Genomic DNA, 230,686 nt, shown 5'->3' on the forward strand with positions numbered 1-230,686 from the left:
GATGGAATATAACAACGAGCGGCCTCATGAATCCCTGAATAACCTGACACCGGAAGAGTACCGGCTGATGGCTGAAAAACCGGAACTCTCAAAAAGTGCATGGAACTGAAGCAGGGGTGCTTACAACCGCACCGGCAATCTCTTGCGCGGGGTTGTAGTCGATTAAACCGCTCTGCACAGCAAAGCGCATAATCGCGGTAGTACGCTGCTGTATACGGGCGGCGACTTCGAGTCGTCCGGATGATTCCACCGCTTTGATGGGGACAAGAAGATCCCGAGTCTTCAGTTCCGCAATGTTCCGCTTACCGATAGCAGCAAAGAGATTATCTTCAAGGCTTTTCAATACACGAGCACTATGAGACTCAGACCACTTCTGATTGCTGGCGTGCCAGTCTCTGGCGACTACTTCAAACGTTATCGCCTCTTGTTCCTGTTCTACCTTAACAGCTTTCTTGTTTTCACTGGGATCAACACCATTAGCTAATAGTTTACGGGCCTCATCCCGGCGTGCCCGGGCATCCGCCAGCGAGACTTCGGGGTATTTTCCCAGCGCCAGCATCTTCTCTTTACCACCAAAGCGATAACGCAGCCGCCAGTATTTGGAGCCGTTAGGGTGAACCAGCAAAACCATACCGTCGCCATCAGTAAGTTTATAGGCTTTTGCTTCAGGCTTAGCCGAACGAACTTTCACATCACTCAGAGCCATGATGAGTATCCTTTCAAGGGTTCTGTGTGGGTACAAACATTATCGAACCGCGATATACCCGCAGATGTACCCGCATCAGTAAGTTGATGTAGATTGAATCAGGTTGACTTAGGTTGAGTGAAAAAGCGAGGAAAGCCTTGCGGATACTGGATTTCAGGCACAAAAAAAGACGTCCGTTGACGTCTATTGATGTTCCGATGGTGCGAAGGCCGCACCGCGATTCATGACATAACCAATTGAAATAAATGTATTTATAAAAACAAGAGGTCACGGTGTATACTCACATGTATACTCAACGCGATTCCCTGTGAATACAGCAGCTAAAAACTATTCTTCATCTTCTTCCACAGGCTCCAGCGCGTCAAGTACGACTCGCACCATGGCAATAGAACCAATGCGGATAAAAGCATCTTCCCCATCTTCGTCGGTTAGCATATAACGATCTGTCGTTTCAGGCTCGCAGTCCAGTTTTTCAAAGAACGCATTCAACTGACCGATATCATCCGCCTCTTCGTTTTGCGGCGCATCAGGCTCAACGCTCAGCGGAATCACAGGGCCACCGTTCACCAAGGTGATATGGACATTAAAATAATCGTCTTCATAGTCGTCTTCTTCTTCGCTCATTATGGGAGCAAAGCCATCAGACAGGAACTGATGAAATACCACTTCGCGCATATTTAACGCATAACGATACTCGGAAGAATCAAGAACGAAGAAGCGCTCTGTGTTTGGAGCGTTTTTTTCCTGAAAATAATAATAAAACCTCCGCTTATCCGCAGCTGAAATGGGCAACAACAAATAGTCCTGTTGTCCCTGAAGCCAAAGCTTTACGGTCCAGAGACCGCTATCCATTTCAATACCGCTTGTGGCTATCGTCTCAAGATCTTCATCAGTTTTACGGCGCTTCTTGTGAAAGTCATTAATCAACTGATCACTTTCCGGGAATACGATATTTAAAGGCTTATCCAGGGCATTGCATATTGTCTGTGCAAGGCCTAGCTTTGCTGCGACCTTTCCGGTTTCTATACGCTGGATTTGCTGTTGGCTGGTGCCGACCATATACGCCAGCTCGCGCTGAGTGATCGACAGTTGGGTACGAAGCTGTTTGATATTGTTCTGTATCATGGTATCGCTCTTCTGATGAGATTGATGACAAGCATTAAAACACAAAAAAGCGTAAAAACACATTTATGTGTTTTCAGATGAATGTTCGGTATAAGTGTGGAAGATTTGAAAGACCATTACCCAAAAGCGAAGATCTTTTACACTCACTTAGCAGCCAGCATTCCCGGATAGTGCTTCGCGATGATATCGTTCATCTTCTCTACCAAATCCATACGCTTAAACGTGATATGACCACAGCCCTTTTGGAAAAGGCGAATAGTGAAGAGATCATCTCCGAATACCTGCTGTCGTGGATTATCGCGAATGAAGTTCATCAGTCGGATAGTTACATCGTGCCGGTTATCAGGAATGGTTTTACCATCCAGCAGGAACAACATGCGTTCTAGATCGGCTAACTGGTCACGCCGCCAGCCCCAACTCAGGCTATAACCCCATTTGTCGTACTTCACCAGATTGTTAACGATAATCTTCTTGCCAAAATAACAGGGGTTATTGGTTTCATAGTCCCAGCTTAATCCCTTGAATACATTGATTACGCCACGCTCAAATACCTCACATTTGCTCTGATGCAGTTGCTGAAAGGTACTCAGGATATTGTCTTCAGAGATCGCGGGGATATCGTCTTTCTCCAGACTTTTGTGCCACTCGTCACGCGCCTGAGCATCCATCAGGCTCAGCATGCCTGATTTATTCATCAGCTCTCGCCAGATGCGGCGATCAATATTGCGGGTCATCGCTTTCATTGCTTTATCGGTTTTTTCCGTGAACCAGCAATCGTAGCGATGGCCCTCCCGCATTCCCCACTCTTGTGCTGTACCACCGCCGATATCGTGGGTCAGAATGGAGATATCATCAAGTTCACTGATAAGGCTTTGAATCCGTGTCAGCGCAGCATTACGGCCTGTAACAATACGTTCAATGCTGGTGGAGCAAATCACATCAGTGTGCCCGGTTAACACTTCGGGTTCATTAACATTATTTCCGGCCATTATTTCTCTCCTTTATAGTCAGAAAAACACCAGCCGTTCAGGGCTGGTGTTGATGTACTTGTGGGATGCGGTTCTTTTTTTCCGAGTCATCGCTTGCCTGAAGTGCTGGCCTGCGGATGTTGCCCTCGGGTAATAGCCGTCACCTCTTTATACGTGCCACGGTTCATCAGCCCCGTAGCCTTTCTGGCCCGGAGAATATCAATGGCCGTAATAAACGGAGACTGCTCCCTGATGCTGAAGCCTGGCCGGTCAGTGCGGACCAGTTCATACTTCTCAACAATAAAATTCAGGGCATCGGCCAGCGAGATACCCGCGTCGATATGTTGCTGAATCACCAGTTCATCACTGAACGGCGTATCGTTAAGCGTGAGACCATAGTGGTGTTCCAGCAGGCAGGTCAGGAGAGTCTGCCAGACATCAACGGGAGACGGACGTGACGATGCCGCCCGCATGAAGGGTAATTTCGTTTGCATAAACGTTATCTCTTTAGTGGAAGATGTAGTTTGCTGAAGGGCGAAGTAGTACGGTGTTATTCTGTGGTGACGGGAGCGGGATAAATCGCGATATAAACGTAGCCATGCGAACCGAGCGTATCGGCCTCGCAGGTCAGGCCTTTTGCATACAGCGTGACGCCATGCTGGTGGCGGGGATTCAGTTCACCGCTGGTGAGCATTAACTCCAGCTGTTTCATCAATACCGGGAAAGCCTGGTCAAGATGGCGCAAATCTGCATCGCAGAACTGACCATCAAAGTTCGCGCGGTCAGCCAGGTAGTGCAGGCGGTTTCCCATCTGGACCAGACGGGCACCAAAACACGGGGAGATACTGCGTCTGAGCCCCCACCAGGGTTCGCTGATATCATGCGTTGTTAGTGTGGTTTTCTTCGACAACATGTAGTCCTCCTTAATCGTGAATTAATTCAGGCTTACGCTGCGTAATACGACATACGGGCCATTGCGGTCCTGGCGGCGCTCTGCGAATACGGCCAGTACACCGCTGATATCGTCCACCTCGCGACCGGCATAGTGGCAGATACTGCCGGACCATTTATATTTGCCGGTACAGAAGCGAAACAACCGGGACCGTGGATGCTGGCGGTATATCGCCATTGCCTGACGTTTACTGATAATTTTCATTATTAATCCTCCCTTATAACCAGCCCCGTTCAGCAAACGAGACGATATCCATTCCGCCGATAACGAGGTGGTCCAGAAGACGTACACCCACAAGGTCCAGAGCATTCTTCAGTCGCTCAGTCACCCGTCTGTCAGCCTGGCTGGGTTCGGCATGGCCTGAGGGATGGCAGTGCGCGACAATGACCGCTGCCGCATTGTATTTCAGGGAGGCTTTCACCACTTCCCGTGGATGGACTTCGGTATGGCTGATGGTGCCTTTGAACAGCGTTTCGTGCGTAATCAGCCGATGCTGGTTATCCAGCAGCAGCAGAACAAATGCCTCTCTTTCCTCCATGGTCAGCTGGAGCCGTAACCAGTCACGAACTGAGCTGCTGGACGTAAACGATGCGCCGGGTTCGCGTAACTGGCGCTCCAGCAGGGTCAGTGCCTCGTGGATGGTCTGTTGTGCGGAGGCTGTCAGTTCATATGCAAACAACGGTAACTGTTTTTCCATGGTGCAGTACCTCAGTCGATGATGTGCATAATGGCGTTGCACTCAGGGTGGTTCAGCGCGTAGTCCCGAAGACGGTAATAATGTTCCGTCATGACATCGCATTCCGTGCGGCAGGCATGGTGGCTGTAAGCAATCAGACAGGCCGCAATACCCGCAGCTTCAGCACTCATTTCAGCGCCGTTACCATTCAGGATATTGAACAGAGACCAGGGACCTTCACTCTCTTCCGGAGCCATGAAAGCACCACCGTTGCTGAGAGTGTAAAAAGCCCAGACGCCACCGTTGTAATCCGCACACAACCGGTCCATCCAGGCAAAGATGCGGGGTTCGAGGGTTATCCACTCCGGGATACGACCAAAATGCTGAGGCCAGAAACGAAGGTGCTGTTCATCTTTAACAGGTATGGCACAAAGAGTGTCTGTCGGAATGGTGTTATCCGTTAATGCGTTGTTCATGATTAATGACTCCGGAAATAAAAAAGCCAGCCGGTCAGGGCTGGCGGGAAAGGCTGAGACTGAAGTCTGGTAAGGCTGGTCAGGACCTGCGGATGCCATAACGAGCAATGTAGCGATTCAGCATCACTCCGGCTTCAGGTTCAAAGTTCCATGCCCGCCAGACCATCACTCCTTCGCAACGAATAACCAGACGAAAATGCGTTCCCTGGTCGTCTTCAATGGCGACGTTGTCATATTGCGCTGCGATGCCTGAGACCTGCTCACGGGTAAACGGGCCGGAGGGAAGTTGCGGATGGGTTTCGGTGTTCACGGGTATGTTCCTCCGCATCGAAGTTATGCCTGTCCCAGCAGGTCAAGCATATTCTCTGCCATCACCCACAGCGCACGATTAAGTTTCACATCGCCATCGATACCGTTCACAGCACGGGTACGGTTGCTTCGCCCTTGTGCAGTGCGACCCGCCAGTCCTCCCTTCATCAGGTTCTCCTGCACCCGCTGGTACACCGTCCAGAGGTCATCACTGCGGTCTTCGTAACGACGTGGCGTCAGTATCTGAGCAGTCGTGACGGGCTGGTGGTCTTCACCAAAACGATAGTGCAGAGCCGCCCTCGCCATCGCCTGCTGCGCTGGTGGTGGTAACAGAGCCGACTGCATGGCATCACGTCTCTCTTCCACCCGGTCAAATATCCCCAGAACCTCATAAGCCCCTTCAATAACTTTCTCCACCACATCCCCTTTATGAGGCACCCGCACTTCGCCGAATGACTGCCCGCAGACCAGTCCGTTGGTACAGACACCACGAAACAATCCCGGCAGCATCTGATAGCTGGATGAGCCATCGTGTGAATTGAGGAGGATAATTTCGGGCACCTGCTGGCCGGTGAACTGCCCGGCACGACGCAGGCGCAACATGTGTTTGGTGTGCTCCCGTCGGCGCTGGTCCCTGACGCGGGTCTGGCAGGCAAAGAAAGGCTCAAAGCCTTCTCGCTGCAGACTGTCGAGCAGGGTGATAGTCGGGATATACGTGTACCGCTCACTGCGGGATTCATGCTTTTCTTCGCTGAACACACTGGGAACGTGGGTCATCAGCTCTTCACGTGTTAAAGGACGGTCGCGGCGTATCTGGTTCACCCGACCAAAACGACTGGCTAATTTCATGGTCAATTTCCTTTCTCAAAGAAACAAAAGAAAAGGCCATGCCCCTTACGGAACATGGCCTTTATTTCTGATTGATATAAAAACAAGTATTGCTCTCAGAGGCTGCGAAACCGATGCCGGAGCGAGTTAATTCGTGGGAACCCGCTTTTCTCAGTCAAACAAGATGCGATGAGGGATAATATTACCACTCACCTGCTCATCGTCATCCTGACCGAAGTTAAGTTTGCACCAACCAGTCTCTGTTATACAGATAGATTATGTATTCCTGAATTTTTATGCATGTTGCCTGCACCCCCTTATTTTATTTTACTTTTCAACTCAGAATTGAGATTCTGGATTTTAATATTTTCGGGTTCATTATAAATGTTGGTTTTTAGTACAGAATTAACATCGTCGTTTGGCGCATAGCGGTGGAGAGAATATGAATTCTCCACGTTGCATTTTCAGTATCCAGAACATCCCCCTCAGGTGGTTTGTAAAGAAAGACAAGGGGTTTCTCGGAGAAGGATTTATCATTTTTTTCATACACCCCCCAACAAATAACTTACTTTTATCAGATGACGAAGTCTGATGAATAAAAAGAAGATGTGAACATTTATTTCTTCCCCCTTTTGTCACTACACTTTTGAAAGTGTGATATCTGACGGTTCTAAAGTCAAGATAGCTTATTGCATTACAACATTTTTCATTGAGCGAAAGCATGTTCATTAAAACTAAAAGGGATGCAATATATATTACTGACTTCGTATTTAACACTGACCTCAATGGAACTGTGCCCTTGCCTTTAAAATTATACTCAACATTTATTTTTAAAAAATATTAACCACAAATCGGAAAATGTAACCATTGATCTGTCGAGCATGCCTACCCATTCACGGGGCATAAATCTATTAATTACCCCTATATCTCCATCAATTACTTAACAGAATTTACAACATTCAACTTTCCTACATTCATATATTTAACATAATCAGAATATCCCAGGGATGGAGCTTTTCAGACCCAGCCACCCAACGCGGAATGCCTTTATCGAACGATTCAACCGGACATACAGACCCGAAACACTGGATTTTTATCTGTTCAGAACACTGAATGAAACACGAAAAGTTAAAGCACGCTGGCTGCCAGAATATAACAGCGAGCGCCCCCATGAATCCCTGAATAACCTGACTTCGGATGAATTCATCCGAAGTCTCCGGAAAGACGAGGATCTCTGATTTAGCACTGCACTGAATTTGGGCCAGGGTCAAAATCCGGAAATCTCAAAAAGTGCGTGGAACTAAAACGGGTGTACTTACATTATGTCTACCTCTCGCTCAAAGCAGTCCATTTTTTCGATTCAAAGCTAACCGATTAATATTTAATACGTATCATCAAGTCAGACCTAATATTGATTTATGAGTACATTGGTCGTCTTTAATTCCATAGCCACTACACCCCCAGAACTCTCCAAACTTACTCTGCTTTAATTTCATAGGCCTGCCACATTTTTCACATATTTTCATTTTGTTATCACACGCAGGATTATTGCATTGGCTGTAACTTCGCATATCAAATGAAGGTGCAGCGCATTTTTCACATACCCTTGCCTTTCCTACTGTACATCCCAGTCCAGTACTACAACTGTAATAATCTCCAAACTTACCCTTTACCAGTCGAAGGTAGCCTGGCTCGCAGTATGAGCACTTAAACATTTTGCGATACTGCTCTTTGAAGGTATCAGAGACGATTTGCAAATCGTATTTTGGCGTAAGAAGCTCGGTAATAAAGTCAGATGGTGCTGTTGGATCGGCAATGATGTAGCACTTGTGCCTTGCACGCGTGATACCCACGTACAGGAGGCGCCGCTCTTCAGAATGCGGGAAGGTGTCCAGAGAGGGTAACAGCGCTTCGATGACAGCATCATCTCTGTTTTCGTTAGGAAAGCCTGTTTTCCCCTGAGAAAAGCCAATCAAAATACAATAGTCCGCTTCAAGCCCCTTCGATTTATGAAAACTCCAGAATAATATGTTTTCTTTAAATTCAGCGCCCCATACAGCCTGTTTGGCTTCTGCTAATAGGTAATTATAGCGAGCGATAATAGCTATCGATGCGGTGGGTTCGTGCTGCCTTATTTTCTTTACCACCTCCAGCGCTTTGTCGCATAAACTCCTTTGAACACCGACTTTATCATCAAGAAGATAAACCTGAGGCTCCTCAACTTTATGATGAGTATCAATCTCCTTTTTATACTGCTCGGGGTTTTGCATAATGAAAGTCCCGGCAGTTTTGGCTATGCTATTGTTGTACCTGAACGTTTTCTGAAGTTTGGTTAACGTGCAATGACCAACAAGATCCCCAAAGCGTGTAGTTAGCTCCAGTTTACCGCCGGAAAACCGATAAATGGATTGCCAGTCATCCCCGACAACAGTCAGAGAAGGTGTAGGACCTTTTGCTAAAATGCACTGAATGAATTCCATTCTGGCAGCAGAAACATCCTGAAATTCATCAAGTAGAACATATTTCCATTGGGGGATATATGCCCCATTGTCAATAACCTCTATCGCCCTGATGATCATGTCATCAAAATCAATTGCATTCTGATGCTTGAGCTCATAAATATAACCACTATGCAACTCATCTAATATTTCGGTATATTTTTCAGCATTAAATATTTTCGCCGATGTTAAACGCTCTAATATTCCTTTTTTATCTAACCTTTCGACGCGGATTGACTTGAGAGCTTTCGTCATCAATTCAGCCCAACTTCCTAACTCCTGCTGTTGGTTCAATTTTTCAAAAATTTCATGTGGGCTCATAGGATCACAACTGACCCCTGCCGCAGCTAGTTTAGTCTTAAATGCTGGTAGTAAATTTTTCTCCTGCCATTCAAAATGAAATGTTTCGATCAACGTAGTTCCACACTCTTCATGGAGAGCGCGCTTTTTATTTTTAATTTCACTGTACTGGCTGGCATCAATGTCTGGTCGAGTTTTCCCGTTCCGGTCAGTACCATAGTGCTCAATATAAATATCTGTATCTTTAATGTGAAAGTCGGGACGGTAGTCGAACCCCAGCTCCAGCCGCCGTTTCGTTACATACGGTGATTCATACTCATATTCTATTTTGTTAACATGCATGAAGTTAGCCAGCAAAAGTTCTTGGTAACCTCTCACCTTTTCGCCACCCAGCGTTCTGAAATCATTATCACGTAGATATTTTTCATACTCCGATTTCGTATTGAACTGCATAGCATCGACGGGCGGGGTCGTCAGCTCAATCAAATCAAAAACGCGCGCTGGGTCGGCGCTGATATATTCATAAATCCATTTTGTAACCCACTGTTTAAGTTTATAGTTATCCTCAGCAAACACACTCATCTGAGTGGAAATACTTGCATCTCTGAGTATCTGTCTGCCCAACGCATGAAAAGTGGAAATATAGGGTTTGGTGACCAGAGTTACATTTCCATTAATAGCTTTGCTTTCCAGACGTTCTTTCAGCTCACTTGCTGCAGCCTTGTTATAAGCAAGAACAAGAATTTCAGAAGGTTCAGCGAGTTTTCTGTCGATCAGGTCTAGAGCTTTAGCAACCATAACGGATGTTTTCCCCGTGCCCGCAGCGGCTAAAACCATATTACGGTCATTAGACCTTAAAACACCTAATCGCTGCTCAGCTGTGAGAGGATTCGCTTCCACAACATCAAAGAATGCTTCACGTTTATAAAGTTGGTAGCTTTCATGATATTCACGTAGGGATGCCATATCCAATGGATAGAATTTTACCATCGCCTCAATCCTCTCAATAACCGAAGCGGGTAAATACGTCTTCCAGATTTCAGGTTGCACCATGTAATGTTGGTGCAGTTCTGACAGCATGCTTTCAATCTGCTCTGACCAGGTGTCTCGTGGGTAATGGTTAATCACTAAAGCATCAAATTCAGAAAAACATGTTCTCAGGTAATCCTGAATATGTTCTGAGACAGATTTGTTGATAAACCTCAGAAAATTTGCTGTTGCTCTTTTTTGCAAAAATCCGGTTTTAATCTCAGTACCATCGGAACGAAAACGCAACTGACTTCCCAGCACCGACTCATCAACATGCGCAAACGAACGCATCGCCCTGAGAGGGTAATGGGCCACTTCTTTACCCTGAAGGGAAAACCATAACGTCTCTGAAGTCGAATTGACTGAGGGTTTTCTAAAAAGTTTACCAAGGAAGTTAACCTGTACAGAACTGACTTCATTCATCAAAGTTTCACTTAGTTGCGCAATCTATTCATTTCCTCCATTCTCTCTGACATTATTTTTTTACGCAACACCCACCTGATTGTAAGCGTCCAGCGAGAACCGTATTGACGGGGATGTGTTATTCAGTTGACAGCGCTACGCGCCAGGGGAGCAGTTCACTCACCTGATTGACCGGTCAGTCAGCTATGGCGTGTAGCTTTCTGGGTACACGCTGTTCAGTTTGCACGTCCCGACCAGGCTGTACAGTAGCGTTCCACGCTCAGTATAGTGGTCTAGAGCAACGCGTTGAACTGCTGTGAACGGTATGAGTTTCTTTAGCTCAGCTATGATAATCCGTCGGGCTTCAGTACCGATAGATGCGCCTCCTTTGACAATCCCCGTCAGTCCGACAAGTTTTCCGCCATCACTACGGCTATTATTATCTTTGACTTTCGGCAGTGAAACTAAGGCAGCCAGCCCCCCTGACGCGCCAGGATTTCAGTCTTGCAATACAGTGGCGTGTGTTCACAGTACTTGCCCGTTAACACGCGGGCCGGCAGGCCCGGTCCGGCTATGCCACGGTCGATGGGACGTGATGGCGCAGAGGCTTCACCGATGCAGTCGCATCGGATGCAGGCCTTTTTCATCCTGACCGTGCGGGTCACTTTCAGGGCGCTGGAGACCAGTTCCTGTTGCTCCGCACCGACTTCGCTGAGGTACTCCATGTCGTTGCCGCATTCCGGACAGCAGGTTGCGAGGCGGTCATAACGTTGTGTGACCATGGACAGTCGTCTGGCATTAAGCTGTCGTTGTCCTGATTGGCTCTGACAATCAGGACAACGAAGTTTACAAGGCGATGTACGAGCGCGATTTCGCCGGTCACCGCTTTGCTGGCGGGATGCTCAATAACCGGGGCGGTTCAATATGACACTAATCAAACATTTATGCCTGTTCCGGAATTACACTGACACATCCTGTCATTACCCCAGGCTAGGATAATCTCATTCTTCTTCTGGCAAGGACGAAACCGTGAATACGACGAAAGGAGCGAGTGAGAAGCTCGCGAACAGACTGGCTGAGATCATCATCCAGTTGCATCAGAAAAGTCAGGTAAGCCGTGTCGAACTGGCAGAAAAATTCCATGTATCTGCTCGTACAATCTTTCGTGATTTGAATCGCCTCAGCGCCTTAATAGAGCATAGCGGTGGAGACAATTACCGCCTCTCTCCTGAGTTCCGTCAATCCTTGCTGATGAGCGATATTGACCACCTGATTAAAATTTCTGGCGCTGCTGAAATCTTTGCCGGCCAGAATGCTGGATTCTGGTCCTCTCTTCTCAAAGACGATCAGCATCACGAATTCTCAGTAAAAACAATGTCCCCTGAATATCTGGATAAAAGTAACTTTTCCCAGACTTTTGGCTTGCTGCGACAGGCAATTAATTCGCACAAATATTGCTCTTTTCACTATAAAAACAAATCACGCCTCGTTCAGCCGTATCGGTTGGTTAATTCAAAAAATATCTGGTACCTGGTGGCCGTTGAAGAGCAAAAACCGAAAAGCTTCCTGGTAAGCGGCATCTCCTGGTTAAAACGGGAAGATGGAACGTTCGTGCCTGAAAAATATATCGAGCAGTGTATTGAGCAGGAAGATGATGTCTGGTTTAGCCTGAATAAGTTTCCCGTCACACTGCATGTCGATGCCAGTGTTGCCCATTATTTTTTACGTCGAAATGTTTTGCCTTCCCAAGTCATTACTCAGCACCATAATAACGGCAGTCTTGAAGTTATTTGTGAGATAGCCGATGAAAGACAATTGCTGCCGTGGATACGCTACTGGTTGCCTCATCTGAGAATTGTTTCACCTCAAACCTTACACTCGGTGCTCATACAGCAACTGAATGAAGCACTTAACCTGTTCTCATCCCCAGAAGAAATAAATAAGGAGCAAAATGATGGCTGTAAATGAGACTTTAGATAAGGCTGCACCAGCGGTATTAGATTTATCACATCTCTTCGATGAGTCGTTTCTGGAAAATCTGGCGGACGATGTCAACCTGGAACTGGTTCATGATGGTAGTGATTTGGTGGCCACTGCCATCGTTTTAAAAGAATTTACTCATCAGATCAGCCAGCATCCGGACGCAGAGCCCGAAACCTGGCTGGTTGCTCAGTTTCGTAAACATGCCGAACTCTGGGAAAGTGATACCCTTCTTGTCAAAGATGCCAAAGAGATTATCAGTACGGTCAATCGCCAGCGTGAATTAGCTCAATCCCTGACAATTAGCCTAGAAAAGGGCAAGAGCCGTAATAACTGGCTAGCTAAGCAACTGGAAAATTCGGCTAAGTGTCACGGCGTTCTCAGTGTCAGGGATTATGCCCGGGGCATTGATGAGGCTCTGAATGAAGCGAACAAAAAAATGGCAACGGCCATTTTCCGTACTGATGGCATGATTAATATGAACCCCAATCTTGATGGATTCATTGCTGAAGTTCATCACGTCAATACCTTTAATGTGAATGCAAAAGCTGCGGGGTCATCATCAAGAGCTGAGCTGGTCATTAATCCAGGGAATGTTTACAATAAAAACTCTGTAGATATTCAGATCAAAGACGCTAATGGTAAAGTTGTGCGCCGTTATCAGTCGAAATACTGCGCAGATGCTAATGCGACTCAGACGGCCTTTGAGAAAGGTGATTATCGTGGTCAGGGATCATTGGTCCCTGAGAATCAGTCAGAAGGGATGACACGTAAATCTGTTGAAGTCATTGAGCATGATGGCATCAAATCCACGCCGCTTTCTAAAGAAGAAGCCGTTAAGCAACGTGAAAGAGCCCATCAGGAAAAGAAGGCCACAGATATCGACTGGGCCGTTGCCGACAGCAAAACTATTGGCAAGGAGTTAGGAAAAACTGCCCTCATTTCCGCAGGCCTTGGCGTCGCTTTTCAGGCGGCCCGAATTTCTGGCCGCAGGATCTGGAATCACTTGACAGGCAAAGAGAACAACTCTGCTCAGGAGGACATTCGTGAGTTTGTCACTTCATCGGTTACCACTGCAGGTGGAGCATTGCTGACGGTAGCTATTTCAGGTGGATTAACTGTTGCATGCAAAAAAGGATTTTTAGGCCAGGTGATGAAAAACTCCCCGGTCGGACGTCTGGCTATGCTCGGGACTGTTACGGTCGAGAACCTGAAAAATATACACGACCTTGCCATGGGTAAGATTTCAAAAGAAGAAGCCCTGGATCGCATGGGCAGTACAACGGTCACTACGCTTGCAGGTATAGCCGGAGCCGATACTGGCGTGACTTTAGGCGCCACAATTGGAACCATTTTTGGTCCAGTAGGAACTTTTGTTGGCGGAATGGTTGGCGGGATAGCGTGTGGCATGTTGGGGAGTACGATAGGAGATAAAATCTACACGGCGTCTAAATCCCTCGTTAAGTCAGTAGCTTCTTCCATCGGTAACACAGCAAGCGCTGTTGGACAGAGTGTATCAAATGCTTTTAATTCTATTATCAGTTTGTTCAGTTAACAGGACCTGACTTGATGGATAATTTATTAAAAAAACGTCTTGTTTCCTGGTTAAAAGCGGGAAATACCGGCTTTTATTTGCAAAGTAGTGAAGAAGAACGGACTGACCAGCTTTTAACGGCTTTCTCCAGAGAGTCAGGTCTTGTCTTAAGAGAATGGAACCTGGCGTGGGGATGGGTTGATTTTAAAACACGCAGACCTGTACAGGAGTTAACCCAGCATGCCCCCGGTTTCGAAACCATGCTGTCCGGGCTGGTGGATGATGATCCGGAAAATACAATTTATGTGTTCCGTAATATACGAAGTGTCCTTGCCGCTTCGCCTTTGGCTGTGGTAAGGCTTCGGGAGTTTCTGATGAGATTACGGCGCCATCATCAGGGCGAGAGCTGCGTAGTCTGTATTGATGAGCATGCCGAACTTTCCGACCTGCTTGAACCGCTGATGAAGCTTATTGAAATCCCTCTTCCGCAAAAAGATGCCATAAAAAGTAGAGCCTGTGACTTTGCCAAATCTCACGTGCTCGAAGTGCCAGAGGCTCTATTAAACAGGGTCAGTACCACACTTACGGGGCTGACATTCAGCCAGATTGACCAGTCGCTGATGCTGGCATTGAATATTCACGGTACGCTTGATGAACAAGCAGTGTCGACCTTGCTCAAGGAAAAAGAGCAAATAATTGGCAAAGGTGGCGTACTTGAGATGGTCAGGGTCAGGGACAGCATGGAGGATATCGGTGGTCTGGAAAATCTGAAGGACTGGCTTAAGCGTAAGGCTGCGGTTTTCCTCCGGCTTGCGGAAGCAGAGGAAGCTGGCATTCAGCCGCCTAAAGGAGTGCTCGTAGCCGGGATGCCGGGATGTGGTAAATCTCTCACTGCTAAAGCTGTTGCCGGTTTGTTCGAATTGCCCTTGCTGAGGTTAGATATTGGTTCGCTACTCGGCAAATATGTGGGCGAAAGTGAACACAACATGCGACGAGCCCTGGGAATGGCCGAATCAATCAGCCCATGTATCCTGTGGGTGGACGAACTGGAGAAGGCTTTCGTTGGTATAGGCTCATCGAACGCCTCAGAAGTGACGTCAAGGCTTCTTGGTTATTTCCTGACATGGATGCAGGAAAAGAAAAGTACTGTTTTCGTGGTGGCAACCGCAAACAACGTGACCGCCTTACCTCCTGAGCTGTTGCGCAAAGGGCGATTTGACGAGGTGTTCTATGTCGGATTTCCCTATATATCCGAAAGAAAAGAAATCCTCAGAATTCATCTTAAGAAAGCCTGGGATATGTTAACGACTGAACAGCAGCATCAGTTGGGTTCGCAGAGTCGGAATTTTGCTGGTGCCGATATTCATAATGCGGTAAATGATGCACGTGAAAATGCTTTCCTTGATGGTGAGGATTTAGATTTCCAAAGACTCAGCAGAGCCCTGAAAGCAACTGTACCTTTGCGCGAAACGTTGAGGGACCAGGTAAGTAAATATGAGACGCTGTTCGATAAAATGAAGCTTAAGGCTGCATCGCACATAGATGGCCTGAGCGTCTCACAAATGATTGCCAAAGCGGATGATGATAATTATGTCGAACGATTGAAAGTTGCTGAGAATGAGGAGTGCACGGAAGATCTTCTCGAAAAACTCTCGGAAGATACTTATGCGCCAGTTCGTTTAGCCGTGTTTAAAAATCCGGGCTGTACCCAACGATTGTTATCGAAGTGTATTACGGGTTCAGAAAGTGATGATAAAAAGGACCAGGAAATACTTAAAGCAGCCTGTGTTCACCAGAATGCGCCGGCCAACCTTTTAACATCCCTGATAGAGCGAAAAAAATTAAGTAAAGATATCATGCTGTCTATAGCTGAGGGGGAATATTGTAGTGCTGTGGTGCTCGATGGATTAATGGCTGTTAAAGATAGTGCGCTTAATCAGGCTGTATTACGTCATATTAACTGCGCTGACAGTATTCGTGATGAATACGTCAATTCTGGCACACTAGCATTGAAAAATGCACTGGCGTCAAATCCAACCCTAAGCGAGGCACATCAAAATATCCTTATTGAGGACAAGCGAGTAAGAGTTTCCTTAGCCAGAAATGCATCAATTACGGAGTTGAACAAAAAAAGGTTAGCTTTTGATACGGATCCTGCTGTAGTTCGAGCTTTCGAAGAAACTTTATTAAATGACTCATCCGAATTTGAATGCAAGAGTAAAGATAGTAAATCAGACGCATTGTTGCTTGAAATAAAAAGCACTAAGCCTGCTACCTTGATAGAAATAGCAAGTAAAATTAACCTTCCTGATATAGTTCAGATAAAATTCGCACAAACCATCAATAATATTTCCGCCCTGGCTGAGTTTGCCAGGAATCCTACGCTGTGTTTAGAAGCCCAAGATATATTAGCCATAAAATGTGGTTCCACAATTAGGTCTATTTTGGCCAGCAATGCACATCTTGACAAAAAAACACAGGAACACTTATTCATTGAAGGAGACGAGTCAATACAAGAAATAATCGCTGAAAATAATTCGATTACTGAAAGTATACAAAACAGAATTATTGAAAGTGGTAAACGTAATCTTATACTATCCCTTGCTTATAATTCAAACATTACCCGTGATGCATGCCTCGCAATTTTTGATATGGAAGACAGGAGGTTGCATAAGGTTTTATCGAAAAACCCTGCTTTGCCCGAATCTGCTCAAATTAACTATTTGAACTGTGAGGATAATGATGCGGATGAATTAAGACGTGGACTTAGTATCAATCCGGGCATATCTCCAGTTGTTTTTGAGACCTTAGCATCGAATCCTGATTTTCATTTCTTGTTGCTATCAAATCCTTCAATTTCTTCATTTGACTATAGTAAGATTAAATCTGAATTTATGGGCAGGGAAGTAACAGACTATAACTCACACGCGCACAAATTATATATGAATAATCCAAACCTCCCCGAGTTTTTTCAACATTACTTTATCCAGTCCGCCCAAAGAAACCCCTACGCATTAAAGAAAATAGCGGCTAATATTGGTATATTACCCTCATCACAGGATATACTCGTCGACAGTAAAGTCCTTGATGTTCTTTTAAATTTAATCGATAACCCTTCAAGCACAATTCGCACTATAAAAACAGCAAAAGAAAATATCACCAGGAATCCTAAGCTCTCTACTGAGTTACGAGACTTATACCGTTCTGAAATCCAAAACCTGGAAAATAAAAGATTATCAAATCAGTGCAAATATACCACCTCCAGTAAAGGTTTAATTATAGACCCAAAAACAATTGAAGAGCTTAATTATAACAAAGGTGTGCAACATAACATTGATAAATTAACTAACATTCGCAACCTGATATCTGAGTTAGAAATTGAAAAGTCTGAAAAAGCCTCAGGATTTGCTTCCATGCTTTGGAATAAAGCTCGCTAAAGTTAACTATTTGTTTAAAAGGGCGTTTACAAGCGTCCTTTTAATAAATACATTCAATACAAAACTTGGAGCATCTTAGGCATATAAATTCCTTTTACCACTTAGATTTGGAAAACCAGAATGATGTAAATCAAAAAATTAAAGAACTCCAGATATTCACACCGCGCCAATCTGATAGACTTAGTTAACGCAGATAATTTCAGAAAGAATTATGTAATGAAAGCTTATATAAAAGTAAGCGTAAACTCAGCGCCGTATGTAGCCATCAAGCCAGTACTGGTAACTTAGATGTCCGTCTGTATAGAAGGACATCTAAGTATGGAATCCCAATCCTGGCGAAAAGAACTCCGTAAAAATTATTCGTATGACTTCAAGCTCCGTATAGTCGAACTTGCTTAACGTCCCGGTGCCTGCGTTGCTCAGATTGACCGTGAAAACGGCGTCAACGATAATGTCACCTTCAAATGGCTGCGACTCTGGCAGAATGAAGGCCGTATATCACGCCTACTTCCGGCTGCCATAGGCACTTCATCATTACCAACAATGTTACCTGTTGAGGTGATACCGGATCCGACACCCTCTCCCGGGATGAATACAGACCCGGGTCAGTTCCCCGCACTGAATGCCTCATCCTGTTGTGTTGAGTTCCACCACGGAAAAATGACGCTTGAGAACCCGTCATCAGAGTTGCTGTCGGTGCTGCTCCGCGAGCTAACCGGGAGAAGCCAATGATATCCCTCCCGTCAGGCCCCCGTATCTGGCTGGTTGCTGGCGTCATGGATATGTGTAAATCGTTCAATGGTCTCGGCGAGCTTGTACAGCACGTACTTGATAAAAACCAGTTCTCCAGCCACCTGTTTATCTTCCGTGACCGCAAGGGCGATACCGTAAAGATCTTCTTGGCTGATGCTGATGCCCTGTCCCTGTTTACCAAACGGTCGGAAGGAGGCGTGTTTATCTGGCCTGCTACCGAGAGGGCATATAGAATTTATAAAATCCTGACAAAAATGTGCAGAAATGGATTTGATGACATTTTTAACTGCCGACAAGATAAAATCAGAGTTATAATCTAAATAAAGACATGAAACATAGAATTCCAGCACAAGATGATATACAAAGTTACTAAAATAAGTTATTGCGATGCTGTAAATCAGAATGCGATAATACACTGACAGGGTTTTTAATTACTATATCCGGTTCTTATGATGCAACGGTCCATAAGTCTTATAAATGAAGCAAAATGCAATGAGGCCTTGCTTGAAAACATAAGATACCCAAAACATTTAAGTCTTGTTATCTGTTTATCATCATTGAATCATTTTTAAGGATAAAAATTGTGAATAATCTTAACAAAAAGATTGCCTGCCTCTTGATTTCAACATCTTTGCTGCTTAGCGGCTGTGCTAATACAGGAAGTACTTTACTGTCAGGAACAAAACCGGACTCTCGCCTGACAACGACTGAGCAATCCCAGTTTTTTAGCGCTTCCGGCGCACAAGGTTGTGGTGTCGGGGCTGTATCTGGTGCAGCTTTGGGGGCTCTAATTGGTGCTCTCGCTGGTGATACCAAGAAAGCCCTGGCTGGAGCCGCAATTGGTGGTGCTACGGGATGTGCGGCCGGTATGGCAGCTAACTACTATCTTGATGGCCTGAAAAAGGATTATGCTTCGACATCCGATCGCCTTCAGGCAATGGATAAGGACATCAGCAAAGATACTGCAGCAGTAGAAAAATCGACTCTGGCGATGAAGCAAGTCATCAGCGAAAATCAAGCTATTCTGACCCAAATGAGCATTCAAAAAGATAAGGCAGACTTTGATAAAGCAAGCGCCAAAAAGCAATTGGCACAAATCGACGCCAATATCAGCAGGATGAAAGATACAGTTAAAGGCATGAAAGATAAAGAGTCTGCCTATAAAGTAGCGTTACAAGGACAAACAACTACAACATCCGCAGAAAAAATCAAATTGTCTAACTTGAACAAAGAGTATACCAGTCTAAGTAGTAAGATCAGCGACTTAGAGAAGGAAACGAACGAGTTATACGAACAACGTCAGGCTATTTCTCTAGGCTAATGACTTTACGCCGATAGGATTATCGGCTTTTTTAAGACGGCTTTGATATGTAAAGCATCGTTATTTGACTCAATTTATGGATAATTCGATGAGAAAATATGTGCTCCTCGCATCTATCTTGCTTACCGGTTGTTCCACATCGCCACAGGACTGTGATTTACACGCACAAGATCCGAGTTTTATTACCAAACTGAGCTGCGCCACATCCGGCGGTTATCGTCAGCAAGTTGATCAAAAAGAACAGCAGGTTCGACTCAGCCAGTATGAAAATGAGTCGGCGAAGCAACAGCAAGCTTATACCCAAAACCGACAGCAGAATGTCAATCAGAAGCTGGCCGATGAACAAGCAAGGTTAAATGCCGTGCGTTCAGACCTGTCGCAGACCATTGCACAGCTGAAGTCCAGCAAAATAAACAGCAGTGAACGCCAGAAGGAAATTCAACAATTACAGGACTTGCAACGGCAGTCTAAGCATGCCAGTGGCGCAAGTGAAATTGCTGAAATTGAAAAGAAAGTCGCAGAAGCCAAGCAGAAAATCAAAGTCCTGGAGGAAGCAAATACCCTTCGCTAAGGATGCACGAAAAGTGGCGCTGGTCACCTGGCCACTTTTCGGCTGCTGAAGAAAACGGCTCTGGCTTGCTGAATTTCAGCTACATGCATACCACGCATCTAACTCACAACAATAATGATTTCGGTTATGCAACGATTAACAACTGCTGCGCCTATTGATGAAGCGACTCTGACAATCTACGAGGAGACGGTTGAAATCATACACCGTCATCTTCCACCGTCTCTGGCGCTACTCTACGCCACTGCTCGTCGTGGTTCACAGGGCCATCTGGAATGGTGGACTGAACGCCAGGGGCTGGCAAAACCCTTTTCTGCGCTAAGCGATGTGGAACAAGCCGCCGTCCAGAGTAAACGCCAGCAGTACCAGGATATTCTGGCCGGTTTGATTGAGCAGTTACTCGCACACGGCGAAGAACATTCGGCACATGCCTTACAAAGGCTTTTAACGCATTCGCGCGATCTTAACGGCTATAGTGTAGGTGGCGAACCTGTGCTGATCAACTGGGCCATTATCAGTGAAGCGCCCCTACTTCCCGTGGTCGTTATCCCATGGTGGCGACGCTTCCTGCCATGGCTATTATTGCTGCTATTGTTGCTGCTGACCGCCTGTGTCTGGTGGTGGCATAAAAATTCATTAACCCCGCCCCCTCCTCCGATGCATCACGATGTGCCTGCTGCTGCGCCTGCTGTCGCCCCCGCAAGCACGAACTTAACCCAAGCAAACCCCAGCATAAATCTGGAGAAACGCAAAGATTTTGGGCGGATCAAAATCAACCTGACCTGGCAACAGGGAAACCATAAAGAGCCTATCGACCTCGATATCGCCGCCTTTATTCGTTTTAAAAACGGCAAGATCAGTGGTGCCGAAGCGTTGAGTAAGTTCCTGGGAAACTATGACAAACCGCCATATCTGTTGCTGCAACAAGATCTTCGTGAAGGTAACGATCAAGATGGTGAATGGCTCTTCATCAATGGTAGCCACTGGCAGGATATTGATGAAGTTCTGATTTATAGCTTCATTTACGGCGGCGCCGACAACTGGCAAGGGACCAATGCCACCATCACGATTTATGTGCCCAATCAACCCCGCATTAGATCCACACTGACTGACAGCAATCAGCGCAATAACGTTGCGGCGATAGCCAGACTCAAAAACCTCGACGGTAATATCAATGTTGAACGTCTGGACCGTTTCTTCCCTGACCGGAAGTCGCTGGATAAGCACTATGGCTGGGGTTTTGAATGGACGCCTGGTGCGAGTAAAAAATAGCCTGCATCACTGTGGCTTTTGTTAAATCACAGCCTTACAAGGTATAGACAATGCGAAATTCGATTCAGGGACCACTGCTGCGTACCGGGCATAATTCCTCATTTAAGGCTCTGGGTGAAACGGGCTATCCCGTTTTTAAGATGGCGTTCCAGTTACGTGAAGCAATCTACCGTCTTGATGCAGGGCGCGATCTGGCTCGTCATTTAGCTATCCCGCAAAACGATCAGGGTGGTGACAGAACCGATTGGTACAGCAGCTTCCCTGGCGATGTCATCCCCTGGAGCGGTGCGAGTGAAGCGGAGAGGGAATCAGCGCGCCAGCAATTTAATGCGTTTCAAATGGCAGTGCAGGCGTTAAGTGAGCAGTTACTCAATGCTGAGCAAAACGGGACCGGGGGCGATCGCCGCGTCTTCGCACAGTTGCTGAAGTCAGTCACACATTTCCCGGATTACGAATTTGTGTATCTTGTAAACGGAATTCTGGTGATTACCTTTTGGGGATTTGTCCATCCGGAAGGCGAACAACGTAACCCTATGCATTGGCTGAGTCCGGCATCACTACCAGCAACCCCTCTCGCGGCCTCACCCCCTCTGGCTCCTGTAGACACCGCTGTAAATCCGTCTGTTACACCTGTTGTAGATACCGTAGTGCGCAGACGCTGGAGCTGGCGTTGGTTGCTCTGGTTGCTACTTGTGTTGCTGCTGCTGGCATTATTGTTAGGTCTTCTACGCGGATGCATACCATCACTCTCCATTCCGGGACTCCCTGCCATCGCCACGGATAAAACGGCGATCGATACGGCTCCTGCCATCGAACGTCCCGCCGTAGGCGTTTCCGATGGAACAATGCAGGTTTCCCGCACAGGTTCAGAAACCGTCGTGGGTTCAGCTGTCGTCCCTGGCATATCTGAGGGTACTGAAGTCGATGCGCAGCAAGCACTGGAGCCAACATCGCCAGCCGTTCCGGCAGCGACAGCAACCACACAGGTCGGTGACGGCACAATTCCCCCAGTCGTTCCTGCCAGTGATGCCAACGCTGATGCGTCGACTATTTCAGCACCTCCTGCTGCACCTGGCTCCGCAGACGCTCAAACGGCCCCCGTAGTTCAACCAGTCACCACGCCGCCAGTCATCCCGGCACAGGGCACACCGCTGACGCTTCCTCCGGCCCTTCCCGATGGCCCGGCGCAGTTTCTTAACGGCGAATGGCGCGTGAATGGTGGTATTCAGGACAAGCTCACCGGGCGACCGTTGCAACTGCAATATAACTTTGCCCAGGGTAATGGCACCGTCAGCATACGCCAGTCCAGCGGTGTTACCTGCCGTGGCCCTGCCAGCGGCAATGTGCAGCAAGGGGCGCTGAGTATCACCAATCCTGAGCAAATGAAATGTAGCGACGGCTCAAACTTTATTGTACCGACAATCGAGTGTAAATCACCCGCTGCTGGCCACGCCGATTGTATTGGCAGCAATGATGGGGAAAAAACATTCCCTATTCGCATGCTTCAACCTAATTCCTGAACGGGGACGAGATAACTATGTTGCCTGAGATTGTATCTTTCGATCGTCAAATTACCCTCGTGGGTGACTCTGGGATCCAGTTTATGGATTTCGGATTGTCCCTTGGCCGCCTGCCTGCCGGCGAGTTTGTCAAATTAGCAAACGGTGTACTTACCCGTTTAATTTACAACGAGCAGCGCGATTACTATTTCTATCAGCCGACCCCCGATAACATCGAGAAGGCAAAAAGCCAGTACGATATCCCTGTTGAACAGAGCCTGAAGTTGTTTGACGGCATCTGGTTACCGCTTCCTTTGTTTCGCTTTAGCCCACCGAATGTGTACCAGGAGGGACCGCTAAACTGGGCTCGTTTTCGTTTAGTCAAACTACCTGAAACTGATTTAGATGGTCATAGCCATCGCATGACGCTGGCGATCGACACCCGTATTATGGCTAAACAGCAGGCCGCCGCTGACCTCAGTCCGAACCAGGAAGATATGAATGCTGGGGCAACCTTCGCCGTCGCGACAGCAACCTATGCCCTAAATTGGTACCTGACGCAGGACTGGATAACCGACTGGCTCAAAGAAGTATTCAAAGAAGCGAGCAAAGGCCGGGATATCGACGAGCGTGAGCAGGAACTTGCACAGCAATACCCGCTGGCGCATTACCTGAACCTTCTGTCATTGATGGCGATTCCAGTCGAAGGTCTGCAAACCCAGACTGACCCCGTCATTGAACTCCCGCAGTTCAGAGTGATCGCCAACAGGGAAACCAATGCGATTAAACCCATCGCCGTCGACCTGATACTCGACGTGGGTAACTCGCGCACCTGTGGCATTCTTATTGAAGATCATGGGCAATCAGGTTCAGGCATGAGGCACAACTATGTGCTGAAACTACGTGATCTCAGCGCCCCCGAACATATCTATACCGATCCTTTTGAAAGCCGGGTCGAGTTTTCGCAAGCCTTCTTCGGCAAAGATCACTGCTCTGTACGCAGCGGTCGCCACGACGCGTTCCAGTGGCCGACTATCGCACGTATTGGTGGTGAAGCCAGCCGTCTAGCGGCTCGTCGTAAAGGCAGCGAAGGTTCAACGGGCCTGTCCAGCCCTAAACGCTATTTGTGGGATGAGAAGTTTTATGGTCAGGGTTGGCGTTTTAATGGCAGCTATGTGCAGGACAGCAATCCATTGGCAACGGCGGCACCATTTGCCAACCTGATCGATGAAAGAGGCGAAGCCCTGCACACCATTGAGGATGAGATGGATCGCATCCCCGTTTTTACGCCACGCTACTCACGCAGTTCGCTGATGACCTTTATGCTGGCAGAAGTTCTGACCCAGGCCATTAGCCAGATTAACAGCCCGGAGCAGCGTATTCGCCAGGGACACGCCGGGATCCCGCGTCAGCTACGCCATATTATTCTGACGGTTCCGCCAGGTATGCCCATGGCTGAACGCTGTATGCTGGATGAACGCATGCGTCAGGCTGTCGGCTTGGTGTGGAAATCGTTACGCTGGCACAACGGCGAGAACGATCCGTACGAGGACGTACAAGAAGAGCATACGGAAGCTAACATCAAGATCCCATTACCTGAAATCAGGGTGGAGTGGGACGAAGCCTCCTGTGCACAGTTGGTTTACCTGTACACCGAGATTAATCAGAACTTTGCCGGTCATCCGGAAGAGTTTTTCGACGCAATTGGCCGACCAGACCGTACCGATCGTGAAAGTATCACTATCGCGTCAATTGACATTGGCGGCGGGACCACCGATCTGGTGATCACCGATTACTGCCTCGATCATAATGGGCACACTGGCGGTGGTACTAACGTACATATCATCCCCCACCAACGCTTCCGCGACAGTTTTAAGATCGCAGGTGATGACATTTTGCTGGAAGTTATTCAGTCATACGTTCTCCCCGCTTTTGAGCAAACCCTGCGTGAAGCCGGTGTAATGTCCACTGAAACACTGATGTCCCAGTTGTGCGGATCGCAGAATATTAGCGCAGCCGAAGCCGTGCTTCGCCAACAGCTGAGCTTGCAGCTGTTTGTCCCGCTCGCATTGAATATCCTGGGAACATATGAACATTACGATCCGCTTGATGAACAAACGCATACCCTGATTAACCAACGTGTCGGCGATTTGCTACCGGTGGGTTGTATTCGTGATGAAGTCGAAGGATTCGTGCGCCGCGAAGTTCAGAAAGCGGGAGGCCCGACGGACTTTAAAATCGCGGATATCATGCTTAATCTGCCACTCACCAAACTCCATAGCGATCTATGTGCAGGTAAGTTCAGCATCGATAAAGTCCTGACCGCACTCTGTGAAGTGCTGTCTTATTATCATTGCGATCTGCTGCTACTCACCGGCCGGCCGTCTCAGTTACCAGGGGTTCAGGCGATCATTCGTCGCAACCTTCCGTTACCGCCAGGGCGTATTCTACCATTACATGGTTATCAGACAGGTACCTGGTACCCGTTCCATAAAAACGGTCATATCGACGATCCGAAAAGTACAGCTTCAGTGGGTGCCATGCTCACGCAACTGTGTGCTAACCATAGCATTCCTAACTTCCATTTCCGCACATCAGAGCTGAAACCCTATTCAACGATTCGCCATATCGGCACCATTGATATGGATAACCTAATTCGCGATGCCGACATCGTTTATCAACATATTGAGTCTGAAAACGGGCAGATTAAGCTACCTACCATCATCGATGAAAATGGCGAGAAAACCACACAAAGCATCGTTATGCGTGGTGACCTGCGCTTAGGCTATCGCCAGTTGGATGCTGAACGCTGGACTGCAGCACCGCTGTATACTCTACGTTTTAGCGAAGAAGGACGTAAAAAATTCTCTTTGGCTAAGTCCACAGATAACGGCTCTCCGTATCTCAAAGTCAGATTGACGATCGATAAGGGTAAACGAGCCCATCAACTTGGACTGATTAGCGATCGTCTGGCGATAGCCGATGTCAGCAGCAATACCGATAAGTCATTTAGCAAACGTGATTTGGATCTGGATCTCAATACGATGCCCGATAGAGGGCTCATTGATAGCCGTCACTGGCTCGATAGCGGGAGTGTTAAAAAATAATGAATAACGATCAAAAATCTCTCACTCAGGGTTGGGCTGCTATCGCTCAGGGATGCCTTGACGCACTCGGATGGGTCAACATCGTACGCTCCGGTTCACGTCGTCTAGACAACGAAGCAGACAAACTCAACCTGAGTTTGCTGCGTACGCGAAATCTGGCCAACAGCCTGACTCAGGTTGCCAAGACACCGATGACCGTCGGTTTTTTCGGTATTTCTCAGGCAGGGAAATCGTACCTCATTTCAGCGCTCGCTGCTGGTAGCAACGGGTCACTGGAAGCGCTCTACGGTGAAAGGCGTGTTGACTTTATCAAAGAGGTTAACCCTGTTGGTGGAGGTAAAGAAGCTACGGGGTTGGTCACTCGCTTTACCCGTCAGGCTCCCGCCGCGCCAGCTGGATACCCGGTGCCGTTGCGCCTGTTCAGTGAAATCGATTTGGCTAAGATTCTTGCGAACACCTGGTTTAACGACTTTAATCATGAGCAATTGAGCTATCAACTTGACCAAAGTCGGGTTGAAGAGCGTCTGCGCCCATTCCTGCAGCGGGCTGTGCAGGTACAGGAATATAATGGCGTCAGTCAGGAAGATGTCGTCGCCTTGTGGGATTATCTTAACGCCTCCTTTAAAAAGTCAGTTGAGAAGCTTGAACACGCCTGGTGGCCGCAGGTACTGAAAATTGCCCCGACGTTGAGCCCAAATGATCGTGCAGAACTCTTTTCCTTGCTGTGGGGAGAACAGCCAGCCCTCACCGAAACCTACCGTTCATTAGCCAATGTACTGGTGAAACTGAACCATGCCCGGATGGTATTCGCACCGCTTGAAACGCTGACTGACCACAGCAGCGGCAGCATCATGAACGTAGATAGCCTGAACAGACTAGGCTCCAGTCAAGATCGCAACGTTGAGATACGTTACTGGAAAGAAGAGCAACAAATTGGTAGCGCCAGCTTAACGCAGGCGGAACTGGCTGCCTTAACCACCGAACTGATTTTCCCTCTGGCAGAAGTTGAAACCAACAGTGTTGTGGAACAGGTTGATCTGCTCGACTTCCCTGGCTATCGAGGTCGTCTCAAGATCACCGCTCTTGAACAGGCTGGCCGGGATGGACTTAACGCGATTTCGCAACTCCTGCTTCGCGGAAAAGTTGCCTACCTGTTCGAACGCTATACCGATAACCAGGAAATGAACGCGCTTGTCGTATGCGCAAGCTCTGCCAAACAGAGCGACGTTGCTGATGTAGGCCCGGTATTAAACCACTGGGTAGAGAAAACTCAGGGTAAGAGTGCCGAAGAGCGCGGAGGCCGCAACCCGGGTCTGTTCTGGGCAATAACCATGTGTGATATGCGTATCGTCAACAGCCTGCAACATACCGAAGGCCAGTTAAAAGAAGGCTGGGAAGGTATGATGCACATGACTCTACTGGAAAGGTTCTCACACTATGACTGGCTTTCGCAATGGGCACCTAACCAGCCTTTCAACAACTGTTTCCTGGTACGTAAACCCGGGCTCGATAACCCATTCCTGAGACTTGAAAGTAATGCCGGGCAGGAGCGACTCCTGGAAGTGTGTATCAGCGATCGTTACCGCGATGTACTCGATAACATGGGCAACACCTTCGTCTGTGGAAAAAATGTGAATGCTCACGTTGCAGAACCGAAAGCAGCCTGGCAGGCAATGCTCGAACTCAACGACGGCGGAATGTCGCGCCTGACTAAAGCACTTCGCAGCGTCGCCCATCTCGACTTCAAACTAAAACGTTTACAGCAACAACTGCTGCAATGTCGCATGGAAACCGGTGATCAACGTCTTGGTCGGTGGTACGAAAAAGACGGTGATGGGCAGATTGTGAAAAAACAAGCGATTGCCAAAGAGTTATGGCAGGGTTTGTCTGCATGTTCCCACAGCATGGGGGAGCTTATCGAACGTCTGGTTCTGCCGCCTCAGGAACTCAACAACATTTATTTGAGTATTCGCGACCTCGGTCAGGCGCCGCAGACCGAAGGTGAAAACTTGACCATCAATGCTTTTGCAGCCAGCCCGTTTGGTGGTAATCCGTTTGCTGATAACCCCTTTGCCAGCGACCCCTTTGTGACTACGCCTGTTGCAGCCCCCGTTATTGATACACCAACAACTGTCGCAGCAGAACGCGTAGGCCAGGATGATGATTTCGCGCATCAGGCCTTTAAAGCCTGGGTAGCCCACTTGCGGGAGTTGCCACAGCAGCCGTTGCAATGGCGTCAACTGGGCATGAGCAGTGAGCTGATTAATCAACTCAGCGAAGAGTTAATCACCGCCGCCACACGTTTGGATCTGGAAGGGACATTGAAGCATGCCCTGGCGGGTCAAGAGCAGGCTGAAACAACTCGCGTACATATGCGAGCACGTCAGGTTTTGCGCGCTCAACTGACCATGCGTGATTTTATTGCCTGGTTTGGTTATCTCACCCTGCCAGCAGAAAAGGTACCCAACAGCTATGTAGGGGAGAGAAACAAAGTGTTTCTGCGTCAGAAGCAGCTCGCTAACGATGAGTTGCCACAACTCCCAGCAGTCGCGCCACAGCCCGGCGTGTCCTATCTGGGTGACTGGCTCTCTGCTTTGATGAGCGTCGTCCTGGACAATGCGGGTCATAGCGCCACACGAGATATTTCCTTCGAACATAATCGGCAACTTGGTCAGATTATCAGCCAATTGAAGCAAGAGAACATGCCATGCTAGCTAAAATCATCGCCTGCCAGCCGGCAGAGCCAGGTACTGCACAACTGATGGTCCGCCTGCGTGGTGAAACCACAATATTGACTAATCTGACCTTTACTCTGTGTAATAACGAGCAGAACTACCTGCAACCCAATGGCAGTTGGAGCCCGGCGCAACACTGGTTTACCGTGAACGGCGGTTATGCGTTGAATAATGGTAGCGGTTTTCGTATTGGCCCAACATTGCTTGATCCATTGCTGGCAACGGCAAGCCAGGTACAAATTCAGATCAAGCTCGATTCTGGGGAAACACGCAATACCACATTACAACTGGAGCGGAACGAACTGCTCTCTTCTGAAGCAAGAGGTGAAACAGGCAACTATAGCGGCAGCAGCATGCTGGCTACTCCAGAAGATTCTTCTGAGCCCGTCATTGCGACAGAAACCGGTGTTGCCCCTGCGCCTGTAGAGCCGATTATTCATTCTGAAGTGAGAACTCCGGCAAAATCGGGGCCTTCCCGCCTTCCTGTCATTAGCGCTGTAATACTGGCATTAGTCGTGATTGCCAGTGCTCTGTGGTGGTTTTTAGGCCGGGATAAATCACCGGAAGTCGCCTACGTTGAACAAGCTCAGCAAGAAACACCAGCGACTGCACCCACCGCCGCACCAGAGCCTGTCGCTCACAGCACCTGTTCTGCACAGGGATTAAACAGCCAGAACGAGCTTGATTTCGTCCAGAGCTGCGTTCTGGAAAAACTCGACAGTGACAAGCTGCTGACCATTATCCAGGCAGCAAAAGAGGCTAAAAAATGTGGTGTTGCACAGCGTCTGTATGCTAACCGTGCTCAGAGTGGCGATACCAAAATCGCGATCGTGTACGCAAGTGAATACGATCCTAAATATCACCAGCCAAGTGAATGTTTCAAAGCGCCGGATAAAGATACTGCAGCATATTGGTACGAAACGGTTCTGCAAACAGAGCCTGACAACCAAACGGCCAAACAGCGCCTTGAGGAGCTAGGAAAATGACTAGAAATCCGGTGAGTCTTCTGGCTCTGCCATTATGTGGCCTGCTGCTCAGCGGGCATGTATTTGCCACTGATGGCGACAAACCTCTGCTCCAAGAAGGTAAGAAAACGTTATATCAACGTGTTCTCACTACCCCGGGCTGCAAACTTGGTACTGCCGCAGGTGATGATAAAGGTCAATTACAGCCGGCCTTCAGCAGCCTGTATGTTTATCAAAAAGAAGATGCAAACGGCCAGAGCTGGCTTAAGGTCGGGCCGGATAGCTTTGGTAAAACTATTGGCTGGTTACCAAAGTCATGTACCGTCGACTGGAAAATGCAGCTCACATTGGCATTTACCAACCCGGCAAACCGTGACCGTTTGCTGTTCTTTAAAGAGAGAAAAAGCCTTGATGATATTCTCTCTGCTCCCGATCCCGTATCGCTGGTTGCCCCGCTTCGCGCCAGGTTAAAACGAGATGGCCACGCCGAGGGTATTCAGGCTGAGGAGCCCGAATATTTTGTCGATCTGCAAAAGCAGTTTTATCTGTTGCCAATCCTGAGCGGCGAAGAGGTCATGACTGAAGATGGCTTCTATACTCGTCTGCTTAACGTAGCCTCCGTCAGTAAAGCTGAAACGGCTAAAAAGCAAGAAGATAACGTAAATCAATTGAAAGGGTTTAACGCCTCGGTGGTCTTCGTTATCGACTCAACAATTTCAATGGGGCCTTATATTGAGCGCACCAAAGACGCGGTTAATAAGATCTATGGCAAGATCAAACAAGAGCATCTGGATGAGCAGGTTAAGTTTGGACTGATCTCATTTCGTTCAAATACCAAAGCCGTTCCGGGCCTGGAATACCGCACAAAGATTTACGCGGATCCTAACCATGTGAAAGATGGTGCGGATTTCCTGAATAAGGTCGCTGATTTAAAAGAAGCGAAAGTCTCCAGTTCTCTGTATGACGAGGATGCGTATTCCGGCGTGCTGTCAGCTATAGATGACATTGACTGGAGTCCGTTTGGTGCACGTTACGTGGTCCTGATTACCGATGCAGGAGCTATTGACGGCAGCAACAAGCTGTCAGGTACCGGTCTGGATGCCAGCCAGCTTCGTCTTGAGGCGGGTAACCGTGGTATTGCTATCTATACACTGCACCTAAAAACATCAGGTGGTAAAGATAACCATACCAAAGCTGAAAGCCAGTACCGCGATCTCTCCAATTTTGACAGTACCCAGTCCAACCTTTACCAAGCCGTAAATGCCGGTGATATCAAGATGTTTGGTCAGCAGGTAGATGCGCTAGCTTCCGCCATTACTGAGCAGGTTAAATCTGCTTACATGGGTGATGCTGCAATTGGTAGTGCGCTTTACGCTAAAGACGATGGACAAAAACTGACGCCGGAGCAAAAGCTACTTCAGGATACGGCATTAATTGGACATGCCATGCAGTTGGCTTATCTGGGTAAGCGCAACAGCACGCAAGCCCCGTTAGTCTTTCAGGCATGGATTAGCGATCGCGACCTGATTAAGCAAAACATTCCTACCACCGACGTTCGTGTTCTCTTGACCAAAGGTCAGCTAAGCGACTTAAGCGATGCTGTCAGCCAGATCCTTAAAGCAGCAAATGAGGGGATGATCTCTCCGACCAAAATGTTTGAGCAACTGCGTACTGTTGCGGCAACCATGGGCGCTGATCCTAACCAGCTGAAACAACAGGATAATGCACGCATTGGCGATCTGGGTGTACTGGGAGAATATCTGGCCGATCTTCCCTATAAGAGCGATGTCCTGAACCTCGACGAAGAGACCTGGAAAAGCTGGGATGGATTGTCACAGGAGAAATTTATCCGCACGCTCTCATCCAAACTGCGTCATTACCAAAAATATAACTCCGATGTTGATCGCTGGGTTGAGCTGGCAAAAGGAAGCGATCCGCGCGATCGCGTTTATCCCATACCACTGGAAATGATGCCCTGATGCTGCGCATAGAAGAGTTGTGCGTTGTTCGCGGTCATGGCATTCATGCTCACCGGGTTTACCTGCCGCAGCTCACGCTGCGGTCAGGCCAGGTGGTCGCGGTCACAGGTGAAAGTGGATGTGGAAAAAGCACGCTACTGGAAGCCATCGGCTTATTACTGCAGCCCAGTAAGATCGGGTGCTTCGAGCTGGACGAAGGTGCACAGCAATTTGATATCGCCACGCTAATAAAGGATGAACAGCATAATGAACTGGCGGATATTCGCGCCCGTCAGCTTGGCTTTGTGTTGCAAAATGGGGGGTTGCTTCCCTATCTGAGCGTCAAAGATAACATCCTTCTGCCGTGTCAGTTGCTGGGATTACGCCCCGACAACGCGCTGCTGGACAAAGTAATCAATGCTCTCAAACTTGCGCCATTATTGGCCAAATATCCAACGCAGTTGTCGTTTGGTGAACGACAGAGAACCGCTTTTGCACGTGCGATATTACACCGTCCAAAGCTGGTACTGGCGGATGAACCAACAGCCGCACTTGACCCCTGCAACGCAAAGAAATTATTTAACCTGTTTATTGAGCTGGTTCGCCAGGAAGGCATGATGGCGCTGATTGTTTGCCACGACTGGCCGCTGGTACAACATTTCAATTTACCCTGTTTAACTGCCCAGCCTGAACCGTTAGTGGCATCGTCGAAGCACGAACAGGGAGGAACCTATTTTGTCCTTTAACCGAGCCAGACTGCTGGGCCGCCTGGCTATGCAAGACCTGTGGCACGATCGCATCATTTCTTTTTGCATCGTTTCTTCTCTCGTTGCTGTCATCGCACCTTTATTACTTCTTTTCGGTTTGCGTTTTGGGATTGTGAACCAGCTGCAAGAAGATCTAGCCAGTGACCCTCGCAACCTGGAAATCCGTATGCTGAGTAGCGGCGTCTACAACCAAAATTGGATCGAACAATTACGGAAGCGACCCGATGTAGGTTTCGCCATCGGACAAACGCGTTCGCTAAATACGCTTGCTGATCTGCAAACAGACAGCACACATTTCATTGAGAACGCTGAAGTTATTCCAACAGACTCAGGGGACCCTTTACTCAAGTCCCTTGAGCTCCATCAGGAAAACGAGGTTGTCATTACCCAGGAAGCAGCACGTAAATTAGCGGTGAGTGTCGGTGATTCGCTCTTTTTGCGAGTAGGCAGAATGCTTGATGAACGTCGGGAATGGGGACGAAAAAGCGTTACCGTCGTGGGGATTTTACCTGCGACCTATTTTAATCGTGCCGCGATCTTTACCCAGCCTTCGTTATTGCTGGCGCTTGAACATTTCCGCGATGGCTATGCGGTAACCGGGTTGGGGATGACCACCGGTGTGCAGCTTGACGGTAAACTACCGCTCTACGCGCGCGCCAGATTATACGCCCGTGATATTGATCAGGTTGCCAGCCTTGAGCGCGATCTCCGGGAACAGCGTATCGAAACCACCAGCCGTCTGGCTGATATAGAAAATGTGAAAAGCATCAATCGTGTTTTGGGCATTATTTTTAATACCATTGCCGCCACCGCACTCATTGGCTGTACTGCCTCACTTACAGGCTCATTGATCGCGAATGTTGATCGCAAACGTAAACATATAGCTGTCCTCCGCCTGCTCGGTTTTACCCGTCCGGCAGTGGGGGGCTATGTGATTTTTCAAGGCTGTCTGCTTAGTCTGGTAGCTTATATCGGTGGCTTTGCGATTTACCTTTTAGCCAGTCAGGTCTTTAACCAGGCTTTAGCAGGCAGCCAGGCAACGGGTCAGATGATTTGTAAGATCACCCCGTTGCACGGCCTCATCGCTCTGATACTCACCAATGTCGTAGCGACACTGGTCGCAGGCATTGGTGCCTGGCGCGCCATTAATATTGAACCTGCGCAGAGCCTGCGCGAGGCATAACCCTTATTCCTACTTGCTCATTTGCGGAGAACGTTCATGGCCTTTACCCCTTCTACATTATCACGCTTGCTAGCGCTGGCGCTGCTGGTGAAGATATCGCCCGTGCTGGCTGAACCGTGGGCAGAGAAAATCTATAATCCCAAGCCGGATAGCGAAGATATTGTTTTGCCAATGCCCTGTGAAGGCTCTATGGTTTTCCGTAAGATAGAAATTCCGGTCTCAGGTCCTTTGGATGATATGCCGATCACCTTAGGAGAAGATGGCGGAGAATGGGGTTTCGTTGAACACAGTTATCCAACCTTCATCGCCGGTAGCTTTACCGAAAGCAAAAAAAGTAGAGGTCGTTACTATTTGATGGCCAAATATGAACTGACAGCATTGCAATACCAGGCATTAACCAATGATACCTGCCCTACACCATCACGTAAGTTAAGCATCGCAGAAACCAATATCAGTTGGTTCGATGCGGTAAATTTTGCCGATAAATATAACCAGTGGTTACGCACGAATGCTCTCGACAAATTACCGAAAGAGGATGGCAACCCTGGATTTTTACGTCTGCCTACTGAAGTAGAATGGGAATTTGCTGCACGTGGCGGTCTCAAGGTAAACAGTGCGGAATTCCGTGATTCCCACTATCCAATGGATGACATGAAGAATTACGAATGGTATTCCGGCCCACAGTCCTCTAACGGCAAAGTACAGCTTATTGGGCTATTGAACCCTAATCCCCTCGGCCTGCACGATATGCTGGGTAACGTCTCTGAGATGATGTTTACCCCATTTTATCTCAACAAAATCAACAGACTTCACGGCCAGGCTGGTGGTTTTGTGGTTCGAGGAGGCAGCGTCATCTCGAATGAATCAGAGATCCGTAGCGCGGCCCGTAAAGAAATTAACTACTACGATGAAGCTCATCCTTTCACCAGCAAAACAACCGGTCTGCGTCTGGTACTAGTCTCACCGGCCATTACATCAACAGACCGCGTGAAACAGCTGGAGAAAAACTGGGCTACGCTCGGTGCCGATAAACCGGTCATAGATAAAAGCAAAGAAGACCCCACAGACACCGCTAAAGCGCTGGGAAGCCTGGCATCAGGCGTTGAAGACACCGAACTGAAAAAGAAACTGAAGGATCTGGAAAATCAGCTGCGCGCCAGCAATCAGCAACAAAAGGAAGAACGGGCACAATCCACCCGCGCCAGCCTTAACCTCGGCTCATTCCTTTGCACAAAATTGCAGGATGATGGTCGCTTTCTTGACTTCCTCAATCACAACTATGAATTGCTGTGTAAGGATAAAGATGCCAGTGATAAAAATTGCTCTATCCGAAAAACAAAACTTGGTGAGCAAACAGATCACCTGCAACAGCTGACGAGTTACTACGCCAGTAGTCTGGTTGATTCAGCCACGCTTTATAGTGAGGAAGGTCTGAAACATGAAGTGACGGTTTTCGATCAAATGCTCACACTGAACAAACGTCTTACAGGTCTTAAGCCATTCCTCGCCGCGCACTGGCAGAATCAGCAAAAATATCTGGAAAACGGGAAAATTGATACAGCTAATTGGCTGGAAAACTGTAAGAAAATTAAAAGTACTAACTAATCTATGAGACGACAATAAGTCAGTCCGCCTGGTGCTGATTATTCTGGCCGGTTTTGTAATCTGAGTGTCATGTACATGATCCAACAGGAAATGGTGTGACGCTCAATACTTCTCAGGTCAGTTACTACATGACTCAGCGTAAGAAAGGTGTAACCCAGCATATCTCGGCCATGAAGGCCGGTATCTCTGTCCGCTCCGGCCGCCGGATCGAAAAAGATCAGTGGTCAAAAGCCGGGGCTCGTCACTGGCGGACGCGCAAAGACCCTCTTGAAGCCGTATGGGACAGCATGCTTGTTCCCCTGCTGAAGGAGAGACCCGCTCTGATGCCGACGACTCTGCTGGAAATGCTGCAGGATAAATATCCCGGTCAATACCCCAACAGTCTCCGCATGACAATGCAACGGCGGGTCCGCGAATGGAAGCTGCAGTACGGTGCAGAGCAGGAGGTGATGTTCCGCCAGAGGCATCAGCCCGGCCTGCGTGGCTTGTCGGATTTTACCGAACTGAAAGGTGTAGTTGTCACCATCGCCGGTAAGTTGTTGGCGCATAAGCTGTATCACTTCCGCCTGGAATGGAGCCACTGGAGCTGGATGCGGGTCGTGCTGGGTGGTGAGAGCTTCTCTGCCCTGGCTGAAGGCCTGCAGGAAGCGCTCGGACAACTGGGCGGCGTACCTGCAGAGCACAAAACAGACAGTCTGCGGGCGGCATGGAAACAACAGGGTGAAGACGGACGCCGCGAACTGACGGAGCGTTATGCCGCTCTCTGCCGGCACTACGGTATGCAGGGGGTGCACAACAATGCCGGGCGGGGCCACGAAAATGGTTCGGTTGAAAGCGCTCACGGCCATCTTAAAAGGCGTATCCGTCAGGCACTGATACTGCGGGGCAGTAACGACTTCAGCACTCTGGAAGAATACCAGGCCTTCATCACTCAGCAGGTCATGCGGCACAACCGCAACAATCAGGATCTGGTGAAGGAAGAGCGTCCTCACCTGAAGCCGCTGCCGCTTCGTCGCAGCGCCGACTACGACGAGCTGACTGTGAGGGTCAGTAGCAGCAGTACCATCAACGTGAGGCACGTCGTCTACAGCGTGCCTTCCCGGCTTGTTGGCCAGCTGTTACGTGTCCGCTTATGGGACGATCGCCTGAGTTGTTACGTGGGCAGCAACGAGGTCATGAGCTGCCCCCGGGTCAGGCCTGAAAAAGGGAAAACGCGGGCCCGGCGTATCGACTTCCGGCATGTAATCGACAGTCTGGCGAAGAAGCCAGGTGCGTTCTGCCATGCCACACTGCGAAATGACATCCTGCCGGATGATGAATGGCGGAGGCTGTGGCGTCGCCTGTGTAACCATCTGGAGCCCGAGATGGCGGGAAGGTTGATGGTGCACGCTCTGAAACTGGCGGCGGGATATGACGATATCTCGGTCGTGGCCAGAGGCATGGAGCAGATGCTGAACACCCCGGGAGAGGTCGATCTGCACCGGCTGATGCGCTTCCAGGGGATAAAGGAAAAGGAACTGCCGGCGGTCAGCGTGGTGCAGCACAACCTGAGCAGTTATGAGCAACTGCTGCGTGGCAAGGGAGGTCTGCAGTGAGCAATATCCACCACCTTGAACGCAGCCTGCGTAAACTGCGTCTGACACGTGTTGGCGCGGAGTGGCATGCGCTGGAAAAACGCGCGCTGGCGGAAGGCTGGACCCCGTCGCGTTATCTGCTGACATTATGCAATGAAGAGCTGCTGTGGCGCGAGAGCGAAAAACTGCGCCGCTATAAAAAGGAGGCTCGGTTGCCGGTGGCCAAAACGCTGAGCGAGTACGACTTCAGCCAGGTACCGGAACTGAATGGCGCTCAGTTCCGGCAGCTCTGTGAAACGACAGACTGGGTTGATGCGGGTGAAAACGTCTTGCTGTTCGGCGCCAGCGGGCTGGGAAAAAGCCATCTGGCGGCAGCGATCGTGGATGGTGTTGTAGCCCAGGGCTACCGGGCCCGGTTTTACAGCGCCGGAGAACTGCTGCAGGAGCTGCGCAAAGCCAGAGCGCAGCTGAAACTGAATGAGCTGTTACTGAAACTGGATCGCTACCGGGTGATAGTGGTGGATGACCTTGGTTATGTCAAACGCGACAACGCTGAAACGGGCGTGCTGTTCGAGTTAATCGCGCATCGGTACGAACGCGGGAGCCTGGTGATCACCAGTAACCATCCGTTCAGCACGTGGGGCAGCATCTTCGTGGATGAGATGATGGCGGTGGCCGCTGCAGACCGGTTGATCCATCACGGATATATGTTCGAACTGAAGGGAGAAAGTTACAGGAAAAAGACGGCAAAGGCAGTAACCAGCGCGGCTTAACGCCGCACTAAAGGATGCGGCCAGCATAGTTGGCGCCAGTCGGCAAAACTAGTTGACGTCTAATAGCAGCATTTTCCATGAACAGAGCTCCTTCTAAATTAGACGGAGCTCTAAGCTAGCGATCCCGGGACTGGAATTACAGGCGGCAGTGGCTTGACGCTTACAAGTGATCTACTATTCCGCACAGCTATTTAGATCTATCATTTTGAATAACTAACTTCAGAGTTAATATCACTCAGAATAAATCTAATATCTTTTTTTTGAGATATCTTTCCTTCTATTGCAATTATAATTTTCTCTTATAACATCTTGTCGGGTTGGTATTATAACAATATAGTACAATAGCTATGACGGTATAGCATAATAGACATAACAGCATAGTGCAATAGACATATTAATATAATAAACCAATGTATCACATGATGGTATTACAACTAACACACAACCAATATATCGCATTATGATTTACATTAGCCATTATAATTAAAGAATCAATTAAAATAATTAGCCCCAATAAAAACCATAACAGTCTAAGCTTTATGATTACCTCAAAATTAATTATTACTGCCCTATTGATAATATTGATACTCAATAACTTACAGGTAAAACAATGGTTAATGTAAACAGTAATGGTCCATTAAACACAAACTACATGAAGAGAATCAAAGATACATTAAATAAATCACTTAAAGAGCATTTCAGGACAATGGTACTCAGAATCGACCTGAGGCTACCGGATGATAGCCCATATGAAAAAGACCCAATGTTGATTACTCGCTTTATTGAATCCCTTAAATCTCAGAAGAATGCTGACCAACTCAAGAAAATATCCTTAGGTAAAAGGACTCATCATTGTCGCATCAGGTATGTATGGGTCAGAGAGTTCAATAAGAACGGTAAGAAACATTACCATCTGGCGTTATTCTTAAACAAAGATACTTACGCTTACCCGGGTTCATATAAACCAGATCATGAAGGTAACTATCACCATAACCTTGCATATATGATTATGGAAGCATGGGTACGGGCATTAAAGCTTCCAAAAGAAGACAATTACCAGAAGCATTACAAACTCATTCATTTCCCTGAAAATTGCTATGCACACCTGAACAGATACTCCTCAACTTATCTGGAGGATTATATGAACGTTATAAATAGACTGAGTTATCTGGCTAAGGAATACAGCAAAGACTCTTCGGACAACCAGAGGAACATTGGCTGTTCTCAGTGCTGATTAATGGTTTTATAAAACATTAGAATGTCAGAAAGCTATTCCCTGTACAGTATTTCGTTACTGCCGTGTGGATGGTGTGGAGAAGAAAGCGTCAACGGTTATTACCACCAGCATAGACGCTTCTCCATATCTCTCAGCATCCATATGGGGACAGACACCATGACCAATCAGAACAACAATACCAGCCTGCTTAACGACAAGATGGTCGATATGAAATTCATTACAGAATTTACAGGATTAACAGATAAATGGTTTTACAAACTAATTAGCGAGGGACAATTCCCAAAGCCTATTAAGTTAGGACGTAGCTCAAGATGGATGCAAAGTGAAGTGGAAAAATGGGTTAATGAAAGAATTAATCAATCAAGAAATCATTAAGTCTTAATACCCCTACGTCAATATCATTAAATCAAAAGCTAATAATCATCTATAAATAACTTAGTATATATGCTTCAAAAGGTCACTTTTAAATCATAGTCAAACAAATTCCACACAGGGCTGGGTAATAATACCGTCATATTAATTATGTTACCAGAAATAAAATTTAGAAATATTTTACACATTTCAAAATGTTCACTCAAGGCATATAAAATTAACATTATTGAAACAAATTAGGTGTGTTCATGCATTGTACACCGCATCATCAAGTAAACGAAAACCCCAATCCATGAGTTTTCATCTGGTGTTTAATTGAGCATTTTTCTGACAAAAACTCCAAATAAATCCATGATATAGTTGCTACAATTGCTACCGTAGCAATTGTAGCAACCAGATGCTCTACCTTAGTATATTTTTTATGTACTCCAAACAAGCTTTTCAGAGCATCATTTTTCTTTACATCTCAAAGTCAGAGAAGCAAAAAAAATCAACAAGTACAATACATCTTAATAATATTCTATAATCCTGAAAAATCAATGTAGGATTCCTTACCCTGTATATGTTTAGATGTATGAAAAATAGTAAAAGGAGCATTTAAAAGAGAATCACCTTCACCTGGCTCTGGCTTTGCTGGAACAAAAATACCTGTATCTAGTAAAAATACCTGCTGAGCACGAACCACATTTGATTCATTGGCATAAAAATTATTCACGCTTTGCGAGACAATACTTTTATTTATACGTGGTAATACATACATCGCCCCGGCAGGGCGATTATAACCATAAACAATGTAGTTCTGAGAAACCATTTGATCAAATAATTCCTTCAGCTTACTTGTGTTCCTGAGCCTGTTTGGCGCTTTCCTTCTGAAATATTCAAACTTTAACGGAACAAATTTATTATCAGCAAACAAATTCCTTACCCAAACATAGATTTCTTTGGCATCTTTTTCAAACTGGTAATCTTCTGACAACGTATAAAATATTTTGCGGGCCTGCTCAAGGTACCATCTCATAATGTTACAGGCGCTGGCCATATAATCAGCCCCCAACTCACTGGAACTGTCATTACTGAAATAATGGAATATAGCTGCCATTCTCGCAGCGTTCGCTGATGATTTTGAGGCGATGTCTCGGATATGATAAAGCTCTTTTCCTTCAACCATTTTACCTTCGATTTCATTTTTCAACTGATTACGGATTTCCAGTGCTCTATCTGATAGTATCAACGTTTTCTTTTCATATGTATTACGGAGGATAGATTCTTTTTGCTGAGAAAGTAAAACACGAATCCTGCCATGAAAATTTTCAAGACACTGTCGTGAACGACTAAAATTTATGTTATCCGTTCGGCTCCCGATAGTACTTTTGGCTGAGGCAAACAGGAAGCGAGGAAGAAAGCCGACATCTTTAGCAAGCCCCCCGTCTTTTTCAAAGTAATGATTTACAACCTTTGGTTGTGCCATCAATGAAAATGTGATACAGGGCTTAATAAATGTAAATGTTCCGTCAGCTCTTTTCTGTACATGTTCTCCTTCTTCCCAACCTTTGTTGAATATACCGAACTGGTTACTGGCATATCCTCTGAAAAAGATAATAGCTTCATCAGAAACAATCCCGGCATGGGAACATACAGCAACGCCATCAGTAAAAGCTTTCAGTGTCGTGTCTTCGTAGAGAATAGTTAAACGCTCAGGTTTTTGTGGCTCATTTCTTAAATGTAGTATGAAAGCATTTTCCATATCCTCAACACTTTCCCTTTCTTCATCATCAGGATTTACATAAGAAGACTTTACATTACGTTCGAGTACTTTCTTCCTGAGACGCCATAGTTCAAGATCCACCTTATATTCAGCTACACGATCCACATAGTCCTTGTTGAGCTCACTCATAAATGTATGAAATGGCTCCATGATTTGTTTATTAATTGTTGTTTTACCTTCGCCAGACTCAGCTATTGTCAGTAAATAAAGACAGCATGTTTCAGGCTGTATGCTGTGAGGAAGCGCGACGTTAACCAGTGGCTGACAGGCCATTGATGCTGCAGCCAATACTGTATTGCCGATAATCTCTGTGGGGATTTGTGAGTCATCATGCAGTACTTCAATAAGATCTCTCATTAATGGTGGAAACTCGTATGATGGAAAATCACTGTTGATATTGTTCTTCTTATTAGCATCACTTAATTCTTTAATGATTGAGTACACCGAGTTCATCCCTTTCTCTTAATTAATCTGTTTTAGCCCATGATACGCCAGTATAAGCAAAAAAATCGAGAGCTTCCGAATGAAGTGTTTACATATCAACGACGGTTTAAAACCACACCTTTCGCGTGCGACACTGTCTTTGTCTTTCATTCAATATCTATGGGGTCGCTCAGACACTCATCACCCACTTTACAGGCTTAACCGACAAATGGTTCTACAAGCTGATTAAAGACGGTGAATTTCCGAAGCCGATTAAACTGGGCCGCAGTTCCCGCTGGATGCAAAGCGAAGTCGAGACATGGGTTCAGCATCGTATCAGTCAGTCACGGAAGTAATTAAACTCCAACAATAACAATCCATAAATCTTATCGTACCCATCAGGCAGCCTGTAAAGCCCTGTAAAACCCTCAAACTATAAACCAAGTAAATTCATATGGTTAATCATTGTCCCTTCTCAAAACTCCTTACAGTGCGTTTAAACAACATCGACGGAAAAGGTGGCGTATTGAATAACATTAACAGCGATTTCAAATACCTCATAAACCACAATCATCCAGCATCTGAAAGTGAATAATTATGCATAAGTCCACGTTACAAAATCTGAAGTTGTACCTGGCTCTCGACAGTGACGGTCATTACGTGATTTCGAAAGAGATGAAAAACACTTCTGATGCTCAGTGGTTCTGTCCCTCCTGCTCTTGCCCTGTGAAACTCCACAACGATACTTCGGGAGAAAATGCCTGGTTTGTACACAACCCCGATGAGGCAACTAAACCGCTATTGGCAAATTGTGGTTATCTCAACACTGAAATCAAAAGGCGTGTCTTCATCCTGCGGTTACGCACGATGATTGACGAACTGGAGACGTTGACAGCAACGCGGTACTGGTTCTGCGTATGGTGCAAGGCGCATTATGAAGGGGAGAAACACTGTAAAGCCTGCAACACAGGGATATACAGCATCAGCCATGGCGACTGGTGCTGGAATTATAATCAGAAGGAAAATGCATCAGAAATCAGCGACCATACAGTCACCCGCATAAATCATCATCACCAGACAGCCTGTACCCCATCCTGACTGCGTTAACCGGATTAACCCTTACGTTTCCCTGCCCTGAGCGTGAAAAGCGTTTACAGCGTATTTCACTGACGACAGGAATGAGATTAATTTATTGTTTTAATTGATTATTTATTAAAAAGAGGGAAGGAGTATCCGTTATCAAAACTGTGTAGAACTGAATGTCCAGCAAGCCTCACCCTGTACCATTGGGTCGGAGCGCTGCATAAGGTCGAAACACTGGCAGAAAGGACACCAGGTAACGTGGTTGAATGGCTTGCCGGGATAATGCTGCTGAAAGGCTTCACGAAAAGACTCATTCAGCAGCCCCGTATTGACGATGCTGGCCCGGCAGAATAATTGTTCCAGAACAGCCTCGACAGTCTGGCCCTGCTGCCTGGCAAGCTCCTGGAGCACCTTGTAGACCATGACGGTGTGTTCTTTCTTGTGACTCATACCGTTATCCCTTCCTTTTGCCAGTCATAATCTCAGGGCTGAACACCGCATTCAGGCCGCCTTGCTGAAAAGCCATGATAACACTGGATTTATCTTCCATATCCAGAGCGTCAAAAATCAGAGTCCACCACTTTTTAATTTCTTCTTCTGAAAAGCGTTTCTGCTTAGCGTTGTCCGTAAAGGGGTCGCCTTCACCAGTAATGAGCCAGGTCAGAGAACGCCCCGTGCAGGCAGCAATCATAGCCACACTGTCGATACCCGGCACGGTATCGGTTTTAAGGTATTTCCTCATGGAGGCTTCGGAAACCCCGCAATCCCTGGCAAAAGAGGCGACAGACTGTTTCCCGATAACAGTTTTCAGGCGCTTACCAAAGTGCTCAGGTCCTTTTGGCAGAGGAGGCTCTCCCCAGGTCATCTTATTCTGATAGCTCTCCATACGAATTTACTACCTCATCGCATTCTCACCGTTTAAGATGAACTAATATCACTAAAACGTAATAAAGTAATTAAAAAATGCATAAACCAATCAAAACAAGCAAATAACCGGAATTTAGTACGTGAAAATATCAATAAATCCACTAAAGAAGTAGCATGCAACTCTCCAGTATGACTCCTCCGATCTGGCCTGAAAACGAGACTCATACGTAATAAATTTAAATTCAGTTGACTTAACCGTGTGGTTCTATACACTCATCATACACATTGTAATTTAAGTTTATTCAATGAAAATTGAGCCGGTACCCTATTCCACTGTTGCTTCATTTACTCCCGGAGCCCATGTCAGTCGCATCAGACAGAATGATGAGGCTAAAGCATGTCGTTTTTACGCGACCGAGCAGTTTATGAGTGACTGCTGGCAACCGGGTAATACCATTAACGATGATAAAGAACAGGTTGTACGCCCCACTCAGGCTGTTCTGTCAGTCCGGACGGGAGATGTGGTCATTAGCCTGATCCATGGTAAGGCCGCTATCGTCAGCCCCGAGCATGCCGGTCGCCTGCTCAGTAATAACTATGTCAGGGTCGAAGTTGACGGCAGTAAGGTTGTTCCGGCGTGGTTTGTCTGGCACTTCAATGAAAGCAGGGAAAGCCGTCGCCAGCAGGCACTGGCAACGCAGGGGTCAACATTTGTATTGCGTTTGTCTCTTACTGAGGTACGTCAGTTTACTGCAACGCTGCCTCCCCTTCATAAGCAGGAGGCAATCGGTGGGCTCTATCTGGCAACCATTGAAAAACGCCATTACCAGGAACGCCTGGCCGCCCTTAACGAACAACAGATCCTGAGCCAGCTCAGTGATATGATTCAGTAATTATCCCTTAACCGGGACTTACAAGAACAACAGGAAGAAGTATGTCGCCCCAGATTGAAGCACAGAATTTAAGTGAACTGCAAAGCCGCCTTTGGAATATTGCAGATACCCTTCGTGGCAAGATGAATGCCGATGAATTTCGTGACTATTGCCTTGGTTTTATCTTTTACAAGTATCTTTCGGAGAAGTTTGTCACCTATGCCAACAAAATCCTGAAGGAAGACGGGATTAAGTATAACGAGCTAACAGCTGAGCACCCGGCTTATCAGGACATCATTGATGCGGTGAAAGACGACAGCATTCAGACGCTGGGATACTTCCTGCCCCCAACTGACCTGTTCCACACCATGGCTCAGCGCGTAGCGAAGGATCAGAAAGGTGCCGGAGAAGGTTTTATCCTCGAAGACCTGGCTACCACTCTGCGCAATATTGAGCAGAGCACCCTGGGCACCGACTCCGCTGATGACTTTAGCAACCTGTTTGAAGACCTGGATTTAGGCTCCAGCAAACTGGGTAATACTGCCAAAGCTAAAAATGAGTTGATTGGGAAGGTTATCACCGAACTCGACAAACTGAGTTTTAACCTCAGTGAAGCCAGTTCTGATATTTTGGGCGATGCCTACGAGTATCTGATTGGTCAGTTCGCATCCGGTGCAGGTAAAAAAGCGGGCGAGTTCTATACCCCACAACCGGTTTCTACGTTGCTGGCAAAAATTGTTACCACACATAAGCTCAAGCTGAAAAATGTTTATGACCCGACCTGTGGCTCTGGATCTCTGTTGCTACGTGTAAAACGTGAAGCCTCTTCCGTAGGTAAAATCTACGGTCAGGAAATGAACCGCACCACCTACAACCTTGCACGTATGAACATGATTCTGCATGGCGTTCACTATGCTGACTTTGAAATCATGCAGGAAGATACGCTGGAGCATCCGCAGCATACGCATCTGAAATTTGATGCGATTGTCGCCAACCCGCCATTCTCCGCCAAGTGGAGCGCAAGCCCGCTGTTTATGAACGATGACCGTTTTGCACAATACGGCAAACTGGCTCCATCCAGTAAAGCGGATTTGGCATTTGTGCAGCATATGTTCTATCACCTGGAAGATGACGGCACGATGGCTGTAGTGCTGCCCCATGGCGTTCTGTTCCGTGGTGCGGCAGAAGGACACATCCGCAAGTTTATGATTGAACAGCTGAACTGTATTGACGCAGTAATCGGCCTGCCTGCGAATATCTTCTATGGCACCAGTATCCCAACCTGTGTGCTGGTGCTGCGTAAGTGCCGCAAACATAACGACGGTATTCTGTTTATTGACGCCAGCAACGACTTTGAGAAGGTGAAAACTCAGAATCGCCTGCTGCCGGTACATATAGACAAGATTGCAGATACTTACAACGACTGGAAAGCTCAGGAGAAGTACAGCCATATTGCGACGCTGGAAGAGATCCGCAACAACGATTACAACCTCAATATCCCGCGCTATGTCGATACCTTTGAAGCGGAAGAAGAGATTGATCTCAACGCCGTGGCACATGAGATTCGCGAGCTGGAAGGCAAGGTAGCTGAAATCGATAAGACCATCGCTGGGTTCTGTAAGGAACTGGGGATTGACGCGCCGTTTTCGTTGGCGGAGGGGAGTAAGTAATGGTGCCGAAACTACGATTTAGTGAGTTCAACACTCCGTGGAAACAAGTGTCATTAGGGGAGGTCTGTGCTGATGCTGCTTATGGCATGAACAGTGCTGCAACAGCATTTGATGGAAGCAATAAATATATTAGAATTACAGATATAGATGATGAAAGTCGGGAGTTTAGCCCTTCACCTTTAACGTCACCATCTGGTACGCTTGACAATAAATATCTTCTCAGAGATGGTGACATTGTTTTCGCCAGAACGGGAGCTAGTGTAGGGAAATCATATTTATATAAAAAAAATGATGGCAAATTATATTTCGCCGGATTTCTTATCAGGTTATCAATAAACAAAGCAAATCCATGCTTCGTTTATAACCAAACACTTACTAGGAAATATCGTAAGTGGGTTAAAATTTATTCAATGAGATCCGGGCAGCCTGGCATAAATGCTGAAGAGTATAAAGAGTTTGATTTCGCAATACCCTCCTCAGAAGAACAAAATAAAATTGCAAATTTCCTGTCATCTATTGATGAAAGAATAGCGTTAATGAACAAACAGTATAAGCTGCTGTGTCAGTATAAAAAAAGTATGATGCAAAAGATTTTTAGTCAGGCGTTGCGATTCAAAGATGATAATGGAAAAGTGTTCCCAGAGTGGACATGTAAAACTATTAATGACCTTGGGGAAATTGTTGGTGGTGGAACCCCAGACACTAACTCACTTTTATATTGGAATGGTGAAATACCTTGGTTCACTCCTTCTGAAATAAAAGAAAAGTTTGTCTCTGCAAGCTATAGAACAATTACACCTGAAGGTTTGGCAACATCCTCTGCAAAGCTAATTCCAGCAGGTACAGTATTGTTTACCTCAAGAGCGACAATTGGAGATGTTGCGATCGCTCAATACCAGTGTTCAACAAACCAAGGTTTTCAAAATATTTGTGTTAACAAAAACAACAGTAACTACTTTGTTTATTATTTATTATGTTCACTTAAAAATACTTTCATTCGTCGTGCTGGAGGTTCTACATTCCCAGAAATTAGTAAGTCAAACTTTCAATCTACGGAAATATTAGTACCTTCATTGTCAGAACAAACTAAAATTGCTAGATTTCTCTCTGCCGTTGACGACAAGATCACTAGCAAAAAAGCAGAACTGGATAAGTTAAAAATCTGGAAGCAGGGCATGCTCCAGCAAATGTTCGTATAGAAACTATCCGGCCCGGCCTAACTCCGGGCCAGCATAATAACTAAAGGCACTACATACCGATGGCAACGCAAAGCGAATACGAGTTAGAAACTCAGCTGGTTAACCAGCTGGTGGGTATGCATTACGAACTGGTCAATGTCACCGACGAAACCAGTATGAAAGCCAACCTGCGCAAGCAGATTGAAATTCACAATCAGCTGGAGGCCGCCCCACTCACTGACAGTGAATTTAACCGTATTTTTCTGCATCTGACCAAAGGTAATGAAGTGATCGATCGCGCCAGAATTCTGCGCGATCGCTACCAGTTACTGCGTGATGACGGTACGGAGAAATGGCTGAGCTTTATCAATAAAGATGAATGGTGCCAGAACGAGTTTCAGGTCACCCGTCAGGTTAAGCAGTTCAACGCTGAGCAAAACACACGCAAAACGCGCTTTGACGTTACGCTGTTGATTAATGGCCTGCCACTGGTACAGATTGAGCTTAAGCGCCGTGGACTGGGCCTGAAAGAAGCCTTTAATCAGATTGACCGCTACCACCGGGATGCATTCTGGGTTGGTAGTGGTCTGTTCCAGTATGTTCAGCTGTTTATTATCAGTAATGGCGTTGATACCAAATATTACGCCAATAATCGTGCGAACCATTTCGAGCAGACCTTTTTCTGGACAGACGAGAAAAATGAACCCATTAAGTCGCTGGAGAAGTTTACCGAAGCCTTCCTGAAAGTTTGTCACATTGCAAAAATGATCACTCACTACACGGTGCTGAACGAAACCCGTAAGTGCCTGATGGTCATGCGACCCTATCAATACTACGCTTGTGAAGCGATGATCCGCCACGTTAAGGACAGTCTCCATCTACAGGGCAAGCCCCGTAATGGCTATATCTGGCATACCACAGGTAGCGGTAAAACGTTGACCAGCTTTAAGGCAAGCCAGGTGATCATGTCGATGCCCGAAGTTGATCGGGTTATTTTCGTCGTCGATCGTCGCGATCTGGATTATCAGACAGCCAAAGAGTTCAACAGCTTCGCTAAAGACAGCGTAGATACCACTAACAATACCAGTACGCTAATTAAGCAACTTAAGGCTAACAACAGTAAACTGATACTGACCACCATTCAGAAACTGAACAATGCCATTACCCATGAAGGATATAAGGCACAGCTGGAGCACCTGCGAAAAGAGCGGATTGTCTTTATCTTCGACGAATGCCACCGCAGCCAGTTCGGTGACACTCACAAGGCTATCGTAAGTTTCTTTGAAAATGCGCAACTGTTTGGCTTTACCGGGACGCCAATTTTTGCCGACAACGTCAATATTACTAATGGTATCAAACAGACCACTGAGACGTTGTTTGAAAAATGCCTGCACAAGTATGTCATTGTCGATGCTATTCGTGATGAGAACGTCTTACGTTTTGCCGTGGAGTATGTGGGGACCTATCGCCGCAAAGAGACCAGCAATGAGATCGATATCAATGTTGAGGATATCGACACCAAAGAAGTCATGGAAAGCGAGATCCGGCTGGGCAAGATAACAGACTATATTCTGGCTCACCACAACGCCAAGACCCGAAACCGCGAATTTACCGCAATGTTCTGCGTGGGATCGGTGGACATGCTGATTAAGTACTACAACCTCTTTAAAGATAAACAAACAAAGCTTCAGCAGGCCGATCCGGATTACAAGCCGCTGCGTATCGCAACAATCTTTACTTATGCCGCCAACGAAGCGGACAAAAGCGATAAGGAAGCGGTTAACGGCTTACTGGATGAAGAAGATATCAGCCTTCCTCAGGGCGGGAAAATCGATATCTCCAGCAGGGATCATCTGGACAGCTTCATCAGAGATTATAATACGCTGTATGGCACCAGCTATTCAGCTAATGATTCGCAAAGCTTTTACAATTATTACAAGAACATTGCACAACGAACCAAAGAAAAAGGGATTGATATCCTGCTGGTGGTCAATATGTTCCTCACGGGATTTGACAGCCCGGCTCTCAATACGCTTTACGTTGATAAAAACCTGCGTTACCACGGACTGATACAGGCATTCTCCCGTACCAATCGTATTCTTAATGAGAAGAAAAGCCACGGTAACATTGTCTGCTTCCGCAACCTCAAGAAAGCCACTGATGATGCCATAGCGTTATTCTCGAACAAAGACGCATCTTCAGTCGTGCTGGTTAAGCCTTTTGAGGAGTACCTGAGCGACTATCAGGCTGCTGTAGATACCCTGTTGACCCTGACACCTACAGTGGAAAGCGTGGACAGCCTCCCTGATGAAAAAGCTCAGCTTGCTTTTGTGACGGCTTTCCGTGACATGATGCGACTGAAGAATATCCTGGAGAGCTTTGCTGATTTTGATGAAGTGAGTAAGCCTTTATCGGATCAGACTCTTGCCGATTACACCAGTAAATATCTCGATATTTATGACAAGGTGAAAAAACGCACTGGCAAAGATAAAGTCTCGATTCTGGATGAGGTCGATTTTGAAGTGTCACTGATTCATCGGGATGAAATTAATGTCGGCTATATCCTGAGGCTACTGGCTGGCATCCAGGCTATGCCACCAGAAGCGCAGCAGGAGCAGAAGAAGAAGGTCATGGATATCGTTGACAGTGACGTCACGCTGCGCAGCAAACGCGAACTGATTGATAACTTCATCGAAGAAAACCTGCTGCATGTTTCGCATGATGAAGATATCACCCAAACCTTTGAAACCTACGTTGAACGTGAAAAACGTAAAGCTGTTGCAACGCTATGTGCTGAAGAAAATCTGGATGAAAGTAAAGTTGCCGCATTGCTGGATAACTACCTGTTTACAGATGTGACCCCACGCGAGGACGAGGTAGCCAGGGCCCTCACATGGACGCCCAGGATCCTTGAAAGGAAGACGGTGCTTAAACGTATCTATGATAAGGTTTGCAGCGTGATCGATACCTTTATCAACGGCATGCAGGGTTTTTAAGCGTACTATTTACTATGAGTAGTGAACAACCAGATAGATAAGGAGCCTGACGATGTCTGTGAAATGGACTAAAGCTGAGTTTTTTAAGTGCGCTTTGCAGGTAAACCCTGCGGGCTATAACAAATATCGCGGCAAAGAATCACTCAGCGAAGAGGTCTACAACCAGCAACTGCTGGAGACATGTCTTGAAGCTGGGGTTCAGGTTGTTGGTATTGCTGATCATGGTGCTGTGGATGCGGTGGACAGACTTCGTCAGCTCTTTAATGAACATGGTATTGTTGTTTTTCCTGGTTTTGAGATTTGCTCCAGCGAGAAAATTCATTTTGTTTGTTTGTTTGATGAAAATCGGACAGTGCAAGAGCTGGAACGTTATTTGAGTAATTTGGGGTATGAAGACCCCGATGACTGTATTTCACCATCAAAGCTCAGTGCTGTGCAGATCATTGAAAAAGTAGATGATCTGGACGGATTTATTTTTGCTGCGCATAGCACTCATGATAATGGTGTACTGAAATGCCGTATGAACCATGTATGGAAAGAAAAAGCATTGTTGGCGGCGCAGATTCCTGGAACGGTTGATGACTTAAAAGGGGTTGAGGATGATTTTTACCGGAAAGCCATCCTGAACAAACTCCCTGATTATCGTCGTGAGCGGCCTATTGCTATTATCAACGCAGCAGATGTTGCTCAGCCTGAAGAAATTAAAACAGCAGGAGCATCTTGCCTGATAAAAATGACCAGGCCATGTTTTTGCTCATTTAAACAGGCATTTTTAGATCCTGAATCACGGGTACGCCTGAATGCAGATAAGCCGCATAGCTATGCTTCGGCAATTGAAAATATCCGTTTTATTGGTGGGTATCTGGATGAGACCGATATTACTTTTTCCGACCATCTTAATGCTGTTATTGGTGGTCGCGGAACAGGTAAATCGACTTTGCTGGAGGCTATTCGTTTCGCCCTGGGTAAACAGCCTTTTGGTGATTCAGCACAAAAGCAGCATAGCGCAATTATTAAGAGCAACCTGGGAAATGGTGCTCTGGTCCAACTGAAGGTCCGCTCTGCTGCAATGCAGGGGCGTGCATTTACCATTAGCCGCAAATTTGGTGGGCAACCCATCGTAACGGACAATGAAGGTAATGTTTCGCCTTATTCTCCGGATGATTTACTTCCTGGGCTGGAGTTATACGGGCAGAACGAAATTTACGAAATGACTCGTGATGCGCAGAGTCGCAATCATTTAGTGGAGCGGTTTCTTGAAGGTGACCATAACCAGTTCGATGTGATTATCAACAAAGCGTTGACTCGCCTCGGAGATAGTCGCCTGACTATCCTTAATGCTCTGGAGCAAAAGGCGGAGGCAGAACTTGAAGTTGCACGGCTGCCGAAATTACTGGAGCAGGCAGAACAATTTAAACAACTTGGTCTGGATGAAAAACTCAAAATCGTTCCCTTGCTGGAAAAAGAAAAGCAGCTTAGTTCACGCCATCAGGAAGAATTGTCCAGAGTACAGGATGCTCTTCTAACATTAAAAGATAGCCTCCCCGATCTAGCTTATCTCAGCGATGCGGTGATCAATGTTCTGCCGCATCAGTCTCTTCTTATCCAACAGCGTGATGTACTCCAGCGGGTGCAGGAGCAGACGGCGATATTAGTCCAGCAACTGGATGAGGTTGTTCAGCGTTCATCAGCAGAGCTTGCTCCTTTACAAAGCGAGTTATCAGGTCTAATCGGTGCAGAAGAAGCTCAACTTGAAAAGGCTTTTAAAGATATCCCGGCCAGCCAGGGAAAAAGCGGGCGACAGATTGGTGCAGATTATCAAACGTTGTTACGCCAGATTGCTTCTATTCGTCCTAAAGCAACGGCTCTGGAGAATAGGCAAAAACAACTTGATGAGCTATACCTACAGCGAAAAAGATTACTTCTGGAGCTTATCCAGGCGCGTTCTCAACGTTCCGCTGCGTTGGCGAAATCAGTCAAACGCCTGAACAGAAAACTAGATGAAAAAGTGCGGCTCAATTTGCAGCCAGAAGGCGATCGTCAACCTCTGTTGCATTTTCTGGAGCAATGTAATCTGGAAGGGGTTGGTCCACGGCGGCTTGCTTGGGTGATGGAGCATGATTTTACACCGGAGAATCTGGTTGAGAGTATCCGGTGTGGTGAATTAGCCTTGCATAATGGTGGGTGGGGGATAACGCCGACCGTCGCGCAGGCATTGTTGCGCTTGAGTGAAAAACAGCTTCTGGAACTGGAAGCACTATCGCTACCGGATACGATGCAAATTGAGCTGAATGTAATGCATGACGGTGGCGGTGTTCTCTGGCGTCATATTGATGAACTATCTACCGGGCAACAGTGTACAGCTGTCTTGCATTTATTGTTATTGGAAAATCAAGATCCACTGATCCTCGATCAGCCAGAAGATAACTTGGATAACGCATTTATTGCAGAGCGTATAGTGACAGAGCTGCGCAAAGCGAAGCTGTCCCGGCAGTTTTTATTTGCCACTCATAACGCTAACATACCGGTTTTCGGTGATGCTGAGTGGATTGGTGTATTGAGCGTTGAAGAGGGTAAAGGACGTATTCTTCCTGAGCAACAGGGGGCTATTGATTTGCCGGAGATCCAACGCCTGGCGGCGAATATTCTCGAAGGTGGTCAAAGTGCCTTTAATCAACGCCGGGAAAAATATGGGTTTAAATAACAGAGAAGCGGGAGTCAGCCATGCTTAAAAGCGAGTTACTGGAGATTATTGCTACCTTTATCAACGGCATACAGGGTTCTGAAGCTGAAGAAAATTTGTATAATCTTCGCTGTTATCATTACAGCTTAGGTTCTGGCGAATCCAAGGTAACAGGTAACAGGACTCGGTTGTCACTAAAACAAACTAGTAAATACAAGTGATACAATGAAAAGCAGACTAAAAAATTTATACAAGCACTTGATTGAAAACCATAAGCATGAACTTAAAGGTTGGCATGATGCTTATCGTGAGTTTTATGAGCAGGTCGGGATAATTCGCGAACGTATAAAATCAGGAAAGGAATTATCTCCGAGTGATGAGATTTTCCTAAAGCAACTCCTCTTTGAAAGAAGTAATGGAATTGCTTCTCGCGGTCAGTCGGTTCTAAGCAACGAAAATTTTGACGGTTTTATTAAAAACAAGGAATTCATTGCTATATTACAACAATTCATCCTGAATCCCAACAGAGAGGAACTGAAAAAGTTTGAGTGCACATGGTCAGAACAAGGAAAGTCAAATAATCCTGTTCTTATTAATCGCGTAGCGGCAGCCTGCACGCTTGAAGTTTCCACAACTGTTGATTCCTCTAAGTTCAATCAGGTATTTAGCTGGCTTACACACGAAGGGATAATTCCTGCATACCCAGCAGAGAATGATCAGGACTGGTTTTCAAAAAACGTATTCCTGATGAAAATTATAAAAAATGAGTTCAGCGATGAACTTCGCAATAATGAAACTGATGAGTTTTATCTCAGCCAATTTGTCTGGGTTCTGTACGAGAATCTCTCTAATCCATTCAGTCTGAAAAAGCAGATCGTTAAGTACGGGCCTCCTGGAACGGGAAAGACATACCAGGCTCGTCAACAAACATCGCTTCTTTTTGATATCTGGAAAGAAGAGTTTGCGCCAAATAGCAGCCTCACACATTCAAGTCAGATTGAGTTGATTCAATTTCATCCCTCTTTTAGTTATGAAGACTTCATGGAAGGTTTGCGCCCAGTACTGGATAACGACGGTAAAGCTCAGCTGACGTTGATTAATGGTGTTTTCAAGGAATTTTGCCGGAATGCAGGAAAGTGGGAAATTGATATTGAAGGCCTCGACCTTAACAGGGATTGGGAATCAATCACGATCGGTGAACTCCGTCCATATCAAAATAAATTATCAGGTAATCATTGGCAATACATCTTCGAAATATCTGACTCTTCTAAGCTGATAGCAGATGCAGTGCCTCCGTTCTTTTTTATAATCGATGAAGTGAACCGAGCCGAGTTATCACGTGTTTTTGGTGAGCTTATGTATTGCCTGGAGTATAGAGGAATTAAAGGAAGCGTCAAAACCCAATATACTAATCTAAATAACCAACAAACAGGCATGCTACATACCGTACAAGGTTACCAATTTTTTATTCCAACAAACATCTACCTGATAGGTACGATGAATACGATTGATCGTAGTATTGAAAGTTTTGACTTTGCACTCAGGCGTAGATTTCGTTGGGAAGAAGTGACGCCAGATACGAGTCTTTTAAGATACCATCTTAGCCAGTTCTGTAAAGCTTGGATTCCTCTGGCAGATAACCTCGAACGACTGAATACCCAGATTACGAAGGAGCCTTTACTGGGGGCTGATTACCAAATTGGACATGCCTATTTAATGAATCTGAAGTATGCCAGGAGCCTTACAGTTACAGAAGTGAGATCTCGTATCTGGGATGACTGTATCCGACCTTTACTTCAAGAATACCTTCGTGGCAGCAACGAATCAGAACTCGTCGATTCTTTTGCAAAAGCATTTGGAATTTAAACCATGTGGCTATTCGATATTATAAAGGATGGTACACTGGTCGATAACCGGTCTTATTTTGTAAATAACGGAATATTTACTAATAAATCTCTGGGGGAATCAATTAGTCTTAACACTAAAACAAAAGGCCAGTGGACTAACACTAAAAATGATGAGTCTGCCATTTGGCATTTTTTAAATTCAGTTTCGCGTGATGTAGAAAATGAACTTAGTAACAATCTTGCAAATGCACTCATCCTCTTCAACGATCGAGAGTATGAACATAATACCGATGATGGTTTTATTACTATAAATGGTACTGATTCCAGAAATTTTACGTTAAACACAGGTAATCTTATTGGATTTGTAAAACGTGGCAAATATTCCCTGAAAGTTGGTTCTCGTTTTGGCGATGCCTTCCTTCGGTACATCATAGCCGATGCTGACGGTTTTCTGGAGATGGAAAATATTGGTGGCGAAAATAACACTGAAGGATATGAGTGGCTCCTGGCATATCTTTGGAACATCAAGTTGAAGAAGGCTTACCGACTGGGTATCCCTAAAACCTACATTACGAAAAAAGAACGAAATTCACGGATACGTGGGACAATCGATACAATTGACTACTTCAGAAATAATACCTCAGGAAAATATTTATGTACCTACCGCGAACATAGTTACTACAGTCCTGCAACTTCGTTGTTCATCAAAGCCTATGAGACGATTGAACATCAATCATTCTGTAAGCATACGAGGAATATCTACAATGCTTTCATCACTGCTAATCAGGGGGTGAGAAGGTCTCGTCAGGAGATCTTGAGAACTCCATATTTTACTAACCCATTTTATAATGACTATAACATACTGATAGATTTATCTAAGAAAATCATCAATCAGGAAGGTTCTGATTTTGGATGCCAACAAGAATCAAGTGCTTTCTTTTTTGATATATCGATGCTTTTCGAATATTTCATCCGGAAACTCCTAAAACGAAGTGGGATAAGGATGCTAAGTAAATTCGATCTAAATTATGAAATTCCGACCGGAGCTTTCGGAAGCTATGTGCGCAAAATTGAACCCGACCTAGTTTTTGAGAATGATGGTGGCATGTACGTTTTTGATGTGAAGTATAAAACCTTTGATCCGCAGTTTGGGGTTAAACGTGAAGATATTTTTCAACTACATACTTACATAGGGCAGTATGGGAATGGAGGCCTTATAAAAGGATGCGGTTTCATTTATCCAATATCTGAAAACAGGTGGAATGCACTTAATATGGATAAAACGCATGGGGTGATTTCTGATGAGATTCATCAGCAGGGAAAAGATATTCCTTTTCATTTGCTTTTCTTGAAAATCCCTAATAACTCTGACCCTGAATTTAACAAGAAAATGAGCGAAGAATGTCATATGTTCATTGAGAACATAAACACGAAGGTACTAAAAAATGAGGATAGATAAAAATTCAGAATTAGCTGTAAACAAAACTAAAGGAAAAGCTATAGACCTTAGAGTAAGTAATTACTTGTAATTACCTAAGATGATATTTTTTCTTTAGCTACACTTGAGAATATTCCCAATCAATTCCAAAAAAAAGAACTAGAGGTTGGATACTCGCCATTACTGGCGAGCACTTTTATTTATAATCATTTAATCAGGAAATTTGTTTACTATAAATAATGTTGTGTTTCTGTAACTCTGATTCCATATCGTTGATGCAATAAGCAATATAGTATATGCTAAAAATAAATGTATAGAATGGATTCATCTTCAATTCAAATTTAAATTCATTTAAAGCATAAGCCTGTAAAGCTGTTTTAGCTTTAAAAGCCCAAACGATAATCATTACAGTTGAAGCAACAGAAAGCAGTGTGGCAATATGATCCAACACCGTTTCACTTTCACTTACAGAATAACTTATATCAGTCAATAGCCATCCAAATCCAGTAACAATAGCCAGCCAAAGGGGATAATCCCTGGCAACAAACTCATTCTTCATGTGCTCTGTTAACTTTGGCTGGTTCAGATATAACCACATCATGGGGTAAATGCCGCCAGTTACAACAGACAGCAATACAAACTTCGTTACCTTTGTATCGATTTTAGCTTTTAACGTATTAATGTTTTCCATATGTCCATCTCCATATTTAGTAAGTTATCACCAGGAAAAGGTGAATGAGCCTTTATTTGTAATGACGACTAATTCAAGTGGTCTGCACTGAGAAAATGATTTATTAGTCGGACTGGTAAATGTATAAGACTGACCGAATCCAAGTCTTTTATTTACGTTTTCGCCTCTGTCCGCTGTAGAGATAACGCAGTTGCCACGGTTAAGCACGAGAGACTTTATTGTGACTTCATTATCAACACTGGTAATGGTATAGCGCCATACAGGAAAAGAGACCGTGCCCGCTCTGAGTTGTTCTCCATTTGCATCAACTTTTATAGGGGAGTCTGATGCAACCACCTGAAAACTTGATAATAAAAGACTTGAAATTAAAAAACATTTACGAGCTGAAGATAGTACTTTCACGATAATATCCCTTACCTTTAACGGTAATAATTGTTAATATATTGTTCAATATTATTTGCAAAGGTGTCGCCATTTAACTTGATCTCGGTATTAAACTTATTCCCTTTCCAGACCTGGATAAATGGTCCGCCACGTAAATATTCACCTATCACATATCGATACTCACCATTGGGAATAGTGACACTTTGATCACCATTTCCAGAAATACTGAACTCAACCTTTTCACGTGGAACATTAATTAAAATTTCAGGATTATCATCCTTCCCATACTCATAACGAATATTGCCGTATACGTAACACACACCAACATGTTTGCCACCCTTAGCGGTATAAGCATCAAAGATGGTTTGTTCACCGTCGCAGGAATTATCAGGATTGGCATAAACAGACATTGAGAACATGCCTACGGTTAACAGAATGGCACTACTGAGTAATTTTTTCATATAACTCCTTTAATGATAAAAACTCCTGAAATTCAAAAAATCTGAACAGGAGTCTTTACCTCCTGGTTTTATTAATCCGCTGATAACAGTTGTTTTGGAGTTTTTCACCACAACTGAAACAACTCTTGATCTATATCCCATCGGTCTCCTCTCCTTGCCAGCGACCTGCGACTAATCACTGAATAGCCTTTCCTGACCCACCACCGGTAATAACCTGATTAAAGGCAGGTTGATGTGATCTTTTCAGGAAGGTAATGAGGTGTAAAATTGTTAATACCGATCGAAATAGATAAACCGATCTGTTTTACCTATCGTTAAAAACGATCAATAAGATTGAAATGATAGTCATTGACTATTAAAATACTCAATACCGATCGGTCGTGCAGATCAAAAAGAAAAAGTATTTGAAAATATGAATGGGTTTTTACTGAGTTTTTTGGTGAGTTGATAGAAGGAAAACCAAAGCTAATTAGTCAAATGTATGTTCACAGTCACGACATTCATACTGATCGAACAGGACGCCATCAAGCGATGCTCCTGTTACCGCTCCAGTCGTCGCACCGGCGACAAATCTTCCCAGTATTGCGCCAATGACAGCCCCTGTAGCTGTTCCCACCACCGGAACAACAGAACCTATTGCTGCCCCCGTACCAGCACCACTAAGTGCTCCTGCCACTCCTCCTGCTATACCTCCTGCCTTCCTGCCAATATTTCGCTCACTTACACGGTCAGAACCACATTGCGGGCATATCGTAGTCATTTGTTATTCTCCTGATTTACGGTTGTTAAAAGCAAAAAGGCACCCTAACGTTAATGAACGGATGCCTTTTTATGAAATAACTCATGTTCAATCTAAGGGGTAATAGAGCCAGCAGTAGCACCTGTCATCTTGTCAGCATGGGGTTATTAATTTTCGCAAAATCAAACGGGCTGATAGTCTTCTCCCGGTTCGAATCCAGAAATTCCGCCCACCATTGCAGCATCAACTTGCGTTCATCCAGATGTTCCGCTTTATGGATATATGCTGCGCGTACCGAGTTACGTTCCATATGGCTCATCTGGCGCTCCACCGCATCCTTCGACCATAGCCCTGACTCAATTAACGAACTACAGGCCATTGTGCGAAAGCCGTGGCCGCAAACCTCAACTTTAGTGTCATAACCCATCACCCGTAGCGCACTGTTTACCGTGTTCTCACTCATGGGCTTACGCGGATCGTGGTCTCCAATAAAAATGAGTTCATGTTCACCGCAGAACTGTTTTATCTGCTTCAGAATCGCCAGCGCCTGCTTTGAAAGCGGCACCAGATGAGGTGTACGCATCTTTGATCCTCGCTGGGAATGTTTCACGCCGGGAATAGGCTCTCGCTCAGGCGGGATAGTCCACATTGACGTTTCAAAATCGATCTCTGACCAGCGAGCAAAACGCAGCTCACTGGAGCGAATAAAGATAAGCAGAGTGAGCTCAGTTGCCCAGCGGGTTAGCGGCCTGCCGGTATAGCCGTCTATTTTCTCAAGTAACTCAGGGATACGCTTTAATTCCAGCGCCGGGCGATGTTGTCGATTGCCAGAGGCGACGGCTCCAGCCATCTCCTGCGCTGGGTTGTAATCAATCAGCCCGCTTTGCACTGCATAACGCATGATGGCCGTGGTACGCTGTTGGAGACGAGAAGCCACCTCAAGACGTCCAGACAGTTCCACCGCTTTAATGGGTGCCAGTAAGTCACGAGTGCCCAATTCAGCAATATTGCGAGTACCAATTGCCGGGAAGATATTGTCCTCCAGGCTCTTTTTTACTCGATTAGCGTGATCTTCCGACCATTTTTGGTTAGTCGCAAGCCACTCTCTGGCAACCTTCTCGAAAGTAATAATCTCTTTCGCCTGCTCTTCTTTCACAGCACGTTTATGCTCACGAGGATCGATACCAGCAGCTACCAGCTTTCTGGCTTCTTCCCTTTTCTTCCTGGCATCCGCCAGTGAAATTTCAGGATAGACACCGAACGCCATCAAATGCTGTTTACCGCCAAAACGGAAACGAAATCGCCAATACTTGGAACCGTTAGGTTTTACAAGTAAAAACATGCCGTCACCGTCAACAAGTGAATACTCTTTCTCCTCAGGTTTCGCAGAACGAACTTTAGTATCCGTTAGGGCCATAATGGTCCTCCTTCCATTGGTATTTCGTGAGTATACAAGCAATATCGAATCGGCAAATATACTCATTAGTATACTCACAAGCTTGTTGATGTGGGTTGAGTTAGGTTGACTTCAGTTGAGGAGAGAATCGTGGAAAGCCTTGTGTGGCGCGGATTTCAGACATAAAAAAAGACCTCAGTTGAGGTCCATTTACATGCTTTTGGTGCCGAAGGCCGGACTCGAACCGGCACGTATTTCTACGGTTGATTTTGAATCAACTGCGTCTACCGATTTCGCCACTCCGGCACGGAAAGGTATGCGGAAAACGTTGTGGATTATACCTGTCGCTGGCTGCTGCGCAAGCAGCAGAGTGTGATTGCCACGCTAAGTGTTGAAAAAAACAGCGCCAGCCGCATTTTGACTAACATTCAATACGTTCCCGATACAAGCTACGTCCCCTTCCCTCTCCCACCAGCGACGTTCTTTTTCTCCGAGTCTGCTCGCAAAATCCTGCAAACGGCTCAATACGGTTTACATTTTCGCCAGTTTGTTATCAGATCCTGTTATTAGTACGCGTAATAACGCCTGTACTTTCCCAAACAGGATACCCGCAATGCGCTTCTATCAGATCGAACCGACGCTGGAGAACTACTGGCGCGGCATTATTCTTTTTGGCAAAAACGTCGCCTCCTATAAGTTCGCGCTGGCTCATGCGCTGTACGATATCCGTCGCGACGGTAGCGATCTGATACGCCTTGAGGATCTGGCTGTGCCGTTCAGCCAGCATCTGTGTCGCCATCTTAGGCACGCGCCCAAACAGATCACCTCGCCAAAAAGCCAGTATCTTAGTGCCTGTAACAGCTTCAATCGTAATGAAATAAACCAGGAGCAGCTCACCGCTGCGACAGTAAAGCTCGGCTTTAGCGTGGTGCTGGACAAGTTTCATAACGTCAATCAGGGTGAAATCGCCAAACGCTTTTTTATCGACGAGCGCAAAACGCATAAAGGCATCCGCCTGACCGACAACTTTTATTATCTGAAGGAGCGCCAGCAGTACCAGAACCTGATCCACGAAACTGACGCACGCTGGCGTCTGGTGGAGCAGGCATGGGCCATGAGCATCGCCAGCAACCTGATCGCCATAGAATACGATGCCGCCGAACAGCAGCTATTTAGCACCCTGAATACCCGACGGGTCGCTATCTCTAGCTGTCGCGACAGCCTGAACGGCTATCAGAAGGGGCGCTGCTTTTACTGCTATGCGCCGATTAGTCTTGAAACTGGGGATGAGAACCTGGCCGACGTTGACCACTTTATCCCCTGGGCGGCGCGTAGCGAGGTGGCAAATATCAATGGCGTCTGGAATCTGGTTCTCGCCTGTAAAAGCTGTAATCGCGGTGAAAAGGGCAAGTTTATGCGGGTACCGTCGGTAAAACTGCTGCGTCGCTTGCGCGACAGAAACGAATATTTTATTACCAGCCACCTCCCCTTACGTGAAACCTTAATCCGTCAGACCGGTAACACAACCGCCCGGCGCGATGACTTTCTCGCCAAAATCTGGAACACTGCTCGTATAACGCTCCTTCATGAATGGGAACCTCAGGCCGCCGGAACGGATATTTTCTGATGACAATCAATTACTACCAGCAGAACGCTGACAACTTTGTAGCTTCAACCGTGGCTGTCGATATGACCTCTCTTTACGCGCCTTTTATCGGGGCGATTAAACCGAACGGACTGATCCTGGATGCCGGATGCGGCTCCGGACGCGATGCAAAAGCCTTTGCGGATATGGGCTATCGGGTCGAGGCGTTTGATGCTTCACCAGCAATGGTTGAGCGAGCAGCGCAATTTAGCGGGCTGGCCGTGCGTCAGGCGACCTTTCAAAGCATCACGGAAAGTGCGCGTTATGATGGCATCTGGTGCTGCGCTTCGCTGTTGCACGTTCCCGCCGACGAACTCGACGGGGTGATGCGCAAACTGGCTGCGGCCCTTAAACCGGGCGGCATCTGGTACGTCTCATTCAAATACGGTTCAGGCGAGCGAGAAAAGGAGGGTCGGCGTTTTACCGATCTCGACGAAGCGGGTCTGACGGCTCTGGTCGAACAGCAGGCGGATATCCGTATCGCCAAAATGTGGCAGACAGTGGATAAGCGCCCGGAACGGAACGAAATCTGGCTCAACGCGCTGTTGCTTAAAAGCTGAATTATCAAGATAACTTCTCCTTTGCGGAGAGGTCATCTTGCGCAATCTCAACCCCCTTCCCCCCTCCTTCTGCCAAGCGTCCCCTCGCCTCATGCTCTACACTTCCTTCTTAACGATGCCAAAACTACGCCAAACCCAAGGAATCTGTCATGAGCACTATTAAAAGTTACGCCGCCAAAGAAGCGGGCGCCGATCTGTCGCTGTGGGAGTACGATGCCGGCGACCTCAAGCCGGAAGATGTCGAAGTGCAGGTGGAGTACTGCGGGATCTGTCACTCTGACCTGTCGATGATCGACAACGAATGGGGCATGTCGAGCTATCCGCTGGTCGCCGGTCACGAGGTGATTGGTCGCGTGGCGGCGCTGGGCAGCGCGGCGCAGGAGAAGGGCCTTAAAATCGGCCAGAAAGTAGGTATCGGCTGGACGGCGCGCAGCTGCGGCCACTGCGATGCCTGCATCAGCGGCAACCAGATCAACTGTCTGGAAGGCTCGGTCCCTACCATCATTAACCGCGGCGGCTTTGCCGATAAACTTCGCGCCGACTGGCAATGGGTGATCCCGCTGCCGGAAAACGTCGATATCGAATCCGCCGGGCCGATGCTCTGTGGCGGCATTACCGTCTTCAAACCGCTGCTGATGCATCACGTCACGGCCAACAGCCGCGTCGGAGTGATCGGCATTGGCGGCCTCGGCCATATCGCCATCAAGCTGCTGCACGCAATGGGCGCGGAAGTCACCGCCTTTAGCTCAAACCCAGCGAAAGAGCAGGAAGTGCTGGCAATGGGCGCCGATCGCGTCGTAAACAGCCGCGATCCTGAAGCCTTAAAAGTGCTGGCCGGGCAGTTCGACCTGATCATCAACACCGTTGCCGTCGACCTCGACTGGCAGCCGTACTTTGAAGCGCTGGCGTACGGCGGCAACTTCCACACCGTTGGCGCGGTAATGAAGCCGTTCCCGGTCCCCGCTTTCACCCTGATTGGCGGCGACCGCAGCATCTCTGGTTCGGCTACCGGCAACCCGTCCGAGCTGCGCAAGTTGATGAAATTTGCCGGACGCAGCAAAGTCGCACCGACCACCGAGCTGTTCCCGATGTCACAAATCAACGAAGCGCTGAAGCACGTTCGCGAGGGCAAAGCTCGCTACCGCGTGGTGCTGAAAGCCGACTTCTAATGATATCCGTGACAGGGGCGTGGCATGAACGCTCCTGACTCAGGACTTCACCGCCGGGCGGCCCGTCTGCCCGGTATTTCGCCCTCGGGTCATTAAACCGTCATCTCCCCGCCATCCTTTTGCAGTCAATCCTTCTCAAAATCCGGGCTTCTACAAACGCCTGAACGAGACGTCTGCCACCATGAGAAAAACTTGGCTCCCTTGGCTGATACTGTCACCTTCCCTGTTGTTTTTATTGCTGTTTACCTGGTTCCCGCTGGGGCGTTCGGTCTATGACAGCCTGTTCGATACCCGCATGGTCAGCGATGGCGGCCAGTATGTCGGGCTGGAGAACTTCAGCCGCCTGTTCGACGATAGCGTCTTCTGGCAATCTCTGGTGAATAACCTGCTTTATATCCTGCTGACGGTAGTGCCGGGCGTAACGCTGGCCCTACTGCTGGCGGTCGCCCTGACCGAGAACCACCGCATCAACCGCTGGCTGCGCACCGCCTTCTTCTTCCCGATGATTATCCCGATGGTCAGCGCCGCCGCGCTATGGCTGTTTATCTTTATGCCCGGCCTCGGCCTGCTCGATCACTATCTGGCGAAGCTGTTTGACCCGATGAACAACAACTGGCTGGGGCGCAGCAATAGCGCGCTGCTGGCTCTGTCGCTAATTGGCGTGTGGAAGTTCGCCGGTTACTACATGCTGTTTTTCCTTGCCGGACTGCAAAGCATCCCGGCGTCGACGCGCGAAGCGGCAATAATGGAAGGCGCCACCCGCACGCAGGTGTTCTTTAAAGTAACTCTGCCGCTGCTGCGCCCGACCCTGAGCTTCGTCATTACCACGGCGCTGATTTATTCCATCACCCAGATCGACCACGTGGCGGTGATGACCCGCGGCGGGCCGGATAACGCTACCACCGTACTGCTCTACTACATCCAGAATCTCGCCTGGGATACCCATGATTTAGGTAAAGCCTCCGCCGCTACCTTCCTGACGCTGGCCGGGCTGTTCGCCTTCTCGCTGATTAACCTCAAACTGCTGGAGAAAGGAGCGCACTATGAGCGCTGAAATCTCGCCGCTGGTGTTGCGTTCACAAAGCGCATCACGCCCGCTATGGCTGCGCCTGCGCCGCTCGCAGCCCTTTACGCTTACGGTATTAATGTGCTGCCTGGCGCTGCTGTGGGTGAGCCCGTTTTTATGGATGCTGGCGACCTCGTTCAGCGCCACTACCTTCGGCGAGGATATGGCCTCCCTGCTGCCCCGGTTACCGCTGACGCTGGATAACTTTCGCGATGCCTGGGCCAGCGCCGACTGGCTAAGCCTCTACGCCAACACCATTATCTTCACCTTCGGCACCTTCTTTGTGCAGCTGTTGACCATTACCACCGCCGGCTACGTCTTCGCCTGCCACGAATTTCGCGGCAAGAAGACGCTGTTCCTGATGTTCCTCGTTCAGTTGATGATCATGCCGGTGGTGATGATGGTGCCGAACATGCTGACCCTGAAAACCTTCGGCCTGCTCAATACCCTTACGGGGGTGATGATGCCCTACTTCACCTCGGCGTTCGGCGTGTTCCTGATGCGTCAGGCGTTTCTCGCCATTCCTAAAGAGCTGGAGGAGGCGGCGCTGATGGAGGGCTGTCGCTGGTGGCAGGTGCTGTTTCGCGTGCTGCTGCCGATGTCCTGGCCGTCGGTGCTGGCCTTCGCCACCGTCAGCATTACCTACCACTGGAACGAATATCTGTGGCCGCTAATGATGCTGAACGACCCGGATAAACAGGTGCTGACCGTGGGGCTGGTCTCTTTCGCCATGGGCGCAGAATCCGGCGGTCAGTGGGGCATCATCGGTGCCGGAACGCTGATGGTCTGTCTGCCACTGATGCTGGCGTTCATCCTTTTCCAGAAACAGTTCCTGCGAAGCTTCGGCTTCTCCGGGATCAAATAAGGAGTTATTCATGCTGTTAGCGCAAATTTCCGATACCCATTTCCGCAGTCACGGCCAGAAGCTGTATGGATTTATTGACGTTAACGCCGCCAACGCCGACGTGGTGTCCCAGCTTAATGCCCTGCAGGAACGTCCGGACGCAGTGGTAGTGAGCGGTGATATCGTCAACTGCGGCCGCCCGGAAGAGTATCAGGTCGCTCGCCAGATCCTCGGCAGCCTGAACTATCCGCTGTATCTCATTCCCGGCAACCATGACGATAAAGCGCTGTTTCTGGAATACCTGCATCCGCTGTGCCCGCAGCTCGGTACCGACGCGCAAAACATGCATTACGCAGTAGATGACTTTGCCACTCGCCTGCTGTTTATTGACTCCAGCCGGGCGGGGACGTCGAAAGGCTGGCTGACCGACGAAACCATCAAATGGCTGGAAGCCCAGCTGTTTGACGGCGGCGATAAACCGGCGACGGTGTTTATGCATCATCCGCCGCTGCCGCTTGGCAACGCGCAGATGGACCCTATCGCCTGCGAAAACGGCCACCGTCTGCTGGGGCTGGTTGAACGCTTCCCGTCGCTGACGCGCATTTTCTGCGGCCATAACCATAGCCTGACCATGACGCAGTATCGCCAGGCCATCATCTCCACCATTCCGGGAACCGTCCACCAGGTACCTTATTTTCATGAAGATACCCGTCCGTATTACGACCTCTCCCCGGCGTCGTGCCTGATGCATCGCCAGGTGGGCGAACAGTGGGTGAGCTACCAGCATCCGCTGACCCACTACGCCGGACCGTGGATGTACGACGAAAATATCAGTTGCCCAACGGAAGATCGCTAATCGCCATGCTTAGTCTGCAAAACATCAGTAAACAGTTTGACGGAAAACCGGCCCTCAGCGCCCTGTCGCTGGATATTCACGATGGGGAATTCGTGGTGCTGGTAGGCCCGTCCGGCTGCGGTAAAAGCACGCTGTTGCGTCTGCTTGCCGGACTGGAGCCGGTCAGCGAGGGGGAGATCTGGCTGCATGATGAGAACATCACCGAAATGTCGCCCAGAGAGCGTAATTTCGCGATGATCTTCCAGAACTATGCCCTGTTTCCGCATCTGTCGGTACGCGACAACATCACCTTCGGCATGAAGGTGCGCAAAGAGGAGAAAACCAGCTGGCAGCCGCGGGTGGATAAAGTCGCGCAGATGCTGCAACTGGATAGCTTGCTGGAGCGCAAACCGGCGAAACTTTCCGGCGGCCAGCGGCAGCGGGTGGCGATGGCGCGGGCGATTGTGCGCAATCCGCGCCTGTTCCTGATGGATGAGCCGCTCTCCAACCTCGATGCCCGCCTGCGCAGCGAAGTGCGCGACAGCATTATGGACCTCCACCAGCAGCTCAAAACCAGCACCGTCTATGTAACTCACGACCAGACGGAAGCGATGTCGATGGCCGACCGTATTGTGGTGATGAACGGCGGCCACGTGCAGCAGGTCGGGCGACCGGAGTATCTCTACGCCAACCCGGCCAATCTGTTTGTTGCCGGGTTTATTGGCTCCCCGGCGATGAATCTGCTCTCACTGCCCTGTGCTGACGGCGAGGTACTGCTCGGCGAACAGCGTCATCCGCTGCCGCCGCGCTACCGCGAAGAGTCCCAGGTATGGTTAGGCATTCGTCCGGAACATATCAGCGATCGCGTGGAGGAAAGTCATTTGCGCCTGCCTGCCACCGTGCTGCAACGAGAACTGATGGGAGCAGATTATCTGCTTCATGTCAGCACCCCCATCGGCACTTTACGCTTTAGCCGCCGCCATCGCGGCGCGGTGCCGGAGAAAGGCGATTCGCTGCCCCTCGGCTTTTCGCCCGGTGATATTCATCTTTTTCATGCTGAGCAACAGCACAATTTACTGATGGAGACAGACCATGTTTAAACCCCTCACCGCTCTCGCGGTCGGGCTCAGCTTCGCCCTGAGCGGCGCGGCGCTGGCGAAAGAGAAGATCGATTTCATGTTTCCAGCGCCGGTGGACGGCAAGCTGACCATGGAGATGACCCGCGTCATTAAGCAATTCAACGAGTCGCAGCAGGACGTGGAAGTGCGCGGGATCTTTACCGGGAACTATGACACCACCAAGATCAAAGCCGAATCCGCGCAGAAGGCCGGGCAGCCGCCTGCGCTGGTGATTATGTCCGCCAACTTCACCACCGATCTGGCGCTGAAGGATGAGATCCTGCCGATGGACGAACTGTTCCAGTATGGCAATCAAAAAGCGGGAGATTTTCTGGTGAAGGAGTTCTGGCCTGCGATGCATAAAAACGCCCAGGTCATGGGCACCACCTATGCGATCCCTTTCCATAACTCGACGCCGATCCTCTATTACAACAAAACGATGTTCGATCAGGCCGGGCTCAAACAGCCGCCGCAAACCTGGGCCGAGCTGCTGGCAGATGCCAAAAAGCTGACCGACGAAAGCAAAGGCCAGTGGGGGATCATGCTGCCGTCGACTAACGATGATTATGGCGGCTGGATCTTCTCGGCGCTGGTTCGCGCCAACGGCGGTAAATACTTTAATGAAGATTATCCGGGCGAAGTGTATTACAACTCGCCGACCACCATCGGCGCCCTGCGCTTCTGGCAGAACCTGGTTTATAAAGACAAGGTAATGCCTTCCGGCGTGCTGAATTCGAAACAGATCAGCGCCAGCTTCTTCTCCGGCAAAGTCGGGATGGCGATGCTGAGTACCGGCGCGCTGGGCTTTATGCGCGAGAACAGCAAAGATTTTGAGCTGGGTGTGGCGATGCTACCGGCCAAAGAGCAGCGAGCAGTGCCAATCGGCGGTGCCAGCCTGGTGAGCTTTAAGGGCATCAACGATGCGCAGAAGAAAGCGGCGTATCAGTTCCTGACGTATCTGGTTAGTCCGCAGGTTAACGGTGCCTGGAGCCGCTTTACCGGTTACTTCTCGCCGCGCAAGGCCGCCTACGATACGCCGGAAATGAAAGCATATTTGCAGCAGGATCCGCGAGCGGCTATCGCCCTGGAGCAACTGAAGTATGCCCATCCGTGGTACTCCACCTGGGAGACCGTTGCCGTGCGTAAGGCGATGGAAAACCAGCTGGCCGCAGCGGTAAACGATGCAAAAGTCACCCCGGAAGCAGCCGTGCAGGCGGCGCAGAAGGAGGCCGATGCGCTGATGAAGCCGTATGTGGATAAGACCGCGCTGGCGGAAGTGAAGTAAGTCTTTCCCCTCACCCTAACCCTCTCCCCGATGGGGAGAGGGGACAGTTCAGCGCAGCTTATTCGGATCAGCGCGGTTGAGCATTTACGAAAGGATTCAGGATGTGAGACAGGAAAAAAAGCAGGCCATACGAAGTATGGCCTGTAAGTGAAACAACGATTAGATTCCTGCCGTTTCGCGGATATATTTACGTGCTTTTACTGCGTATTCGAATGGGTTAGCCAGCGCCGGATCCTGCTCTGCCTCAACCACCATCCAGCCTTTGTAGCCATGCTCGTCCAGCAGTTTGAACACCGGACGGAAATCAATCACGCCATCGCCCGGAACGGTGAAGGTGCCTTTCTTCACGCCATCGAGGAAAGAGAGCCCTTCGCGGCGCACCTGCTCGATCACCGGCGGACGCACATCTTTCAGGTGCACGTGGTTAATGCGCGGCAGATATTTTTTCAGGATCGCCAGCATCGGCTCCTCGCCGCCTTCGGAATACCAGGCGTGGCCGGTGTCGTACAGCAGGAAGACTTTGTCATCCACCAGCGACATAAACTTGTCGATCTCTTCTGTCGTCTGGATGCCGGTGCCCATATGGTGGTGCAGGCAGACCTGCATGCCTTTTTCTGCCGCCAGGCGACCAAGCGTGTTGTAGCCTTCCGCAACCTGTTGCCACTCTTGTTCGCTAAAGCACGGTTTCGCATTGCCAAGAATCGGTTTTTCCAGACCCTGGATGCTGCCGCTCTGCTCAGAACAGCCAATCACTTTTGCGCCCATCGCATGAAGAAAATTCATGTGATTGACGAATTCATCAATAGTTTTTTCCCGCTGCCCATTGGCAAAAAAGGTACTAAACCAGGCGTTGCAAATCTGAATACCGCGGATATCCAGCATCGGCTTGAGAACCGCCGGATCGCGTGGATATTTGCTGCCGACTTCACTACCGGTAAAGCCTGCCAGCGCCATTTCGCTGACGATTTGCTGGAAAGTATTTTCGCTGCCCAGCTCTGGCATGTCGTCGTTAGTCCAACCAATCGGGGCGATAGCCAGTTTCACGTTATCTTTGTTCATAGTAGGGGGCTCCTGCCGCTGCGCCTTATCGGCGCAGCAATTCACGTTCGATGAGTTCACGGGTTTCCACTGCCTGGTATTTCATTTTTTCCGGGTAGCCGAACAGCGAGGTGGCCACAATTGGCTCACCGCCGACCTTGAAGGTCTGCTCGGCAAATTTCATGTCGCGCAAGGTACGGAACAGCGCGTCGAAATCAACATCCCCTTCCCCGACGCCCACATGCTGGTGAACGACGGCATCCACTCCCGGCGGATTAACGATATAGCGGCAATGTTTTGTATGGTTGCGGGTATCAGCAATCAGCACATGAGAAAGATCGCTTCCCGCGTAGCGCAGCATCTTCTCAACGTCACCCACGCCTTTGTCATAGAAGAAGGTGTGCGGGACGCTGTAGACGTACTTAACGTTATCGCTGCGGAACGACTTAACAATATCGACGGTTTCGTTGTTCTCTTCGCAGAAGTCCCACGGATGCGCCTGGATTTCAACGCGGATACCTTCGCGTTCGAAAATCGGCAGCAGCTCTTCCATGGAGCGATAGAACATCTCATCGCAAATCTCTGGCTGGTTAGGATCGCCGGAGAACTCGGTGTTGATCACCTGTACACCCATTTCAACCGCAATTTCGATCAGTCGTTTCCAGTTTTTCACTGCCGCCTGACGGCGCAGCTCATCCGGACCGGACCAGCGATAAACACAGATAAATGAAGAGAGCTCCACGCCGGTTTCACGCAGCGCCTGCTTGTACTCAGCCATAATTTCCCGGCTGGCGCGCGGGTGCTTGTAGAACGGGTTGATCTGCGGATGCGGCGATTGCTCAATGTACTTGTAGCCCCACTCCGCCACCTGGTGAACCATTCGGGTAACCCCGAGGTCTTTAATTACATCAACATCAAAGGCAATTTTCATCGTCGTTACCTGTGCAAAGAAGTTCCGTCAGCAATCGCGCTTAGCGTTTGTAGAATGCCGGGCACTCAGGCAGCGTCACCTCAACCGGCTCGCTGGTTCCCTGCGCTTTAATACAGGCGTCGGCAGCCACGGATGCTGCATAGCCATCCCATGCCGATGGGCCGTGCAGCTCGCCCGCCTGAACATCATTGATGAAGGCCTGTAGCTCAACGTCATAGGCTTTAATAAAGCGATCTTTCCAGTCGACCAGAATGGCAGTCGACAGGTTAGCGGATTTACGCATCTGCACCGCTGACGGCTCAGGCAGGCGGGCAATACCAGTTTCCCCAACCACTTCACACTGGATATCGTAGCCGTACTGGCAGTTCACGAAGACTTCAACATCGATCAGGGTGCCTTTTTTCGTTTCAAACGACACGATCTGCGGATCTTTCAGGCGCGCATGGGTGTGCGAAGTAGAGCGCGGGAAGCGCACCTGCACGGAAACATAGTCGTCATTCAGCAGCCAGCGCAGAACGTCCAGCTCGTGAATCAGGGTGTTGGTGATCGCCATGTTGGTGACATAATCCTCACCTACCGACTGGTTGCGGTGCGCGCAGCGCAGCATCAGCGGTGCGCCGATATCGCCGTCATCGATCACTTTTTTCAGCGCCAGGTAGCCTTCGTCATAAGGGCGCATAAACCCAACCTGTACCAGGCGACGACCGGCTTTCATCTCTGCATCAACAATCCGGCGGCAGCCTTCTGCGCTCATCGCCAGCGGCTTCTCGCAGAACACTGGCTTACCGGCAGCAATGGCGGCCAGGGTGTACTCTTCGTGGGTTGGATCCCATGAAGTGACCAGAATGGCATCTACGTTGCTGGCCATAATCACATCATGACCGTCGGCATATACTTCTGCATGCACGCCCGGCAATGCAACCGCGGCCCGCGCGTTCTCTTCGTTGATATCCGAAACCGCCACTACCGTGGCTCCCTGCAGTACCTGAGTGCAGCGGCGGATATGTTCTTTACCGATAGCGCCGGCACCGATGACACCTAATTTGAGTGACATAGTTGGTTTTCTCCCGAGATTTGTAGGGTTCAGGGTTTGTGTTCTGTTTTAGTAATCCCGCGCCTGAGCGCGTTTTTCATTAATCATTTCGGCCACTTTGCGGATCCGCTCGGACAGTGCCGACTGCGCGACGCCGACGTTCCACCAGCTGCCGTATTTGTGCACCATGGTTTTCGGCAGCACTTTAATGTCGATCAGGGTGCTGACGGTTTCGCGGCGTGCGGCATCCAGCGCATGGCGTAGCTCATCGAGCGTCGTGACGCGCCAGGTTTTGCAGCCGTAGCCGGAAGCGACGGTGGCGAAATCTACCGGTACCAGGCCACCCTGCAGCTGGCCAGACTCGGCGCAGCGGAAGCGGAATTCGGTGCCGAAGCTGTCCATTCCATGTTCCATTTGCAGGTTGTTAATGCAGCCGTTAGCCATGTTGTCGAGCAGCACGATGTTGATCTTCGCGCGCTCCTGCAGGGAGGTCACCAGCTCGGAGTGCAGCATCATGAACGAGCCGTCGCCGACCAGTGAATAGACCTCACTTTGCGGCTGGGCTAACTTCACACCCAACGCGGCGCTGACTTCATAGCCCATGCAGGAATAGCCGTATTCCACGTGATAAGTGTTGGTTGCCCGGTTACGCCAGACGCGCTGCAGGTCTCCCGGCAGGCTTCCCGCCGCCGCCACAATCACCGCATCCGCCGGTAGCGTTTCATTTAACACGCCGAGAACGCTGCTTTGCGTCAGGGTTGAGTCGGTTATCTGGCGGAATTCGCGATACACCGATTCACGATCCAGATGGTCGTCAATTTCTGGTACAAAAGATTTTTCCTGCCACACCGCCTGGTAAACGCGCTGAGTCTCTTTCAACTGGCGGCTCTGTACGCTTTCGATCTGCTCGCCCCACGCGGCCTGCCAGGTATCGCCGGACAGGGCGTCATCCAGGGCATCAAGGGCTTCACGGGCATCCGCCAGCATCGGAATACCATCGAGCTTCCAGGCATCGAAGTTGCTGACGTTAATATTGAGGAAGCGCACGCCCGGATGCTGGAAAATCCATTTCGACGAGGTGGTGAAATCGCTGAAACGCGTGCCGAGGCCAATCACTAAATCCGCCTCTTTCGCCAGCAGGTTTGCCGCCAGGCAGCCAGTTTCCCCGACGCCGCCAACGTTAAACGGATGCGAAGAGACCACGCTACCCTTCCCGGCCTGAGTTTCGGCAAACGGAACGCCATAGCGTTCGGCAAAACGGGTCAACGCCTCGCCTGCACCGGAGTATTTCACCCCGCCGCCGCAGACAATCAGCGGCTTACGGCTGGCTTTAATCGCCGCAACCGCATCCGCCAACTGCGCGGCGCTGGCCGGGCGACGGTCAAGACGATGTACGCGACGGGTAAAGAAGGACTCTGGATAATCCCAGGCTTCGCCCTGGACGTCCTGCGGCAGACACAGGGTAACTGCACCGGTTTCCGCCGGATCGGTCAGCACGCGCATCGCGTTGATGCAGGCGCTCATCAGCTGTTCCGGGCGGGTAATGCGATCCCAGTATTTGCTCACTGCACGAAACGCGTCGTTGGTGGTAATGCTCAGGTCATGACTCTGTTCAATTTGCTGTAAAACAGGATCCGGCTGGCGAGTGGCGAACACATCGCCAGGCAGCAGCAGCAGAGGGATACGGTTGGCGGTAGCCGTTGCGGCAGCGGTAATCATGTTCGCCGCGCCGGGGCCGATAGAAGAGGTGCAGGCAATTATCTGACGGCGCAGGGACTGTCTGGCAAAACCGGTCGCGGCATGTGCCATCCCTTGCTCGTTACGCCCTTGATAGACCCGCATTTCACCGCTGTCTTGTTCCAGAGCTTGACCCAGCCCCAGAACGTTGCCGTGGCCAAAGATAGCAAAGATGCCTTTTACGAATTTATGCTCTTCGCCATCCACTTCCAGGTACTGGTTATCCAGGAACTTCACCAGCGCCTGCGCCATTGTCAGTCTCAGTTTGCCCATGTTGCCCAATCCTTATTGTTCAGTATTTGCGTGTGAGTTCCCGTTTGCCCTGCACAGCGATACAAGCGATGAGTCAGGGAAATCGTTAACGTCACTGGAATACTTTTGGATTATAGGCAAACATTTTTTTCATTAAATAGAAATACAGAAGAAATATTTCATTTTGCGAGAGGGATCAAACTCTCTATGCATTTCACCCGTTTCATTGGCATCCTGCATACGGGATGACGCTCAATTTACGAGGTTTTTTCTTTGATATCCCCTTAAAAATCATAGGTAAAGGAAGATACTGTACTCACCTCTGTTCTATTTTCAGTCACCGTGCAGGATCTTAGGCAGAATGAGGCTCAGCGCGGCATAGTGGTATATCCCTCACATTTTTGGTTTTTTAATTTCGATCTAGTTTGCAAATGAAATATTTATTTCTCAAACTAGGGGGTAACCAATAACCCTCAGGCTGTTTTCGGAGACGCTGTCGGCATTCCGACTCTTCCGTACAGCAGAAATGCAAAAGGAAACCCTAGCTATGAATGCAGCAGTAAAGCGACTCGATGTCATCTGTATTGGCCGGGTGGCAGTCGATCTCTATGCCCAGCAGATTGGCGCGAGGCTGGAAGATGTTGCCAGTTTTTCTAAATACCTGGGTGGCTCTTCCGGCAACGTCGCCTTCGGCACCGCCATTCAGGGATTAAAATCGGCGATGCTTGCCCGCGTGGGCGATGAACACAATGGCCGTTTTTTACGTGAAACGCTTAGCCGCGCCGGCGTCGATACGGAATACTTAATCACGGATAAGCAACGCCTGACGGCGTTAGTGATGCTGGGGATTAAAGATCAGGAGACATTCCCGCTGATTTTTTACCGCGATAACTGCGCCGATATGGCTTTATCGCCAGAAGACATTAAAGAAGAGTACATCGCATCTTCCCGGGCCCTGGCGGTAACCGGCACGCACCTTTCACACGCCAACACGCGTGAAGCGGTACTGAAAGCGCTGGAATATGCCCGCCGTCACGGCCTGCGTACCGCGCTGGATATCGACTATCGCCCGGTGCTCTGGGGGCTAACTTCTTTAGGCGATGGTGAAACGCGTTTCGTTGAGTCGGGCCAGGTGACCAGCCAGCTTCAGGAAGTCCTGCATCTGTTCGATTTAGTCGTCGGCACAGAAGAAGAGTTCCATATTGCTGGAGGCAGTACCGATACGCTGACCGCGTTGAAAAACGTGCGTAACGCCACGAAAGCAACGCTGGTTTGCAAACGCGGTCCGATGGGCTGTGTGGTACTGGAAGGCGCCATTCCTGACAGCTGGGATAGCGTACCGCTACAGCAAGGTGTGCGTGTAGAAGTGCTTAACGTACTGGGTGCTGGCGATGCCTTTATGTCCGGCCTGCTGCGCGGCTGGCTTAACGATGAAGGCTGGGAGCAGGCCTGTCGCTATGCTAACGCCTGCGGCGCGCTGGTCGTATCACGCCACGGCTGTGCGCCAGCGATGCCGACCAAAGTCGAACTTGATGACTACCTGTCGCGGGCAGAATCGGTCCCGCGTCCGGATATCGACGACCGCCTTAACCACCTCCATCGCGTCACCAGCCGCCGTCAGGCGTGGCCGGAGCTGTGCATCTTCGCCTTTGACCACCGTAAGCAGTTGTCGGATCTCGCTCAGGAAACCGGGCGTAATGAATCCTGCATTCCACAGCTGAAGCTATTGCTGCTGGCGGCTGCGGAAAGCGCAGCCAAAGAAGCCGGTCTTGATGGACGCAGCGGTATCCTCGCCGATGGCACCTACGGTCAAAGCTCGCTGAATGCCATCACCGGCAAGGGATGGTGGATCGGTCGGCCGATCGAAATGCCGAGCTCGCGCCCGCTGCGACTGGAGCATGGCAACATCGGTTCCCAGCTGATCGACTGGCCGCTGGAGCACGTGGTGAAATGCCTGGTCTTCTATCATCCGGCCGATCCGGCTGAGCTGCGCGCCGAGCAGGATGCGCTGCTGCTGGAAGTCTGGCAGGCGTGCAATAAATCCGGGCATGAGCTGCTGCTGGAAATCATCCTGCCGGAGAACGGCCCGGATAAAGATGAACGCCATTACCACGATATGCTGGAGCACTTCTATCAGCTCGGCATTCAGCCGGACTGGTGGAAGCTGCCGCCGCTATCTAGCGTTCAGTGGGAGAAAATCAGCAAGCTTATCGAACGCGAAGATAGCTGGTGCCGCGGGATCCTGATCCTCGGTCTGGACGCGCCATCAGATCGCCTGCGCGCCGGTTTTGCCGAAGCGGCGAAGCACCCGATGATCAAAGGCTTTGCCGTCGGTCGTACCATCTTTGGCCAGCCGTCGCGCCGCTGGATGCAGGGAGAACTGAGCGACGAGGCGCTGATTGACGAAGTGAAACGCAACTATCTCACGCTCATCGGCTACTGGCGCGAAGCCCGCGGCTGATTCTAACCCGACCCGCATCCTCTCCAGAAGATGCGGGCTTTTTTCTGGATCTTCGTGAAATGAATCGCGTATTTCACCGTAGTGAATGAAAAATTCGCTTCATTTGATACACTGGAAATTATATTCCTTCCATTTTCTCAGAGCGCAATCTATGGCCAATAATCCGACCCAACTTACCATCTTGCAGGATGAAATCAGGCGTCGCTACGACACGTTAAGCAAACGCCTGAAACAGGTAGCCCGTTATATTCTGGATAACAGTAATAGCGTGGCTTTTGACACCGTGGCCTCTATCGCGCAACAAGCTGACGTTCCCCCTTCCACGCTGATTCGCTTCGCTAATGCTTTCGGCTTTAGCGGTTTCAACGAAATGAAGCAGATGTTCAAGCAGCATCTGATGGAAGAGACGGCTAACTACACCGAGCGTGCGCGTCTGTTCCGCCAGACCACCACGGATGACGCGACCCCGCCGGAAACGCCGACCGAAATTCTTAATATGTTCACTATGGTCAATACGCAGGCGTTACAGCAATTGGCCATGCAGACCTCCGGCGACGAACTTCAGCGTGCGGTAGCGCTGCTGGCGGAAGCGGAGAATATCTACGTTATCGGCCTGCGCCGCTCTTTTAGCGTCGCCTCCTACCTGACCTATGCCTTGCGCCATCTGGACCGGAAGGCATTCCTTATTGATGGTTTGGGCGGTATGTTCACCGAGCAGTTAAGCCTGGTAGGACCGAAGGATGTGGTTGTCGCAGTGAGCTTCTCGCCTTATGCACGTGAAGTGGTTGAACTGGTTGAGCTGGGCGCGCAGCGCAAAGCCCGACAGATAGCCATTACCGACAGCCAGGTCAGCCCGCTTGCGGCCTTCAGCGACGTTTGCTTTGTGGTGCGCGAGGCGCAGGTTGATGGTTTCCGTTCGCAGGTGGCATCGCTGTGCCTGGCCCAGACGCTGGCGGTTTCTCTGGCGCTAAACAGCAGCAAAGATTCAGAAACAAAACAGCTGGCCTAGGTCTTTCGCCTTTTCCGGGGGCGGCGCGCTGCGCCTGCCCGGGCTACCAAACCTCGTTTTCACGGGTTCACGGGCTGACAAACAATGGATAAATTTAAGGCCGGTTAGCATCGCTAGCCGGCCTTTTTATCATTAATAGAGGTTAATCGTGGCGAGGATAATCAGGGCTGTTGATCCATGCGTGATCCTCTTCCCAGGTGAACATCCATTTGCGGTCCGGACCAGCCATCACGTTCAGATAGTAACTATCATAACCGGCAATCGCCGCTACCGGATGATAACCGCGTGGGACCATGACTACATCGTGGTTATAAGGCGCCATGCAAGCATCCAGGCTGCGGTCATCGGTATAGACGCGCTGGAACGCGAAGCCCTGCGGCGGATCGAAACGATGGTAGTAGGTCTCTTCCAACTGGGTTTCCTGTCCCGGCAGCGCCGTATCGTGCTTATGCGACGGCCATGAGCTGGTCGCGCCTTCACCGGTGTAAACCTCTACCACCAGCAGGCAATCTGCCTGCACGTTATCCGGCAGGATATTGTGCACCAGGCGCTGGTTGCGCCCTTTACCACGATGCTCCACGCCCACGTCCTGCGGGGAAATCACTCGCGCCGGAAGCGTTCCTTTCCCCGGCGCGCTGCATACCGCCAGTTCAAGATCGGAATCTGCCGTTACTTCGACTTTATCCTGCGGCGGTACGTAGACTGACCAGGGTGGCGTCCGCTCAAACGGCGACATTCGCTTGCCCAGGTTTGGAAAGTCTGCCTTCGTGGTTTTTACCGAAGCTAGCCCGGCAACCAGCACCAGGCACAGTTCGCGATCGCCGCTTTCCAGGGTAACGGTTTGCCCTTTCTTTAACATCCAGACATCAAAGCCAATATATTTCCACCCCGCGCTCTGCGGGGTGATGTGCTGGATCTGCCCTTCTTGTTTTGCTTTAGCCAGTAAAGACATGGCGCTCTCCTTCGCCGATTAGCCTAACGTCGGCATACTAAATTCAGATACGGTGTGCTGACCTTGCGGCCAGCGGACGGTGGCGGTTTTCATACGAGTATAGAAACGCACGCCATCCGGCCCATGCACGTTCAGTGCGCCAAATACGGAGCGTTTCCAGCCGCCAAAGCTATGGAAGGCCATTGGAACAGGTACCGGTACGTTGACCCCAACCATTCCGGCCTGGACATCATGTACAAATTCTCGAGCAGTGTGGCCATTACTGGTAAAGACGGCGCTACCGTTGCCGAACTCATGGCTGTTCACCAGCTCCAGCGCGCTGTGGTAATCCGCCACGCGGACAATCCCCAGCACCGGGCCAAAAATCTCTTCGCGCCAGATAGTCATCTCCGGCGTCACGTGGTCGAACAGCGTTCCGCCGACGTAGTACCCCTCTTCAAACCCGGAGACCTTCAGCTTACGTCCATCGACCACCAGCGTAGCCCCTTCGCTGGCGCCCTTATCGATATAGCCCAGCACTTTTTTCTGGTGAGTATCAGAAACGACCGGACCCATTTCGTTCTCTTCTTTGCCACGCATACAGCCTGGACCGACCTTCAGCGACTCCACCAGCGGTTTCAGGCGCGCAATCAGCTTATCTGCTGTTTCATCACCCACGGCCACCACCACCGGCAACGCCATGCAGCGCTCGCCCGCAGAACCGAACGCGCCGCCCATAATGGCATTGACGGTGGCATCAAGATCGGCGTCTGGCATAACAATCGCGTGGTTTTTCGCGGCGCCGAATGCCTGAACTCGCTTACCATAAGCGCTGGCGGTTTTATAAATATGCTCTGCGACGCCGGAAGAGCCCACAAAGCTTACCGCCGCGATACGCGGGTCTCTGTAGAGCTGTTCAGCATCTTCATTACTACAATGCACCACGTTAAAAACGCCATCCGGCAGGCCTGCTTCTTTCAGCAGTTCAGCCATACGCACTGCGGCAGTAGGCGCCAGCGCGGGCGGCTTGAGGACAAAGCTGTTCCCGCAGGCCAGCGCCAGCGGGAACATCCACATCGGCACCATCGCCGGGAAGTTAAACGGCGTAATTCCCGCCACCACGCCCAGCGGCTGCATCAGCGAATAGCTGTCAACGCCGGTACCGACATCCGATGAGAATTCCCCTTTGATCAGATGCGGAATGCCGCAGGCAAACTCAACGACTTCCATGCCGCGGGTCAGCTCACCCAGCGCGTCAGAAAAGACTTTACCGTGTTCGCTGACGATAATCCCCGCCAGTTCTTCAGCATGCTGTTCAAGTAACATTTTAAAATTGAACATCACGCGGGCGCGACGCAGCGGCGTGGTACGTGACCAGCCTTCAAAAGCATCGCGTGCAACCTGAATCGCGTCAGACACTTCCTGCGCGGTCGATAGCGTGACTTCGCGGACCACTTTGCCCGTCGCGGGGTCGAAAACCGGCATCGTATTGTTGCTGGCGCTGGTAACGGTTTTCCCGCCAATAAAGTTTCCTGTGATAGTCATGCTCTCGCCTCATATGTATGGGGTATCGGGGGCCAACGCAGTACGGCCCATTACTGGATCTGCTGTGCTATAACCGTAGTAAAATGAAATTAATATTTCAATATTGAGTGATAATGAAATTCCATTTTGGTGATGACGGTCGCAATTTCTTGTAAGAAAATGTCGTCTCACGGGTTAAATCACTACCGGAAGAGATTAGACGTAGCGCCTTCTACAACCTGCTGCAATATAAGCGCAGCAGAAAACTATTTTGCGAGTCAGCTCAAAAATACGCCATTTCATACATTGCTAATTTTGGAATAAATGTTTTGACTATAGAGCAATCGAACGAACCCGATCCCTACGTTTCAGGAGAGTCAAAATGGCTATTGCATCGCAACGTTTCTGCATCAACCGCAAGATCGCCCCTTCACTCAGTATTGAAGCCTTCTTTCGGCTGGTGAACAGCCTTGGACTAAACAAAGTCGAGCTACGTAACGACCTCCCCAGTGGAAAAGTGACCGACGACCTGAGCCACCAGCAGGTTCGCGAACTGGCTGATCGCTACCATATTGAGATCCTTACCATCAACGCGGTCTACCCTTTCAACTGCCGTACCGAAGAGGTTCGCAACCTGACTGAGTCGCTGCTAAAAGAAGCGAAAGGCGTCGGCGCGAAATCGCTGGTACTGTGTCCGCTGAATGACGGCACTACGGTGCCGGCAAGCGAGACCCTCAGCGCGCTGCGCGACCTGGCGCCGCTATTTGCCTTTTACGGCGTTCAGGGACTGGTTGAGCCGCTCGGCTTCCCGCAAAGTTCACTGCGCTCCTCAGCGCAGGCGCAAACGCTGATCCACGACGCACGGGTGCCGTTTAAATTGCTGATTGATACCTTCCATCATCATCTCTACCCGCAGGCAGATGAGGAATTTACCCAAGTGGATGTCGGCGAAATCGGTCTGGTACATCTTTCCGGCGTAGAGGATACCCGCCCACGCGAAACGCTTACCGATAACGAGCGCATTATGCTGACAGCAAAAGACCAGCTGCAAAGCTGCGAGCAGGTCAAAAACCTGGAAGCACGCGGCTATCAGGGCGTTTATGCCTTCGAGCCCTTCTCGCCGGAGCTGGCAAACTGGAGTGAGGACGATATCCGCCGTGAAATTGAGCAGAGCATCGCATTAATTCAGCGCCACTGCGCCTGAAGCGAGTAGACACCGGCGTGCGTGATTTCCCCCCCGTTTGCGGTCAGGTTGCCTATACTCGCAGCAGGATAAATGGAGAAATCGATGATGAGTTCACCTCTGCTGATTGCACGCACGCTGGAGAAACAGCTGCATTTATTACCCGCCATGGCCAATCGCCACGGTCTGATTACCGGCGCGACCGGGACCGGTAAAACCGTCACTCTACAAAAGCTGGCAGAGTCTTTTTCGGAAATCGGCGTTCCGGTATTTATGGCTGATGTGAAGGGCGATCTCACCGGTATCGCTGAATCAGGGCAAAGTTCGGAAAAACTGCGTGCGCGGCTGGAAAAAATCGGCGCAACGGACTGGGCGCCGCACGCCAACCCGGTGGTACTCTGGGATATCTTTGGCGAAAAAGGCCACCCGGTTCGCGCTACGGTTTCCGATCTCGGACCACTGCTATTGTCCCGCCTGCTTAACCTCAATGAGGTTCAGTCCGGCGTGCTGAATATCATCTTTCGCATTGCCGACGACCGCGGGCTGCTGCTGCTCGACTTTAAAGATCTGCGCGCTATCACCCAATATATTGGCGACAACGCCAAAGCGTTTCAGAGCCAATACGGCAATATCAGCAGCGCCTCCGTTGGCGCTATTCAACGCGGATTGCTCACTCTGGAGCAGCAGGGCGCGGAGCACTTTTTCGGCGAGCCGATGCTCGATATTCAGGACTGGATGCGTGTTGATGCCAGTGGCAAAGGAGTGATTAATATCCTCAGCGCCGAGAAGCTCTACCAGATGCCGAAGCTCTATGCCGCCAGCCTGCTGTGGATGCTCTCAGAGCTTTACGAACGTCTGCCGGAAGCAGGCGATCGTGAAAAGCCAAAACTGGTCTTTTTCTTTGATGAAGCCCATCTGCTATTTAACGATGCGCCGCAGGTGCTACTGGATAAAATCGAGCAGGTTATCCGCCTGATTCGCTCTAAAGCCGTCGGCGTTTATTTTGTTTCGCAAAACCCGGCGGACATTCCCGATGCGGTACTCGGTCAGTTGGGAAACCGCGTGCAGCATGCCCTGCGCGCCTTCACGCCGAAAGATCAGAAAGCGGTAAAAACGGCCGCGCAGACTATGCGCGCTAACCCGGCATTCAGTACCGAACAGGCGATTCAGGAGCTGGGAACCGGCGAGGCGCTTATCTCCTTCCTTGACGAAAAAGGTAGCCCATCGGTAGTGGAACGCGCAATGGTTATCGCCCCCTGCTCGCGAATGGGGCCGGTTACCGACGATGAACGTAACGGACTGATTAACCACTCGGCGCTGTACGGTAAGTATGAAGAAGAGATCGACCGGGAATCGGCCTTTGAAATGCTGCAAAAAGGCGTACAGGCGACGACTGAAAAGCAAGAATCACCGCCAGCAAAAGGGCAGCAAAATAGCGATGACGACGGCCTGATTGGCGGGCTAAAAGACATTCTGTTCGGTACCACCGGGCCGCGCGGCGGTAAGCACGATGGCATCGTGCAAACGGCAGCAAAGAGCGCGGTGCGTCAGGTCACTAACCAGATAATCAGGGGAATGCTGGGAAGCTTACTTGGCGGGCGAAAACGATAAAAAATGCCCCCTTTCTGATTCAGGAAGGGGGCGTTAACATCAGGATTTACGCATCATCAACCAGAGGCTCAGCAAGAAGAAGCTGGCGCTCGGCAACAGCGCGCCGATTATCGGCGGAATGCCGTAGACCAGGGTTAACGGGCCGAAAATCTGGTCCAGCACGTAGAAGATAAAGCCGAAGCTGATCCCGGTAACCACTCTGACGCCCATCGGTACGCTGCGCAGCGGGCCAAAGATAAACGACAGCGCCATCAGCATCATGACCGCCACCGACAGCGGCTGGAAGATTTTGCTCCACATATTGAGCTGATAGCGGCCCGGATCCTGACCGCTGGACTTCAGATAGGTGACGTAGTTGTGCAAGCCACTGATCGACAGCGCGTCAGGATCCAGCGCCACCACGCCGAGCTTATCCGGCGTCAGGTTGGTCTTCCAGGTTCCACTGACCGTCTGCGTTCCGGTCACCTGTTTCGGGTCGGCAAGGTTGGATTCATCAACCTGCGACAGCCGCCAGAGCTTATTCTCGGTATCGAATTTTGCCGAGGCCGCATAGCGAACGGACTGCAGGCGGCGCTGATCGTTAAAGGCGTAAATGCTCACTCCACCCAGCTCATCGCTGCCTTTCACCCGCTCGATATAAACAAAACTATGGCCATCTTTCGCCCACAATCCCTGCTGGGTTGAAAGCAGAGAGCCGCCGTACATCTGTTGGGCACGATAGTTACGCGCCATCTGCTCACCCTGCGGGGCAACCCACTCGCCCATCGCCATGGTCAGCAATACCAGTGGAATCGCGGTTTTCATTACCGAGAGCGCCACCTGGAAACGGGTGAAACCTGAAGCCTGCATCACCACCAGCTCGCTGCGCTGCGCCAGCATCCCCAGCCCCAGCAGCGCGCCAAGCAGCGCCGCCATCGGGAAGAAGATTTGTACGTCTTTCGGCACGCTAAGAATCGTGTAGATCCCGGCCCCCAGCGCATCATAATTGCCCTGCCCGGCCTTTTTCAGCTGGTCAACAAACTTGATGATGCCCGAGAGAGAGACCAGCATGAACAGCGTCATCATGATGGTGTTGAAAATCGTCTTACCGATATAACGGTCAAGTACGCCGAACGCCTGCATTACACCGCTCCTTTAGTAAAACGGGCACGGAAGCGGCGCATCGGCACCGTATCCCACAGGTTCAACAGCACGGCCAATGCGAAATAGAGCAGGTTTACCACCCACATCCAGATCATCGGGTCCATTTTGCCTTTACCGCCGCTCGACTTAATAGACGTTTGCAGCAGGAAGAACACCAGATAGAGCAGCATCGCTGGCAGCATCGACAGCACGCGTCCCTGACGCGGGTTCACCACGCTGAGCGGCACGACCATCAGCGCCATAATGAACACCGTCGCCACCAGGGTGAAACGCCAGTGCAGCTCCGCCCGAGCACGATCGGTATCGGTACGCCACAAGGTGCGCATGTCCATCTGCTCGGTATCATTCGGATCGGATGCTACGGCCTGATGGCCGACAATCGCCTGATAGTTTTTAAAGTCGGTAATGCGGAAATCGCGCAGCATCGCGGTGCCTTCAAAGCGGGTACCCTGATTCATGGTCACCACCTGAGAGCCATCTTTACGCAGCGAAAGCTCACCGGTATCCGCCACCACCACCGATGGGCGGGCGTTACCTTTTGGTCGCAGTTGCGCAAGAAAAACATCGCTGAAACGGTTGCCGTTTACGTTCTCAATAAACAACACCGCGCTACCGTCGCTGGTCTGCTGAAACTGGCCCTGAGCCAGAGCCGCCATGCCGGGGTTCGCTTTCGCTTCCGCCAGCACTTCATCCTGATGGCGGGACGACCAGGGACCGGCCCACATGACGTTAACCGCCGCAACGGCACCGGTAAACAGCGCGAGGATCATGGCGGCTTTCACCAACACCGCCTTGCTCAGACCGCAGGCGTGCATCACCGTGATTTCACTTTCGGTATAGAGTTTGCCCAGCGTCATTAGCAGCCCGAGGAATAAACTCAGGGGCAGAATGAGCTGCGCCATTTCAGGTACGCCCAGCCCTAACAGCGAGAGCACCAGATTCGTCGGGATATCGCCATCAACAGCGGCTCCGAGGATCCTGACCAGTTTCTGACAGAAGAAAATGAGTAGCAGGATGAATAGGATCGCCAACTGGCTTTTCAGCGTCTCACGAACCAGATATCTTATGATTATCACTATAAATACGCCCGTAAAAACCCGTTTTATTGCAGGAAAATTGCTTGTTTCATGGCTTAAACGTCATTTATTCTCTTTGGTCGTCGAAAACATCGCTAAGATTAAATGACTCGCTGGTTCTGCGTATCAGGATCTTTTCTGACGAACCAAGGCCGTAATAACGTTAAGATTAACACGAAGTCACCACAACAGCGGACATGAGTTACGAAAGCTTTCAATTTCTATACTCTATGGATTTCGAGTTGCAGGCAGGCGGCAAGACTGTGAAGCCCCGGAGCTTACATCAGGTAAGTGACAGGGGTGAGCAGGCGCAGCTAACGCATCTGCAACTTGAAAGACGACGAGTATAGCCGTAGCCACCATTGTTGTCTTTAAGATTCAGGAGCATAGTGCATGGAGTTCAGTGTAAAAAGCGGTAGCCCGGAGAAGCAGCGGAGCGCCTGTATCGTGGTCGGCGTCTTTGAACCACGTCGCCTCTCCCCCATCGCCGAACAGCTTGATAAAATTAGCGACGGTTATATCAGCGCTCTGCTGCGTCGCGGCGAGCTGGAAGGCAAACCTGGCCAGACTTTATTGCTGCACCATGTGCCGAACATTCTGTCAGAGCGCATTCTGCTTATTGGCTGCGGTAAAGAGCGCGAGTTGGATGAGCGTCAGTACAAGCAGGTCATTCAGAAAACCATCAACACGCTGAATGATACCGGTTCAATGGAAGCCGTCTGCTTCCTGACTGAACTGCATGTCAAAGGCCGCAATAACTACTGGAAAGTGCGTCAGGCGGTCGAGACGGCTAAAGAAACGCTATACAGCTTTGACCAGTTGAAAACCAACAAAAGCGAGCCGCGTCGCCCGCTGCGTAAAATGGTCTTCAACGTCCCAACCCGTCGTGAGCTGACCAGTGGCGAACGCGCCATTCAGCACGGACTGGCAATTGCCGCCGGTATCAAAGCGGCAAAAGATCTTGGCAATATGCCGCCAAACATCTGCAATGCCGCCTATCTGGCTTCCCAGGCGCGCCAGTTGGCCGATACCTACAGCAAAAACGTCATTACCCGCGTTATCGGCGAACAGCAGATGAAAGAGCTGGGAATGAACTCCTATCTGGCGGTCGGCAACGGTTCGCAGAACGAATCGCTGATGTCGGTTATCGAGTACAAAGGTAACCCGGCAGAAGACGCTCGTCCTATCGTGCTGGTCGGTAAAGGCCTGACCTTTGACTCCGGCGGTATATCCATCAAGCCTGCCGAAGGCATGGACGAGATGAAATACGACATGTGCGGCGCGGCAGCGGTCTACGGCGTAATGCGTATGGTCGCAGAACTTCAGTTGCCGCTAAACGTTGTCGGCGTGCTGGCCGGGTGTGAAAACATGCCGGGCGGTCGCGCCTATCGTCCGGGCGACGTGTTGACCACCATGTCCGGCCAAACGGTTGAAGTGTTGAACACTGATGCTGAAGGACGTCTGGTGCTGTGCGATGTGCTGACCTACGTTGAACGTTTCGAACCGGAAACGGTTATCGATGTGGCGACCCTGACCGGCGCCTGCGTGATTGCACTGGGCCATCACATTACTGGCCTGATGTCGAACCACAATCCGCTGGCCCATGAGCTGATCGGCGCGTCTGAACTGGCAGGCGATCGCGCATGGCGTCTGCCGCTTGGCGACGAGTTCCAGGAACAGCTGGAGTCTAACTTCGCGGATATGGCGAATATCGGCGGCCGTCCTGGCGGCGCCATTACCGCAGGCTGCTTCCTGGCGCGCTTTACCCGTAAGTACAACTGGGCGCACCTGGATATTGCCGGTACCGCATGGCGTTCCGGGAAAGCCAAAGGCGCAACCGGTCGCCCGGTGGCGATGCTGTCGCAGTTCCTGCTTAATCGTGCCGGGTTTACTGGCGAAGAGTAAGTTTGCTTGCCGGTTACCCGGCCTGCAAGCTCAGGCAATAAGAATTCTATACCCCATGGATTTCGAGTTGCATCGCGGCGGCAACTGAGCAAATCCCCAGGAGCATAGTTTACTATGTGACTGGGGTGCGCGAAGGCAGCCAACAAAGAGGCAACTTGAAAGACGACGGGTATAGATATGAAAAACGCAACCTTTTACCTTCTGGACAATGATACGCAACAGGATGGGCTTAGCGCCGTCGAACAACTGGTGTGTGACATTGCCGCAGAACGTTGGCGCAGTGGTAAGCGAGTGCTCATCGCCTGCGAAGATGAACAACAGGCGATTCGTCTGGACGAAGCGCTGTGGGCAAGGCCCGCGGAAAGTTTCGTTCCGCATAATCTGGCAGGGGAAGGTCCGCGCGGCGGCGCGCCGGTAGAAATTGCCTGGCCGCAAAAACGCAACAGCAGCCCGCGGGATATTTTGATTAGCCTGCGGCTAAACTTTGCAGATTTTGCCACCGCTTTCACAGAAGTGATAGACTTCGTCCCTTATGAAGATTCTTTGAAACAACTGGCGCGCGAACGCTATAAAGCGTACCGCATGGCTGGTTTCAACCTGAACACGGCAACCTGGAAATAATGGAAAAGACATACAACCCCCAAGATATCGAACAGCCGCTTTACGAGCACTGGGAAAAGCAGGGCTATTTCAAGCCTAACGGCGACGAAAGCAAAGAGTCCTTCTGCATCATGATCCCGCCGCCGAACGTCACCGGCAGTTTGCATATGGGTCATGCCTTCCAGCAAACCATCATGGATACCATGATCCGCTACCAGCGCATGCAGGGTAAAAACACCCTGTGGCAGGCAGGTACCGACCACGCGGGTATCGCTACCCAGATGGTGGTTGAGCGTAAGATTGCCGCCGAAGAAGGTAAAACCCGCCACGACTACGGTCGCGACGCCTTTATCGATAAAATCTGGCAGTGGAAAGCGGAATCCGGCGGCACCATTACCCGTCAGATGCGCCGCCTGGGCAACTCCGTGGACTGGGAGCGCGAGCGCTTCACCATGGACGAAGGCCTGTCTAACGCAGTAAAAGAAGTCTTTGTCCGCCTGTACAAAGAAGATCTAATTTATCGCGGCAAGCGTCTGGTCAACTGGGACCCGAAACTACGCACCGCCATCTCTGACCTGGAAGTGGAAAACCGCGAGTCTAAAGGCTCCATGTGGCATATCCGCTATCCGCTGGCCGACGGCGCAAAAACCGCTGACGGTAAAGATTATCTGGTCGTTGCCACCACCCGTCCGGAGACCGTGCTGGGCGATACCGGCGTGGCCGTGAACCCGGAAGACCCGCGCTATAAAGACCTGATTGGCAAATTCGTCATTCTGCCGCTGGTTGACCGCCGCATCCCGATCGTGGGCGATGAACATGCCGACATGGAAAAAGGCACCGGCTGCGTGAAGATCACCCCAGCGCACGACTTTAACGACTATGAGGTCGGTCGTCGCCACGCTCTGCCGATGATCAACATCCTGACCTTTGACGGCGATATCCGCGAAATCGCGGAAGTCTACGACACCAAAGGTGAAGAGTCCGACGTTTACTCCAGTGAAATCCCGGCTGAGTTCCAGAAACTGGAGCGTTTTGCCGCGCGTAAAGCGGTGGTTGCCGCAATCGACGCGCTGGGCCTGCTGGACGAGATTAAACCACACGATCTGACCGTACCGTACGGCGACCGTGGCGGCGTGGTTATCGAACCGATGCTCACCGATCAGTGGTACGTGCGTGCCGACGTGCTGGCGAAACCGGCAGTTGAAGCCGTTGAGAACGGCGACATCCAGTTCGTGCCGAAGCAGTACGAAAACATGTATTTCTCCTGGATGCGCGATATTCAGGACTGGTGTATCTCCCGTCAGCTGTGGTGGGGTCACCGTATCCCGGCATGGTACGACAACGACGGCAACGTCTACGTAGGACGTACCGAAGACGAAGTACGTCAGGAAAATAACCTCGGTGCTGAAGTCGCGCTGCGTCAGGACGAAGACGTTCTGGATACCTGGTTCTCTTCCGCGCTGTGGACCTTCTCTACCCTGGGCTGGCCGGAAAACACCGACGCCTTGCGTCAGTTCCACCCGACCAGCGTGATGGTTTCCGGCTTCGACATTATCTTCTTCTGGATCGCCCGCATGATCATGATGACCATGCACTTCATCAAAGATGAAAACGGTAAGCCGCAGGTTCCGTTTAAGACCGTCTACATGACCGGTCTGATTCGTGATGACGAAGGCCAGAAAATGTCTAAGTCCAAAGGTAACGTTATCGACCCGCTGGATATGGTCGACGGTATCTCCCTGGCAGACCTGCTTGCTAAGCGTACCGGCAACATGATGCAGCCGCAGCTGGCTGAGAAAATTGCCAAACGTACCGAGAAGCAGTTCCCGGACGGCATCGAGCCGCACGGTACCGACGCCCTGCGTTTCACCCTGGCGGCGCTGGCCTCTACCGGCCGCGACATCAACTGGGATATGAAGCGTCTGGAAGGTTACCGTAACTTCTGTAACAAGCTGTGGAACGCCAGCCGCTTCGTGCTGATGAATACCGAAGATCAGGATTGCGGCTTTAACGGCGGCGAAATGACCCTGTCTCTGGCGGACCGCTGGATCCTGGCTGAATTCAACCAGACCATCAAAGCTTACCGCGAAGCGCTGGATGGCTTCCGCTTCGATATTGCCGCAGGCATTCTGTATGAGTTCACCTGGAACCAGTTCTGCGACTGGTATCTGGAGCTGACCAAGCCGGTCATGAACGGTGGTTCTGAGTCTGAGCTGCGTGGCACCCGCAATACGCTGGTAACCGTTCTGGAAGGTCTGCTGCGCCTGGCGCATCCTATCATCCCGTTCATTACCGAAACCATCTGGCAGCGCGTGAAGGTCATCTCCGGTATCACCGCAGACACCATCATGCTGCAGCCGTTCCCGCAGTATGATGCTGCCCAGGTTGATGAAGCGGCGCTGGCCGATACCGAATGGCTGAAGCAGGCAATCGTCGCCGTACGTAACATCCGTGCGGAAATGAACATCGCCCCAGGTAAACCGCTGGAACTACTGCTGCGCGGTTGCAGCGAAGCTGCAATGCGTCGCGTGAACGACAACCGCAGCTTCCTGCTGAACCTGGCGCGTCTGGAAAGCATCACCGTGCTGCCAGCCGATGATAAAGGCCCGGTTTCCGTAACCAAAATCATCGACGGCGCTGAGCTGCTGATCCCGATGGCTGGCCTCATCAACAAAGAAGATGAGCTGGCGCGTCTGGCAAAAGAAGTGACCAAAATTGAAGGTGAAATTGGTCGCATCGAAAGCAAGCTCTCCAACGAAGGCTTTGTGGCGCGCGCACCGGAAGCGGTTATCGCCAAAGAGCGTGAGAAGCTGGAAGGCTATGCGGAAGCGAAAGCGAAGCTGATTGAACAGCAGGCCGTCATCGCCGCGCTGTAATTCCTCGCGAAAGAAAATAAGGCCAGAGCATGCTCTGGCCTTTTGCATTACAGGATTACAGGAACGGCAGCATGGGGAAAATTCCGCCGCACAGTTTGTCAGATACCGCAGGCTGAGATGCCACGTCCGGTTCCATATCCAGAGAATCAAGCTCGCCGTTCGCCACAGTGTTCGCTGCGATATAGCGCATCAAATTAATCTTTAACCATGGATACGCCAGCCCCAGCGTGAACAGAGGGAGAAACGTCAGGCCCAATAAACGCGGCGCAAGGCCGGTAAATTTCAGGGTCGAACGGAATTGAATACCATCTCCCAGCACCAGATTGTTCAAAGCATGATTACGTAGCGCCGCCCAGGCGTATGCCGCGGATAACACCAGACCGATTGTGAAAAAGAAGTATCCACCCGCAACAGCGCTAAGATGCTGCAAGGCCATAAGCAGCGCCGTACTTTCAGTGCACAGACCAAACATACAGCCGGTAATCATCTGTGAGAATGCGGAAAGTAAAAAAACCATGAAAATGAGAACAAATGGCAATGAAATTACCATTGCCCACAGAAATATAATCACACAACGTTTAGTACTGATATGGATATTAAATTTATTTTTCCCGAGCACCGCCCCTTTAGCAATAAGCTCAAGCCAATGACTATAAACAACACCACTAATAACGCAGACACTAAACAGTATCAGCAGAGTAATTAATATGATATTCATTATTATATTACTGGTGCCATAAAAAATATTAAGACTGCTGCCATACATCGTGATAATCACAATGAGTAGTATAAACATCAGCGCAGGCATGCCGAGCATCACCCACCATGCGCGAAGCGGATGGCACTGAAAACCGAAGCGAACTTTACCAAAAGAGGTCATCATCGCGTGGTAGCCTAACCCTTTTATTATCATTACGGGTAAAAGAACAAGCAAAAGTAACAACTCCAGCCCTTCACTACCGGGGTAAAATATAGCTAACGCTAAGCTGAGCAAAACCAGCGCGACAAATATCAGCACCCAGCTGAAAAAAATAGTAATCCCGCGGCCATGGTAACCAAAACGGGTGCCATTGACCGCCATATTCTCACAAAGATAACGGCGACTGCGTACCCATGCCCATGGAATAAATATCCCGCAAGTAATGATAGACAATATGACATTAACCAAACAAATAACAAAGTAGGGCCAGGTCTGACCATGAAAAACAAAATGATGGCTATGACGTTGTTGCTGCCCTGAGATCATACTCATAAATACATCGTCCTTGTAATTTAAACCATAAATAAAAACAATAATTCAAGATAATCCATGTTGTGTGAACAGAGTATATTATCTCTTCATTGCTCAGCAATGCATTTAACGCGCTTCTTGCACCGATAAAAAAATAATGGTATTAAAGAAACGTATAGTTATTTAAGTTAAAATTGAGTGATTCTATGAATCTTGCCGCGCCACAGACTTTCACTTTACGCCGCATATCTGCCCATGATAACGCCGCGATAGCCGCCGTTATCCGTCAGGTCTCCGCAGAATATGGCCTGACCGCTGATAAAGGCTATACGGTCGCCGACCCAAATCTGGATGAGCTTTTCCAGCTATATAGCCAGCCGGGTTCCGCCTATTGGGTGGTCGAACAAAATGGTCAGGTCGTTGGCGGCGGCGGCGTTGCGCCTCTGACCTGCAGCGAGCCCGATATTTGTGAGCTGCAGAAAATGTATTTTATGACTTCCGCACGCGGGCAGGGGCTGGCGAAAAAGCTGGCACTGATGGCACTGGATCACGCCCGCGAGCAGGGGTTCAAACGCTGCTATCTGGAAACCACCGCCTTTCTGAAAGAAGCGGTTGGTTTATATGAACATCTCGGCTTTGAGCATATCGACGGGCCGCTGGGCTGCACCGGACATGTCGACTGCGAAGTCACGATGCTAAAGACCCTGTAGTTCCGTTAAGACACACTCATATATCTATCGAAAAACTAAATGAATTTAATGCAAAAAGAGCATTATTCATGGCAAATTTTCGGTAATACACTGCCTGAGCATTGGATCTTTTTCCCTTTTAGCCTGTCGCCACGGCGGGCGTTGCTCAGGATAGAACATCATGAAAAAACTCCCTTTCCTGCTGACCGGTAGCCTGATTATTGGCGGCATGGCCTCCAGCGTTTACGCCAACGAAATTCCCGGAAATACCGAAGGCGCACAGGTTATCCGCGTGGAAAAAACGCAGGGCCGCATCGATGCACTGAACGATATTGTTTATAGCCAGGTGAAAAGCACCGTTGCTGTTCGTCAGTTGCATATGTCGCTGCTGGTGCCGCGTAATGGCAACCTGAAACCGGCAATCGTCTATTTCCCCGGCGGCGGTTTCACCAGCGCGGCATGGAATAAGTTTATCGAAATGCGTATGGCGCTGGCTGATGCCGGATTCGTTGTCGCGGCTGCGGAATATCGCACGGTTCCGGATACGTTCCCGGCTCCGGTTGTGGACGGTAAGGCAGCTATTCGCTACCTGCGTGAACATGCGACGGAATACGGTATCGATCCATCCCGTATTGGCGTTCTTGGCGACTCCGCTGGCGGCTATATGGCCCAGATGCTGGCGCTGACCAACGACGATAAATCATTCGATCGCGGCGACAATCTCGCCCAATCCTCCAATGTTCAGGCCGCCGCAACGCTGTACGGGATCTCGAACTTATTGAATATCGGCGAAGGTTTCCCGGAGCCGATACAAAAAGTGCATCAGTCGCCGGCAGTCACTGAAGCGTTACTTGTACACGGTAGCGCCTTCCGCGACTGGCCGGGCGCCTCTATCGACAGCGACAAGCAAAAAGCGCTGGACGCCAGCCCCATGGGCCATATCAGCGGTAAAAAACCACCGTTCTTGATTATGCACGGCAGCGCCGACACCCTGGTTTCTCCGGTACAAAGTAAGCAGCTCTATAACGCGCTGAAAAAAGAGGGTAATCGGGCGGACTACGTGTTGCTGGAAGGCGCGGAGCATGGCGACGACAGCTGGTATCAGAAGCCGGTTATTGAGCGAGTGGTGAACTGGTTTAAAGCAACCCTCGGCGCACCGAAAGCCGCCGCAGCTGCGGGAAAAGATAAGAACGCGAATCTATAGTGATTGTCAGGCCGCAATAGCTAAACGGCGGCCTGTACTTTTTAAGCAGGCACGCCGCTGTGAAAACGAAATTCCGCTTCGGTTGCGTTAATAAGCGCCGCTTCCGCTTCGCCAAGCTGACGCACGCGTTCGCTAATATCGTCCCCGGCAATCCTCTGCGCTAAATCCAGATAGTCTTGATAGTGGCGCGCTTCGGAACGCAGCAGCGACAAATAAAACTTCTGCAGGTCATCATCCAGCCATGGCGCCAGCGCGGCAAAACGTTCGCAGGAGCGGGCTTCAATATAGGCACCGCAAATCAGTTTATCGATCAGCATTACCGGTTCATGAGAACGCACTTCCCGGCGCATTCCACGGGCGTAGTTGCTGGCGGTGATTTTGACATAGGGTATATTGCGGGAAAGCATGATTTCACGCACCTGCCAGAAGTGATGCAGCTCTTCTTTGATCAGCAGAATCATGCTGTCGAGCAGCTGACGTGCCCAGGGATCGTCGGTCTGCGGCATGGCGCTTTTATTTATCTGCTTATGCAGCGCGACAAAATCCGGCTCCGCCCCCCAGCGGTAGGTGAAATCCTCATAGGGTTTCAGGCAGGCCAGCAGTTCATCCGCACCTTCTTTATCCGCCACGTAGCGACGCACCAGCAGCATGGCGTTTTGCGCCGCTTTCAGCTCGCACACCATATGGTCGGTCAGCAACAGCGGAAGGTTTTCAGGTTTACGGGCTTCATCAATCCACGCCTGAGGCGTTGGGCAGTGCAGAAAATCTAAAATCGGGGAGAGTATGTGCGGGTAATCCATTAAAGTTCCTTGCTATACGGCGGCATACCGCGCCGCCGTATATCTCTGCGGCTTAGTGGCGAACGCCGTCGTCGTCTTCATCAACGAGATCGTCGTCGTCACCTTCTTCATCTTCCCCGTTAGGGTCTTCGTAGTAGGTGCCCCAGCCGTCGTACTCAACTTCATATTTTTCCGCCAGCGTCATCAGTTGCTCAACCTGGGCATCGATCAGCTCAGCGTTCAGCGCGGATTCGCTGAGGATATCGCAGCAAATAACGGTATCACCTTCTTCAACTTCCAGCTCTTCTGGCTCGGTCACTTCATAACCCAGCTTGAAGGCTTCTACCGCGACTTTCTCCAGCGTTTCGAAATCGTCGGCAGAGAGATGATGCTCAATGGTGTACAGCGCGTCCGGATCGCTGCCGTCTTCGAGCAGCTCTTCAATAATCAGACGCGTTTCTTCACGCTGTTCTTCCAGTAATTCCGGGTTTGCCATGGCTCGTTCCTCATAATGTGTCGCAGATACTTCTATTGTCACATACCACCGTGATTGCCTCCACCATCTGAGAGAAAGATTTATAGCACGGGGTTGCAAATGAATATTCATACATATAAAGTGAATTTTAATTCAACAAATGGCCTGAGCCATGTGAGGGAACCATGTCCGCGTTTTACCAGAAGCATTTTTTAAAGTTGCTTGATTTTACCCCTGCCGAAATCACCGCCCTGCTTGAGCTGGCTGCCAGGCTCAAAGCTGATAAGAAAAACAATATCGAAATCCAGCATCTCACCGGCAAAAACATCGCGCTCATCTTCGAAAAAGACTCTACCCGCACCCGATGCTCTTTCGAAGTTGCCGCATTTGACCAGGGCGCTCGCGTCACTTATCTCGGGCCAAGCGGCAGCCAGATTGGGCATAAAGAGTCAATCAAAGATACCGCCCGCGTATTAGGCCGCATGTATGACGGTATTCAGTATCGTGGCCATGGTCAGGAAGTGGTCGAAACGCTGGCGGAATTTGCCGGCGTGCCGGTGTGGAACGGGCTGACCAACGAGTTCCATCCGACCCAGTTGCTGGCAGACTTGCTGACCATGCAGGAGCACCTGCCGGGTAAAGCCTTTAACGAAATGACCCTGGTCTACGCCGGTGACGCGCGCAACAACATGGGGAATTCGATGCTCGAAGCCGCCGCGTTGACCGGGCTGGATCTGCGTCTGGTGGCGCCGACGGCCTGCTGGCCAGAGGAGAAGCTGGTCGCACAGTGCCAGGCGCTGGCGCAGAAAAACGGCGGTAATATTACCCTGACCGAAGATATCGCTGAGGGCGTGAAAGGCGCTGACTTTATCTATACCGATGTGTGGGTCTCGATGGGCGAAGCCAAGGAGAAATGGGCGGAGCGCATCGCGCTGCTGCGTGCTTATCAGGTGAATAGCGAAATGATGACGCTGACCGGCAATCCGCAGGTGAAATTTCTTCACTGCCTGCCCGCCTTCCACGACGACCAGACCACGCTCGGCAAACAGATGGCGGCAGATTACGGCCTGCATGGCGGAATGGAAGTGACCGATGAGGTGTTTGAATCCCCGGCGAGCATTGTTTTCGATCAGGCAGAAAACCGTATGCACACCATCAAAGCGGTGATGGTTGCGACGCTGGGAAAGTAACCCTTCTTTAGCGATATGTTCCCGGATTGCGCTACGCTGATCCGGGCTACCAGACCCCAACCCATACAGACCTGTAGCCCGGGTAAGGCGTTAGCCGCAACCCGGGGTATTTTTTACGCCATCAGCATCTTCACAACCGCTTTGCGCACTTTCGCCGGCGCGCCGACGGCGCACAGCGGTTTATGCACTTCGTCAGGATAGAAGACCACAAAATCCCCTTCATTGAGGATCACGGTTTTCTCCTGCGCGCCTTCAGCCAGGAAAGCGATATCTTTATCCGCCAGCCAGTCGGTATCCGGCGCACCGGCAGGCAGAACGCTGAAGGTCATGCCCTCCTGCCCTTTCAGGACAATCTGGATATCCAGGTAGCGAGCATGATACTCAGCGCGACGGTCGGCCATCGGCTCGGTGGTATCCTCGGAAATCAGATAAAACAGGTTGTTACCGTCAATATCATGCTTACCGAGCGGCGTCGCATCGGTGACATGGGCTTTAATGTGTTCAATCGCCTCGCGCAGAGACTCCGGCAACCAGCTTTGCAGATGGTGAATATTTCCAACGATCATAATAACCCTCGAATATAAAACAGCTTTTCATTTTTTGTTTTTATACTCTCCTTCCCACTGCCATACCACCTCTTTTTTAGGGTTTTTTGCGCTAACGCAGCATTATCCAGGCAAACGTTTACCTGTTTGTGGATTAATCGCTTGATCCGAAATATGAGCTGCGTATAATGCCATCCGTTTTGCCGGGAGGAATTATGGTTCAGTGTGTACGACATCGCGTCTTACCGCGTCTGAAAACAGACGCTGGCCTGCCGTTTTTCCTTTCCGTTGCATCCGTATTCGTAAAGCCCCTTATTTAAGGGGCTTTTTTTTGCCCAGGCGTCAGGAGATAAACATGGCTAACCCGCTATTTCAAAAACATATCATTTCCATAAACGATCTCAGCCGCGAAGACCTTGAACTGGTACTGGCGACCGCAGCAAAACTGAAAGCCAATCCGCAGCCGGAGCTGTTGAAGCATAAAGTGATTGCCAGCTGCTTTTTTGAAGCGTCGACCCGCACCCGCCTGTCGTTTGAAACGTCGATGCACCGGCTGGGCGCCAGCGTGGTTGGTTTCTCAGACAGCAGCAACACCTCGCTGGGCAAAAAAGGCGAAACCCTTGCAGACACCATCTCGGTCATCAGCACCTACGTCGATGCCATCGTGATGCGCCATCCGCAGGAGGGGGCAGCGCGCCTGGCAACCGAGTTCTCCGGCGGTATTCCGGTACTCAACGCCGGCGACGGCGCTAACCAACATCCGACGCAGACCCTGCTGGATCTGTTCACCATTCAGGAGACCCAGGGTCGCCTGGAAAACCTCCACGTGGCGATGGTCGGTGACCTGAAATATGGCCGCACCGTCCACTCTTTAACCCAGGCGCTGGCGAAATTTAACGGTAACCGCTTCTACTTTATCGCGCCGGACGCGCTGGCGATGCCGCAGTACATTCTCGATATGCTCGACGAAAAAGGTATTGCCTGGAGCCTGCACAGCGCTATCGAAGAGGTGATGGAAGAAGTGGACATTCTGTACATGACCCGCGTGCAGAAAGAGCGCCTCGATCCATCGGAATATGCCAACGTGAAGGCACAGTTTGTTCTGCGCGCCGCTGACCTGGAAGGCGCCCGCGCCAATATGAAGGTGCTGCACCCGCTGCCGCGCATTGATGAAATAACTACCGATGTTGATAAAACGCCGCACGCCTGGTACTTCCAGCAGGCTGGCAACGGCATCTTCGCCCGCCAGGCGTTACTGGCACTGGTACTGAATAGCGATCTGGCACTGTAAGGGGGAAAAAGAGATGACACACGACAACAAATTGCAGGTAGAAGCCATCAAACGCGGCACCGTTATCGACCACATCCCGGCGCAGGTCGGCTTTAAGCTGCTGACGCTATTCAAACTGACCGAAACGGATCAGCGCATCACCATCGGCCTGAACCTGCCGTCAGGTGAAATGGGCCGCAAAGATTTAATCAAGATCGAGAACACCTTCCTCACCGACGAGCAGGTTAACCAGCTCTCCCTGTACGCACCACAGGCCACGGTGAACCGTATTGATGATTATGAAGTCGTCGGTAAATCTCGCCCGAATCTGCCGGATCGCATCAACAACGTGCTGATATGCCCGAACAGCAACTGTATCAGCCACGCCGAGCCAGTCTCTTCCAGCTTTGCGGTAAAAAAACGTGAAAATGACATCGCGCTGAAGTGCAAATATTGTGAAAAAGAGTTCTCGCATAATGTGGTTCTGGCGAACTAACTGAGGTTGGTATTGCGTACCCGGCTCCCTATAATGGCCGGGTTTACTACCTCTCATCTTTCAGGCCGTCGCGCAGTTAGCGATGCAAAAGATGAGCGTAACTACTTAACAATGCTGTTATTCAGGAGAACTCATGTCTAAAACTATCGCGACGGAAAATGCACCAGCAGCCATCGGCCCGTACGTTCAGGGTGTTGATCTGGGTAGCATGATCATCACTTCCGGTCAGATCCCAGTCGACCCGAAAACCGGCAACGTGGCGGAAGATGTTGCCGCTCAGGCGCGCCAGTCGCTGGACAACGTCAAAGCTATCGTTGAAGCCGCGGGCCTGAAAGTGGGCGATATCGTTAAAACTACCGTTTTCGTGAAAGATCTCAACGATTTCGCTACCGTTAACGCCGCTTATGAAGCTTTCTTCACCGAGCATAATGCCACCTTCCCGGCGCGCTCCTGCGTTGAAGTTGCGCGCCTGCCGAAAGATGTGAAAATTGAGATTGAAGCGATCGCTATTCGTCGCTGATATCTGGCAGAAAGATAATCCAGAACGGCTTTCTGGATTATCTTTGCTATTCGCCATGGAGGGCCGGTAATGGCAAAAGCACGCTTTACCGAGGAACAAATCGCCGACTTTCTTCAGCAATCCAAAAGCGGCGTCTCTAACAAGGCATTGTGCGAAAAATATGAGTTTAGCGTCAGCACCCTGCGGCGCTGGCAGGAGCAGCACGCCGAAAATGTACGTGTCGAGTTAAAACAAGTAGAGTCAGCGGCCGCAAAAGTATTCCTGTGCTTCTTCATTTCAGCCCTGATGCTCGCCATCATCTTCTCTAAATCCGTTGGCGCGTGCGTCATGCCCCTTTTCCTGCTGTACTGCGTTGGCTACATCCGCCGCTTTCGCCAAATATCGGCAAAACACATCCGGGAAGAAAATATCTTTCTTTCCCGCACCGGGCGCGGAGCGGGAAATGCATTTTATCAATTCAGTTGGGCCTTCATCGCGCTTTTTATCTTTAGCGTTAGCTATATGATTGTGCGTATGGCCTGAAAAATTATCGGCCTGGATAGGCCGATAATGAGTGAAGCAATTACTGCCAGCCGTAGCGACGGCTGTAGAAGCCCTTCACCATCTGCGTCAGGGTCATATAGCCTGCCAGGATGGCAATCAGCCACGGGAAATAGCTCAGCGGCAGCGCCTGAAGCTGTAAATAGCCCGCCAACGGCGAGAACGGCAGCGCAATCCCCACCACCATTACCAGCAGCGTCATCACAATCAGCGGCCAGGCTGCACGGCTCTGGATAAACGGGATCCTGCGCGTGCGGATCATATGCACAATCAGCGTCTGCGACAGCAGGCCCACCACAAACCAACCGGACTGAAACAGGGTCTGATGCTCCGGCGTATTGGCGTGAAACACCCACCACATCAGGCAGAACGTCAGAATATCGAATATCGAACTGATCGGCCCAAAGAAGACCATAAAGCGCCCGAGATCCGCTGGATTCCAGCGCTGCGGTTTACGAATCTGCTCGTCGTCCACATTATCAAACGGGATCGCCACCTGGGATACATCGTACAGCAGGTTCTGAATCAGCAAGTGCAGCGGCAGCATCGGCAGAAACGGCAGGAAGGCGCTGGCCACCAGCACGCTGAAGACGTTACCGAAGTTGGAGCTGGCGGTCATTTTGATGTACTTGAGCATGTTGGCGAAGGTCCGGCGGCCTTCAATAACCCCCTCCTCCAGCACCATCAGGCTCTTCTCGAGCAGGATGATATCCGCCGCCTCGCGGGCGATATCCACCGCGCCATCGACGGAAATGCCAATATCCGCCGCGCGCAGCGCCGGAGCGTCGTTAATACCGTCGCCCATAAAGCCCACCACGTGCCCTTCGCGTTTCAGCAGAGTCACGATGCGCTCTTTATGCAGCGGTGCCAGGCGCGCAAACAGGGTAGTACGTTTTGCCAGCTCGGCCAGTTCATCATCGTTCAGCGCTTCAACCTGGCTGCCGATGACCACTTCACCCGCATCCAGCCCGACTTCGTGGCACACTTTTGCCGCCACCAGTTCGCTATCGCCGGTCAGGATTTTGACCGTAATGCCGCTGGCTTTCAGCGCCTTCAGCGCCGGGGCGGTGGTCTCTTTCGGCGGATCGAGGAAGGCGATATAACCTTCAAGGATCAGGTCTGACTCATCTGCGCGCTGGTAGTCGCCTTCGCGTGCGGGCAGGTATTTCGTCGCTACCGCCACCACGCGTAATCCCTGACGGTTTAGCGTATCGGTGACGCGACGAATTCGCCGCAGCATGGTGTCATCCAGCGGTACGATTTCGCCGTTATAGCGCACCTGAGCCGAGACGTTGAGGATCTCCTGTAGCGCGCCTTTGCAGATCAGCTGATGGACGTTGTCCTGCTCCTGTACCACCACCGACATGCGGCGGCGCTCAAAATCGAACGGGATCTCATCGACCTTCTGCCAGCGTTCCGCCAGCCCGCGCGCCGACTCCAGCTCTACGCCCTCCAGCACTGCGGTATCGAGCAGATTCTTTAACCCGGTCTGATAGTGGCTGTTCAACCAGGCCGTATGCAGCACGCGCTCGCTCACCTTGCCGGAAACGTCGGTGTGGTTCTCCAGCACAATTTTATCCTGCGTCAGGGTGCCGGTTTTATCGGTGCACAGAATGTCCATCGCGCCAAAGTTCTGGATAGCGTCAAGGTGTTTGACGATGACTTTCTGTTTCGACAGCTTCACCGCCCCGCGCGCCAGCGTCGAAGTGACGATCATCGGCAGCATTTCCGGGGTCAGGCCGACGGCGACAGAGAGCGCGAACAGCGCCGCTTCCCACCAGTCGCCCTTGGTATAGCCGTTAATCAGCAGCACTATCGGCGTCATCACCAGCATAAAGCGGATCAGCAGCATGCTGACCCGGCTGATGCCTTTCTGGAAGGCGTTCGGCTCACTTTCCTGCTCGCTAACGCGACCGGCCAGTTGACCAAACCAGGTGCCGCCGCCGGTGGCGAAAACCATCGCCTGCGCCGAGCCGCTCACCACGTTGGTGCCCATAAAGCACAGGGTGTCGCACTCCAGCGGGTTTGCCTGTAGCGGGTCACGGGTACGAGCCACTTTTTCGACCGGCAACGATTCCCCGGTCAGCGAGGCCTGGGCGACAAACAGATCGCGCGCCTGGATGATACGCAGGTCCGCCGGGATCATATCGCCTGCCGACAGCTTAACAATATCCCCCGGCACCAGTTGGTCGATGGGCAGCTCACACCAACGGCTTTCGCCCCGCTCATTAACCACCCGCAGCACCGTCGCGGTGTTGCTGACCATCGCCTTCAGGGCATCCGCCGCTTTGGTCGAACGGGCTTCCTGGATAAAATTAAGCAGCGTGGAGATCCCCACCATCAGGGCGATAACCGCCGCGGCGAACAGATCCTCCGTCGAGTAGGAGACAATCCCCAGAACGGTTAGCAGCAGGTTGAAGGGGTTGCGATAGCAGCTCCACAGATGCACCCACCACGGTGACGGCTTCTGCGCCGGGATCTGATTTTCGCCGTACTGCGCAATTTTCTCTGCCACTTCGCCTTCATTTAGCCCTTCCGGATGGCTGGCAAAGGCGCGCCAGATTTCATTTTCATCCATTGCCGCCACGTCCAGGCACTGTTTGCCGAGGGAGTCAGGAATCGGCGCGCTCGCCAGATTGCGGGCATCAGGCAGGGGATCGCGCTGCACCAGGCGACGCGGTAAATGGCGGCCAAGCTGAGCAAACAGCTGCCGGGTCAAATTTTTCAACATAAACAGTCCCTCCGCGCTCGCGCGAGCGAACGCAGCACTACCGACAGGCGCGAGTAAACTCTACCTGTCAGGCATGTTATTTTTATGGCAGGGACATCAAAGACATCACTGCTTTACGCTTCCGGTAAAGCAGTGCTAAGCAGGCTTACCGGAAAGAAAGGGTTCTCCATCGAGGATGGGGAGTGGGATCGGGGTCCATAAAATCTCCGGTAAGTGAATACAAACGGCGCAAATTATAATGCTGCCAATAATATATTTGTGACTATTATGGCGATAATACCCCCGGGCAACTAAACCAGACGTAAACCAGACTTTGCTCATTGTGGTTTCGTTGCGTAGCATTAGGCTCACTTTAATCAGACCACAACGAGAATCCTGCATGCAAAACCGGCTGACCATCAAAGACATCGCCCGCTTAAGCGGCGTCGGGAAATCGACGGTATCGCGCGTGCTGAATAACGAAAGCGGCGTTAGTGAGCGCACCCGCGAACGGGTGGAAGCGGTGATGCAGCAGCACGGATTTTCTCCTTCGCGCTCCGCCAGAGCAATGCGCGGACAGAGCGATAAAGTGGTGGCGATTATCGTCACCCGTCTGGATTCCCTCTCGGAAAACCTCGCCGTGCAAACCATGCTCCCTGTCTTTTACGAGCAGGGTTACGATCCGATTATGATGGAGAGCCAATTTTCCACGGCGCTGGTTGAAGAGCACCTTGGCATGCTCGCCCGACGCAATATCGACGGCGTGGTATTGTTTGGTTTTACCGGCATTCATCAAGAGATGCTCACTCCGTGGCGGGAGACGCTGGTGCTACTGGCTCGCGACGCGCCGGAGATCGCCTCCGTGTGCTATGACGACGATGGAGCAATCACCTTGCTAATGCAGCGTCTATACGATCGCGGTCATCGCCAGATAAGCTTCCTCGGCGTGCCGCACAGCGACGTAACGACCGGGCAACGACGCCATCAGGCCTACCTCAATTTTTGCCAGAAAAAACACCTCACCCCCCTCGCTGCGCTGCCTGGGCTGGGTATGAAGCAGGGCTATGAAAACGTCGCCAGCGTGCTGGCGGCTGAAACCAGCGCGCTGGTCTGCGCTACCGATACCCTCGCCCTTGGGGCCAGCAAATATCTCCAGCAGCAGGGAATCGACAACATCCAGCTTGCCAGCGTCGGCAGCACGCCGTTGATGAAGTTTCTCCATCCAGAGATCCTCACCGTCGATCCCGGTTACGCCGAATCAGGACGCCAGGCGGCACAACAGTTGATCGAACAGATTGCTGGCAACCGTGAGCCCCGCCAAATCGTGATCCCTTCCGTACTGAATTAAGCCTGTCTTAACGATTAATGTGATCTTTGCTGCGTTTCGGGAACGTTCCCATTTTGCAATTCAAACGGAGAGCGTAGGATTCGCCTCAAGTTAAAACCTCGGTCATGAGGCCCCATCATGAGTAAAGTGAATCAGCAGGACATCGATAAGCTTATCGAGCTGGTGGGCGGGCGCGACAATATCGCTACCGTCAGCCACTGTATTACCCGTCTGCGCTTTGTGCTGAATAATCCAGCCATTGCCAAACCTAAAGAAATTGAACTGCTACGCATGGTGAAGGGCTGCTTTACCAACGCCGGGCAGTTCCAGGTGGTCATCGGCACCGAAGTCGGCGACTACTATAAAGCGCTACTGGCCACTACCGGACAGGCCAGCGCAGATAAAGAGCAGGCCAAAAAAGCTGCCCGACAGAATATGAAGTGGCATGAACAGCTCATTTCACACTTCGCGGAGATCTTCTTCCCGCTGCTGCCTGCGCTGATCAGCGGCGGCCTGATCTTAGGCTTCCGCAACGTGATCGGCGACCTGCCGATGAGCAACGGCCAGACGCTGGCGCAGATGCACCCGTCGCTGAAAAGCATTTATGACTTCCTGTGGTTAATTGGCGAAGCGATCTTCTTCTACCTACCGGTGGGGATCTGCTGGTCAGCGGTGAAGAAAGTGGGCGGCACGCCGATCCTCGGTATCGTGCTGGGCGTCACCCTCGTTTCTCCACAGCTGATGAATGCTTATCTGCTGGGCCAGCAGGTACCTGAAGTGTGGAACTTCGGCCTGTTCACCATTGAGAAAGTCGGCTATCAGGCCCAGGTTATTCCGGCTCTGCTGGCGGGGCTGGCGCTCGGCTTTATCGAGACGCGCCTGAAGCGCATCGTGCCTGACTACCTTTACCTGGTAGTGGTTCCGGTATGTTCACTAATCCTGGCAGTGTTCCTCGCCCACGCCTTCATCGGCCCGTTTGGCCGCATGATTGGCGACGGCGTGGCCTGGGCGGTACGTCATCTGTTAACCGGCAGCTTTGCGCCGATTGGCGCCGCGCTGTTCGGTTTCCTGTACGCGCCGCTGGTGATTACCGGGGTCCATCAGACCACTCTGGCCATCGACATGCAGATGATTCAAAGCATGGGCGGGACGCCGGTATGGCCGCTGATTGCGCTGTCCAATATTGCCCAGGCATCGGCAGTAGTGGGGATTATCATCGCCAGCCGCAAACAGAATGAGCGCGAAATTTCCGTTCCGGCAGCCATTTCCGCCTACCTCGGCGTGACGGAACCAGCAATGTACGGTATCAACCTGAAATACCGCTTCCCAATGCTGTGCGCAATGGTTGGCTCCGGCCTTGCCGGGCTGCTGTGCGGACTAAACGGCGTGATGGCTAACGGCATCGGCGTCGGCGGCCTGCCGGGCATCCTCTCCATTCAGCCAACCTACTGGCAGGTTTACGCCCTGGCGATGGTCATCGCCGTGGTGGTGCCGATTGTCCTGACGACGGTGGTCTACCAGCGTAAATTCCGCCAGGGCACCTTACAGATTGTCTGATTTCTTATTTCCGGGGCGCGCTGTCGCCCCCCTTTTTTGTTGCAGGAACGCGATATGAATACCCTTCCCCTTTGGTGGCAAAACGGCGTTATTTATCAAATCTATCCGAAGAGCTTCCAGGACACGACCGGTAGCGGTACCGGCGATTTACGCGGCGTCACCTCACGCCTCGACTACTTGCAAAAGCTTGGCGTTGACGCCATCTGGCTGACGCCGTTCTACGTCTCGCCGCAGGTGGATAACGGCTACGACGTAGCCAACTATACCGCTATTGACCCCGCCTACGGCACGCTGGACGATTTCGACGAACTGGTGGCTCAGGCGAAGGCGCGAGGCATGCGTATCGTGCTGGATATGGTGCTGAACCACACCTCCACCGCGCACGCCTGGTTCCAGGAATCACTCAACAAAGAGAGCCCATACCGCCAGTTCTATATCTGGCGCGACGGCGAACCGACCACGCCGCCGAATAACTGGCGTTCTAAGTTTGGCGGCAACGCCTGGCAGTGGCACGCTGAGAGCGGGCAGTACTACCTGCACCTGTACGCCGTTGAACAGGCGGATCTGAACTGGGAAAACCCAGAAGTGCGCGCAGAGCTGAAAAAAGTCTGCGAGTTCTGGGCCGATCGCGGCGTCGACGGCCTGCGCCTTGACGTGGTGAACGTGATTTCCAAAGGGCAATCCTTCCCGGATGACCACCAGGGCGACGGTCGCCGCTTTTATACTGATGGTCCCCGCGCTCATGAGTTCCTGCAGGAATTCAGCCGCGACGTGTTCACCCCGCGCGGTCTGATGACGGTGGGCGAAATGTCCTCCACTTCACTGGAACACTGCCAGCAGTACGCCTCACTCGACGGCAAAGAGCTGTCGATGACTTTTAACTTCCACCACCTGAAGGTGGACTATCCCAACGGCGAGAAGTGGACGCTGGCTCGCCCGGACTTTGTGGAGCTGAAGTCGCTGTTCAACCATTGGCAGCAGGGGATGCACAATCGCGCGTGGAACGCGCTGTTCTGGTGTAACCACGATCAGCCGCGCATCGTTTCTCGCTTCGGCGACGAAGGGGAATACCGCGTCCCGGCGGCGAAAATGCTGGCGATGGTGCTGCATGGTATGCAGGGCACACCCTATATCTATCAGGGTGAAGAGATAGGCATGACCAACCCGCACTTCAAGGATATTACCGATTATCGTGATGTGGAGAGCCACAACATGTTTATCGAACGCGCGGCACAGGGCCAGGGCGCAGATGAACTACTGGCGATTCTGGCGAGTAAATCACGCGATAACAGCCGTACGCCAATGCAGTGGAACAGTGGTGAAAACGGTGGTTTCAGCGCTGGCGAACCATGGATTGGACTGTGCGACAACTACCGTGAGATTAACGCCGAAGCGGCGCTGGCGGACCCGGAATCGGTGTTTTATGCCTATCAGCAGCTGATTGCACTGCGCAAGAGTACGCCCGTGCTAACCTGGGGTAACTATCAGGATCTGTTGCCGGAACACCCATCGCTGTGGTGCTATCGCCGTCAGTGGCAGGGGCAAACGCTGGTTGTCGTCGCTAACCTGAGCCGCGAATTCCAGCACTGGCAGCCGGAAACAATGATCGGTGGCTGGCGGGTGCTGATAAGCAACTATGCGGAAGCGGCTAACCGCCCATCCGATATGACCCTGCGTCCGTTTGAAGCGGTATGGTGGCTGCAGGAGTAAAGCCCCTCCCGGCTTGCGCTGCGGCTTCCCGGGCTACGAGTCCAGCGCCGTCAGCGGAAACAAGGCCGCAGAAGCGTGGAATGCGGTCAGCCTGAGATTCTTTCTTCCGGGCCTGATACTTCTTTTCAGGCCTAATTTTAGCTTATTAAATAAGCAGATAAATTTACATTAGCGCTAGTGCCCATCATTGCTACTCTCATCTTTTTACTTTGTTCTGCATCAATAAAATTGCAAACATCTTTGATGCAAAGCACTACATATAGAACTTAAAATGCGCCCCGGCCCCACATATTGTATTAATAGTCTATTATGTCACCACAACCCATCGTACTCTGGCGGTGATGGGATGTGGATAAAAAGGGCCGGGATCGGAGGGAAACGGCGGCAGCTATAGCGCCTCGTGACTTCGGTTGACCTTCCGCCTCTGTGGATAACCTGTTCTATAAAAATGTATGGAGTGATCATGACACCGCATGTGATGAAACGCGATGGCTGTAAAGTGCCGTTCAAGTCAGAGCGCATTAATGAAGCAATTCTACGTGCAGCTAAAGCAGCGGGAGTCGATGACGCAGACTATTGCGCCACCGTCGCAGAAGTCGTTAGCCAACAAATGCAGGGCCGCGCCCAGGTTGATATCAACGAAATCCAGACCGCCGTTGAGAACCAGCTGATGTCCGGTCCGTACAAACAGCTTGCGCGCGCCTACATTGAATATCGCCATGACCGCGATAGCCAACGCGAAAAGCGTGGTCGTCTGAACCAGGAAATTCGCGGCCTGGTTGAGCAGACCAACTCGGCGTTACTCAACGAGAACGCCAACAAAGACAGTAAAGTCATCCCGACTCAGCGTGACCTGCTGGCGGGCATCGTCGCCAAACACTACGCGCGCCAGCACCTGCTACCGCATGACGTGGTGATGGCGCATGAACGCGGCGTGATCCACTATCACGACCTCGACTATTCACCGTTCTTCCCGATGTTCAACTGTATGCTGATCGATCTGAAAGGCATGTTGACCCAGGGCTTTAAAATGGGCAACGCCGAGATTGAGCCGCCTAAGTCTATCTCTACCGCGACCGCGGTGACGGCGCAGATTATCGCTCAGGTCGCCAGCCATATTTACGGCGGTACGACCATCAATCGTATTGATGAAGTGCTGGCACCGTTCGTGACCGAAAGCTTCAATAAACATCGTAAAATTGCCGAAGAGTGGCAGATCCCGGATGCTGAAGGCTACGCCCATTCCCGTACTGAGAAAGAGTGCTACGACGCCTTCCAGTCGCTGGAGTATGAAGTCAACACTCTGCATACCGCCAACGGGCAGACGCCGTTCGTGACCTTCGGTTTCGGTCTCGGCACCAGTTGGGAATCGCGCCTGATTCAGCAGTCCATTCTGCGTAACCGCATCGCGGGCCTCGGTAAAAACCGCAAAACGGCGGTATTCCCGAAGCTGGTGTTCGCAATCCGCGACGGCCTGAACCACAAGTTTGGCGACGCGAACTACGATATCAAGCAGCTGGCGCTGGAGTGCGCGAGCAAGCGCATGTACCCGGATATCCTCAACTACGATCAGGTTGTGAAAGTGACCGGTTCGTTCAAAACCCCGATGGGCTGCCGCAGCTTCCTCGGCGTGTGGGAAAACGAGGACGGTGAACAGGTGCACGATGGGCGCAACAACCTTGGCGTTATCAGCCTCAACCTGCCGCGTATCGCGCTGGAAGCCAAAGGCGATGAAACCGAGTTCTGGAAACTTCTGGACGAACGCCTGCAGCTGGCGCGTAAAGCGCTGATGACCCGTATCGCCCGTCTGGAAGGGGTCAAGGCTCGCGTTGCGCCGATTCTTTATATGGAAGGGGCCTGCGGCGTGCGTCTGAAAGCAGACGACGATGTCTCTGAGATTTTCAAAAACGGTCGCGCGTCGATTTCTCTGGGCTATATCGGCATCCATGAAACCATCAACGCGCTGTTCGGCAGCAAACATATGTACGACAGCGAAGCGCTGCGTGAGAAAGGCGTCGCCATCGTTCAGCGCCTGCGCGAAGCGGTGGATCAGTGGAAAGACGAAACCGGCTACGGCTTTAGCCTGTACAGCACGCCGAGCGAAAACCTCTGCGACCGCTTTTGCCGCCTGGATACCGCTGAGTTTGGCGTGATCGAAGGCGTGACCGATAAAGGGTATTACACCAACAGCTTCCACCTCGACGTGGAGAAGAAGGTGAACCCGTACGACAAAATCGATTTTGAAGCGCCTTACCCGCCGCTGGCCAATGGGGGCTTTATTTGCTACGGCGAGTACCCGAATATTCAGCACAACCTGAGAGCGCTGGAAGACGTCTGGGATTACAGCTACCAGCACGTGCCCTATTACGGAACCAATACGCCAATCGATGAGTGCTATGAGTGCGGTTTTACCGGCGAGTTCGAGTGCACCAGCAAAGGCTTCACCTGCCCGAAATGCGGTAACCATGATGCCTCTCGCGTATCGGTGACCCGTCGCGTGTGCGGCTATCTCGGCAGCCCGGACGCCCGTCCGTTCAACGCCGGTAAGCAGGAAGAAGTGAAACGCCGCGTTAAGCATTTGGGTAACGGGCAGATCGGTTAATTCTTCCCCTCACCCTAACCCTCTCCCCACAGGGGAGAGGGGATCGCCCAGTCGCTGTTTGACCATTCGGAAGCCGTTCCCTTTACAAATGCAAAACACGCCCAACGTTTTCGCAAAGCAATTAGCGTCAGAGCAAGGCGGCAAACGAGGGAATCCCCGGGAGCGTACATTAAGTACGTGACCGGGGTGAGTGAGCGCAGTCAACGCGGCTATGGCGTTAATTGAGAAGCGAAAAATGAATTATCATCAATACTATCCCGTTGACATCGTCAATGGCCCCGGCACCCGCTGCACCCTGTTTGTCTCCGGCTGCGTCCACGAATGCCCTGGCTGCTATAACAAAAGCACCTGGCGGCTGAATTCCGGCTTGCCGTTTACCCGCGAAATGGCGGATCGCATTATTGCCGATCTCAACGACACGCGCGTCAAACGCCAGGGGATCTCGCTTTCTGGCGGCGACCCTTTGCATCCGCAAAACGTGCCGGAGATCCTCAAGCTGGTTCAGCGCGTTCGCGCCGAGTGTCCCGGCAAAGACATCTGGGTATGGACAGGCTACAAGCTGGCAGAACTCAACGATGCGCAGATGCAGGTGGTGGATTTAATCAACGTGCTGGTTGATGGCAAATTTGTGCAGGATTTAAAAGACCCGGCGCTGATCTGGCGCGGCAGCAGCAATCAGGTTGTGCATCATCTGAGATAATTTCTCAGGCCATCTCAAAACCGGCTGACGCACTCCATCGCCACCGTTTTAAACTCATCAAAGCTGCGGGTGGCGGCAAGTCGGGCCATTGCGCGTTCGCGCAAGAAGGTGACGAAAATATCGTAGATAGCCATCGCCTCTTCATACTCGCTTTTACTGATGGCGAGCAGGAAAATGACGTGCGCCGTTTCATCGCCCCAGGCAATGCCGTGCGGCGCAATCACCGTATACACCACGGTCTTTTTGGCCAGCAGGCCGAGGGCATGGGGTAGCGCGATACCGTCGCCGAGCATGGTGCTGACGATAGCTTCACGCTCTACCACCGAATCATGAAACTCCGCCCCGACAAACCCCTCCCGCTGTAGCTGTTGGCACAGCGTGGCAAACAGGGTCTGCTGATCCATCGGGGTATCAACCACCTGAAAATGAACCTCATCAAAATACTTGTTCAGCATCCACGGGCGGGTGCGGTCCACCAGCACCAGCTTGCCGATTTGGTCGAGCTGGTAGTCGGTAGGAAACGGCGCGATGGTCACCACCGGTTTATCTTTCTCGCTGATACGTACGGTCGAGATCACAAAGTCTTCCGCAATGTCTTCCCGCTGTTCATACTCTCGTTGCGAGACCGTGGCGGCAATTTCCAACTGCGGATACTTACGCTGCAGAATAGCTTCAATCATCCGCACCATCGCATTGCTGGTATCGCACACCAGCAGCACCTGCGGCTGGCGCTGGTAGCCGATGTTGTAATGGCGCTCCAGCCCAACGCCGATATGCAGAACCAGAAAACCAATCTCATTTTCGCTGATAGCATAGGGGGTATATTTCCCCCAGCTGGATACCGCCGCCAGGGTCATATCCCACGCCATTGGGTAGTGCTGCTTGATGTTATCGAGCAGCGGATTAGGGATCATGATCTGGTAGCGCACACGGGTGATCATGGTCTTAATATGGGTCAGTAAATCCGCATGCAGTTGGGCATCGTCCAACAGATTGTAGTTATATTGCTGATTGATATAGCGCAGGATGTAGTTCACCAGCGCTTCGTCGTCATCGGCGCTGATGGTGCCCGGATCGACATCCTGTACCTGCCGAGCGGCAAGATGTACACACAGCCACTCCTCTTCCGCCGGAGCAAGCGGTTTGCCCGCCAGCTGTTGCATCGAGGCCGCCAGTTCTCGTGCCGCATCGCGCACGTTCTGCGCCACATCCTCGGCGCTGAAATCCGCTAGCGGATACCCCTCGTTCACGCGACGCACGGCAACTGCACCGTACAGGCAGATAAAGCGCTCGCCCGCGTCAGTCAAACGCACATGATGGCGGGTTAATGTCTCCTGCAGCACGCCCTCCAGCAGCGTGGGTACGCTGGCATCAAACGCATCTTCACAGATAAGCGGGTTCAGCGGCCCCTGCTGGCTCAGCTCCCACAGCAGGTCGGTCAGGCAGGCGCGAACGGAGACCTCGCTGCCGAATAGCTTCATGCCGTGGCGTGGACGCGTCTCCAGGGTGAGCTGGTAGCGCTGAAAACGCTCGCGCACATCAACCATATCGCCCTGCAAGGTGGCGCGGCTGACAAACCATGCATCGGCCAGATCCTCCAGCTTGATAGAGAAGGCAGAGGTTAAAAAGCGTACCAGCAAAAAGTGGATGCGATCCGCCGCCGTTCGCGGGATATGCTGCGCTTTCGGCACGCTCTCTTCCAGCGTCTGGTAACGCGACGGATCGTTAATGACCAGCTGATAACCGCTACCGCGGGTGAGGATAAACTGCGCCCCATAGTGCAACAGCAGCTCGTTCAACGCGGTGATATCAGCGCGTACCGTCCGGGTAGAAACCGACAGCCGCTGCGCCAGCTCCTCCTGCGGCAGCGTTTCGTTTTGCAACAGAGTAAACAGCTGCGCTAAACGTTGATTGGGAAATCGCATGTCAGTTCCTTTTTCTTACGGCTCAGGGTTGGGCGGATATCACCATCTGCGACGGAGCGCCAACCGGAGTATAGTCCGGGGAGAACGTCAGCCTGCCATCCTTCGGGGCGACGCTAAAACGGGTAATGTTGTCGCTACGCTGGTTCATGACGTACAGCCACTGGCCCTGCTTAGCCAGCGTCAGCGTGCGCGGATAGTCGCCGCGGGTCCAGATATCGTCCTGATGGCGCAGGCTGCCGTCGGCCATCACCGTAAAGTGGGCAATGCTGTTATGCAGGCGGTTGGCGACGTAGAGCTGCTTACCGTCGCGGCTCAGGACCAGACCGGCGGCAAAACTGGTGCCCTTATACTCTTTGGGCAGCGCGGAGAGCGTTTTCCCCTCGCGTAACAATCCGCTTTGCTTATCAAGATGATAGAAGGTGAGCGTCGAGGCTTCTTCGTTAATCAACCATAGTCCATCACCCTGCGGTGTAAAGACAAAGTGGCGCGGGCCTGCGCCAGGGGACGACGCGGCGATAAACGGCGGATCGTTTGGCGTCAGCTTGCCGCTGGCGTTATCCAGTCGGTACTGATAGATCCTGTCCAGCCCGAGATCGGTAGAATAAACATACTGACCGCTGGGATCGGCGGAGATCATATGGGCATGAGGGCCGTTATGATCGCTAATGGCAAAGCTGCCTTCGACGGCTGCAGCCGGGCGTTCCGCACCCGCAGGCCCTTGATCCTGATGCACATCTACCGCCTCGCCAAGGTGACCACCATCTTGCACCGGCAGCACCGCGATACTGCCGCTGACGTAGTTTGCTACCAGCAGATGACGGCCATCGGGAGTCAGGGAGAGATACACCGGCCCCGCACCGCCGGAAGCGACCTGATTCAATTCGCTCAGTTCACCATTACTGCCAATGCGCCACGCCTGCACCACACCCTTTTCGACCTCGCTGGCGGCATACAGGGTTTTCCCATCAGCGGAGACGGTGAGCTGGGAGAGGTTCGGCAGCTGACTGACCAGCGCTTTGTCGCTCAGCGCCCCGGTTTGACTATCAATGGTAAAGCGGTACAAGCCTTCCCCGTTGGGATTGTAAGTGCCGACCCAGGCGTACTGGGTTTGCGCAGCCACGCTGGCGGCGAGCAGGGAGAGTGAAGCAACAAGCAGGTGACGAGCGGTAGGCATAGTAACTCCTTGATGGTTCGGTGGGGGTTTCCCCTCACCCTAGCCCTCTCCCCTGAGGGGAGAGGGAACCGTTCGGTACGTTTATGCACGATCGGCGCAAAAGGCACGGTAGGTTTTCTCCCTCTCCCCAGTGGGGAGAGGGCCGGGGTGAGGGGCAATCGGCGCTATTTAACTAACTGCTTCGTCATCTCCAGCAGCTGACGCACATCTGCCGGACGGGTATTACCGCTGGCTTTATCAATAATCGAACTGTAGATATGCGGGATAATTTTGCTCACCCCGGCGTCCAGCGCGATCTGCAGGATCTCACCGTAGTTTTCCAGATCGATTCCGCCGGTTGGCTCCAGCCAAAAATCATGGCGGGCGCAGGCCTCGGCTACCGCAATAAACTCATCGCGATGCTTCAATCCGCCCATCGGGAAGTATTTAATCGAGCTGCCGCCCATATCTTTCAGCAGAGCAATCGCGGTTTCCAGCGGCACGATACCGTCCGGCGCGCCGCTGCTGAGCGGACCAGTAGAAATCTTCACCATCCCCGGAGTGCCGGTCGGCGACACCAGGCCGTTGACTACGGTTTCGTTCTGTCCCAGCAGCGCGCGGCTGGTCGCTACGCCGGTAAACACCTGATTGACGTGCTGCGGCTGAACCTGGCGGGAAATTTCACTGACCATTGCCGACTGGTTCGGATCGCCCGCACCCAGCCCCACGGAGAGCGCATTATCAATCCGCTTTGCGTATTCACGCATATCGGCCACCGCGCTGGCGACGTCCGGATAATTTTTGGAGAGCACGCCCACCAGTACATGACCTTCCGCCGCTTCATAAATCTCGCTGGCGTTATCTTTACTGCCTGCCAGCACGTTCAGGCAGACGCGGTCACGATAAAAGTTAGGGGTCAGTTTCATGCATTTTTCTCCTTGTTCAGAACCTCTGCGATGCGACGGGAGACAATCTCCAGTTGCTGTGCGTTCACGCTGCGGACATCGGCTTCAATAATGCCTTCGTTGGCTTTATAACCACGGAAGTAGATAGCGTATTCCCCCTGCTTCAGCGCATTCACCAAGTCGCCGGTGTTCACGCCGGTTACCGCTTCATCAAATTTAATCTCGGCACGCGCGATATCGCGTCCCGCGCTGTCCCAGACCACTCGCGCAGTCACGCCGTTGAGCGTGTTGAGCTGGTTAATAAACGGTGTCATCTTCGCCACCATCTCTTCGCCGCTCTCTTTGCTCGCCGTCAGGTAGTGTTCAATCGCGCAGGTCAGGCCAAGGATCCCCTCTTTGCCGACCTTCATCGCTCGCCCAATACCGTTCGACTGGCGTTTGACCCACTCGACGTACTGCGTTTTGCCAATCACCAATCCGCTGGTCGGCCCTTCAATAGCCTTCGCGCCGCTGTAAATCACCAGATCCGCGCCAGCGTGGTAGTAAGCCTGAAGATCTTCTTCCGCCGCCGCATCAACGATTAGCGGCAGATTATGGATCCGCGCCACCGCTGCCGCCTGCGCCACGTTGAGCATGCTTTTCTGCACGCAGTGGTGGGATTTGATATACAGAATGGCCGCGGTACGCGGGGTGATAGCCGCCGCCAGCTGCCCGGCGGAACATTCGTTGGCGTAGCCTGCTTCAACCAGCCTGCCGCCGCCCAGCGCGACCATGGTGCCGACCGGCGCGCCAAAGTTGACGTTATGGCCCTTTGGCAGCACGATCTCGTTATTCTCAATTGGGGTGACGTGCAGGTTTTCCAGCAGCCAGTCGCTGTCTTTCACCAGCACCGCCGCCACCGATTGGGCGATGCCTGCCGAGGCGCAGGAGACGACGGTCGCCCCTTCCACATCCAGCAGTTTCGCAATATAAGCACCGGTCTTATTCACCAGGTCTTTCATCTCGAAGTACTGGTTCATGCCCGCCATCGCGGCTTCCACCACTTCCGGACGCGGCGTAGAAACGCCGAGGATCGTCATACGGCCGGAGGTGTTAATGACCTGCTTTAAATCGTATTTTTCAAAAATCGAAGGCATTTTCCGCGCTCCCTTGTTCGGTCAAATAGCCCTTGCCCGCACGAATGGTGGCAAGCGGCAGCAGAATCTTGTCGGCCTGAAGGCTCTCTTTTTCCGCATCCACCAACACCGTTGGCGTTTGCGCGAGGGTAAACAGCGTGAGGTCAGCGTCATAGCCCACGTCCAGCCGCCCTTTGTGGGTAAGATGCAGGCCGTCTGCGGCGTTGGCAGTCACGCAGTCGATGACCTGCGGCAGCGACATCCCTATAGCGAGGAATTTCGACATCACCAGCGCCAGCGAGCGCACCGGGCCGTCGATGCGGTTGCGGCAGTAGATATCGGAGCTGATGGTGTGCGGCAGAATGCCCATAGCAATCGCCCGGCGCGCCACCTCAAAGCTAAAGCTGGCGGTACCGTGGCCGATATCAAGACGTACGCCGCGCTGTAAAGCCCGGGCAATCGAGCTCTTCAGCTCGCCGGTCGGCGTCAGAATGCGGTTGGGCTTACCGTTGTAGCAATGGGTAATGATGTCGCCAGAGGTCAGCAGGTCGGCGATTTCATCGAGATTCGGCGGATTGTTACCGATATGCACCATCAGCGGCAGACCACCATTTTCCTGCTGAATAGCCTTCGCGCGTTCCAGCGGCGTAATGCCGTTTTCGCCCACCACGCTGCTGCTCATCCGCGCCTTCAGGCCGACGATGAAATTCGGGTAGCGGTTGACCGCCTGCTGCACCGCATCCGCATCAATATTCGCCATATTGGCCAGTTCGTTCTGAGCAATCAGCCCGACGCGGGAAATATTGAGCAGCGCATAAACCTCGGTCGCCGCTTTGCGGGTTAACTGATAGAAATCGTCAACATCGTCAGCGCCGGTGCTGCCCGCGTCAACCACGGTGGTCACGCCGGTGGCAATGCCTACGCTGTCCGGTTCATCATGGTATATCGGCGAGTTTGGGTAGCAGTGGACGTGGGAATCAATCCAGCCTGCGCTGACGTAGTAGTTACCGTCCAGCTCAATGGTTTTGCGCGCGGAGTCGCTAATCTCGCCAAGCGCCGCGATTTTCCCGTCCCGGATGGCGATATCAATCAGGGTATCGTCGACGAGGCGCGCACGGCGCAGGAGTAAATCAAACATATTTCTCTCCTGTTAACGCGGGCGCCGAGGCGCCCGCAGGACTTAACTAATTGCTACCGGGAAGATGGACCCAAGAAGCATCGCGCCAAGGATCGCGCCGCCAGTGATCGGTTTCTGCCAGATGTAGAACAGCAGGGCCCCCACCAGAGAACCGATGCCGATAGGAATAGAGGCAGTCATGGCGCTGAGGATAATCAACGGTCCGAGGAAGCGGCCGGAGGCGTTACCGGCCCCCATCATGACGTCTGCGCCGTAGGTGGAGTCGCTCTGGTTGATGGTGAATTTACGCGCCAGGATAATGATGTAACCAATCGCCAGCCCCAGCACCAGACCCGTCGCCAGAGAGGCGGCAAAGTTGGCGACCGGGAAAATAAAGCCCGCGCCCAGCAGCAACGCCGGAACGCCTAAGCCGACGCCGGTCTGAATCGCCCCGCCGATATCCAGAATCCCTACCAGCGAGCCTTCGATAATGCGCGCGAACAAGAAGCTGGCGCCAAAGGCCGCTACCGCGCCGTAGGCTCCGGTATCAATGCCCGCTTTCAGCATGGCGACAAAAGCCACTTCGTTAAACGCGCCGATGCCGTACAGGTAGTACATGTGTGTCCCGGCAAATACGCCGGAAGAGAGCAGGCCAACAAAGATCGGGAACGACCAGTCGGCATACCAAAAACCTTTATTTTGTTCCATGAGAGGCTCCTGTTATTTACCGCTGAGCGAGTTGTGGATCAGTTCAAGCCAGTTAGGCACGGTCAGATGGAATGATTCGATCATCTTCATATCGAAGCCGCGGAAGAAGCCGCTCAGGACGAACAGCGCAACAATCGCTACCATCATCACCTTAGTGACGCGGTGCCAGCCGCTCTCTTCTACGCCCTTGCCAATCAGGATGCCCAGCACCAGGCCTGGTACGGCGTTACCCATAATCAGCTGCGCTGCGCCGCCGAAAATCGTCGCCCAGAAGCCCGATTTTTTACCGGCATCAATCGCTGCCAGCCAGAAGATAACCGGCATCACGGTGTTCACCAGCAGATTCGCCGCTGGAACCAGTACTTTTACCGCCGTTACCTGTAAGGCCTCCGGTACTGAAGAAGCGGTCAGATTAAGGAAGGCGACGACGATCATGCCGATAATGCCGCAGGCGATGGCCATCTTTTTCGGGTCGTGCAGCGTCTCACCGACGTTGCGGTTTTTTATCATCAGCGCTGCCGCCCCCCAGTTAGGGATAATGCGGTGGTCAACGTCCTGAGTGAAGGAGCCTGCTGCGACGGAAGAAGCCCAGGCGTTAAAGAAGAAACCAAGGCCAAAAGAGAAGTGTGAAGCCGGATCGCCTTCACATGAATTCAGCTCGCCCAAGGTACGAAACGCCCCCATCCCCTGCGTGGTGGGCGCATGAAACATACGTGCCGCTCCGGCGCCTACGCCGACGCCGACCAGGCCGCCGATGATGAGCGATTTTATTAAAATTATCAGGAACATAGTCTGACCCTTTGGTGAAAATCAGGTTTGCGTGACAAAATCCACTTTATCGAGATTAATGGCGGTCACGGTGACGGTGACGTTCAGCTCAACGCTGTAGGTCCGTCGTTCACGGCGCAGAAAGAAGAACAGGAACGCCTCTTTCCGTACCGCTTCACGCGCACGAACAACCTCCACATCCTGTGGCTCAATACGCAGTAAGATATGCGGCGACGTTTTCATTACCGCCGCCTGGACGTGGTTCAGGGCATCGGCGAAAGCCCGTGTTTTGCTCTCGCCTTTGCCGGTAACGCTCACCGTGGTGGTGAATTGCTCTTTCATACTCACACGCCGTATTTCTTCTTCCAGGCTTCAACCAGGCGCTCGCCCAGCTCTTCTTTATCCATAAAGCCGAAGCCCAGTACGTTGTAACCTTCGTTGATAGCGGTAACGCCCTCATCAACGGAACGCATGCCATATTTTGCTTTATAGCCATGCTTGTTCTGCGCGGTGATAGCCCCGGCTCCGCCGCTGCCGCAGAAGGAGATACCGAAAGTGGCATTCTCGGCTTTCATCATGTCGCCCAGCTTCATATCCGCGGCGACGCCCGGTACCACAACGGCACGAGCACCGGCTTTTTCCGCACCTGCGGCAACTTTTTGTCCTTTACCCAGGCGATCGCCAATGACTACGGTGATTTGTTCCATGCTTTGCTCCTTACAGGTTTTCTTTTGCGACTTCGAAGTGGACGGACAGCAGCCAGGCTTCTTCATCTGGCAGATTGCCGAACTGCGCGACCACTTCGCGGGCCAGCATCATTGAATCTTCTGAGATCTCTTCGAACAGGCTGGCATCCACTTCCGGCAGCGGCTCGCCGCTGATTGACCGATAGGCCATCGCCCGCACGTGGGAAGTCAGCATTTGCTCCTGAACGTCGTTGGGGACGATATTGCGGCGGCTTAACAGTGCGAAGACCTGCTGCAGCATCTCGTCAGCCAGCCTTTCAGTTAGCGTGGCCTGCTCCTCTGGGACGTGTGTTACCGCTCCGTTATTCACTTGAATTACCCCGTTGATGTCTCTGGGGATAACACTAATGCCAGGAGGAAAGAGTTTGTAGCGAGTGGTTTTCCACTTCGAAGTGGAAAGAAGGACGGCAGGCGTGATCCATTTCACATAGTTATTGTGAATGTATTAATTTCAATGAATGCACGTGATGAATATCACGAAATCATCAGTGTTACAGTGGCGAAAGCGGGTATGCAGGAAAAGCGAAAAATGTGACGGTGATAAACTTTTAGGCTAAACAGAATGTGGGAGACATCGGCTGATGCCTCCCGGGAAGAGAAATTAGCGGTACTTCTTGTGGTACTCATTGCGGGTGGTTTTAAACTCTTCCGCTGCGGCCTGGGCTTCTTTGACTTTGCCTTCGTCAGCCAGCTTTAGCGCGCCGTCGATCTGGCCGATTAGCACATCAAAACCGTGACGATAGTCTTTCATTTCCGCACTGTCAGAAGCTTTACCTTCCAGCTTCGGCGGCGTCTCTTTCTGGGCGTCAACCGCCGCAGTACGCATCTTATTCAGCGCCGCCTTCAGCTCACCGGCATCTGACGTTTTCTGCACCACTTGCAGGTTCTCGGCAAGGGTATCCATGTCTTCGCCCAGATCGGCGAAGGCCGATGCCGAACCAAGCGCAAAAGCCGATACGGCCAGCATCGCTAACAGTTTTTTACGCATTGCTCACGTCCTTTTTTATTATGAAAGTATCAAGCGGGCGCGGCAGGACGCACCCGGAACACAGGTCATTGCCCGGCGATTTTCATCTCCGGCAGCAGCACGGAACCGCACTGAATGTTGCTGCGCGTTTCGATATCGTCGCCGATGGTCACGATATTACGCCACATATCTTTCAGATTTCCTGCAATGGTGATCTCACTGACGGGATACTGAATTTCGCCGTTTTCTACCCAGAAGCCGGATGCGCCGCGTGAGTAGTCGCCGGTGACGCCGCTAACACCCTGCCCCATCAATTCCGTTACGACAAGACCGGTGCCCATCTCTTTAAGCAACTTTGCAAAACTCAGGCCGCGGCCGTTAATGCGCCAGTTGTGGATACCGCCCGCGTGGCCGGTGCTCTTCAGACCCAGCTTACGCGCAGAATAGTTGGTCAGCAGCCACTGGGTCAGCACGCCGTCCTTAATAATATCGCGACGTTCTGTACGCACGCCTTCGCTATCAAACGGGGTGGAAGCCAATCCTTTCAGCAGATGCGGATGCTCTTCAATGGTCAGCCAATCCGGCAGAATTTGGCTACCCAGGGAATCGAGCAGGAAAGTGGATTTACGATAAACCGAGCCGCCGGCAATCGCTCCAACCAGGTGACCAAACAGACCCGTAGCGACTTCATTGGCGAAAATGACCGGCGCTTTCATCGTCGACAGTTTACGCGGCGCCAGGCGCGATAAGGTGCGGCGAGCACACTCCTCACCGACCCATTCCGGCGATTGTAAGTCTTCAATCGCCCGGCCAATAGTGTAGGCGTAATCGCGTTCCATATCGCCATTCTCTTCGGCAATCACGCAGCTGGAGAGCGAATGGCGAGTGGAGCAGTAGCTTTGCAGCATGCCGTGGCTGTTACCAAACACCTTAATACCGTAGTGGCTATTAAAGCTTCCGCCTTCGGTATTGCTGATGCGTTTATCGGCTTTCAGCGCTACCTGTTCAGCGCGGGAAGCCAGCTCAATGGCTTCATCAGGAGAGACTTCCGCCGGGTGGAACAGGTCGAGATCCGGAGCCTCAAAAGCCAGCAGTTCTTTATCCGCCACGCCCGCGCACGGGTCCGGCGAGGTGTAACGGGCAATATCCAGCGCCGCCTGCACCGTACGAGCGATGGCCTGCGGGCTAAGGTCAGTCGAGGAAGCGCTGCCTTTACGGTTCTGGTGATAAACGGTGATGCCCAGAGCACCATCGCTATTAAATTCTACGTTCTCCACTTCACCGTAGCGGGTGCTGACGCCAATGCCGGTGGTTTTGCTGACGGAGACTTCAGCCCCGTCGGATTTGCCTGCCGCCAGTTCCAGCGCCGTGGTCACGGCCTCTTCCAGCGTCTTACGCTGTTGTGCAACTTGAGAGATGACTTTCATCGCTAATGCCATAATGTAAGAAGGAGTTAACTGAAGTCTAACAGAGAACCGTTTTTCAGTGCGCGCCTTAACTGGTAACATTAGCCTCTTTTTTAAGGAGCCTGAGATGACAAAGCAGCCCGAAGACTGGCTCGACGACGTCCCTGGTGATGACGTCGAAGATGAAGACGATGAAATTATCTGGGTCAGTAAAAGTGAAATTAAGCGCGACGCCGAAGAACTGAAGCGTCTTGGCGCGGAAATGGTAGAGCTTGGGAAAAATGCGCTGGATAAAATCCCGCTGGATACCGACCTGCGCGACGCCATTGAACTCGCCCAACGTATCAAGAAAGAAGGCCGCCGCCGCCAGCTGCAGCTGATTGGCAAAATGCTGCGCAGCCGCGACGTCGAGCCGATTCGTCAGGCGCTGGACAAGCTGAAGAACCGCCATAACCAGCAGGTTGCGCTGTTCCATAAGCTTGAGCAGATCCGCGATCGCCTGATTGATAATGGCGATGACGCCGTGGCTGAAGTGCTGAACCTGTGGCCTGACGCCGACCGCCAGCAGCTGCGTTCGCTTATCCGCAACGCCAAAAAAGAGAAAGAAGGCAACAAGCCGCCGAAATCCGCGCGTCTTATCTTCCAGTATCTGCGTGAGCTGGCCGAGAGCGAAAGCTAATCCCGCATGACTCCCCGGATTAAGGCCTGTGCCTGATCCGGGCGACCAAAACGATCGTACGATTTATAAATCGGTTTTAATTTTCCATTTTTACCTCTGAATGCGTCTTAATTTAACGTTTATTTCACAAAGCCAGTTATCTTTTCCAGACAACCTCGTGATCCCCCTGCGCTATCAGCGACGCCGATATAAATTCAACCATCTGTTTTTATTTGATTAAATAAAAAAATCTTTTCTTTGAAGCACTGACTTTAACAGCAGTTTGCTTATCTTTGATCCATCTCTCAAAACGGTTTTTGCATTTCATTCATTATTATAATGAAAAAATAATTTCATTAATGTACAAAAAAGAAGTCATACGCAAGCGCACTCTGGCCAGTCAGTTCTGTTAATTAAAACCAGGCATCTGCAGTGGCGGAAGGTTTGGCGTCATTACAGTTAAGGCACATGTTTTACTTAAGAGAATTCAATCCCTTATGGAGAAAACTTATGTCACTCATCACCAGTAATGACGACCTCGATGCTCTCGTCGCGCGAGTACGAAAGGCGCAGCAGGCGTATGCGAACTTTCCTCAAGAGAAAGTCGACAAAATCTTCCGTGCCGCCGCGTTGGCAGCCGCTGATGCCCGCATTCCGCTGGCAAAAATGGCGGTCGCTGAGTCCGGTATGGGCATCGTGGAAGATAAAGTGATTAAAAACCACTTCGCTTCCGAATATATCTACAACGCCTATAAAGATGAAAAAACCTGCGGGGTTCTTGGCGAAGACGAAGCCTTCGGCACGGTGACCATCGCAGAACCCATCGGGCTGATCTGCGGGATTGTCCCCACCACCAACCCGACTTCTACCGCCATTTTTAAATCGCTGATTAGCCTGAAAACCCGCAACGGCATCATTTTCTCGCCGCACCCACGGGCGAAAAATGCCACCAACCGCGCGGCGGAAATCGTGCTGCGCGCCGCAGTCGAGGCCGGTGCGCCGCCGGACATCATTGGCTGGATTAACGAACCAACCGTGGATCTGTCTAACCGCCTGATGCACCACCCGGATATCAACCTGATCCTCGCCACCGGCGGGCCGGGTATGGTGAAGGCCGCCTACAGCTCCGGTAAACCGGCGATTGGCGTTGGCGCGGGCAACACCCCGGTAGTGATTGATGAAACCGCCGACGTGAAGCGGGCGGTAGCCTCCATCCTGATGTCAAAAACCTTCGATAACGGCGTGATCTGCGCTTCCGAGCAGTCGGTGGTGGTCGTGGATGCGATCTATGATGCGGTGCGCGAGCGATTTGCCAGTCACGGCGGCTACCTGCTGCAGGGGAAAGAGCTGAAGGCTGTACAGGGAATTCTGCTGAAAAACGGCGCGCTAAACGCGGCGATTGTAGGGCAGTCAGCAGTGAAAATTGCCGAAATGGCCGGGATCAGCGTACCTGCGGATACCAAAATCCTGATTGGCGAAGTCAAGGTTATCGACGATAGCGAGCCTTTCGCCCATGAAAAGCTCTCCCCGACGCTGGCTATGTACCGGGCGAAAGATTTCGCCGACGCCGTGGAGAAAGCGGTGAAGCTGGTGGATATGGGCGGCATCGGCCACACCTCCTGCCTCTATACCGACCAGGATAACCAGGCCGCGCGGGTGATGACCTTTGGCGAAAAAATGAAAACCGCGCGCATTCTGATTAACACCCCGACCTCCCACGGCGGCATTGGCGATCTCTATAACTTTAGTCTCGCACCTTCCCTGACCCTGGGCTGCGGCTCCTGGGGCGGTAACTCCATCTCGGAAAACGTCGGGCCGAAGCACCTGATCAACAAGAAAACTGTGGCAAAGCGAGCTGAAAATATGCTGTGGCATAAACTTCCCAAATCCATCTATTTTCGCCGCGGTTCTCTGCCCATCGCCCTGGATGAAGTGATCACCGATGGCCATAAGCGCGCGCTGATCGTCACCGACCGCTTCCTGTTCAACAACGGCTACGCGGACCAGATCACTTCCGTGCTGAAGGCGGCCGGCGTCGAAACCGAAGTCTTCTTTGAAGTGGAAGCCGATCCGACGCTGACCATCGTGCGTAAGGGGGCTGAGCTGGCTAACTCCTTTAAGCCAGATGTCATTATCGCCCTCGGCGGCGGCTCGCCGATGGATGCGGCGAAAATTATGTGGGTCATGTACGAACATCCGGAAACCCACTTTGAAGAGCTGGCGCTGCGCTTTATGGATATCCGCAAGCGTATCTATACCTTCCCGAAAATGGGCGTCAAAGCCCGGATGGTGGCCATCACCACCACTTCCGGCACCGGATCTGAGGTCACGCCGTTTGCGGTGGTCACCGACGATGCCACCGGGCAGAAATATCCGCTAGCGGACTACGCGCTGACCCCGGATATGGCGATTATCGATGCTAACCTGGTGATGGATATGCCGAAGTCCCTGTGCGCCTTCGGTGGTCTGGACGCGGTGACCCACGCGCTGGAAGCCTATGTTTCCGTGCTGGCCTCCGAGTTCTCCGACGGCCAGGCGCTACAGGCGCTGAAGCTGCTGAAAGCGTATCTGCCCGCGTCGTATCACGACGGATCGAAAAATCCGGTGGCCCGCGAGCGCGTCCATAACGCGGCAACCATCGCCGGAATTGCCTTTGCCAACGCCTTCCTTGGCGTATGCCACTCGATGGCGCACAAGCTGGGCTCACAGTTCCACATTCCGCACGGTCTGGCGAACGCGCTGATGATCTGCAACGTCATCCGCTATAACGCCAACGACAACCCGACCAAGCAGACGGCCTTCAGCCAGTACGACCGTCCACAGGCCCGCCGTCGCTATGCGGAAATTGCCGATCACTTAGGGCTTAGCGCACCGGGGGACCGCACCGCGGCGAAAATCGAGAAGCTGCTGGCGTGGCTGGAGAGCCTCAAAGCCGAACTGGGCATTCCGAAATCCATCCGCGAAGCAGGCGTGCAGGAAGCAGACTTCCTGGCCCACGTCGATAAGCTGTCGGAAGACGCCTTCGATGACCAGTGCACCGGCGCCAACCCGCGCTATCCGCTGATTTCTGAACTGAAACAGCTGTTGTTAGACAGCTACTACGGAAACAAATACGCAGAAAAATTACCGGCCTCTGCCGCAGAAAAGCCCAGCAAAGCGGAGGTCGTCGCGCAGAAATAATCAGTTAATCAACATTCAAAAGAGTGGCTGACCCGGCGGTAAGTGATTACCGCCGCTCAGAGCCAGATTTTTAGAGAAAGTCGAAAGATATCATCATGGAGAAAAATATGACTACTGTACCAAGACTGAAATATTTCGTTGATGGTCAATGGCGCGTTTCGCAGACTGAACGCTATATGGACGTCTATAACCCAAGTACCGGCGAAGTCATGGCTCAGGCCCCCTGCTGCACCGAGCAAGAAGTGCTGGATGCCGTTGCCGCAGCCCGTAAAGCCTTTCCGGCGTGGTCAAATACTCCGGCGATTAAACGCTCGCAAATTATGTTCCGCGTTCGCGAATTATTAATGCAGCATCAGGAACGCTTAACCGAGCTGGTGGCAAAAGAAAACGGTAAAGCCTGGGGCGATGCCCAGGGCGATGTCTTAAAAGCCAAAGAAGGCACTGAGCTGGCTTGTTCCATCCCCACGCTGCTGGCGGGTGAAAACCTGATGGACGCTTCCGCCGGGATCGACACTAATCTTTATCGCGAGCCGATTGGCGTCTTCGCCGGTATCGTGCCGTTTAACTTCCCCGCGATGATCCCGATGGGGTGGATGGCGCCATTATGCGTCGCTTCCGGTAACACCATGGTCATTAAAGCCGCCAGCATGACGCCGATGACCTGTATGGAAATCACCAAACTCTATCAGGAAGCGGGCGTGCCGGATGGGGTTATCAACGTCGTGACCTGTTCGCGTAATGAAGCCGATATTCTGCTGACCCACCCGGATGTCAACGGCGTCTCCTTCGTCGGTTCCACCTCCGTCGGTCTGCACGTTTACTCTAAAGCAGCGGCTCACGGCAAACGCGTTCAGGCGTTGTGTGAAGCCAAAAACCACGCGCTGGTGCTGGCCGACGCGCCAATTAACCGCACCGCCGCAGGGATTATCAACGCCGCCTTCGGCTGCGCGGGTGAACGCTGCATGGCGCTGCCGGTCGTCGTGGTGCAGGAAGAGATAGCCGATAAACTGATTGCCGCCGTGGTTGAAAAAGCCAAACAGCTGAAAATCGGCCCCGGGTATCTGCGCGATACCGATATGGGTCCGGTGATTTCTAAAGACCACAAACAGTCGGTTATCAACTGGATTAATAAAGGGATCGAAGAAGGTGCGAAGGTCGTGCTTGATGGCCGCGACATCAAAGTTCCGGGCCAGGAGAAAGGCTTCTACGTCGGGCCAACCGTGCTGGATCATGTGACCGAAGAGATGAGCGTCGGGACGCAAGAAATTTTCGGGCCGGTACTGTGCTTTAAACGGGTGAAAACCTTCGAAGAAGGTCTGCAATTAATGAACAATAACCCGTTTGCCAACGGCTCGGTTATTTTCACCCAAAGCGGCTACTACGCTCGTGAATTCCAGAAACGCACCCACGGCGGTATGGTGGGGATTAACGTCGGTATCCCGGTACCGGTTGGCGTATTCCCGTTCTCAGGCCATAAACAGTCTTTCTTCGGCGACCTGCACTGCCTGGGCAAAGACGGCGTGCGTTTCTATACCGAATCCAAATGCGTGACCTCTCGCTGGTTTGATGAAGAAGAAGCGAAACGTGAAAAAGTCGACTCCTGGGACGGTACGATTTAATCGGAAATATAAATATTATCCTAAATAATTCAAGTTGCCGGGAAGCCAGCACACCAGTAGCTTGAAGTATGGCTAGTATATACCCTAAATAATTCGAGTTGCATGCAGGCGGCAAGAGAACGAATCCCCAGGAGCTTACTAAAGTAAGTGACTGGGGTGAGTGAGTGCAGCCAACGCACATGCAACTTGAAGTATGACGGGTATAGCTCCCTCCAGATATTGCTCCGGCAATATCTGGAGCAATAACAGGATTTTTTTATTCTGCACGTGTCGCTGAATCACAAATGACGAATGCACACTAAAAAAATCCTTAATATTAAATGGAGTTTCCTATGACCCAGGCCTTCTCAATTCCACGCAGTATTATTTATGGAGAAAATGCTTTAGAACATCTGTCAACGCTGAGCGGCAAAAAAGCCGCATTAGTCACCGGCGGAAGTTCAATGAAGCGTTTTGGTTTTCTGGATAAAGCCATCAGCGAACTTAATAAAGCGGGTATGGAATGCATTGTTATCGATAATGTTGAACCCAACCCGTCCATTAAAACCGTCTGGCGCGGCGCAAAAGAGATGCTGGCCTTTGAACCAGACTGGATAGTGGCGATTGGCGGCGGTTCGGCGCTGGATGCCGCTAAAGTGATGTGGTGTTTCTATGAGCATCCTCAGCTGAAGTTCGAAGATATTATCCCCGTCGGATCGATGCCCCCGCTGCGCAACAAAGCGCGGTTTGTAGCAATCCCCTCCACCAGCGGCAGCGCCTCTGAAATCACCGCCTTCTCGGTGATCACCGATACGGCCAATCATATCAAGTACCCGATTGTTGCCGCCGACCTGGTACCGGATATCGCCATTCTTGACCCAACGATTCCGGCTAAAATGCCGCCGCACGTTACCGTTCACACCGGTATGGACGTTCTGACCCACGCGATTGAAGCCTATGTGTCTACCGCGGCCAACTCATTTACCGATCCCTATGCCGTCGAGGCCATTCGCCTGGTGTTTGAGCACCTGGAAACCGCGTACCATTCACCTGATGATTTAAATGCGCGTATGCATATGCACAACGCCTCCGCGCTGGCGGGAATTGCTTTCACTAATGCATCATTAGGACTTGTACATTCGATGGCGCATAAAATTGGCGGTGAATTTGGTATTACTCACGGTCTGGCGAATGCAATTATGTTGCCTTATATCATTCAATATAATGCGAAGTTCACTAAAAAATATCGTCAGCTGGAAGCGACCTTGGGAATAGAGAATCTGATTGAAGCGATCAACTCTCTGAATAAACGTCTGGGCGTTCCGAAAACCTTGAGCCAGTGCGACGAAGTTGAGATCAATGAAGTGACCTTCGTTAATGTCCTCGACAGAATGAGCAGCAATGCCGTTGACGACCCTTGCACGTTAACAAACCCTAACTATCCATCAGTTCAGGACGTAAAAGGGCTGTATACCAAAGCATTCTACGGTGCTTGATTAGCCACTGAACCGTTTTTTACTGTAACGCTGTTTAAAATAAGGCTGCATGGGTTAGCAAAACCATGCAGCCTTATCTTTTCTTGAACCCGTATCGCCATATTCATTCAAAGCTGAATCGTTAAAGCACATATCGATATAATTCACATATTTCCAGCAACAAAATATAAATTTACTTAATTAAAGTGATTCACATCTCATTTAAAAACATAAAAACGTGCATTTTCTCACCAGGTGAGGAACTTCACATTTTCATCATCCACTTGCAACTAAATTCCCTACATCAGTAACACAATCGATTCAGCAAAAGGGATGAAAAATGAAAAAGACACTAGCTTTGACAGCAATCGCCATGCTTATTTCCGGGCCTGCAATGGCCAAAACGTGGGTGCTGACAAGCGCTGAAAGCGGCATGGATAAAGGAAACTGGCAGATAACCAGCGACCAGCTGAAGATAAAAGATCATAACTTCAGCATTGAGCAAAAAATCCTTCACGGCGGTAAACAAGAAGGCAGTAAAATCCTGGTAATCCACAGCAAAGACGGCCTGACCATCACGCTGAGCCCAACCCGCGGCATGAACCTGCTGAAAATTGAAGGTTTCGGTTCACGAATGGGCTGGGACTCACCGGTAAAAGAAGTGGTCAACCCGGCCTTTATTAATCTCGAAAGCCGCAACGGACTGGGCTGGCTGGAAGGTTTCAACGAGATGATGGTGCGCTGCGGCTATGAATGGACCGGCCACCCGGTAACCGCCGATGGGCAGATTTATACCCTGCACGGCAAGGTCGGTAATACGCCAGCCTCGCAGGTGGAAGTTGAAGTGGCGGATACCGCGCCGTATGAAATTCGCGTTCGCGGGCTGGTGAAGGAAAGCACCTTCAAGAAAGCGGATTTGCAGACCATGACCGAGCTGCGCTACGTACCGGGCAGCAACAGCTTCAGCCTGCACGATGTCTTAACCAACCATGCCGACTATCCGCATGACTATCAAATTATCTATCACAGCAACTTTGGCAAGCCGATCCTCGAAGAGGGTGCCCGCTTCCTGGCGCCGATCGCCAGCATCAGCCCGTTCAACGACTATGCCAAAGCCGGTTTAAAAACCTGGCAAACCTATGCCGGCCCAACCAAAGATTTCGATGAGATGGTGTTTAATATGCAGCCGCTGGCGGATGAAAATCATCAAACGCTGGCCGCGGTGGTTAACAAAGCCGGTGATAAAGGCGCATCCATTCAGTTTGATACCCGCCAGCTGCCGGTACTGACGCTGTGGAAAAACACCGATACTGAGAAACAGGGCTACGTGACCGGTATTGAGCCAGGCACCAGCTACGCCTATCCGGTGACTATTGAGCGTGAACAAAAACGCGTTAAGCAGCTTCAGCCAGGAGCCAGCACTCAGTTTGATCTGACCTACACGCTGCTGCACAGCAGCGAGCAGGTGGCCGACGTTGAGAAGAGAATCTCGGCGATTCAGGGCGATACTAAAGTGGCGGAAAACGAAACGCCTATCGCGAAAGAGTAGCGCTGTTTCCCGGAGGCGATGCTACGCATCTGTCCGGGCTACCGCTCCGCAGACGGTGGAGCACCCGTAGCCCGGGCAGGCGCTTTGCGCCGCCCCCGGGAGCAGAGTGGCTGAATTCCCGGAGACGAAGCTGCGCATCTGTCCAGGCTACAAAATCTTGACCGCACCAGCCTGAGCCATGACCACCTGACGTAAGTCCCGCGCAAAGCGTTGATACAGTACATCATCAATTGGTTGCGGATAACTCAGCACAATCAATTCATGGTCGGCTATTCCCTGATGATAAGTCGGATGGCTGTGAGCCCACGAATTCGCGCAAAAGCCCATAGACGCATAAAAGCGCAGGCGCTTATGGGCAATCTCGCTGGTCAGCGGATCGATTTCGAGAATGGTCAGCGGCGCACGCTGAAGTATTTCAGCTAACAGCCGCTTGCCGTAGCCGCGCGATCGTAACGTATCGTCAATAGCCAGATGCTCAATATAGCTATAGTCAGCAAACCGCCAGCAGCCGCTCAGGCCGATAAACAGGCCATCGTCAAACCAGGCTTCCAGCACATAATGTGAGCTATCAAGCGCTTGCTGTTTAGCATCGGCTTCACGCTGCTCGTGCCACGGAAAAGCCCTACCATACAGCGCATCCAACGCGTAGAAATGAGGTGAATCGGAGGAGGTTATTCTTTCTGAGATCAACATGAACAATCCTGGTCACGAAAATATCCGCCCTCACGCCGAGGGCGGATAACGCGGGGTATGGCCTACTCGGCCGCCTCGGCCTTTTTCGCCAGTTTATCAAGCAGCTTCTGATGAATGCCGCCAAATCCGCCGTTACTCATCACCAGGATATGGTCGCCAGGATGCGCGGTTTTAACAATCATATCTACCAGCGTATCAACATCAGCGCTCCAGTGCGCAGGCTGAACGCAGGCGTCAGCCACTTCAGCCACCTGCCACGGAATATGCTGCGGCTGCAGCAGGAAGACTTCATCCGCACGACCAAGAGACGGCGCAAGGTCGTCTTTGCAGATACCCATCTTCATGGTGTTGGAGCGCGGTTCAAGCACGGCAAGAATACGCGCGGTGCCGCCGACCTTACCGCGTAATGCCTGCAGTGTCGCCAGAATCGCCGTAGGATGATGGGCAAAGTCGTCATAGACGGTGACGCCGTTGGCTTCGCCGCGCAGCTCCAGGCGGCGACGGGCGTTGATAAAGCTGCCCAGCGCATTGGCCGCATCGGCAGGCAGTACGCCCACATGGCGAGCGGCCGCAATCGCCATCAGGCCGTTATGCATATTATGCTCACCGACCAGTTCCCACTTCACTTCACCGACTTTCTCGCCATCCAGCCACACTTCCCATGAGGAAGCATCGGTGGTGAGCTTTTTCGCCTGCCAGTGGCCCTGTTCGCCAACCAGTTCCTGCTCGCTCCAGCAGCCCATCGCCATCGTCTGTTTCAGATTGATGTCGTTTTCCGGCAGGATGATTTTGCCCTTGCCCGGCACGATACGCACCAGGTGATGGAACTGTTTCTGGATAGCTTTCAGATCGTCAAAGATATCCGCATGATCAAACTCAAGGTTGTTGAGAATCAGCGTGCGCGGGCAGTAATGAACAAACTTGGAGCGCTTATCAAAGAAAGCGCAATCGTATTCATCGGCTTCAATCACGAAGAACGGACTATCGCCAAGGCGCGCGGAAACATCAAAGTTGCCCGGTACGCCGCCGATAACAAAACCCGGCTTGTAACCACAGGCTTCGAGGATCCAGGTCGCCATTCCGGCAGTGGTGGTTTTACCGTGCGTACCGGCAACCGCCAGCACCCAGCGATCGCGCAGGACAAAGTCGTGTAGCCACTGCGGGCCGGACATATACGGGATGTTATTTTCCAGTACCGCTTCTACGCACGGGTTACCGCGCGTCATCGCGTTACCGATAATCACCAAGTCCGGCTGCGGATCCAACTGGCTGGCATCATATCCTTGAATTAAATCAATCCCCTGGTTTTCCAGCAGGGTGCTCATCGGCGGATAAACGTTCGCATCCGACCCCGTTACCTCATGACCGAGGGAACGCGCCAGCATCGCCAGCCCCCCCATAAACGTGCCACAGATTCCTAAAATATGAATGCGCATTCGTCATTTCCTTCTCTTATCTGAAGCACAGTTTACCGGGATGTTGGGGGTGAAAGAAATGCATTTAAGGCGAATCCGTATTTTGCTGGCGCGATTCACCTGTGCGAGTTTTTTTTATTCTTTGTTAAGATTGTTGTGTTCGTTTTACTTCACATAAACATGCAGGGAACGGGTTATGAAAACGTTAGGTGAATTTATTGTCGAAAAGCAGCACGAGTTCTCTCACGCAACTGGCGAGCTTACTGCTTTGTTGTCGGCGATAAAGTTAGGCGCCAAGATCATCCACCGCGATATCAACAAGGCCGGACTGGTCGATATCCTGGGTGCCAGCGGTGCTGAAAACGTTCAGGGCGAGGTGCAGCAAAAACTCGACCTGTTTGCTAATGAAAAATTAAAAGCAGCACTGAAAGCACGCGATATTGTCGCCGGGATTGCCTCTGAAGAAGAAGATGAAATCGTCGTCTTTGACGGGTGTGAACACGCCAAATACGTTGTGCTGATGGACCCTCTGGATGGTTCTTCCAACATTGATGTAAACGTCTCCGTCGGAACGATTTTCTCTATCTACCGCCGCGTCACGCCGGTGGGAACGCCTGTTACCGAAGAAGATTTTCTGCAACCGGGTAGCCGACAGGTCGCCGCGGGCTATGTGGTTTATGGATCCTCGACCATGCTGGTCTATACCACTGGCTGCGGTGTCCACGCCTTTACCTACGACCCCTCCCTCGGCGTTTTCTGCCTGTCCCAGGAGCGCATGCGCTTCCCGGAAAAGGGCAACACCTACTCCATCAACGAAGGTAACTACATCAAGTTCCCGATGGGTGTGAAGAAGTACATCAAGTACTGTCAGGAAGAAGAGAAAGAGACCCAGCGCCCGTACACCTCGCGCTATATCGGTTCTCTGGTGGCGGATTTCCACCGCAACCTGCTCAAAGGCGGCATCTATCTCTACCCAAGTACCGCCAGCCACCCGGATGGTAAACTACGTCTGCTGTATGAATGCAATCCGATGGCGTTCCTTGCTGAGCAAGCGGGCGGCAAGGCCAGCGACGGTAAAGAGCGCATTCTGGATATCGTTCCGGAAAGCCTGCACCAGCGCCGTTCTTTCTTCGTCGGCAACAATCATATGGTTGAAGACGTCGAGAACTTTATTAAAGAGTTCCCGGACGCGTAAGGCTAAGACGCCGGGTAATTCCGGCGTCATTTCATGGTTTAGTTCACAAAGGTGAGTTTGACGCGTTTCGATACACGGAAATAAGGAATCCAGATCATTATCTGCCCTGCACAGGAGACAAAAACTTTTATATCTTCAACTTCCAGCCCCATACCGTAGAAATGCGCGGCAATCCAACAGTCAATGGCGTAGAGAATCGTGGTGAGCAGGACCAGGACAACATAATAATTTGGCAGCTGACGTTTCTTCCTGAAGAACAGCACCGTTGTGTAAACGGCCAGTAACCAAAGGAATATAGCACCACCAGCTTCAAAGAGGGCAACCCCTTTATATTCCTCTTCAATAGTCAGAAAAACATTCACCACACGGAACAGTCCAACGAATTGAAAAATGACGCTGAGCGTCAGAGTCAATGCAGGAAGATAAAGCCAACCGCCAATACCTGTATATTTTTTATCCTCACAGATTTTGCAATGACGATCCGGGGGTAACACTTTTCCCCCACAGCTTGCACACTTTACTGGTAATCCTTCACCTTCGGTCATATCCATAAAAATCGTTCCTTTTCCAAAATATCCCTTTTAGGGTACCGATCTCACCAGATACATATCCTGCGCGATTTACACGATTTCGTACATCAATGGGGCATGAAATAAGAATATGATTTAGGTACGAAAAATGTTTATCAGCAACGCTTCCACTGCTTTAGCACCGTGAGGTATACCAAAAGCCAGCATGAACTCAGAGCACCTTTAATATAAACGATCGGCGCGCCTCTCTGGTAGAGACGCTTCTTTATATAATTAGCGTACAAAAGTAAGTTTGACACGCACCGATACCAAGAAATAAGGGATCCAAACAGCTGCAGTAACCAGATTACGGAATATTCTAATCATCGCATCAGATGGAACCGCAACACCATAAAGATAATTCACCAGAAAAGCATCAAGAATGCTAAATACCAGACTATACGCAATTAATATGATATATACCCACCGGAGTTGCCTTTTTTTGCGTAAAAAAAGCCATGCTGTATAACCCAATAATCCTAAGAGCACAATCATAGCAAACAACTCAAACCAGAGAATTGTCCAGCTGATGCCAGCAAATACCAACTCCAGTGCCGTCATCAGGTTAAGAATCGTCATGGCAACACTGATGAGTAACCCTAATAGCGGAATGTACAACCAGCCGCCGATTTTACCGAGTTCCCTTTTTTCGCAGGCGGGGCAAAAATCATCCCCCCTCCGCACCTCGGTGTCGCAACATATACAAAAAAACTTCCTGGCCTGCTCCTGTGATTCCATCTCGTCCCTTCCCTGAAAAATAAACCGGAACGATGATTATCTCTCTTTTGCCCTCTGATATTGATTTACTTTTACTTAATCACCCTTGCCCTTGTTACCGGCGAACTCTGCCGATTCTCCCACAGCACCGTCAGGCCGCGCTGAAGCGCAATAAAGACAAACAGCAGGATCCCGATGGCGATTTTGGTCCACCATGAACTCAGGGTGCCATCGAAGTTGATGTACGTCTGAATCAGCCCCTGAATCGCCACGCCAAACAGCGTGCCCAGCACCGTCCCTACCCCACCGCTTAACAGCGTGCCGCCGATCACCACCGAAGCAATGGCATCCAGTTCAACGCCGACGCCCGCCAGCGCATAGCCTGCCTGGGTATAAATGGAGAAGACAATTCCCGCCAGCGTCGCCAGCCCGGTGGAGAGCATATAGATGCGGATCGTGGTACTACGCGTCGAGATCCCCATCAGGTTCGCCGAAGTTGCGCTGCCGCCGATGGCGTAAACCTGATTGCCAAAGCGGGTGCGGTGAGCCATAAAAATCCCGGCGACCACCACCAGCAGCATCAGCAGCCCCATCGCGCTTAAGCGACCGCCGCCGGGGATCATCCATGCCAGGCTGGAAAGCGTGTCATAGACCGGGTGATTAATAGGAATAGACTCTTCGGAGACCAGGTAACTGACGCCGCGCAGGAAGAACATTCCGGCGAGAGTGATAATAAAAGCAGGGATCTTCAGCGCATCAATCAGCAGCCCCATAAACGCGCCAAAGGCGCAGCCCATCACCAGCACCAGCGGAAACGCCACCAGCGGCGAGATCCCCCAGAAACCGATCGCTTTGGCAAGAAATACCCCGGTAAACGCGATCACCGATCCCACCGACAGATCGATCCCGCCGGAGAGGATCACAAAGGTCATGCCGACGGCAATGATCCCAAGGAAAGCGTTATCGGTCAGGATATTGCAGATGACCCGCGTCGAGGCGAAGCCCGGAAACTGGGTGAGACAGTAGAGATACCCCAGCACAAATACCGCCAGGGTGATCATTAACGGTAAATTACGTTTTATCATGGCCGCGCATCCCCTTCAGTAAGCTGATAAAGCGCGGCGACTGGACGATCAGTACGCACAGCACCACCACGGCTTTGACCACCTGGTTAAGCTCCGGCGGAAATCCTGACAGCAGGATCCCGGTATTCATCCCCTGGATGATCAGCGCCCCGACCACCGAGAGCAACAGGTTAAAGCGCCCGCCCATCAGCGAGCCGCCGCCGATCACCACCGCCAGAATAGCGTCCAGCTCCAGCCATAATCCGGCGTTATTGGCATCGGCACCGCGAATATCCGCCGCCACGATAATCCCGGCGATAGCGGCACAAACGCCGCTTAATACGTAGGCCAGCATCACCACGATGCGGGTATTCACCCCGGCGTTTTTCGCCGCACGGATGTTAATGCCCACCGCTTCAATAAACATCCCCAGCGCGGTCTTGCGGGTAAACAACCAGAATAGCGCCAGCGTAACGATGGCAATGATCACTGGCGTCGGGAACAGCAGCAGAGATCCGCTGCCGAGCCAGGCCAGATGCGGGGAGTCAAAGGTCACAATTTGCCCGGAGGTAATCAATTGCGCCACCCCGCGTCCGGCGACCATCAGAATTAGCGTGGCGACGAACGGCTGGATCTTCAGTATTGCCACCAGAATCCCGTTCCACAGACCGGCCAGCGCACCGGCCGCCAGTGATGCCAGCAGCACAACCGGCAGACTGTGCCCCGCCACGGTCATCGATGCCGCCGTGGCTCCAGCAATTGCCATCACCGCGCCCACAGACAGGTCAATCCCACCGGTAGCGATAACCAGCGTCATGCCGATCGCCAGCAGGGCTACCGGCGCGGCGCGGTTCAAAATATCAATCGGGCTGCCGAACAGCCGCCCTTCCTGCAACACTATCTGGTAGAAATGCGGAGCCACCAGGCTATCAACGACCAGCACCAACAGCAGTGCAATAATTTGCGGCATCCCTTTTGGCCAGCTAAAGCGTCGTTTTGGCTGGCCGGTTTTTGGAACAGATCGAGGCATCATCGGTTACTCCTTATGCCGCAATAGCGTTCATGATCGCCGGGACGGAAAGTTCGCTCAGAGCCAGCTCTGCTACCTGCTGACGATCGCGCATAATAATCACCCGATCGGCGTAACCTACCAGCTCTTCCAGCTCCGAAGAGATAACCAGCAGCGCCAGGCCATCGGCGCAGAGGGTTTCAATCAGGCGGATGATCTCCGCATGGGCACCCACGTCGATGCCGCGAGTCGGTTCATCAAGGATCAGGAACTGTGGTTTAGTCAGCAACCAGCGGGAAAGCAGCACCTTCTGCTGATTACCGCCGGAGAGGAACTCGATCGGCTGCTCGGCGCTGGGAGTACGAATGCCCAACTGGCGAATAAAGCGCTCGGCAATCTCATTTTGCTCGCGTCGGCCAATCGGGCGCAGCCAGCCGCGCTGTGCCTGGAGCGCGAGAATAATGTTCTCCCTTACCGAAGCGGCGGCAATAATACCGTCGGTTTTACGGTCTTCCGGGCAAAAGCCGATTCCAAGGCAGGAGGCCTGATGCGGCGATCGCAGCGTTTGCAGTTTGCCTTTGATCCACGCTTTGCCGCTATCAGCAGGTTTAATACCGAAGATCACTTCCGCGGTTTCCGTGCGTCCGGAGCCTAGCAGCCCCGCCAGTCCGACTATTTCACCGGGGCGAACCTGCAGATTAAACGGTGCGATGGTGCCTTTTTTGCCAAAATCTTCGAAGGCAGCGACCGGTTTATCACTCAATAGAGTGCGGCCCGCTCGCTGCAGGGCGTTATGCTCCAGCTCGCGGCCGAGCATCATTTTTACCAGTTCGATTTGCGGCAGCTCACGGGTTTCCCGACAGCCGACGAAGCCGCCATTACGCAAAACGGTGATCCGGTCGCTCACGGCATAAACCTGGTCGAGGAAATGGGTCACAAAAATCAGGCTGACGCCGCTATCGCGCAGCTGGCGCATCAGAGTAAACAACATCTCCACCTCCTGGGTATCCAGGCTGGCGGTAGGTTCATCAAGAATTAAGACTTTTGCTGACAGGTCGATCGCCCGACAGATAGCAACTATCTGCTGCATCGCGACCGAAAAGCGGTTGAGCGGCTCGCGCACGTCGAGGGAAAAACCGTAGGATTCCATTAGCGCCGTGGCGCGCTTTTCCATCTCTTTGCGCCGCAGCAGGCCAAAACGACGTGGTTCACGACCAATAAACAGATTATCCGCCACCGACATATTCGGCAGCAGGTTCACTTCCTGGTAAACGGTGCCGATCCCCAACTGCTGGGCATGGGCGGTATTCTTCGGCGAGATCTCCTGACCTTCCAGCCAGATGGCTCCGCGCTCGGCATGATAAACGCCGGTCAGCGCTTTAATCAGGGTGGATTTACCCGCGCCGTTTTCGCCTAACAGAGCCATGATTTCGCCCCGGCGCAGGCTAAAATTAACGTTATCCAGCGCCTTCACGCCGGGGAAAAATTTGCTTAGCCCTTCGGTACGAAGGATTTCCTGATGCGATTCGCCGTTCATGCTCTCCCCTCACCTTTGCCCTCTCCCCGACGGGGGGAGAGGGAGCTCAGCCGTGCTTTAGCAACCGGGGAAATCCCGGAGGCGGCGCTGCGCGCCTGTCCGGACTACCCGATCCGCAGACGGCGGTGAACCTGCAATTCGCTACTCAGTAGCCCATATTTTTCTTCTTCTCTAACTCTTCTTTCGCCGTATCCGGTAAATAGAGCGTCGATTTGGTGATGGTCACTTTCTCCGGCAGAGTGCCGTCTTTTTTGTATTTCTCCAGCGCGTCAAACGCCGGGCCGGCCATATTTGGCGTCAGCTCTACGCTGGCGTTCGCTTCACCAGCCATCATCGCTTTATAGATATCCGGCACGCCGTCGATAGAACCGGTCAGAATATCTTTGCCCGGCTTCAGCCCGGCCTCTTTAATCGCCTGAATTGCACCGATCACCATGTCGTCGTTATGGGCGTAAACCATGCAGATGTTCTTGCCGTTGTTTTCCGCTTTGATAAAGCTCTCCATCACTTCTTTGCCCTTACTGCGGGTAAAGTCACCGGACTGAGAGCGGATAATTTTGATATTGGAAGCTTTGGAAATTGCCTCAGCAAAACCTTTCTTACGGTCAATCGCCACGCTGGCCCCAACCGTGCCCTGCAGTTCAACGACGTTACAGGGTTTACCGTCAACGGTTTTCACCAGCCACTCGCCAATCAGCTGGCCTTCCAGCACGTTGTTGGCGGTGACGGTGGTCATGTAGAGGTCTTTATCTTTGACATCAATAGAACGATCGAGCAGGAATACCGGGATTTTGGCTTCTTTCGCTTCTTTCAGCACCGGCTCCCAGCCGGTCGCCACGACCGGTGCGATAAAGATGGCGTCAACGCCCTGTGCGATAAAGGAACGTACGGCTTTAATCTGGTTTTCCTGTTTTTGCTGAGCGTCGGCAATCTTCAGAGTGATACCGCGCTTCGCGGCTTCCTCTTTTGCGACGTTGGTTTCGGCCGCACGCCAGCCGGATTCAGAGCCGACCTGCGAAAAACCTACGGTCAGAGGGGCAGCCATGGCCATAGATGACATAGCTGCGGAAACTGCTGTGACAAGAAGTAAGCGCTTCCACATAAGAGGATCCTCGTAGGGTTATTGTTGGTTAAAACCTCACCTGCGGACAAACTATAGACAATCGGAGATGTAACTGAATGCGTTACATCACACTTCAAAAAAGTTAATTAGATGTTAACACGCTTAGCTCGCAGCAGTAGAGAGCCGATAAGGCTTCGCGACCTGCGCGACCCTCACCGTTTATAACGAAATTTTGCACGCTTTGAGATATCAAGCAGATGCGATGAAAACGGTTACATAATTTTATTCAGGATGCGGCTATGTTTATGGATTTTCAGGCTGTATTGCAGGAAAAAATTCGGACACCGCCCACCCGTTCTGGCGAAAAAGAAGCAAAGACATTCGATGTGAGTTGGCTATAATACCGGGCACTTGTTTGCCATACATTTTAAAGGAAACAGACATGAGCTTACTCAACGTACCTGCGGGCAAAGATCTGCCGGAAGACATCTACGTCGTGATCGAGATCCCGGCGAACGCAGATCCAATCAAATACGAAGTCGACAAAGAGAGCGGTGCACTGTTCGTTGACCGTTTCATGTCCACGGCGATGTTCTATCCGTGCAACTACGGCTACATCAACCACACCCTGTCTCTGGACGGTGACCCGGTAGACGTTCTGGTCCCGACGCCGTATCCGCTGGAGCCAGGTTCTGTGATCCGCTGCCGTCCGGTTGGCGTTCTGAAAATGACCGACGAATCCGGTGAAGATGCGAAACTGGTTGCGGTACCGCACACCAAGCTGAGCAAAGAATACGATCACATCAAAGATGTGAACGACCTGCCAGACCTGCTGAAAGCGCAGATCACCCACTTCTTCGAGCACTACAAAGATCTCGAAGCGGGCAAATGGGTAAAAGTTGACGGCTGGGACAACGCTGAAGCAGCTAAAGCTGAAATCGTTGCGTCCTTCGAGCGCGCTAAGAAGTAATCTCTCTCAGGCAGGGCGTCTGCCCTGCCTGTTTGCGGCAACGGATCGCTGCAGCCTTGCACAAGAGGGAACCTTGTGAAGAACACCCGCTATTTCACTCTGAATTTTACCGGATTTACCACCGCAGCCTCTGAGAAGCAGAGCTATCTGCGCCTTGCCGCTGGCGACCACGTTTTTTATACCGATACACGTTACTTCCAGGATCCCACGCTTTTTGAGCAGCTTAAGCTCAACCAGCCGCTGCATATTGGCGCTCGCCGCCTGCCGGACGGCAGCTTCTGGATCCACTGGCTGAGCGACGGCAACGTTCTGCTCGAACCGGCCAGGCCGTCGCTGAAAAGCAAACTATTGATGTTTTTTATCGGTACTCTGGTGTTTGCCGCCGCCGCGTATCCAACGTATTTCTTCACCACAACCTGGGTGGTTATTGTTTTTGGGATTATCGCCGCGCTGGCGCTAGTGCCTGCGCTGATGGGCATCGGCGGGCTGTTGCATCGCTTCGCACAAAAAATACACCCTGGAATGCGTGGGCTCATGGCGAGAATGAGCCTGGCACGACGCAAAGATGTTTCATTCTGCCAACCCATCTCCCCCGCCGTCAGCAGTCATATACAGCCCTTTGCCGCCGATAATCCTGTCCCGCCGCGCTTCAGCGTTGAAGAAGGGATAATCAAAAGTCTCTATTTTAAGAAGTGGTCCACTGGGGCAGGAAAAACGCATCGCGACTATCACGGCGTACTGTTCCAGTGCAGCGCCGCACCGCTCTCCTTCTCCTGGCAAACCACCGGCACCCGGTGGGGCCTCCACCCTCTTTTTTACCGCCGTCATCCGCCTTTTCTCGCCAAAGGCGATCGGATACTCGCCGTATATCGACGGGATAACGGCAACGTTCAGGCGCTGTATAACGGCAGCGGCGGCGGCGCTTATCTGAAAGCTCATCCGTTCTATCCCGGCGAACAGCAAATGTCGCAGATCTATAAGGTGTTTTATAGCATCGCGCTGGTCATGTTCCTGTTTATGTTCGGCCTGGAGCTGAATGATATGCGAGCATCCGGCTGGGACGGCTGGAAACTTGCCACAGAGATGCTCGACCTGTTTTCCTTAACGTTGTTATGCATCGGCGGGGTAATCGCACTCCTCGAACTGTGCGGCCTGGCGACCCGTATGCTCTCAAGCCGCGTGGGCGACTGGATAGCGTTACAGCGTACATTTAAGCGCTACCTCGGTCGCACCGAAGCTAACACCACGCTTCAGGAGCTGATGTAATGTTCAGCACGATAAAGCGCCGGTTACTGTTTCTCGCGATAGTCACGCTGGCGGCTTTTCTGTGGTCCGCGATATTTTCGTTTAACCTCTTTCTGCCCAATATCTCGTGGCACCAGCACCAAATGAGCGGCGAGGGAAAAGAGGTTGAAGACCCAATTATCAGCAGCTTTACCAACGGTGCGCTGTTTATCAGCCACGAACAGCTGTTTACCGTCAAACGCTATGAGCTGGATAAACAACAACAGCGCGTTATTCATCATTACAATCCGCCGCTTGAACGAATAACGCCCCTTATGCCCCAGTTGCTTAATGCCCGTCTCGTGGCAAAAGAGCAGCTGGAACGCGATATTAAAGGCCGGTATAACCGGTTTACTTCTGCCGACCGCGGGGATGACAGGTTTAACATTCCTCTGACCAGCATCATGCATCTCGATCGCCAGGGCCAGCTCCAGGCTTCCGCGCTATGGCTGGGGGATATCGACGCCCCTGTTTGCACGCGTCAGGGTGAGTGCTATCTGATTGCCGATGGGCCTTTTCACGCCAACAAGAGCGTCTGGTATAGCCCGGACGGCGGCATCAGTTGGCAGCAACTGACGCAGTGGCGCTTTCCTGAGCCAGATATGCCGTCACGCTTTTATTCCCAGAAGCTGGTCAGCGCCGAGGCTGGCAAGCTATGGCTGGCGGACCAGTACACGCTTTCCGTTTCAGAAGACCAGGGACAAAGTTGGCAAATCGCTGCCGATATTCGCCCACTGCTAAAGCGCAACACTATCCAGTGGGACAATAGCGCAGAACAGTCTGCCAGGTTGAGCCAGCTACGCTGGTATATCGATAACCACCAGCGGCTACTGGCCGACGTCACCGTTTCGCTTCCTGAAGGCCGGGGAGAACGACGCTTTCTCTATAACGTGGTCTCGTCACAGCAGGAGCAAATTCTCGCCACCAATATCCGCGATATCGCCCGTTCGCCGCAGGGGCAAATTTTCCTGAGCAGCAGAATAAGCGCTTCTCGCTTTGGCCTGTATCGGCTAGAAGAAAACGGTACGTCGCAGTTGGTACTTGAACATATCGATCGGTTAGGGAAAATTTATGCCGGGCTTAACCTGCTGGCGGTAGAAAAAGATATCGGCGACAGAACGCATCTGTATCTTTCCCGCGATGGCGACAAAAATTGGCAACGCTATAAGCTACCGGGGAAAAACGGGGTATTTGATGGCGCTGGCGATCGGTTTATCCGTTTCCCTGAGTATTACCGTACGTTGAACTATCAGATCGGTACATTTGAATAACCTGCCTGTCCCTATTTACGGAGAGTTGAGCAAAAGGAGATTTCATGGCTCAGAGAACAATAGCTATAACACTACCGGTATTTATTGCCCTGACGCTATTGCCGGGACATGTCAGCGCCGGGGCGCCCTTAACACAGGGTGAATTAAAGCAAATAAGCCGGGAAGATGATGATTTCGACGATCGCACAGAAAAGACCATTATCGCCGGACCCGCAACGATTTCATTAAATGAGATTGCTGTACTAAATTTACCAGAAAATTATATTTATGCTGAAGAGATAAAAACCTACGGCAAGCCGCTGAAAAACATCTCAGAATTCAGATGCACCAGATATATATCACCACGCTATGGCAGTAAGAACCGGTTATGTATAAAAATTGCCAACGTCGGTTATTTAAGGCTATCGGACGATCTTTCTCTTTTGAAGGACAGGGCTGAACAGCTACAGCTGCGAATTCCACCGAAGCATACCTGGCCCTTTCCTGAAACGATCGATTTTAACTGGCTACAGCTGCCTGATTACAATAAACAAAATCATACCTTATCCTGGGCGTATCGCTATGTGTACGACAACAAAACTAAAGAGTATGAGCGCCCGGAAAGCTTCACCGATCAAGAGATAAGCGCGGTCATGTTTGGCCAACGGCACATCATCTGGCTGACCAATGGCGATTACTATGGCGCGGAGAAACTCCAGCCGCAACTGGTCGATTGGATGAACAGAATAACCTTTAATACTGCTTATCAATATCAGGAAAATCAGGTTCCCTCCTGTGGCGATCTGCCGCCGGGCGATAGCGCGCTGGAAGGCCTCGCATACGACTATTCCGCCGATCCGAAACGCTGCTTCCCTTACCCGCTGGAGTATTTAATTAATGGTTTGCCTGAGTATACCGATGGCAATAAGAACATTTTTGATTTTATTTCCCGGGTACGAATGGCAAGAAAAGCCGTATGGATTAAACAGAGCTACTAATATATGGATATTAAAAAAATACGCTTTTGGGGTCTGACATTGGCCCTGTTTCTCACCGGCTGTGATAACGGACAGCAGCAAACCTCCTACCAGGTAACGCAACTGAACGACCAGCAGTGGCTCCCGGAAATTCAGAAACGCTTTGATATCGCTAACCGCTACGCAAACCAGGCGATCTGTATTATTACCCGACAGAAGATAAAAGCGGAGTTCACTTCCTGGTACCAACCGACTGCAGGGATCCCATGGTTTATTCAGCAGGGTCTGGTTGAGGAGAAAATTGAGATTGAGGCGGGTAAATATACCAACTACTACTACCGTCTCACGGATAAAGGCGCCGCCAGCAGCCCAAGCTGGCCCTATAGCGAGAGAACCGGCCTGTGCTTCGGTAATGTGCAAGTGGAAAAAATTAGCCAGATAAGTCCATCAAATGACCAGAGAGCCGTCACGGTCGATTTCATTTACCATATCGCTAACGTTCCTGACTGGGCGCAAGAATTAATGCCACAGCTTTTTCCGCAGATGAAAGAAGGCAAAATCACCGGCAGCGCCCGATTCAATATGGCGGATAAAACGCACTTACGCAGCCTGTCCGGTATCGGCAATTATTACGTTGGTGAAGACAAGTTCTTCAATGCGAATTGATAAGGATCTTACCTGTGCTATTGAAGAAAACGATCTGCGGGTTATTTATCTTCACGTTATTCGGCTGCGACGATCGGGATTATCTGGCGGATATCAACACACAGTTGATAACCTGGATCGACAAAGCGCACTGCTTCGGAGTTCGTAAGCCGGGGATTTCATTTCCCTGGGATATCAGGCAGCCGGAAAGCCAAAGCGCCGATAGCGTAAAAACCCAGCAGACGCTGGAGAATTTTGTCACTTTGGGGCTGCTCACCACGCAAACCCTCGCCTATGAAAATAATAAAACGTTGACGATTAACCGCTATATCCTCACGGCTGAAGGGCGTAAATACTGGCGGAAACAAACGTCCTCATTCTGCTTCGGTTCGATAAAAGCGATTAAAACTACCGGGACGGAAGATGTGAAGGCCTGGTTTGCTGGAGGAATGGAAAGTAAAAGCAAAAAAATTGACTATGACTACCAAATAGAGAATGTCCCCGGCTGGGCCCAAAAAGATACCTTATATCAGATGTATGATATACAGCCGCTTTACTATAACGGCCATACGCATTCAGCCACTGCCATCTATGATAAAGAAAGAGCAAAATACCTTACTCTGCGGCATACCGGTTTAGCTGAAATCGGCTACCCGCGCATGTTCTGGCCGAAAAATCTGCAATAGCTAATTTGTCGCCCCCCTCAGCCAGGAAGTTCTGAGCCGCCATTTCCCGGGTGGCGGCTGTCGCCTTACCCGGGGTGCGGTCTGGGGGTTGGTAGCCCGGACAGATGCGCAGCATCGCCTCCGGGAAATGCTACCACTCTGCTCCCGGGGGCGGCACAAAGCGCCTGCCCGGGCTACGGATTCACCGCCGCCTGCAAGCTGGTAGCCTGGACATGGCGCGCTGAGGCAGGCAACAAAACCAGCCACTGCTAACCCACAGATAAAACAACGCCACCCGAAGGTGGCGTTATCATTATTAATACTGGTCTTTGTCCAACCAGTTGCCGCTTTCTATCAGCGTGAATCCCTCGACGGGGCGCTGATAGACATACATCCAGGCGCTGCCATAGGGCGTCTGGATCAGGTGACGAGCATACTCGCCGCCTTTGGTACGCAGCGCATCCAATTCGGCCAGCGTCGATGCGTCAATACGATAGACCTCACCATGTACCGTGCCATCTCCGGGCACCGCGCCTGGATAGTGGCCCAGGCTATACAGTTGATAATCATTGACACTATGATCGCCCAGCCACTGAGCGTTGGTCATCCAGTGGCTGTTGCCTTGCTTGCGTCGTAAACTGCCGTAAACAAATATTCGCATTGCTAAAACTCAAACTGATAGAGCAAATCGAGAGCCTGGTCTACGCCAGACACCGCTTCCATATATAGCTTGGGCATCAGGCGATAGCGTAACGTCAACGTCGCCAGGGAGTCAAAGATCCCTACCCCATATTTTACCTGCAGACCCGGCAGCACATAGCCGCTGACCACCACCTGAGAGGAATCGCCTACCCCTTCGGTATCCAGCGCCAGATTGCTTACGCCAAACGTCTCGCCGATTTTACCCACAACCTGACCACTTTGTGCAACCCCCATACCAATAAGCATTGAAGTCATCGCCGCACTATCGCTCTGTCCGCTGCTTAAACCCTGCCCTCGTAGCAGGTAAGAGAGGGCTTCCTGCTGCGACATAACCGGATCAGAGAAAATCTCCGCTTTCGGCTGATCTGCCGATCCGGTCACGCGAACGCCAGCGATCACGTCGTCTTCTGTCGCATCTGGGTTGCGAATGGCTTCGATATTCAGCAGAGGCTGATCCGGCGGACCAGAGAACAGCAGCTCGCCTTTACGCACAATCAGGTCCTGACCATAGGCATGGAATCGACCTTCCGGGATGTTAATCTGCCCGTTCAGCCCCAGCCCCTGTTTATCCTGAGCCACTTTCAAATCGCCGGTCAAACGCGCTTTCAGGCCAAAGGCATCGAGACGCACGTTGTTGCCAACATGAATCGTCAGGTTACTGTTGATTGGGATACCGGCGCTCTGCTGCTTGATGGGCTGCAGATTTTTATCCAGCATCACTTCATCAGAAGAGACGCCAACGGCGCTTTCCGGCACTTCGTTAACAACGATACGCGCCCACGGAACATCGACGTTGCCATCAAGGCTAAACAGGCTCGGCGTGGCGGTAAAGACGACGTCCGGCGACACATCAAGGCGTACCATTGGCGGCACGGTTATCCGCACCCGGCTGCCCTTCGCCGCAATTTGCGCGCGCCAGTTATCAATCTGCGTCCAGTCGGCGTTACCGCTCAGGGCAATCTGTCCCTGGCTGGTATTCACCGTCCCCTGCAGCGTCGAGCGCGTACCGGTAAAGTTCATCGCCAGCTGACTCGGACGCATATCAAACGGCATAAAGTTGCCTTCAACATCGACGCCGTTTAGCTGCATCTGGCCGAACAGCTGCGGACTCTGGAGGTTGCCGCCAAGGGTGAGACGCGCGTTAAGCTTCCCTTCGGCCTTCTCTCCGCGCGAGAAGATAGGGTTAATCATCGCCAGCGAGAAGTTGTTGATATTGACGTTGCCGCCGAGATTACGTCTGCCCTGCGGATCGGTGATTTGCACCTGTCCATCCAGTTGGCCGTTATTGGTCAGGCGAATCAGCCAGCCCAGTTGAGCACGGTTATTGTGCAGATCGGCCGTGAGGTTCAGGGTATCGAACGCCACCGGCAGCGGCGCATCGTTCACCGTCTGAGTCACCTTCACGTTACGCCCGTTCAGGGTGACCTTGCCCTGCGGCAGCCCCTCTTTGGTGGTGTCCCAGCTCACATCGGCGTTACCGCTAAACACGCCGCTGGCTTGCGTCGCTTCCGGCATAAACGGCTTCAGCATCGCGAGGTCGAAACGATTGAGATTCACCACCGCGTGTCCGCTGGCCCCGGCGTCGATAGTCTGCGGCACGCACAGCTCGGCGTTCGGGTTAGTCCAGCAATGTGGCCCGATGCTGATTTTCTGTTCCAGGTTACGGTAATCCAGCGCGATGTCGCGCGTTAGCGCAACCGGCCCAACCGGCGTCTGGAAGCGGGTATTGCTTAGCGTCCCTTTCCAGCGCTCCTCTTTACGGTCAAAGCTGCCCGCCAGCGATAACTGTCCGGAAACCGGATCGCCCTGCACCCGCAGCTGCAGGTCGTGCTGCTTCTCGTTACCCTTGGCATTGAGCTGTACCAGGCTGATATTGACGCCCGGCTGGCTGATGCGGTCTACGCGCACGTCGAGGTTTCCACCAATCTGGTCGGTTGATTTCACGTCACCCTTCACGTTCACCTGAGCAACGGACAGCTCCTGCCAGCGCAGCGACCGGGCGGTGATATCCGCCAGCAGCTGCGGCGCGTCAACGGTACCTCGAACGTTTACCAGCCCCTTCGCCGTGCCGCCGAGGCCCGGTAGCGCGTTGTCGAGATGCGGAGCATCAATGGTGGCATCGAGTTTAAGGTCTTTGACCCCCAGCTCGCCTTTCACGTCGGCGCTATTGGGACCTAGCGCCAGATGCAGACCGGGGATTTTCCACTGCATATAGCTGTTGCCCTGCAGTGAGCCGCTGACATCGACCTTATTCTGTTTCACGTTACCGGTGATTTTCAGCTCCGGCACCGACATCTGCCAGCTGCCGCCGTACAGGCTGCCCTGGGTCTTAATCAAACCGTTGAGCTTCGACGGCCAGTCTGGCACCTCTTTGGCGGTATTGATGCCGTCAAGGGTCAGCTCTCCGCGCCAGCTGATTGCCTGCTGCCAGTCGAGCAGCGCTTTCAGCTCGGTTTTCCCTTCCAGGGCGGCGACGGTCAGCTTATCGAGATTAACCTGCTGCTCGTTGCCCTTCGCGTTCAGGTTAATCTTCGCCGGTGGCAGCGATTTTCCTTTCACCGCGGTGCTGAAAGCCAGAGTGTAGTCGGTCATCTTGCCGTTAAATTTCAGCAGCACATCGTCGGCCTGGAACTCCTTCTCGCCGGTAAAGGGCCAGTAGAGCTGCTTGCTTTTAACCTCCATATCCAGCGGCAGCCCAGCTTCCGCCAGCTGCGCTTCGGCGCGTAGCGTCATCGCCACGGAGCCAGCTAAATCCACGCCGACCTTCAGTTTTTTACGTACTTCGCCGCCCACTTTCAGCTGCACCTTCTCACCCTTGAGCGGATCAATGTTCAGCGTACTGTTGAGGGTGATATCAACCGGCCAGTTGTCCTGCAACTGAGCGCTACCGGAAGCGGTGACTTTCCCCTGGTCAGAGTCCACGTCCAGCGCGTCCAGCTTCATCTGCCCATCAATGCTGCTCACTTTAAGCAGCAGATTGTAGATGGTCATATCGGTATCGCCGGTCAGGCGCAGCTGTTCGCCGCGGAACTCCTGAATATTGAGATTCAGCGGCAGATGGACGTCGGCCATCTCCGGCAGCACCGGCTTCGAGAAGAGGTCTTTCATCGTCTCGCCGAGCGGCTTTTCTTGCGGCTGCGGGTTTTCAATTTTCGGCTCGACGACCTGCTCCTGGGCCACTTTCGCCACCTTCGGCAGCGCGATCAGCAATCCTTGCAGGGAGGTCGGCGTCAGGGTCAGGTTTTTCTCCTGCCAGTTCAGGCCCGTGGAAAAGTCGCGCAGCGAAACGGCGGTATCGTCAATTTTTACGTTAACGTTATGCAGCGCCACCCGGCTCAGGGTAATCGGATACGGAGTAGAAAGATTTAGCGGACCGCTATCTTCTTCCTCTACCGGCGCCGCCGGCGGCATTTTGCTGGTGTCGATCGCCACATAAATGTCGCGCAGAGAAATATCGTTGACGCACAGGCTGCTGTCCCACAGGCAGCGTAGCTTGACGCCAAGGTGAAACTGACCCGCGGTGACCGCCACACCCGGCTGCTCAAAGCGCACGTTTTCCAGCGTCAGGTCACGCCAGCCGCCGGTGGCCTTGCCGATTTCCAGCCCCGGAACCCAGCGGTCGGCGGCTTTAATCACCAGATGCAAGCCGGTGGTGGTGCCGACCAGAAATCCAACCGTCCCCAGCAGCAACACTAAAAAGATCAGTACGCCGAGGCTTATCTTCTTCCATAAACTCATAATTCAGGCCCCAGACCGATGTAAAACTGTAAACCGTGCTCTTCTTTGTCGCCTATCGGCCTGGCGATATCCAGTTTGATCGGCCCGACCGGCGACTGCCAGCGCACGCCAAGGCCCGCGCCGGTTTTGAAATCACTCTTACGGATATCGCTCACCGCTTCGCCGCTATCGACGAACACTGCCCCCCACCACTTGCCGGTCACGTTGTACTGATATTCCAGCGAGCCGGTAGCCAGCTTCGAGGCCCCCATCAGCTTGCCGTCATCGTCTTTAGGCGAGATAGATTTGTATTTATAGCCGCGAATACTGCGGTCGCCACCGGCGAAGAAACGCAGATCTGGCGGGACTTTGCTGAAGTTATCGGCTTCAATCCAGCCGAGGTTGCCGCGCACCACGAAGCGGTGGCGATCGTAGAGGGTACGGATCCAGACGTCCTGCGCCTGCATCACGATAAAGTTAATGTCCGAGCCCCACATGGTGTTGGAGTAGTCCACCGAGTAGCGCTGCGAATCGCCCCAGGTCGGCATCAGGCCGCCGCGCGAGCGGGTCCGGTTCACCGACACGCCGGGGTAGATAAGCATCGTAGTGTTGGTGACGTTGGCCTGGGTAAAGTGGTCAAGGCTCCAGCGCAGGTTCAGCGCGCGCTGCCAGCCGCTCGACATCTCCCAATAGCGCGATACCGCCAGGGTCGTTGAGTCGGCTTTAGTATCGTTAAGATCCGTACGTTTAAAACCGCCCTGCATCAGGTAGTACTGCTCAAGCGGGCTTTTTAACAGCGGGACTTTATAGCTGAAATCAAGCTGCTGCTCAGGGGCAGAAACGCTGAGGCTGGAGGTCAGACTATGACCGTAGGAGTTCATCCACGGCTTTTTCCACGTCCCCTTGACGCGCGGCCCAACGTCGGTGGAATAGCCGACACCGGTTTCAACAGTATTCTCTTTACGCGGGGAGACCACGCCTTGTAAAGGTAGAACTTTGGTCTGGCGAGACTTTTCAAACTGCGGCGCGACCACCACCGAGCTAAACCAGCCGGTCGCCGCCAGGCGGCGGTTGAGTTCGGCTAAATCCTGCGAGGTGTAGTAGTCGCCCTGTTTAAACGGCACCAGGTTTTGCAGATACTCGTCGCGAATCTGCGAACCTTCAAAGGTCACGGGGCCAAAACGGTAGCGTTCGCCGCTGTTGTAGTCGATATCCCAGAAGGCCTGATGTCTGTCGAGAGAGACGCCGAGCTGGCTTTTATTAAACTCGCTATCAAAGTAGCCTTTACGCAGCGCAACGCGGGTCAGGGAGCTTTTGAAGCCATCATAGTCGCTGTGATTCAGCACGGTGCCGATAGCCGGGCGCGTTTTGAGCAGATCCAGATAGTCGCTGTCGGTTCGGGCCCCACCGCGCAAAATCACTTCGGTGCCGCCAATACGCACCGGCTCGCCGGGCGTCACTTTAGCGATCAGGACCTGACGCCCCTTCGCCGGCGGCGGACGTAAATCAAAATCGATCGTTGGTTCGTAGTAGCCCAGCGCTTTCAGGCCTTCGCGGATGGCGTCATCAACGCGCGCACGGAAGCGCCGGTCCGGCGTCACTTCATCGCTCTGGATCGTGGATAGTTGGGCGCGGACGTTTTTTTCCAGTTCCCCGGATAACCCCTCAACCTGCAAACGCACGCTCGCTGCGCTGGCGACCCCGCTAACCAGCAAAAGGCTGGTGATACATAACTGGCGGATTTGTAGCACGTTTTCTCCTGAATATCCTTGTTTCCCCCCGAAGGAAACGAAAGTGCCGTTCCACGGCTTAACAAAACCCCAACAACTGAGGGTTGAAAAATAGACGTTAACCCAAATAATTCTTATGTTTAAATCTAGACGTATTGAGCGTGTTTATTGTGTTAAAAGACACGCTTCGTTACAACCTTAACCACATTTTCTGTTTTGAGAGGCCCACCGTGAGTCTATTTGATAAAACGCATCTTGTCGCCCAGGCGGACGCGCTGCCGGGACGCAACACGCCGATGCCGGTGGCTACGCTCCACGCCGTCAATGGCCATTCGATGACCAACGTTCCGGCTGGAATGGAAGTTGCGCTGTTTGCCATGGGCTGTTTCTGGGGCGTTGAACGCCTGTTCTGGCAGCTCCCTGGCGTATACAGTACCGCCGCAGGCTATACCGGCGGCTATACGCCAAATCCGACCTACCGCGAAGTGTGCAGCGGCGATACCGGTCATGCCGAAGCCGTGCGCGTGGTCTACGATCCGCAGGTCATCAGCTATGATCAACTGCTACAGGTATTCTGGGAAAATCACGATCCGGCGCAGGGTATGCAGCAGGGTAACGACCACGGTACGCAGTATCGTTCCGCAATTTATCCGTTAACCCCGGAGCAGAACGAGGCAGCAAAGGCCAGCCTGGCACGTTTTCAGGCGGCAATGAATGATGCCAACGACGCGCGCGCTATCACCACCGAGATCGCGACGGCGAAACCGTTCTACTACGCGGAAGACGATCATCAGCAGTATCTGCACAAGAACCCGTACGGATACTGCGGTATCGGGGGGATCGGAGTTTGTTTGCCGCCGCAGGCCTGATATCGCTGACCGGCAGGCCGCCGGGTTGAATAATTAACGCTCTGGCGGCTTTACAGTACCTTACGCTATACTACCCCGTGTTACAGCCGGTCCAGTGCCTTCGGACCGGTTTTTTGTGTATTCCACATGAGCGTTATCCACTTCCCTTCCGAGGATCTGATCTCAACGGTCAGATAAGATATGTTAAACAGTATTTTAGTAATACTTTGTCTGATTGCCGTCAGTGCGTTCTTTTCGATATCGGAAATCTCGCTGGCCGCATCACGTAAAATCAAACTCAAACTGCTGGCCGATGATGGCAACGTGAACGCCCAGCGCGTTCTCAAAATGCAGGAGAACCCCGGCACCTTCTTTACCGTGGTGCAGATCGGCCTTAACGCGGTGGCGATTCTCGGCGGTATCGTCGGCGACGCCGCATTCTCTCCGGCCTTCCACAGCCTGCTGAGTCGCTATATGTCGCCGGAGCTGTCCGAGCAGTTGAGCTTCATCATCTCCTTTACCCTGGTCACCAGCCTGTTCATCCTGTTTGCTGACCTGACTCCGAAACGCATCGGTATGATTGCGCCTGAAGCCGTCGCTTTACGCATCATCAACCCGATGCGCTTCTGCCTGTTTGTCTTCCGCCCGCTGGTGTGGTTGTTCAACGGCATGGCCAACAACATCTTCCGCATCTTCAAAATTCCAATGGTGCGTAAAGATGACATTACTTCTGATGATATTTACGCCGTGGTGGAAGCCGGGGCGCTGGCCGGGGTGCTGCGTAAGCAGGAACATGAACTCATCGAGAACGTGTTCGAGCTGGAATCACGCACCGTGCCTTCATCCATGACCTCACGTGAAAACGTCATCTGGTTCGATCTGCACGAAGATGAGCAGAGCCTGAAGAATAAGGTCGCCGAGCATCCGCATTCCAAGTTTCTGGTGTGCAACGAAGATATCGACCACATCATCGGCTACGTTGACTCTAAAGACCTGCTGAACCGCGTGCTGGCGAATCAAAGCCTGGTACTAACCGGTGGGGTGCAGATCCGCAATACGCTGATTGTCCCGGATACCCTGACGCTGTCAGAAGCGCTGGAAAGCTTCAAAACCGCCGGTGAAGACTTCGCGGTGATCATGAACGAATATGCGCTGGTGGTCGGGATTATCACCCTCAACGACGTGATGACCACCCTGATGGGCGACCTGGTTGGTCAGGGGCTGGAAGAACAAATCGTCGCGCGCGATGAAAACTCCTGGCTGATTGACGGCGGCACGCCAATTGACGACGTGATGCGGGTGCTGGATATCGATGATTTCCCGCAGTCCGGCAATTACGAGACCATTGGCGGCTTTATGATGTTTATGCTGCGGAAAATCCCCAAACGCACCGATGCGGTGAAATTCTCCGGCTATAAGTTCGAAGTGGTGGATATCGACAACTATCGCATCGACCAGCTGCTGGTGACCCGAATCGACAATAAACCGACGGTGCTGGTACCTAAACTGCCGGATGCCGCGGATAAAGAAAAAGAGTCGGCGTAATTTTTTCTCGAACACAATCGTGCTCGCGGTTCCTGCCGGGCGGCGGCTAACGCCTTGCCCGGTCTACAAAACCCACACTATCAACGAATTCCGCATTTGTCGTAGGCCCGGTAGGCGCTAGCCGCCACCGGGCGATTCCAGAGAAGTGCACTTTACCAATAAACTGAGGTGGATTAAAAATCCGCCTTTTTTATTGCCCGAATGTGAAGCGGCTCACGCCTCACTGGTGATAGCAGATTTTTACTGCTCCATAGCGAAACTTTCATGACTCCCCCTTACGCAAAAAGGTAACTTTGCTCGCGACAACACGATCATATTCCTGCATAAAGGAAGCGAGGGTTACCATGATAGAATCAAATAAAAATTACTATATAAGCTGTCTATTTTTCCTGTTCTTCTTTATTGGCTGGGGATGCTGTTACCCCTATTTATCTCTGTGGCTGACGGAGACTATCGGTATTAATTACACCGATGTGGGTCTGGTTTATTCCTTCACTGCGATTATTGCCGTTTGCGTTCAGCCATTATTCGGCTTTGTCTCTGATAAATTAGTTTACCGTAAGAATCTGATGTGGATGCTGGCGATAATTATTACCTTATTCGCGCCCTACTGGATTTACGTCTTCGCCCCCCTATTAAAAATTAACGTCTTTCTCGGCGCGCTGGCAGGAGGCATCTATATTGGTCTGGCCTACGGTGCAGGCTGCGGTATTTGCGAAGCCTACATTGATAAGGTCAGCCGCGCTTCCGGGTTTGAGTTCGGCCGCGCCAGAATGTTTGGCGGCATTGGCGCCGCTATCGGCACCTTTGCGGCAGGTAAGCTCTATGGGATCGACCAGAATATGATTTTTTGGCTGGCCAGCTGTGCCGGGGTTTGCCTGCTGGTGATTGTCTGGAAAATGCAGATTGATACTCGTAAGCAGGGTGCAATGCAGCCTGGCAAGGCTTCACCGATCACCTTAAGCGATGCCACATCGCTGCTGAAAATGAAGAAATTCTGGTTCTTCGCCATTTATATGGTTGGCGTTGGCGCGGTGTATGAAACCTACGATCAACAGTTCGCCATCTATTACAGCCACTTCTTTGAGAGCAAAGCACGCGGCGCAGAGGTCTTCGGCTATTTAACCACCGGTCAGATTTTCCTTGATGCCATAGTGATGTTCTTCGCCCCGTGGTTCGTCAATAAAATTGGCCCGAAAAACGCCCTGCTGTACTGCGGGATGATTATGAGCCTGCGTATTATCGGTTCCGCCTGGGCCGTCGGCCCGGTCTCCATCAGCCTGATTAAACTGCTCCACGGTTTCGAAAGTTCGGTCCTGCTCGTTGCAGCATTAAAATATATTTTTGCCAATTTCAACCCGCTGCTTTCCGCCACCGTTTATTTAATCGGCTTCCAGTTTTCTAAAAGCTTTAGTTCTATTTTCCTTTCTACCGGTATCGGTCATATGTACCAGAGCATGGGCTTTACCAGCAGCTACATCGTTCTCGGCGGTATCGCGCTGTGCTTTACGCTGATTTCGTTTATTACTCTCGACAAAGCCCGAACTTTTGTTCCACAGCCGGTCCCCGCGCATTAATTTAAGGAGGTAAATTTTATGTCTGCTTTATATTATGGTGTTGCTTATTACGATGAATATATGCCAGAAGATCGGCTGGCGAAAGATATCGCCTTAATGCAAGAAACGGGCATTAACGTAGTACGTATTGCCGAGTCCACCTGGAGCACCCTTGAGCCGCAAGAAGGGGTGTTCAACTTCTACCATATCGACCGGGTACTGGACGCCATGCACGGAGCCGGGATCGCGGTAATTATCGGCACGCCGACCTACGCCGTCCCGACCTGGCTAGTGGCGAAACACCCGGACGTTCTGGTCACTACTGTGGACGGGCAGCAAAAATATGGCCCACGACAGATCATGGATATCGTTAACCCGACCTTTCGTCGCTATGCCGAAAAGATTATCCGAACCCTGATGGCCCACGTGCAGCACCATCCGGCGATTATTGGCTGGCAGTTGGATAACGAAACCAAGCATTACGATAATATCGGCCGCTATATGCAGGAGGGCTTTGTGCGCAGCCTGCAAGAGCAATATCCCGATCTGGCGCAGTTGAATAAAGACTTTGGTCTGGATTACTGGAGCAACCGCATCGATAGCTGGCAGGATTTTCCACCGGTCGAAAATACGATTAACGCCAGCCTCGCCTGCGCCTTCTCCCGCTACCAGCGCCAGCAGGTGACGGAATATCTGGCCTGGCAGGCGGAGATCGTGCGCGAATATGCGCAGCCGCAGCAGTTTGTCACCCATAACTTCGATTTTGAATGGCGCGGTTACTCCTATGGCGTGCAGCCGCGAGTCGATCACTTCGCGGCGGCGCAAGCGCTAGATATTGCCGGTGTCGATATCTATCACCCGGGCCAAAAGCACCTGACCGGGCGGGAAATCGCCTTCGGCGGCGCCATCACCCGCTCGCTAAAGCAGGGCCAGAACTACTTCGTGCTGGAAACCCAGGCGCAGGGCTTCGCCCAGTGGACACCCTACCCCGGACAGCTACGTCTACAGGCTTTTAGCCATGTGGCATCCGGTGCGGCGATGGTCTCCTACTGGCACTGGCATTCAATTCATAACTCATTCGAGACCTACTGGAAGGGGTTGCTAAGCCATGACTTCTCGCGCAACGCGACCTGGCAGGAAGCCACCACTATCGGCGCTGACTTCGCGCGTCTGTCGCCGCAGTTGGCGGATCTGCGGGCAGAAAACGACGTCGCGCTGCTGGTAAGCAATGAGGCGATGGACGCCCTAAACCAGTTCCGCCCCGGCGACGCGCAGGGCAATATTTACAACGATATTTTCCGCCGTTTCCATGATGCGCTATACGACCACAATATCAGCGTCGATATCATCCACGACGTCAACGAAGAGACCTCGCACTATCGCACGCTGGTTATCCCCGGGTTATACGCCGCCGACGATGGCCTGCTGGAGCGGATCAACCGCTATATTGAGCAAGGCGGCAGAGCGCTAATCGGCTTTAAATCGGGCTTTAGCGATGAAAACGTGAAGGTGCGCAGCAGCACGCAGCCGGGGATTTTGCACCGGGCCTGCGGTGTGAGCTACAGTCAGTTCACCCTGCCGGAGGAGACCACGGTGGCCTCATGCAGCGCAGCGATCGATTGCAGCAAGGATAACCAGGCCGAGCTATGGATGGAGCTGCTGACGCCGGATTCCGGCACCCGCACGTTATTACGTTATCAGCATCCGGCGTGGGGCGAATATACTGCCGCCACCGAGGCGGCTTACGGTCAGGGTCGCGCAATTTACGTGGGCTTCCTGCCGCAGAAGACATTGATTAGCCAGCTGTTTGACGCCCTGACCGCAGGTCTGGATCTGCACTCGCGCACGTCTGAATATCGCTATCCGCTGGTGGTCAAAAAAATGCGCAATCGCAATGGCAACAGCATCCACTTCTTGTTCAACTACTCCGGTGAGCCGCTGGAGTTTATCAGCGAAAAGGCAGGCAAAGCGTTATTGAGCGGGGATGAAGTGCGCTGCGGCCAGCCGTTGCGTCTCAAGGCATGGGAATTTAGTATCATCGAAAGTTAATCAAGCAGCGGCGCTCAGGCGGGGGGAAATATGGAGCTGGATATCAACGAGTTACTCAATTTCTCACCCTTGATGAAGACCTTTACCTTCAACGCCTGGGTTGTCGCGGGCTTTACCCCCATCACTCGCGGTTCAAAGCTGGACTACTACATTAACCGCCCGCAGGGAATGAAAGGCTATATCATCAATCTGACCCTGCGTGGGCAGGCACGCGCCAAAGCGGGCGACGGCTCCCTTCTGTTCCGTGAAAACGATCTTTTGCTGTTCCCGCCCGGCGTGGCTCACCATTATGGGCGGGACGAACACAGCGAGTACTGGGATCATTTATGGATCTACTTTATCCCCCGGCCCTATTGGATAGACTGGCTGAAATGGGATCAATCTACCCACGGTATCGGCAAGACAACGGTTAACAATCCTGAGCAGTTGCAAAATCTGCGCGATCTTTTCTATGAGGTCATCCGTCATCACTCGGCGTCTGCCCCGCTCTCAGAAGCGCTGGCGATGAACGCGCTGGAACGCCTGATCCTCAGTTGCTTCCAGCTACAGCCGATCAGCAATCGCCATGCTCACGATCCGCGAATTAACGCCATATGCGACTACCTTAACGAGCATATCGCTCAGGAGATCAAGATTGAGACCCTCGCCGCGATGGTTTTTATCTCCCCTTCGCGGCTGGCGCACCTGTTCAAAAATGAGCTGGGGCAGACAGTATACGCCTGGCGCGAGACCCAGCGGATTAACCGCGCGAGATGGTTGATTCAGAGCACTTCGCTGCCGCTTAATAAAATCGCGCTGTCGGTGGGTTACGGAGATCCGGTCTATTTCACGCGAATTTTCCGTAAACATAACGGCATCCCGCCGGGCGAGTACCGTAAACGCTATGCGGAAATGAAGGGATAAGCCCAGAAACATCAACGGCTCCCGTTGGGAGCCGCCTTTTTACCGTGTAGCCATACTACTTTTCAGATTACGCCATCTCTGTCTGCAGACGCATAACCTGACGGTTGACTTCAGACATCACTGACAAATGCAGCTTGTCCCTAACCTTCGGGATAAGGATTTTGCCCTTATCGAACTCAAAAGCGCCAACATCCTTGATATACAAACGTCCACGGAACAGGATTTTCACGTACTTCGCTACTTGTAGCGGGTTGTAGCGTTGGAAAATTTTCATTGTTGTCTCCTGCCAGGGTTACGCTCTTGTGGTGCCACAGTTAGCCCACGTATCGGGAGCGCAAATTTTAATGCCCTGAAACTATAGTCCAGAATCTGAGTGATACCCAGTATGTATAAGTTTATTTACTCTTTGATGACATTAATTCAGAGTTTTCGTTTCAGGCATCCGATGAAGGTAGTATAAGTCGCCGATTTTGGACGAATTTGTGCGTTAACCCGCAAACTGGCACCATCATTGCGGGTAATGCTCATAGATCGCACTTATGATTAAAGAAGACCAAGTGGTCGGATCACCTGCAAAAATAATAAAAGGAAACACCATGACCCTACGTAGATTACTGGCCGCTTCATGTCTCCTCTTCCCACTGGTGGCGTCGGCACATAACTTTGTCGACGGTCAGCGCGTCGCGCCGGTCGGCGTGGCGGACCGGGGAGAATTAGTGCTGGATAATGATAAGTTTAGCTATAAAAACTGGAATAGCTCGCTGCTGGCAGGAAAAGTGCGCGTCGTGCAGCACATTGCCGGACGCTCATCGGCAAAAGAGAAAAACGCAACGCTGATTGAGGCGATTAAAAGCGCGAAGTTGCCGCACGATCGCTATCAAACCACCACCATCGTCAATACCGACGATGCCATCCCAGGCTCGAGTATATTTGTCCGCAGCAGTATTGAGAGCAATAAGCAGCTCTATCCGTGGTCGCAGTTTATTGTCGATAGCAATGGCGTGGTGCGCAAAGCGTGGCAGCTTAATGAAGAGAGTTCCGCAATCGTGGTGTTGGATAAAGACGGTCGCGTGCAGTGGGCCAAAGATGGTGCGCTCACTCAGGATGAAGTGCAGCAGGTGGTCGCCCTGCTGCACAAACTACTCAGTAAATAGAGACCCGGAAGCCGGGGTTGAGGAACGATTCACGCGGTGTGTAATCAAGGGTGCGCCCCTGCCAGTCGTGAACGTGCGCCCCGGCAGCGCTGGCTACGGCGTGACCAGCAGCAGTGTCCCAGGTACAGGTCGGCCCGAAACGCGGATAAAGCTGGGCCTGACCTTCAGCCACCAGGCAGAACTTGAGCGAGGAACCGATTGAGGTGGTCTGATGTTCACCAAGCTGCTCCAGATACTCCTGCAGCTCCGGATCATTGCCGTGGGAGCGGCTAATCACCACCAGCGGCGGGCGCGCATCACGAACCTGAATCTGCTTATGGACGCCGCACTCTTCTTTCCATGCTTTCCCCTTTTCCGCGCTGTACATCACCTTCATTACCGGGGCATAAACCACACCAAGCGTCGGTTTCCCGTTTTCAATCAAGGCGATATTGACGGTGAATTCACCGTTACGTTTGATAAATTCTTTGGTACCGTCCAGCGGATCTACCAGCCAGTAGCGCTGCCAGTGTTGGCGGATTTCCCATGCAGGCGGATCCTCTTCCGACAGAACCGGGATATCAGGAGTCAGGGACTGCAGGCCGCTAATAATCACTTTATGCGCCGCAATATCCGCCGCCGTAACCGGAGAATCGTCCTTCTTGCTGGCAACGTCCATCGGCTGTTTTCCATCGTAAACGTCCATGATGGCATCACCTGCGATCCGTGCAAGCTGACATACTTGTTCTAACATTCTCCACCTCTTCTGGTTACAGTGGCGTTAACTCGTTGTTTTATTTATATCGCATCATGGTGAGTTCCGCTATCTGTGATAACGCTGGCGGTTTCATTCAGCGCTTTTATGGCATGATTCACATTTCTGTAAGCAACAGAATGTAAATACATTTTCTTCTGTGTCATTGCTCATAAAAAAGGACGCCACTGATGATTAAGTTTAGCGCAACGCTGCTGGCCACGCTGATCGCCGCCAGCGTAAATGCGGCGACGGTCGATTTACGAATTATGGAAACCACCGATCTGCATAGCAACATGATGGACTTTGACTATTACAAAGATACCGCGACGGAAAAATTTGGTCTCGTACGCACCGCATCTTTGATTGAAAAAGCGCGTCAGGAAGCCAAAAACAGCGTGCTGGTCGATAATGGCGACGTCATTCAGGGCAGCCCGTTGGGCGACTATATGGCGGCGAAAGGATTAAAAGATGGCGATGTTCATCCGGTCTATAAAGCGATGAATACCCTGGACTATGTCGTGGGAAACCTTGGCAATCACGAATTTAACTACGGCCTCGATTTCCTGCACAAAGCGCTGGCTGGCGCAAAATTTCCCTACGTTAACGCCAACATCATCGATACCAAAACCGAAAAACCGATGTTTACGCCTTATCTGATTCAGGATACTCAGGTTCAGGATAGCGACGGCAAAACGCAAACGCTGCGTATTGGCTACATTGGCTTCGTACCGCCGCAGATTATGACCTGGGATAAAGCCAACCTCAGCGGCAAAGTGACCGTCAACGACATTACCGAAACCGCGCGCAAGTTTGTCCCACAAATGCGTGAGGAAGGCGCGGATGTGGTAGTGGTGATCGCCCACTCCGGCCTCTCCGCCGACCCGTATCAGGCCATGGCGGAAAACTCGGTTTACTATTTAAGCCAGGTTCCCGGCGTGGATGCCATTATGTTCGGTCACGCGCATGCTGTCTTCCCGAGCAAAGACTTCGCCAGCATTAAAGGTGCAGATATCGCCAAAGGTACGCTGAACGGCGTTCCGGCGGTCATGCCGGGCATGTGGGGAGATCATCTTGGGGTCGTCGATCTGGTGCTAAATAACGACAGCGGTAAATGGCAGGTCACCCAGGCGAAAGCCGAAGCGCGTCCAATCTATGATTCGGTCGCGAAAAAATCACTGGCGGCGGAAGACAGCAACATGGTGGCGGTACTTAAAGCCGACCATGACGCCACTCGCAAGTTTGTCGGTAAACCGATTGGTAAATCCTCGGATAATATGTACAGCTACCTGGCGCTGGTACAGGACGACCCGACCGTGCAGGTGGTGAATATGGCCCAGAAGGCCTACGTCGAGCACTATATTCAGGGCGACCCGGACCTGGCGAAGCTGCCGGTGCTTTCCGCCGCCGCGCCGTTTAAAGTGGGCGGACGTAAAAACGACCCGGCCAGCTTTGTTGAAGTGGAAAAGGGCCAGCTCACCTTCCGCAACGCCGCCGACCTTTACCTGTATCCCAATACCCTGGTGGTGATGAAGGTCAGCGGCAAAGAGGTCAAAGAGTGGCTGGAGTGCTCCGCCGGGCAGTTCAACCAGATTGACCCCACCAGCAGCAAGCCGCAGTCTTTAATTAACTGGGACGGCTTTCGCACCTATAACTTTGATGTTATTGACGGCGTAAACTACCAGATTGATATCACCCAACCGGCGCGCTACGACGGCGAATGCAACAGCGTTAATCCGCAGGCCGAGCGCATTAAAAACCTGACCTTTAACGGCAAGCCGATTGACCCGGGCGCCACCTTCCTCGTTGCGACCAACAACTACCGCGCCTACGGCGGTAAATTCCAGGGAACTGGTGAAGATCATATTGCTTTCGCTTCACCGGATGAGAACCGCTCGGTGCTGGCGGCGTGGATTGGCGCGGAGTCGAAAAAAAATGGCGAGATCCACCCGGCGGCGGATAACAACTGGCGTCTCGCGCCTATCAACAGCACCGTACCGCTGGATATTCGCTTTGAAACCTCACCAGGCGACAAAGCTGCCGCGTTTATCAAAGAGAAAGCGCAATATCCGATGCGCCAGGTGGCGACCGACGATATCGGTTTTGCTATTTATCAGCTGGATTTGAGTAAGTAATTACGTGCTCGCCGGGAACTCTCCCGGCTCACGCCACCTGCGCGTGGTTCGCCAGAACTGCGGGCAGATTCAGCTCTATCCAGTCCGCCAGATCCGCGACCTTCTCACTCACCTGCTCACCGAGCGGAGTCAGGCTATATTCTACGTGTGGCGGTACCACCGGATACGATACGCGGTTAATAAACCCATCCTGCTCCAGCGCCTGCAGCGACTGAGCCAGCATCTTTTCGCTGACGCCGCCTATCTTGCGGCGCAGATCGCTAAACCGATGGGTGCCATCACGCAGGGCGACCAGAATCAAAACGCCCCAGCGGCTGGTCACATGCTTGAGCACTTCCCGCGAAGGGCACTGTTCGGCAAACAGGTTGCCGTTGCGTAGCTGCTCGCTCAGCGTCAGATTCGCCATATTCATACTTACCTTTTTGTACGTACTTACTAAAAGTTAGTTAAGGTGTTAGCTTACCACAACGACTTATGAACACGAAGGAGAAGACTCATGATCGCGATTACCGGTGCCACCGGCCAGCTTGGCCAACACGTTCTGCAAAACCTGTTAAATACCGTTCCTGCCGGGCAGATTGTCGCCATTGTGCGTAATCCGGCAAAAGCGGAAGCCCTTAGCCAGCAAGGCGTGGTCGTTCGTCAGGCCGACTACAGCGATGAAAGCGCGCTGACCGCCGCCCTGCAGGGCGTCGACAAACTACTGCTGATCTCATCGAGCGAAGTGGGCCAGCGCGCCGTACAGCACCGCAACGTCATAAACGCCGCGAAGGCCGCTGGCGTGAAATTTATTGCCTATACCAGCCTGCTGCACGCTGATAAATCCCCGCTGGGGCTGGCGGATGAGCATATCGCCACCGAGAAAATGCTCGCTGACTCCGGTATTGCGTATGCCCTGCTGCGCAATGGCTGGTACAGCGAAAACTATCTCGCCAGCGCACCGCCGTCGATTGAGCATGGCGTATTTATCGGCGCCGCCGGTAACGGCAAAATCGCCTCCGCCACCCGCGCGGATTACGCCGCTGCGGCCGCTCGCGTTATCGCCGAAGAGGGCCATGCCGGAAAAGTGTATGAGCTGGCGGGCGATGAAGCGTGGACCCTGACCGAACTTGCTGCGGAGCTGAGCAAACAAAGCGGTAAAAATGTGGTGTATCAAAATCTCAGCGAAGCCGACTTCGCCGCCGCGCTGAAGGGCGTCGGCCTGCCTGCCGGTCTGGCGGATATGCTGGCCGACTCTGACGTTGGCGCGTCAAAAGGCGGTCTGTTCGACGATAGCTGCACCCTGAGCGCGCTGATTGGTCACCCAACCACTACACTTGCTGAGAGCGTCAAAGGTATCCTGTAACTGTTACATACTGGTTAATTTTTGTAGCATCCCGGCGGGCCATCCTCAATAATGAAAGGATGTCCGTCGGGGGTGATTTCATGCAAGGCGTACCAGAACAGTTCAATGATGAAAGAGACAGCGCGCGCTTTCGCCATCTGGCGCAGGTGCCCGGCGTTGAGCTTTACCATGCCCATATCTCTCGCTACGCCTTTGAACCGCACACGCATGAAGCCTTTGGGATCGGCGCGATAGAGTTCGGTGCCGAGCGTTTTCGCTATCGCGGCAGCCAGCATGTGGCCTCGGTCAATTCCATCGTGACCATGAACCCCGATGAACTGCACACCGGCGAGGCTGAGACCGCCGAGGGCTGGCGCTATCGGATGATTTATCTCGATCCGGAGATGCTGGAAGAGGTGACCGGCGTGCGCCACTGGTGGTTCAGCGACGTCGTGCGCCAGGATCCGCTGCGTTCCCGGCAAATCGGCAATCTTATTTACGGCCTGTGGCATACCGATAATCCGCTGGCGCAGCAGGGCCTGCTGCTGGATTTAATCGATACCTTCCGCCCGTTCGCGCACCACGCGCCGGTCTTGTCCGAAGCCCCTCACCGCTTCGAGCGAGTACGTGAATATCTGCACGACAACTATATGCGCACGATCGCGCTGGATGACCTGGCGCAGGTGGCGGCGCTCAGCCCGTACCATTTTCAGCGCCAGTTCAAAGCTCACTTTCACGTCACGCCGCACCAGATGTTAATGGCGATTCGCCTGTGGCGCGCCAAGGCGTTTCTCACCCACGGCATGCCCGCTGCCGATGTCGCCCTCGCCGCCGGATTAACCGACCAGTCGCACCTGACCCGCGCTTTTACCCGCCGCTACGGCATTACGCCAGTGCGTTATCAAAAGCAGGTTCTCCCGCGCTAATGCGCAACCTCATACAATATTCCCACTTTGGCCTCGCCTACACTGTCGCCAACAGAAAATGTAATGGAAGGCGTGATGATTAGTGGTGTGCTGTACGCCCTGCTGGCGGGATTGATGTGGGGGCTGATTTTCGTTGGCCCTTTGCTGGTGCCGGAATATCCGGCGGTATTGCAGTCGATGGGACGCTATCTGGCGCTGGGGCTGATTGCCCTGCCGCTGGCCTGGCTGGGCCGCGCGCGGCTGCGCCAGCTCTCAGGCAAAGACTGGTGGACGGCGCTGGGGCTGACCATGATGGGCAACTTAATTTATTACATCTGCCTGGCCAGCGCGATTCAGCGCACCGGCGCGCCGGTTTCCACGATGATTATCGGGACGCTGCCGGTGGTGCTGCCGGTCTTTGCTAATCTGCTCTATAGCCAGCGCGACGGTAAGCTACCGTGGCGACGCCTGTTCCCGGCGTTAATCTGCATTGCCATCGGCCTGACCTGCGTCAATATCGCCGAACTGCATCAGGGACTGCCCGATTTCAGCCCCTGGCGCTACGGCTCCGGCATTGTCCTGGCGTTGATCTCGGTGGTTTGCTGGGCCTGGTACGCGCTGCGCAACGCCCGCTGGCTGCGGGAAAATCCGGATAAACCGCCGATGATGTGGGCCACCGCGCAGGCGCTGGTAACCCTGCCGGTGTCGCTGGCGGGATACCTTATCGCCTGCTGGTGGCTACACGGTCAGCATACGGACTTTCCGCTGCCCTTCGGCCCGCGCCCTGCGGTGTTTATCACCTTGATGCTGGCGATAGCCATCTTCTGCTCATGGGTCGGCGCATGGTGCTGGAACGTAGCCAGCCAGCGCTTGCCGACAGTGATCCTCGGGCCACTGATTGTCTTCGAAACCCTTGCTGGCCTGCTGTATACCTTTATTTTGCGCCAGAGTCTGCCGCCGATTCTGACCTTCAGCGGTATCCTTCTGCTGGTGCTCGGCGTGGTTTCCGCCGTTCGCGCCCGCCCGGAAAAACCTGCGTTACAGGAGCTGGTCAGCGAGAAAAAATAGCCTGGTATCCTAAAGGGGTATTCCCAAGAATATAAGATGCATTTAAAATGCATCTTATATTCTTGATGACGAGGTAACTGCTATGGCTTTCCGTGACCAACCATTAGGCGAGCTGGCGCTGACGATTCCGCGCGCCTCCGCGCTGTTCCGTAAATACGATATGGACTACTGCTGCGGCGGCAAACAGACGCTGGACCGCGCGGCATCGCGCAAAGAGCTGGACGTTGCGGTAATCGAAGCTGAGCTGGCAAAACTGGCGGAAGAGCCGGTAGAGCGCGACTGGCGCGTTGCGCCCTATGCCGAAATCATCGATCACATCATTGTCCGCTACCACGACAGGCACCGCGAACAGCTGCCGGAGCTGATTTTACAGGCCACCAAAGTTGAACGCGTTCACGCCGACAAGCCTAACGTTCCGAAAGGCTTAACCAAGTACCTGACCATGCTGCACCAGGAGCTTTCCAACCATATGATGAAAGAGGAGCAGATTCTGTTCCCAATGATCAAACAGGGCATGGGAACGCAAGCTGGTGGCCCTATCAGCGTCATGGAAAGCGAGCATGATGAAGCGGGCGAGCTGCTGGAAGTGATTAAGCACATCACCCATAACGTGACGCCGCCGCCGGAAGCCTGCACCACCTGGAAGGCGATGTACAACGGCATTAACGAACTGATTGATGACCTGATGGAACACATCAGTCTGGAAAACAATGTGCTGTTCCCGCGTGCCCTCGCAGGAAAGTAAATAAAAAGGCGCCCGCAGGCGCCCTCGACATTGTCAGTCTTATTGGCCACTCCGGGTGGCCTTTTTTACGACGGGCCGTTGCAAGCAACGTTAAAAACCGCTCCCGAAGATTTTTTTATTTCGCCAGACGCTTTTTACCGGCAAACAGCCAGCCTGCCCCCAGCAGTACAAACCACAGAGGGGTCACCATCAGCGCTTCGCGGGTATCGGCTTCCAGAGTCAGCAGCACCAGCACAAAGACGAAGAATGCCATACACACCCAGCACATCACTTTGCCCAGCGGCATCTTATATTTCGACTGCTCATGCAACTGCGGACGCTTTCTGCGATAGGCCAGATACGAGCACAGAATAATCGTCCAGACGAACATAAACAGGATCGCTGAAACCGTGGTAATCATGGTGAAGGCTGCAATCACGCTTGGATTGACCATCAGCATGACCACGCCGCCCAGCAGGCACATACAGGAGAAGGTCAGGCCTTTCGCCGGTACCGCACGCTTTGACAGCTTGGCGAACATTTTCGGAGCCTGCCCGTCCTGCGCCAGGCCGAACAGCATACGGCTGGTTGAGAACACGCCGCTGTTAGCTGAAGAAGCCGCAGAAGTCAGCACCACGAAGTTAATCAGGCTCGCTGCTGCTGGAAGCCCAACCAGGACGAACAGCTCAACGAACGGGCTCTTCGACGGCACGACTGAGCTCCACGGCGTCACGGACATAATCACGATCAGCGCGAAAACGTAGAACATAATGATACGAATCGGAATCGAGTTAATCGCCCGCGGCAGGGATTTTTCCGGATCTTTGGTTTCCGCTGCGGTGGTACCCACCAGCTCGATACCCACGAAAGCGAAGACCGCTATCTGGAAGCCAGCAAAGAACCCGCTGATGCCTTTCGGGAACCAGCCGCCGTCATTCCACAAATGAGCGAAAGAGGCTTCAACGCCGGTCGGTGACTGGAAGTGCATCAGCACCATCACCAGGCCAACGACAATCAGCGCCACGATGGCGACGATCTTGATCATCGCAAACCAGAACTCCATCTCGCCGAACATCTTCACGGTAGCAAGGTTAAGGCCCAGCAGCAGCAGAATAACCGCCAGCGAGGCGACCCAATCAGAAAGCCCCGGGAACCAGAACTGGGCGTAAGCGGTGATCGCCACCACGTCCGCCATACCGGTGACTACCCAGCAGAACCAGTAGGTCCAGCCGGTAAAATAGCCTGCCCACGGCCCCAGCAGGTCGGCAGCAAAGTCGCTAAACGACTTATATTCGAGATTCGACAGCAGTAATTCACCCATGGCGCGCATGACGAAGAACAGCATGAAGCCGATTATCATATAAACAAAAATAATTGACGGCCCGGCAAGGCTAATGGTTTTGCCGGAGCCCATAAACAGCCCGGTGCCTATCGCACCACCAATAGCAATAAGCTGAATATGCCGGTTAGTGAGATTTCGCCGCAGCGATTGTTCAGTCGGCGCCTGTTCATCGGCAGCGACTTTGACCTGATCTACCATGTGATGTTTTTCCTGTTGTACCTGTCTGTGTTGTTCGGGCTCTATTTGGCCCTTACCCCGGAACGAGGGGTTTATCGATATTAGGTAAGAATCGGAGGGATGAATACTATGATTTAGAGATAATGTTAATTTTATGTTTAAAGTGAGTGTTATATCACTCCGGTCACGCAAAACAGCTCACAAAAATACACTCATCAAGCGGATATGCAATACAAAGCTCCAATAAACGCTCAACTTAAGGGTTTTACACTATTTAAAGCGCCCCCTCCCCCACACGGGAGAGGAAGCCCCTGCTGTTTAGATTATATCCAGCAGTTCAACTTCAAAAATCAGGGTGCTGAACGGAGGAATGGATGCGCCCGCGCCACGCTCGCCGTAGGCCAGGTTGTGCGGAATCGTCAGTTCCCATTTAGAACCGACCGGCATCAGGGTCAGCGCTTCGATCCAGCCGCCGATAACGCCGGTTACCGGGAATTCAGCCGGTTCACCGCGCGCAACGGAGCTATCAAAGACGGTACCGTCGATCAGTTTACCGGTGTAGTGAACGCGAACGCGGTCAGTACGCGCCGGGATCGGACCTTCGCCCTGAGTCAGAACGCGGAACTGCAGACCGGATTCGGTGCTGTTGACGCCTTCACGCTCGCGGTTTTCTTCCAGATATTTCTCGCCATCCGCGGCCATTTCCTGGAAACGCTCGCGACGCACCGCGTCGGCGCGTTCGTGGATTTCACGCAGCGCGCGGTGAACGGCTTCTACCGGCACCTGCGGCTGTTTACCTTCCAGCGCGTCAGCAATACCGGCGACCAGCGCTTCCGGCAGCAGCCCCTGCAGGCCAGATTCGCTCAGCTGTTGTCCTACCTGCAAGCCGATACCGTAACTTGCCTGTGCTTCGATCGTGTCAAAAGTCGGGGTTGCCATCTTTGTTCCTTTTTTCGAGGGGACTCTCATATTTCCAGGCTTTCAAAATCCGAAAGACAAGGAGCAGAGAAAAGAGGTGGGCAGCATATCAGCCACAGCACGACGGGTAAAACTTTGTCGCCTGGATGATGACAAATCTAAGGGAAACAGAAACAATAGAGAGATAAGGTTAACCTCACGAAAGATGTCTTTGTCTCGTCCTTCAGAAAGTTAGCCATCTATACTCTAGAGAGAGCAGGATATAAATATGCGGAGCAGGAGGAAAGCCATGCCCGGGCGTTTTGAACTGACATCTACCCTGGCGAAGATCTGGCATGCCCCGGATCGTTTTCGCATCATGGATCCGTTACCGCCGATGCACCGCCGGGGCATTATTGCCGGGGCCCTGCTGGTGATTATCGGCGTTCTGCTCCCTTCCGAGGATAACAGTGGCCCGACTCAGGCCAGCCGCGAGGCAAATCTCGACCTGCAATCCCAGTCGCAGCCGCAGTCTTCAGGCAATCAGGCCGTTCCTCTGCCGCCGATCACCAACACGCCGCCGGTCAACGATGCCGATCAGGTTGCGCCGGTCGCGCCGGAGCCGATTCAGGATGAGCAACCGGATCAGAATCAGCAGCATGCTGTCTCTCAGCCCTACCAGGAGCAGCAGTCAACTCCTGGTATAGAGCAGCAGTGGCGAACCTATCGTATTGAATCAGGCAAAACCCTCGCGCAATTGTTCCGCGACCATAATCTGCCGCCGACCGACGTTTACGCCATGGCGCAGGTAGAAGGTTCAGGTAAACCGCTGAGTTCACTGCAAACCGGGCAGACGGTGCAAATCCGCCAGAACGCCAACGGCGTAGTCACCGGGCTGACTATCGATACCGGCGGCGGCCAGCAGGTGCTGTTTACCCGCCAGGCGAACGGCAGCTTTATTCGCGCCCGATAAGGGAACCAGGCGTTATGAGAAGCCAGCTCAGGATGGTTTCTTTGATCACCCGACGCCTGACTTCCAGAGCCTGAGGCGAGACCATGCTGATGTGATAAACCAGCCCTAAAGTATGCTGGTTAATTAAGTAATACCCGCCAAGGGCGGCAATACTAATATTGACCTGCAGAGGATCAATATCGGCTTTAAAGATATTTTTTCGCTTTCCTTCATCAAGCAGCGAAGCCATCAATTGCAGGTGCGAGTGGTTAATTTCCGGCAGGCGCGTTGATTTTGCATAATGAACCCCTTTGCTTTGGTTTTCACTATGAACAATCTTGAGAAACCAGGGATTTTCGATGTAGTAATCCCACGTAAAATCAATAATTTTCTCAATCGCCTTATCCGGGGAAAGGCCTGATACATCGAGGTTTTTCTCTTTCTGGCGAATATCGTTCCAGATATATTCCAGAACTTCGATAAACAAATTCTCTTTATTGCCGAAGTGGTGATAAACAGTTTGTTTACTGCAATCTGCCGCTTTAACAATATTATCAACCCTGGCCCCTTCATAACCATATTCGGCAAATTCATTGACCGCGCTTAAAAGAAGCTTTTCTTTCAGGCTTTGTGCATTGCTGGTATCAAGATACATTCCGGTTCCCCATTCGCCCTTCGCGGTGCCTATCATAGCGATATTTTTCACCAGCTCCAGCAAAAAGCATAAAAACAATAAAATTCAGTAAGTTATTAAGAATCCGGTGATCATCTTCACAAACCAACCAACTAGATGGTTGATCTTTTGCTGTTCCAAAGGCATTTTGATGCCACCAGGGACAACACCTATTCACTGTGAGGTTACAAATGAGATCGAATAAATCCGTCGCCGTTATCACCGGAGCCGCTCGCGGCATTGGCAAAGGCTGCGCGCTTGAGCTGGCCCGCGCAGGATTCAATCTTTTAATCAACGACCGCCCGGACGCCGAAAGCGTTGAAAAGCTGGAAATCACCCGCCAGGAGTGCATCGCCGAAGGGGCGGAGGTTATCTGTTTCCCGGCGGATATTGCCGACCTGTCGCAGCACGAAGAGATACTCGATGCCGCGCAAAACCAGTGGGGCCGACTCGATTGCCTGCTGAACAATGCCGGGATTTCGGTCAAAAAACGCGGCGATATCCTCGACATGCAGCCGGACAGCTTCGACGAAAATATTGCCGTCAATACCCGCGCGCCCTTCTTCCTCGCTCAGTCATTCAGCAAGCGCCTGCTGGCGCAGCCGAAACCAGAGAATGAACTCCCACACCGTTCGATTATTTTCGTCAGTTCGATTAACGCCATCATGCTGGCAATGAACCGCGGCGAATACACGATGGCCAAAACCGCCGTCTCCGCTGCCGCTCGTCTGTTTGCCGCCCGCCTGTGCGAGGAGCAAATCGGCGTTTATGAAGTGCGTCCTGGCCTGATTAAAACCGAGATGACCATTCCGGCTACCGCTTACTACGACGAACTGATTGCCAAAGGTCTGGTACCGTGGGGCCGCTGGGGTTTTCCGGCAGATATCGCCTCAACCGTACGCGCGATGGCGGAAGGCAAGCTTATCTACACCTGTGGGCAGGCCGTAGCTATCGACGGCGGCCTGAGCATGCCGCGCTTCTGAGGTTGAACCATGAGAGATCTGTTGCAACGCCCCGACCTGTTCAGCATCAATACCGCGACGCTCGGTTATAAAACGCCGTTGCCCGCCATTATTGATGCCTGCGCCGAACGCGGCATTGGCGCTATTGCGCCATGGAGAAGAGAGCTTGCGGGCGAAAATTTATCAGACATCGCCCGCCAGCTGGCGGCAAACAACATGGCGGTATCCGGGTACTGTCGCAGTACCTATTACACCGCGCCAACGCTGTTAGAGCGTAAAAGCGCCATCGACGAAAACCGTCGGGCGCTGGACGATGCCGCGACCCTGAACGCCGCCTGCTATATGCAGGTGGTCGGCGGACTGCCGCAGGGAAGCAAAGATTTATACGAAGCGCGTGAACAGGTGAAATACGGTATCCGTCAGTTGCTACCGCACTCCAGAGACGTGGGCGTGCCTATCGCGCTGGAGCCGCTGCACCCAATGACCGCCGCCGATCGCTCCTGCCTGTGTACGCTACGCCAGGCGCTGGACTGGTGCGATGAACTCGATCCCGATGGCGAATACGGCCTGGGCGTGGCGGTGGATGTCTACCACGTCTGGTGGGATGCCGATCTTGCCAGCCAGATCCAGCGGGCTGGAAAACGCATTCTGGCCTTTCACGTCTCAGACTGGCTGGTTCCCACCACCGATCTGGTCAACGACCGGGGCATGCCGGGCGACGGCGTCATTAATATTCCCTCGATTCGTCGGCTGGTAGAAAACGCCGGTTTTAACGGCGCGGTGGAATTAGAGATTTTCTCGCCGCACAACTGGTGGCAAAAAGATATCAACAGCACGCTGGATATTAGCGTCGATCGCATCGCGCATTATTGCTAAGGATAAATCATGAATGAACAACCTGTTCTGTTCAGCAGAGCAGCGGCTTGCTGTCGCCTGACGCTGAACCGTGAAGATAAATGTCACGCTATTAATGAAGAGATGATCGAATGGCTCGATCGCTATTTAAACGAAATTGAAAATGACACCACGCTGCGCCTGGTGGAATTAACCGCTACCGGCGATAAATTTTTCTGCGCAGGCGGCGATATTAAATCCTGGTCCGCTTATTCACCGCTGGATATGGGCCGAAAATGGATTAAGCGCGGCAACGAAGTCTTCTCGCGCCTGCGCAATTTACCGCAGCTCACGGTGGCGAATATTAACGGTCACACCATCGGCGGCGGCATTGAACTGGCGCTGAGCTGCGATATTCGCATCGCCCGCCCGACGGCAAAATTCTCCACCCCGGAAGTGATGCTCGGCATGGTTCCAGGCTGGCTGGGCATTGAACGGGTTCTCAATCAGGTCGGCCCGGTGGTTGGCCGCCAGATGCTGATGCTGGGCCAGCGCCTGAGCGCACAGGAAGCACAATCCGCAGGCCTGATAAACGAAGTTGTGGAAAAAGACGCTGTGGACGGCTGGCTCACGAACCAACTCAGCGCGCTGGAAAAATGCGGCCCGGTCGCTCTGGCGCATATTAAGCAGCTCATTCTGGCGCTGGAAAATAAACATGCCGACTATTCGCACCAGCTGCTGGCCGGACTAATGTCCGCCACCCAGGACTGCCAGCAGGCGACCCAGGCCTTTGCCAATAAAGGTCAGGTGAGTTTCCAGAATCAATAAGGAAATAATGATGAATAAAATCACAACCGCTGAGGCTGTCGCCGCGCAGATTAAAGACGGCGCTACCGTAGCCATTAGCGGCAACGGCGGCGGTATGGTCGAAGCCGATTATTTACTGGCCGCCATTGAAAAACGCTTTCTGGAAACCGGACACCCGCGCGATCTGACGCTTATCCACTCTCTGGGTATTGGCGATCGCGACAGCAAAGGCACCAACCGCTTCGCCCATGCAGGGATGCTCAAGCGAATTATCGCCGGGCATTTCACCTGGTCGCCCAAAATGCAGGCGCTGGTAAAAAACGAAGAAATTGAAGCTTACTGCTTTCCCGGCGGCGTGATTCAGGCGCTGCTGCGTGAAATTGGCGCCGGGCGGCCGGGGTTGATCACCCACGTCGGGCTGGGATCGTTTGTCGATCCGCGCCACGGCGGCGGTAAATCCAACGCCATCACCACTGAGGATCTGGTTGAACTGATCGAGATCGATGGCGAGACTAAACTACGCTATCGCCCGTTTAAGGTGGATTACGCCATTGTGCGCGGCACCTACGCCGACCCGCGAGGCAACGTCAGCCTCGAAGAGGAAGCGATCAATATGGACAGCTACTCGATGGCGCTGGCGGCGCACAACAGCGGCGGCAAGGTATTCGTTCAGGTACGCGACGTGCTGGAAGCCGGGGCAATTGCACCACGCAGCGTCACCCTGCCGGGGATTCTGGTCGACGGTATCGTGGAGCATCGCGAGCAGCCGCAGACCTACCTCGGCGGCTACGATCTGACAATCAGCGGCCAGCATCGCCGCCAGTGCTCCAGCGATGCGATAGAGCTGGTCAGCCACCCGGTTCGCCGCCTGATCGCCCGCCGTGCGGCCCGCGAACTGATGGCTGGCGCATCCACCAACTTCGGCTTCGGCATTCCCGGCGGCATTCCCGGCATCGCCCTGCGCGAAGGCGTACCTTATGAGAGCTTGTGGCTTAGCGTGGAGCAAGGGGTACATAACGGCATGATGCTGGACGATGCGCTGTTCGGCTGCGCACGCAACGCCGATGCGATTATTCCTTCGCTGGACCAGTTCGAGTTTTACAGCGGCGGCGGCATCGATATCACCTTCCTCGGCATGGGCGAGATGGACCAGCACGGCAACGTTAACGTGTCCCATCTTAACGGCAACCTGATTGGCCCCGGCGGCTTTCTGGAAATCGCGCAAAATGCGCGCAAAGTGGTGTTCTGCGGCACCTTTGACGCCAAAGGCAGCAAAGTGAACGTCACGCCAGATGGCCTGCAAATCGAGCAGCCAGGGCAGATCCCGAAGCTGGTTGTCGCGGTCGAAAAGATCACTTTCAGCGCCAGCTACGCCCGCCAGAGCGGACAGGAAGTGCTGTATATCACCGAACGCGCGGTATTTCGCTTAACGGAAGCGGGGGTTGAATTAATCGAGATAGCGCCCGGCATTGATATTGAGCGCGATATTCTGCCGTATATGGCCTTCCGTCCGGTGATTAACCGGCCGCGCCTGATGGACAGCGCGCTGTTTAGCGCAATGGGGGATGCATGAGCCAGATCGATGACGCCATCCTTGACGCCCTGACTCATGTTTCCTTTCCCAAAGGATTCACTCAGGCAGAACCCTGTTCAATTGTGACGCTTGATAACGTCAACTACCCGGTATGGTACGCCGATGCGCTGGTCGTCGGTAGCGGAGCCGCCGGACTTCGCGCCGCCGTTGAGCTCAAGCGCCGCCAGCAAAACGTACTGTTAGCGACCGCCGGATTATATATGGGAACCTCCGCCTGTTCCGGTTCGGATAAACAGACGCTGTTTACCGCCGCGACCGCAGGCAACGGCGATAGTTTCCTCAAGCTGGCCGATGCACTGGCCAGCGGCGGCGCCATGGATCACGATACCGCCTATGTGGAAGCGGTGGGTTCGTTGCACACCCTGGGCGGACTCCAGTTCCTGGGCCTGGAGCTACCGGAAGATCGCTATGGCGCGATCCTGCGCTATCAAACCGACCACGATGAAGCCGGACGCGCCACCTCCTGCGGCCCGCGCACTTCGCGACTGATGGTAAAAGTTCTGTTAGAAGAGGTTCAGCGCCTGAGTATCCCGCTGCTGAGCAGTGCGACCATTATCAAACTGCTGCGTCAGCGCGACGAATCAGGGGCAGAACATGTCGCGGGAGCCATTCTGGCGACCGGTTCCCGCGCCCATAACCCGTGGGGGCTGGCGCTGGTGATCGCCCCCAATGTCGTACTGGCGACCGGCGGTCCCGGAGAGCTTTACCGCGACAGCGTCTACCCCAACAAATGCTTCGGTTCGCTGGGGCTGGCGCTGGAAGAGGGGATCACGCTCACCAATCTGACCGAAAGCCAGTTCGGTATCGGCACGCCGCGCAGCGCCTTTCCGTGGAATTTATCCGGCACCTACGTGCAGGTGATCCCCTATATCTATTCCATCGATAGCGACGGCGGCGAGCATAATTTTCTCGCCGACTACTACCGCACCACGCAGGAGCTGGCGTCCAACATCTTCCGCAAGGGGTATCAGTGGCCGTTTCATGCGACCAGAGTGATGGACTTTGGCTCCAGCCTGCTGGATATGGCGGTGGCGCATGAGCAGCAACTGGGCCGCAAAGTCTATATGGACTTTAACCGCAATCCGCAAGCAGTGCCGGGCGATCTCCCCTTCTCTCTGGAGCGGCTTGACGACGACGTGCGGGCTTATCTGGAAAACAACGACGCGCTGGCGGCGCTACCGATTGAACGTTTGCAACAGATGAACCCGTTGTCGATCGCCCTGTATAAAATGCACGGCCACGACCTGACGCAAGAGCCGCTGCAGTTCGCCATGAACAATCAGCATATGAACGGTGGCATTGAGGTCGATATCTGGGGACAAACTTCCCTGCCGGGCTGTTTTGCCGTAGGCGAAGTCGCCGGAACCCACGGCGTAACCCGCCCCGGCGGCGCGGCGCTCAATGCCGGACAGGTCTTTGCCGTGCGGCTGGCGCGCTATATTGCCGAAGCGGGTAAACACGGCTCTACGGACGATGTGGCGGCGCTGGCATACGCACCGATCGCGGCGGTCAGGGAAATTATTGGTCAGGCGCTGGCGAACTCATCCGGGATGTCGCTGCTCACGGTCAAAAAGCAGATTCAGGCGCGCATGTCCGATTCCGCCGGTTTTATTTGCCGGGCCGAAGATGTTGGCCATGCCTGCCGCGATGCTCAGCTATTGCTGGAGTTCATCCAGCAGCATGGACTAACCATCAATCACCCGGCCGAAATCGCGGAACTCTTTATGTGGCGGCAGCTGGCGCTGACGTCGACGGCGGTTCTCACCGTATTAGATCATTACGTCACGGCAGGTGGGGGAAGCCGGGGAGCAAGAATGGTACTGGATGCCAACGGTGAGTGCCTGCCGCTCACTCGCCGGGGCGCAATCGAAGCCTGGCGCTTCCGCCCGGAAAAGAACCGTGATAAAGAGTGTAAAATTACGGTCCAATATCATCAAACCCAATGGGTTATTGCAGATAAAAAATTAAGGAGCCTTGCTGATATTAAAAATAATTACTTTGAAAAAAACTGGCCAGATTTTCTTTGCGGTGAAATCTATTTATCCAACCGTTTAAAATAGATTTTTTATACATCGTCGAACCCTACGGCCACAATATTAAAAAAGCTCTGTGACATGCCTGAATTTCCCTGGTGAATGAATCAACACCAGGGAATCAAAAACATATATCTATTATAAAGGTCTGCCCATGAAGAAAATAAAGAATTACAGATGGCATATGATTGCACTCGTATGCTTTATTACCGTCATAAACTATTTAGATCGTACAGCATTAGGTATTGCCGCACCCACCATCATGGAATCAACGGGAATAACTAAAGAGCAGTACTCCTGGGTTGTCAGCGCCTTCCAGTTGGCTTATACGCTTGGCCAACCCATTATGGGATTCTTCATTGATACAGTGGGGTTAAAAATAAGTTTTGCCATCTGCGCCGCTATCTGGGGTCTGGCGACCATGGGGCATGCTTTGACCGGTACATGGCAAGGCCTGGCATTTATGCGCAGCATTATGGGCTTCAGTGAAGCTTCGGCGATACCCGCTGGTGTAAAGACGGCCTCAACATGGTTTCCGGCGAAAGAGCGCGGTATTGCCACGGGCGTCTTCAACATGGGGACATCCTTAGGCGCAATGCTCGCACCACCGCTGATTGCCTGGTGCATAATGTTCCATAGCTGGCAGTTCGCTTTTCTGGTCTCAGGTGGACTGGCGTTATTAGCCGCAATATTTTGGTTTATTTTCTATAAAGATCCAAAATACGCTAAAGGATTATCCCAGGAAGAACGTGACTATATTGAATCAGGGCAAGAAAAACATCTCAACTCAGATAAAAAGGAGAAGGCTTCCATTATCTCTATTCTTAAACAACGTAATTTCTGGGGCATCGGTATTGCTCGTTTTCTGGCAGACCCGGCATGGGGAACTATTAATTTCTGGGTACCTATCTTCTTTGTTGAGACTCTGCATTTCAGCTTAAAAGAAATTGCTATGTTTGTCTGGTTACCGTTCCTGTTAGGCGATTTGGGATGTCTGGCAAGCGGCTTTGTCGCAAAGTTTTTTAACGACCGCGGCGTCAGCCTGATTAATTCACGGCGCATTGCCTTTACTATTGCGGCAATCATCATGATGACAATCGGTCTGGTCAGTATCGTCGACAATCCGTATATCGCCGTGCTTCTTATCAGTATTGGGGCATTTTCCCATCAGCTACTGTCTACCGTGGCGGCCACGCTGGGTGCCGATTTGTTCAAAAAAGACGAAGTTGCTACCGTTGTGGGTATGGCGGGAGCCTGTGCATGGTCAGGGCAGTTGCTGTTTAACCTGTTCATCGGCGCTTTCGTTAGCATTATCGGCTTTGCGCCATTTTTTGTTGCTCTGGCGTTCTTTGATATTATCGGCTCCATCGCACTATGGGTGTTAATTAAAGAGCCTAAGACAGCAGCAGAGGAGCTGCAGCTGGCAACAAACTAACGCCCATTAACTAAAATCAGGCACTATAAACCATTATGTATAGTGCCTGAACCGTTCACCGACTCACCTTATTCACCCACCAGATCCCGGTGCATACCAGCACCAGCGCAACAACATATTTCCAGTCCCAGATATTTTCGCCCAGGAAAATAGCAGACAAGACCGTACCAGAAACGGGGATCAGAAAGTTAAACGGCGCAATCATGCCCACGCGGTTGTGCTTGAGTAGGATGCTCCACAGCGCAAAGGCGACCGAAGAGAGGAGCGTCAGATAGCCTAAGAGCAACATGGAAGCAGCACCGTGCACGGCGAGAGTGCCCCCGCTCAGATAGCCGCCAACTAACAGCGCAATGCCGCCAAAAGCCAGCTGCCAACCGGTCATCACCGTTGGATCTACCGTCTGCGAAATACGCTTACCATAGAGCGTCGCCGCCGACAGAACAAAGGCCGCCAGCACCACAAAACCATCTCCCAGCCAGACAAAACTGAAGTTGCTTAGCGAGTGGTTAAAGTTCACCAGCAGTACGCCAGCAAAGCCAAGGATGCAGCCGAGCGTTTTGTTGTAGCTTAGCTTGTCATTTTGGTAGATAAAATGCGCCAGCAGTACGCTGAAGAAAGTGCCGGTGGCGTTCATAATCGACCCTTTGACGCCGGTGGTAAACGCGAGTCCAATATAGAAAAAAACATACTGGATAGAGGTTTGCGTCAGCCCCAGCACCATAAGTTGTCCATACTGGTGCCTGCTAAGGCGGCTGATTGGCTTACGCTGCATCAGAGCAAAGAGCAACAGGAGCATACCCGCAAATACAAAACGGTAGCCAGCAAAAACCACCTTTGACGGTATATCGTCCGTGGCAATCTGAAATAGTTCATAACCGCTTTTAATCGCAGGGTAAGCGCTTCCCCACAGCAGGCAGCAGAGGGTTGCGCAAGCATAGGCGACATTCTTACGGGAAAAAACTGAGGGTGCATCCATTCACTTCACCAGAAATAAAATAGCGTTTTATTTTATTATCCGGAAAGTTGCTAAGAATAGCTACCATACAAGGAAAATATTACTGAATGCAGAAAAGCAAAACGCCGGCACAAGGCCGGCGTCTCGACGTGAGTTGAGTAATAAATTACTCAGCTACAACGTTAACAACCAGTTTAGCGAAGACTTCGCTGTGAACCTGGAAGTCCACTTCGTGCTCACCGGTGGTGCGCAGAACGCCGTTCGGCAGACGAACTTCGCTCTTAGCAACGGCAACACCAGCTGCAGTTACAGCGTCAGCGATGTCGCGGGTACCGATGGAACCGAACAGTTTACCTTCGTCGCCAGATTTAGACGCGATGGTAACGGTGCCCAGTGCGTTGATTGCTTCAGCACGTGCGTTAGCAGCGCCCAGAACTTCTGCCAGTTTGGCTTCCAGTTCAGCACGGCGTGCTTCGAAGAATTCAACGTTTTTCTTGGTAGCAGGAACAGCTTTACCCTGTGGTACCAGGAAGTTACGAGCGTAGCCCGCTTTAACGTTAACCTGATCACCCAGGCTACCCAGGTTTGCTACTTTATCAAGCAGAATAACTTGCATTACCTTATCCTCTCAAAGTCGTATTAATGGACCGTGACCGATTACTGATGACGATCAGTGTACGGCAGCAGGGACAGGTAGCGAGCGCGTTTGATAGCGCGTGCCAGCTGACGCTGATATTTTGCACGGGTACCGGTGATACGGCTCGGGACAATCTTACCGCTTTCGGTGATGTAGTTTTTCAGCGTAGCGATATCTTTATAGTCGATCTCTTGAACGCCTTCCGCGGTGAAACGGCAGAACTTGCGACGACGGAAATAACGTGCCATATGGCTAGTCTCCAGAATCTATCAATTCAATCTGCTCGGCATGCAGAACCATTTTGCTCAGACCGTTCTTTGCCTTGTGGCAAGAGATGAACCCCTGAACGGTTATGCGGCTGCCGACCGTTATACTGTGAGTAATGGCCTGGTTCTCGTGACCGCTAATAATAACGGGCATTTGGCACCACGCCTGCCGGTGAAAACCGGCTTCCTCCTGCACTGAACGATGCTCAAGCACGAACTGGCAGTGTGGAATTCCTGACGGGCTGACCTTACGAAGTGGAGTCCTGCATACAATGCCGGACAGCTCCAGACGGTTGGTCATCAGGATTACTCTTCAGAATCCCCAGCTTCAGAATCATCTGCGGTTTCGTTTGCGAAATCTTCGCGACGCTCACGGCGCTCGTCTTTCGCTTTAACCATCGGAGATGCTTCGGTAACAGCGTGCTTAGTACGCATTACCATGCTGCGGATAACGGCGTCGTTGAAGCGGAAGTTAGTTTCCAGCTCATCGATCGCTTCCTGCGGAGCTTCAACGTTCAGCAGAACGTAGTGAGCTTTGTGCAGTTTGTTGATCGGATAAGCCAGCTGACGGCGGCCCCAGTCTTCCAGACGGTGGATCGTACCTTCTGCTGCAGTGATTGCACCAGTGTAACGTTCGATCATACCCGGAACCTGTTCGCTCTGGTCAGGATGGACCATAAAAACGATTTCGTAATGACGCATCGAATTGCTCCTTACGGATTATTCAGCCTCCTGTCTGGGTCAGCCGCGGCCCATGGAGGCAAGGAACGTGTTAAAGGGCGGCTGAAAAATTGACGCGTCATAATACGTGCGAGCATGGTTTAAGACAAGTGAATTGTGCAAATAATTCGCACTAAGCGCAAAGTCACCCTAAGCCGGTGATTTAAAATTAATCAACGACGGAAGCGACAATTTTTTGAACAACTGCATCAGAAATGGTCGCGATACGCCCAACAGGCAGCGATTACACTTAGATCAGAAGCAATTCAACCCAAGGGAGCGGGTTAACGTCAGGACTGTCATAAGGAGCGTAGATGATGAAATACATCCTCATAACCATGATGGCAGCGCTTTTGTTGAGCGCCAACGCGCTGGCTGCTATTAAAATCGATGCCCGCCAGGCCCGCAACATGGATGATGTGCAGAGCCTCGGCGTTATTTATATCAATCACAACATCGCGACCGAACAGGAAGCCGACCAGGCGCTCAGCCAGCAGAGCGATGCCGAGGGAGCGAAATATTTTCAACCAATCCTGATTCATGAGCCTGGAAGCGACGGCCTGATTCACGCCAGTGCGGCTATTTACCGCTAATACCCGTCTCTTTGACTTCGCCCGATAGTCAGGGCGAAGTCTTAATGGAATTGAGAATTATTTTCCATTCAAACTTATCAGTATCACCGTAACCTGATTTAATCGCTCTTTAACCGCATGATTATCCGGAGTGATTCATGGTTCCGCGTTTTGTCACGCTAAGCCGTATACCAAAAGGGGTCTGGGTTCTTGGCGGCGTTAGCCTGCTGATGGATGTTTCATCAGAAATGATCCACAGCCTTCTTCCTCTGTTTATGGCCACCACGCTAGGGGCCAGCGTCATTATTATTGGGATTATCGAAGGCGTCGCGGAAGCTACTGCGCTGATGCTGAAGGTTTTCTCCGGCGTCATTAGCGATTATGTGGGCAAGCGTAAAGGACTGGCGCTGCTCGGCTATGGGCTGGGTGCGCTGAGCAAGCCTCTTTTCGCTATTGCGCCCACCTCCGGCATGGTGTTTAGCGCCCGGATGATCGACCGCGTCGGCAAAGGAATACGCGGCGCGCCAAGAGATGCGCTGGTCGCCGACGTCACGCCGCCGGAAATCCGTGGAGCCGCCTACGGCCTGCGCCAGGCTCTGGACACCATTGGCGCGTTTCTGGGACCGCTCCTTGCCGTTGCGCTGATGTTTCTCTGGGATAACGACTTCCAGTCTATTTTCTGGGTCGCGGTCATTCCTGCCATGCTCTCCATTGTCTTATTAGCCTTTGGGCTAAAAGAACCAAAAGCTCCGATCGCCCGGAAACGCACCAATCCTCTGCGCCGTGAGAACCTAAAAAAGCTTTCTGCCGCCTACTGGTGGGTGGTGGCTATCGGCTCGATTTTTACCCTCGCCCGCTTCAGCGAAGCGTTTTTGGTCCTGCGCGCTCAGCAAATGGCGATCCCGTTGTTCGCTATTCCGCTGGTGATGGTCGCCATGAACCTGGTGTACAGCCTGACCGCCTATCCGTTTGGAAAATTATCGGACAGCACAAGCCACAGCAAAATGCTGCAGTGGGGTCTGCTGGTGCTGATCGCCGCCGATATCGTACTGGCCTTGAGCAACCACTGGAGCACGCTTTTAGCTGGCGTCGCGCTGTGGGGCATTCATATGGGAATGACGCAGGGCCTGCTGGCGGCGATGGTGGCGCACACCGCCCCGCCGGAGCTGCGCGGAACCGCGTTCGGGATGTTCAATCTGATGAGCGGCGTTGCGCTGTTACTGGCCAGCGCCGGTGCGGGCGTGCTGTGGGAGGTATTCGGTGCCGCCTCGACGTTTTACGCCGGGGCGATCATCTGTGTACTGGCGTTGATTGGTATGCGCGGTATGCCATCGGCTTATCAACAAAACTAAAAATGGCTCCGGAGCAGACCGGTTGATTCATCATAGAGATGAAATACTCCGGAGCACATACTTCACTTTTGCCCGTAATAGGCATTTGGCCCATGCTTGCGCATGAAGTGTTTATCCATCAGCCAGCTATCGATGGGCTTCAGCTGCGGGTTAATGCCGCGAGCAATCCACGCCATTCTCGCCACTTCTTCCATCACCACCGCGTTATGCACCGCGTCGTGCGCATCTTTCCCCCAGGCAAAAGGTCCATGCTGATACACCACGATACCCGGCGTATGCAGCGGCTCGACCTCGCCCAGCGTTTCAATGATCACGCGCCCGGTGTTCAGTTCATAAGCCTCTTCAACTTCTAAAGCGCTTAACGCCCTGGTACAGGGAATATCGCCAAAGAAATAGTCCGCATGGGTCGTCCCCAGCGCGGGAATGGCCAGTCCTGCCTGCGCCCAGGCCGTTGCGTGGGTCGAGTGGGTATGCACCACGCCGCCAAGGCTCGGATAGCGGCGATACAGCGCCAGGTGCGTAGCGGTATCGGAAGAGGGGCGATACTGCCCTTCCACCACGTTACCCTCCAGATCCACGACCACCATATCGTCCGCTTTCATGGTTTCGTAGGCTACGCCGCTGGGCTTAATCGCCACCAGACCCCGTTCGCGGTCAATGGCGCTGACGTTACCCCAGGTAAAAGTGACCAGGCCATAGCGCGGCAAATCCATATTGGCATCAAAAACCTGCTGCTTGAGCTTTTGCATTACGCCGCCTCCACCAGACCCGCGCTGGCCATTCGCGCCTTCACCCAATCGCGCGCTTTTGCCACTTCTGCTGCCGGATCGTCAGTCGTTTCGCTCCACATCTCAATCAGGTACGGCCCGCAGTAGCCAGTTTGTTTGAGCGTCGCGAAACAGCGTTCAAAATCGACAACCCCTTCACCGAACGGCACGTTTTTAAACACGCCGGGTTTGGTGTCCTTAACGTGCACCGCCACGATATGACCCATCCCGGCCTGTAGCTCCATCTGCACATCGTTGTCCCACGCCGACAGGTTGCCGATGTCGGGATAGAGCTGGAACCACGGGTTATTCAGGTAGTGGGCATAGCCCAGCGCCTTACTGATCGAGTTCATCAGCGGATAATCCATGATTTCCATCGCCAGTGTCACCTGAGCGCGGCTCGCCATCTCGACGCTCTCTTTCAGCCCATCGCGAAAACGACGGCGCGTCTCGTTATTCGCTTCCTGATAGTAAACGTCGTAACCCGCAAGCTGGATCACGCGAATCCCCACATCCTGCGCCAGCTGAATCGCTTTACGCATAATCTCCAGGCCCTGCGCGCGCACCGCGTCGTCTTCGCTACCGAGCGGGAAGCGCCGGTGGGCGCTCAGGCACATGGAAGGTACGCGAACCCCGGTTTCGGCAATCGCGTTGACCAGCGCGAGGCGCTGCTCCCGGCTCCAGTCAAGCCGCGCCAGGCGAGCGTCAGTTTCATCCACCGACATTTCGACAAAATCAAAACCAAGCTCTTTTGCCAGCCTCAAGCGTTCCAGCCAGCACTCCCCTCCGGGGAGCGCTTTTTCATAAATACCGAGCGGTATTTGTTTCGACAACATAGCCGCTCCTTAACCCCACAGCTGGGCAATAGAACGCTTAAACTGTCGTGCAGCTTCTACTGGAGAAGCCGCATCGCGAATGCTGCGACCGGCAATAAATACATGAATGGGGATGCCCTGGAACAGCGGCAGGTCTTCCAGCGCCAGGCCACCGGTGACGGTGACTTTAAAGCCCATATCGGACAGACGTTTGATAGCGCTGATATCCGCCTCACCCCATGCCACGCCGGCAGCCTGCGCATCGCGGCTACGGTGATAAACCACCTGCTGAATGCCCGCTTCACGCCACTCCTGCGCCTGCTCCCAGGTCCAGTAGCCGGTCAATTCGATCTGTACGTCGCCGTTAAACTCTTTCGCTACGTCCAGCGCGCCTTTGGTGGTGTTGATATCCGCACAGCAAATCACGGTCACCCAGTCTGCGTTGGCTTCAAAGCACATGCGGGAGAGAATTTTACCGGCATCGGCAATTTTGGCGTCCGCCAGCACAATTTTATGCGGATAGAGCGCCTTAAGGTCGCGAACGGCGCGTACGCCTTCCGCCACGCAAAGAATGGTGCCGACTTCAATAATGTCCACTTCATCTGCAATCAGACGCGTCGTTTCATACGCGGAAGACATTGATTGGTTATCCAGCGCAACCTGCAACATAGGTAATGACATTTGATATTCCTTTTAAACAGCCGCCGCGGTGGCGTTATCAATTAAATCCAGCACTTCCTGCGCGGTGCGGCAGGCGCGTAAACGGTCGAAGTTGGCTTCATCTTCAAACAGATTAACGATCTGCATGATGCCCACTTCCTGATGGGTATTGGCATCCACGGCCGCCATGGTGATCAGGATATCGACCGGGTCGTTATCTTCATGATTGAAAACCAGCGGCGTTTTTAACGTCACCAGCGCAAAGCCGGTTTTCTTGACCCCCTCTTCCGGGCGTCCGTGCGGCATCGCCAGGCCGGGCGCAATCACAAAATAGGGGCCGTGCTGAGCAACGCCATCCAGAATGGCCTGGTAGTAACGCGGTTCAACCACATCAGCTTTTACCAGCAGATCAACGCTCAGCTTTACGGCCTCCTGCCAGGTACTGGCATCTGCCTGAAGAAGAATGGAGTTATTCTCCACCAGCGAATCACGTAATTTCATGTGCCGTCCTTACTTCACATCCTGAGGAAAATGTTCTTTGATCACTTCCAGAAGTTTTGGGCCAAAATCCGCAGGCGACAGCATGTTACGCACGCCAACCACGTATTTGTTGCCGGAGACGGTAATCTCACCGGCGATGTGGGTGGAAGCGATGATAATATCCGCTCCGCTCAGTTCACTTTTGTATTCACCTACCGCGCAACTGTTCACCGTGTGATCGATATTTGACTGGGTTAAAAACTGGTCCACCTTCATCTTCATGATCATGGAACTCCCTTGCCCGTTACCACATACAGCCAGAATACGTACGGTCATAGTCAAAACTCCTTATTGAGCAGAAGCATCTGCCAGTTGTTTTTCCGCGTCCTCTTCAGCACGCAGCGTGCGCCCTGCAAAGAACATATAAGCCAGTGCAATAATGATGATGACGGCCATAAACGCGATACCGATAGAGGCAAAGCCCTGCATCATCGGCGGTGCCAGAATCGACCAGTCAGCCATACCCATCCAGGCGCTCATACCGGTCAGTTTCACCGCCCAGACGCAGCCAAAGATTTCAATCATGCCCATCACCAGACAAATCTTCAGCGCCGCGCGCCAGCCGCCAAAATGGTTAGCAAAGACGCCGATGGTGGCGTTGGAGAAGAACATCGGGATAAAGCCCGGAATAATCAGAATGGAAGAGCCGCAGCCAACCAGAATACCAACGGCAATCAGCTGACCGATGGTGCCCCACATAAAGCCCCAGACCACGGCGTTTGGTGCAAAGCTATAAATTGCCGCGCAGTCGATAGCCAGTACAGCCCCAGGGATCAGACGCTGAGAGATACCGTTGAACGCCTCGGAGAGCTCGGCAACGAACATGCGCACGCCCTGAGTAATAATGAAAATAGCCACCGCGAACGAGAAGCCCGTTTGCAGGATATAGATCGTCCAGTGGGTTTTGCCCGCCATCGCCTGTACGGTGTCGATGCCGAAGGAGAGCAAAATCGCGCCGAAGAAAATGGTCATCACAATGGCTGTGGAGACGATGTTGTCGTGGAAAATATTCAGCCAGCCCGGCAGCTTAAGGTCTTCCACGCTCTCCTCTTTCTTGCCGAGGTATGGCGCCACTTTATAGGCAATCCAGGAGGCGAACTGCTGCTGGTGACCGATGGAGAAGCCGCAGCCGTCGGTCACTTCCTGGGTCGGCTTGTACATCATGTTTGAGGTAATGCCCCAATAGAGCGACACCAGTACCGCTGTGCAGATAATGGTCGTCCACATCGGGTAGCCGAAAATATAGAAAGAGACGGCGATCAACCCGGCCTGCTGGAACATGATGTGCCCGGTCAACATGATGGTACGAATACCGGTAATGCGCCGCAGCAGGACGTAACAAATATTCAGCGCCAGCGCTAACAGCACGGCATAACCCACCCAGCTGTAGGCATCCCCCATTCGCTCAATGGTTGCCATCATTGAAGCGTAGGTATCGGAGATAGCGCCGTTGATGCCGTAAACCTCAGACATTTTCGCCACCACCGGTTTAAAGGTACTGGTCAGAATGCCGGACCCGGCCTGCAGCAGCATAAAACCGATAATGGTTTTAATCGTCCCTTTAACAACGACGCTGGCGCTTTTGCGCAGCAGGATATAACCCAGGCAGGTCACAATACCCAATAGCAGCGGGGCGTTGGTCATTACCTGGTTAAAGAAAACGGTAAAGATGTTGTAGAGAATCTCCATAACACACTCCAGAAGGTGGAAGCCCTGAACGCACGCTACGCTCAGGTTTTGTTGTTACGATCACTCTAATAATCAAAAGTAATCACAACAAGATTATATTTGATTAAATGTGACACACGCCGCAAATAATCCTTCAATCTGTTATCGTATTAATTCTCATTTTCATGAAATAAAAAATAATCAATGTAAATCAATGCAATAACAGTATTCAAATATCATAAAGTACGCCTATATATCTCTTTAACCCCTGGTATTCCTTTTATGAAGGGCAAAATTCAGGATTGCAATCCTGAACAAACGGTGCCATTATTCATCAAAACAAATCACAATGTGATTACTTTTGATAATACGTGAGGGAAAGATCAATGAGTAAAGTACAAACCATCACCCGCGAATCATGGATCCTCAACACTTTTCCAGAGTGGGGTAGCTGGCTGAATGAAGAAATTGAACAAGAGCAGGTTGCACCTGGCACCTTTGCCATGTGGTGGTTGGGTTGTACGGGTATCTGGCTGAAATCCGAAGGCGGAGCCAATATCTGCGTCGATTTCTGGTGCGGTACCGGTAAACAAAGCCACGGTAACCCGCTGATGAAAAAAGGGCATCAGATGCAGCGCATGGCGGGGGTGAAAAAGCTCCAGCCAAATCTGCGCACCACTCCGTTTGTTCTGGACCCCTTCGCTATTCGTCAGATCGATGCCGTACTGTCTACCCACGATCATAACGATCACATCGATGTGAACGTGGCTGCCGCAGTTATGCAGAACTGTGGCGATGACGTGCCGTTTATCGGCCCGCAAACCTGCGTCGATCTGTGGATGGGTTGGGGCGTACCGAAAGAGCGTTGCATCGTCATGAAACCGGGCGATATCGTAAAAATAAAAGATGTTGAGATCCACGCGCTCGACGCTTTTGACCGTACCGCCCTGATCACCTTACCTGCGGATCAAAAAGCCGCAGGCGTGCTGCCGGACGGAATGGATCAGCGCGCGGTGAACTACTTATTCAAAACACCGGGTGGTAATCTGTATCACAGCGGTGATTCTCACTACTCCAACTACTACGCGAAGCACGGCAACGAACACCAGATCGACGTGGCGCTGGGCTCCTACGGCGAGAACCCGCGCGGTATTACCGACAAAATGACCAGCGCCGATATCCTGCGTATGGCTGAATCGCTGAATACTAAGGTGGTTATTCCGTTCCATCATGATATCTGGTCAAACTTCCAGGCCGATCCGCAGGAAATCCGCGTTCTGTGGGAAATGAAAAAAGACCGGCTGAAGTATGGCTTTAAGCCTTTCATCTGGCAGGTTGGCGGGAAATTCACCTGGCCGCTGGATAAAGACAACTTCGAATACCACTATCCACGTGGATTTGACGACTGCTTCACCATGGAACCGGACCTGCCTTTCAAGTCCTTCCTGTAAGACTTCTCCGGCGAGCGGTAATCGTTGACCGCTCGCCGGAAATTATCCCCGCCAGCATTAGTATTTTCACCTGATTTCAAATATCATCTTTGCTTATCACTTTTAATCGGATTTGCTCATGACGGAAGCGCAAAGACATCAAATTTTACTGGATTTGCTGGCACAAACGGGATTTGTCACCGTGGAGCAGGTGATTTCCCGGCTGGGAATTTCTCCGGCGACGGCACGACGCGATATCAATAAACTCGACGAAAGCGGCAAGCTGAAAAAAGTTCGCAATGGCGCAGAAGCCATCAGTGAACAGCGCCCACGCTGGTCACCGATGAACATTCATCAGGCGCAAAACCACGATGAGAAGGTGCGGATTGCGCGTGCGGCTTCGCAGTTGGTAAATCCTGGCGAAAGTATCGTCATTAACTGTGGCTCGACCGCCTTCCTGCTTGGACAGGAGCTGTGCGGTAAACCCGTACAAATCATTACTAACTATCTGCCGCTGGCCAATTACCTGATCGATCAGGAACACGACAGCGTCATCATTATGGGCGGGCAGTATAACCGCAGCCACTCTATCACCCTGAGCCCGCAGGGTAGCGAGAACAGCCTGTACGCCGGGCACTGGATGTTCACCAGCGGCAAAGGGCTGACCGCCGAAGGGCTGTATAAAACCGACATGCTGACAGCGATGGCGGAGCAAAAAATGCTTAACGTCGTCGGTAAACTCGCGGTGCTGGTCGATAGCAGTAAAGTTGGCGAACGCGCCGGGATGCTGTTCAGCCAGGCCGGACAAATCGACCTGGTGATTACCGGAAAGCAAGCGGATGAAGCGATCCTCAAGCAGCTTGAGGATCAGGGCGTTCAGGTTATTCGCGTTTAAAGGTGACGCTGGAAAAATTCCACCGTCGCCGCTAGCGCTTCTGGCGTAATGCGGTGACGGACGCCTTTCTGCCAGATACAGGTCAAATTATCAGCCAGCTCGTTTTTCTGTAGCGCCTGTTGCAGGCGGAAGGTCTCGCCCGGCGGCACCACATCATCCTCATCACCGTGCCAAAGCAGTAGCGGACGGCTGGCAAGCTTCGCCAACTGCTGGCTGACGTCCCACTCCACCAGCGATTCAGCACAAAATGAAGGGGAAGGGAAAAGCGTCTGTGAGAGCGAACTGAAGTAGCCTGACCCCATCAGGCAGGCCACGCTTTTCAGCTCTGGATGCTGGGTCATCATCCCCAGCGCCGTCATTCCGCCCATCGATGCTCCGGCAACCGCCAGCCGGTCATCGGCAATCCATCCCTCAGCGCGAATAGCGTCCTGCAATGCCGGAAATTCAGCAAAATTCTGCATCAGGATCGGCCAGAAGCGCTGCATCCGCCCTTGCTCGTCTCCCTGGTAACGCGCACCGTGTTCTGCCGCATCAGGCATAATGACCCGAAACCCCGCCTCCGCCAGCGCAACGGCAAAATAGCTGTAGACCCGCTTAGAAGAGGTAAATCCATGATAAAAGACGATACAAGGCAACGGAGTATCCGCAGCGCCCTGCGGGTACGCGTGAAGAACCTCCCCACCCGCAAGGTTACGCATTTCTAGTGCAATCATTTACCGTCTCCTTTCTCTATAGTGATGTGGTGTTATGTTATTACTCAAGTCTCTCGTTCGCACATGATTCATAATCTTGAGAACCAGATTACGCTTTCACGATATTTTCATTCGAAAATCGCGTACGGGATAACAATTTGGGAACATTCCCCGGAAATGACATTCAGGCTACCACTACACTATGACTATCAGGAAACGAGATATGGTTATGCGTAGGTTTACACCATGGTTACTGGCTATCGCCTTAACCGGCTGTAGCGCCCTGCAAGGGACACCAAAGGCGCCACCGCCAGCAACCGACCATCCGCAGGAGATCCAGCGTAATCAGGCGACGGATCTACAGAAAATGGGGACGGTGAGCGTATTAATGTACGGCTCGCCGATGGATGTTGAAGCTGCGCTCAAGACCAAAGCAGAAGCGGCTAAAGCGGATTACTACGTCATCATTATGATTGATGACACCATGGTTCCCGGCCAGTGGTACTCGCAGGCGATTTTGTACCGTAAATAGCGGCCAATCTTTAAGCCAGCTTTACACTGCTTTGCATCCATTCACGTTTTCCTGTGCATAATAACGTTCGGCCAGCTGTAACCTGGCAGAACGTTAGCAACGGACTGCCCTCGGGACTATGTGAAATGGAGCTGACGATGAAACGAACTTTTACCCTACCCAACCTGATGTTGACCTCGGTCACGGCCAATACTTCTGCGCAGTCAGCGGAGTTTGCCAGCGCCGATTGCGTAACCGGCCTGAATGAAATTGGCCTGATTTGCGTTAACAACATTTCAGGCAGCCAGCAGGATGTCGAACATGCCATCGCCATGCAGGCTGATGAGCAGGGCGCATCCTGGTATCGCATTGTTCAAATGTACGAAGAACAGCAGCCGGATAACTGGCGGGTACAGGCCATTCTCTATGCCTGAGGTGCCTGGCGTCCACGCCCCATCGCCCGTAAGAGCAGATCGTCCAGCGTCTGCGCATCCAGACGCATACCGCCGCGCGTATCGAGCATCATCCGACACCAGGCTTCAGCCAATGGCGGTGAAGCGAAGCGTAATACCTGCGCGCCAGTGCCCAGCATATAGGCCAGCCGGGTAATTTCCCGCCCTTGTTCTTCCAGAGGCCGCCGTAGCCACTGCTGCAGCTGACGCCATGTACGATCGAAATGACGATTCCGCCCTTTTACTTCTGCACATTCCGCCGCCAGAAGCTCTAGCGCCGCCGGTTGCTTCATCAGAACCCGCATCACGTCCAGACACATTATATTGCCCGAACCTTCCCAGATACTGTTGACCGGCATTTCGCGGTACAGACGCGGTAGCTCGCTCTCTTCGCAATAGCCTGAACCTCCCAGAACCTCCATGGCTTCGGCAACAAACGGCATCCCGGATTTGCAGATAGCAAATTTCGCTGCGGGTGTGAACAACCTTGCCCAAAGCACTTCCTGCTCATCGTCACGCCGGTCCCAGGCGCGCGCCAGCCGGAACAAAAAGGCAGTTTGCCCTTCAAGCCTCAGCGCCATTTGCCCCAGCACCTGACGCATCATCGGCTGATCGACCAAATTCTTACCAAACGCCTGGCGCTGCAGGGCGTGGTAAAGCGCCACCGAATAAGCCCGGCGCATCAGCGCGTGGCTACCCAACGCACAGTCAAAGCGAGTCAGGCCACCCATTTTGAGGATTTGACGGACGCCATCACCCTCTTCTCCTATCAACCATCCGCAAGCGTCGAAGAATTCAGCTTCACTACTGGCGTTGGATCGATTACCCAATTTCTCTTTCAGCCTTTCCAGGCGAATACCGTTACGCTGACCGTCCGGCAACAAACGGGGGACAAAAAAGCAGGAGAGACCCGCAGGTGCCTGAGCCAGAACCAGGTGCGCATCGCTTTGCGGTACCGAGAAAAACCATTTATGCCCAACGAGATGATAAAAACCTTCGGCAGTTTTCTCCGCCCGCGTTGTGTTACTCAGGACATCCGACCCGCCCTGCTTTTCAGTCATTCCCATCCCGATAAGCAGTCCACGCTTCTGATTACCCGGCACAAGATGTGGATCGTAACGATCGCTTAATAGCGGTGATAACCAGTCGCTAAATGGTTTGGGTAATGAACGCTGTAGCAATGGAATCGCAGCAAAAGTCATTGTGGTGGGGCACAGAGTCCCCGCCTCTACCTGCGCATGCAACATAAAACGGGCAGCGCGAGCGACAAAAGCGCCTTCGCGAGCATCCTCCTGCCAGGCAAGATTATGCACCCGATTAGCACACAGACCCTGCATCAGTAAATGCCAGGCGGGATGGAAACGCACATCATCAAGACGCGATCCCGTCGCGTCATAGCGCAATAGTTCCGGTGGGTTGCTGTTGGCCAGGCGCCCTAGCTCCAGCGATTCAGCCGTCCCCAGTTGTTGGCCAATGCTCGCCAGCAGATCGCCATCCCAGCCAGCGCCTTCGCGCACGGTGGCCTCACGTAGGGCAGTATCAGACAGGAACAAGTTGCTATTACATAACGGCGTAGGTTGGTTAAATACGGTATGAGTTTGCCAGTGCATTGTGTTTCCCTCCGTCAATGGCTCTACCCATAAGTATGGACAACGGCGCACTTTCCGTCACAGAACTCTGCTATAAAGTTCTCTCACAATCAGAAAGGGAATTTCATGATTCATTTAATTATTGAAGACCGGGAAAACGCACTGAACTATATTGCGCTTATCCGCCGTCACCTTCCCCATCTTACAATTAACGCCATCAAACAGAATCTGAAAACTTCAGGTTACGTCACTTCATTTGATGAAGACAAAATCTGCGATGATATTCTGGAAGAGCAGAATCCCATTGGAAATTTTCTCAATCTCATCAAAGTGTTAAAAAACAGTGGCGCGCAGCTTAAATTCATCGAACAAACGGATGATGAACAGGGAGATGAATTACCCTTGAGCCAATTGTTGGGCTATGTGGAAAGAGGGCTGGAAATTGCCCGACAAATAGAACAAGAAGATGAACGAGCGAGAAGAAGATAAGCCATTCAAACGAATGGCTTATTCAGGCAAAGAGATTAGCTGCGCTGACGCACCGCTTCAAACAGGCAAATCCCGGTAGCAACGGAAACGTTCAGCGACGAAACGCTACCGGCCATCGGGATACTGATTAATTCATCGCAATGTTCGCGGGTCAGGCGGCGCATGCCTTCGCCTTCCGCGCCCATCACCAACGCCAGCGAGCCGGTCATTTTGCTCTGGAACAGAGTATGGTCGGCCTCACCGGCGGTCCCCACGATCCAGACGTTCTCTTCCTGCAGCAGGCGCATGGTACGCGCCAGGTTGGTCACGCGAATCAGCGGAACGTTTTCCGCCGCGCCGCAGGCCACTTTTTTCGCCGTGGCATTCAGCTGCGCAGAACGATCTTTGGGTACAATCACCGCATGCACGCCAGCGGCGTCGGCACTACGTAAACATGCCCCCAGGTTGTGCGGATCGGTTACGCCATCGAGGATCAAAAAGAACGGTTGATCGAGAGAGGCGATCAGATCCGGCAGATCGTTTTCCTGGTACTGACGTCCGGGCTTCACGCGGGCAATAATGCCCTGGTGAACGGCGCCTTCGCTTTTCTCATCGAGGAACTGGCGGCTGGCGACCTGAATCACCACGCCCTGAGCTTCCAGGGCATGAATCAGCGGCATAAGACGCTTATCCTCACGGCCTTTCAGAATAAAGACTTCCTGAAAACGCTCAGGGGCGCGTTCCAGCAGTGCCTGCACCGCGTGGATGCCGTAAATCATTTCACTCATTTATCTACTCGTTTTAGGTTCTGTTATCAGTTCCCTTTACCCCACCCTCATCGCGAAATTGGGGAGACCAGGGTAAAAGAAATCCAATTACTCAGCTGTTTTCTTTTTCGCCGCGCGTTTGGCTTTGGTCGCTGCGGCGATTTTTTGCGTTTTCGCCGACGGCTTTTTCGCTTTCTTGTCGCCTTTTGGCTGAGCGGCCTTCGGCTGAGATTTGCCTTTCGGTTTGCGGAATGCGCTATCTGGCTCGAAGTTTACCTGCTTACCCGCCTGGCGACGACGGCCAGAGGATTTACCTGCTGCGCCTTTTTTCGCCTTCTCACGCTCAGTTTTGCCGACATTGCGCGGAGCGCGCTCGCTGGAGATAAGCGAGAAATCAATCTTACGCTCGTCCATGTTGACCGCTTCAACCCGCACTTCTACGCGATCGCCCAGACGATAAGTCTGACCGCCGGATTCACCGATCAGACGCTGTCCAACCTGATCGAAGCGGTAGTAGTCATTATCGAGCGAAGAAACGTGCACCAGACCATCAATAAACAGTTCATCAAGACGTACGAAGAAACCAAATCCGGTCACGCTGGCAATTACGCCTTTAAAGACATTACCGACCTGATCCAACATGAAATCACACTTCAGCCAGTCCGATACATCGCGCGTCGCTTCATCAGCGCGGCGCTCGGTCATCGAACAGTGCGCCCCCAGTTGCAGCATCTCCTCCATGCTGTAGTGCCAGCCGCCGGTCTCGGTGCTATTACCTTTATGTCCCTGCTCTTTCGCCAGCAGGTACTTGATCGCGCGGTGCAACGACAGATCAGGATAGCGACGAATCGGCGAGGTGAAGTGGGCATAAGATTGCAGCGCCAGACCAAAGTGGCCACGGTTTTCCGGGTCATATACCGCCTGCTTCATTGACCGCAGCAGCATGGTTTGCAGCATCTCCGCATCTGGTCGATCGGCAATGGACGCCAGCAGTTCCGCATAGTCTCGCGGCTCTGGCTTATTACCGCCTGGCAACTCAAGTCCCAGCTCCGCGAGAACCGAACGGAATGCCGTAATCGCTTCCGTACTGGGTTTGTCGTGGATGCGGAACAGCGCTGGCTCCTCGGCCTTTTCAACAAAGCGCGCAGCGGAAATGTTCGCCAGAATCATGCACTCTTCGATCAGCTTATGCGCATCGTTGCGCTGAGTCTGCTCGATACGTTCAATGCGTCGTTCGGCATTGAAGATGAATTTAGCCTCTTCACTCTCAAATGAGATTCCACCACGTTCTTCACGAGCACCGTCCAGCACTTTGTAGAGGTTATGCAGCTCTTCAATATGCTTAACCAGCGGCGCGTATTGCTCACGCAGGTCCTGATCGCCCTGCAGCATATGCCAGACTTTGGTGTAGGTCAGGCGGGCATGTGAGCTCATCACCGCTTCGTAGAATTTGAAGCCGGTCAGACGGCCTTTCGCCGAAATCGTCATCTCACAGACCATACAGAGTCTGTCGACCTGAGGATTCAACGAGCACAAGCCGTTAGAGAGCACTTCAGGTAGCATCGGAACTACCTGCGACGGGAAATATACCGAAGTACCACGGCTGCGCGCTTCACCATCCAGCGGTGTCCCTGGACGCACGTAGTAGCTTACATCGGCAATCGCCACCCACAGACGCCAGCCACCGCCGCGTTTTTTCTCGCAGTAAACAGCGTCATCAAAGTCGCGAGCGTCTTCACCATCAATGGTGACCAGCGGCAGATTGCGTAAATCAACGCGCCCTACTTTCGCTTCTTCCGGCACCTGCTCTTTCAAGCCTGCAACCTGTTTTTCTACTGCAGGCGGCCAGACGTAGGGGATTTCATGGGTGCGCAGGGCCATATCGACCGCCATACCTGTCCCCATGTTGTCGCCCAACACCTCAACAATTTTACCCACCGCTTTGGTGCGACGAGTTGGACGCTGCGTGAGTTCAACCACCACGACAAAGCCCATCCGCGCGCCCATAATCTCTTCTGGCGGGATCAGGATGTCGAAGCTCAAACGGCTATCATCCGGTACGACGAAGCCCACGCCCGCATCGGTAAAGTAGCGGCCCACAATCTGGCCCGTCTTTGGTACCAGCACGCGGACAATACGCGCTTCCCGACGGCCTTTACGGTCAGCGCCTAACGGTTGCGCCAGAACCTGATCGCCGTGAATGCAGGTTTTCATCTGCTCAGACGATAAATAAAGATCATCTTTACGGCCCTCAACGCGCAGGAAGCCATAACCATCGCGATGACCAATAACGGTACCTTTCAGCAGGTCGAGACGTTCCGGCAGCGCGTAGCACTGACGACGCGTAAAGACCAGTTGACCATCGCGTTCCATTGCGCGCAGTCGACGGCGCAATGCTTCTTGTTGTTCTTCGCCTTCAATATTCAGCTCTATTGCCAGCTCATCTCGGCTAGCCGGTTTTTCACGTTTTGCTAAATGATCGAGGATAAATTCCCGGCTCGGGATTGGATTAGCGTATTTTTCAGATTCGCGGTCCAGGAAAGGATCTTGTGACATGTCGGTTCCTCCGTTGTCATCTCCAGTGAAGTTTACGTCACTCCACCAGTAATAATTTATAAAGCGGTTGATTCTTTTCAACCAAATCGGCCAGCGTGTAGTTATCTAGTTCCTTGAGAAAACTCTGCGCGGCTTCTGCGAGCGCCTGCTTCAGACGACAGGCGGGCGTAATATGGCAAAATTCGCTGCTGCAATTGACCAACGAGAGCGGCTCCAGATCGCGAACAACATCACCCACACGAATCATATTTGCCGGTTTACCGAGACGAATGCCCCCGTTCTTTCCTCGTACTGCCGTCACATAACCCATGCGGCTTAGCTGATTGATTATTTTAACCATATGATTACGGGAAACGCCGTAAACCTCCGTCACCTCGGAGATGCTGGTCATTCTTCCATCCGGCAGCGACGCCATATAAATCAGCGCGCGTAATCCGTAATCGGTGAAACTCGTTAACTGCACAATCAACCTCAGGGAAAAGAAAAACAGGGTGTGTCGATAGACGTAATTACTATTGATGATAAACCAGCCAGCGCTCAGGCCGCTAATTTATTTAAATGGGGCGGGCGAACAGCAAAAACAAGAGGCGCCTGAACGGCGCCCCTGGAGAGAGTTATGCGTCGAACGGGTCGCGCAAAATCATCGTCTCGGTACGGTCAGGACCGGTAGAGATAATATCAACCGGTACGCCGGTGAGCTCTTCAATGCGTGCGATATAGTTCAGCGCCGCCTGCGGCAGACCGCTGCGCTCTTTCACACCGAAGGTGGTTTCAGACCAACCCGGCATTGTTTCATAAATCGGCTCAATACCTTCCCAGTTGTCAGCAGCCAGCGGAGTAGTGGTGACTTCGCGGCCATCCGGCATACGGTAGGCAACGCAGATTTTAACTTCTTTCAGGCCGTCCAGTACGTCCAGCTTAGTCAGGCAGAAACCAGACAGGGAGTTAATCTGCACCGCGCGACGTACCGCTACAGCATCCAGCCAGCCCGTACGACGGCGACGGCCGGTGGTGGCACCAAACTCGTTACCCTGCTTGCACAGGAACTCGCCGGTTTCATCAAACAGCTCAGTCGGGAACGGACCAGCACCCACACGAGTGGAGTAGGCTTTGATAATACCCAGTACGTAATCCACATAACGTGGACCCAGGCCAGAACCGGTCGCCACGCCACCAGCGGTGGTGTTGGAAGAGGTTACGTACGGATAGGTACCGTGGTCGATATCCAGCAACGTACCCTGTGCGCCTTCAAACATGACGAAATCGCCACGCTTACGCGCCTGATCCAGAAGGTCGGAAACATCAACGACCATCGCGGTCAGGATGTCGGCAATTGCCATCACATCATCCAGGACTTTCTGATAATCAACCGCTTCAGCTTTATAGAAATTGACCAGCTGGAAGTTGTGATATTCCATCACTTCTTTCAGTTTATCAGCGAAGGTCGCTTTATCAAACAGATCGCCAACGCGCAGACCGCGGCGAGCCACTTTATCTTCGTAAGCCGGGCCGATACCGCGACCGGTAGTACCGATAGCTTTCGCGCCGCGCGCTTTCTCACGCGCCACATCCAGCGCGACGTGATATTCAAGGATAAGCGGACAGGCTTCAGAAAGCAGCAGACGCTCGCGGACAGGGATACCACGGTCTTCCAGTCCTTTCATCTCTTTCATCAGCGCAGCCGGAGACAGCACAACACCGTTACCGATGATGCTGGTAACATTCTCGCGAAGAATACCTGATGGAATGAGATGGAGGACGGTTTTTTCACCGTTGATTACGAGAGTATGGCCTGCGTTGTGACCGCCCTGGTAGCGCACAACATATTTAGCCCGTTCAGTCAGGAGATCGACGATCTTCCCTTTACCTTCGTCACCCCATTGGGTGCCCAGTACGACGACGTTGTTACCCATTTTTCAAAATCACCGTTTGCTTAAAAATGGATTCTACCATCGCTTTTTCAGAGTTACAGCACTTTTTGCACTCAAAACGCGGTAAATTAGGCTACTTTTCACTCAGCCAATCGTTTTCCTCAACATGTAGTAGATGACGATGCCAGCGACCACAAGACCCCCGCCAAACCGACGTAATAAATTATCCGGCAGTTGGCTCATCGTGGCGACCATTCGACGCCATGCGCGCGGGTAAAGCAACGGCCCGAGTCCTTCAAGTACTAAAACCAGCGCCAGTGCCAGCCAGATTGTTGAGTTCATTATTCACCTTATTTATAGCCGCCTGGTACAACACCAGCCGCTTTTCAACTTTATGTTTGCTCTTATTTCATAATTGTCAGGTATTTCATCGTTATTATGAACTGATTTAATGAAACAAAATTCATAATCCTTTGTATTGCATGTACTTTTTTTAATTGCAAATATGCCATAGCGTATCAATCCAGATACGAGCATAAAATAATCAGGAGGATTATTATGAGAGAATTAACCGCAATTGAAATCGATGCTGTAAGTGGCGCAGGCTGGTTGCAGGATGGACTGGCATCACTCGGCAGTAAAGCCGGCTCTGCAGTATGGTCACTTGGCAGTAATCTGAGCATCGATCTGCCTGTCCTTGGTACCGTTAACCTTTCAACTATCGCACCGGGATTAGGCGAAAAAATTGGGAACACCATTGGCTCTTCCATTGGCGGAGCTATTGAAAGCACGCTGGCAGGCCTACCGCTTATCGGTGGTCTGCTGAATAAGCTGCTGGGTAACTGATCCCAATAAGCTGTAAAAAAGGCGCCTCTACGGGCGCCTTTTTGCTTACAGAATCACTTATCAGCGAGTCGCTGCCGCAGGTGATTTCATATAACGGAAGAAATCGCTGTCCGGGCTGAGAACCATCACATCCTGATTGCTCTGGAAGCTATTCTCATACGCACGCAGGCTACGGATAAAGGCATAGAAGCCCGGATCCTGACTGAAGGCATCAGCAAACAGTTTTGCCGATTCGGCATCGCCTTCACCGCGCAGAATACGCCCTTGACGCTCGGCTTCCGCCAGAGTCTTGGTCACTTCATAGTCCGCTGTCGCACGCAGTTTTTCCGCTTCTTCCTGACCTTGCGAACGATGGCGACGAGCAACCGCTTCACGCTCGGCGCGCATACGGTTGTAAATCGCTTCAGAGACTTCAGCCGGCAGGTTGATCTGTTTGATTCGTACGTCGACAACTTCAATACCCAGCGCCGCCATACTGTTCGGGTTGATCACCTGCACCTTACCGTTAGTCTCTGCTTCAATACGCTCTGCCGCTTTGGCAATCGCATCATCGGCAGCCGGGGTGCTGACTTCATCTTCTGTGCCTGCGGAACCGGAGTTCAGCGCATCGCGCACTTCAAGCGTCAGACGACCGCGGGAGTCGGTCACGATATCTTTCACATCCAGACGACCAATCTCAGAGCGCAGACGGTCAGAGAATTTACGCTTCAGCAGCACCTCGGCCTGGGAAACATCGCCGCCGCCTGTCGCCAGGTAGTAGCGGCTGAAGTCGCTGATACGCCACTTGATGTATGAATCAACGATCAGGTCTTTCTTCTCTTTAGTCACAAAGCGATCGGCCTGGTTGTCCATCGTCTGGATACGCGCATCAAGCATCTTCACGGATTCAATAAACGGAATCTTGAAGTGCAGACCCGGCGCATATACCAGAGGTTTGTTTTCATCGTCGCGCAGAACTTTACCAAAACGCAGCGTAATACCGCGTTCGCCTTCTTTGACAACAAAGATGGACATGTAGAGCACCACCAGCACGATGACAATTATCGCGATAACAGATTTACGCATCGTTATTCCCCCTGACGCTGGTAGTCGTTACGCTGCGCGTTGGCGCGGCGTTGGTCCATAATGGTGCCTCCCGTAGAGGTAGAAGCGTTACTGGCGCTGCTTGAACTGGATGCAGGCGGCAGACGCAGCAGATCGCTTGCGCCACTGCTATCGCTCTTTGCTGCCGGCGCGCCGGCGCCTTTCAGCATCTGATCCAGAGGAAGAACCATCAGGTTGCTCCCCTTATCGTTAACCAGCACCTTGCGAGTATGGCTCAGCACTTTTTCCATGGTTTCGATATACAGACGCTCGCGAGTGATTTCCGGAGCCGCTTTATACTCAGGCAGGATCTTCGCAAAGCGAGCCACCTCACCCTGCGCTTCAAGAACGGTCTGAGTCTTGTATGCGCGAGCCTCTTCAAGGATACGCTGCGCCTGACCGTTAGCACGTGGCTGAACTTCGTTGGTATAAGCTTCGGCTTCACGAATGTACTGCTGTTCGTTCTCACGCGCGGCAATAGCATCATCAAACGCGGCTTTTACTTCCTCCGGCGGGCGCGCCGTCTGGAAGTTGACGTCCAGCAGAGTAATACCCATGTTGTACGGGCGAATCGTCTCTTCCAGCTCGCGCTGGGTATCGCTACGGATGACGGTACGTCCTTCGGTCAGGATGCGGTCCATCGTGTATTTACCGATGACACCACGCAGGGCGCTGTCGGTCGCCTGACGCAGGCTGTCGTCCGCGCTGGTCACGCTAAACAGATAGCGTTCCGGATCGGTCACGCGATACTGCACGTTCATCTCTACGCGCACAACGTTTTCGTCAGACGTCAGCATGACGCCGGAAGCCGCCAGTTCACGAACGGATTCAACGTTAACCGCCTGCACGGTATCAATGAAGGTGGGTTTCCAGTTAAGGCCAGGTTCAACCAGATGGCTAAATTTACCAAAGCGAGTGACGACGCCACGTTCAGCTTCTTTAATGGTATAGAAACCACTGGCTGCCCAAATAATAACCGCAGCGGCGGCAACAATGCCGACGATACGACCGCCCATTGGGCCACGAGGTCCCTGAGAGCCGCTACCGCCGCCCAGTCCACCTTTTCCGCCACCCAGGCCACCAAGTTTTTTACTTAGCTTACGGAAGATATCATCCAGATCGGGAGGTCCCTGCTCGCGACCACCTTTGTTGCCATTTCCCCCAGAGTTGCCGCCTTGGTTATTGCTGCTTCCCCACGGGTCGCGGTCCTGTCCGTTATTACCGGGCTGATTCCACGCCATGTATATGCTCCATATTTGTTTTTGATATCCCCACAGGGGTTAATATCTTCAGGCAAGCTGCAAGGTCAAATCACGTATTCAACCAGCGCTGGCTCTTGTTTACAGAGGCGACGCCAGTCAACGATTGGCATGCGCACCTGCAGACCAACGCTACCGTCATCCTCCATCCACTCTTTCTCTATCGCCTGAAGCTGATAGAACCGACTTCTCAACCGACCTTCCTGAGGTGGTAGGCGCAGCGTATGTTGCGCCACTTCACCAGAAAGCCGTTCCGTCAAAGCCTGAAAAAGCAGTGGTACGCCAACCCCGGTCTGGGCGGAAAGCCAGACCCGGATCGGTTTATTCTCTTCATCCCTGTCGATACGCGGCTCAAAATCGTCCAGCATGTCGATTTTGTTCATGACCAGCAGCGCCGGGATTTCATCGGCCTCGATTTCAGCGAGAACCGTATTTACTGCGTCAATATTTTCCTGCACCCGGACATCGGCTGCATCAATGACATGCAGCAACAGTGTCGCCTGCCGCGTCTCCTGGAGAGTCGCTTTAAACGCGGCCACCAGATCGTGCGGCAGATGGCGGATAAAACCTACGGTGTCAGCCAGAACGGTTTCGCCAACATCAGGAACATCAATGCGGCGCAGCGTTGGGTCAAGGGTAGCGAACAGCTGATTCGCGGCGTAGACCTCAGCTTCGGTTATCTGGTTGAACAGCGTTGATTTACCAGCATTGGTATAACCGACCAGCGATACGGTCGGAATATCGGCTTTGGCACGTGACCGTCGTCCTTGTTCGCGCTGCTTCTCTACTTTTTCCAGTCGCGACAGGATCTGCATAATACGGTTACGCAGCAAACGACGGTCAGTTTCGAGCTGGGTTTCACCCGGGCCACGCAAACCAATCCCGCCTTTCTGTCTTTCAAGGTGGGTCCAACCGCGAACGAGGCGAGTCGCCATATGACGCAGTTGTGCCAGCTCAACCTGCAGTTTCCCTTCGTGGGTACGCGCTCGCTGGGCAAAAATATCTAAAATCAGGCCAGTACGATCGATAACCCGGCACTCGCATAAGCGCTCAAGGTTTCGTTCCTGCGCCGGACTCAGGGCATGATCGAACAACACGACCGATGCACCGGTCGCTTTTACGGCTTCCGCAATTTCGACAGCTTTACCTTCACCAACAAAATACTTCGGGTGCGGTGCTTTACGGCTACCGGTAATCACCTGCATTGCTTCGACACCGGCGGAAGAGGCCAGAGTTTCAAACTCCTGGAGATCTTCCATATCTTTGTCTTGCGAAAAATAGATGTGTACCAGTACCGCCTGCTCACCGGCATCATAACGGTCAAACAAGCGTAAACCCCTTATAAAATACCAGCGGGGAACGCAGAAAACCTGGCTCCCCGACGTGGAAAAACAGCATCTGCCTTATTCGGCGTCTTCGCTGTCTTGCTGCGACGCAGAAGAACCCTGCGCACCACCACCGTGGTGATAGTTATTTGTACCGCCGCCAGCATTATTGCTGTGGTGTGACACCGGGCGAGACGGGACAACAGTAGAAATTGCGTGCTTATAGACCATCTGGCTGACCGTGTTTTTCAACAGGATCACGAACTGATCGAAAGACTCAATTTGCCCTTGCAGCTTAATACCATTCACCAAATAAATAGAAACCGGAACACGTTCCCGACGCAAAGCGTTCAGGAACGGATCTTGTAAAGATTGCCCCTTAGCCATTCTCTCTTTTCCTTATATGTATGCTTGTTTTGTACTCAGAACCTTACGATTCTTAAAAAAATTACGCACGATACCCGTTCAATTGTACACGTTCAGTCCTGGCTAGCACCAACAACCTGTAATACTTTGTTGAACGCTTGTTCAGGTTGCTCACTGTCTAACCAGTGAATACCTTCCCAACCGCGCAACCAGGTGACCTGACGTTTAGCTAACTGTCTCGTGGCGCAAACACCTCGATAAACCATTTCATCATACGGGATCTCGCCATTAAGGTACGACCACATCTGGCGATATCCGACACAACGAATGGAAGGCATATCCGTATGCAAATCTCCCCGGGCAAAAAGCGCCCGCACTTCTGCTTCAAAACCTGAAGCCAACATCTGATGAAAACGCTGTTCTATGCGCTGATGGAGCAGTTCACGGCTCGCCGGGGCGATGGCGAACTGATGCACCTTATACGGCAGAGCATCACCTGACGTTTGCGTCAGTTCCGTTAAAGTTTTACCCGAAATGAAAAAAACTTCCAGTGCTCGGGAAAGTCTTTGCGGATCATTTGGATGAATACGCGCGGCTGCCACCGGATCAATCACCTGTAACTGCTGATGTAACGCGCTCCACCCCTGCTCTGCGGCCTGTTGCTCAATCCTGGCTCTAACCTCAGGATCGGCCGAAGGTAATGGTGACAACCCTTCCAACAACGCTTTGAAATACAACATGGTTCCGCCAACCAGTAGCGGAATTCGCCCGGCAGCGACGATATCTGCCATTTCGGCTAGCGCATCGCGACGAAAATCTGCCGCGGAATAAGCCTCCGCCGGGTCAAGAATATCCAGTAATCGATGCGGTGCCGCGTTGAGCTCCGCAGCATCTGGCTTAGCCGTACCGATATCCATTCCTCGATAGATGAGGGCTGAATCAACGCTAATCAACTCTACTGGCAAAACTTTACGTAAGGCGATAGCCAACGCGGTTTTACCAGAGGCCGTCGGGCCCATTAAAAATATTGCCTTAGGCAGGCTCGCCTCGGTTACATCACTCATCTTTCAGGGCATTCATCGCCGAATGTAAATCAACAGGTTGTAACAGACCACCCGGCGGCGCTTTAACCAGCTGCGGACATAAACGCTCGATATCCGCCAGTACGGCAATTGCCTGCGCCATATTCCACTGCGCATGTTCGCTCGCCAGATTACGCGCTATCCACTGCGTAATATTGCCGACGTCGAATGTTTTTTGCTGCGCCAGGTAGCCTATCAGTTCAGGAATCAAGATTTGTAAATTTTGTTGTCTTAAGGGTAAAGGCACTGCGCGAATCGTCACGTGATGCGCATCAGACTGTAGTTCAATACCGACCTGAGCCAGCGCCGACTGAGCGTGGTTCAAGGCCTGTTTTTCCTCTTCAGACACCTTTATCCGCAGCGGGATAAGCAGCGGCTGGGCGCAAACTGCCTCCACGCCCGGCGTCAACTGCGCCTGACGTAGCCAACGTTCAGCAACCGGCAAGGCCAGCAGCGCTAGCTTACCGTCGTGCTCCAGCAGCGCGCAGTCATTATCGACAATCGTCAATACGCGGCCAAAACTCTGGCTATGGCCCGCCAGACCTTCCGCTACCGGTGCGGGGGATACTGATTTTCGGTCAGCGGCCGGAGTATCCAACAGTTGACGATAGAGCGCACCCTGCTGTTTTTGATAGCCGGGCTGAGCATGCGGCCAACTGGCCCCGCCTGCGGAACCCGAAGCGGCAGATTCACGCGAACCTCCCGCATTAAAGCGCGGCGCGGCGGTCTCCTCACGATATCGTGGGGATGACGTTTCACGCGCAACCGCCGGCTGGGCGAAATGGTTGCCACCTGCCGCAATGCGGTTTTCCGGCACCTGGCGAGGCGCAGGTTCATCGCCCTCTTCTGCCAATGGCGCACTCAGTTGCTGCTGAAGCACGCTCAGCACGCCTTGATAAATAAAATCATGAACCAGCCGCGACTGATGAAAACGCACTTCATGCTTGGCCGGATGGACGTTCACATCCACCTGATGTGGATCAATCTTCAAATACAGCACAAAGGCTGGCTGCTGATCGGCGCCCAGCTTGTCCTCGCAGGCCTGACGAATCGCGTGATTAATCAGGCGATCGCGCATCATCCTTCCGTTGACATAGCAATACTGAATTTCCGCCAGCGCCGGATTGGTATGCAGGGGATCAGCCACCCAGCCGCTAAGGGTCAGATCGCCATGCTGCCACTCGATAGCCAGGGCGTGTTCAAGAAATGGCGTACCGCAAATAGCGCCCAACCGCCGCTCGCGCTGGCCGTCCTGCGACACTGCGCGATACTGACGTACGGCTTTACCGTTATGGCTGAGGTTGATAGTGACGTCGAAACGCGCCAGCGCGATGCGCCGCACGATCTCGTCAATATGACCAAATTCGGTTTTTTCGGTACGCATAAATTTGCGGCGGGCGGGCGTGTTGTAAAACAAATCCAACACTTCCAGCGTTGTTCCCACCGGATGCGCCGCCGGCTTCACGGTAACAGCCTGATCGCGCCCTTCGGCATAGGCCTGCCAGGCCTCTTGCTGTTCCTCAGTACGCGAGGTCAACGTCAGGCGGGCAACCGAGCTGATACTGGCCAGGGCTTCGCCGCGAAAACCAAGGCTGATAATCGCCTCCAGATCGTCAAGCGAGGCGATTTTACTGGTCGCATGGCGAGCCAGCGCCAGCGCCAGCTCATCTTTTTTAATGCCGCAGCCGTTATCGCGAATGCGAATTAGCTTCGCGCCGCCGCGTTCAATATCAATATCAATACGCGTCGCACCGGCATCAAGGCTATTTTCGACCAGCTCTTTGACCACCGACGCCGGACGTTCCACCACTTCACCTGCGGCAATCTGGTTAGCGAGCTGCGGCGGTAGAACCTGAATCGGCATGGCCGTCTCCTTAATTTAATAGCGTTCCATCTGACGAACCGGCGCTGGCAGTCTGCGCGGCCGTTCCGCGTGGCGCTGATTGCAGCGGGTGCTGCATAAAGTAATTACGCAGACCGTTATAAATCGCTTCTGCAACTTGCTGTTGATAAGCATCACTACCCAGCAGCCGCTCTTCACCGGTATTACTAATAAACCCCGTTTCAACAAGGATTGACGGAATATCCGGCGAGCGCAGCACGCCTAAGCTTGCATGCTCAGGGCGGCGCTTATGTAAATCGCCAATCCGCTGCAGCTGGCTTAACACATTGGTCGCCACATCATACCCGACGCGCTGGGAATGACCGAACTGTAAATCCAGTACCGCCTGGCTCAGGTAAGGATCCGACTGACTATTCGCCAACACATCGCCCGCGCCGCCCAGCAGCTCGGACTGTTTCTCATGTTGTTCGAGCCATCCGGCCATTTCACTGTTAGCGCGACGGTTAGAAAGCACCCAAACCGAGGCCCCGGTCGCGTCACGATTTGGCGCAGCGTCTGCGTGAATCGAGACAAGGAAATTCGCGTTTTGCTTACGCGCCACATCCGAACGCCCCATGACGGAAATGAAATAATCGCCGTCACGCGTCAACACCGGCTTGAACTGCGGATCGGCATTCAACAACGTGCGTAGCTTGCGCGCAATCGCGATGGTCACATTCTTCTCTTTCGTACCGTTCGGGCCAATCGCCCCTGGATCCTGACCGCCGTGACCGGCATCTATAGCGATAATCACTTTGTCATCGGTTGATACGCTACGCGCCGCAGGACGCGTTACGCTGGTTGTACTGGTCACCGCAGTGAGCCGGTCGTTATCGGCTTTAAACGGATTACGCGCAGGTTCGCTCGGACGAACAGGCTGCGCCACGGGCCGTTCAACCTGCTTAGCCACTACCGGTGGAGGCGGAGGCGGCGCATCGGCATTAATGGTAAACACCACGGTATAGTTAGAGCCGTTCTGCTGCTTCACTGCACGCGTTTTGCCATCGGCGGTCAAATCTACCAGCAAGCGCAGCGATTGCGTATCCTGAGGCGTCCCGGAACGAATGCTTCTGACCAGGTTATTACCGCTAAACTGCAGCGGCAGCCCCTGGAGTACGCCGGTCTGTTTGATATCCAGCGCTACGGTGCGTTTTCCCTGGGGGGTAAACGAATACTCAGGGTCGCCGATAAAACTAATGGTAATGCGGGCCTGCTGATCTCCATTGGAGACCTGGATATCGGATAAACTTGCCGCAGTGACCTGAATGCTGAACAGTATCAATGCGGCGGCCAGCCAACTGGTTAAGCGATACATCATCCCGTCGTCCTTCAGGCTAATTAGCCAAACGCGCCAATAAAGACTCACCTAATGAGGAGACCGCCGTTACGCGCGCCTCACGCCCTTGTGCCTGATACTCAAGGTGAATTTCAACATCCGGGTCCGGCAGTACGCCTGTGCCCTGCTGCGGCCACTCCACCAGACAAATAGCATCGTCAGTAAAGTAATCGCGGATCCCCATAAACTCGAGTTCTTCGGGATCCGCCAGGCGATACAGATCGAAGTGATAGACCATCAAATTGTCGAGGCTATAAGGCTCGACCAGCGTATAGGTCGGACTTTTCACGTTGCCACGGTGGCCGAGAGCGTGAAGAAAACCGCGGCTAAAGGTCGTCTTACCCGCGCCTAAATCGCCATACAAATAGATGACCGTCGCACCAGTACACGCCTGTGCTACGCGGTTGCCAAGGCTTAAGGTCGCCTGCTCATCGGGTAAAGGAATCACTCGGTTAATCATGGTCTACGTCAATCACATCCGGGTTAACAACACGCCTGAGCGTGGAAAAAAGATCGGTCGCCAGCATTCCGCGAGTACCGTTTCTGGCCGCCAGCCGATCGGCGGCTTCGCCGTGAACAACACATCCGGCGCAGGCTGCATCATACGGCGTTAAGTGCTGCCCTAACAATGCAGCAATAATGCCGGTCAGCACATCGCCCATCCCGCCGCTGGCCATCCCAGCGTTACCCGCATCGATAATGCCCATCTCGCCGGTTTCATTCGCCACTATCGTACCTGCACCTTTCAGCACCACGACGCCACCATAACGTTTTACCAGACGTTGCGCAGAATGTAAGCGATCGCTTTCAACTTCTGCCACAGTGACGTTCAGCAGACGGGCGGCTTCGCCGGGATGCGGCGTCAGCACGCGATTGTGACGTTTATCAGGATTGATTGCCAGCAGGTTCAGCGCATCCGCATCCCAGACCATCGGTTTGCGAAACGTCTCTACCTGACGCAGCGCATTTTTTCCCCACTCACGCTGGCCCAGCCCCGGCCCAATCGCCACAATATCCGCCCATTGCAGACTTTCGTCCAGTGAGTGAGACGTCAGCTCATGGACCATTAGCTCAGGTCTGGCGGTCAGCACAGGCGCAATATTGTCTTTATGAGTCAGTACTCGCACCAGCCCAGCCCCCGCGCGCAGCGCCGCCTCACCGCTCATCCTGATAGCGCCTGCGGTCCCCGGCTCACCGCCGATAATCACCAGCTTACCGTGATCCCCTTTGTGCGATGTTGGGCGTCGCGGCGGTAGCCAACCGGAGAGCTGTGAGGCATCGAATCGACTAAGAACCGTCGTCTGGCCTGCCAGCCAGCGCTCAAGCCCCAGAGCATGATGATGCAGCTTGCCCACGACATCGCGAGCTTTACCGGTTAGCAGCCCAGGTTTAAGCGCGATAAAGGTAATGGTATGCGCGGCGTTGATAACCGCTCCCGGCGTCGCACCGGTCTGCGCATTCAGCCCCGAGGGGATATCCAGCGCGACAACCGGTGCCGGATATGCGTTCGCACATGCAATGAGTTCCGCGACGTTTTCCCGCGGAGCGTTCTGTAGACCGGTACCGAGCAGGCCGTCAATAATCAGAGTGATTCCTTCTGGCCAGTCAATATTGGCGGCATGAATCGTGCCGCCCGCATTCAGCCACTCTTCACGCGCAATGCCAGCCTCTTCCGGCAGCGGTTTCTCGCTATCCAGCGCCAGCAGCGTAACCTGAATCCCTCGCGCATGCGCCAGGCGGGCCACCACATAGCCGTCACCGCCGTTATTGCCGTGGCCGCAGAGAATCAACCAGTGCTGGCTGGCCGGATAGTGCGTACAGGCAAGCTGAAAAGCCGCCTCGCCCGCACGGCGCATCAGTTCAAATAACGTCATCCCGAGGGTATCCGCCGCCTCTTTTTCCGCTAGTCGTAGTGCATCCGTCGACCAGATGATGTGTGGTATACTGTCGGTGTTTTTCGTCATTGTATGGTCCATCATGTCACAGCCCCTCGATCTCAATCAGTTAGCGCAACAAATTAAACAATGGGGCACAGAGTTAGGGTTCCAGCAGGTCGGTATTACCGATACCAACCTGAGCGCCAGTGAACCTAAACTGCAGGCGTGGCTGGATAAACAATACCACGGCGAAATGGAGTGGATGGCGCGCCATGGAATGATGCGCGCACGCCCTCACGAACTCCAGCCCGGTACGTTACGCGTGATTAGCGTGAGAATGAACTATCTGCCCGCTAACGCCGCTTTCGCCCGCACCCTGAAAGATCCCATGCTGGGCTACGTTAGCCGCTATGCCCTTGGGCGGGACTATCATAAACTGCTACGTAACCGCCTGAAAAAACTAGGCGAGATGATTCAGGGACAGTGTGCTTCGCTCAATTTTAGACCTTTTGTCGATTCCGCGCCGATTCTTGAGCGCCCTTTAGCTGAAAAAGCAGGGCTTGGCTGGACAGGTAAGCACTCACTTATCCTCAGTCGCGATGCAGGATCGTTTTTCTTTCTCGGTGAGTTGCTTATCGACCTCCCTCTGCCCATCGACCAACCCGTCGAAGAGGAGTGCGGGCGTTGTGTTGCCTGCATGACGATTTGCCCGACCGGCGCCATTGTTGAACCTTATACCGTTGATGCCCGGCGCTGCATTTCCTATCTGACCATCGAGCTGGAAGGTGCAATCCCGGAAGAGTTTCGCCCGCTGATCGGCAACCGCATCTATGGCTGCGATGACTGCCAGCTAATCTGCCCGTGGAACCGCTTCGCGCAGTTAACCGATGAAGATGACTTCAGTCCGCGTAAAGCGCTCCATGCGCCTGCGCTACTGGAGCTGTTCGCCTGGAACGAGCCTTATTTTTTAAAAGTGACGGAAGGATCGGCCATTCGCCGTATTGGTCATCTGCGCTGGCTGCGTAATATCGCCGTCGCATTGGGAAATGCGCCATGGGATGAAGCTAATCTGCAGGCTCTCGAGAGCCGCCGAGGTGAGCACCCACTTCTGGACGAACACATTGAATGGGCGATTGCGCAGCAAATTGCGAAGAGAAATGCCAACGTGATTGAGGTGCAATTGCCGAAGAAACTGCGGCTGGTCAGAGTGGTTGAAAAAGGGCTACCAAGAGATGCCTGATTCATTCACAGGGTGTGAATAAAAATAAAAACACATTGCGTATCAACATGCAGACATTCGTCAAGCGATCGGGTTAACACTTTGAAATGAAATTTTCTTATTGTATTTCAACAAGATAAATAAATACTATTTACATAGTGAAGTATTAACCTGAATTAAGACAAAAGATTAACCTGTGGATAAGTCTGTTCACAGTATTTTCAGGACACAACGAAAATCATCCCCGGCGCCTTCTTGCGCTGTGGATAAAATGTGTGTGATAAGAAACTTTGGAGCGGGAAACGAGACTCGAACTCGCGACCCCGACCTTGGCAAGGTCGTGCTCTACCAACTGAGCTATTCCCGCTTGGGTGTGGTGACTTTCAAATTTTGGAGCGGGAAACGAGACTCGAACTCGCGACCCCGACCTTGGCAAGGTCGTGCTCTACCAACTGAGCTATTCCCGCTTAATCTTCGTCTTTCAAGCTGCTTCTGCGTTAGCTGCCTTCACTCACTTTAGTCACTTTAGTCACTTACTTAAGTAAGCTCCTAAAGATTCGTTCAGTTGCTGCCTTGCCACAACTCGAAATCCTGTGATTAGGATGGTACTTTTCAAATTTTTGGAGCGGGAAACGAGACTCGAACTCGCGACCCCGACCTTGGCAAGGTCGTGCTCTACCAACTGAGCTATTCCCGCGTACTTCTGACCATATTTCTATGGCGTCGTGATTTGCATTTCTGCTTCGTCACGGGAGGCGCATTATACGAGAATTCGATTTACCTGCAACCCCCCTGAGAGCAATTTTTTTTGTTTTTGGTTCAAGTGACCACTTTATCACCAGACATACTCTTAAATTGCCTAAATAACCATCACATGCGGCAAAATAGCTTTTTCCAGCCCGGCTAAAGGCGCAAAATCGCTCAAGTTTATCGGCGGATACCGCCCGCTGACGGTCAACAACGATGACAACCAGGGAAATAAAATGAAAAAAGCGCTTACCGTCCTGCTGCTGACTACGCTTACTACGGGAACAGCATCGGCAACAACGCTACATTTTGGGACAACAACGGCCAATCCACCGTATGAAACCGTCAATGGTAAAAATCAGCCCACGGGTTTTGATATCGATCTGGCCAACGCGCTGTGCAAGCAGATGCAGGTTGAATGCAAATTTACCCCCCAGGGTTTCGATACGCTCATCCCGGCGCTGCGCTTTAAGAAATTCGACGCCGTTATCGCCGGTATTGAAGTGATTCCCATGCGAGAAAAGCAGGTCGCTTTCAGCCATCCCTATCGTCAGGAGCTATCCGGCGTGGTGGTCACAGCGAAGGACACAGCCCACACGTTTACCGATCTGAAAGACAAAAAAATCGGCGTCGTGAAAGGCACTATTCATCAACATTACCTGCGAGACAAACAAAAAGCCGTACATTCCGTACCTTTTGAGAGTGACGAAAGTGCCTTAAACGCGCTGAAAGAAGGCGTGATTAGCGGAGTGATCGGCGATCAGGAAACGCTGACGCAATGGCTACAGGATAATCCCGACTACGCCATTATGGACGAGCGCGCCACGGATCCCGGCTATTACGGTAAGCAGTTCGCCATTGCGGTGCGTAAAGATGACCCGGAGCTGCTGAATAACCTCAATGCTGCGCTGGACGCCGTCAAAGCGTCGCCAGAATTCCTGGAAATGGAACAGAAGTGGTTTAAATAGCAGAAAATATTGCCGGGGCGCTTCTGGCCCCGGCACAAACATTAAAGCTTAATGAAGTGCTCGCGATAGTAAGCCAGTTCAGCCACCGACTCACGAATATCATCCATCGCCTGATGCGTCCCTTGTTTCTTAAAGCCGTCGAGAATTTCCGGCTTCCAGCGACGTGCCAGCTCTTTCAGCGTGCTGACGTCCAGATAGCGGTAGTGAAAGTACGCTTCCAGTTCTGGCATATATTTAAACAAGAAGCGACGATCCTGGCCGATGCTATTGCCGCAGATCGGCGACTTACCGGCCGGTACCCATTTTTTGAGAAATTCAATCGTCGCCAGCTCTGCTTCGCGATCGCCCTGGGTACTCGCCTTTACCCGCTCCACCAGCCCGCTGCCGGTATGGGTACGCACGTTCCACTCGTCCATCAATGCCAGTTGCGCATCGGACTGATGCACGGCAATCGTCGGGCCTTCCGCCAGAATGTTCAGATTTGCGTCAGTCACCAGGGTGGCGATTTCAATGATGCGATCGCGCTCCGGATCCAGCCCCGTCATTTCAAGATCGATCCAAATCAGGTTGTTTTCATCTGCACTCATGTTATTTTCCACCCTTCTTACGTCACTATATTCATCTAAAATAGCGTGTATCATAGAGGTTTTGCCCGTACAGGGCGACCAGGAGCCAGTTCGATTGAGTAAAAATAAACTCTCCAAAGGCCAACAGCGCCGCGTGAAGGCCAACCACCAGCGCCGCCTGAAAACGACTTCGGAGAAGGCCGATTTTGATGACAACCTGTTCGGTGAGAAATCCGAAGGGATCGTCATTAGCCGCTTTGGCATGCATGCCGATGTCGAATCCGCCGACGGTAGCGTCCACCGTTGTAATATTCGCCGCACTATTCGTTCGCTGGTTACCGGCGATCGCGTGGTCTGGCGGCCCGGCAAAAGCGAAGCTGACGGCGTGAACGTTAAGGGCATCGTTGAAGCCGTTCATGAACGAACATCCGTGCTGACGCGCCCGGATTTCTACGACGGCGTCAAACCCATCGCTGCCAATATCAATCAGATTGTCATTGTTTCCGCGATCTTACCTGAGCTTTCTCCTAATATTATCGATCGCTATCTCGTGGCCTGCGAGACGCTGAACGTTGAGCCGCTGATTGTCCTCAATAAGATCGATCTCCTGGACCAGGAGAGCATGGACTTCGTCAACGAGCAAATGGATATTTATCGCCATATTGGCTATCGCGTTCTGATGGTTTCCAGCCGCACTCAGGATGGTTTAAAGCCGCTCGAAGAGGCGCTCACCGACCGTATCAGCATCTTTGCCGGCCAGTCCGGGGTAGGAAAATCGAGCTTGCTGAATGCTCTATTAGGCCTGCAGGATGATCAAATCCTCACGAACGACGTTTCTGATGTCTCCGGTCTGGGGCAGCACACCACCACGGCCGCACGCCTGTACCACTTCCCGCACGGCGGCGATGTCATTGACTCGCCGGGCGTACGCGAGTTCGGCCTCTGGCATCTCGACGCGGAACAAATCACCCACGGCTTTGTCGAATTCCATGATTATTTAGGCCGTTGCAAATACCGCGACTGCAAACACGATACCGATCCGGGCTGCGCCATTCGTGAAGCGGTGGAAAATGGCGAAATCGCCGAAAGCCGCTTTGAAAACTATCATCGCATTCTGGAAAGTATGGCGCAGGTACAGGTAAAAACGCGTAAAAGCTTTTCATCAACCGATGACTGACATTTAAGCTGAGCATCGTTAGAATCGTCCCCTTTTTTTTCAGACCCCCGCTGACGCGCGGGGTCAGGAACGACAAATCATGGCCTGGAGGCTACCTTGTTAAACGATCTTAAACTTTCACTGCAATACATTCTGCCTAAACTGTGGCTCACCCGCCTCGCAGGCTGGGGTGCGCGCAAGCGAGCAGGCTGGCTGACAAAACTGGTCATCGATCTGTTCGTGAAATACTACAAGGTCGATATGAAAGAGGCGCAGAAGCCTGACACCGCCAGCTATCGCACCTTTAACGACTTCTTTGTTCGCCCGCTGCGTGATGACGTCCGCCCGTTAAACACCGATCCTGGCGTACTTGTCATGCCTGCCGATGGCGTCATCAGCCAGTTGGGGGCGATTGAAGACGACAAAATTTTACAGGCCAAGGGCCACAACTACAGCCTTGAAGCGCTGCTGGCCGGCAACTATCAGATGGCCGACCTGTTCCGCAACGGCAGCTTTGTCACAACCTATCTCTCGCCGCGCGACTACCACCGCGTTCATATGCCGTGCAACGGTATTCTGCGCGAAATGATTTATGTGCCTGGCGATCTGTTCTCCGTGAATCACCTGACCGCGCAAAACGTACCGAACCTGTTTGCCCGCAATGAACGTGTCATCTGCCTGTTCGACACTGAGTTTGGCCCAATGGTACAAATTCTGGTTGGCGCCACTATCGTCGGCAGCATTGAAACCGTATGGTCCGGTACCGTAACGCCGCCGCGCGAAGGCATCATTAAGCGATGGACCTGGCCTGCTGGTGATAGCGAAGGCTCCGTCGCTCTGCTTAAAGGCCAGGAGATGGGCCGCTTTAAGCTGGGCTCTACGGTTATCAACCTGTTTGCTCCAGGCCAGGTGAAGCTGGTTGAGCAGTTACAAAGCTTGTCGGTAACCAAAATAGGCCAACCGCTGGCGCTCGCGCCTGAAGCCATTACCCCGGATGAACCTGCTCCGCTACCGGCTGAGGAAGTCCGTGCTGAACATACCGCCAGCCCGCTGGTTGACGATAAACAAGACGAAGGTTAATTCCTGAGAGAAAAAGGTTACGCCGTGCGCCTGATATACACTTTCCTGCTGGCCTGGTGCCTCAGTTTCGGGGCGTACGCAGCGACAGCCCCGGATGCTAAACAGATAGCTCAGGAACTGGAACAGGCGAAGGCGGCGAAACCCGCCCAGCCTGAAACCGTTGAAGTTCTGCAATCTGCCCTGAACGCGCTTGAGGAGCGTAATACTTCTCTTGAGCGCGCCCGGCAGTACCAGGATGTTATCGATAACTTCCCCAAACTCTCGCAAACCCTGCGCGCGCAGCTCAATAATCTGAGCGATGAGCCGCGCCAGGTTTCCACTACCCTCACCTCTGATGCGCTGAACCAGGAGATTCTCCAGGTCAGCAGCCAGTTGCTGGAAGCCAGCCGTAAAGCTCAGCAGGAACAGGATCGCGCCCGCGACATTGCCGACTCGCTCAACCAGTTGCCTCAGCAGCAGAGCGATGCCCGCCGTCAGTTGAACGAGGTTGAACGCCGGATTGGCGCGCAAAACAGCAATACGCCGCTAGCGCAGGCGCAGAATCTTAGCCTGCAGGCGGAATCCGCACGACTGAAAGCGCTGGTCGATGAACTGGACCTGGCGCAGCTTTCCGCGAATAACCGCCAGGAGCTGTCGCGGATGCGCTCCGAGCTGGCGCAGAAAGAGAGCGAACAGCTCGACGCCTGGCTGCAGGCGCTGCGTAACCAGCTCAATAACCAACGGCAGCGCGAGGCGGAAAAAGCGCTGGAAAGCACCGAACTTCTGGCGGAAAACAGCGAAAATCTGCCGCCGGATATCGAAGCGCAATTCAAAGTTAACCGCGAGCTGTCGCAGGCGCTGAACCAGCAGGCCCAGCGGATGGATTTGATCGCCTCGCAGCAGCGTCAGGCAACCAATCAAACCCTACAGGTGCGCCAGGCCTTAAATACCCTGCGCGAACAGTCCCAGTGGCTGGGTTCGTCCAATCTGCTTGGCGAGGCCTTGCGCGCGCAGGTAGCACGGCTGCCGGAAATACCGCGACCACAGCAGTTGGATACGGAAATGGCTCAGCTGCGTGTCCAGCGCCTGCGCTATGAGGATCAGCTCAGCAAACAGCCGCAGCTAAGACAAATTCGTCAGGCGGACGGCGAACCGCTCACCAGCGAGCAGAACCGCATTTTGCAGGCCCAGATGCGTACGCAGACAGAGCTGCTTAACTCACTGTTGCGCGGCGGCGATACGCTTATGCTCGAACTGACCAAGCTGAAAGTCGCTAACGGTCAACTGGAGGATGCGCTAAAAGAGATAAACGAAGCGACCCACCGCTATCTGTTCTGGACCTCCGACGTCAGCCCAATTGGTTTCTCATGGCCTCTGGAGATAGTTCAGGACTTACGCCGTCTGATCTCGCTCGATACCATGAGCCAACTCGGCAAAGCCAGCATGATGATGTTGACCAGCAAAGAGACCATCCTGCCGCTCTTCGTTGCGCTCATTCTGGTCGGGTTCAGCATCAGCTCGCGCCGCCACTTCACCAGCTTCCTCGAGCGCTCCAGCGCGCGTGTGGGTAAGGTTACCCAGGATCACTTCTGGCTTACGCTGCGCACGGTATTCTGGTCAATACTGGTGGCCTCGCCGCTGCCGGTTCTGTGGATGACGCTGGGCTACGGTCTGCAGTCTGCCTGGCCTTTCCCGCTGGCCGTGGCGATTGGCGATAGCGTCACCGCAACAGTGCCGCTGCTGTGGGTGGTAATGATTTGCGCGACCTTCGCCCGTCCGAACGGCCTGTTCATTGCCCACTTTGGCTGGCCGCGCAGCCGCGTCAGCAAAGCAATGCGCTACTATCTGATGAGCATCGGGCTGATTGTGCCGCTCATTATGGCGCTGATTACCTTCGATAATCTCAACGATCGCGAGTTCTCCGCCTCGCTGGGCCGCCTCTGCTTTATGCTGATTTGCGGCGCGCTGGCGATGGTAACCCTAAGCCTGAAACGCGCCGGAATACCGCTGTATCTCGATAAAGAAGGTAGCGGCGACAATATGGTGAACCGGCTGCTATGGAATATGCTGCTCGGCGCGCCGCTGGTGGCGATGCTGGCGGCGGCGGTTGGCTACCTCGCCACATCGCAGGCGCTGCTTGCCAGACTTGAAACCTCGGTTGCCATCTGGTTCCTGCTGCTGGTGGTTTATCACATCATTCGCCGCTGGATGCTAATTCAGCGCCGCCGCCTGGCGTTCGATCGCGCGAAGCACCGACGGGCGGAGATCCTCGCCCAGCGGGCTCGTGGTGAAGAAGAAGTGCAGCATACCAGCAGCCCGGAAGGTTCAATGGAAGCCGAGGTCAGCGAGGTCGATCTCGATGCCATCAGCACCCAGTCATTACGTCTGGTACGCTCTCTGCTAATGCTTATCGCACTGGTGTCGGTCATCGTGCTGTGGTCGGAGATCCATTCCGCATTCGGTTTCCTGGAAAACATCTCGCTGTGGGACGTGACCTCTACGGTGCAGGGAGTTGAGAGCCTGGAGCCGATTACCCTTGGCGCGGTGCTCATTGCCATCCTGGTGCTGATTATTACCACTCAGTTGGTGCGCAACCTGCCGGCCTTGCTGGAGCTGGCAATTCTTCAACACCTGGAGCTGACGCCAGGAACCGGCTACGCCATCACCACCATTACCAAATATCTGCTGATGCTGATCGGTGGCCTGGTCGGCTTCTCGATGATTGGGATTGAGTGGTCGAAGCTGCAGTGGCTCATTGCCGCCCTCGGTGTCGGCCTCGGTTTTGGTTTGCAGGAGATCTTCGCCAACTTTATCTCCGGCCTGATTATCCTGTTTGAGAAGCCAATACGTATCGGCGATACGGTGACTATCCGCGACCTCACCGGCAGCGTTACGCGCATCAACACCCGCGCTACGACTATCAGCGACTGGGACCGCAAAGAGATTATCGTGCCAAACAAGGCGTTCATCACCGAACAGTTTATCAACTGGTCGTTGTCGGATTCCGTTACCCGCGTGGTCTTAACGGTACCTGCGCCAGTGGATGCCAATACCGAAGAGGTGGCGCAGATCCTGCTGACCGCCGCGCATCGCTGCTCGTTGGTCATTGACCCCCCCGCCCCGGAAGCTTTCCTGGTTGACCTGCAGCAGGGGATCCAGATTTTCGAGCTGCGTATTTTCGCCGCCGAAATGGGCCACCGCATGCCGCTGCGCCACGAGATGCACCAGCTGATTCTGGCTGGATTCCGCGAACACGGTATTGATATGCCGTTCCCGCCGTTCCAGATGCGTCTGGAAAGCATTGATGGCAGAAAAAGCAGCAGATCGCTGACATCGGCGGGGAAAACCAGCCGTTCGCCCGGTAGTCTGTAAAAGTATGGCCTTGCCTGAACGCAGGCAAGGCCAGCCTTTTAGCGCTCAGCGACCACCAATTCTACCGCCGTACGTCGGCGGTAATTCTCATAAATCCCCAACGCCAGTAGCGAAAAGAAAATCGGCCCGCCAAGCATCCACATCGCGCTACTCCAGTCCCCCGCATCCATCACCGGCTGAATCACGGTAAAGATATTCGCAAATGCGACCACCAGCACAACCACGGTGGTCGCCAGCAGCGTTGAGCCACGATGTTTGAAAATCACAAAGGGGCGGTCAAGATTCCGTTTAGCCTTAAAGAAAGGAAATGCCAGCGTTAAAAACAGATACGGCAGCGTCATAGAGACATTCGCCATCAGCGTCAGCTTGTTATAAAACGCCGATGCGGTATCGCCGCCAAAGGAAACCAATAAAATAAACACGCTTACCAGCAGACACTGCCACCACATAGCGTTAGCTGGCATGCCGTTAGTATTAATTCGCGTCATTGATGAGGGCCAGAGCGCTTTTGGCGTCCCCTGGATGATCGCTTTCAGCGGCGAGTAGCTCAGCGTAAAAAAAGCGCCGGTATAGGCGAGGAACATCGATAGTCCGGTGATTCTGGCAAACCATAATCCGGTCGCTGCGGCAACGGCAGGCGGCAGATGCATCGCATTGCCAAGGGTTGCGCCAAGGCTGGTCATCAGCACATAGGTGATATTACCGAGGTTGGTCGAACGATGACTGAGTACCTGCTGCCAGTTAGCGCTGACGCCCCACAGGACAATCGCCAGCGAATAGCCAATAGAAATAACGATCGCAGCGATAATAATCCCTTTCGCAAAGTTCTTTTCCGGCTTCTCGGTTTTATCCACCAGCCCGCCAACCGCTTCAATACCGCCGTAGGCAAATATGGCAAAAACCACAAACGACAGCATCGCCAGGCCAGATTGATACCCAGGGTTAGGCGATACGGTGAAATCCAGCGGCTGGGCAAAATGGCCGCCGTTGAGCAGTAAAATAGCCAGACTCACCAGCAACAGCACCAGATTCAACCCCATTACCGCGATCCCGCCGACGGCGGTAATTTTAGCGATTTTATTAATCCCCTTAACCGCCACAAAGGTCACCAGTATCATCCAGCAGGCGGCAAGAATACCGACCGTTTGCGTTGAGGTTAGCCCGGCGATAGCCCAGGATTGCGTTTTATCCGCACCGAATAAGAATGTGGAAAACGGCACCCAAATTTTAGCCGCCGTGCTGACCATCCAGACCACATAGGATGAAAACCACATAAAGGTGCCAATAAACGCAAAACGCGGACCAACGCTATGATTCATCCATGAATAAATCCCGCCCTCCTCCTTACGATAAGCCGATCCCATCTCGGCCATCATCAGCGCAAAAGGGATAAAGAAAAACAGAGCAGAGAAGAGATAAAACGGCATCGCGCTATAGCCCATCAGGTAAAACGCGGAAGGGCTGTTTGCAAAACCAAATACGGAGGTGAAGATCATTAAAATCAGCCCAATCAGGCTCATCTTCTTAATTTGCTGGTGCATAAATCTATCCAAACGCGAGCGTCACAGACGGGTGACGTCAGACAATCAAAAAATTGAGCGCGGATAGTAGCAAAAGCCCGAAGGGTTCTTGTGGGTATAAGGGCTAAAAGCGCGGGCTTCCCTTTCTATTATCGAAAGGGAAGCAGAGAGGACAATCAGGCGCGGTCGACGGTAAAGGAGATGACGTCGCCGATGCTTTCGGCACCCAGCGCCAGCATCACCACGCGATCAACGCCCAGCGCCACGCCGGAGCAATCCGGCAAACCTGCTTCCAGGGCTGCCAGCAGGTTATGATCGATGGGCTGTTGCGGCAGGCCGCGAGCCGCGCGCTTGCGGTTATCCTGCTCAAAACGCTGCCGCTGTTCGCGCGCGTCAGTCAGCTCATGGAAACCGTTCGCCAGTTCAATGCCTTTGTAATAGACCTCGAAACGCTCTGCAACGCGGTGATCTTCGGTGCTGATTTGCGCCAGCGACGCCTGGCTTGCCGGGAAGTGATAAACAAACGTCGGGCGATCTTTACCAATATGCGGCTCGACGCCCATCGCAAAGAGCAACTGGAGCAGCGTGTCCCGGTCTTCTTCCGTATCGGCAATATTGCTCAGATCCAGCTTCGCCGCGACTTCGCGCAGCTGCGTTTTATCCGCAGACAGCGGGTCTATTTCCAGATGACGCTGGAAGGCCTGCTGATAAGAGAGGCTTTCGGCTGGCTGGCAGTCCAGAACCTGCTGTAACAGATCGTCGACTTCGTTAATCAACCGGTACATGTCATAGCACGGACGATACCACTCCAGCATGGTGAATTCCGGATTATGGTGGCGCCCCATCTCTTCATTACGGAAGCTACGGCATAGCTGAAACACCGGGCCACAGCCAGCAGCCAGCAGGCGCTTCATGTGGTACTCCGGGCTGGTCATCAGATACAGGTTCAGTCCCTGAGAATGCCCCGGCCCTACGAAACGCGTTTCAAACGGGACCATATGGATATCCGTCACCGTCGCCTGACTCATGCAGGGCGTCTCCACCTCCAGCACGCCGCGGTCGGTAAAGAAACGACGAATTTCCGTCATCACCGCTGCACGTTTTAATAGATTTGGAATGGATGCGCTCGGCTGCCAGGTTGCCGTTTCGCTCATGGTACTTTCTCCGATTTGAAACAAGGGCACGAAGTCTACTCGTAACCGTCGAATGAAACAAATTTTGTGCGAATTCGCCAATGCACTACATATGCTTAATTTATTGATAACCCAAAAGCATAAAGCAAACAGATAAACAACCGCACAGAACGATAAAAAAATCGAACACGTCAATTTTCCCCAGTGACCCTACGGCTATACTCCTTACCTATAAAGGAGCAGTGATACATTTTCGCCAGCCCGGCGGCGAAATAAACAAAAAACTGGAGGAATGTCGTGCAAACTTTTCAAGCCGATCTTGCCGTAATTGGCGCTGGCGGAGCAGGTCTACGCGCCGCAATTGCCGCCGCGCAAGCTAATCCAAATGCAAAAATCGCTCTAATTTCAAAAGTCTATCCTATGCGCAGCCACACCGTTGCCGCTGAAGGAGGTTCCGCTGCCGTTGCGCAGGATCATGATAGCTTTGAGTACCATTTCCACGACACCGTTGCTGGTGGCGACTGGCTGTGTGAGCAGGACGTCGTCGACTACTTCGTGCATCACTGCCCTACGGAAATGACCCAGCTTGAGCAGTGGGGATGCCCGTGGAGCCGCCGTCCCGACGGCAGCGTCAACGTCCGGCGCTTCGGCGGTATGAAGATCGAACGAACATGGTTCGCTGCTGATAAAACCGGCTTTCATATGCTGCACACCCTGTTCCAGACTTCTCTTCAATTTCCGCAAATCCAACGCTTCGATGAACATTTTGTCCTCGATATTCTGGTCGATGACGGTCAGGCGCGCGGTCTGGTCGCGATGAACATGATGGAAGGGACGCTGGTGCAGATCCGCGCCAACGCGGTCGTTCTGGCGACCGGCGGCGCTGGACGTGTTTATCGCTACAATACTAACGGCGGTATCGTCACTGGCGACGGTATGGGCATGGCGCTCAGCCACGGCGTACCGCTACGCGATATGGAATTCGTGCAATATCACCCAACCGGCCTGCCGGGTTCCGGTATCCTGATGACCGAAGGCTGCCGAGGCGAAGGCGGGATTCTGGTCAACAAAAACGGCTACCGCTACCTGCAGGATTACGGCATGGGTCCGGAAACCCCGCTGGGCGAACCGAAAAACAAATATATGGAGCTGGGTCCGCGCGATAAGGTCTCCCAGGCTTTCTGGCACGAATGGCGTAAAGGCAACACCATCCCAACGCCGCGAGGCGATGTGGTCTATCTCGACCTGCGTCATTTGGGCGAGAAAAAACTGCTTGAACGCCTGCCGTTTATCTGTGAACTGTCAAAGGCCTATGTTGGCGTTGATCCGGTGAAAGAGCCGATTCCGGTACGTCCAACCGCGCACTACACCATGGGCGGCATCGAAACCGATCAGCAGTGTGAAACCCGCATCAAAGGTCTCTTTGCAGTCGGCGAATGTTCATCAGTCGGTCTGCACGGCGCCAACCGTCTTGGCTCCAACTCGCTGGCAGAACTGGTGGTCTTTGGCCGCATGGCCGGCGAACAGGCCATGCAGCGCGCAACCGAAGCGGGTGAAGCCAACAGCGCCGCTCTGGATGCGCAGGTTGTCGATATCGAGAAGCGCCTGAAAGATCTGGTGAATCAGGAAGGTAACGAGAACTGGGCGAAAATCCGTGACGAAATGGGTCTGTCGATGGAAGAAGGCTGCGGTATCTACCGTACGCCGGAGTTGATGCAAAAAACGGTGGATAAACTGGCCGAGCTGCAGGAACGCTTCAAGCGCGTGCGCATCACCGATACCTCCAGCGTGTTCAATACCGACCTGCTTTATACTATCGAACTGGGCCATGGTTTGAACGTTGCAGAGTGTATGGCGCATTCCGCCCTTGCACGTAAAGAGTCCCGCGGCGCGCATCAGCGTTTAGATGAGGGCTGTACCGAGCGTGACGACGTCAATTTCCTCAAGCATACGCTCGCTTTCCGCGATGCGGACGGCAACACGAGCCTTGAGTACAGTGATGTAAAAATCACTACTCTGCCGCCAGCAAAACGCGTGTACGGCGCTGAAGCGGAAGCAGCTGAGAAGAAGGAGACGACGAATGGCTGAGATGAAAAACATGAAAGTCGAAGTGGTGCGTTACAACCCGGAAGTGGACGTCGCACCGCACAGCGCTTTTTATGAAGTGCCCTACGATGAGCAAACCTCACTGCTTGATGCCCTGGGCTACATCAAAGACAACCTTGCGCCAGACCTGAGCTATCGCTGGTCCTGCCGTATGGCGATTTGCGGCTCCTGCGGCATGATGGTGAACAAAGTGCCAAAACTGGCCTGTAAAACCTTCCTGCGCGAGTACACCAAAGGCATTAAAGTTGAGGCGCTGGCCAACTTCCCGATTGAGCGCGATCTGGTGGTCGATATGACCCACTTTATTGAAAGCCTGGAGGCCATTAAACCGTACATCATTGGCAACCCGCGCACACCTGACCAGGGTCCAAACAAGCAGACTCCGGCGCAAATGGCGAAGTACCACCAGTTCTCCGGCTGCATCAACTGCGGTCTGTGCTACGCGGCCTGCCCGCAGTTTGGTCTTAACCCGGAGTTTATCGGCCCGGCAGCGATCACCCTCGCTCATCGTTACAACGAAGATAGCCGTGACCACGGTAAAAAGGAACGTATGGCGCAGCTTAACGGCCAGAATGGCGTCTGGACATGCACTTTCGTGGGCTACTGCTCCGAAGTCTGCCCTAAACACGTCGACCCGGCGGCCGCGATCCAGCAGGGCAAAGTAGAAAGCTCGAAAGACTTTCTTATCGCCACCCTGAAACCACGCTAAGGAGTGCAGTATGACGACTAAACGCAAACCCTACGTGCGGCCGATGACGTCCACCTGGTGGAAAAAACTGCCGTTTTATCGCTTCTATATGCTGCGTGAAGGCACGGCGGTTCCCACGGTCTGGTTCAGCATTGTGCTGATTTACGGACTGTTCGCACTGAAGCATGGTGCGGAGAGCTGGGCGGGTTATATCGGTTTTCTGCAAAATCCGATTGTCGTGATCCTGAACCTGATCACGCTTGCAGCCGCGCTGCTGCATACCAAAACCTGGTTTGAGCTGGCACCGAAAGCTGCCAATATTATCTTCAAAGGCGAGAAAATGGGGCCAGAGCCAATTATTAAAGGGCTTTGGGTAGTCACTGCGGTCGCCACCGTGGTGATTCTGTTTGTCGCCCTGTTCTGGTAAGGAGGCTGGAATGATCAATCCCAAACCAAAACGTTCTGATGAACCGGTATTCTGGGGACTGTTTGGCGCAGGCGGCATGTGGGGAGCGATTATCGCCCCTGTGATCGTGCTGCTGGTAGGCATAATGCTACCGCTCGGTCTCGCGCCCGCAGATGCCTTCAGCTACGAACGCGTGCTGGGTTTTGCCCACAGCTTTATTGGCCGCGCATTCATTTTTCTGATGATTGTCCTGCCGCTGTGGTGCGGCCTCCACCGTATCCACCATGCAATGCATGATTTGAAAATTCATGTACCCAACGGTAAGTGGGTCTTCTATGGCCTGGCGGCGATTCTGACCGTCGTCACGCTGGTCGGTATATTGTTCATCTAAACCAATAGCCGGAGCCGTATCGACATCGGCTCCAGTAAGCCCGGTAGCATTATGTTACCGGGCTCTCTTCTCAAGAAAATTCCACCGCATTTTTCCTGCCTGAATCTACACTTAGCTTAAAACTGGCGAGGAAATATTATGCGTCTGCTACCTGTTATTGCTGTTGTTGCCGCTTCATTTTTGCTTGTCGCCTGTAGCACACCGACGCCTCCTCCAGGCGTAACCGTAGTCAGTCCATTCGATACGCAACGCTATCTTGGCACCTGGTATGAAATTGCACGCTTTGATCATAGTTTTGAAAGCGGTTTAGAAAAGGTCACCGCGACCTATAGCCTGCGCGATGACGGCGGGCTGAACGTGGTGAATAAGGGATACAATCCCGACCGGGGGATGTGGCAGAAAAGCGATGGTGTTGCCTACTTTATCGGGGAGCCCACGCGCGCCGCGCTGAAAGTCTCGTTTTTCGGCCCCTTCTATGGCGGCTATAACGTGATTGCGCTGGACAAGGATTATCGCTATGCGCTGGTTTGCGGGCCAGACCGCGACTATTTGTGGCTGCTGGCACGCTCGCCGAAAATCCCGCCGGAAGTGAAACAGCAAATGCTGGATATCGCTACCCAGCAGGGATTCGACGTGAGTAAGCTCTTATGGGTCAATCAGCATTATTAATGGGCGCTGATTTTCAGGCCAATAATACCAATCACGATACACGCCAGGCTGGCAATGCGCATCGGACTGGCAGATTCCCCCAGGAGAATAATTCCTGTAACCGCTGCGCCGACCGCGCCAATTCCGGTCCATACGGCATAAGCGGTACCTACTGGCAGCGTTTTCATCGCCCATGACAGCATCGCCATGCTGATAACCATCGCGGCAATGGTTATCACGCTGGGTACCAGACGACTAAAACCATGGGTATATTTCAGACCGACTGCCCACACGACTTCCAGCAGACCAGCGATAAACAGAACTAACCAGGACATATGGCTCCTTTGATGGGGCCGTCCCCAGATGTGAAACGCTTACGGGTCGTCCCGTAAGGTAGTTGATGAACCGCAGGAATTATACACAACGAGACTAAATTGACATCCTCCCCGCCCTAAAGGACGGGGATTCCTACAGCCAGACGGCAATGCCCTGCCGCGAGAATATTCTTTGCGGCGTTTACGTCGCGGTCATGAGTTGTTCCGCACTCACAACAAGTCCATTCTCTTATTCGCAGGCCTGCTCTACCTTTCGGACTGTTATCGGATATTGATCCGCAACACGAACAAGCCTGGGTGGAATATCTTTCGTTGACCACTTCGAACACCACTGAGCGCGCAATCGCTTTATATTCCAGTTGTGTTTTGAGCATCGCCCAGCCAGCGTCCAGAACGCTTTTAGCCATTTTGGTTTTGACCAGTTTCTTACTGCTCACGTCGCCCACGAATATCGCCGCATTGTTATTAACCAGTGCCGTGCTGAATTTGTGCAGGGCATCTTTGCGGCGGTTCTTAATTTTGGCGTGTATGGCGCGTACACGGGCTTTTTTATTCGCCCGTTGCGCCTTGCCTAATGCCGATTCAAGGTTGCGATAGAACTTACCGGCAACCAGCTTTTCACCTTCTGACGGGGTGGCGTAGTCCTTCAACCCCAGATCAACACCCACGGCAGTTGTGCCAGTGGTCGGGGCGGTTTCGACCTCTACGCAGATATTGAAGTACCAGCGGCCCCGACTATCTTCGGAAAAGCTGCCTGCGCGGAATTTAAAGCCCGCCAGGCCGTAGCTATCCCAGACCTTAAAGTAGTGCCCGGCAAACTTAACGCAGCCGTTCTGCCATTGCGCAGCTCGCGATTTAAACGGCACCCAGCCCAGAGAGCGGCGAGCACCACCACTGACGCGCCAGCGCAACCGGGAGCGCTTGAACTGTTTCCGTGCCTTGCCGTGGCTGGCGATCACTTCCTGCACCGTGGCACTGCCGATGGAATAGCCGCGCTCTTTCTGAATACCTGCTGTTATCTTCTGAACATCAAAGGCTGACAGCCATTGCGGTTTCTGCGCACCAAAAGCGCCAGCGTTGCTATATGCCGCGCTGGTTATCTCGTTTGCCAGATTAAAGACCTGATTGACCTCAAAGGCCATTTGCCGCAAAACGGCGACGTGGCGGTCTTTAACCCGGACTGATAGTGTTTTGGTCTGAATGTTCACACTGTATGTATAAACAATGTTTGTGCAGTTATTATTGACGGGCATCAATGAGCGGGCTGTCGCCCGCTTCGCTCTACCTCCCAGACCTAAAAGGACGGGGCTTCCCGCGAAAAGACCTGGTGAGAAAGAACGGTACGACCGATGGCCGTACCGCCATGGTCTATTGCTGAGCTTTGGTAGCGGCACCCGAAATCGCGCTGCCGCCTTCTGAAATATCCTGACCAACACCGCGCGTGGTGTTACATGCGGTCAACACAGAGGAGAGAGCCAAAACCGTAAAGAACGCTGCAATCGTTTTTTTCACCATAATGTCATCCTTATTAACCAGTTTTAGTTATCGTGCTCTATAAGCATAGACAACCTGGACCAGGATGAATGGAGCTCAACGCTTTTTAAGAGAAAAAGAGATCAGAAGTGAATTGAGGGAGAGGACGCAATTTATGAATGAGAATCGCCTGATGAAATCAGGTTAGCTGACAGCATGAGAAATAGCGTGTCCCAGACTTTGGATATCTTCACCTACGCCTCGAGCCGTATTGCATCCAGCCAGCAGTGAACCGCTCAAAAATAACAGTAGCAAAAGTTTGAGTGTACGATTCATCTTCCCTGCCTGCTCTTTCGACCTGTAGAGGGCGCAGCATCACGCTGCGCCAACCATCTCATCGCATAAATTACTTCACGCGGGATACGTATTCACCGGAGCGGGTATCCACTTTGATGACTTCGCCAATCTGCACGAACAGCGGAACTTTAACCACCGCGCCAGTAGACAGAGTCGCAGGCTTACCGCCGGTACCAGCAGTATCGCCTTTCAGACCTGGATCGGTTTCAACGATTTCCAGCTCAACAAAGTTAGGAGGAGTAACGGAGATTGGCTGACCGTTCCACAGGGTCACGATGCACTCAGCCTGATCCAGCAGCCATTTGGCGCTATCACCAACGGCTTTTGAGTCAGCGGCCAGCTGTTCAAAAGTAGAGTTGTTCATGAAGTGCCAGAACTCACCATCGTTGTACAGGTAAGTCAGGTTCATATCGACAACATCTGCGCCTTCAGCAGAATCAGTAGACTTGAAGGTTTTCTCTACGCGGGTGCCGGTCAGCAGGCGGCGCAGCTTAACGCGCGCAAAAGCCTGACCTTTACCTGGTTTAACGAATTCACTGGCTTCAACTGCATAAGGTTCGCCGTCCATCATGATTTTAAGACCGGCACGAAAATCGTTGCTATAGTAAGTCGCCATAAGGCCCTCTGAAATTTTGTTAATTGGTAGCTAAGCCACAAAATGGCGCATATTGTAACCCTAAACACCCCATCCAGAGAAGATTGGTTAGCGCAACTTGCCGATGTTGTGACCAGTCCTGATGAACTGCTGCATCTTTTAAATGTAGACGCAGATGCGAATCTATTGGCAGGACGCGATGCAAAGCGCCTGTTCGCACTGCGTGTTCCGCGGGCATTTATCGCTCGCATGGAACCAGGAAACCCCAACGATCCTCTTCTTCGTCAGGTACTTACCTCTCAAGATGAGTTTATCAACGCCCCTGGGTTTTCCACCGACCCGCTGGAAGAACAACACAGCGTCGTGCCCGGTTTATTGCATAAATACACTAACCGTGCGCTCCTGCTGGTAAAAGGCGGCTGTGCGGTAAATTGTCGCTATTGTTTCCGCCGTCATTTCCCCTACGCCGAAAATCAGGGCAATAAACGCAACTGGCAAACGGCGTTGGAGTATGTCGCGGCCCATCCAGAGCTTGATGAGATCATTTTTTCCGGTGGCGACCCGCTGATGGCGAAAGATCATGAGCTTGATTGGTTAATAACGCAGCTGGAATCTATTTCACATATAAAACGCTTGCGAATTCACAGTCGATTGCCCATCGTTATCCCAGCGCGTATTACCGACGCGTTGGTTGCTCGCTTCTCAGCATCATCATTACAACTACTGTTGGTGAACCATATCAATCATGCCAACGAAATAGACGCAGAATTTCGTGCAGCGATGAAACGGCTTCGCATGGCTGGCGTCACGTTGCTCAACCAGAGCGTGCTCCTGCGCGGCGTGAACGATAATGCGCAGACGCTTGCGAACCTGAGCAACGCTTTATTCGATGCCGGTGTCATACCTTATTATCTGCACGTTCTGGACAGAGTCCAGGGTGCAGCGCATTTTATGGTTAGTGATGATGAAGCCCGGTCGATTATACGAGAGTTACTCACCCTGGTATCCGGTTATTTGGTGCCAAAGCTAGCGCGGGAAATCGGCGGGGAGCCTAGTAAAACGCCACTAGACTTAGGTTTAAAGCAGTGCTAGTTGCATTTTCTGCCGAGCATCGCCCGGCAGACTGTCAATTAATCAGTTCATATCTGATCTAATGTACAGATATTTAATAAATTTTACATAACTACCAGAAAGTGAGCTCAGTGGTTATTAGGTGTAAATATAAAAGAAAGTGATAAGCTTATTCATTAGTTATTACTTACAAAAAGAGAGAAAGTATGTTGGCTGCCGCCATCAACAATAGCAAAGGTAAGAGCCACTTAGGTAACTTAAACGCCGCATCAACACTTTTCGTTTTATCATCCTGAGTAAGCAAAGTATTAACTTTATTTCTCTCTATCGGGGGCGAAGAAACATTATTTATTACTTGAATATTTGAAGTGTTTTCTGAGTTTTCCTCCTCCGCTTTGAAGAACGACGCGATATGCGATCCTGAAGCGAGAACAAACCCGCGCTGCCTTACCGTCACTATAATATCTTGCGATAGTCCCGCCTTAAGTAACGATTTTCTCAGCAAGGATATATTTTGATAAAAAGTGTTTTGAGATACAACAACACCTCTGGTTTTCCATACCGTATCCAAAAACTCTTCTCTGGATATAATTTTACCATTACTTTCCAATAAAAGCTGGAGACAGCGTGCAGTAGGCGCGTTTAAGCTCACACCTTCGCCGTTCTCGCCCAGAGGTTGTAACTCGTTCACATTTGCATTAAAAATAACTTCATTATTAATGATATATTCATTGAATATCATAGTCCCTTTCCGCCCTCATTAACTATGTGAAATAACGATGAATTAAATTCAACTTCTTCTTTAGAAATCAGGATACATCCCTATAAACTAACCAGATTAGATAATTTCAAGTATAAATCAACAACTCCAAATCCGGAGCAAAGATAAGATTATCATGATATTTGAACCAAATGGAAGACCGATTTTATCACTATCCATTTCATCCATGATTATTATTATCAACGTAATCATCATGTGAATTTACCACCTTCAAAAAACAAACTTTAAATTCAAACAAAATTCACATGCATTTTATCTGCCTTCGACTTAGATTTGTCGTCGCTCCTGCCCATTAGGCTCTATGTAGTATACATACGTATGCACAACAGCAACGGCAGGGGAAAGAAAACGGTAGAGCTCAGGCATAGATAGCGGGATGTTAGTTATTACCAATACCACTAATTAACAACCGAGCCGGGTATCTATTCAGGACTTTAGTATCTATAAATGGATTAAATAAATGAAAAAAACAATCGTAGCTGTAATGGTCGCTGCTTCTGCAGCTCTGAGCGCTCAGGCTTTCGCAGCAGGGAACAGTTCTCAACTGACTATTCTGGGTAACGTCACTGACACCGGTGAATCCTGTAACGTTACTCCATCAGCGCTGATTCAGGGTGGTTCTTTAACTCTGGATGATGTAAAAGCCTCGATCCTGGAAGGCCAGGCTGTCAACACTCCGTATATGGCTCTTGCTAAAGATATCGAGTACAAAATTGAAGACTGCCAGAAAGGCGCGACTGATTACACCGGTAACCTGAACATTACCGTTACTGGTGACTACATCAGCGGTCAGGATAACGTTCTGACTAACACTGCTGTAAACCCGGCAACCAACGCAGCGGTGACTGTTGTTAACACCGATGGTTCTCGCGTGAGCTTCACTGGTACTACTCCTAAAGTTGTCGCTTATACTGCGGGTACCCCATCTTATATGCGCTACAAAGCTGCATATGTTAAAACTGCTGCCGGCGTTACCGATGGTGCAGTTAAAGGTGTTGCTACCTTTACCATCAGCTACTAATACTCAATGGGGCTTGCCTAAGGCAAGCCCCATTATTTTATTCAGGGACTGAATTATGTTGAAGTCATTATTAAAAATAGTGGCAGTTTTTTCGTTTTCAACAAGCTTCGCCGCCCACTGTGGCGTGGTCGTCGACTCTACCCGACATCTTTATAAAGAGGGGGCACGGGAAATCAGTGCTAACCTGGAAAATAAAGATAACATTCCTTATTTAATCAAATCCTGGGTTGAACCTCGTGAAGGTAGTCAGACATCTTCTTTTATGGTGACTCCTCCACTTTTTCGTCTGGAAGCAAAACAGAAAAATACCGTACGTATATTTCCTAATGCCAATATAGCCAGCGCACCAAAAGACAGAGAGACAGTTTACTATTTCAACGTCATGTCTATTCCACCAACCAGTGATGCGGATACCGACAAAAACAAGATCCAGCTGGCTGTTCGCCATAGAATGCGTCTTATCTATCGCCCATTATCTTTACAGGATCGCTCCATTAACCAAGAAGCCAAAAATCTGGAGTGGCGTAAAACCAACAATAAAATCACACTAAAAAACCCGACGCCATTCTTTATCTATTTTAAATCGATAAAGATTAATGGTAAGGAAATCAGTGGTTCCATTAATAATATTGATGCGTTTATGACCAAAGAGTTCCCATTACCTACAGGTGTTAATGGCTCAGAAATAGAGTGGAAAGTCGCAACAGACAATGGAGGCACGGGTTCTTCTTACTCGTCATCAATTTAATTTTTGTTATTTTCGATCGGCCAGGGTGAAAAGTATGTCTATTTTAATAAAAAAAAGGGATGGTGTTTTTTCTGGTGTGTCCCACACATTTTTCGTTCTTGTTCCTGCGTTAGCCCTCGGTTTTTGTAACAATGCCCTGGCGCGTGACTTTTTTGATCCTGATTTTATTAAATCAGTCGGTCAAAGCGATCCTTCCTCAATACCGGACTTATCGCTGTACGCAACGAAAGATGCGCAGGCTCCGGGAGAGTATCGCATTGATGTCGTTTTAAATAACAACTTGCAGGAAACAACAGATATTCGGTTTGTCGAAAAAAAAGATCCAACTACTGGCGATCTGAAACTAGTTCCTTGCCTGAGCATCGCTAAACTAACCAGCTATGGTTTGCGTTCAGAAGCGTTCCCTCACTTAAAAGAAGATGCTAGCGGATGTGCTGATACCAGTGGGATACCCAACTTCACGACAGATTTTAACTTCAATACTCAGCAGTTGCTGATATCCATACCACAGGCTGCGCTATCAACTATTGCTCAAGGGTTAGTCCCACCTGAAGAGTTTGATGATGGAATTAATGCACTGCTGACTAATTACCAGTTCAGCTCTGGGAAGGACTATGAGGCAAACAACGAATACTACAACCTCAACTTACAGTCCGGCCTGAATATTGGACCATGGCGCCTGCGCAATCTAAGTACCTGGAACAAATCGGCTGGTATTCAGAGCGATTGGGATTCTGTGTATCTTTATGCTCAACGGAGCATCATTCCGTTAAAAAGTACCCTGGTAATGGGGGAAAGCAGTTCACTATCAAGTATTTTTGATAGCGTTCCGTTTACCGGCATTCAGCTTGCTACCGATACTGACATGATTCCAGAAAGCCTGCGTGGCTTCGCACCTATCGTTCGTGGTATTGCCAGAACTAACGCCCGCGTTGTTATTAAACAGAACGGCTACCAGATCTATCAAGCCTTTGTTGCTCCCGGTGCCTTTGAAATTACCGACCTCTACTCAACCGGCGGTAACGGTGACCTCTATGTCACTGTCGAAGAAGCCGACGGTTCCCGGCAAAACTTCGTTGTACCTTATGCCTCCCTGCCATTAATGCTCAGAGAAGGCCAAATGGAGTACGAAATTACCAGCGGTAAATATCGCCCATACAACGACGATGTTGATGAGAAACCATTT

General features: G+C 52.1%; 204 protein-coding genes, 4 tRNA genes and 7 pseudogenes (1 of these 215 cut by a window edge). 113 read left to right on the forward strand and 102 right to left on the reverse strand.

The window, feature by feature from the left end; all coding sequences use genetic code 11:
* A pseudogene (locus FN082_RS30115) lies at window positions 1-109 on the forward strand (integrase); the annotation flags it as partial.
* Between the two features lie 9 nt (window positions 110-118).
* Here the strand turns inward: FN082_RS30115 and FN082_RS03555 are convergent.
* From FN082_RS03555 to FN082_RS03600, 10 genes and pseudogenes are all read right to left on the reverse strand, one after another.
* Window positions 119-706 (reverse strand): annotated as a pseudogene (locus FN082_RS03555) (tyrosine-type recombinase/integrase); the annotation flags it as partial.
* A 327-nt stretch (window positions 707-1,033) separates the two neighbouring features.
* Window positions 1,034-1,831: a helix-turn-helix transcriptional regulator gene (locus FN082_RS03560; protein WP_065889567.1), complete on the reverse strand. Its 798-nt coding sequence runs from the start codon at window positions 1,829-1,831 to the stop codon at window positions 1,034-1,036.
* A gap of 143 nt (window positions 1,832-1,974) precedes the next feature.
* Complete coding sequence (locus tag FN082_RS03565; protein ID WP_142981162.1) at window positions 1,975-2,820, reverse strand: DUF4942 domain-containing protein; 846 nt, start codon at window positions 2,818-2,820, stop codon at window positions 1,975-1,977.
* Window positions 2,821-2,906: 86 nt separating this feature from the next.
* Window positions 2,907-3,293 carry a TA system toxin CbtA family protein gene (locus FN082_RS03570; RefSeq protein ID WP_029504116.1) on the reverse strand — a complete coding sequence of 129 codons (387 nt, stop codon included), beginning with the start codon at window positions 3,291-3,293 and terminating at the stop codon, window positions 2,907-2,909.
* A 56-nt stretch (window positions 3,294-3,349) separates the two neighbouring features.
* Window positions 3,350-3,712: a type IV toxin-antitoxin system YeeU family antitoxin gene (locus tag FN082_RS03575; protein ID WP_142981163.1), complete on the reverse strand. Its 363-nt coding sequence runs from the start codon at window positions 3,710-3,712 to the stop codon at window positions 3,350-3,352.
* Between the two features lie 21 nt (window positions 3,713-3,733).
* Window positions 3,734-3,955 carry a DUF987 domain-containing protein gene (locus tag FN082_RS03580; protein WP_142981164.1) on the reverse strand — a complete coding sequence of 74 codons (222 nt, stop codon included), beginning with the start codon at window positions 3,953-3,955 and terminating at the stop codon, window positions 3,734-3,736.
* 13 nt (window positions 3,956-3,968) lie between these two features.
* Complete coding sequence (gene radC / locus FN082_RS03585) at window positions 3,969-4,448, reverse strand: RadC family protein (RefSeq protein ID WP_142981165.1); 480 nt, start codon at window positions 4,446-4,448, stop codon at window positions 3,969-3,971.
* Window positions 4,449-4,459: 11 nt separating this feature from the next.
* Window positions 4,460-4,903, reverse strand: coding sequence for an antirestriction protein (locus FN082_RS03590; RefSeq protein WP_142981166.1), 444 nt, complete (start codon window positions 4,901-4,903; stop codon window positions 4,460-4,462).
* A gap of 79 nt (window positions 4,904-4,982) precedes the next feature.
* Entirely contained in the window at window positions 4,983-5,213 is a 231-nt protein-coding gene (locus FN082_RS03595) for a DUF905 domain-containing protein (protein ID WP_235892114.1), read from the reverse strand.
* 23 nt (window positions 5,214-5,236) lie between these two features.
* Window positions 5,237-6,061 (reverse strand): DUF932 domain-containing protein, encoded by an 825-nt coding sequence (locus tag FN082_RS03600; RefSeq protein ID WP_109241245.1) that lies wholly within the window; start codon window positions 6,059-6,061, stop codon window positions 5,237-5,239.
* A gap of 1,001 nt (window positions 6,062-7,062) precedes the next feature.
* Between FN082_RS03600 and FN082_RS03605 the strand changes: the two are divergent.
* Window positions 7,063-7,278: pseudogene (locus FN082_RS03605) on the forward strand (integrase core domain-containing protein); the annotation flags it as partial.
* 156 nt (window positions 7,279-7,434) lie between these two features.
* Here the strand turns inward: FN082_RS03605 and FN082_RS03610 are convergent.
* Both FN082_RS03610 and FN082_RS03615 read right to left on the reverse strand, forming a co-directional pair.
* A complete protein-coding gene (locus FN082_RS03610; protein ID WP_109241244.1) occupies window positions 7,435-10,290 on the reverse strand; it encodes a UvrD-helicase domain-containing protein in 2,856 nt (951 codons plus the stop codon).
* Window positions 10,291-10,748: 458 nt separating this feature from the next.
* A pseudogene (locus FN082_RS03615) lies at window positions 10,749-11,021 on the reverse strand (IS66 family transposase zinc-finger binding domain-containing protein); the annotation flags it as partial.
* A 65-nt stretch (window positions 11,022-11,086) separates the two neighbouring features.
* Between FN082_RS03615 and FN082_RS30430 the strand changes: the two are divergent.
* From FN082_RS30430 to FN082_RS03715, 21 genes and pseudogenes are all read left to right on the forward strand, one after another.
* A pseudogene (locus tag FN082_RS30430) lies at window positions 11,087-11,176 on the forward strand (hypothetical protein); the annotation flags it as partial.
* A gap of 122 nt (window positions 11,177-11,298) precedes the next feature.
* Window positions 11,299-12,237, forward strand: a complete 939-nt coding sequence (locus FN082_RS03620) for a helix-turn-helix transcriptional regulator (protein ID WP_109241243.1) — start codon at window positions 11,299-11,301, stop codon at window positions 12,235-12,237.
* Entirely contained in the window at window positions 12,221-13,804 is a 1,584-nt protein-coding gene (locus FN082_RS03625) for a hypothetical protein (protein WP_142981168.1), read from the forward strand. The genes FN082_RS03620 and FN082_RS03625 overlap by 17 nt, the downstream gene beginning before the upstream one ends.
* A 14-nt stretch (window positions 13,805-13,818) precedes the next feature.
* A complete protein-coding gene (locus tag FN082_RS03630; RefSeq protein WP_208436568.1) occupies window positions 13,819-17,220 on the forward strand; it encodes an AAA family ATPase in 3,402 nt (1,133 codons plus the stop codon).
* A 318-nt stretch (window positions 17,221-17,538) separates the two neighbouring features.
* Window positions 17,539-17,952, forward strand: a pseudogene (locus tag FN082_RS30435) (transposase).
* Window positions 17,949-18,188: pseudogene (gene tnpB, locus FN082_RS03640) on the forward strand (IS66 family insertion sequence element accessory protein TnpB); the annotation flags it as partial. The pseudogenes FN082_RS30435 and tnpB, both read left to right, overlap by 4 nt.
* Window positions 18,189-18,556: 368 nt before the next feature.
* A complete protein-coding gene (locus FN082_RS03645; protein ID WP_047935074.1) occupies window positions 18,557-19,294 on the forward strand; it encodes a hypothetical protein in 738 nt (245 codons plus the stop codon).
* Window positions 19,295-19,382: 88 nt separating this feature from the next.
* Entirely contained in the window at window positions 19,383-19,865 is a 483-nt protein-coding gene (locus tag FN082_RS03650; protein WP_109241240.1) for a hypothetical protein, read from the forward strand.
* 126 nt (window positions 19,866-19,991) lie between these two features.
* Window positions 19,992-21,134, forward strand: a complete 1,143-nt coding sequence (locus FN082_RS03655; protein ID WP_109241239.1) for a tellurite resistance domain protein — start codon at window positions 19,992-19,994, stop codon at window positions 21,132-21,134.
* A 50-nt stretch (window positions 21,135-21,184) separates the two neighbouring features.
* The gene (locus FN082_RS03660) at window positions 21,185-22,654 is read left to right on the forward strand and encodes an SrfA family protein (protein ID WP_109241238.1); all 1,470 of its coding nucleotides are present in this window, start codon (window positions 21,185-21,187) and stop codon (window positions 22,652-22,654) included.
* Between the two features lie 17 nt (window positions 22,655-22,671).
* Window positions 22,672-25,740 (forward strand): virulence factor SrfB, encoded by a 3,069-nt coding sequence (locus tag FN082_RS03665; protein WP_109241237.1) that lies wholly within the window; start codon window positions 22,672-22,674, stop codon window positions 25,738-25,740.
* A complete protein-coding gene (locus FN082_RS03670; RefSeq protein WP_142981170.1) occupies window positions 25,740-28,454 on the forward strand; it encodes a virulence factor SrfC family protein in 2,715 nt (904 codons plus the stop codon). Before FN082_RS03665 ends, FN082_RS03670 begins: the two co-directional genes overlap by 1 nt.
* A complete protein-coding gene (locus FN082_RS03675) occupies window positions 28,448-29,461 on the forward strand; it encodes a hypothetical protein (protein WP_047935079.1) in 1,014 nt (337 codons plus the stop codon). Before FN082_RS03670 ends, FN082_RS03675 begins: the two co-directional genes overlap by 7 nt.
* Window positions 29,458-31,419 (forward strand): vWA domain-containing protein, encoded by a 1,962-nt coding sequence (locus FN082_RS03680; protein ID WP_109241235.1) that lies wholly within the window; start codon window positions 29,458-29,460, stop codon window positions 31,417-31,419. The genes FN082_RS03675 and FN082_RS03680 overlap by 4 nt, the downstream gene beginning before the upstream one ends.
* Complete coding sequence (locus FN082_RS03685; protein ID WP_047935081.1) at window positions 31,419-32,144, forward strand: ABC transporter ATP-binding protein; 726 nt, start codon at window positions 31,419-31,421, stop codon at window positions 32,142-32,144. Before FN082_RS03680 ends, FN082_RS03685 begins: the two co-directional genes overlap by 1 nt.
* Before the next feature lie 28 nt (window positions 32,145-32,172).
* Entirely contained in the window at window positions 32,173-33,348 is a 1,176-nt protein-coding gene (locus FN082_RS03690) for an ABC transporter permease (protein ID WP_185932102.1), read from the forward strand.
* 36 nt (window positions 33,349-33,384) lie between these two features.
* Window positions 33,385-34,953, forward strand: a complete 1,569-nt coding sequence (locus FN082_RS03695; RefSeq protein ID WP_047935082.1) for a formylglycine-generating enzyme family protein — start codon at window positions 33,385-33,387, stop codon at window positions 34,951-34,953.
* Between the two features lie 95 nt (window positions 34,954-35,048).
* Window positions 35,049-36,548 (forward strand): IS21 family transposase, encoded by a 1,500-nt coding sequence (gene istA / locus FN082_RS03700; RefSeq protein ID WP_142981172.1) that lies wholly within the window; start codon window positions 35,049-35,051, stop codon window positions 36,546-36,548.
* Window positions 36,545-37,300: an IS21-like element ISEc10 family helper ATPase IstB gene (gene istB, locus FN082_RS03705; RefSeq protein ID WP_142981173.1), complete on the forward strand. Its 756-nt coding sequence runs from the start codon at window positions 36,545-36,547 to the stop codon at window positions 37,298-37,300. The genes istA and istB overlap by 4 nt, the downstream gene beginning before the upstream one ends.
* Window positions 37,301-37,910: 610 nt before the next feature.
* Window positions 37,911-38,534: an inovirus Gp2 family protein gene (locus FN082_RS03710; RefSeq protein WP_047935084.1), complete on the forward strand. Its 624-nt coding sequence runs from the start codon at window positions 37,911-37,913 to the stop codon at window positions 38,532-38,534.
* A gap of 159 nt (window positions 38,535-38,693) precedes the next feature.
* Window positions 38,694-38,912 carry a helix-turn-helix transcriptional regulator gene (locus FN082_RS03715; protein WP_047935103.1) on the forward strand — a complete coding sequence of 73 codons (219 nt, stop codon included), beginning with the start codon at window positions 38,694-38,696 and terminating at the stop codon, window positions 38,910-38,912.
* A gap of 517 nt (window positions 38,913-39,429) precedes the next feature.
* Here the strand turns inward: FN082_RS03715 and FN082_RS03720 are convergent.
* Window positions 39,430-41,118 (reverse strand): YfjI family protein, encoded by a 1,689-nt coding sequence (locus FN082_RS03720; protein WP_185932103.1) that lies wholly within the window; start codon window positions 41,116-41,118, stop codon window positions 39,430-39,432.
* 125 nt (window positions 41,119-41,243) lie between these two features.
* Between FN082_RS03720 and FN082_RS03725 the strand changes: the two genes are divergently transcribed.
* The gene (locus FN082_RS03725) at window positions 41,244-41,453 is read left to right on the forward strand and encodes a helix-turn-helix transcriptional regulator (protein ID WP_072060150.1); all 210 of its coding nucleotides are present in this window, start codon (window positions 41,244-41,246) and stop codon (window positions 41,451-41,453) included.
* 241 nt (window positions 41,454-41,694) lie between these two features.
* Entirely contained in the window at window positions 41,695-42,195 is a 501-nt protein-coding gene (locus tag FN082_RS03730) for a putative zinc ribbon protein (protein WP_072060151.1), read from the forward strand.
* A 141-nt stretch (window positions 42,196-42,336) separates the two neighbouring features.
* On the opposite strand, the gene FN082_RS03735 is transcribed toward FN082_RS03730, so the two are convergent.
* Both FN082_RS03735 and FN082_RS03740 read right to left on the reverse strand, forming a co-directional pair.
* Window positions 42,337-42,630, reverse strand: a complete 294-nt coding sequence (locus tag FN082_RS03735; protein WP_047935085.1) for a hypothetical protein — start codon at window positions 42,628-42,630, stop codon at window positions 42,337-42,339.
* Between the two features lie 4 nt (window positions 42,631-42,634).
* A complete protein-coding gene (locus tag FN082_RS03740) occupies window positions 42,635-43,066 on the reverse strand; it encodes a helix-turn-helix domain-containing protein (RefSeq protein ID WP_053060060.1) in 432 nt (143 codons plus the stop codon).
* Between the two features lie 406 nt (window positions 43,067-43,472).
* Here FN082_RS03740 and FN082_RS03745 point away from each other — a divergent pair, with 406 nt between their 5' ends.
* The 7 genes from FN082_RS03745 to FN082_RS03775 all read left to right on the forward strand — a co-directional run bounded on the left by FN082_RS03745 (window position 43,473) and on the right by FN082_RS03775 (window position 55,752).
* The gene (locus FN082_RS03745; protein WP_235892115.1) at window positions 43,473-43,940 is read left to right on the forward strand and encodes a restriction endonuclease subunit S domain-containing protein; all 468 of its coding nucleotides are present in this window, start codon (window positions 43,473-43,475) and stop codon (window positions 43,938-43,940) included.
* A gap of 41 nt (window positions 43,941-43,981) precedes the next feature.
* Window positions 43,982-45,589, forward strand: a complete 1,608-nt coding sequence (locus tag FN082_RS03750) for a type I restriction-modification system subunit M (RefSeq protein WP_047935087.1) — start codon at window positions 43,982-43,984, stop codon at window positions 45,587-45,589.
* Complete coding sequence (locus tag FN082_RS03755) at window positions 45,589-46,788, forward strand: restriction endonuclease subunit S (protein ID WP_142981175.1); 1,200 nt, start codon at window positions 45,589-45,591, stop codon at window positions 46,786-46,788. The genes FN082_RS03750 and FN082_RS03755 overlap by 1 nt, the downstream gene beginning before the upstream one ends.
* 59 nt (window positions 46,789-46,847) lie before the next feature.
* Window positions 46,848-49,763: a type I restriction endonuclease subunit R gene (locus tag FN082_RS03760; RefSeq protein WP_047935089.1), complete on the forward strand. Its 2,916-nt coding sequence runs from the start codon at window positions 46,848-46,850 to the stop codon at window positions 49,761-49,763.
* A 52-nt stretch (window positions 49,764-49,815) separates the two neighbouring features.
* Window positions 49,816-52,467, forward strand: coding sequence for a TrlF family AAA-like ATPase (locus FN082_RS03765; RefSeq protein ID WP_142981176.1), 2,652 nt, complete (start codon window positions 49,816-49,818; stop codon window positions 52,465-52,467).
* Window positions 52,468-52,671: 204 nt separating this feature from the next.
* Window positions 52,672-54,312, forward strand: a complete 1,641-nt coding sequence (locus tag FN082_RS03770) for an McrB family protein (protein ID WP_047935091.1) — start codon at window positions 52,672-52,674, stop codon at window positions 54,310-54,312.
* 3 nt (window positions 54,313-54,315) lie between these two features.
* Window positions 54,316-55,752, forward strand: a complete 1,437-nt coding sequence (locus FN082_RS03775; RefSeq protein WP_142981177.1) for a 5-methylcytosine restriction system specificity protein McrC — start codon at window positions 54,316-54,318, stop codon at window positions 55,750-55,752.
* 193 nt (window positions 55,753-55,945) lie between these two features.
* Here the strand turns inward: FN082_RS03775 and FN082_RS03780 are convergent, their stop codons facing one another.
* The 5 genes from FN082_RS03780 to FN082_RS03805 all read right to left on the reverse strand — a co-directional run bounded on the left by FN082_RS03780 (window position 55,946) and on the right by FN082_RS03805 (window position 59,708).
* The gene (locus tag FN082_RS03780; RefSeq protein WP_142981178.1) at window positions 55,946-56,422 is read right to left on the reverse strand and encodes a DUF4234 domain-containing protein; all 477 of its coding nucleotides are present in this window, start codon (window positions 56,420-56,422) and stop codon (window positions 55,946-55,948) included.
* 27 nt (window positions 56,423-56,449) lie between these two features.
* Entirely contained in the window at window positions 56,450-56,824 is a 375-nt protein-coding gene (locus FN082_RS03785; RefSeq protein WP_142981179.1) for a hypothetical protein, read from the reverse strand.
* 17 nt (window positions 56,825-56,841) lie between these two features.
* On the reverse strand, window positions 56,842-57,267 hold the full coding sequence (locus tag FN082_RS03790) for a hypothetical protein (protein ID WP_047935094.1): 426 nt from the start codon (window positions 57,265-57,267) through the stop codon (window positions 56,842-56,844).
* Window positions 57,268-58,151: 884 nt separating this feature from the next.
* Entirely contained in the window at window positions 58,152-59,423 is a 1,272-nt protein-coding gene (locus FN082_RS03800) for a tyrosine-type recombinase/integrase (protein ID WP_142981180.1), read from the reverse strand.
* A gap of 200 nt (window positions 59,424-59,623) precedes the next feature.
* Window positions 59,624-59,708: transfer RNA gene (locus FN082_RS03805), tRNA-Leu, on the reverse strand.
* 307 nt (window positions 59,709-60,015) lie between these two features.
* Here FN082_RS03805 and FN082_RS03810 point away from each other — a divergent pair.
* The 8 genes from FN082_RS03810 (at window position 60,016) to FN082_RS03845 (ending at window position 67,924) form a co-directional block, all read left to right on the forward strand.
* Window positions 60,016-61,029 carry an HNH endonuclease domain-containing protein gene (locus tag FN082_RS03810; RefSeq protein ID WP_142981181.1) on the forward strand — a complete coding sequence of 338 codons (1,014 nt, stop codon included), beginning with the start codon at window positions 60,016-60,018 and terminating at the stop codon, window positions 61,027-61,029.
* Window positions 61,029-61,607, forward strand: coding sequence for a class I SAM-dependent methyltransferase (locus tag FN082_RS03815; protein WP_110276630.1), 579 nt, complete (start codon window positions 61,029-61,031; stop codon window positions 61,605-61,607). Before FN082_RS03810 ends, FN082_RS03815 begins: the two co-directional genes overlap by 1 nt.
* A 149-nt stretch (window positions 61,608-61,756) precedes the next feature.
* A complete protein-coding gene (ahr, locus tag FN082_RS03820; protein WP_139541040.1) occupies window positions 61,757-62,776 on the forward strand; it encodes an NADPH-dependent aldehyde reductase Ahr in 1,020 nt (339 codons plus the stop codon).
* A gap of 181 nt (window positions 62,777-62,957) precedes the next feature.
* Window positions 62,958-63,830 carry a carbohydrate ABC transporter permease gene (locus tag FN082_RS03825; protein ID WP_139541039.1) on the forward strand — a complete coding sequence of 291 codons (873 nt, stop codon included), beginning with the start codon at window positions 62,958-62,960 and terminating at the stop codon, window positions 63,828-63,830.
* On the forward strand, window positions 63,820-64,707 hold the full coding sequence (locus FN082_RS03830) for a carbohydrate ABC transporter permease (RefSeq protein ID WP_139541038.1): 888 nt from the start codon (window positions 63,820-63,822) through the stop codon (window positions 64,705-64,707). Before FN082_RS03825 ends, FN082_RS03830 begins: the two co-directional genes overlap by 11 nt.
* A gap of 10 nt (window positions 64,708-64,717) precedes the next feature.
* Window positions 64,718-65,542, forward strand: coding sequence for a phosphodiesterase (locus tag FN082_RS03835; RefSeq protein ID WP_139541037.1), 825 nt, complete (start codon window positions 64,718-64,720; stop codon window positions 65,540-65,542).
* A gap of 5 nt (window positions 65,543-65,547) precedes the next feature.
* On the forward strand, window positions 65,548-66,621 hold the full coding sequence (locus FN082_RS03840) for an ABC transporter ATP-binding protein (RefSeq protein WP_139541036.1): 1,074 nt from the start codon (window positions 65,548-65,550) through the stop codon (window positions 66,619-66,621).
* Window positions 66,614-67,924, forward strand: coding sequence for an ABC transporter substrate-binding protein (locus tag FN082_RS03845; RefSeq protein WP_142981182.1), 1,311 nt, complete (start codon window positions 66,614-66,616; stop codon window positions 67,922-67,924). Before FN082_RS03840 ends, FN082_RS03845 begins: the two co-directional genes overlap by 8 nt.
* 159 nt (window positions 67,925-68,083) lie before the next feature.
* Here the strand turns inward: FN082_RS03845 and iolE are convergent, their stop codons facing one another.
* Genes iolE through iolD form a run of 4 tightly spaced genes read right to left on the reverse strand, consistent with a single transcriptional unit; the run spans window position 68,084 to window position 72,936 of the window.
* On the reverse strand, window positions 68,084-68,983 hold the full coding sequence (gene iolE / locus FN082_RS03850) for a myo-inosose-2 dehydratase (protein WP_139541034.1): 900 nt from the start codon (window positions 68,981-68,983) through the stop codon (window positions 68,084-68,086).
* A gap of 25 nt (window positions 68,984-69,008) precedes the next feature.
* On the reverse strand, window positions 69,009-69,893 hold the full coding sequence (locus tag FN082_RS03855) for a sugar phosphate isomerase/epimerase family protein (protein WP_110276622.1): 885 nt from the start codon (window positions 69,891-69,893) through the stop codon (window positions 69,009-69,011).
* Between the two features lie 40 nt (window positions 69,894-69,933).
* A complete protein-coding gene (locus tag FN082_RS03860; RefSeq protein WP_139541033.1) occupies window positions 69,934-70,947 on the reverse strand; it encodes a Gfo/Idh/MocA family protein in 1,014 nt (337 codons plus the stop codon).
* Between the two features lie 48 nt (window positions 70,948-70,995).
* On the reverse strand, window positions 70,996-72,936 hold the full coding sequence (iolD, locus tag FN082_RS03865) for a 3D-(3,5/4)-trihydroxycyclohexane-1,2-dione acylhydrolase (decyclizing) (protein ID WP_139541032.1): 1,941 nt from the start codon (window positions 72,934-72,936) through the stop codon (window positions 70,996-70,998).
* 526 nt (window positions 72,937-73,462) lie between these two features.
* Between iolD and FN082_RS03870 the strand changes: the two genes are divergently transcribed.
* Both FN082_RS03870 and FN082_RS03875 read left to right on the forward strand, forming a co-directional pair.
* Complete coding sequence (locus FN082_RS03870; RefSeq protein ID WP_139541031.1) at window positions 73,463-75,376, forward strand: bifunctional 5-dehydro-2-deoxygluconokinase/5-dehydro-2-deoxyphosphogluconate aldolase; 1,914 nt, start codon at window positions 73,463-73,465, stop codon at window positions 75,374-75,376.
* Between the two features lie 151 nt (window positions 75,377-75,527).
* Window positions 75,528-76,385: a MurR/RpiR family transcriptional regulator gene (locus tag FN082_RS03875; protein ID WP_139541030.1), complete on the forward strand. Its 858-nt coding sequence runs from the start codon at window positions 75,528-75,530 to the stop codon at window positions 76,383-76,385.
* A 142-nt stretch (window positions 76,386-76,527) separates the two neighbouring features.
* On the opposite strand, the gene iolB is transcribed toward FN082_RS03875, so the two are convergent.
* Window positions 76,528-77,337 (reverse strand): 5-deoxy-glucuronate isomerase, encoded by an 810-nt coding sequence (gene iolB, locus FN082_RS03880; RefSeq protein ID WP_142981183.1) that lies wholly within the window; start codon window positions 77,335-77,337, stop codon window positions 76,528-76,530.
* 18 nt (window positions 77,338-77,355) lie between these two features.
* On the reverse strand, window positions 77,356-78,861 hold the full coding sequence (locus FN082_RS03885; protein WP_139541028.1) for a CoA-acylating methylmalonate-semialdehyde dehydrogenase: 1,506 nt from the start codon (window positions 78,859-78,861) through the stop codon (window positions 77,356-77,358).
* Window positions 78,862-79,222: 361 nt separating this feature from the next.
* Here FN082_RS03885 and FN082_RS03890 point away from each other — a divergent pair, with 361 nt between their 5' ends.
* Together FN082_RS03890 and FN082_RS03895 are read left to right on the forward strand one after the other, a co-directional pair.
* Entirely contained in the window at window positions 79,223-80,044 is an 822-nt protein-coding gene (locus FN082_RS03890; protein WP_139541027.1) for a TIM barrel protein, read from the forward strand.
* An 87-nt stretch (window positions 80,045-80,131) separates the two neighbouring features.
* A complete protein-coding gene (locus FN082_RS03895) occupies window positions 80,132-81,634 on the forward strand; it encodes a helicase HerA-like C-terminal domain-containing protein (RefSeq protein ID WP_139541074.1) in 1,503 nt (500 codons plus the stop codon).
* Window positions 81,635-81,673: 39 nt separating this feature from the next.
* Here FN082_RS03895 and lptG read toward each other — a convergent pair whose 3' ends face one another.
* Complete coding sequence (gene lptG / locus FN082_RS03900; protein WP_139541026.1) at window positions 81,674-82,756, reverse strand: LPS export ABC transporter permease LptG; 1,083 nt, start codon at window positions 82,754-82,756, stop codon at window positions 81,674-81,676.
* On the reverse strand, window positions 82,756-83,853 hold the full coding sequence (gene lptF / locus FN082_RS03905; protein ID WP_142464506.1) for an LPS export ABC transporter permease LptF: 1,098 nt from the start codon (window positions 83,851-83,853) through the stop codon (window positions 82,756-82,758). The genes lptG and lptF overlap by 1 nt, the downstream gene beginning before the upstream one ends.
* 393 nt (window positions 83,854-84,246) lie before the next feature.
* Between lptF and pepA the strand changes: the two genes are divergently transcribed.
* From pepA to FN082_RS03920, 3 genes are all read left to right on the forward strand, one after another.
* The gene (gene pepA / locus FN082_RS03910) at window positions 84,247-85,758 is read left to right on the forward strand and encodes a leucyl aminopeptidase (RefSeq protein WP_139541024.1); all 1,512 of its coding nucleotides are present in this window, start codon (window positions 84,247-84,249) and stop codon (window positions 85,756-85,758) included.
* A 177-nt stretch (window positions 85,759-85,935) separates the two neighbouring features.
* Window positions 85,936-86,379, forward strand: coding sequence for a DNA polymerase III subunit chi (gene holC, locus FN082_RS03915; protein ID WP_004098129.1), 444 nt, complete (start codon window positions 85,936-85,938; stop codon window positions 86,377-86,379).
* On the forward strand, window positions 86,379-89,234 hold the full coding sequence (locus tag FN082_RS03920) for a valine--tRNA ligase (RefSeq protein WP_142462363.1): 2,856 nt from the start codon (window positions 86,379-86,381) through the stop codon (window positions 89,232-89,234). Before holC ends, FN082_RS03920 begins: the two co-directional genes overlap by 1 nt.
* A gap of 55 nt (window positions 89,235-89,289) precedes the next feature.
* On the opposite strand, the gene FN082_RS03925 is transcribed toward FN082_RS03920, so the two are convergent.
* Window positions 89,290-90,486, reverse strand: coding sequence for a YjgN family protein (locus tag FN082_RS03925; protein ID WP_139541022.1), 1,197 nt, complete (start codon window positions 90,484-90,486; stop codon window positions 89,290-89,292).
* 185 nt (window positions 90,487-90,671) lie between these two features.
* Between FN082_RS03925 and FN082_RS03930 the strand changes: the two genes are divergently transcribed.
* Both FN082_RS03930 and FN082_RS03935 read left to right on the forward strand, forming a co-directional pair.
* Window positions 90,672-91,175 carry a GNAT family N-acetyltransferase gene (locus tag FN082_RS03930; protein ID WP_139541021.1) on the forward strand — a complete coding sequence of 168 codons (504 nt, stop codon included), beginning with the start codon at window positions 90,672-90,674 and terminating at the stop codon, window positions 91,173-91,175.
* A 160-nt stretch (window positions 91,176-91,335) separates the two neighbouring features.
* Window positions 91,336-92,358 (forward strand): alpha/beta hydrolase, encoded by a 1,023-nt coding sequence (locus FN082_RS03935; protein ID WP_139541020.1) that lies wholly within the window; start codon window positions 91,336-91,338, stop codon window positions 92,356-92,358.
* Window positions 92,359-92,399: 41 nt separating this feature from the next.
* On the opposite strand, the gene miaE is transcribed toward FN082_RS03935, so the two are convergent.
* Both miaE and rraB read right to left on the reverse strand, forming a co-directional pair.
* Window positions 92,400-93,158: a tRNA isopentenyl-2-thiomethyl-A-37 hydroxylase MiaE gene (gene miaE / locus FN082_RS03940; RefSeq protein WP_139541019.1), complete on the reverse strand. Its 759-nt coding sequence runs from the start codon at window positions 93,156-93,158 to the stop codon at window positions 92,400-92,402.
* A 52-nt stretch (window positions 93,159-93,210) separates the two neighbouring features.
* Entirely contained in the window at window positions 93,211-93,633 is a 423-nt protein-coding gene (rraB, locus tag FN082_RS03945) for a ribonuclease E inhibitor RraB (RefSeq protein WP_139541018.1), read from the reverse strand.
* Between the two features lie 99 nt (window positions 93,634-93,732).
* On the opposite strand from rraB, the gene argL reads away from it, so the two are divergent.
* Window positions 93,733-93,828, forward strand: coding sequence for a putative translational regulatory protein ArgL (argL, locus tag FN082_RS30440; protein WP_371336710.1), 96 nt, complete (start codon window positions 93,733-93,735; stop codon window positions 93,826-93,828).
* Window positions 93,798-94,802, forward strand: coding sequence for an ornithine carbamoyltransferase (gene argF / locus FN082_RS03950; RefSeq protein ID WP_139541017.1), 1,005 nt, complete (start codon window positions 93,798-93,800; stop codon window positions 94,800-94,802). Before argL ends, argF begins: the two co-directional genes overlap by 31 nt.
* 113 nt (window positions 94,803-94,915) lie before the next feature.
* On the opposite strand, the gene FN082_RS03955 is transcribed toward argF, so the two are convergent.
* The gene (locus FN082_RS03955; RefSeq protein ID WP_139541016.1) at window positions 94,916-95,368 is read right to left on the reverse strand and encodes a YhcH/YjgK/YiaL family protein; all 453 of its coding nucleotides are present in this window, start codon (window positions 95,366-95,368) and stop codon (window positions 94,916-94,918) included.
* Window positions 95,369-95,562: 194 nt separating this feature from the next.
* Here FN082_RS03955 and FN082_RS03965 point away from each other — a divergent pair, with 194 nt between their 5' ends.
* The 5 genes from FN082_RS03965 (at window position 95,563) to FN082_RS03985 (ending at window position 98,155) form a co-directional block, all read left to right on the forward strand.
* Window positions 95,563-95,667, forward strand: coding sequence for a pyrBI operon leader peptide (locus tag FN082_RS03965; RefSeq protein WP_072351778.1), 105 nt, complete (start codon window positions 95,563-95,565; stop codon window positions 95,665-95,667).
* Window positions 95,668-95,702: 35 nt separating this feature from the next.
* Entirely contained in the window at window positions 95,703-96,638 is a 936-nt protein-coding gene (gene pyrB / locus FN082_RS03970) for an aspartate carbamoyltransferase (protein ID WP_139541014.1), read from the forward strand.
* Window positions 96,639-96,651: 13 nt separating this feature from the next.
* Window positions 96,652-97,113 carry an aspartate carbamoyltransferase regulatory subunit gene (gene pyrI, locus FN082_RS03975; protein ID WP_139541013.1) on the forward strand — a complete coding sequence of 154 codons (462 nt, stop codon included), beginning with the start codon at window positions 96,652-96,654 and terminating at the stop codon, window positions 97,111-97,113.
* Between the two features lie 133 nt (window positions 97,114-97,246).
* On the forward strand, window positions 97,247-97,633 hold the full coding sequence (gene ridA, locus FN082_RS03980; protein ID WP_139541012.1) for a 2-iminobutanoate/2-iminopropanoate deaminase: 387 nt from the start codon (window positions 97,247-97,249) through the stop codon (window positions 97,631-97,633).
* A 69-nt stretch (window positions 97,634-97,702) separates the two neighbouring features.
* Window positions 97,703-98,155 carry a transposase gene (locus FN082_RS03985; protein WP_139541011.1) on the forward strand — a complete coding sequence of 151 codons (453 nt, stop codon included), beginning with the start codon at window positions 97,703-97,705 and terminating at the stop codon, window positions 98,153-98,155.
* Between the two features lie 40 nt (window positions 98,156-98,195).
* Here FN082_RS03985 and mgtA read toward each other — a convergent pair whose 3' ends face one another.
* Both mgtA and mgtL read right to left on the reverse strand, forming a co-directional pair.
* Entirely contained in the window at window positions 98,196-100,904 is a 2,709-nt protein-coding gene (mgtA, locus tag FN082_RS03990; RefSeq protein ID WP_142981184.1) for a magnesium-translocating P-type ATPase, read from the reverse strand.
* 145 nt (window positions 100,905-101,049) lie between these two features.
* Window positions 101,050-101,103: a mgtA regulatory leader peptide MgtL gene (mgtL, locus tag FN082_RS30445; protein ID WP_350494801.1), complete on the reverse strand. Its 54-nt coding sequence runs from the start codon at window positions 101,101-101,103 to the stop codon at window positions 101,050-101,052.
* A 180-nt stretch (window positions 101,104-101,283) separates the two neighbouring features.
* On the opposite strand from mgtL, the gene treR reads away from it, so the two are divergent.
* From treR to nrdG, 5 genes are all read left to right on the forward strand, one after another.
* Window positions 101,284-102,231, forward strand: a complete 948-nt coding sequence (treR, locus tag FN082_RS03995) for a trehalose operon repressor TreR (protein ID WP_139541009.1) — start codon at window positions 101,284-101,286, stop codon at window positions 102,229-102,231.
* A 117-nt stretch (window positions 102,232-102,348) separates the two neighbouring features.
* Entirely contained in the window at window positions 102,349-103,767 is a 1,419-nt protein-coding gene (treB, locus tag FN082_RS04000) for a PTS trehalose transporter subunit IIBC (RefSeq protein WP_142462360.1), read from the forward strand.
* Between the two features lie 54 nt (window positions 103,768-103,821).
* A complete protein-coding gene (treC, locus tag FN082_RS04005) occupies window positions 103,822-105,477 on the forward strand; it encodes an alpha,alpha-phosphotrehalase (RefSeq protein WP_139541007.1) in 1,656 nt (551 codons plus the stop codon).
* A gap of 463 nt (window positions 105,478-105,940) precedes the next feature.
* Window positions 105,941-108,079 carry an anaerobic ribonucleoside-triphosphate reductase gene (nrdD, locus tag FN082_RS04010; protein WP_139541006.1) on the forward strand — a complete coding sequence of 713 codons (2,139 nt, stop codon included), beginning with the start codon at window positions 105,941-105,943 and terminating at the stop codon, window positions 108,077-108,079.
* A gap of 235 nt (window positions 108,080-108,314) precedes the next feature.
* Window positions 108,315-108,779: an anaerobic ribonucleoside-triphosphate reductase-activating protein gene (gene nrdG / locus FN082_RS04015; RefSeq protein ID WP_139541005.1), complete on the forward strand. Its 465-nt coding sequence runs from the start codon at window positions 108,315-108,317 to the stop codon at window positions 108,777-108,779.
* A 14-nt stretch (window positions 108,780-108,793) separates the two neighbouring features.
* On the opposite strand, the gene FN082_RS04020 is transcribed toward nrdG, so the two are convergent.
* The 12 genes from FN082_RS04020 to pmbA all read right to left on the reverse strand — a co-directional run bounded on the left by FN082_RS04020 (window position 108,794) and on the right by pmbA (window position 119,622).
* Window positions 108,794-110,704 carry a BglG family transcription antiterminator gene (locus FN082_RS04020; protein WP_139541004.1) on the reverse strand — a complete coding sequence of 637 codons (1,911 nt, stop codon included), beginning with the start codon at window positions 110,702-110,704 and terminating at the stop codon, window positions 108,794-108,796.
* A 22-nt stretch (window positions 110,705-110,726) separates the two neighbouring features.
* On the reverse strand, window positions 110,727-111,878 hold the full coding sequence (locus FN082_RS04025) for a lactonase family protein (protein WP_142981185.1): 1,152 nt from the start codon (window positions 111,876-111,878) through the stop codon (window positions 110,727-110,729).
* A 164-nt stretch (window positions 111,879-112,042) separates the two neighbouring features.
* On the reverse strand, window positions 112,043-112,783 hold the full coding sequence (dagF, locus tag FN082_RS04030) for a 2-dehydro-3-deoxy-phosphogluconate aldolase (protein ID WP_139541002.1): 741 nt from the start codon (window positions 112,781-112,783) through the stop codon (window positions 112,043-112,045).
* On the reverse strand, window positions 112,780-113,898 hold the full coding sequence (locus FN082_RS04035; RefSeq protein ID WP_139541001.1) for a DgaE family pyridoxal phosphate-dependent ammonia lyase: 1,119 nt from the start codon (window positions 113,896-113,898) through the stop codon (window positions 112,780-112,782). The genes dagF and FN082_RS04035 overlap by 4 nt, the downstream gene beginning before the upstream one ends.
* Window positions 113,882-115,015 (reverse strand): amidohydrolase/deacetylase family metallohydrolase, encoded by a 1,134-nt coding sequence (locus tag FN082_RS04040; protein WP_139541000.1) that lies wholly within the window; start codon window positions 115,013-115,015, stop codon window positions 113,882-113,884. The genes FN082_RS04035 and FN082_RS04040 overlap by 17 nt, the downstream gene beginning before the upstream one ends.
* A 42-nt stretch (window positions 115,016-115,057) precedes the next feature.
* A complete protein-coding gene (locus FN082_RS04045; protein WP_139540999.1) occupies window positions 115,058-115,702 on the reverse strand; it encodes a DUF4310 family protein in 645 nt (214 codons plus the stop codon).
* 12 nt (window positions 115,703-115,714) lie between these two features.
* The gene (locus FN082_RS04050) at window positions 115,715-116,491 is read right to left on the reverse strand and encodes a DUF4311 domain-containing protein (protein ID WP_004098075.1); all 777 of its coding nucleotides are present in this window, start codon (window positions 116,489-116,491) and stop codon (window positions 115,715-115,717) included.
* A gap of 21 nt (window positions 116,492-116,512) precedes the next feature.
* Window positions 116,513-116,812, reverse strand: a complete 300-nt coding sequence (locus FN082_RS04055) for a DUF4312 family protein (protein WP_139540998.1) — start codon at window positions 116,810-116,812, stop codon at window positions 116,513-116,515.
* 2 nt (window positions 116,813-116,814) lie between these two features.
* Window positions 116,815-117,177 (reverse strand): SFCGS family glycine-rich protein, encoded by a 363-nt coding sequence (locus tag FN082_RS04060; protein ID WP_110276583.1) that lies wholly within the window; start codon window positions 117,175-117,177, stop codon window positions 116,815-116,817.
* Window positions 117,178-117,187: 10 nt separating this feature from the next.
* Window positions 117,188-117,526, reverse strand: coding sequence for a PRD domain-containing protein (locus FN082_RS04065; protein ID WP_139540997.1), 339 nt, complete (start codon window positions 117,524-117,526; stop codon window positions 117,188-117,190).
* Window positions 117,527-117,817: 291 nt separating this feature from the next.
* A complete protein-coding gene (gene cybC, locus FN082_RS04070) occupies window positions 117,818-118,204 on the reverse strand; it encodes a cytochrome b562 (RefSeq protein WP_139540996.1) in 387 nt (128 codons plus the stop codon).
* Between the two features lie 65 nt (window positions 118,205-118,269).
* On the reverse strand, window positions 118,270-119,622 hold the full coding sequence (gene pmbA / locus FN082_RS04075) for a metalloprotease PmbA (protein ID WP_139541073.1): 1,353 nt from the start codon (window positions 119,620-119,622) through the stop codon (window positions 118,270-118,272).
* A 94-nt stretch (window positions 119,623-119,716) separates the two neighbouring features.
* Here pmbA and yjgA point away from each other — a divergent pair, with 94 nt between their 5' ends.
* The 5 genes from yjgA (at window position 119,717) to FN082_RS04100 (ending at window position 128,049) form a co-directional block, all read left to right on the forward strand.
* On the forward strand, window positions 119,717-120,268 hold the full coding sequence (gene yjgA, locus FN082_RS04080) for a ribosome biogenesis factor YjgA (RefSeq protein WP_139540995.1): 552 nt from the start codon (window positions 119,717-119,719) through the stop codon (window positions 120,266-120,268).
* Window positions 120,269-120,757: 489 nt separating this feature from the next.
* Window positions 120,758-123,427, forward strand: coding sequence for a bifunctional acetaldehyde-CoA/alcohol dehydrogenase (adhE, locus tag FN082_RS04085; RefSeq protein ID WP_139540994.1), 2,670 nt, complete (start codon window positions 120,758-120,760; stop codon window positions 123,425-123,427).
* Between the two features lie 107 nt (window positions 123,428-123,534).
* The gene (locus tag FN082_RS04090; protein ID WP_139540993.1) at window positions 123,535-125,046 is read left to right on the forward strand and encodes a CoA-acylating methylmalonate-semialdehyde dehydrogenase; all 1,512 of its coding nucleotides are present in this window, start codon (window positions 123,535-123,537) and stop codon (window positions 125,044-125,046) included.
* 332 nt (window positions 125,047-125,378) lie between these two features.
* A complete protein-coding gene (locus FN082_RS04095) occupies window positions 125,379-126,521 on the forward strand; it encodes an iron-containing alcohol dehydrogenase (protein WP_139540992.1) in 1,143 nt (380 codons plus the stop codon).
* 319 nt (window positions 126,522-126,840) lie between these two features.
* Entirely contained in the window at window positions 126,841-128,049 is a 1,209-nt protein-coding gene (locus FN082_RS04100) for an aldose 1-epimerase family protein (protein ID WP_139540991.1), read from the forward strand.
* A gap of 147 nt (window positions 128,050-128,196) precedes the next feature.
* Here the strand turns inward: FN082_RS04100 and FN082_RS04105 are convergent, their stop codons facing one another.
* Both FN082_RS04105 and mpl read right to left on the reverse strand, forming a co-directional pair.
* Window positions 128,197-128,742, reverse strand: a complete 546-nt coding sequence (locus FN082_RS04105) for a GNAT family N-acetyltransferase (protein ID WP_139540990.1) — start codon at window positions 128,740-128,742, stop codon at window positions 128,197-128,199.
* Window positions 128,743-128,804: 62 nt separating this feature from the next.
* Window positions 128,805-130,178 (reverse strand): UDP-N-acetylmuramate:L-alanyl-gamma-D-glutamyl-meso-diaminopimelate ligase, encoded by a 1,374-nt coding sequence (gene mpl / locus FN082_RS04110; RefSeq protein ID WP_139540989.1) that lies wholly within the window; start codon window positions 130,176-130,178, stop codon window positions 128,805-128,807.
* Window positions 130,179-130,353: 175 nt separating this feature from the next.
* Here mpl and fbp point away from each other — a divergent pair, with 175 nt between their 5' ends.
* Window positions 130,354-131,352, forward strand: a complete 999-nt coding sequence (fbp, locus tag FN082_RS04115; RefSeq protein ID WP_139540988.1) for a class 1 fructose-bisphosphatase — start codon at window positions 130,354-130,356, stop codon at window positions 131,350-131,352.
* Window positions 131,353-131,390: 38 nt separating this feature from the next.
* Here fbp and FN082_RS04120 read toward each other — a convergent pair whose 3' ends face one another.
* From FN082_RS04120 to ytfQ, 6 genes are all read right to left on the reverse strand, one after another.
* A complete protein-coding gene (locus FN082_RS04120; RefSeq protein WP_142981186.1) occupies window positions 131,391-131,903 on the reverse strand; it encodes a DUF2569 domain-containing protein in 513 nt (170 codons plus the stop codon).
* A gap of 252 nt (window positions 131,904-132,155) precedes the next feature.
* Window positions 132,156-132,659, reverse strand: coding sequence for a DUF2569 domain-containing protein (locus FN082_RS04125; RefSeq protein ID WP_142462349.1), 504 nt, complete (start codon window positions 132,657-132,659; stop codon window positions 132,156-132,158).
* A gap of 71 nt (window positions 132,660-132,730) precedes the next feature.
* Window positions 132,731-133,723, reverse strand: a complete 993-nt coding sequence (gene yjfF, locus FN082_RS04130) for a galactofuranose ABC transporter, permease protein YjfF (RefSeq protein ID WP_142981187.1) — start codon at window positions 133,721-133,723, stop codon at window positions 132,731-132,733.
* Window positions 133,710-134,735: a galactofuranose ABC transporter, ATP-binding protein YtfT gene (ytfT, locus tag FN082_RS04135; protein ID WP_139540984.1), complete on the reverse strand. Its 1,026-nt coding sequence runs from the start codon at window positions 134,733-134,735 to the stop codon at window positions 133,710-133,712. The genes yjfF and ytfT overlap by 14 nt, the downstream gene beginning before the upstream one ends.
* 10 nt (window positions 134,736-134,745) lie before the next feature.
* Window positions 134,746-136,248, reverse strand: a complete 1,503-nt coding sequence (ytfR, locus tag FN082_RS04140) for a galactofuranose ABC transporter, ATP-binding protein YtfR (RefSeq protein ID WP_142462347.1) — start codon at window positions 136,246-136,248, stop codon at window positions 134,746-134,748.
* Between the two features lie 145 nt (window positions 136,249-136,393).
* Window positions 136,394-137,350, reverse strand: a complete 957-nt coding sequence (gene ytfQ / locus FN082_RS04145; RefSeq protein ID WP_064356162.1) for a galactofuranose ABC transporter, galactofuranose-binding protein YtfQ — start codon at window positions 137,348-137,350, stop codon at window positions 136,394-136,396.
* Window positions 137,351-137,753: 403 nt separating this feature from the next.
* Between ytfQ and ppa the strand changes: the two genes are divergently transcribed.
* From ppa to FN082_RS04175, 6 genes are all read left to right on the forward strand, one after another.
* The gene (gene ppa, locus FN082_RS04150) at window positions 137,754-138,281 is read left to right on the forward strand and encodes an inorganic diphosphatase (RefSeq protein WP_005134479.1); all 528 of its coding nucleotides are present in this window, start codon (window positions 137,754-137,756) and stop codon (window positions 138,279-138,281) included.
* A 75-nt stretch (window positions 138,282-138,356) separates the two neighbouring features.
* Window positions 138,357-139,547 (forward strand): hypothetical protein, encoded by a 1,191-nt coding sequence (locus tag FN082_RS04155; RefSeq protein ID WP_142981188.1) that lies wholly within the window; start codon window positions 138,357-138,359, stop codon window positions 139,545-139,547.
* Window positions 139,547-140,836, forward strand: coding sequence for a hypothetical protein (locus FN082_RS04160; protein ID WP_142981189.1), 1,290 nt, complete (start codon window positions 139,547-139,549; stop codon window positions 140,834-140,836). Before FN082_RS04155 ends, FN082_RS04160 begins: the two co-directional genes overlap by 1 nt.
* Window positions 140,837-140,880: 44 nt before the next feature.
* On the forward strand, window positions 140,881-141,813 hold the full coding sequence (locus FN082_RS04165) for a hypothetical protein (RefSeq protein WP_142981190.1): 933 nt from the start codon (window positions 140,881-140,883) through the stop codon (window positions 141,811-141,813).
* A 3-nt stretch (window positions 141,814-141,816) separates the two neighbouring features.
* Window positions 141,817-142,458: a hypothetical protein gene (locus FN082_RS04170; protein WP_139540978.1), complete on the forward strand. Its 642-nt coding sequence runs from the start codon at window positions 141,817-141,819 to the stop codon at window positions 142,456-142,458.
* Window positions 142,459-142,472: 14 nt separating this feature from the next.
* Window positions 142,473-143,123 (forward strand): hypothetical protein, encoded by a 651-nt coding sequence (locus tag FN082_RS04175; protein WP_139540977.1) that lies wholly within the window; start codon window positions 142,473-142,475, stop codon window positions 143,121-143,123.
* Between the two features lie 295 nt (window positions 143,124-143,418).
* Here the strand turns inward: FN082_RS04175 and FN082_RS04180 are convergent, their stop codons facing one another.
* The 3 genes from FN082_RS04180 to tamA are packed head-to-tail and all read right to left on the reverse strand — an operon-like array spanning window position 143,419 to window position 149,272.
* On the reverse strand, window positions 143,419-143,763 hold the full coding sequence (locus FN082_RS04180) for a gamma-glutamylcyclotransferase family protein (RefSeq protein ID WP_004098039.1): 345 nt from the start codon (window positions 143,761-143,763) through the stop codon (window positions 143,419-143,421).
* Window positions 143,764-143,765: 2 nt separating this feature from the next.
* Entirely contained in the window at window positions 143,766-147,542 is a 3,777-nt protein-coding gene (gene tamB, locus FN082_RS04185) for an autotransporter assembly complex protein TamB (protein WP_142981191.1), read from the reverse strand.
* Entirely contained in the window at window positions 147,539-149,272 is a 1,734-nt protein-coding gene (tamA, locus tag FN082_RS04190) for an autotransporter assembly complex protein TamA (protein WP_139540975.1), read from the reverse strand. The genes tamB and tamA overlap by 4 nt, the downstream gene beginning before the upstream one ends.
* 209 nt (window positions 149,273-149,481) lie before the next feature.
* Here tamA and msrA point away from each other — a divergent pair, with 209 nt between their 5' ends.
* From msrA to araC, 5 genes are all read left to right on the forward strand, one after another.
* Window positions 149,482-150,120 carry a peptide-methionine (S)-S-oxide reductase MsrA gene (gene msrA, locus FN082_RS04195; protein ID WP_139540974.1) on the forward strand — a complete coding sequence of 213 codons (639 nt, stop codon included), beginning with the start codon at window positions 149,482-149,484 and terminating at the stop codon, window positions 150,118-150,120.
* Between the two features lie 180 nt (window positions 150,121-150,300).
* Window positions 150,301-151,644: a hemolysin family protein gene (locus tag FN082_RS04200; RefSeq protein ID WP_139540973.1), complete on the forward strand. Its 1,344-nt coding sequence runs from the start codon at window positions 150,301-150,303 to the stop codon at window positions 151,642-151,644.
* Window positions 151,645-151,988: 344 nt separating this feature from the next.
* A complete protein-coding gene (locus FN082_RS04205) occupies window positions 151,989-153,221 on the forward strand; it encodes an oligosaccharide MFS transporter (protein ID WP_139540972.1) in 1,233 nt (410 codons plus the stop codon).
* 18 nt (window positions 153,222-153,239) lie between these two features.
* Window positions 153,240-155,249: a beta-galactosidase gene (locus FN082_RS04210; RefSeq protein ID WP_139540971.1), complete on the forward strand. Its 2,010-nt coding sequence runs from the start codon at window positions 153,240-153,242 to the stop codon at window positions 155,247-155,249.
* A gap of 30 nt (window positions 155,250-155,279) precedes the next feature.
* On the forward strand, window positions 155,280-156,152 hold the full coding sequence (gene araC / locus FN082_RS04215) for an arabinose operon transcriptional regulator AraC (RefSeq protein ID WP_139540970.1): 873 nt from the start codon (window positions 155,280-155,282) through the stop codon (window positions 156,150-156,152).
* Between the two features lie 67 nt (window positions 156,153-156,219).
* Here araC and FN082_RS04220 read toward each other — a convergent pair whose 3' ends face one another.
* Window positions 156,220-156,426 carry a DUF1107 domain-containing protein gene (locus FN082_RS04220; RefSeq protein ID WP_112216172.1) on the reverse strand — a complete coding sequence of 69 codons (207 nt, stop codon included), beginning with the start codon at window positions 156,424-156,426 and terminating at the stop codon, window positions 156,220-156,222.
* Window positions 156,427-156,748: 322 nt separating this feature from the next.
* On the opposite strand from FN082_RS04220, the gene FN082_RS04225 reads away from it, so the two are divergent.
* Window positions 156,749-157,306 carry a YtfJ family protein gene (locus FN082_RS04225; RefSeq protein WP_139540969.1) on the forward strand — a complete coding sequence of 186 codons (558 nt, stop codon included), beginning with the start codon at window positions 156,749-156,751 and terminating at the stop codon, window positions 157,304-157,306.
* Here the strand turns inward: FN082_RS04225 and cysQ are convergent.
* Entirely contained in the window at window positions 157,296-158,039 is a 744-nt protein-coding gene (gene cysQ / locus FN082_RS04230) for a 3'(2'),5'-bisphosphate nucleotidase CysQ (protein ID WP_139540968.1), read from the reverse strand. The two genes, FN082_RS04225 and cysQ, sit on opposite strands and share 11 nt — an antisense overlap.
* 191 nt (window positions 158,040-158,230) lie before the next feature.
* On the opposite strand from cysQ, the gene FN082_RS04235 reads away from it, so the two are divergent.
* The gene (locus FN082_RS04235) at window positions 158,231-160,174 is read left to right on the forward strand and encodes a bifunctional 2',3'-cyclic-nucleotide 2'-phosphodiesterase/3'-nucleotidase (protein WP_139540967.1); all 1,944 of its coding nucleotides are present in this window, start codon (window positions 158,231-158,233) and stop codon (window positions 160,172-160,174) included.
* Between the two features lie 28 nt (window positions 160,175-160,202).
* Here FN082_RS04235 and FN082_RS04240 read toward each other — a convergent pair whose 3' ends face one another.
* Window positions 160,203-160,580: a winged helix-turn-helix transcriptional regulator gene (locus FN082_RS04240; RefSeq protein ID WP_139541072.1), complete on the reverse strand. Its 378-nt coding sequence runs from the start codon at window positions 160,578-160,580 to the stop codon at window positions 160,203-160,205.
* Between the two features lie 90 nt (window positions 160,581-160,670).
* Between FN082_RS04240 and FN082_RS04245 the strand changes: the two genes are divergently transcribed.
* The 4 genes from FN082_RS04245 to ytfE all read left to right on the forward strand — a co-directional run bounded on the left by FN082_RS04245 (window position 160,671) and on the right by ytfE (window position 164,216).
* A complete protein-coding gene (locus FN082_RS04245; RefSeq protein ID WP_139540966.1) occupies window positions 160,671-161,519 on the forward strand; it encodes an SDR family oxidoreductase in 849 nt (282 codons plus the stop codon).
* A gap of 80 nt (window positions 161,520-161,599) precedes the next feature.
* Window positions 161,600-162,424, forward strand: coding sequence for an AraC family transcriptional regulator (locus FN082_RS04250; RefSeq protein WP_139540965.1), 825 nt, complete (start codon window positions 161,600-161,602; stop codon window positions 162,422-162,424).
* 75 nt (window positions 162,425-162,499) lie between these two features.
* A complete protein-coding gene (locus tag FN082_RS04255; RefSeq protein ID WP_180349653.1) occupies window positions 162,500-163,471 on the forward strand; it encodes a DMT family transporter in 972 nt (323 codons plus the stop codon).
* An 82-nt stretch (window positions 163,472-163,553) separates the two neighbouring features.
* The gene (ytfE, locus tag FN082_RS04260; protein ID WP_112216179.1) at window positions 163,554-164,216 is read left to right on the forward strand and encodes an iron-sulfur cluster repair protein YtfE; all 663 of its coding nucleotides are present in this window, start codon (window positions 163,554-163,556) and stop codon (window positions 164,214-164,216) included.
* Window positions 164,217-164,331: 115 nt separating this feature from the next.
* Here the strand turns inward: ytfE and cycA are convergent, their stop codons facing one another.
* Together cycA and fklB are read right to left on the reverse strand one after the other, a co-directional pair.
* The gene (cycA, locus tag FN082_RS04265; RefSeq protein ID WP_112216180.1) at window positions 164,332-165,735 is read right to left on the reverse strand and encodes a D-serine/D-alanine/glycine transporter; all 1,404 of its coding nucleotides are present in this window, start codon (window positions 165,733-165,735) and stop codon (window positions 164,332-164,334) included.
* A gap of 297 nt (window positions 165,736-166,032) precedes the next feature.
* Window positions 166,033-166,653, reverse strand: a complete 621-nt coding sequence (fklB, locus tag FN082_RS04270; protein ID WP_004109064.1) for an FKBP-type peptidyl-prolyl cis-trans isomerase — start codon at window positions 166,651-166,653, stop codon at window positions 166,033-166,035.
* A 268-nt stretch (window positions 166,654-166,921) separates the two neighbouring features.
* Here fklB and FN082_RS04280 point away from each other — a divergent pair, with 268 nt between their 5' ends.
* Entirely contained in the window at window positions 166,922-167,584 is a 663-nt protein-coding gene (locus FN082_RS04280) for a LysM-like peptidoglycan-binding domain-containing protein (protein WP_139540962.1), read from the forward strand.
* On the opposite strand, the gene FN082_RS04285 is transcribed toward FN082_RS04280, so the two are convergent.
* The gene (locus FN082_RS04285; protein WP_139541071.1) at window positions 167,568-168,218 is read right to left on the reverse strand and encodes a TetR/AcrR family transcriptional regulator; all 651 of its coding nucleotides are present in this window, start codon (window positions 168,216-168,218) and stop codon (window positions 167,568-167,570) included. The genes FN082_RS04280 and FN082_RS04285 overlap by 17 nt on opposite strands.
* A gap of 209 nt (window positions 168,219-168,427) precedes the next feature.
* Here FN082_RS04285 and FN082_RS04290 point away from each other — a divergent pair, with 209 nt between their 5' ends.
* From FN082_RS04290 to FN082_RS04315, 6 genes are all read left to right on the forward strand, one after another.
* Window positions 168,428-169,219, forward strand: a complete 792-nt coding sequence (locus FN082_RS04290; RefSeq protein WP_139540961.1) for a 3-ketoacyl-ACP reductase — start codon at window positions 168,428-168,430, stop codon at window positions 169,217-169,219.
* 9 nt (window positions 169,220-169,228) lie between these two features.
* Window positions 169,229-170,074, forward strand: coding sequence for a sugar phosphate isomerase/epimerase family protein (locus tag FN082_RS04295; RefSeq protein WP_139540960.1), 846 nt, complete (start codon window positions 169,229-169,231; stop codon window positions 170,072-170,074).
* A gap of 9 nt (window positions 170,075-170,083) precedes the next feature.
* On the forward strand, window positions 170,084-170,860 hold the full coding sequence (locus tag FN082_RS04300; protein ID WP_139540959.1) for an enoyl-CoA hydratase/isomerase family protein: 777 nt from the start codon (window positions 170,084-170,086) through the stop codon (window positions 170,858-170,860).
* Between the two features lie 10 nt (window positions 170,861-170,870).
* Window positions 170,871-172,412 carry an acyl CoA:acetate/3-ketoacid CoA transferase gene (locus tag FN082_RS04305; RefSeq protein WP_142981230.1) on the forward strand — a complete coding sequence of 514 codons (1,542 nt, stop codon included), beginning with the start codon at window positions 170,871-170,873 and terminating at the stop codon, window positions 172,410-172,412.
* A complete protein-coding gene (locus tag FN082_RS04310; protein WP_142981192.1) occupies window positions 172,409-174,493 on the forward strand; it encodes an FAD-dependent oxidoreductase in 2,085 nt (694 codons plus the stop codon). Before FN082_RS04305 ends, FN082_RS04310 begins: the two co-directional genes overlap by 4 nt.
* Window positions 174,494-174,620: 127 nt before the next feature.
* Complete coding sequence (locus FN082_RS04315) at window positions 174,621-175,901, forward strand: MFS transporter (protein WP_139540957.1); 1,281 nt, start codon at window positions 174,621-174,623, stop codon at window positions 175,899-175,901.
* 55 nt (window positions 175,902-175,956) lie between these two features.
* On the opposite strand, the gene FN082_RS04320 is transcribed toward FN082_RS04315, so the two are convergent.
* The 5 genes from FN082_RS04320 to rpsF all read right to left on the reverse strand — a co-directional run bounded on the left by FN082_RS04320 (window position 175,957) and on the right by rpsF (window position 178,461).
* Window positions 175,957-176,877 carry a DMT family transporter gene (locus tag FN082_RS04320; RefSeq protein WP_139540956.1) on the reverse strand — a complete coding sequence of 307 codons (921 nt, stop codon included), beginning with the start codon at window positions 176,875-176,877 and terminating at the stop codon, window positions 175,957-175,959.
* Window positions 176,878-177,022: 145 nt separating this feature from the next.
* On the reverse strand, window positions 177,023-177,472 hold the full coding sequence (rplI, locus tag FN082_RS04325; RefSeq protein WP_004098003.1) for a 50S ribosomal protein L9: 450 nt from the start codon (window positions 177,470-177,472) through the stop codon (window positions 177,023-177,025).
* Between the two features lie 41 nt (window positions 177,473-177,513).
* Window positions 177,514-177,741 carry a 30S ribosomal protein S18 gene (rpsR, locus tag FN082_RS04330; protein ID WP_000135199.1) on the reverse strand — a complete coding sequence of 76 codons (228 nt, stop codon included), beginning with the start codon at window positions 177,739-177,741 and terminating at the stop codon, window positions 177,514-177,516.
* A gap of 4 nt (window positions 177,742-177,745) precedes the next feature.
* Entirely contained in the window at window positions 177,746-178,060 is a 315-nt protein-coding gene (gene priB, locus FN082_RS04335; protein ID WP_139540955.1) for a primosomal replication protein N, read from the reverse strand.
* A 5-nt stretch (window positions 178,061-178,065) separates the two neighbouring features.
* On the reverse strand, window positions 178,066-178,461 hold the full coding sequence (gene rpsF / locus FN082_RS04340; RefSeq protein WP_004098001.1) for a 30S ribosomal protein S6: 396 nt from the start codon (window positions 178,459-178,461) through the stop codon (window positions 178,066-178,068).
* Between the two features lie 335 nt (window positions 178,462-178,796).
* Between rpsF and FN082_RS04345 the strand changes: the two genes are divergently transcribed.
* Entirely contained in the window at window positions 178,797-179,072 is a 276-nt protein-coding gene (locus tag FN082_RS04345) for a YdgH/BhsA/McbA family protein (RefSeq protein WP_139541069.1), read from the forward strand.
* 137 nt (window positions 179,073-179,209) lie between these two features.
* Window positions 179,210-180,403: an MFS transporter gene (locus FN082_RS04350; protein WP_142981193.1), complete on the forward strand. Its 1,194-nt coding sequence runs from the start codon at window positions 179,210-179,212 to the stop codon at window positions 180,401-180,403.
* Between the two features lie 62 nt (window positions 180,404-180,465).
* Here the strand turns inward: FN082_RS04350 and FN082_RS04355 are convergent, their stop codons facing one another.
* Genes FN082_RS04355 through ulaA form a run of 6 tightly spaced genes read right to left on the reverse strand, consistent with a single transcriptional unit; the run spans window position 180,466 to window position 184,874 of the window.
* Entirely contained in the window at window positions 180,466-181,152 is a 687-nt protein-coding gene (locus FN082_RS04355) for an L-ribulose-5-phosphate 4-epimerase (protein ID WP_139540953.1), read from the reverse strand.
* Window positions 181,152-182,006, reverse strand: coding sequence for an L-ribulose-5-phosphate 3-epimerase UlaE (gene ulaE, locus FN082_RS04360; RefSeq protein WP_139540952.1), 855 nt, complete (start codon window positions 182,004-182,006; stop codon window positions 181,152-181,154). Before ulaE ends, FN082_RS04355 begins: the two co-directional genes overlap by 1 nt.
* A gap of 9 nt (window positions 182,007-182,015) precedes the next feature.
* Window positions 182,016-182,666 (reverse strand): 3-keto-L-gulonate-6-phosphate decarboxylase UlaD, encoded by a 651-nt coding sequence (ulaD, locus tag FN082_RS04365; RefSeq protein WP_139540951.1) that lies wholly within the window; start codon window positions 182,664-182,666, stop codon window positions 182,016-182,018.
* A 12-nt stretch (window positions 182,667-182,678) separates the two neighbouring features.
* Window positions 182,679-183,146 (reverse strand): PTS ascorbate transporter subunit IIA, encoded by a 468-nt coding sequence (gene ulaC / locus FN082_RS04370; protein ID WP_128316758.1) that lies wholly within the window; start codon window positions 183,144-183,146, stop codon window positions 182,679-182,681.
* Between the two features lie 9 nt (window positions 183,147-183,155).
* Entirely contained in the window at window positions 183,156-183,461 is a 306-nt protein-coding gene (ulaB, locus tag FN082_RS04375; protein WP_045439008.1) for a PTS ascorbate transporter subunit IIB, read from the reverse strand.
* A gap of 12 nt (window positions 183,462-183,473) precedes the next feature.
* Window positions 183,474-184,874: a PTS ascorbate transporter subunit IIC gene (ulaA, locus tag FN082_RS04380; protein WP_139540950.1), complete on the reverse strand. Its 1,401-nt coding sequence runs from the start codon at window positions 184,872-184,874 to the stop codon at window positions 183,474-183,476.
* A 365-nt stretch (window positions 184,875-185,239) separates the two neighbouring features.
* On the opposite strand from ulaA, the gene ulaG reads away from it, so the two are divergent.
* A complete protein-coding gene (ulaG, locus tag FN082_RS04385) occupies window positions 185,240-186,304 on the forward strand; it encodes an L-ascorbate 6-phosphate lactonase (protein ID WP_142981194.1) in 1,065 nt (354 codons plus the stop codon).
* A gap of 118 nt (window positions 186,305-186,422) precedes the next feature.
* Window positions 186,423-187,178 carry an HTH-type transcriptional regulator UlaR gene (ulaR, locus tag FN082_RS04390; RefSeq protein WP_004128109.1) on the forward strand — a complete coding sequence of 252 codons (756 nt, stop codon included), beginning with the start codon at window positions 186,423-186,425 and terminating at the stop codon, window positions 187,176-187,178.
* Here the strand turns inward: ulaR and yjfP are convergent.
* Window positions 187,175-187,891 (reverse strand): esterase, encoded by a 717-nt coding sequence (yjfP, locus tag FN082_RS04395; RefSeq protein ID WP_142464565.1) that lies wholly within the window; start codon window positions 187,889-187,891, stop codon window positions 187,175-187,177. The two genes, ulaR and yjfP, sit on opposite strands and share 4 nt — an antisense overlap.
* A 202-nt stretch (window positions 187,892-188,093) precedes the next feature.
* Here yjfP and bsmA point away from each other — a divergent pair, with 202 nt between their 5' ends.
* Together bsmA and yjfN are read left to right on the forward strand one after the other, a co-directional pair.
* Window positions 188,094-188,402, forward strand: a complete 309-nt coding sequence (bsmA, locus tag FN082_RS04400) for a biofilm peroxide resistance protein BsmA (protein WP_221888554.1) — start codon at window positions 188,094-188,096, stop codon at window positions 188,400-188,402.
* A 137-nt stretch (window positions 188,403-188,539) separates the two neighbouring features.
* A complete protein-coding gene (gene yjfN / locus FN082_RS04405; RefSeq protein ID WP_167492830.1) occupies window positions 188,540-188,815 on the forward strand; it encodes a DUF1471 family protease activator YjfN in 276 nt (91 codons plus the stop codon).
* Here yjfN and FN082_RS04410 read toward each other — a convergent pair.
* The gene (locus tag FN082_RS04410) at window positions 188,806-190,443 is read right to left on the reverse strand and encodes an isovaleryl-CoA dehydrogenase (protein WP_142981195.1); all 1,638 of its coding nucleotides are present in this window, start codon (window positions 190,441-190,443) and stop codon (window positions 188,806-188,808) included. The two genes, yjfN and FN082_RS04410, sit on opposite strands and share 10 nt — an antisense overlap.
* Window positions 190,444-190,548: 105 nt before the next feature.
* Here FN082_RS04410 and FN082_RS04415 point away from each other — a divergent pair, with 105 nt between their 5' ends.
* Window positions 190,549-190,911, forward strand: coding sequence for a hypothetical protein (locus FN082_RS04415; RefSeq protein WP_139540946.1), 363 nt, complete (start codon window positions 190,549-190,551; stop codon window positions 190,909-190,911).
* A gap of 35 nt (window positions 190,912-190,946) precedes the next feature.
* Here FN082_RS04415 and rlmB read toward each other — a convergent pair whose 3' ends face one another.
* From rlmB to FN082_RS04440, 5 genes are all read right to left on the reverse strand, one after another.
* Window positions 190,947-191,678, reverse strand: a complete 732-nt coding sequence (gene rlmB / locus FN082_RS04420) for a 23S rRNA (guanosine(2251)-2'-O)-methyltransferase RlmB (protein WP_004109129.1) — start codon at window positions 191,676-191,678, stop codon at window positions 190,947-190,949.
* A gap of 87 nt (window positions 191,679-191,765) precedes the next feature.
* Window positions 191,766-194,213: a ribonuclease R gene (gene rnr, locus FN082_RS04425; RefSeq protein WP_139540945.1), complete on the reverse strand. Its 2,448-nt coding sequence runs from the start codon at window positions 194,211-194,213 to the stop codon at window positions 191,766-191,768.
* A gap of 37 nt (window positions 194,214-194,250) precedes the next feature.
* Window positions 194,251-194,676 (reverse strand): nitric oxide-sensing transcriptional repressor NsrR, encoded by a 426-nt coding sequence (gene nsrR, locus FN082_RS04430; RefSeq protein ID WP_139540944.1) that lies wholly within the window; start codon window positions 194,674-194,676, stop codon window positions 194,251-194,253.
* A gap of 151 nt (window positions 194,677-194,827) precedes the next feature.
* Window positions 194,828-196,126: an adenylosuccinate synthase gene (locus FN082_RS04435; RefSeq protein WP_032747626.1), complete on the reverse strand. Its 1,299-nt coding sequence runs from the start codon at window positions 196,124-196,126 to the stop codon at window positions 194,828-194,830.
* A 102-nt stretch (window positions 196,127-196,228) separates the two neighbouring features.
* Window positions 196,229-196,426 carry a DUF2065 domain-containing protein gene (locus FN082_RS04440; protein WP_004097978.1) on the reverse strand — a complete coding sequence of 66 codons (198 nt, stop codon included), beginning with the start codon at window positions 196,424-196,426 and terminating at the stop codon, window positions 196,229-196,231.
* A 216-nt stretch (window positions 196,427-196,642) separates the two neighbouring features.
* Between FN082_RS04440 and FN082_RS04445 the strand changes: the two genes are divergently transcribed.
* The gene (locus tag FN082_RS04445; protein WP_139540943.1) at window positions 196,643-196,930 is read left to right on the forward strand and encodes a hypothetical protein; all 288 of its coding nucleotides are present in this window, start codon (window positions 196,643-196,645) and stop codon (window positions 196,928-196,930) included.
* 60 nt (window positions 196,931-196,990) lie between these two features.
* Here the strand turns inward: FN082_RS04445 and hflC are convergent, their stop codons facing one another.
* The 9 genes from hflC to nnr form a co-directional block, all read right to left on the reverse strand.
* Complete coding sequence (gene hflC, locus FN082_RS04450) at window positions 196,991-197,995, reverse strand: protease modulator HflC (protein WP_139540942.1); 1,005 nt, start codon at window positions 197,993-197,995, stop codon at window positions 196,991-196,993.
* Between the two features lie 2 nt (window positions 197,996-197,997).
* Window positions 197,998-199,254, reverse strand: coding sequence for an FtsH protease activity modulator HflK (gene hflK, locus FN082_RS04455; protein ID WP_139540941.1), 1,257 nt, complete (start codon window positions 199,252-199,254; stop codon window positions 197,998-198,000).
* Window positions 199,255-199,319: 65 nt separating this feature from the next.
* Window positions 199,320-200,600 carry a ribosome rescue GTPase HflX gene (gene hflX, locus FN082_RS04460; RefSeq protein WP_004109143.1) on the reverse strand — a complete coding sequence of 427 codons (1,281 nt, stop codon included), beginning with the start codon at window positions 200,598-200,600 and terminating at the stop codon, window positions 199,320-199,322.
* 75 nt (window positions 200,601-200,675) lie between these two features.
* Window positions 200,676-200,984: an RNA chaperone Hfq gene (gene hfq / locus FN082_RS04465; RefSeq protein ID WP_139540940.1), complete on the reverse strand. Its 309-nt coding sequence runs from the start codon at window positions 200,982-200,984 to the stop codon at window positions 200,676-200,678.
* A 92-nt stretch (window positions 200,985-201,076) separates the two neighbouring features.
* Complete coding sequence (gene miaA / locus FN082_RS04470) at window positions 201,077-202,027, reverse strand: tRNA (adenosine(37)-N6)-dimethylallyltransferase MiaA (protein WP_139540939.1); 951 nt, start codon at window positions 202,025-202,027, stop codon at window positions 201,077-201,079.
* Window positions 202,020-203,909 (reverse strand): DNA mismatch repair endonuclease MutL, encoded by a 1,890-nt coding sequence (gene mutL / locus FN082_RS04475; RefSeq protein ID WP_142981196.1) that lies wholly within the window; start codon window positions 203,907-203,909, stop codon window positions 202,020-202,022. The genes miaA and mutL overlap by 8 nt, the downstream gene beginning before the upstream one ends.
* A 10-nt stretch (window positions 203,910-203,919) precedes the next feature.
* Window positions 203,920-205,245, reverse strand: coding sequence for an N-acetylmuramoyl-L-alanine amidase AmiB (gene amiB, locus FN082_RS04480; protein ID WP_139540937.1), 1,326 nt, complete (start codon window positions 205,243-205,245; stop codon window positions 203,920-203,922).
* A gap of 16 nt (window positions 205,246-205,261) precedes the next feature.
* Window positions 205,262-205,723, reverse strand: coding sequence for a tRNA (adenosine(37)-N6)-threonylcarbamoyltransferase complex ATPase subunit type 1 TsaE (gene tsaE / locus FN082_RS04485; RefSeq protein ID WP_139540936.1), 462 nt, complete (start codon window positions 205,721-205,723; stop codon window positions 205,262-205,264).
* Window positions 205,716-207,227 carry a bifunctional ADP-dependent NAD(P)H-hydrate dehydratase/NAD(P)H-hydrate epimerase gene (gene nnr / locus FN082_RS04490; RefSeq protein WP_180349652.1) on the reverse strand — a complete coding sequence of 504 codons (1,512 nt, stop codon included), beginning with the start codon at window positions 207,225-207,227 and terminating at the stop codon, window positions 205,716-205,718. Before nnr ends, tsaE begins: the two co-directional genes overlap by 8 nt.
* Before the next feature lie 13 nt (window positions 207,228-207,240).
* On the opposite strand from nnr, the gene queG reads away from it, so the two are divergent.
* Window positions 207,241-208,380: a tRNA epoxyqueuosine(34) reductase QueG gene (queG, locus tag FN082_RS04495; RefSeq protein ID WP_139540934.1), complete on the forward strand. Its 1,140-nt coding sequence runs from the start codon at window positions 207,241-207,243 to the stop codon at window positions 208,378-208,380.
* A 270-nt stretch (window positions 208,381-208,650) separates the two neighbouring features.
* On the opposite strand, the gene FN082_RS04500 is transcribed toward queG, so the two are convergent.
* The 3 genes from FN082_RS04500 to FN082_RS04510 form a co-directional block, all read right to left on the reverse strand.
* Window positions 208,651-208,726, reverse strand: a tRNA-Gly gene (locus tag FN082_RS04500).
* Between the two features lie 24 nt (window positions 208,727-208,750).
* A tRNA-Gly gene (locus FN082_RS04505) sits at window positions 208,751-208,826 on the reverse strand.
* 154 nt (window positions 208,827-208,980) lie between these two features.
* Window positions 208,981-209,056 (reverse strand) — tRNA-Gly (locus FN082_RS04510).
* A gap of 286 nt (window positions 209,057-209,342) precedes the next feature.
* Here FN082_RS04510 and FN082_RS04515 point away from each other — a divergent pair.
* Window positions 209,343-210,074 carry an arginine ABC transporter substrate-binding protein gene (locus FN082_RS04515; protein ID WP_139540933.1) on the forward strand — a complete coding sequence of 244 codons (732 nt, stop codon included), beginning with the start codon at window positions 209,343-209,345 and terminating at the stop codon, window positions 210,072-210,074.
* Window positions 210,075-210,115: 41 nt separating this feature from the next.
* On the opposite strand, the gene orn is transcribed toward FN082_RS04515, so the two are convergent.
* Window positions 210,116-210,661: an oligoribonuclease gene (gene orn, locus FN082_RS04520; protein WP_004097954.1), complete on the reverse strand. Its 546-nt coding sequence runs from the start codon at window positions 210,659-210,661 to the stop codon at window positions 210,116-210,118.
* A 94-nt stretch (window positions 210,662-210,755) separates the two neighbouring features.
* Between orn and rsgA the strand changes: the two genes are divergently transcribed.
* The 3 genes from rsgA (at window position 210,756) to mscM (ending at window position 216,227) form a co-directional block, all read left to right on the forward strand.
* On the forward strand, window positions 210,756-211,817 hold the full coding sequence (gene rsgA / locus FN082_RS04525) for a small ribosomal subunit biogenesis GTPase RsgA (protein WP_139540932.1): 1,062 nt from the start codon (window positions 210,756-210,758) through the stop codon (window positions 211,815-211,817).
* Between the two features lie 96 nt (window positions 211,818-211,913).
* The gene (gene asd, locus FN082_RS04530) at window positions 211,914-212,876 is read left to right on the forward strand and encodes an archaetidylserine decarboxylase (protein ID WP_139540931.1); all 963 of its coding nucleotides are present in this window, start codon (window positions 211,914-211,916) and stop codon (window positions 212,874-212,876) included.
* Window positions 212,877-212,900: 24 nt separating this feature from the next.
* A complete protein-coding gene (mscM, locus tag FN082_RS04535; protein ID WP_142981197.1) occupies window positions 212,901-216,227 on the forward strand; it encodes a miniconductance mechanosensitive channel MscM in 3,327 nt (1,108 codons plus the stop codon).
* A 38-nt stretch (window positions 216,228-216,265) separates the two neighbouring features.
* On the opposite strand, the gene yjeM is transcribed toward mscM, so the two are convergent.
* Entirely contained in the window at window positions 216,266-217,768 is a 1,503-nt protein-coding gene (gene yjeM, locus FN082_RS04540; RefSeq protein ID WP_139540929.1) for a glutamate/gamma-aminobutyrate family transporter YjeM, read from the reverse strand.
* A gap of 155 nt (window positions 217,769-217,923) precedes the next feature.
* Window positions 217,924-218,901, reverse strand: coding sequence for an elongation factor P--(R)-beta-lysine ligase (gene epmA, locus FN082_RS04545; RefSeq protein ID WP_139540928.1), 978 nt, complete (start codon window positions 218,899-218,901; stop codon window positions 217,924-217,926).
* Between the two features lie 276 nt (window positions 218,902-219,177).
* Here epmA and frdA point away from each other — a divergent pair, with 276 nt between their 5' ends.
* The 5 genes from frdA to FN082_RS04570 all read left to right on the forward strand — a co-directional run bounded on the left by frdA (window position 219,178) and on the right by FN082_RS04570 (window position 223,140).
* Window positions 219,178-220,968 (forward strand): fumarate reductase (quinol) flavoprotein subunit, encoded by a 1,791-nt coding sequence (frdA, locus tag FN082_RS04550; RefSeq protein WP_139540927.1) that lies wholly within the window; start codon window positions 219,178-219,180, stop codon window positions 220,966-220,968.
* Entirely contained in the window at window positions 220,961-221,695 is a 735-nt protein-coding gene (locus FN082_RS04555; protein WP_139540926.1) for a succinate dehydrogenase/fumarate reductase iron-sulfur subunit, read from the forward strand. The genes frdA and FN082_RS04555 overlap by 8 nt, the downstream gene beginning before the upstream one ends.
* 10 nt (window positions 221,696-221,705) lie before the next feature.
* The gene (gene frdC, locus FN082_RS04560; RefSeq protein WP_139540925.1) at window positions 221,706-222,101 is read left to right on the forward strand and encodes a fumarate reductase subunit FrdC; all 396 of its coding nucleotides are present in this window, start codon (window positions 221,706-221,708) and stop codon (window positions 222,099-222,101) included.
* A gap of 10 nt (window positions 222,102-222,111) precedes the next feature.
* Window positions 222,112-222,471 (forward strand): fumarate reductase subunit FrdD, encoded by a 360-nt coding sequence (frdD, locus tag FN082_RS04565; protein WP_139540924.1) that lies wholly within the window; start codon window positions 222,112-222,114, stop codon window positions 222,469-222,471.
* Between the two features lie 138 nt (window positions 222,472-222,609).
* Window positions 222,610-223,140, forward strand: a complete 531-nt coding sequence (locus FN082_RS04570) for a lipocalin family protein (protein ID WP_139540923.1) — start codon at window positions 222,610-222,612, stop codon at window positions 223,138-223,140.
* On the opposite strand, the gene sugE is transcribed toward FN082_RS04570, so the two are convergent.
* From sugE to efp, 5 genes are all read right to left on the reverse strand, one after another.
* The gene (gene sugE / locus FN082_RS04575) at window positions 223,137-223,454 is read right to left on the reverse strand and encodes a quaternary ammonium compound efflux SMR transporter SugE (protein ID WP_139540922.1); all 318 of its coding nucleotides are present in this window, start codon (window positions 223,452-223,454) and stop codon (window positions 223,137-223,139) included. The genes FN082_RS04570 and sugE overlap by 4 nt on opposite strands.
* A 116-nt stretch (window positions 223,455-223,570) precedes the next feature.
* The gene (locus FN082_RS04580; RefSeq protein ID WP_139540921.1) at window positions 223,571-224,662 is read right to left on the reverse strand and encodes an RNA-guided endonuclease InsQ/TnpB family protein; all 1,092 of its coding nucleotides are present in this window, start codon (window positions 224,660-224,662) and stop codon (window positions 223,571-223,573) included.
* A 160-nt stretch (window positions 224,663-224,822) separates the two neighbouring features.
* The gene (gene ecnB, locus FN082_RS04585) at window positions 224,823-224,969 is read right to left on the reverse strand and encodes a lipoprotein toxin entericidin B (protein ID WP_139540920.1); all 147 of its coding nucleotides are present in this window, start codon (window positions 224,967-224,969) and stop codon (window positions 224,823-224,825) included.
* Between the two features lie 162 nt (window positions 224,970-225,131).
* On the reverse strand, window positions 225,132-225,263 hold the full coding sequence (locus tag FN082_RS04590; RefSeq protein ID WP_139540919.1) for an entericidin A/B family lipoprotein: 132 nt from the start codon (window positions 225,261-225,263) through the stop codon (window positions 225,132-225,134).
* A 70-nt stretch (window positions 225,264-225,333) separates the two neighbouring features.
* Window positions 225,334-225,900: an elongation factor P gene (efp, locus tag FN082_RS04595; protein WP_139540918.1), complete on the reverse strand. Its 567-nt coding sequence runs from the start codon at window positions 225,898-225,900 to the stop codon at window positions 225,334-225,336.
* A 42-nt stretch (window positions 225,901-225,942) separates the two neighbouring features.
* Here efp and epmB point away from each other — a divergent pair, with 42 nt between their 5' ends.
* Complete coding sequence (gene epmB, locus FN082_RS04600; RefSeq protein WP_142981198.1) at window positions 225,943-226,971, forward strand: EF-P beta-lysylation protein EpmB; 1,029 nt, start codon at window positions 225,943-225,945, stop codon at window positions 226,969-226,971.
* Window positions 226,972-227,137: 166 nt separating this feature from the next.
* Here epmB and FN082_RS04605 read toward each other — a convergent pair whose 3' ends face one another.
* The gene (locus tag FN082_RS04605) at window positions 227,138-227,692 is read right to left on the reverse strand and encodes a winged helix-turn-helix domain-containing protein (protein ID WP_142981199.1); all 555 of its coding nucleotides are present in this window, start codon (window positions 227,690-227,692) and stop codon (window positions 227,138-227,140) included.
* 499 nt (window positions 227,693-228,191) lie between these two features.
* Here FN082_RS04605 and FN082_RS04610 point away from each other — a divergent pair, with 499 nt between their 5' ends.
* The 3 genes in view from FN082_RS04610 to FN082_RS04620 are tightly spaced (at most 55 nt apart) and all read left to right on the forward strand, a layout consistent with a single transcriptional unit that may run on beyond the window.
* Window positions 228,192-228,752 (forward strand): fimbrial protein, encoded by a 561-nt coding sequence (locus tag FN082_RS04610; protein ID WP_139540916.1) that lies wholly within the window; start codon window positions 228,192-228,194, stop codon window positions 228,750-228,752.
* A 55-nt stretch (window positions 228,753-228,807) separates the two neighbouring features.
* Window positions 228,808-229,500, forward strand: a complete 693-nt coding sequence (locus FN082_RS04615) for a fimbrial biogenesis chaperone (RefSeq protein WP_142981200.1) — start codon at window positions 228,808-228,810, stop codon at window positions 229,498-229,500.
* Window positions 229,501-229,534: 34 nt separating this feature from the next.
* Window positions 229,535-230,686: the beginning of a fimbria/pilus outer membrane usher protein gene (locus tag FN082_RS04620; RefSeq protein WP_139540914.1), read on the forward strand. 1,392 nt of this gene lie beyond the right edge of the window; the window shows 1,152 of its 2,544 coding nt (coding positions 1-1,152); it begins with the start codon at window positions 229,535-229,537; its stop codon lies beyond the right edge, outside the window.

It is taken from the genome of Klebsiella spallanzanii, from assembly GCF_902158555.1.
GTDB classification, from domain to species: domain Bacteria; phylum Pseudomonadota; class Gammaproteobacteria; order Enterobacterales; family Enterobacteriaceae; genus Klebsiella; species Klebsiella spallanzanii.

Excerpts from the sequence above, each read along its gene's own strand:
- FN082_RS03560 (WP_065889567.1), bottom strand. The coding sequence starts at position 1,831 with ATGATACAGAACAATATCAAACAGCTTCGTACCCAACTGTCGATCACT.
- FN082_RS03565 (WP_142981162.1), bottom strand. The coding sequence starts at position 2,820 with ATGGCCGGAAATAATGTTAATGAACCCGAAGTGTTAACCGGGCACACT.
- FN082_RS03570 (WP_029504116.1), bottom strand. The coding sequence starts at position 3,293 with ATGCAAACGAAATTACCCTTCATGCGGGCGGCATCGTCACGTCCGTCT.
- FN082_RS03575 (WP_142981163.1), bottom strand. The coding sequence starts at position 3,712 with ATGTTGTCGAAGAAAACCACACTAACAACGCATGATATCAGCGAACCC.
- FN082_RS03580 (WP_142981164.1), bottom strand. The coding sequence starts at position 3,955 with ATGAAAATTATCAGTAAACGTCAGGCAATGGCGATATACCGCCAGCAT.
- radC (WP_142981165.1), bottom strand. The coding sequence starts at position 4,448 with ATGGAAAAACAGTTACCGTTGTTTGCATATGAACTGACAGCCTCCGCA.
- FN082_RS03590 (WP_142981166.1), bottom strand. The coding sequence starts at position 4,903 with ATGAACAACGCATTAACGGATAACACCATTCCGACAGACACTCTTTGT.
- FN082_RS03600 (WP_109241245.1), bottom strand. The coding sequence starts at position 6,061 with ATGAAATTAGCCAGTCGTTTTGGTCGGGTGAACCAGATACGCCGCGAC.
- FN082_RS03610 (WP_109241244.1), bottom strand. The coding sequence starts at position 10,290 with ATGAATGAAGTCAGTTCTGTACAGGTTAACTTCCTTGGTAAACTTTTT.
- FN082_RS03625 (WP_142981168.1), top strand. The coding sequence starts at position 12,221 with ATGATGGCTGTAAATGAGACTTTAGATAAGGCTGCACCAGCGGTATTA.
- FN082_RS03630 (WP_208436568.1), top strand. The coding sequence starts at position 13,819 with ATGGATAATTTATTAAAAAAACGTCTTGTTTCCTGGTTAAAAGCGGGA.
- FN082_RS03650 (WP_109241240.1), top strand. The coding sequence starts at position 19,383 with ATGAGAAAATATGTGCTCCTCGCATCTATCTTGCTTACCGGTTGTTCC.
- FN082_RS03655 (WP_109241239.1), top strand. The coding sequence starts at position 19,992 with ATGCAACGATTAACAACTGCTGCGCCTATTGATGAAGCGACTCTGACA.
- FN082_RS03660 (WP_109241238.1), top strand. The coding sequence starts at position 21,185 with ATGCGAAATTCGATTCAGGGACCACTGCTGCGTACCGGGCATAATTCC.
- FN082_RS03665 (WP_109241237.1), top strand. The coding sequence starts at position 22,672 with ATGTTGCCTGAGATTGTATCTTTCGATCGTCAAATTACCCTCGTGGGT.
- FN082_RS03670 (WP_142981170.1), top strand. The coding sequence starts at position 25,740 with ATGAATAACGATCAAAAATCTCTCACTCAGGGTTGGGCTGCTATCGCT.
- FN082_RS03675 (WP_047935079.1), top strand. The coding sequence starts at position 28,448 with ATGCTAGCTAAAATCATCGCCTGCCAGCCGGCAGAGCCAGGTACTGCA.
- FN082_RS03680 (WP_109241235.1), top strand. The coding sequence starts at position 29,458 with ATGACTAGAAATCCGGTGAGTCTTCTGGCTCTGCCATTATGTGGCCTG.
- FN082_RS03685 (WP_047935081.1), top strand. The coding sequence starts at position 31,419 with ATGCTGCGCATAGAAGAGTTGTGCGTTGTTCGCGGTCATGGCATTCAT.
- FN082_RS03690 (WP_185932102.1), top strand. The coding sequence starts at position 32,173 with ATGCAAGACCTGTGGCACGATCGCATCATTTCTTTTTGCATCGTTTCT.
- FN082_RS03695 (WP_047935082.1), top strand. The coding sequence starts at position 33,385 with ATGGCCTTTACCCCTTCTACATTATCACGCTTGCTAGCGCTGGCGCTG.
- FN082_RS03710 (WP_047935084.1), top strand. The coding sequence starts at position 37,911 with ATGGTTAATGTAAACAGTAATGGTCCATTAAACACAAACTACATGAAG.
- FN082_RS03715 (WP_047935103.1), top strand. The coding sequence starts at position 38,694 with ATGACCAATCAGAACAACAATACCAGCCTGCTTAACGACAAGATGGTC.
- FN082_RS03730 (WP_072060151.1), top strand. The coding sequence starts at position 41,695 with ATGCATAAGTCCACGTTACAAAATCTGAAGTTGTACCTGGCTCTCGAC.
- FN082_RS03735 (WP_047935085.1), bottom strand. The coding sequence starts at position 42,630 with ATGAGTCACAAGAAAGAACACACCGTCATGGTCTACAAGGTGCTCCAG.
- FN082_RS03740 (WP_053060060.1), bottom strand. The coding sequence starts at position 43,066 with ATGGAGAGCTATCAGAATAAGATGACCTGGGGAGAGCCTCCTCTGCCA.
- FN082_RS03745 (WP_235892115.1), top strand. The coding sequence starts at position 43,473 with ATGAGTGACTGCTGGCAACCGGGTAATACCATTAACGATGATAAAGAA.
- FN082_RS03750 (WP_047935087.1), top strand. The coding sequence starts at position 43,982 with ATGTCGCCCCAGATTGAAGCACAGAATTTAAGTGAACTGCAAAGCCGC.
- FN082_RS03755 (WP_142981175.1), top strand. The coding sequence starts at position 45,589 with ATGGTGCCGAAACTACGATTTAGTGAGTTCAACACTCCGTGGAAACAA.
- FN082_RS03760 (WP_047935089.1), top strand. The coding sequence starts at position 46,848 with ATGGCAACGCAAAGCGAATACGAGTTAGAAACTCAGCTGGTTAACCAG.
- FN082_RS03765 (WP_142981176.1), top strand. The coding sequence starts at position 49,816 with ATGTCTGTGAAATGGACTAAAGCTGAGTTTTTTAAGTGCGCTTTGCAG.
- FN082_RS03770 (WP_047935091.1), top strand. The coding sequence starts at position 52,672 with ATGAAAAGCAGACTAAAAAATTTATACAAGCACTTGATTGAAAACCAT.
- FN082_RS03775 (WP_142981177.1), top strand. The coding sequence starts at position 54,316 with ATGTGGCTATTCGATATTATAAAGGATGGTACACTGGTCGATAACCGG.
- FN082_RS03780 (WP_142981178.1), bottom strand. The coding sequence starts at position 56,422 with ATGGAAAACATTAATACGTTAAAAGCTAAAATCGATACAAAGGTAACG.
- FN082_RS03790 (WP_047935094.1), bottom strand. The coding sequence starts at position 57,267 with ATGAAAAAATTACTCAGTAGTGCCATTCTGTTAACCGTAGGCATGTTC.
- FN082_RS03800 (WP_142981180.1), bottom strand. The coding sequence starts at position 59,423 with ATGGCCCTAACGGATACTAAAGTTCGTTCTGCGAAACCTGAGGAGAAA.
- FN082_RS03810 (WP_142981181.1), top strand. The coding sequence starts at position 60,016 with ATGCGCTTCTATCAGATCGAACCGACGCTGGAGAACTACTGGCGCGGC.
- FN082_RS03815 (WP_110276630.1), top strand. The coding sequence starts at position 61,029 with ATGACAATCAATTACTACCAGCAGAACGCTGACAACTTTGTAGCTTCA.
- ahr (WP_139541040.1), top strand. The coding sequence starts at position 61,757 with ATGAGCACTATTAAAAGTTACGCCGCCAAAGAAGCGGGCGCCGATCTG.
- FN082_RS03825 (WP_139541039.1), top strand. The coding sequence starts at position 62,958 with ATGAGAAAAACTTGGCTCCCTTGGCTGATACTGTCACCTTCCCTGTTG.
- FN082_RS03830 (WP_139541038.1), top strand. The coding sequence starts at position 63,820 with ATGAGCGCTGAAATCTCGCCGCTGGTGTTGCGTTCACAAAGCGCATCA.
- FN082_RS03835 (WP_139541037.1), top strand. The coding sequence starts at position 64,718 with ATGCTGTTAGCGCAAATTTCCGATACCCATTTCCGCAGTCACGGCCAG.
- FN082_RS03840 (WP_139541036.1), top strand. The coding sequence starts at position 65,548 with ATGCTTAGTCTGCAAAACATCAGTAAACAGTTTGACGGAAAACCGGCC.
- FN082_RS03845 (WP_142981182.1), top strand. The coding sequence starts at position 66,614 with ATGTTTAAACCCCTCACCGCTCTCGCGGTCGGGCTCAGCTTCGCCCTG.
- iolE (WP_139541034.1), bottom strand. The coding sequence starts at position 68,983 with ATGAACAAAGATAACGTGAAACTGGCTATCGCCCCGATTGGTTGGACT.
- FN082_RS03855 (WP_110276622.1), bottom strand. The coding sequence starts at position 69,893 with ATGAAAATTGCCTTTGATGTTGATGTAATTAAAGACCTCGGGGTTACC.
- FN082_RS03860 (WP_139541033.1), bottom strand. The coding sequence starts at position 70,947 with ATGTCACTCAAATTAGGTGTCATCGGTGCCGGCGCTATCGGTAAAGAA.
- iolD (WP_139541032.1), bottom strand. The coding sequence starts at position 72,936 with ATGGGCAAACTGAGACTGACAATGGCGCAGGCGCTGGTGAAGTTCCTG.
- FN082_RS03870 (WP_139541031.1), top strand. The coding sequence starts at position 73,463 with ATGAATGCAGCAGTAAAGCGACTCGATGTCATCTGTATTGGCCGGGTG.
- FN082_RS03875 (WP_139541030.1), top strand. The coding sequence starts at position 75,528 with ATGGCCAATAATCCGACCCAACTTACCATCTTGCAGGATGAAATCAGG.
- iolB (WP_142981183.1), bottom strand. The coding sequence starts at position 77,337 with ATGTCTTTACTGGCTAAAGCAAAACAAGAAGGGCAGATCCAGCACATC.
- FN082_RS03885 (WP_139541028.1), bottom strand. The coding sequence starts at position 78,861 with ATGACTATCACAGGAAACTTTATTGGCGGGAAAACCGTTACCAGCGCC.
- FN082_RS03890 (WP_139541027.1), top strand. The coding sequence starts at position 79,223 with ATGGCTATTGCATCGCAACGTTTCTGCATCAACCGCAAGATCGCCCCT.
- FN082_RS03895 (WP_139541074.1), top strand. The coding sequence starts at position 80,132 with ATGAGTTCACCTCTGCTGATTGCACGCACGCTGGAGAAACAGCTGCAT.
- lptG (WP_139541026.1), bottom strand. The coding sequence starts at position 82,756 with ATGCAGGCGTTCGGCGTACTTGACCGTTATATCGGTAAGACGATTTTC.
- pepA (WP_139541024.1), top strand. The coding sequence starts at position 84,247 with ATGGAGTTCAGTGTAAAAAGCGGTAGCCCGGAGAAGCAGCGGAGCGCC.
- holC (WP_004098129.1), top strand. The coding sequence starts at position 85,936 with ATGAAAAACGCAACCTTTTACCTTCTGGACAATGATACGCAACAGGAT.
- FN082_RS03920 (WP_142462363.1), top strand. The coding sequence starts at position 86,379 with ATGGAAAAGACATACAACCCCCAAGATATCGAACAGCCGCTTTACGAG.
- FN082_RS03925 (WP_139541022.1), bottom strand. The coding sequence starts at position 90,486 with ATGAGTATGATCTCAGGGCAGCAACAACGTCATAGCCATCATTTTGTT.
- FN082_RS03930 (WP_139541021.1), top strand. The coding sequence starts at position 90,672 with ATGAATCTTGCCGCGCCACAGACTTTCACTTTACGCCGCATATCTGCC.
- FN082_RS03935 (WP_139541020.1), top strand. The coding sequence starts at position 91,336 with ATGAAAAAACTCCCTTTCCTGCTGACCGGTAGCCTGATTATTGGCGGC.
- miaE (WP_139541019.1), bottom strand. The coding sequence starts at position 93,158 with ATGGATTACCCGCACATACTCTCCCCGATTTTAGATTTTCTGCACTGC.
- rraB (WP_139541018.1), bottom strand. The coding sequence starts at position 93,633 with ATGGCAAACCCGGAATTACTGGAAGAACAGCGTGAAGAAACGCGTCTG.
- argL (WP_371336710.1), top strand. The coding sequence starts at position 93,733 with ATGAATATTCATACATATAAAGTGAATTTTAATTCAACAAATGGCCTG.
- argF (WP_139541017.1), top strand. The coding sequence starts at position 93,798 with ATGTCCGCGTTTTACCAGAAGCATTTTTTAAAGTTGCTTGATTTTACC.
- FN082_RS03955 (WP_139541016.1), bottom strand. The coding sequence starts at position 95,368 with ATGATCGTTGGAAATATTCACCATCTGCAAAGCTGGTTGCCGGAGTCT.
- FN082_RS03965 (WP_072351778.1), top strand. The coding sequence starts at position 95,563 with ATGGTTCAGTGTGTACGACATCGCGTCTTACCGCGTCTGAAAACAGAC.
- pyrB (WP_139541014.1), top strand. The coding sequence starts at position 95,703 with ATGGCTAACCCGCTATTTCAAAAACATATCATTTCCATAAACGATCTC.
- pyrI (WP_139541013.1), top strand. The coding sequence starts at position 96,652 with ATGACACACGACAACAAATTGCAGGTAGAAGCCATCAAACGCGGCACC.
- ridA (WP_139541012.1), top strand. The coding sequence starts at position 97,247 with ATGTCTAAAACTATCGCGACGGAAAATGCACCAGCAGCCATCGGCCCG.
- FN082_RS03985 (WP_139541011.1), top strand. The coding sequence starts at position 97,703 with ATGGCAAAAGCACGCTTTACCGAGGAACAAATCGCCGACTTTCTTCAG.
- mgtA (WP_142981184.1), bottom strand. The coding sequence starts at position 100,904 with ATGTTGAAAAATTTGACCCGGCAGCTGTTTGCTCAGCTTGGCCGCCAT.
- treR (WP_139541009.1), top strand. The coding sequence starts at position 101,284 with ATGCAAAACCGGCTGACCATCAAAGACATCGCCCGCTTAAGCGGCGTC.
- treB (WP_142462360.1), top strand. The coding sequence starts at position 102,349 with ATGAGTAAAGTGAATCAGCAGGACATCGATAAGCTTATCGAGCTGGTG.
- treC (WP_139541007.1), top strand. The coding sequence starts at position 103,822 with ATGAATACCCTTCCCCTTTGGTGGCAAAACGGCGTTATTTATCAAATC.
- nrdD (WP_139541006.1), top strand. The coding sequence starts at position 105,941 with ATGACACCGCATGTGATGAAACGCGATGGCTGTAAAGTGCCGTTCAAG.
- nrdG (WP_139541005.1), top strand. The coding sequence starts at position 108,315 with ATGAATTATCATCAATACTATCCCGTTGACATCGTCAATGGCCCCGGC.
- FN082_RS04020 (WP_139541004.1), bottom strand. The coding sequence starts at position 110,704 with ATGCGATTTCCCAATCAACGTTTAGCGCAGCTGTTTACTCTGTTGCAA.
- FN082_RS04025 (WP_142981185.1), bottom strand. The coding sequence starts at position 111,878 with ATGCCTACCGCTCGTCACCTGCTTGTTGCTTCACTCTCCCTGCTCGCC.
- dagF (WP_139541002.1), bottom strand. The coding sequence starts at position 112,783 with ATGAAACTGACCCCTAACTTTTATCGTGACCGCGTCTGCCTGAACGTG.
- FN082_RS04035 (WP_139541001.1), bottom strand. The coding sequence starts at position 113,898 with ATGCCTTCGATTTTTGAAAAATACGATTTAAAGCAGGTCATTAACACC.
- FN082_RS04040 (WP_139541000.1), bottom strand. The coding sequence starts at position 115,015 with ATGTTTGATTTACTCCTGCGCCGTGCGCGCCTCGTCGACGATACCCTG.
- FN082_RS04045 (WP_139540999.1), bottom strand. The coding sequence starts at position 115,702 with ATGGAACAAAATAAAGGTTTTTGGTATGCCGACTGGTCGTTCCCGATC.
- FN082_RS04050 (WP_004098075.1), bottom strand. The coding sequence starts at position 116,491 with ATGTTCCTGATAATTTTAATAAAATCGCTCATCATCGGCGGCCTGGTC.
- FN082_RS04055 (WP_139540998.1), bottom strand. The coding sequence starts at position 116,812 with ATGAAAGAGCAATTCACCACCACGGTGAGCGTTACCGGCAAAGGCGAG.
- FN082_RS04060 (WP_110276583.1), bottom strand. The coding sequence starts at position 117,177 with ATGGAACAAATCACCGTAGTCATTGGCGATCGCCTGGGTAAAGGACAA.
- cybC (WP_139540996.1), bottom strand. The coding sequence starts at position 118,204 with ATGCGTAAAAAACTGTTAGCGATGCTGGCCGTATCGGCTTTTGCGCTT.
- pmbA (WP_139541073.1), bottom strand. The coding sequence starts at position 119,622 with ATGGCATTAGCGATGAAAGTCATCTCTCAAGTTGCACAACAGCGTAAG.
- yjgA (WP_139540995.1), top strand. The coding sequence starts at position 119,717 with ATGACAAAGCAGCCCGAAGACTGGCTCGACGACGTCCCTGGTGATGAC.
- adhE (WP_139540994.1), top strand. The coding sequence starts at position 120,758 with ATGTCACTCATCACCAGTAATGACGACCTCGATGCTCTCGTCGCGCGA.
- FN082_RS04090 (WP_139540993.1), top strand. The coding sequence starts at position 123,535 with ATGACTACTGTACCAAGACTGAAATATTTCGTTGATGGTCAATGGCGC.
- FN082_RS04095 (WP_139540992.1), top strand. The coding sequence starts at position 125,379 with ATGACCCAGGCCTTCTCAATTCCACGCAGTATTATTTATGGAGAAAAT.
- FN082_RS04100 (WP_139540991.1), top strand. The coding sequence starts at position 126,841 with ATGAAAAAGACACTAGCTTTGACAGCAATCGCCATGCTTATTTCCGGG.
- FN082_RS04105 (WP_139540990.1), bottom strand. The coding sequence starts at position 128,742 with ATGTTGATCTCAGAAAGAATAACCTCCTCCGATTCACCTCATTTCTAC.
- mpl (WP_139540989.1), bottom strand. The coding sequence starts at position 130,178 with ATGCGCATTCATATTTTAGGAATCTGTGGCACGTTTATGGGGGGGCTG.
- fbp (WP_139540988.1), top strand. The coding sequence starts at position 130,354 with ATGAAAACGTTAGGTGAATTTATTGTCGAAAAGCAGCACGAGTTCTCT.
- FN082_RS04120 (WP_142981186.1), bottom strand. The coding sequence starts at position 131,903 with ATGGATATGACCGAAGGTGAAGGATTACCAGTAAAGTGTGCAAGCTGT.
- FN082_RS04125 (WP_142462349.1), bottom strand. The coding sequence starts at position 132,659 with ATGGAATCACAGGAGCAGGCCAGGAAGTTTTTTTGTATATGTTGCGAC.
- yjfF (WP_142981187.1), bottom strand. The coding sequence starts at position 133,723 with ATGATAAAACGTAATTTACCGTTAATGATCACCCTGGCGGTATTTGTG.
- ytfT (WP_139540984.1), bottom strand. The coding sequence starts at position 134,735 with ATGATGCCTCGATCTGTTCCAAAAACCGGCCAGCCAAAACGACGCTTT.
- ytfR (WP_142462347.1), bottom strand. The coding sequence starts at position 136,248 with ATGAACGGCGAATCGCATCAGGAAATCCTTCGTACCGAAGGGCTAAGC.
- ytfQ (WP_064356162.1), bottom strand. The coding sequence starts at position 137,350 with ATGTGGAAGCGCTTACTTCTTGTCACAGCAGTTTCCGCAGCTATGTCA.
- ppa (WP_005134479.1), top strand. The coding sequence starts at position 137,754 with ATGAGCTTACTCAACGTACCTGCGGGCAAAGATCTGCCGGAAGACATC.
- FN082_RS04160 (WP_142981189.1), top strand. The coding sequence starts at position 139,547 with ATGTTCAGCACGATAAAGCGCCGGTTACTGTTTCTCGCGATAGTCACG.
- FN082_RS04165 (WP_142981190.1), top strand. The coding sequence starts at position 140,881 with ATGGCTCAGAGAACAATAGCTATAACACTACCGGTATTTATTGCCCTG.
- FN082_RS04170 (WP_139540978.1), top strand. The coding sequence starts at position 141,817 with ATGGATATTAAAAAAATACGCTTTTGGGGTCTGACATTGGCCCTGTTT.
- FN082_RS04180 (WP_004098039.1), bottom strand. The coding sequence starts at position 143,763 with ATGCGAATATTTGTTTACGGCAGTTTACGACGCAAGCAAGGCAACAGC.
- tamB (WP_142981191.1), bottom strand. The coding sequence starts at position 147,542 with ATGAGTTTATGGAAGAAGATAAGCCTCGGCGTACTGATCTTTTTAGTG.
- FN082_RS04200 (WP_139540973.1), top strand. The coding sequence starts at position 150,301 with ATGTTAAACAGTATTTTAGTAATACTTTGTCTGATTGCCGTCAGTGCG.
- FN082_RS04205 (WP_139540972.1), top strand. The coding sequence starts at position 151,989 with ATGATAGAATCAAATAAAAATTACTATATAAGCTGTCTATTTTTCCTG.
- FN082_RS04210 (WP_139540971.1), top strand. The coding sequence starts at position 153,240 with ATGTCTGCTTTATATTATGGTGTTGCTTATTACGATGAATATATGCCA.
- araC (WP_139540970.1), top strand. The coding sequence starts at position 155,280 with ATGGAGCTGGATATCAACGAGTTACTCAATTTCTCACCCTTGATGAAG.
- FN082_RS04220 (WP_112216172.1), bottom strand. The coding sequence starts at position 156,426 with ATGAAAATTTTCCAACGCTACAACCCGCTACAAGTAGCGAAGTACGTG.
- FN082_RS04225 (WP_139540969.1), top strand. The coding sequence starts at position 156,749 with ATGACCCTACGTAGATTACTGGCCGCTTCATGTCTCCTCTTCCCACTG.
- cysQ (WP_139540968.1), bottom strand. The coding sequence starts at position 158,039 with ATGTTAGAACAAGTATGTCAGCTTGCACGGATCGCAGGTGATGCCATC.
- FN082_RS04235 (WP_139540967.1), top strand. The coding sequence starts at position 158,231 with ATGATTAAGTTTAGCGCAACGCTGCTGGCCACGCTGATCGCCGCCAGC.
- FN082_RS04240 (WP_139541072.1), bottom strand. The coding sequence starts at position 160,580 with ATGGCGAATCTGACGCTGAGCGAGCAGCTACGCAACGGCAACCTGTTT.
- FN082_RS04245 (WP_139540966.1), top strand. The coding sequence starts at position 160,671 with ATGATCGCGATTACCGGTGCCACCGGCCAGCTTGGCCAACACGTTCTG.
- FN082_RS04250 (WP_139540965.1), top strand. The coding sequence starts at position 161,600 with ATGCAAGGCGTACCAGAACAGTTCAATGATGAAAGAGACAGCGCGCGC.
- FN082_RS04255 (WP_180349653.1), top strand. The coding sequence starts at position 162,500 with ATGATTAGTGGTGTGCTGTACGCCCTGCTGGCGGGATTGATGTGGGGG.
- ytfE (WP_112216179.1), top strand. The coding sequence starts at position 163,554 with ATGGCTTTCCGTGACCAACCATTAGGCGAGCTGGCGCTGACGATTCCG.
- cycA (WP_112216180.1), bottom strand. The coding sequence starts at position 165,735 with ATGGTAGATCAGGTCAAAGTCGCTGCCGATGAACAGGCGCCGACTGAA.
- fklB (WP_004109064.1), bottom strand. The coding sequence starts at position 166,653 with ATGGCAACCCCGACTTTTGACACGATCGAAGCACAGGCAAGTTACGGT.
- FN082_RS04280 (WP_139540962.1), top strand. The coding sequence starts at position 166,922 with ATGCCCGGGCGTTTTGAACTGACATCTACCCTGGCGAAGATCTGGCAT.
- FN082_RS04285 (WP_139541071.1), bottom strand. The coding sequence starts at position 168,218 with ATGTATCTTGATACCAGCAATGCACAAAGCCTGAAAGAAAAGCTTCTT.
- FN082_RS04290 (WP_139540961.1), top strand. The coding sequence starts at position 168,428 with ATGAGATCGAATAAATCCGTCGCCGTTATCACCGGAGCCGCTCGCGGC.
- FN082_RS04295 (WP_139540960.1), top strand. The coding sequence starts at position 169,229 with ATGAGAGATCTGTTGCAACGCCCCGACCTGTTCAGCATCAATACCGCG.
- FN082_RS04300 (WP_139540959.1), top strand. The coding sequence starts at position 170,084 with ATGAATGAACAACCTGTTCTGTTCAGCAGAGCAGCGGCTTGCTGTCGC.
- FN082_RS04305 (WP_142981230.1), top strand. The coding sequence starts at position 170,871 with ATGAATAAAATCACAACCGCTGAGGCTGTCGCCGCGCAGATTAAAGAC.
- FN082_RS04310 (WP_142981192.1), top strand. The coding sequence starts at position 172,409 with ATGAGCCAGATCGATGACGCCATCCTTGACGCCCTGACTCATGTTTCC.
- FN082_RS04315 (WP_139540957.1), top strand. The coding sequence starts at position 174,621 with ATGAAGAAAATAAAGAATTACAGATGGCATATGATTGCACTCGTATGC.
- FN082_RS04320 (WP_139540956.1), bottom strand. The coding sequence starts at position 176,877 with ATGGATGCACCCTCAGTTTTTTCCCGTAAGAATGTCGCCTATGCTTGC.
- rplI (WP_004098003.1), bottom strand. The coding sequence starts at position 177,472 with ATGCAAGTTATTCTGCTTGATAAAGTAGCAAACCTGGGTAGCCTGGGT.
- rpsR (WP_000135199.1), bottom strand. The coding sequence starts at position 177,741 with ATGGCACGTTATTTCCGTCGTCGCAAGTTCTGCCGTTTCACCGCGGAA.
- priB (WP_139540955.1), bottom strand. The coding sequence starts at position 178,060 with ATGACCAACCGTCTGGAGCTGTCCGGCATTGTATGCAGGACTCCACTT.
- rpsF (WP_004098001.1), bottom strand. The coding sequence starts at position 178,461 with ATGCGTCATTACGAAATCGTTTTTATGGTCCATCCTGACCAGAGCGAA.
- FN082_RS04345 (WP_139541069.1), top strand. The coding sequence starts at position 178,797 with ATGAAATACATCCTCATAACCATGATGGCAGCGCTTTTGTTGAGCGCC.
- FN082_RS04350 (WP_142981193.1), top strand. The coding sequence starts at position 179,210 with ATGGTTCCGCGTTTTGTCACGCTAAGCCGTATACCAAAAGGGGTCTGG.
- FN082_RS04355 (WP_139540953.1), bottom strand. The coding sequence starts at position 181,152 with ATGCAAAAGCTCAAGCAGCAGGTTTTTGATGCCAATATGGATTTGCCG.
- ulaE (WP_139540952.1), bottom strand. The coding sequence starts at position 182,006 with ATGTTGTCGAAACAAATACCGCTCGGTATTTATGAAAAAGCGCTCCCC.
- ulaD (WP_139540951.1), bottom strand. The coding sequence starts at position 182,666 with ATGTCATTACCTATGTTGCAGGTTGCGCTGGATAACCAATCAATGTCT.
- ulaC (WP_128316758.1), bottom strand. The coding sequence starts at position 183,146 with ATGAAATTACGTGATTCGCTGGTGGAGAATAACTCCATTCTTCTTCAG.
- ulaB (WP_045439008.1), bottom strand. The coding sequence starts at position 183,461 with ATGACCGTACGTATTCTGGCTGTATGTGGTAACGGGCAAGGGAGTTCC.
- ulaA (WP_139540950.1), bottom strand. The coding sequence starts at position 184,874 with ATGGAGATTCTCTACAACATCTTTACCGTTTTCTTTAACCAGGTAATG.
- ulaG (WP_142981194.1), top strand. The coding sequence starts at position 185,240 with ATGAGTAAAGTACAAACCATCACCCGCGAATCATGGATCCTCAACACT.
- ulaR (WP_004128109.1), top strand. The coding sequence starts at position 186,423 with ATGACGGAAGCGCAAAGACATCAAATTTTACTGGATTTGCTGGCACAA.
- yjfP (WP_142464565.1), bottom strand. The coding sequence starts at position 187,891 with ATGATTGCACTAGAAATGCGTAACCTTGCGGGTGGGGAGGTTCTTCAC.
- bsmA (WP_221888554.1), top strand. The coding sequence starts at position 188,094 with ATGGTTATGCGTAGGTTTACACCATGGTTACTGGCTATCGCCTTAACC.
- yjfN (WP_167492830.1), top strand. The coding sequence starts at position 188,540 with ATGAAACGAACTTTTACCCTACCCAACCTGATGTTGACCTCGGTCACG.
- FN082_RS04410 (WP_142981195.1), bottom strand. The coding sequence starts at position 190,443 with ATGCACTGGCAAACTCATACCGTATTTAACCAACCTACGCCGTTATGT.
- FN082_RS04415 (WP_139540946.1), top strand. The coding sequence starts at position 190,549 with ATGATTCATTTAATTATTGAAGACCGGGAAAACGCACTGAACTATATT.
- rlmB (WP_004109129.1), bottom strand. The coding sequence starts at position 191,678 with ATGAGTGAAATGATTTACGGCATCCACGCGGTGCAGGCACTGCTGGAA.
- rnr (WP_139540945.1), bottom strand. The coding sequence starts at position 194,213 with ATGTCACAAGATCCTTTCCTGGACCGCGAATCTGAAAAATACGCTAAT.
- FN082_RS04435 (WP_032747626.1), bottom strand. The coding sequence starts at position 196,126 with ATGGGTAACAACGTCGTCGTACTGGGCACCCAATGGGGTGACGAAGGT.
- FN082_RS04440 (WP_004097978.1), bottom strand. The coding sequence starts at position 196,426 with ATGAACTCAACAATCTGGCTGGCACTGGCGCTGGTTTTAGTACTTGAA.
- FN082_RS04445 (WP_139540943.1), top strand. The coding sequence starts at position 196,643 with ATGAGAGAATTAACCGCAATTGAAATCGATGCTGTAAGTGGCGCAGGC.
- hflC (WP_139540942.1), bottom strand. The coding sequence starts at position 197,995 with ATGCGTAAATCTGTTATCGCGATAATTGTCATCGTGCTGGTGGTGCTC.
- hflK (WP_139540941.1), bottom strand. The coding sequence starts at position 199,254 with ATGGCGTGGAATCAGCCCGGTAATAACGGACAGGACCGCGACCCGTGG.
- hfq (WP_139540940.1), bottom strand. The coding sequence starts at position 200,984 with ATGGCTAAGGGGCAATCTTTACAAGATCCGTTCCTGAACGCTTTGCGT.
- miaA (WP_139540939.1), bottom strand. The coding sequence starts at position 202,027 with ATGAGTGATGTAACCGAGGCGAGCCTGCCTAAGGCAATATTTTTAATG.
- mutL (WP_142981196.1), bottom strand. The coding sequence starts at position 203,909 with ATGCCGATTCAGGTTCTACCGCCGCAGCTCGCTAACCAGATTGCCGCA.
- amiB (WP_139540937.1), bottom strand. The coding sequence starts at position 205,245 with ATGATGTATCGCTTAACCAGTTGGCTGGCCGCCGCATTGATACTGTTC.
- tsaE (WP_139540936.1), bottom strand. The coding sequence starts at position 205,723 with ATGATTAACCGAGTGATTCCTTTACCCGATGAGCAGGCGACCTTAAGC.
- nnr (WP_180349652.1), bottom strand. The coding sequence starts at position 207,227 with ATGACGAAAAACACCGACAGTATACCACACATCATCTGGTCGACGGAT.
- queG (WP_139540934.1), top strand. The coding sequence starts at position 207,241 with ATGTCACAGCCCCTCGATCTCAATCAGTTAGCGCAACAAATTAAACAA.
- FN082_RS04515 (WP_139540933.1), top strand. The coding sequence starts at position 209,343 with ATGAAAAAAGCGCTTACCGTCCTGCTGCTGACTACGCTTACTACGGGA.
- orn (WP_004097954.1), bottom strand. The coding sequence starts at position 210,661 with ATGAGTGCAGATGAAAACAACCTGATTTGGATCGATCTTGAAATGACG.
- yjeM (WP_139540929.1), bottom strand. The coding sequence starts at position 217,768 with ATGCACCAGCAAATTAAGAAGATGAGCCTGATTGGGCTGATTTTAATG.
- epmA (WP_139540928.1), bottom strand. The coding sequence starts at position 218,901 with ATGAGCGAAACGGCAACCTGGCAGCCGAGCGCATCCATTCCAAATCTA.
- FN082_RS04555 (WP_139540926.1), top strand. The coding sequence starts at position 220,961 with ATGGCTGAGATGAAAAACATGAAAGTCGAAGTGGTGCGTTACAACCCG.
- frdC (WP_139540925.1), top strand. The coding sequence starts at position 221,706 with ATGACGACTAAACGCAAACCCTACGTGCGGCCGATGACGTCCACCTGG.
- frdD (WP_139540924.1), top strand. The coding sequence starts at position 222,112 with ATGATCAATCCCAAACCAAAACGTTCTGATGAACCGGTATTCTGGGGA.
- FN082_RS04570 (WP_139540923.1), top strand. The coding sequence starts at position 222,610 with ATGCGTCTGCTACCTGTTATTGCTGTTGTTGCCGCTTCATTTTTGCTT.
- sugE (WP_139540922.1), bottom strand. The coding sequence starts at position 223,454 with ATGTCCTGGTTAGTTCTGTTTATCGCTGGTCTGCTGGAAGTCGTGTGG.
- ecnB (WP_139540920.1), bottom strand. The coding sequence starts at position 224,969 with ATGGTGAAAAAAACGATTGCAGCGTTCTTTACGGTTTTGGCTCTCTCC.
- FN082_RS04590 (WP_139540919.1), bottom strand. The coding sequence starts at position 225,263 with ATGAATCGTACACTCAAACTTTTGCTACTGTTATTTTTGAGCGGTTCA.
- efp (WP_139540918.1), bottom strand. The coding sequence starts at position 225,900 with ATGGCGACTTACTATAGCAACGATTTTCGTGCCGGTCTTAAAATCATG.
- epmB (WP_142981198.1), top strand. The coding sequence starts at position 225,943 with ATGGCGCATATTGTAACCCTAAACACCCCATCCAGAGAAGATTGGTTA.
- FN082_RS04605 (WP_142981199.1), bottom strand. The coding sequence starts at position 227,692 with ATGATATTCAATGAATATATCATTAATAATGAAGTTATTTTTAATGCA.
- FN082_RS04610 (WP_139540916.1), top strand. The coding sequence starts at position 228,192 with ATGAAAAAAACAATCGTAGCTGTAATGGTCGCTGCTTCTGCAGCTCTG.
- FN082_RS04615 (WP_142981200.1), top strand. The coding sequence starts at position 228,808 with ATGTTGAAGTCATTATTAAAAATAGTGGCAGTTTTTTCGTTTTCAACA.